Genomic DNA, 178,103 nt, shown 5'->3' with positions numbered 1-178,103 from the left:
TCCCGCCGGTCCTGGCTGATCGCCTCGACCGGGCAGACGGGCTCGCAGGCGCCGCAGTCGATGCACTCCTTGGGGTTGATGTACAGCTTGCGGTCCCCCTCGTAGATGCAGTCGACCGGGCACTCCTCCACGCACGACTTGTCCATGACGTCGATGCATGGCGCGGCGATGACGTACGGCATGTGGATCTCCTGTTGGCGGAACGGCTAAAGCGGCGCCGGGCCGTCGGTCGAGTGCCCCGGGAACAGCTGGGCGTGGGGGTCGAGGTGCACGGCCGCGTTGTTGACGGCGGTTGCCACCTCGCCGAAGCCGGTCGCGATCAGGCGGACCTTGCCGTCGTAATCGGCGATGTCGCCGGCAGCGAAGACGCCGGGCACGTTGGTGCGCATCGCCGGGTCCACCACCAGATGGCGGTTGTCGCGCAGGTCGAGACCCCATGCGCGCAGCGGCCCCAGGTTGGCGGTGAACCCGAGCGCCGCGACGAGCCGGTCGCACGGCAGCGTGCGCACGCCGTCCTCGCCGGTCACGCCGACCTCCACCCGCTCCAGCCGTTCGCCGCCGAGGGCGGCCGTGACCTGGGCGTTGAGGATGATCTTCACGGGCGAAGCCGTGAGTCGCCCGATCGAGCCATGGTGGGCCCGGAACGCGGTCCGGCGGTGCACGAGCGTGACGCTCGCGGCGATGGGATGGAGCATGAGGGCCCAGTCCACCGCGCTGTCGCCGCCGCCTACGACGACGACGTCCCTTCCCTCGTAGTCCGCGCTGTCCGGCACGAAATACGCCAGGCCCTGGCCGAGGAACTCCTCCCCCGCCGGCAGCGGGCGCGGGGTGAAGGTGCCGATGCCGCCCGTCACGACGACCGCTCCGGCGGTGATCTCGGTTCCCGCGCCGGTCTTCACCACGAGCAGGTCGGGGCGGCCCCCGCGGGGGACGCGGTCGAGCCGCTGGGCCTCCTGCCCGAGCAGGTACGCCGGGTCGTACGGCGCGGCCTGCTCGACCAGGTTGGCGATCAGCCGACGGCCCGACACCGCCGGGAACCCCGCGACATCGAAGATCTCCTTCTCCGGGTACATCGCGCTGACCTGGCCGCCGACCTGGCTCAGCGAGTCGACGACCGCGGTGCGCAGACCGCGCACGCCGGCGTAGTAGGCGCCGAACAGGCCGACCGGCCCGGCTCCGACGATCAGCACGTCGACGTCGAACGCGCTCATCGTCAGACCCGCGTGAGGTCGTACTCGCCCTTGCGCCCGGTGCCGTAGCGGCGCAGGGCGCCGTCCGGACCGGAGGCGTTCGGGCGGATGAAGATCCAGTTCTGCCAGGCGCTGAGGCGGGCGAAGATCTTCGTCTCCAGCGTCTCCGGGCCGACGAAACGGTGGTTGGCCTCCATACCGGTCAGCGCGTCGGGCGACAGCGAGGCGCGCTCCTCCAGCACGATGCGCAACTCGTCCTCGAAGTCGATGTCGTCAAGGGCCAGGGTGACCAGGCCGAGCTCCACCGCGGCGGCGGCGTCGAGCGGCTCGCCGATGCGGGCGCGGGCGGCGGCGAGGTCCTTCTCGTTGCCCCAGAAGCGGGACTCCAGCCGGGACAGGCCGTTGCCCATGGGGAAGGCGCCGTCGTTGCACTCGCTCAGCCGGATGGTGGCGGGAACCTCGTCTCCGCGGTCCTGGTAGACGCCCTCCAGCATGTACTGCCGGTCCGCGGCCAGGGCCAGCTCCAGCAGCGGGCCGGCGAACGCCGTGCCGGGCTCGATGACGGCGATCAGGCTGCGGCTGGTGACGTCGAGGCGCTTGAGCGTGCGCTTGTAGTAGTGGCGCACCTCGTTGACGAACCAGTCGTCCGCGAGCTCGCGCAGCTGGGCGTCGTAGGCCAGCACGCGCTCGGCGTCGCCGACGGCGCGCAGCACCCAGATGCCGAGCCCCGGCTCGTTGGCGCGCAGGTGCAGCACAAGGTCGTCCAGCGCCCGCGTCACGGCGAGCGGCCAGTAGTCCGCGCCCTGGGCCAGCACCGCCGCGGCGCCGGCCGGCGGCGCGTCACGCGGGCCCTCTACCGTGATGTCGGCGCGGCGGGCCAGGCGGTCGATCTTCGCCGAGACGTGGGGGTAGGTGATCGTGTCGCCCTCGTCCGCGCGCTCCAGCGGCGTCAGCGTGACGCCCACGGCGTCGGACGGGCGCGTCGAGGAGGCGGCGGCCAGCCGGGCACGCCTGCCGACCTCCCCGGCGAAGGAGTTGCGCGGCACGGCGGCGTCCACCAGTCCCCACTCCACGGCCGTGGCCCCGCGATAGCCCTCGGGCTTGGTGGCGAACAGGTCGGCGCGGTCCTTGCGGACATGGCGCTTGTCCACCACCCTGGTCAGCCCGCCGGTGCCGGGGAGCACGCCGAGCAGGGGGACCTCGGGCAGCGAAACGGCCGAGGAGCCGTCGTCCACCAGGACGATCTGGTCGCAGGCGAGCGCGAGCTCGTAACCGCCGCCGGCGGCCGTTCCGTTGAGCGCAGCGATCCAGGTCTGGCCGGAGTTCGCGGAGGCGTCCTCGACGCCGTTGCGGGTCTCGTTGGTGAACTTGCAGAAGTTCACCTTCCAGGCGTGCGAGGCCTGGGCGAGCATGCGGATGTTGGCGCCGGCGCAGAACATGCGCTCCAGGCCGCCGGTCACCACGACCGCCCTGACCCCGGGGTGCTCGAACCGGAGCCGCTGGACGATGTCGTACAGCTCGATGTCGACGCCGAGGTCGTAGGAGTTCATCTTGAGCTCGTAGCCGGGGACCAGGCCGCCGTGCTCGGCGACGCGCAGCGTGACGGTGGCCACTTCCCCGTCCAGGTCGAGCGTCCAGTGCCGGTACCGGTCCGGGGAGGTCGCGAAGCGGACCACCGGGGCACTCTCAGTGACAGTCAATGCGGGCTCCGTACATGGTTAATCGGGGCTTTGCCCTATCAATATTCGACGCATACTCGACGCTACGTCAAGTTCTTGTAGCATTTACTACATGCTCGGGCAGTGACGAGGCCCGGGTGTCGCGTACGTTGCGCGCCGGCACCCCCGGCCTGGCAGAATGCGCGTCACCACCGTGTCGAGCGACAGGAGTGCAGACTTGGCCCCGCGCGATGCGCGCACGACCTCCGGCCAGGTGGCCGAACCGGCTGAACGCCAGCGTGAGAAGGCAGCCGCCAGCGCGCGCTCGATCCTGCTGACGGTCCTCGGGGAGTTCGTGCTCCCGCGCGGGGGCCAGGTCTGGACGGGCACCCTGGTCGGCGCGCTCGGCGCCCTCGGCATCGAGGAAAAGTCCGCGCGGCAGTCCCTGGCCCGCACCGCCGCCGAGGACCTGCTGGACTCGACCCGCCACGGACGGCGGGTGCGCTGGAACCTGACACCGGCCGGGGACCGGCTGCTGCGCGAGGGCACCGACCGCATCTACGGCTTCATGCGCAAGCCGCACGGCTGGGACGGCCGCTGGCTCGTGCTCACCGTCGGCGTACCGGAGACGCAGCGTCAGCTGCGCCACCGGCTGCGCACCCGGCTGACCTGGCTCGGGCTGGGCTCCCCCGCCCCCGGTCTGTGGGTGGTGCCCGACGCGTCCAAGGAGGCCGCCGTGCGCGACGTCATCGCCGAACTCGACCTCCACGACCGCGCGTACGCCTGGACGGGGCCGTCGGCCGGGGTCGGCGACACCGGCAAACTGATCACGGCCGCGTGGGACCTCGACGACGTGGAACGGCGGTATCTGGCCTTCATCGAACACTTCGAGGGAACCAAGGTGTCCGCCGACCGGGAGGCGTTCGTCAACCAGGTGCTGCTCATCCAGGAGTGGCGGCGCTTCCCGTTCCTCGATCCCGACCTGCCGCCCGAGCTGCTGGATCACGACTGGCCGGGCCCCCGGGCGGCGGCGGTCTTCCACGACCTGCACAACCGGTGGCACCGGCGGGCCCAGGAGCAGTGGGACCGGATGGACGAGGACGCGGCGGCCCGGACCTAAGGCGGGCCGGGCGCGGGGCCGCGGGTCAGAGCAGTCCCTCTTCGGCCAGGTGCACGTAGTCGAACTCGACCGGCTGGTCATTGATGCCGGTCTTCGGCGGGGCGATCCAGCCGGCGAACTTGCCGTACTCGTACTCGGGGACCATGAGAGAGGCCACCTTGGCGCGGTCCTCGGCCGTGGGCAGCCACTCGTCGGCGCGGGCCTGCCAGGTGGACTCGTCCACGACTTCGCCCTGCGGGGTGATGCGGTGGCCGGTGTACACGCCGACCTTGCGGTTGAAGCCCTCGTGCGGCAGGTGGATCCGCTCGGTCAGGCCCGCGTCCTCCAGCGCCTGGTTCCAGCGGCGGACGCCGTTGGCGCAGTCGGCGACGTACTCGTCGCGCAGGTCCAGGTTGAGCGCGCTCAGCATCGGCACCGTCCTGGTCCTGATCTGGCCGTCCTCGACGTAGCGCATCTCGCGGGTGGCCTCCAGCAGGACGTGGTCGTCCTTGCGCCGGGTCTCCATCCAGCGGCCCTTGAGACCGGAGGTGTAGTAGTTGCCGGCGTTGGTCGACTGCTCGGAGCCGAACAGGTCCATGGAGACCGAGTACTGGAAGTTCAGATATTTCTGGATGACGTCGAGGGAGATGCCGCCGTGCGGGAAGACGTCGGCCGTGCCGTGCCGCTTCATCAGTTCGGCGGTGCGCTCCAGGATCCGCTGCACGCCGGTGGTGCCCACGAACATGTGGTGGGCCTCCTCCTTCAGCATGAACTCGCAGGTACGCGCCAGCGGGTCGAAGGCCGACTCCTTGAGCGTGCCGAGCTGGTACTTGCCGTCCCGGTCGGTGAAGTAGGTGAACATGAAGAACTGGAGCCAGTCGGTCGTCTCCTCGTTGAACGCACCCAGGATGCGCGGCGCGTCCAGATCGCCGGAATTGCGCTTGAGCAGCTGCTCGGCCTCCTCCCGGCCCTCCCGGCCGAAGTAGGCGTGCAGGAGGTAGACCATCGCCCACAGGTGGCGGCCCTCCTCCACGTTGACCTGGAAAAGGTTGCGCAGGTCGTAGATGCTCGGCGCGGTGTTGCCGAGGACGCGCTGCTGCTCGACCGAGGCGGGCTCGGTGTCGCCCTGGACGACGATCAGCCGCATCAGGTCGGCGCGATGCTCGCCCGGCACCTCCTGCCAGGCCGGCTCGCCCTTGTGCTTGCCGAAGTTGACCTTGCGGTCGGGGTCCCGCTCGGCCAGGAAGATGCCCCAGCGGTACTCGTCCATCGGGACGTGGTCGAAGTGCGCCCAGCCGTCGCGCCCCACGGCGACCGCCGTCCGCAGGTAGACGTCCTTGGTCGGCAGGGCCGGGCCGAGCTGCTTCCACCAGTCGAGGAACTTCGGCTGCCACCCCTCCAGCGCGCGCTGGAGGCGGCGGTCGCCCGCGAGGTCGACGTTGTTGGGGATGCGCTCGCTGTAGTCGACCCGGCTGAGCGGCCCAGTGGGCAGGGGGGCGGCGCCGGTACGAGAGTCGATGCTCATCGCTTCTCCTGTCTGAGTACGTTCGAAATTGCCGGGCTATCCAGCCGTGATCGCGTCGAGCACCGCGGGCCCGCCCTGGACGGCGGTGCGCCGCAGGTGGGCGTGGACGGCGCGCAGGCCGCCTTCCTCCTCGCCGCCGCCCGCGCGGCCGGGGCCGCCGTGGACGAGCTGGGGCATCGGGGTGCCGTGCCCGGTGGACTCCCCCGCGCTGTCGCGGTCCAGCACGAGGATGCGGCCATGGTGGGCGGCCGCCCCCAGCACGACCTCGCGGACGAAGTCCCCGTCGCGGGAGACGACCGATCCGGCCAGGGATCCCTCGCCGCGGGCCACCAGGTCCAGCAGGTCCGCGACCCCGTGGTATGGCATGAGCGTGCTCACTGGGCCGAACGCCTCCACCTCGTGCGGTTCCGGGCGGGCCGCGTCGTCCACGCGCAGCAGCAACGGCGACAGGAACGCGCCCCGCTCGCCGTCGGCCCCCACCACCTCGACCTTGTGCGGGTCGCCGTACACGATCGCGCCGGCCGAGGCCAGCCGCGCGACCGCGGCGCGCACGTCCTCCCGCTGGGCCAGGCCGGCGAGGGCGCCCATGGTCACGCCCGCCGCACCCGGCGCGCCGACGACGACCCGCGCGAGCCGGGCCTCGACCGCCTCCGACACCGCGTCGAGGAGAACCGCGGGCACGAACGCGCGGCGTATGGCGGTGCACTTCTGCCCCGCCTTGACCGTCATCTCGGTCACGAGCGCGTCGGCGAACAGGTCGAACTCCAGCTGTCCGGGCACAGCGTCCGGGCCGAGCACCGAGCAGTTCAGGGAGTCGGCTTCGGCGTTGAAGCGAGCTGATCGGCGAGTCATGGCCGGGTCGGCCCGTAGCCGGGCTGCCGTGGCGGCGGACCCGGTGAACCCGATGTGGTCCTGCCCGCCGAGCAGGTCGAACAGTCCCGGGATGCTCCCGCTGACGAGCTGGACCGCCCCGGGAGGCAATGCGTCCGCGATGACGCGCACGGCGTGGGCCGCGATGTAGGCCGTGGGAGTCGCGGGCTTGACAATGGTGGGCAGTCCCGCGAGCAGCGCGGGCGCGAGCTTCTCCAGCATGCCCCACACCGGGAAGTTGAACGCGTTGATCTGCAAGGAGACCCCGCGCGGAGTGGTCAGGACATGCCGGCCCGCGAACGTGCCGCCCTTCCCCAGCGGCACGGGGTCGTCCTCGGCGATCAGCGTGTGGTCGGGCAGCCCGTTGCGCGCCAGGCTCACATACACCAGCGCGGTGCCGATGCCACCGTCCACGTCCACCTGGGCGTCGCTCCGCGTCGCCCCGGCCCGCGCCGACAGGTCGTACAGCTCCTGCCTGCGCTCGCGGAGCGCGAGGGCGGCCGCCTTGAGCGCCTCGGCCCGCTGGTGGAAGGTCAGCTCGCCGAGCGCGGCCAGGCCGGTCCCGCGCGCGTACGCCACGGCGGCGGCGAGGTCGAGGCCCTCGCTGCTGACGTGGGTGACGGTGGCGCCGGTGACCGCGTCGGCGACGGGGGTCCCCGCGCCGGCACCGCGCCGCCAGGCGCCCTCCAGGTAACTCGGCAGCGTCTCCGTGCTCATGACTCGCTCCACTCGTAGAAACCCTTGCCGGTCTTGCGTCCCAGGTGGCCCTGCTCGACGAGCTCGACGAGCAGGGCCGGCGGGGAGAACCGGGCGCCCAGCTCGCGTTCGAGGTAGCGGGCGATGCCCAGCCGCACGTCCAGGCCCACCAGGTCGGTGAGCCGCAGTGGCCCGGTCGGGTGGCCGTAGCCCAGCGTCATCGCGGCGTCGATGTCCTCGGCGGCGGCGATGCCGGACTCGACCATCCGGATCGCCTCCAGCCCGAGGGCGACCCCGAGCCTGCTGCTGGCGAAGCCCGGCGCGTTCCGCACGACCACGGCGGTCTTGCCGATCTCCCTCACCCACGCCACGGCCCGGTCTCGCAGCGCCGGATCGGTGGCCGCCGCGATCACCACCTCGACCAGCCTGCTCGCCGGGACGGGGTTGAAGAAGTGCAGCCCGAGGAGGCGCTCGGGCCGGGCCAGCGCCCCGGCGAGCGTGTCGAGGGAGATGCTGCTGGTGTTGGACGCGATCACCGCGCCGGGTTCCACCGCGTCCTCGACGGCGCGCAGGGTGACGAGCTTGAGATCGAGGTCCTCGGGCACCGCCTCGATCACCAACCCGGCCCCGGCCAGCCCGGCGGGGCCGGTGACGGTGGTGAGGCGGGACAGGGGCTCGGCGGCGGCGCCGATGACGCCGCGCTTCACACTGGCCCCGACGGCACGGGCCACCCGGTCGCGGGCGGCCTCCACGGCCTGCTCATCGCGCTCCACCAGCGTGACGCGGCGGTCAGCGAGTAGTAGGGCGTGGGCGATACCGGCGCCCATCCGACCGCCGCCGACAACCCCGCAGTGGCCGGGTAGAACGGTGGTCATGACAGTTCCTCACCTTGGCGTGTATACACAACCCTAATCTGCCACACTCTGGTTGCGTAGCGGAAGAGTTAAGTAGCAAATTCAGCGACCGGCCCGCCAGGGTGCCAGGAATCGCTCGATCTCGTTGAGGGCCAGCGAGAGGATCACCCCGAGAGCCGAGATGACGATCAGCGAGAACCATCTCGATCCTCAGGCGTTGTTCGAGCGTCTCCTGCACAAGTCATCGGCATTGACTATGAGTTTGCCCATCCTCCTTGCCATGTATGCCCAGCGTATCTACGATGTGGGTCACATTCCGCTGGTACGGCGGTTTGTCAAGGAAGGTCCGGCGCATGAACCACCGTCACAGATTCCCCCTGTCAGCGCTAGCCGGTCTGACCGGCCTCGCCCTCGGCTCGGCTGGTTGCTCGATCCCCGCCGACACCTCCCCTGCCGCGCGACCGTCCACGTCCGCGGCCGTCCACGTCCGGACGGGTGGCGCCATCGTCATCGGCGCCGAGCAGGAACCAGACTGCACCGACTGGATCGGGACCTGTGGAGGATCCATCTGGGGCACCTACATCATGCAAACCCCTACCATCCCCAAAGTGTTCGAGGTGCGCCGCCAGGGAGACAACTGGGTTCCCGTCGCCTCCCAGCTGATGGCCTCGGAGCCGACGATCGAAGATGGGGACCGCCCCCAGATCACCTACAAGCTCCGCCCCGAGGCCGTCTGGTCCGACGGCAAGCCCATCACCTCCAAGGACCTTGAGTACACCGCGCTGCAGGTGCGCGACGGCAAGGACGTCTTCGACAAGACCGGCTACGACCGGATCTCCTCGATCGAGACGCCCGACGAGAAGACCGCGGTCGTCACCCTCAAGTCCCGTTACGGAGGCTGGCGCACCTTGTTCAGCTCCGGGTATGGCGTGCTGCCCGCGCATCTCCTGCAGGGCAAGGACCGCAACGCCGTGATGAAGGACGGCTACGACTTCAGCGGCGGCCCTTGGAAGATCAAGGAATGGGCCAGGGGCATCTCCGTCACCCTGGTCCCCAACGACCGGTATTGGGGCGAGCGCCCCAAGCTCGACCAGGTCACCTTCCAGTTCACCCCCGACACCGCGGCCGCCTTCCAGGCGTTCAAGAGCGGCCAGCTCGACGCGCTCTACCCGACGCCGCAGCTCGACGCGGTCGAGCAGATCAAGTCCGGGCTGCCGGACGCCAACACGCAGGTGGACGCGCAGACGGGCAACCTCGAAGCGCTCTGGATGAACAACGGAACGTTCCCGTTCGACTCCCAGCCGGTCCGCGAGGCCATCGCCTACTCCGTCGACCGCAAAGCGATCGTCGAGCGGCTGTACGGCTCGCTCGGGGTCAAGGAACCGTCGCAGAGCTTCCTGTCGCCGCTCCTCTCGACGTACGCGGCATCCGCCTTCGCCAAGTACACCCGCGACCTGGCCAAAGTCCAGCAGATCATGACCGGCGCCGGGTGGGCGAAGAACGCGGACGGGATCTGGGCCAAGGACGGCCGCCCCGCCCGCTTCACGATCGTCTCGCTGGCCGGTAACAAGCGCCGCGAGCTGACCGAGCAGGTGCTCCAGACGCAGCTCAAGGAGGCTGGCTTCCAGCTGGACATCAAGAACACCACACCGGCCAACCTCTTCGGCAAGCAGGCACCGGCGGGCGACTTTCAGATGGGCCTGTGGACCCTCGTCGACACCTTCCCCGACCCTTCGCTCAGCAACTCCTTCAGCTCTACCTCGATCCCGACCGAGGCCAACGGCCGCTCCGGCATCAATTTCATGAGGGCCAAGGTGGACGGCCTGGACCCGCTGCTCGAACAGGTGGACGCCGAGCTGGACGAGACCACCCGTACGGCGGCGTCCGTCAAGGCCGACGAGCTGATCGCCTCCGCCGTCCCGTCGATCCCGCTCGGCGCCGTCCCCAACGTGCTGCTGTGGAACCGGCGGCTCGGCGGCCCGATCAGCATCAACCCGGTCGAGGGACCCTGGTGGAACCTGGAGCAATGGGGCTTGGCGCAGTGAGGCGGAACCCTTGCTGACTTTCCTATGGACATCTGAGAGGACCGAGCGATCATGCCGTGGCAACGCTTCTTCGAAGCCCGTCAGTGCTTGACCCTTCGCCGGGGCCGGGGAGCGGGAGACCTTGTGCTGTGGGTGGAGGACACCGAGATCGGTCCTCGACTGTCGGTGTGGGACGTGCGGGAGGATGTGACCCGCCCGGTAACCGGGAAGGTCGGCGACGCGGAGAACGCCGTACTGACGGCCGCGGGCGACGCCGTGCTGAGCCACCACTCCGACGACGACGGCTCCGAGATGGGACACGTCATGGCGACCTGCCTGGCGACGGGCACGGTGCGCGACCTGACCCCCGGCCTGCCGCCGTACACGCTGCGCGGCATCGACGTGGCCCGGGAGGGCGACCAGGTGGTGCTCACCGCCGTCGCGGCGGACGGGTTCAGCCTCTGGCTGGTCGCGGGCGGACCGCCCAGGCGGCTGTTCACCTCGCGTAACGAGGCGTGGAACGGCCTGATCTCCGCCGACGGGACGCTGGTGAGCGTCGACACCACCGACCACGACCCGAGCCTTCGACGCTTTGGGGTGACCGTGCTCGACCCCGCCTCCGGGACCGTCCTGGCCTTCCTGTCCGACGGTCCGGCCAGCCCGGTGCGCGCGGTGCGCTTCTCCCCCGTGCCCGGCGACCCGCGCCTGCTCGTCTCGACGGAGCGATCCGGGTTCGCCCGGCCCTGCGTCTGGAACCCCCTCGACGGGAGCCGCCTGGACGTCGGCGCCCCACACCTGGTCGGCGACGTCGTGCCTCTGGACTGGTCCGACGACGCGGCGTACGTGCTGCTGGCGCACGTGGATGGGGGCGTCCACCGCATGCTCGAACTCGATGTCCGCACCGGGGAGGTGGCACCCGTCGACCACCCCTCGGGCGCCTACTTCGAGCCTGACGTCGCCGCGACCCACCTGAACATCTGGGCCTCCCACTACGGCCAGGACGGCATCCGGCTGCTGCGCCAGCGCTTCGACATCCCCCTCACGGTCCTTGACGTCGATCGGGGCAGCGGGGCCACCACGCTCCGGCGGCCCGGCAGCGCTCCCGCCGGCGTCCGCGCCGTCTCGCGCACAATCCGCTCCGCCGACGGCACGGCGCTGCAGCTGTGGACGTGCGTGCCGCCCGGCGCCACCGCCCCTGGCCCGCTCGTCCTCTATCTGCACGGCGGCCCCAACATGGTGACAGTCGACCGGTACAACGCGCAGGCGCAGACCTGGCTCGACGAGGGCGTCGGCTACGCGGCGCTGAACTATCGTGGCTCGGTCACATTCGGCCGCGAGTTCCGGGAAGGGTTCCGGCCGTCGCTCGGCGACCGGGAACTGGAGGATCTGAACGCCGCGGTCCAGTGGCTGGTGGCCGAGGGGATGGCCGCCAAGGACCAGGTCTTCGTCACAGGCGTCTCCTACGGCGGCTACCTGTCGCTGCTGGCGATGGGCCGCGCGCCCCACCTGTTCGCGGGCGCGCTGGCGTTCGTGCCGATGGCCGACTGGCTCTCCGCGTACAACGACCAGAATCCTGCGCAGCAGCGGGCGTGGCGGTACTTCATGGGCGGCTTCCCCGACGAAGTACCCGACAAGTACCGGCGGGCGTCCCCCATCACCTACGTCGGCGACGTCCGCGCGCCCGTCTGGATCAGCCACGCCACCCATGACACCCGCTGCCCGCCGCGCCAGGTCCACGAGTACGCCCTGTCGCTCGAACGCGCCGGCGGCGACGTCGTCCTCGACTGGTTCACCGGCGGTCACGAGACCAGCAGCAGGGACCAGGCCATCGCCGACCAGCGGCGCATGCTGGAACTGGTGCGGTCGGCGCTGCGCGGCGAGCGCTGGTCCACCGGGCCGGTGACGCCCCCTCCGGGATGGTGACCGTAACGAATCACACCTGGCGAATGCCCTAGGTACGTTCGCTCGGCAGCAGTCCGAGCATGAAGAGGCGGGCGAAGATGTCGGCGAGGTCTGCGGGGCTCAACCGGCCGGCGGGGTTGTACCAGCGGGCCGCGGAGTTGAACATGCCGATGAGGGTGCGCGTCATGAGACCAGCGTCCAGTGGGCGCAGTTGGCCGGAGTCGATCCCCGCCTCGATCACGTCGCGGAAGATGCCCACCCAGCGCACGTTCAGCTTGTCGATGCTGCGGTGGGCTGTGGGTTCCAGGTAGCGCATGTTCTCGTTGATCACGGCGATGGCGTCGCGCCGGGCGGCGACGAACTCCGTGTGGGAACGGATGAGCGCGACCAGCATCGTCACGGGATCCGTCGACACGCGGCGCAGGGCCGACTGCAACTGCGCGATGCTGTCCTTGTAGGTCTCGCGGTGGATCTCTTCGAGCAGATCGTGTTTGTAGTGGGCGTGGTACATCACGGCGCCCTTGGTGATCTCGGCCGCGTCGGCGAGGTCGCGGATCGAGCTCGCGTGGTATCCGGCCCGGGCGAAGCTCTTGGTGGCCGCCTCGACCACCTTCTGGCGGCCGGAGTTCACCGTCGAGGTCTTCACGTCGGGCGAGGCCGGAGCGGCGGGCAGCGCCAAGCCCCGGTCGGCGGCGGCGCCGCGGAGGAACAGATCGGTGGTCAGCTCGGCGATCCTGGGCACGGGCAGCGGGCCGTCCGGCCGGTACCAGCGGTGCATCTCGGTCATCGCTCCGAGCATCGCCTGCGCCACGACCCGCGCGTTGACGTCGACGAACTCGCCCTGGTCGATGCCCATGCGGATGATGGACACCCCTGCGGACTCGTAGTCGTCGCGGCGCCGCTCGATGAGCCTGGCGTTCTTCTCGCTGAGGTGTTTGCGTTCCCCGAAGAACACGCCGATCGCCGTCGGATGCTCGGCGACCATCTGTACATGGCGGGCGATGAACGCCACCAGCATTTCGACGGGGTCGCCGTCGTCGGCGGTCTGGGGGAAGAGCTGCCGCACGGTGAAGCTGTCGTGAAGCTCGAAAAGCAGTTCTTCCTTGGACGCCACGAAACGGTAGAGCGTGCGCTTGGTTATGTCGGCCGCCCGCGCGATGTCGTCCATGGTCGTCGAATCGAACCCCTGGAGAGCGAACAACTCGGTCGCGCATTCGAGAATCTGCTGCCGTCTTTCCTCAGCCGGCTTTCGGTTCGCCGAGCGACGCGTAACCGTCATGAGCCCGCTCCTGTTCGAGACGACAACGACGGTATCTCCATGTGTTCCGTTGGAGGTGTCAAGCCTCATTCCGGCGGCTGGTACCAACGACCAGCATAGGGTAACCCGGACCCCGATCACGTCAGTGCGGTGCGCCGACGGCGGGCCTCTCGCTCCGCCGTCGGCGTGTGGTTCACTGTGTTTCGCCCTGGAACGTCACCTTCCGCTGACGCTCGGAATCCAGGGTGTCAACCGGCGTCCGAGAAGTGTGATCGCCCCCTGAAACGCGACACCGAACAGCGCGACGGTGACGATTCCCACATACATCCGCGGCGCGAGGAACAACTGCCAGGATTGCCAGATCAGGAATCCGAGCCCGTTGTCCCCGTGGACGAACTCGACGCCGATCGCCACCAGGACGGCCATTCCCGCGCTTATCCGCAGCGAGACGACGATGCCCGGCATGGCCGCCGGAATGATCACGTGCTGGAACCGCCTGACCCGTGAGGTGCTCATGGAGTCGAACGCCTCGTGGTATCCCTTCGGGACCTCCAGGACCGCCGCCGTCGTCGAGATGCAGACCACGAAGAAGACCGCGATCATGATGAGCAGGACGGTGGGCCGCTCCCCCAGGCCGAAGATGAGCAGCAGCAGGGGCAGCACCGCGAGCTTGGGGACCGTGTAGAGGGCGCTGATGATCGGCCCGATCGCGACGCGCAGCGACCGCACCGAGCCCAGGCACAGGCCGATCGTCACCCCCAGCGCCGACCCCAGGGCCGTGCCCTGGAGGATCCGCCGGATGGAACCCCACAGATGCTCCCACAGGATGCCCTCCTCGATGAGCCGTCTTGCCTCGACCGCCACGTCGGTCGGCGCGGGGAAGAAGTCGCGGTCGATGAGCTCGTTGACGGCGGTGAGCTGCCACAACACCACGAGGACGACCGGGGTCCCCCAGCGCAGCGTGTTGTCCAGCCGGCGCCTGCGGCGCACGGACCTCCTCAGGTCGCGTTCGCGTGGGCCGGGGACTACGCGCACCGTCTTCTGTTCGGTCACCGGCCGCTCGACCGTGCCGCTGACCGGTTCGCTCGTCACTTCGGTCATCACGAGTCCCCCGCGCCAGTCTTCATCGTCCCGGGCAGCGCCTTCTCCACCTCGACCCGCAGCAGGTCCCAGATCCGCTGTTCGAGCTCGGCGAACTCCGCCGAGCCCCGGATCCGCGGGTCACGCGGGCGTTCGAAGGGCACCTGGAAGTCGGCGACCACCCGGCCGGGGCGCGAGCTCATCAGGACCACGCGGTCGCCCAGGTAGATGGCCTCGTCCAGGTTGTGCGTGATGAACAGGACCGAGCGCCGCCGCGTCTGCCACAGGGCCACGAGCTCGTCCTGCATGATCGTGCGGAGCTGGATGTCCAGGGCCGCGAACGGCTCGTCCATGAGGAGGAGTTCGGGCTCCAGCGCGAAGGCCCGCGCCACTGAGACCCGCTGGCGCATTCCGCCCGACAGCGTGTCCGGCAGCACGTCGGCGAAGTCGGTCAGCCCGACCCGATCGAGCCACGTCGCGGCCAGTTCCGCGCTCTTCTTCTTGGGCACCCCGTTGAGCCGCAGGCCCAGGCGCACGTTCTGGGCGACGGTCTTCCACGGGAAGATGCCGTAGTCCTGGAACACCACCGAGCGCCACGGGCGGGCCGGGTCGACGTGGGACACCTCGACCCGGCCGGTGCTGGGCTTCATCAGGTCGGCGACGATGCGCAGCAGGGTCGACTTGCCGCAGCCCGAGGGGCCCACCATGCACACGAACTCGCCCTCGCCGATGGTGAGATCCACGGCGTCCAGTGCCTGGACCGGCGCGGCCTTGTGCGGGAAGACCTTCGAGACCCCCTCGACCCGCACCTTCGCCCCGGCCTCCGGCGGCGCGGTCACCCTCATCCGGCCAGCTCCTTCAGGAATCCGTCGTAGAAGACGGAGGTGTACTCCAGCGGCTTGTCGTAGGTGAGCATCGAGGAGCCGGCGACCTTGCGGGCGGCGAACTCCGACTGGGCGCCGTCGAGGTAACGCTGGTCCAGTCGCGTGGCCATCTGGGCGGGGTCGCCGGTGCCGTAGTTGTCCGCGGGCAGCTTGACGAGGGAGTCGCCGGGCTGGCCGGTGTACTTGCTCGCGATCTCCACGATCGCCGGGTTCTTCGTCCAGTCGCCCTGGAGGTGGTCGCGGACGGTGCGGGTGAGGGCCCTGGTCAGCGCGAGGCCGACCTCCGGTTCCTTCTCCAGCAGCGATGGGCCGTACAGGTAGGCGGAGACCGGGTAGTCGGGTTTGCCCGACACCCAGACGCAGCAGTCCTTGCCCTGCAGGCTCAGCCAGAAGGGGTCGAGCAGGAGACCGGCGTCGACCGAGCCGTTGGCGAGCGCGGTCGCGATGTCGGCCGCCGCGAGTGTCTCCAGGGTGACATCGTCGGGGCTGACCTTGGTGCCGTCGGCCGACGTCGCGTTGATCGGCTCCAGGTAGTAGTAGAGGCTGACGTTCGGCCCCGAGGGGGCGTAGATCTTCAGGCCCTTGAGCTCCCCGGGCTGGACGACGCCGTCGTCGCCGGCGATCTTCTTCGACACCCACAGACCGAACTTGGACTCCGGCCGGGTCGTGCCGCCGGGAAACGCCAAGCGCACGTTCTTGCCGGTCGCCTGGAAGTTCAGGATGCCGGCCGACACGGTGCCGTTGGTGAAGTCGGCGTCGCCCCGCTCGACGACCAGAAGGTTGTCGGGGATCCCGATGGTTTCGAGCTTGAGCTCGATGTTCTCCTTCTCCAGCTCGCCCTTGGCGTCCGCGACGTACACGGGGAGGTTGGAGATGATCGCCCCCACCTGCGCCATGGTCACCGTGGTCCGCTGGGACAGCGGCCTGGGGGCCAGGCGATCCGAGCTGTCGGTCGCCTGGGCGGCGGTGATCTTCGGCGCGTCCGAGTCGCTCGACCCGCACGCTCCCAGCACACCCAGCGCCAGGACACCGGCGAAACCGGCGAGCGCCGCACGCCTAACGGAATCCAACATCGGTCATTCCTTACTGCTCCACATCGGGGGAGCGACTTTCAGGGTTCCCGGCCAGTCGATGTATACTTGCCGGTGAGTGTAGACTTGGCCGCAAAAGGGTCGCAAGGTTTCGGTAAAGTAAACTTCTCGGTAAGTGTACGAGTCGAGTTCTGTTACGACTCGTCACCCGCAGTCGCGGAGGGCCGGTAGGAGACTGCGAGCAACAATCCGCCCGCGCCCGCCCCCAGCACGGCGGCCGCCAGGGACCAGACCGGACCGGCCATCTCCCAGCCCATGAGGTGGTCGACCGACCATCGTCCCGGTCCCACCGCCACGAGGGCCACCGAGGTCAGCGCCACCACCATGGTGTACTCCCAGCCGCCCTTGAAGACGAAGAACCCCTTGCCGCGATGGTCGGTCAGCGCCGCCACCAGCATGAGGCCCACATACGCCGTACCCGCGGCCCAGGTGAGCGCGCCCAGCGTGATGGCCGTCCCGGCCAGGATCTCCGTACCCGCCGCCAGCCGCGCGTGCAGGCGGGCCGGGCGAACTCCCAGCGCCTCGAACCACTGCTCCGTGCCGCCGATTCCGCCGGGGCCGGCCAGCTTGTTCCATCCGTGCGCCACCAGCATGGGTCCCAGTGCCAGCCGGATGAGCAGCATGCTCAGGTCGACGTCCATTTCGCCGTTCCTTCCCGATCCTCAGCTCAGCCGCTCGAGGACCATCGCCATGCCCTGGCCGCCGCCGACGCACATGGTCTCCAGCCCGATGGTGGCGTCGCGGCTCGCCAGGCCGTTGAGGAGCGTCGTGGTGATCCGCGCGCCCGTCATCCCGAAGGGGTGGCCGATGGCGATGGCGCCGCCGTGGACGTTCACCTTGGCGAGGTCCAGGCCGAGTTCGTCGACGCTGGCCAGCACCTGGGACGCGAACGCCTCGTTGATCTCGAACAGGTCGACGTCGGCCAGGGACATCCCGGCCCGCTTCAGGGCGTCGCGGGTCGCCTCGACGGGGCCCATGCCCATGATCTCCGGCGAGAGCCCGGAGACGCCGGTGGCCACGATCCTGGCCAGCGGGGTCAGGCCGAGTTCCCGGGCCCGGACGTCGCTCATGATCACCAGTGCCGCCGCGCCGTCGTTGAGCGGGCACGCGTTCCCCGCGGTCACCGTGCCCTTCGGCCGGAACACCGGCTCCAGCCGGGCCAGGCCCGCAAGGGTGGTACCGCGCCGGGGCCCGTCGTCGCGTGCGACCACGGTTCCGTCCGGCAGGGTCACCGGGGTGATCTCGCGGTCCCAGAACCCGCTGTCGAGCGCCGCTTCCGCCAGGTTCTGCGAGCGGGCGGCGAAGCGGTCCTGATCCTCCCGGGAGACGGAGTAGCGGGTGGCGACGTTCTCGGCCGTCTGGCCCATCGCGATGTAGACGTCGGGGACCTCGCCGTCGTCGCGGGGGTCGGACCATGCCGCGTTGGCCGCGGCCTGTGCCGCAGTTCGACGTTGCGCCGTGTCGTACCGGGGGTTGTGGGTGGAGGCGTCCGAGTCGGGCGGGGTCGGGCCGAGCCGGGAGACGGTCTCGACGCCTACGGAGAGGAAGACGTCGCCCTCGCCGGCCCGGATGGTGTGCATCGCCATGCGGGTGGTCTGGAGGGAGGAGGAGCAGAACCGGTTCACGGTGACACCGGGCAGCCGGTCGAGCCCGAGCCCGACGGCCACCACGCGGCCCAGGTTGAAGCCCTGCTCCCCGCCGGGGAGCCCGCAGCCCAGGATCAAGTCGTCGACGGTGCCGGAGTCAAGGCCGGGGACCCGGTCGAGCGCGGCCCGCGTCACCTGGGCGGCGAGTTCGTCCGGGCGGATGGTGGTCAGGCTTCCTTTGTGCGCCCTTCCGATGGGCGAGCGGGTGGCGCTGACGATGACGGCTTCGGGCAAGGCGACTCCTCATTCACTACGTGTTCGAAGACCTGGGCGGTGTCGGTCAGGAGACCGGTCGAGGTCCGGCGAGCCGGGCCAGGATGGCGGCCGCGCCCGAGACCATGCCGGACACCAGGTCGGGGATGCGCACGACCTCCGTGATCCCGCTGGCGACCTGTCCCGTGGGGAACAGGCCAAGGTGGACGTCTCCTTCGTCCTGGACCCGGCGGAAGGCCGCCGCCTTCCACTCCGTGATCTCCTCGGGCGTCGCACCCTCGTCGATCAGCTTCTGGAGCAGGCGTACGGCCTCGTTGCGCAACCCCCGGATGGGCCCGTAGATCCCGGGGAAGAGGGTGTCGTCCCCCTCCTTCGCCTCCAGGACCCTGGCGACGATGGCCGGGTGCCAGTTGCTCTCCTCGGTGGCGATGAACCGGGTGCCCATCGCGACGCCGTCCGCCCCGAAGCACAACGCGGCGGCCAGCCCGCGCGCGTCCCGGACGCCGCCGCTGATCAGTACGGGCACCTCGACCGCCTCGGTCACGTTGGGGCCGAGCACGAAGGTGTGCACCGGCTTGGAGTGGGTGTGTCCGCCCATCTCGAACCCGGAGGCGATGATGAGGTCGACACCGGCCCGCTCGGCCCTCAGGGCCTGCCGGGTCGAGCCGACCTTGTGGAAGTGCAGCAGCCCGGCGTCCCTGATCACCGCGCGGAACTGGTCCGGCGGCCCGCCGGACGTCGTCACGACCCGAAGCTGGCGTTCCAGGGCCGGGTCTTCCCGGCGGGCCTGGATGACGTAGTTGAGGTGGTTCGTGGACGCCCCGATCACGTCCCCCGAGTGGTCGACCCCGATGGGGATGTTCGCGGCGAAGGGCTTGTCGGTCCGGGAGGCGACCAGTTCCATCTGGCCGCGGAAGACCCGTTCCGCCTTCGCCGGTTCCGCCCACAGGTCGGCGGTGCTGACGGAGCCCAGGCCCCCGGCGGCCGAGACGGCCGCCGCGATATCCCCGGTCGTGAACGAGCCCGACCCCATCCCGTCCTGCATCACGGGGTGCTCGATGCCGAGGAGCTGGGTGAATCGGGTGGGCAGCGACGCTGTCATGGATCCCGGTGCCTTCCTGTAAGTTTCCTGATCGGTCAGTATCTTTTAGTGGTGACAAGGGCGCGACCGGTGGTCGCGCGACCTCGTCAGTTCTTCCCGCGTCAGCTCATCCCGCGCCGCTCGACCGCCATGTCCACCAGGCCCTTGCGGTTGAGCTTGCCGATACCCGTCAGCGGCAGCTCCGACTCGGTGATGAAGTACACCACCCGGGGGATCTTGTAGCGTGCCAGCCGCGACCGGCAGTGGTCGACGATCTCCTCGGCGGTCACCGTCGCGCCCGGCTTGGGGACGATCCACGCGCAGCCCGTCTCGCCCCACTTCTCGTCGGGGATGCCGACCACGATGACCTGCTGCACCTGGTCGTGCTCGTAGACGGCCAACTCGACCTCCTTGGGCGTGACGTTCTCGCCGCCGCTCTTGAACATCTCCTTGACTCGGCCGGTGAGCACGAGGAAACCGTCGGGCCGCAGGCGTCCGACGTCACCGGTGCGCAGGTACTCGCCGTCGAACGCGGCGCGTGTGTCGTCGCCGCTGTTCCAGTACTCCCTGGCCACCGTGGGCCCGGCGATGAGGATCTCCCCGCTGACGCCCTCCGGCACGTCCGTGCCGTCGTCGAGGTCGACGATCCGGCACCGGTGCTGGCGTCCGCCCAGGTCGGGGATGCCCGCGACGCCGGCGGGCTTGGGCGCGCCCACGGTCTCGCTGAGCGTCTCGAACGGGTCGTCCGGCTTGACGATGAAGAGGATGCCCGGCGCCTCCGTCATGCCGTAGCCGGTCGAGAGCTCCGTGACGCCCAGGCAGTCCCGCATCTCCCGCCAGGACGCCGCCGGGACGGCGTTGCCCGCGCTGAAGATCGCGCGCATCGACGACAGGTCGTGACGCCCGGCCCGGGCGGCGGCGACCAGGCGCCGGCTCATCGCGGGGACCGAGATCATGTCGGTCACCCGGTGGCGCTCGATGAGCTCCAGATGACGCTCCGGGTCGAACGCGGCCTCGACGACCGTGCTGCCGCCCGCCCATGTCGGGCCGACGACCCCCTGCATGACGCCGAAGATGTGGAACGGCGGCAGCGACATGATCATTCGCCAGCCGTCGTCGTAGGCGCGGCTGTAGGCCGTGCCGTACGACTCCCTGAGCAGCGCGTCGTGCCGGATGACCACGCCCTTGGGGAACGCGGTCGACCCCGACGTGTAGAAGAGATGGGAGGTCCCGTCCGGGTCCGACTGACCGGCGCCCTCGTAGCGCGCGGCTGTCGGGGCGTACGGGCTCCAGTCGAAGCCGGCCTCCGGGCCGTCCCCGGGGTCGGTCAGCAGGATGGACGCGAGGTCGGGGAAGTGGTCCCGGCCCGCGTGCTCGAAGATCGCCTTCAGCAGGTCGACCGAGTGGGCGCCCCCGGGCAGGCGGGGGTCGGCCAGCACGACGCCGCACGCGGAGTGGCGCAGGACGAACGCCAGCTCGCGCGGCGCCAGCTGGTAGTTGACCGGCACGACGGTGCCGCCGAGGCGCGAGACGGCGAACGTGATCGCGAAAAACTCGGTTGAGTTGCCCATCAGCAGGCCCACGTGGGTGCCCGGCCCGACACCGGCCGCGGCCAGCGCCGCCGCGTGCTCGCGCGACCTGCGGGCCACGTCGGCGTACGTCGCCACACCGCGGTCGGAGATCAGGAAGGGCCGCTCGCCGAACTCGGCCGCGCAGGCGTCGAGGTGACCGTCGAGCGTGCGCGGCGTCCATGTCCCGGCACGTTCCTCCAGACGGTCACGCCGTGCCGCCAGATCCGCCGCCGACTGTGTCCCAACCCGCGTCATGAAGCTCATCTCACTTCCTTCGAGCACGTACCCCATACCCACGGCGGCGGGGCATGGTCGCATTGCATAATAGATACTGGACGCTTAGTATATGTCATGCCTGTTACGCCCGCAATACCGTCACACCTCGGCGGGGCTAGTTGGTATACTGAACGTACCGACTACAGGAGGTGGCGTGAAGCTGGAGGTGCTCGTCGGCGGTCTCGGATACGTGGAGTCGCCACGCTGGCATGACGACCGGCTCTGGCTCTCCGACTTCGACCACGGGGAGGTCCTGACCGTCACCGGCGAACGGGTGACGGGCCGCCTGCCGGTTTCCGGCACCCCGTCCGGGCTGGCCTTCGCCGGTCAGGTGCTCCTGGTCGCGTCGATGCGGACCGGGCGGGTGCTGCGGGTGGGCCCCGACGGCGCGACCCGGACCTGGGCCGACCTGAACGGGGTGGCCGTCGGGCTGCTCAACGACATGACGGCCGACCGGCACGGCAATCTGTTCGTCGGTTGTTTCGGCTACGACCTGGCCCTCCGCGAATGGCCCCGGCCGGGTCCCCTCCTGTGCGTCGGCCCCTCGGGCGAGGTCTCGGTGGCCTGCCCGGACGTCACCTTCGCCAACGGCATGGCGGTCACCGAGCGGGACGAGTTACTGGTCGCCGAGACGCCGCGACGGCTCATCACCCGGTTCCGGATCGCCGGCGACGGGGCGTTGCGCGACCGCACGGTCCACGCCGACCTCGGGCACCGCCAGGCCGACGGCCTCTGCCTCGACGCGGCGGGCGGCGTGTGGTTCGGCTCACCGTTCACCGGCGAGTTCGTCCGGATCGACGCGGACGGCCGGGTCACCCACACCGTGCCGACCCCTGGCCGCTGGGCGGTCGCGTGCGTGCTCGGCGGCCCCGATGGCCGTACGTTCTACGGCCTGACCGCCGAGACCGACCTCAGGCGATACCACCTTGGACAGTCCCACGGGCGCGTCGAGTGCGCCACGGCCCCGTACCCGCGGGCCACGGAAGGTGAACGATGGATGGTGAACGATGGATTTCGACTGGACACCTGAGCAACGCCGCCTGGCGGCCGAAGCGGCGGAGGTCGCCGGGGACGCCGTCACCCGGTTCGGCGCCCACTGCGACGCCTGGATGACCGGGTACTCCCGCGCCTTCTCGAAGGAACTCGCCGGGCGCGGCTGGATCGGCATGGGCTGGCCCGTGGAACACGGCGGCGGCGGCCGCCCGCCCCTCGACCGGTTCATCGTGAGCGAGGCGATGCTGACCGCGGGCGCGCCCATCGCGGCGACCTGGTTCGCGGACCGCCAGATCGGCCCGTCCCTCATCGCCTTCGGCACCGAGGAGCAACGACGGCGGTTCCTGCCGGGCATCCTGGCCGGGGAGACGACCTGGTGCATCGGCATGAGCGAGCCCGGCGCGGGCAGTGACGTGGCCTCCCTGCGCACCCGCGCCCGCCGGACCGGCGGCGGCTGGGTGGTGGACGGCCAGAAGACCTGGACCAGCTTCGCCGCCGGCGCCGACTTCTGCTACCTGATCTGCCGCACCGGGGACGGCACGGGACACCGGGGCATCAGCGAGCTGATCGTGCCGATGGACACGCCCGGTGTCACCGTGCGCCCCATCGTCGACATGGCCGGCGGGCGGCATTTCTGCGAGGTCTTCTTCGACGGGGTCGAGGTCCCGGCCGACAATCTCGTCGGCGCCGAGGGCGCCGCCTTCGGGCAGACGATGCGGCAGCTCGAACACGAGCGCGGCGGCGTCGACCGGCTGCTCTCCAACCGCCTGCTGTACGACGCCGCACTCCCCCACGCCGACGTCTCCAAGGCCGAGGTCAGGCAGGAGATCGCCCGGCTGGAGACCGGCTACCGGGTCGGACGGCTCCTGGTGCTCAGGGAGACCGCACGCCAGGGCCCGGCCGGCTTCTCGGCCGTCACCAAGGCGTTCTGCACGTCACACGAACAGCGGGTGGCCGCCTTCGTCTCCCACACCCTGGGCCTGCCTGCCCTGGCCTGGGACGGCCTCGGGCGTGGCCTGGCCTACTCCCCCAGCTACACGATCATGGGCGGCACCAGCGAGGTGCTGCGGAACATCATCGCCGAACGCATGCTCAAACTGCCCAGGGAAAACAAAGTGTACCGATCGTTTGGTATACTTAGCGGGTGAACAGTGACGCACTGCCGGACACGGAACGTGTCCTCGTGGTCGGGGGTGGCACCATGGGTGCCGGAATCGCGCAGACCTTCCTCGAGAACGGCTTCGCGGTCTCCCTGAAGGAAGTCGACGCCGCCGCGGCCCTCGCCGCCCGGGAGCGGATCGTCAGCGGCCTGGAACGCCGGGCGGCCAGGAACGAACTCCCCGCCGACGTGGCGACGCTCGTGGAGATGCTCGACGTCGGCGCCCGGTTCCCCGACCGCACGGATGTCACGCTCGCCATCGAGTCCGTACCCGAGAACGAGGACCTGAAGGCCACCGTGCTGAGCGAGCTGGCGACGGCCTACCCGGCGGCCGTCATCGCCACCAACACCAGCGCGCTGTCCATCGACGCGCTCGCCAGGCGCCTGCCGGACGCGGAACGTTTCGTCGGGCTGCACTTCTTCAACCCGGTCCCCCGGTCGGCGCTGGTCGAGATCGTCCGCGGCGAGCAGACCGGCGACCGGGTGACGGCCGCCTGCCATGAGGTCGTCCGGCGGATCGGCAAGGAATCGATCGAGGTCAGGGACTCGCCGGGGTTCGCCACCAGCCGCCTGGGCATCGCGATCGGCCTGGAGGCGATCCGCATGGTGGAGGAGCGGGTCGCTTCGGTGGAGGACATCGACGCCGGCATGGTGAAGGGCTACCGCTTCCCCATCGGGCCGCTGGCCCTCGGCGACATGGTCGGCTTGGACGTGCGCCTGGCCATCGCCGAGCGCCTGCACGCGGAACTCGGCGAGCGGTTCCGGCCCCCGGACCTGCTGCGCCGCCTCGTCGTGGCGGGCCGGCTGGGCACGAAGTCGGGCCACGGCTTCTACGAGTGGGACGCCCGCGGCAGGATCCGGCGCCCGGCCGACCTCAGTTTCTGATCAAGGAGTCAGCATGTCCGTCACTCCAGCCGACCTGACCGGCAGGGTCGCCGTCGTCACCGGCGCCAGCCGGGGCATCGGCCGGTCCATCGCGAAGATCCTCGCCGAGCATGGCGCCACCGTGGTTCTCGCCGCCCGTACGAAGGACTCGGGGTCAGGCGCGTTCGAAGGCGGGATCGACGACGCCGCCGCCGAGATCCAGGAGTCCGGCGGCCGGGCCCTGGCCCTGGTCACCGACCTCACCGACGCGGCCGGCCGGGAACGGCTCGTGGCCACCACGGTCGCCGAGTTCGGCCGCCTGGACATCCTGGTCAACAACGCCGCCGTCACCTTCTTCGGCGCGATCGACGAGATGCCGCTCAAACGGTACGACCTGATGTTCGAGGTGCAGGTCAAGGCGCCCTACCACCTGATGCGGCTGGCGATCCCCCACATGAAGGAGCAGCGGCAGGGCTGGATCCTGAACATCTCCTCCCTCGCCTCCGAACATCCCTCCGTGCCGCCGCGCACCTGGACCGACGAGCTGCCCGGCACTGTCTACGGGATGTGCAAGGCGGCCCTCGAGCGGGCCAGCACCGGCGCCGCCGCCGAGCTCTACCGGCACAACATCGCGGTCAACTCCCTGGCGCCCAACCAGGTCGTGCCCACACCCGGCACGGTCTTCCACGGGCTCGTCGACGACCGCGGGGACGACGTGGAGGATCCGGGCGTCATGCCGGCCGCGGCGCTGCTGCTCTGCTCGGGCCCGCCGCGGGCGCTGACCGGCCGCACCGCCAGGTCAGCCGATCTGCTGGCGGAACTCGGCGTGCTCCCGGCGTCCAGATGACCGCACGGACCCGCGGCGTGCGCCGTGACGGGAGACCACCCATGGCGTCCAACCGCAAGCCGGCCGACGAGCGCCGCGCGGAGATCCTACGCTGCGCCACGCGGCTGTTCGCCGACCACGGCTTCGACGCCACGACGATGGACGACGTCGCCAGGGCCGCGAAGATCACAAAGCGCACGCTCTACCGCTACATGAGCACCAAGGACGAACTGCTCTTCGAGATCCACGACAGCTTCGCGGGGTACGCCTCGGTGCTCGACAACCTCCCGCCGGACTCCGGCGACCCGGCCGTCGAACTCACCGAGCTGATCCGGCTGCACGTCGCGATGGTCGCCGACCACACCACGGAGATCAGCGTCTTCTTCGAGGAGCGCAAGCACCTCGACGGCGCCCACGCGCGCCGGATCGAGGAGCGCCGCGACGCCTACGAACGGCGGGCCGTCGGCATCATCGAGCGGGGGGTGACCTCGGGCGCGTTCCACGACCTGCCGGCCCGCGCGGTCGCGCAGGCGATCCTCGGCGCGATGACCGAGATGTACCGCTGGTACTCCCCCGGCGGCACGATGAGCGTCGACCGGCTCGCCGCCGCCAACACCCGCCTGTTCCTGTACGGCGCCGCCGCCGACCGCGACATCGACCTGCGCCCGTGCGGCCCGCCCCCGGCCCGTACGGAGGACGCCGAGCCGCAGGGAGCCAGGGAGCGGGTGCGGCGCGCGGCCACCACGAGCTTCGCCAGCCGCGGCTTCCACGCGACCTCGATGCGCGACCTGGCCGAGGTCGCCAACGTCACCAAGGGCGCGGTGATGTACCACGCCGGCTACAAGAACGACCTGCTCGAAGAGGTCATCGGCGCCACCTTCCGCGGCGGGATCGACGTGCTGGCGTCCGCGCCCCGGCCGAGTGAGCGGGCGATCACGTCGATGCACCGCCTGGTCTGCGCGCACCTGGGCTTCCTCAGCACCCACGTCGACGCAATCGCCGTGGTCAACGACAACATGCGGTATCTGGACGGCGAGGCCTTCCGGCGGGTCGACCGGCTTCGCGACCAGTGGCTGGGCCACTACTCCGACTTGCTCTCCAAAGGTATAGCCAACGGCGAGCTGGCCGCCTTCGACGTCGGTTTCCTCACGCGTACGCTCGTCGGCATGCTGAACTCGGCGGCGCGATGGTACCGGCCCGCCGGGCCGCTGACCCCCGAGCAGCTCGCCACCGTCTTCGTCCGGCTGTTCTTCTCCGGTATCTCCGCCGCCCCGCTCACACGGTGAGCTCCAGGAGGCGGCTGATCCGCTCTCGGTGCAGCGCCGGGTCCCCCCACAGCAGTTCGCTGGACTTCGCGCGTTTGAAGTAGAGGTGGGCCGGGTGCTCCCAGGTGAACCCGATCCCGCCGTGGATCTGGATGGTGTCGGCCGCCGCGCGGAAGAACGCCTCCGAGCAGGTGATCTTCGCCATCGCGGCGGCGAGCGGCAGCCCGTCGGGGTCGGCGTCGGCCGACCAGAGGGAGAAGGCCGACGCGGCCCTGGCGGCCTCGATCAGGATGAGCAGGTCGGCGCACTTGTGCTTGATCGCCTGGAAGGAGCCGATCGGGCGGCCGAACTGGAAACGAGTCTTCGCGTACTCGACGGCCATGTCCAGGCAACGCTGCGCGCCGCCGACCTGCTCGGCCGACAGGGCGGCCAGGGCGACGTGGTGCACCCGGTCCAGCACCGCCTCCGCGTCGCCGCCGATCGGCGTGGCGGTGGCGCCGCCGAACTCCAGCGTGGCGAACCTGCGGGTCTGGTCCATGGTCGAGCAGGGGTGGCGGCTGAGGCCGGGCGCGTCCGCCTCCACGGCGAAGAGCCGCAGCTCGCCGTCGAGCCGGGCCGCGACCAGGATCAGGTCGGCGGTGTGCCCGTCGAGCACGAAGGTCTTGACCCCGGTGAGCCGGTGACGGCCGCCGGCCACGGCCACGGCCTTGGTGGCGACGGCGGCCGTGTCCCAGGCGCCCCGCCCCTCGGTGACCGCCACGGTGGCGGTCACCTCCCCGGCGACGATGCCCGGCAACCACGCGGCGGCCGCCTGGCCCCCGGCCGAGAGCAGCGCCGTCGTCGCGAGCACCGAGGTGGACAGGAACGGCAGGCACGCCAGGTGGGCGCCGAGTTCCTCCATCACCGCGCCCAGCTCGACGGCGCCCAGGCCGAGGCCGCCGTACTCCTCCGGCACCATCAGGCCCTGGAGGCCGAGTTGGTCGGCCAGGTCCTTCCACTGAGCCCGGTCGTATCCCCGGGGATCCTCCATCAGTTCGCGCACCACGCTCTCCGGCGAGTGCGTCGTGAGGTACTTGCGCAGCACCGCACGCAGTTCGAGTTGCTCGTCGGTGTATGTGAAGTCCACGGTGGTCCTCATCCTTTCGAACGGGGGCGCGCGGCGCGCCGCTCCCGGTACCACGGCTGGGTCGTCGACCACACCTGCCGCTCCAGCTCCAGCTCCAGGCTCCCGGTGTGGTCCAGGCCCCGGGTGTCGGCCAGCGTGGACTTGATCAGCGTCGACAGGCCGGCCGGCACCCGGGCCGCCCGGGCGGCCAGCCGCTGTGCCTCGGCGAGCGCCTGGTCGTCGTCGAAACACGCCCAGGCCAAGCCGATCCGCGCCGCGGTCGTGCCGTCGACCCGCTGATCGAACAGCAACATCGCGGCCGCCGCCGACGGCCCCGCCGCCTCGCGCAGCAACCAGGACACCCCGCCGCCCGGGTGGAGCCCGATGGCGGCGAACCGGGCGTCGAAGACCGCGGAACGCCCGGCGATCCGCAGGTCGCAGGCGAGGGCCAGGTTCAGCCCGGCGCCGACGGCCGGGCCCGCGACGGCCGCCACCGTCGGCAGCGGGGTGGCGCGGACCCGGAGGAAGGCGGCGTAGATACGGCGCAGCACACTCTCGTCCGCGCCGTCGAGCTCCCCGAGGTCGGCTCCGGCGCAGAAGGCGGCGCCCTCCGCGGCTACCACCAGCGCGCCCACGTCGTCACGTGATTCCGCGTGGCCGACCGCGGCCACGATGTCGTCGACGAAGCCGGGCGTCAGCGCGTTGCGGCGCTCGGGCGCCGCCAGGGTCAGGGTCGCGACCCGGTCGGCGACGCCGATCCGTACCTCTCCGAAACGGTTCTCCCCCATGTCACGTCCACTGCTTCATGAGGAGGGCCATCTCCTCGGCCGGATCGTCGGGGACGATGAAGCCACCGGTGTCGCGGGCCTCGTCCCAGTGGTCGCGGACCTTCTCCACCGTGAGGTCACGCGACAGGAACCCCGGGGTGAGACCGACGAAGTAGCGGGCGACCCGGCCCGCGCCCGCCGAGATGACCTCGCCGGTCGCCGGGCAGCTCTCGTGTGCGAGCCAGGCCACGACCGGGGCCACTCGGGAGGGTTCCAGGGCCTCAGCGGCCTGGGGGGACAGCACCGACTCGGTCATCCGGGTCCGGGCGGCGGGCGCGACGGCGTTGACGTGGATTCCCCGGCGTGCCCCCTCCTTCGCCAGGACCCGGGTGAGGCCGACGATCCCCATCTTCGCGGCGCCGTAGTTCGACTGCCCGAAGTTCCCGATCAGGCCGGAGTTCGAGGAGGTGTTGACGACCCGCCCGTACGACGCGGCCCGCATGTGCGGCCAGGCGTGCCGCGTGACGTAGAACGTCCCCCGCAGGTGCACGTCGAGGACCACGTCGATCTCCGACGCCGACATGTTGTGGAAAGCCTTGTCGCGCAGGATCCCGGCGTTGTTGATCAGGATGTCGATCCGGCCGAACGTCTCGACCGCCTGGGCGACCATGGCCGCCGCGCCATCGAACGACGCGACGGAACCGGTGTTCGCCACGGCCGATCCGCCGAGGGCGCGGATCTCCTCGACGACCCGCTGGGCGGCTCCCCCGCCCGCGCCGTGACCGCCGACGTCGCCCCCCAGGTCGTTCACCACGACGTGCGCGCCGCGCGCGGCCAGCAGCAGGCCGTACTCGCGGCCGAGCCCGCCGCCCGCGCCGGTGACGAGGGCGACGCGGCCCTCGAAGCTGAGATCTGACATGTCCGCCGTGCTCACTTTCCGAGAAATTTCGGGACGCGCTTCTCCGAGAAGGCGATGAGACCCTCGGCGGCGTCGTGGGAGGTCAGGTTGTAGCGGGCCGCCCGCTCCAGTTCCAGCCGCATCTGGGCCGCTACGCCGAGCCCGGTCTCGATGCTCTCGTTGATGACGAACTTGGCGTTGGCGACCGCGAGCGGGCTCATGCGGGCCACGTGCTCGGCGAACTCGAGGCCGGCCGGCAGGAGCTGGTCGTCCGGCACCACCCGGCTGACGATGTTCCACTCCAGCGCCTCCGCGGCCGGGAGGATCCGGCCCGAGAAGATCAGTTCCCGCGCGCGCTGGGCGCCGATCGCCCGGGGGATCAGGGAGAGCGCGCCGCCGCCGCCCATCTGGCCGTACCGGAGGTGGGCGTCGCCGATCCGCGCCGACTCGGCGGCGTAGGCGAAGTCGGAGCAGACGATGACCTCCAGGCCGCCGGCGACCGCGACCCCGTTGACCAGGGAGACGACCGGCTTGCGGTGCAGGCGCATGGCGAGGAAGGTCAGGTGCGCCTCCTCCAGGAAGTGCGACCAGCCGACCGGGTCCTTCTGCATCGCGATGTACTTCTTGAGGTCTCCGCCGGCGGAGAAGGCGGTCCCGGCGCCGGTGATGAGGATGACACGCACGCTGTCGTCGGCGTCGCACTCCGCCAGCAGTTCCCGCAGCCGCAGCAGCATGGGCAGGTCCAGCGGGTTCAGCTCGTGGGGCCGGTTCAGGGTGAGCAGCGCGGCGTACGCGCCCGTCTCCCCGAGGGGGTGCGTGTCGATCAGCACGGCGTCCTTGGCGGCGCTCTCCGGCTTGGGGGTCATTCGGTTCCTCGCTTTCAGCTTCTCGGGATGACGCGCCAGGGCACGTCCTTGTCGGCCCTCGGGTCGCCGGGGAGACCGAGGAGCCGCTCGGCCAGCACGTTCTTCATGACCTCGCTGGTGCCGCCCTCGATCGAGTTGGCCCGGCTGCGCAGGAACGCCTTCTGCGGCGTGGAGTACTCCATCGCCACCACGGGCCGCACCTTCTCGTATGTCCCGTACAACAGGCCCTCGGCGCCCATCAGGGTCACCAGCTCGGAGTAGACGTCCTTGGCCAGGTCGGCCGCCATGATCTTGGAGATCGAGCCCTCGGGGCCGGGGGTCTCGCCGGTGCGCAGCTGGCTCAGCCGGATGTTGGCCAGGCGCAGCACCTCGGCCCGGACCCAGAGCCCGGCGACGGTGTCGGTGTGGAGGCGGGCGGTCGCGGGGTCGGCCCGGACGAGTTCGCGGTACCGGTCGACGAGCCGTGCGATCGGGCCCGAGCCGCGCGGCGGGATGACACCGCCGATCGACACCCGCTCGTTCATCAGCGTGGTGAGCACGACCTTCCAGCCGTCACCCACTTCACCCAGCCGCGCCAGGTCGGGGATACGCACCCGGTCGAGGAAGACCTCGTTGAACTCGGCCTCCCCGGTGAGCTGGTGCAGCGGGCGCACGTCCACCCCGGGCGCCGACATGTCCAGGACGAACGCGGTCAGCCCCTGGTGTTTGACCACGTCCGGGTCGGTCCTGGCGATGAGCAGGCCCCACGACGACTGGTGGGCCATGGTGGTCCACACCTTCTGGCCGTCGGCCACCCACTCGTCGCCGTCGCGGCGGGCGCGGGTCGCCAGGCCCGCCACGTCGCTGCCCGCGCCGGGTTCGCTGAACAGCTGGCACCAGATCTCCTCGCCGGAGAACAGCGGGCGCAGGTGGCGGCGGCGCTGTTCTTCCGTGCCCCACACCACCAGGGTGGGCGCGCACATCCCGTGGCCGATGGGGTTGACCGCGGCGGCGTCCGGGCCGCCGGCCGCCGCGATCACGTGGTTGACGGCGGCCTGCAAGCGCACGTCGGCGCCGAGCCCGCCGGCGCCCACGGGATGGTTGATCCAGGCCAGGCCCCGGTCGAACTGGGCGGCCAGGAAGTCCCGCGCCGGCGTCCGGGCGGGCGGCAGGTCGGCGACCAGGCCCAGAGCCAGCGAACGGGCCTGCTCCTCGTTGAGTCGCGACTGGCTCATGACCTCGGCGCTCCCGTTTCTGGGGTCCCCACGAGGGCGACCGGGACCATGAAGTCCCCGCCCGGCAGGGGCCGCATGGCGATGTCCACCCGCGTCCCCGGGGCGACGTCGCCTTCGGCGTCCGCCACCCGGGCCACGATCCTCGGCCCGCCGGCTCCCCCGACCTCGACGATCACCACGGTGTAGGGAGTGGCGTAGAGCGGGACGGCCGGGTGGCGCATCACCGTGCCGCTGTAGACCACACCCCACAACGGCGCGGCCTCCGGCCGGAGCCGGACGGCGCAGGCCCGGCACATCTCCAGGGGTGGGTGTTGCCAGGCGAGGCAGCGGGGGCAACGGGCCAGGATCAGCCGCCCGTCGCGGGCGCCGTCCCAGAACGGGGCGGTCAGCGGGTCGGGGACCGGCTGGAAGGCGCTCACGTCACTCATCGGGCGGCCTCGAACAGGAGCGCGCCGCCGTAGGGGCCGCCGCCCGCGGTCACCACAGCCGTCCTCGCACCGTCGACCTGGCGTTCGCCCGCCTGCCCGCGCAGTTGCGCGACGGCCTCGTAGTGATGGTTGAAACCATGGATGTATCCCTCGGAGAGAAGGCCGCCGTGGGGGTTCACCACGACGTCGCCCCCATAGGTGGCCCGGCCGTCGCGGAAGTAGTCGCCCCCTTCGCCGGGCTTGAAGAAACCCAGCCCTTCGAGCGAGACGAGCAGGGTGTAGGTGAAGCAGTCGTAGACGCAGGCCACGTCGACGTCGGCGGGGCGCAGTCCGAAACGGCCCCAGAACCGGTCCGCGATCCTGGCGGTGTACATCTCGGTGAAGTCGGGCCAGTTGTTCCACGACCCTCCGGTGTTCCAGGTGAACTCGCCGCCCCTGATGAGCACGACCGGCTGGGCCAGGTCCGCGGCCCGCTCCGGCGTGGTGACGACCAGGGCGCAGGCGCCGTCCACCTCCAGCGAGCAGTCGTAGACCCGCAGGGGGTCGGAGACCAGCCGGGAGCCGAGGTACCTGTCGAGGGTGAGCGGGTCGCGCATCACCGCGTGCGGATTACGCCCCGCGTGCGCGCGCTCGGTGATGGCCAGGGCGCCGAGGTCCTCCGACGTGGTGCCGTATCTCGCCTGGTGCCGCCGGGCCCACATCGCGAACCATTGCGGGGGTACGGCGTAGCCGGAGGCGAAGTCGAACGGCTGGTCGGGGTGGTTGAGCAGGCTCGCCATGCCGGAGCTCTGGCTGTAGCGCAGGCCCGACCGGCCGCAGAGGGAGCGGTACACCAGCGCGTAGCGGCACACGCCGGAGGTGACCGCCATGGCCGCCGCGTGCACCGAGGTGAAGGAGCCGGTGCCGCCCGCGTAGACGTCGAGGTTCCAGGTCAGCTCGCCGGCGCCGATCGCGTACGGCACCTGCCCGAAGGTGGCGCTGTCGTTCATGCTGTACGACGCGACCCCGTCGATGTCGGCGACGTCGAGCCCGGCGTCGGCGATCGCCGCGCGGCTCGCCTCGGCGGCCAGCGACAACGGCGACCGCGGACCGGCCAGGTTCCTGGTGTAGGCCGTTCGCCCGATGCCCACGACCGCCGCGACGGCCTCGCCACTGCCAGCCATGCCCCTCACCTGCTTCCATAACCGCACTAAACGATTAGTATACACACGCAACCGTGTCTCCGGCCCCAGGAGGACCCCTGATGCAATTCGATCGCATGCTCGACCCCACACCGGTGGGTATCGCCGAATCGGTCGCCGCCGCCAAGGCCGAAGGCTTCGACGGCGGCTGGGTGATCGAGACCCGCCATGACCCCTTTCTCCTGGTGAACACCGCCGCCGCGGGCGACACCGGCCTCCGGCTCGGCACCGCCGTCGCCGTGGGCTTCGCCCGCAGCCCGATGACCCTCGCCCAGCTCGCCAACGACCTGCAGCTCACCACGCGGGGACGGTTCGTGCTCGGTCTTGGCACCCAGGTACGCGCGCACATCGAGCGCCGTTTCTCCATGCCGTGGGGCAGGCCCGTCGGGCGGATGCGCGAGATGGTGCTCGCCCTGCACGCCATCTGGGACTCCTGGGAGAAGGGCGCCCCGCTCGACTTCGCCGGGGAGTTCTACACGCACACGCTGATGACGGCGGCGTTCTCTCCGGGCGCTTGTCCGTACGGCCGCCCGCCGGTGTATCTCGGCGCCCTTGGACCGGCGATGACCGAACTGGCGGGCCAGGTGGCCGACGGGCTGGTGATCCACCGGTTCATGTCGGAGCGGTTCCTGCACGAGGTGACCCTCCCCAACCTCAGGAAGGGGCTCGCCAACCGGCTGCGCCCGCTCCGGGGCGAGTTCCAGGTGGTGTACCCCCCGTTCGTGGCGGCCTCGGACGATCCGGCCGAGGAGGCCGGGCAGCTCGACGCCATCCGGGCCCAGGTGGCCTTCTATGCCAGCACCCCGGCCTACCGGCCCCTCCTCGACCTGCACGGCTGGACGGACCTGGGCGAGGAACTGCACACGCTGTCCCGCCGGGGCGCCTGGAGCGACATGGCCGGGCGGGTTCCCGACGAGGTGATCGAGGCCGTCGCGACCGTCACCACACCCGCGCGGCTCCGCGAGGACCTGCGGCGGCGGTTCGCCGGCTCGGTCCAGCGTGTCGTGCTCTACCAGCAGGAAAAGCCCCTGGCCCGAACGACACAGTTTTGACATTCAGCCTCTGACCGGTCAGTATACTTTGCTGTGAGCGAGTGCCAACGTCGAAGAAGGGGAGCCGCACGGTGAGCAACGTGGCAGGAGCATCTGACCGAGGGCCAGATCACGAGTTCATCGTCATCGGGGCCGGGCTGTGTGGCTTGTACGCCCTGCACCGTCTCCTGGAGACGGGCCGCGACGTCATCGCCCTGGAAGCCCACCCCGGGCTGGGGGGCACCTGGTACAAGAACCGCTACCCCGGCTGCCGGTTCGACTCCGAAAGCTACACCTACGGATACTCCTTCTCCGCCGACCTCCTCCAGGAGTGGGACTGGAGCGAGCACTTCGCGGCCCAGCCCGAGACGCTGCGTTACCTGAACCACGTGGCCGACCGGTTCCACCTGCGCCGGCACATCCGGTTCGACAGCGTGGTCCGATCCGCCGTCTTCGACGACCACACCAGCACCTGGACCCTCGAACTCGGCGACGGCCAGCGCCTCACCTGCCGGTTCCTCCTGACGGCCCTCGGCCTGCTGTCGGCACCCATGAAACCGCGCATCCCCGGGATCCAGAGCTTCCGCGGCGTCTCGTTCCACACCTACGACTGGCCGGAGGGCCTGGACCTCACCGGGAAACGGGTCGGGGTCATCGGAACCGGGTCGACCGGCGTGCAGATCATCGCCGAGCTGGCGGGCCGGGTCGCCGGCCTCGACGTCTTCCAGCTCAAGCCGAACTGGTGCGCGCCGCTGAACAACAGCCCCATCGGCGCCGAGGAGATGGCGCACATCAAGGCCAGCTACGACGAGATCTTCGCCCGGTGCGCCGAGACCCCCGGGGGATTCATCCACGGCCCCGACCGGCGGCCGTTCCACGAGGTGTCGCGGGAGGAGCGGCTCGCCCTGTGGGAGAGGTTGTACGCCTCCCCCGGCTTCGGCATCTGGCTGGGCAACTTCCGCGACATCCTGCTCGACGAGGACGCCAACCGGGAGTTCTCCGACTTCGTCGCGGGCAAGATCCGCGAGCGGGTGCACGACCCCGTCACGGCGGAGAAGCTGATTCCCAGGGACCACGGCTTCGGCGTGCACCGGGTCCCGCTGGAGACCGGCTACTACGAGGCGTACAACCACGAGTCCGTGCGTCTCGTCGACCTGGAGGAAACGCCGATCGTCGAGATCAACGAGACGGGCGTCGCCACCAGCGCGGGCCAGTTCGACCTCGACGTCATCGTGTACGCCACCGGCTTCGACGCGATCACCGGATCGTACGACCGCATCGACTTCCGGGGACGGGACGGGGTGAAGCTCCGGGAGAGGTGGGCCGACGGCCCGACGACCTATCTCGGCGCGCTCATCGCGGGCTTCCCCAACCTCGTCATGCTCGGCGGGCCCCACTCGGCCTCGGTCGCCACCAACTTCCCGCGTGCCATCGAGACGTCCGTCGACTGGGCCGCCCACCTGTTCGCCCACGTCACCGACCTCGGCTGTAACCGGCTCGAGTGCGAACCCGGGGCCGAGAAGGAGTGGACGCAGCACATCCAGGACCTCTACCAGCGGCAGTTACTGCGCAAGGCCAAGTCCTGGTTCACCGGGTACAACCCGAACATCCCCGGCCACGACCGCACGCGCTACCTCATCTATACCGGCGGCGCGCCCCGGTACCGGCGCGAGCTGGACGAGGTGGCCGGGGACGGCTACCGGGGACTGGTGTTCAGTTCGCCCGGTGAGGTCCCCCACCTCACCTCGACGGCGTGCCAGCGGGAAGGAGAACAACGAATGAGAGGCGTTGAACATGACTGACACGATCCTGGTCGACCGGCCGCGACCTGGCGTCGCCATGGTGACCCTGAACCGTCCGGAGAGCCTGAACTCCCTGAACAACGAGCTGTTCGTGACGCTCGCGGACCGGCTCCAGGAGCTGGACCGCGACCGCGAGGTGAAGGTGATCGTGCTCACCGGGGCGGGCCGTGGGTTCTGCGCCGGGCACGACCTGACGGAGGTGCAGGCCGGCCGGAGCCAGTCGATCGGCGAGCGGCTCATCGGCATCGACGACGAGGTGCGCTGCCTGCTGCTGGTCCACTCGCTGACGACACCGACGATCGCGGCGGTCAACGGCCCGGCGCGGGGCGGTGGCATGTCGATCGCCGTCGCCTGCGACATGCGGGTGGCCAGCACCGCGGCCACCTTCGGCGTGGCCTTCGTCAACATCGGGATCTCCTCCGGCGACGCCGGGCTCTCCTGGACCCTGCCCCGGCTGGTGGGCTCGGGCGTGGCGGCCGAGTTGATGCTGACCGGCCGGGTGGTGGACGCCGACGAGGCCCTGCGGCTGGGACTGGTCAACCGGGTCGCGCCCGCCGACCGGCTGCTCGCCACGGCGCTCGACCTCGCCGACCAGATCGCCGCCCACGACATGCTGGCGATCTGGATGACCAAACGGGCCCTGAACGCCTCCGGCGGCATCAGCCTGGAGGACGCGGTGCGGATGGAGAACACGGCCCAGATCATCGCCATGGACTCCGAGACCGCCCAGGCCAAGATCACCGAGTTCTTCGCGCGCCGTGACTCTGGATCACCCCCTCGGAGCTGACCCCGCAGTCAGCGCGCGATCCGCTCCAGCACGGTGCCGGTGCCCAGGCCGCCGCCGGTGCACATGGCCACCAGCGCGCGGCGGGCCCCGGTACGGACGAGGTCGTGGACGGCGGTCGTCACCAGGCGCGCTCCGGTGGCGCCGACGGGGTGGCCCAGGGCGATGGCGCCCCCGTTGCGGTTGACCCGGGCCGGGTCGACGTCGTACTCACGCAGCCAGGCCAGGACGACGCTCGCGAACGCCTCGTTGACCTCGAACAGGTCGATGTCGTCGAGGGTGAGGCCGGTGGAGTCCAGCAGGGCGCGGGTGACCGGGATCGGCCCGGTGAGCCGCAGTGTGGGGTCGACGCCGACGATCGACTGCCCGGCGATCCGCGCGAGCGGCCGCAGTCCCCGGGCCCGCGCGGCGGCCGCGCTCATGACCACGACCGCGGCGGCGCCGTCGGTGATCGGGGAGGAGCTCGCCGCCGTGTGGAAGCCGTCCGCGCGGAAGGCCGGCTTGAGCGCGCGCAGGTCGTCGAGGCTGCTGTCGCGGACCGGCTCGTCGGCCGTCACGCGGACGCCGTCCTCGGCGACGACCGGGGCGATCTCCGCGTCGAAGGCGCCGGCCGCCCGCGCCCGCAGCGCCCGCTGGTGGGAGTTCCAGGCGAACTCGTCGCACTCGGCCCGGCTGATGCCCCACTTCTCGGCGATCATCTCGGCGGATTCCCCGGCCGACACGACCGGGTACTGCTCGCGGTAGCGGTCCGTGAGGGGGTCACCCGCGCCCAGTTCCCGGTCGCTGCCCAGCGGCACCCGGGACATCGACTCGACTCCGGAGGCCAGGACGATGTCGGCGGTGCCCGCTGCGATCGACGAGGCCGCCATGTTGACCGCCTGCTGGCTCGATCCGCACTGCGCGTCCAGGGTCACGGCCGGGACCTCGACCGGCATGCCTCCGGTCAGTACGGCGATCCTGCCGATGTTGTACGCCTGTTCGCCGATCTTCGTCACCGCGCCGGTGAGCACCAGATCCACGTCCGTGGAGGTGAGGCCGGCACTCTCCAGAGCGGCGGCGTGCACGCCGGCCAGGAGCTCCGCCGGGTGGACGGTGGACAGCCCGCCCCGGCGCCGGCCGAACGGCGTCCTCCGGGCCGAGACGATGACCGCTTCCCGATCGTCCATGTCATTTCCCTCCGTCGATCGAACCCACGAGCCATCATAGTATACTGAACGTTCCGACTACATATGTAACGAGAGGCGGACCGATGACCACCGACACCGAACGGCTCAAGACCTTCGTAGGCCTCATGAACTCCGGCCGGTTCGACACCGCGCGCGAGATGGTCGCCGAGGACGTGCGGATCGAGGAACCGGACGCGATCCCGTACGGTGGCACGTTCACCGGCCTGGCCGGCTTCGACGAGTTCCGCCGGATCTTCGCGGCGACCTGGCGCCGGTGGAGCGACGGCCCGATGTGGTACGCCGAGAACGAGGGCACCGTGGTCAAGCTGAATGTGATCACGGCGGTCAGCCGGGCCACCGGCCAGGAGTACACCACGCCGCTCGCCGAGTTCTTCACCTTCACCGACGGGAAGATCAGCCGGATCACCATCTTCTACCAGGACGTGCCCGGCTTCTTGAAGGCGATCGGCTCGTGACGGCCGGCACCGGCTCGCTCTACGAGCAGGCTCGCGAGGCCAAGCATCGCTACGTCTGGGCCCTTGATTGCCGGGACTGGGCCGGCTACCGGGCCTCCTTGGCCGACGAGCTCCTCGTCGACTTCCGCAGCCTCGGCTACAAGTCCGCCATGACGCTGAGCGCCGACGGCTGGATCGCTCAGGTGCGCAAGCTGATGGACGGCCTGGACGCCTCGCACCACGCAGTGTGCAACCTGGTGGTCGATCCGGAGCCCCGCGAGCTGGCGGTGCGTTCGTACGTCACGGCCCAGCACGTGCTGCGCACCGCCGACCAGCCGGACCGCCTCTATCTCATCGCCGGATGGTACGACGACCGCATGGTCGAGGTCGACGGCGTCTGGAAGCTCACCCAGATCGTGTTCAACCAGGTCTGGGCCGACGGCGACCCGGCCGTGATGACCGACGCCGTGCGGCGTGCGGCCGCCTCGTAGCGGCCGGCCTGGAAAGCCCCACCCCCGGCCGGGGGTGGGGCCGCGCGACAGCGGCTAATCCAGCCGCAACGCCTGCACCGGGCAGACGTTCACCCCGAGTTCGGCGTCGTCCTCCTTGCCCGGATCGACGGTCACCCCGTCCCCCACCGCGCTGTACCCCGCACCGTCGAGGGGGAACAGCGACTGGTCGACCATCGCGCACTGGCCATGGCCTTGGCAGACCTCGCGGTCAACCGAGATCAACACCGTTGGCTCCTTCCAGCCCTACGCCGGCGAGACGGTCACCGGCATCCGCTTCACGGGCCGGAAGTAGCAGTCACGCCCGTAGGTCGGTTCGTCGTCGAGACGCACGTCGCCCGTCCGCCGCAGGAACTCTTCGAGGAGGATGCGGATCTCCAGACGCGCGACGAAGGCGCCGAGGCAGAAGTGGTTCCCGAAGCCGAAGGTGAGATGCGAGTTGGGGCTCCGCGTCAGGTCGAACGACATGGGGTCCTTGAACTCGTCGGGGTCGAAGTTGGCGGAGGCGTACATCATGATCACGGCGTCCCCCTCCTTGATGGTCGAGCCGTGCATCTCGATGTCCCGAGCCGCCGTGCGGCGCATGAACACCACCGGCGTGGCCCAGCGCAGGATCTCCTCCACCGCCGGGTCGGGAACGCGGTCGAGGTGCCGGCGGAGCCACGCCATCTGGAGGGGGTTGTGGACCAGTGCGTGCATACCGTGCGACAGGGCGTTGCGTGTCGTCTCGTTACCGGCGCCGATCAGCAGGAGCGTGAAGCCCATCAGCTCCTCGTTGGTCAGCCGATCCCCGTCGACGGCCCTGGTGAGCTTCGACATGATGTCGTCACCGGGATCGTCCCGGCGGAGATCCGCGAGGTAGAGGCCGTAGTCCCAGAGGCCGTGCATCGCCTCCAGCTGGGCTTCAGGGGATGGCGAGTATTCCGGGTCCATCGGCGCGGCGATCGTGTTGGACCAGGCCAGAACCCGGTAGCGGTCCTCCTCCGGGACGCCCATCAGGTTGCAGATCACCTGCATGGGCAATTCGACGGCGACGTCCCGCACGAAGTCGAAGGACTTCTTCTCCAGCGCCTTGGTGACGATCGACGCGGCCAGATCGCGGAAGGAGTTTTCGAACATCTTGATCGACCGGCGCGTGAAGGCCTGGCTCACCAGCAGGCGATTCCGGTGGTGCTCCGGCCCGTCGAGGCTGGTCATGGCCGGTTTCCCGTTGCTCTTGAGCGTCGGGCCCGACTTCTTCGGGCTGACACCCTTGTAGTTGAGGAAGTTCACCGCGTCGCGGTTGACATTCCTGACGTCGCTGTGCCGGGTGAGGATCCACCCGGACTCGATCATGCCGGGTTCGCGGTTCGACTGGAGGAAGCACGGCGCGTTCCGCCGCAGGTAGGCGAACTGATCGTGGGGCAGTCCTTGCTGGTAGATCTCCGGGTTGAGGACGTCGATGTCAGCCAGATTCATGGAACTTCTCCTTCGGGCACATCACGCGTCTAGACCGCGAAGTCGATCACTGTGCGGGCCACGGCCGCGCTGTCGAGGTTGTCCATCACGTCGTTGATCTTCGTGAGCGGGACGGTGTTCCCCACGAGTTCGTCCAGAAGAAGATCTCCGCGCCGGTACCGCTCGACGATGAACGACACGTCGCGCGCGATATTGGTCGAGCCGCAGCGGCAGCCGATGATCGACTTCTGCTGGCTGACGAATGGCAGGTACATCGGCACGTCCATGGCGGCGCCCAGCGGCGCCGCCCCCACCAGGCACATCCGGCCACCCGGCCGCGTCAGCTCGAGTGCCTGCCGGGCTGTCGACGGCAGGCCCACCACCTCGAACACCACGTCCGCGCCGCGTCCGCCGGTCAGCTCCCTGACCGACTCGATCGTCGCGGCCGGGTCCGTCCCCTGGATCACGGTGGACGCGCCGAACCGGCGGGCGAGCTCGAGCTTCTCCGGCATCAGGTCGACGGCGACGATGCGGGAGCTGCCGGCGATCCGCGCGCCCTGGACCACGTTGAGGCCCACGCCGCCGCAGCCGAGGACGACCACGACGTCGCCCGGCCGGACGTTCGCGGTGTTGAGGGCGGCGCCGATGCCGGTGAGCACCCCGCAACCGACGAGACACGCGCTCGTCATCGGCATGTCGCCGGGAAGCCGTACGACCGCGGCGGCGTCGACGACCACGACGGAGGAGAACGTGCCGACACCCGCGAGCTGGGCGACCGGATCGCCGTCGCGGGTGAGGCGCGGCGGGGCGGACGGATCGGTGGCCGGCTTGGTCTCGCACAGCTCGGGCTGCGACCGCACGCAGTAGAAGCACGAGCCGCACTGCGTCAGCCAGGTCAGGATCACGGGATCGCCTGGGGACAACCCGGTCACGGCGGATCCGACCACGTCGACCACACCGGCGCCCTCGTGGCCGAGTACGAGTGGCGGCTTGAAGGGAATGGCGCCCGTGAAGATCGACTGGTCGGTGTGACAGACGCCCGTGGCGGCGAGTCGTACCCGCACCTCGTGGGCGAGTGGTGCACGAACAGCCAGGTCGAGAAGGTCGAGCGGGCGACCGGGTTCGGTGAACACCGCCGCCTCGGCGATGACCGTCGACGCCCCGGTGCCAGTACCAGCTCTGCTCATAGAGCACTTCTAGCATGTATACGATACGTTCGGTAGACTTCGCCAAATGTTCGTAACACGGCGGTGACATCCCTGGGAGGCTCCATGCACACTGCCGGAATACCCACGAGCTCGGCGATCCCGAGAGCGATGGCGGACTTCACCCCGGAATGGTTGACGACGGTGCTGTCACCGTCGTTTCCCGGGCTGATCGTGAGCTCCGCCACCGTCGAAACCATCAACACCGGGGTCGCGATGACGGCCCGAATCCATCTCACCTACGAGAACGACTCGCCGGCCTACCCTCGGTCGGTGTGCGTGAAATGCTGCTTCGGCTCGCCGCACAGCCCGGTCATGCTCGACGGAGGGCTGTACGCCAAGGAGGCGTACATGTACGGGCGCATGTTGCCGGACCTGCCGCTCAACGTGCCCCGCTGCTTCTCCTGCGGCTCCGACGACGACACCAAGTCGGCGTACATCATGCTTGAGGACCTGACGCTCCGCGACGGAACGTTCTGTTCGGCGGACCGGTCCCTCACCGTGGAGCAGGTCGATGACGTGCTCTCCCAACAGGCCGCCATGCACGCCATGACGTGGGACGCACCGTGGCTCCACGACAGGCGCTGGCTGCACCACGGCATTCCGCTCGGCCAGCGTGATCCGTTCTACGACCTCTACACCGCGCGCATTCCCGAGTTCCTCGAGATGCCCCGGGGCGGGGCGCTGCCGAAACGGTTCCGCGACCCGCAGTTCCTCCGGGAGACCCTCTACCGGCTGCTGGACCTGGACGGCAGAGCGACTCCCTGCCTCGTCCACGGCGACGCCCACACCGGCAACCTGTTCATCGACGGCGAGGGCCGTCCTGGCCTGCTGGACTGGCAGTGCGCACGCGCCGGCCACTGGAGTCTCGACGTCGCCAAGACGATGATGTCGGCGCTCGACCCGGAAGACCGGCGCAGCTCGGAGAAGGACCTGCTGCGACGCTACCTGGAGACCCTGGCGGGGCACGGCGCTCCCGCGCCGGACTGGGACGAGGCCTGGGACAGCTACCGCAGGCACGCCGTCTTCGGTCTGTGGATCTGGCTCGTCACCCCTCCGGACATGCAGACGGAGCTCCGCGTGACCGCGACGGTCTACAAATTCGGGGTCGCCGCGATCGACCTCGACGTGATGGAGGCGATGGCGTGACCGGAGAAGGAAAGCGCCGCACCGGCTGGGACACGCAGTTCGCCGACAAGGCAGACCACATCGCCCGGTATATCGCGACGGGCGGCAAGGACGGCTACCTCTGGTCGGAGACGCCGACCCTCCTGCTGACCACCCGCGGGCGGCGCTCCGGGCAGGAGCGCACGGTCGCCCTGATCTTCGGCGAGGACGACGGCCGTTACATCCTGATCGCGTCCCAGGGCGGTGCCCCTCGCCACCCCAACTGGTACCTCAACATCCTCGCGGATCCCGTCGTGACCCTGCAGGTCATGGCCGACCGTTTCACCGCCCGTGCCCGGACGGCCGAGGGCGAAGAGCGCGACCGCCTGTGGACGCGGATGGTCCAGCTCTGGGAGTACGACGTGTACGCGACACGCACCGACCGAATCATTCCGGTCGTGGTGCTGGAACGGGAGTGGTGACGAGGGTTATGGAACACGACATCAAGCATCTTTACATCGGCGGAGAGTACGTCGAGCCGCACTCGGCCGACCGCATCGACGTGGTGAACCCGGCCAACGGGCAGCGCATCGGATCGATCGTGGACGGTGACGCGACCGACGTCGCGCGGGCAGCCGAAGCGGCGGACCGGGCGTTCCGGACGTCCGGCTGGGCGGAGCTGACGCCGAAGGATCGGGCCGGGTACATTCGCCGCCTGGCGGACGCGTATGTGGAGCGCGGCGCGGAGATGGCGAGGCTGGTGAGTTCGGAGAACGGCATGCCGATCTCCTTCTCCCGGCTCGTCCACGAGGAACGCCCGGCCCGCTACTACCGGTACTTCGCCGGCGTCGCGGACACCCTGGAGCTGGAACGCACCCGGCCGACCAGCACCGGTTACGCGATCGTGCGCAAGGAGCCGATCGGCGTCGCCGGGCTCATCATTCCGTGGAACGGCCCGCAGGGGCTCATCGCGTGGAAGCTCGGGCCGGCCCTCGCCGCCGGATGCGCCGTGGTCATCAAGCCGTCACCGGAGACCACGCTCGACGCGTTCCTGCTCAGCGAGGCGATCGAGCAGGCCGGCTTCCCGCCTGGACTGATCAACATCGTCAGCGGCGGCCCCGAGACCGGCCAGGCCGTGGTCGATCACCCGCTGATCGCCAAGATCGCCTTCACCGGCTCGTCGACCACCGGAAAGATCATCGCCGCCCGGGCCGGAGCCCAGCTCAAGCCGGTCACCCTGGAACTCGGCGGCAAGTCGGCGGCCATCCTGCTCGACGACGCCGACCTCGACGACTTCGGCGCCCGGATCCTTGAGGTGTGCCTGCCCAACACCGGCCAGCAGTGCACGGCGTGCACCCGGGTCCTGGCTCCTCGCGACAAGTACGACCAGGTCGTCGAGCTCGCCACCGAGGTACTGGCCCGCGTGCCGGTCGGTGATCCGGCTGACCCGAAGTCGGTGTTCGGACCACTGGTGTCCGCGCGGCAGCGCGCCCGGGTGGAGTCGTACATCGCGGCGGGGTTGCAGGAGGGCGCCCGCCTGACCACCGGCGGCGGCCGACCGGCGGGGCTCGAAGGCGGCTGCTACGTCGAGCCGACCGTGTTCCGGGATGTCTCCAACGACATGCGGATCGCGCGCGAGGAGATCTTCGGGCCGGTCCTGTCGATCATTCCCTACGACGGTGAGGAGGAGGCGATCGCGATCGCCAACGACTCGGCGTACGGCCTCAGCGGAGCGGTGTTCAGCCGCGACGTCGACCACGCCACCGACGTGGCGCGGCGGTTGCAGACCGGCACGGTCGGCGTCGACCAGTTCTCGATCGCGCTGGAGGCACCCTTCGGCGGCTACAAGGAGAGCGGTCTGGGCCGGGAGCTCGGGCCGGAGTCGGTCGACAGCTACCTGCGTATCAAGACCATCTACCGCGCCGGCAGCGCTCCATCCGCGTGACGGCCCGGGAAAACGGCATTGGTGGCGGAGAGTACCCGTGCGGCTGATCCTGGCTCGCCACGGCGAGATCCCCACCAATGTCGCTCGCACGCTCGACACCAGCCCGCCCGGCCCTGGTCTCAACAGCGTCGGGCTGGCGCAGGCGCGACGGCTGTCCCGTGACCTGAGGCCCGAGGACATCCAGCAGGTCAGCTCGTCGGCGATGACGCGGGCCTGCCAGACGGCCTCGATCGTCGCCGACGCCCGCGGGCTTTCCGTGGTGGTCCGCGACGGGCTGCACGAAATCTCCGCGGGCAGCCTCGACCTGCGCTCCGACGAGGAGGCCATCCTGGCCTACCGGGAAGTCACCTTCGCCTGGGCCACGGGGGATCTGGGCGTCGTCATGCCCGGATCGGGCACCGGGCACCGGGTTCTCGCTCGGTTCGACGCCGCCGTCGAGCTCATCTGCTGGGACGGCGTCGACACCGCACTGGTGGTCAGTCACGGGGCCATGATCCGTACGTGGGTCGCCGCGCGTGCGATCGGTGGCGGATTCATCCGGGAACGGACGTTGCCCAACACCGCGTACGTCATCCTCGACGGCTCCATGGACGGCGGCTGGCGCATGCTGGCGTGGGACGGCCTGACCACCGCCGACTGACTCCATGAGCCGGACGTCCCCGGCAACTATCGGGGACGTCCGGCTCGGAGGGTGTTACAGCACGTCGTACTGGCCGTTGACGAGCGGTGTGTTCGCCGGGATCAGGACATAAGGTCCGGGGTCACCCCGGAAGTGGCTGTCCTTCGTCCAGTCGAACTTGCTGCTCATCGCGGGTTCGAAGGGGGCGGTGGGATTGTTCTCCATGGCGGCCCGCCAACCGTCCGGGTCGTCGGTCTTGCCGCCCGCGGTGATGAAGGCGTTCATCGCCGCGAGGACCGTGTCGTAGGAGAGAGCGTAGGTCAGCAGCGGGGTGGTGTAGGTGATCTTCTCCTCGGCGAGCGTCGCGACGAGCTTCTTCTTGCCCGGCAACGTCTCGGCTTCCGTCTGCGCGACGCTGACCTGATAGGCGTTGAGCACGACGCCCTCGGCTTCCTCGGCCGTGAACAGACCGGAGATGTTGCCGGTGGCGACCGCCGAGTCTCCGTAGAAGGGGACGTCGAATCCGATCTTCGCCCGGGACTTGATGATGTAGCCGCCGGCGGGCCCGACCGAGAAGAACACGACTGCCTGGCTACCCGCGTCCCGCAGCCGGGTGAGCGGTGCGGACATGTCGAGGTCCGCGGCGCCGTACTTCTCGATGCGCAGGTTGAGCCCGAGATCTTTGAACGCCTTGGCGTAGGGCGCCTCCTGGGCCTCACCGACCGCGCTGTTGGGGAGCAGCAGCCCGGCGTCGGTGTAACCCGCATCCTTGAACTGCTTCGCGAAGAACCGCGACTGGACGTCGCTCGCTCCGGCGCCGGAGAAGATGTAGGGGTTCTGCGCGGCGTCGCCCGCGGCCGAAGCCTGGTTGGGACAGACGACAGGGACCTTCGCCGCCGTGGTGGCCGCCGCGAGGGCGACGATCTCACTGCTGGAGGTGCCCGCGAAGACCAGGTCGGGCTTGCTGGAGGCCACCTCGCTCTGGAAGAGCGATACGGCCCGGGTTGGGTCGCTTTGCGTGTTCAGGGTCTTGACCTCGACCTTCCTGCCGTTCACTCCGCCGTTGGCGTTCACGACGTCGGCGGCGGCGTTCACTCCGGCGAGAAGCGGCGCACCCGCGGGTGCGGCGAGGCCGGAGGTGGCGAGAAGAGCGAGAATTCGGATCGGCTCGGTCGCTGACGGTGAGCCGCTCTCACCGTCGGCGCCGCACGCGGCAACCGTCAGCACGGTGATGAGCAGGCTCGCGATAACGGCGAAGGGCCGTCGGCGGAATGTGTGTTTGGGTGTCCCCACCAGGTCCTCCCGCTTCATGTAGCCATCGCCGGGCACGGCCCAGGAGGTACAAGAGCTAGCGAGTTAGTGTTACTGAATGGTCAGTGTCCATAGGGGCGGCGATCGCGTCAAGGGTTTCGTCGCGACCGACGCCTCGATGTTCCCTGACTGGTCAGTATCATTTAGTCTGTGGTCATGCTGAAGACCGGGTCGCGGTTCTTGTCAACGATCGACGGTGGGGTGCCGGGATGCGGCCGGACGTCGGACTTCCATGCCGGTCGATGAATGCGGGTCGCCGCCGTCGGTGCGGCCACGAGGGCGCGACCTGCTGCTCCCGGTGGCGGGCCCGCTGGCGTGCTTCCTCCCGCTCTACCTGACGGCGTCACTCGCGTTCAGCATGGGGCGCGAACTGAACCTGGACGCCGGCCGCCTCGGAGTCGTGACAGGCGCGTACTTCGCGGCCGGGGCGGTCGCGTCGATACCCGGCGGATGGCTCACTCCGCGCATCGGCTACACGCGGATGATCCAGGCCGGCATTCTCCTGGCCGCAGGGAGCCTGCTCTCCATCGCCTTGGCCGTCCGCTCGTGGGCCGGCCTGGTGCCGGCCGTCGCCGTCGCCGGCCTGGCCCAGAGCCTGGTGGAACCGGCCGCGGGCGCCTACATCGGCACGACCGTCGACCGCCGGCGCCAAGGCTTCGCCTTCGGCGTCAAGCTCGCCGCGCTCCCCCTCTCATCTCTACTCTGCGGGATCGCCGTGCCCCTGGTCGCGGCGCCCCTGGGCTGGCGCGCGGCCTTCATCGCGGCAGCCGCGCTGATGCTGCCGACCGTGCTCGTGACACCGACCGTCCGGCCCCGGGCAGCCCGGCCGGCCACTGGCCGCGCGCCGGTCAACGTCGCCCTGGTCCTCCTGCTCGGGATCGGCGCGGCCATGGCCTTCGCCACGGCGAACAGCTTCTCGGCGTTCATCGTGAGCTCGGCCGGCGCCAACGGGATCCCCGAGTCGACGGCCGGGCTGCTGGTCGCGCTCGGTGGCGTCGTCGGCGTGGTCAGCCGGATCTACATCGGCGTCCGGGCTGACCGGGCACGACGTCGCCCGTTGCTCATCGCGCGGAACATCCTCCTCGCCTCCGCGGCGACGTTCGTCGTCCTGGGGATCGGGAGCACCACGACGTTCGCGGTGGCGATCGTGATCGCCTTCGTGACCATCTGGGGCTGGTCACCCGTCTATCAGCTGGCGTCCGTGAGCGCGTTCGCCCCAGACCCCGACCGGCCACTGCGGATCATCGTTTCAGTGATCTTCGCAGGCTGCATCGCCGGCCCGATGGGATTCGGCTGGGTGGTCGAGGTCGGCTCGTTCCAGGCCGCCTGGTTCGTGTCCGGCGCGGTGACGACGCTCGCGGCGGTGCTCTTCACCATCGCGGCCCGGGTCACGGACCGCTGAACCGCCTCCCCGCTACAAGATCGCTCAGCCGTACCGGCCGTATCCGTGGGACGGGTGGCGGGCGCTCGGGGTAGGTCCATCGCCACATCAGGACCCCGCGTTCGTGACCGGCGGTGTCCAGCCAGTTGGGCACGCCGGGATCCTCGGCGGCCACGACGAACCGCAGCCCGCCGTCCGGGCTGAACGTCGCCGTCGTGCTGTTGAGATACATCTGGTGGAAGCGGAAGTCGAGCGACTCCAGCCACGCGTTGGTCAGCCCGAGCAGCCAGAAGCTCGCCTTCGGCGGATCGTCCACGTCCACGACGAGCGCCTGGCCGGGCGACAGCTCCCAGAACCCGCTCAGGAAGACGGTACGGGGGTTCCCGCCACCGGCCTGCCACCGGTCCTGGGCGGCGTCGAACCCCACGCCCTGCCGCTGGAACTCCGCGAACATCCGCCCCCGGGACACCGTCGCGGTGCCGGTCTCGCGGACGATCTGGTCCAGCCCCCTACGCAGGTCGGCCGCTCGTAAGGGGGCCGGACGCTCCGGCGAGGACCGTCTGGAGATCGTGAGCTTCGCCGGCCGGTGGCGCCGGTGGTCGGTGAACCGGCCGTGGAACTCGTTGCGGACCAGGATCATCGTCGAGTTCGGCGCCAGCGGAAGCCAGGCGCCGGCGGCCGGACGCTTCCGCGACACGATCACCTCGAAGCGACCGTCCGGGTCCATGGCGATGGCGTCGCTGTCGAGGGTGCCGGTGATCGCCGCGCTGGCCGCCGGGTCGACCAGCTTCATCAGGACGCCCGGATCCGGCGACCCGGGAGCCGGGCCCTGGCTGGTGAAGGTGAAGCAGTCGGCGGTGCCGGTCTGGCCCCTGATCACGTACTCGGCGTCGCCGTCCACGTAGGCGATCTGGAGCGTGTAGTCGGGCGCGTCGCCGATGAGGTGATAGGTGTCGTTGAAGCCGTCGCCGAAGAACGGGAAGTCCCGATCCAGGTGCTCCACCGCGCGCTCCACCGACATGCGCATGTCGCGCAGCAGAACACGGAGGCCCTCGACCCGGTCGAGCTCGGGACCGCCGCGATCGAGGATCTCGGCTCCGGCCCAGGCGAGCTTCGCGCCGAGGCCGGCGCAGAAGCCCTCCCAGGCCCGCCGTAGCGCCTCGGTGTCGTCTCCGGACATCAGGTCCTGCCGGGCGCGTACGTCAGGTGGACGCCGGCCGACTCCAGCCGGGCCACGACGGTGTCGTCGATGAGTTCGCTGTCGTAGGTGGACAGTTCGCGCTTCCAGTCGCCCACGATGCCCTTGCGCATGAACGGCGTCGCGTCCTCGCGGCCTTCCCGCAGGTCGGCGTGGTTGATCTCGAAGCGGAGGTCGTTGTCGCGCATCGCGTTGAACTCGGTCTTGGCGATGACCTCCTCGAGCCGTTCCCGCGACACCGGCCGGCCGACGAACTCGATCACCTGGGCCAGGGTGGCGCGCACGTCGGCGCGGGCCTGCTCGTAGGTGATCTTCAGCAGGCTCGGGTGCTCGGTCTGCCGCCAGCCGATGACATTGTCGGTGTACGGGCCGTAGGGCACCTCGCCCCGCGCGAACTGCTCGGCGAAGTCGTGGATCGAGAAGTCGTCGCCCGTCTCGTAGCGGGACCCGGCCGCGTGTGTCCGGAGTCCCTTGACCTCGTAGAAGTACGAGACGCAGACATCCTTGGGGTTACGGGTGATGTGGACGACCTTGCCCGCCTCCGGCCAGGACCTCGGCATCAACTCGACCGGAAGATGGGTCTTGATCAGCCGCGGCGAGGGGGACGCGACACAGGCCAGGTAGCCGCGGTAGCCGGGCCGGTCCTTGCCGGAGAGGTTGGGAACCTGACGAGACCCGCCGGACAGCGTGCCCCAGCCGTCCCACAGCCCGCTCAGCATGACCTGCATCCAGTTGGTGCCCGACTTCGGGAAGCCGGAGATGACGACGTCGCCGTCGGCCAGCGGGAAGTCACGGATGTCGTCGTAGTTGTCGTGCATGAACGTCGGGTCGGGGTCGTGCATGATGCCGATCTCCAGGTGTTGGATTCACTGTACGCTTAGTATACAAAGTGGGAGAAGCCTGACCAGGGCCACGAGGAAGGGACACCATGAGCGACGAGGACTACGTGCGGGCCGAGGTCGAGGACGGGATCGCCTGGGTGACGCTCAACGAGCCACGCCGGCTCAACCCCGTCACCCTCGCCCGCATCGCGCGGATCCAGGACGTCGTCGCCGGCCTGTCCCCCAGGCCCGACGTCCGGGTGATCGTCGTGACCGGCGCCGGCCGGGGATTCTGCTCCGGCGCCGACCTCCGGGACGAGACGCTGCGGACGGCCCCGATGTTCCCGCCGGCCAGCGGCTCGCTGCTCGACTCCCGGGACGGACTCTGGAACCTCAGCGCCGTGCGCCAGCCCGTGATCGCGATGGTCAACGGTCCCGCGTTCGGCTACGGGTACGAGCTCGCCCTTCAGGCCGACATCCGGATCGCCGGCGAGTCGGCCCGGTTCGGCTTCCCGTACGCGAGGATGGGCGGGGTCTCCGACACCGGCGCGGCGACGTGGCTGCTCCCCCGCCAGGTCGGATACGCGCTGGCAGCCGAACTCCTGTTCACCGGCAGGGTGCTCTCCGGCCCGGAGGCCGGGGCCGTCGGCCTGGTCAGCCGGGTGGTCCCCGACGAGTCGCTGCGCGCGGTCACCGCCGAACTGGCCAGGGAGATCGCCGGCGGCGATCCTGCGGCGGTCCAGGCGACCAAGCGCATGCTCGTGGCCGGCCGGGACCAGTCGGCGGCCGAGCACGTGTTGATGCAGTTCCAGTACGCCAACCGGTTCCGCCCGGACCTCGGCGCGGCCGCCGCCAGACTCGCCGGCGGCCGCCACAAGGACCCCAAGTGACGGTAACCGTTCGCAGCTACTGCCGGTTCTGCGTCGCGCACTGCGGTCTGCTCATCGACGTTGACGACGGGCGGGTCGTCAGAGCCGCCGGGGACGCCGGACACCCGCTGTCCGCCGGGTACACCTGCGCCAAGGGGCGTGCGCTCCCGGGCTTCCACCACGACCCGGACCGGCTCGACACGCCGATGACCGGCCGGGCCGGGCCGGATCGGCGACCGGCCACCTGGGACACCGTGCTCGATGACCTCGCCACCCGGCTGACCGCGATCAGCCGGGACAGCGGCCCTGACGCGATCGCCGTCTTCAACGGCTCAGGCGGCGGGATGGACGCCGCCGGCGCGCTCGCCTCACGACGGCTCGCCAGGGCGCTCGCGACCACGAGCGTCTACAGCCCGCTCACCATCGACGCGCCGGCCAAACCCCTCGTCGGCGCGCTGGTCGCCGGCCAGCCGGGCCTCTTCGCCGCCGGGGTGGCGCCCGGCGCCACGCTGACCGTCGTGGTCGGCTCCAACCCGGTCGTCTCCCACGGCCACTCCAGCGGCGCCCCGAATCCGCGCGCCCGGCTGCGCGAACTGACCGCCCGCGGCGAGGTCTGGGTCGTCGACCCACGGCGCACCGAGACAGCCGAGATGGCGACCCGGCACCTGGCGCCGCGCCCCGGAACCGACCACGTCTGGCTGGCCGCCCTCGTCAACGAGATGCTGGCCGTCGCCGACCACGACGCGCTGGCCCGCGAGACAACCGGGTTGGCCGAGCTCGCGGATTGCCTGGCCCCCTACGATCTGGCGCTGGCCGGCCGGGTGTGCGGGGTCGCGCCGGAGGACCTGGTGGCGCTGCGCGACGCGCTGCGGCGGCACGGCCGGTTCGCGGGCCTGACCGGCACCGGAGTGACGATGTCCCGGTCCGGCACGCTCACCCAGTGGCTGATGCTCGTCCTCCAGATCGTCACCGGGTCGGCGGACGCGCCCGGGGGCACCTGGTTCAACCCCGGCTTCATCCGGTCCCTGGACCGGCGCCCCTGGCGCGCGGGCCACCACCGGCCACGTCCTGGGCCGCCGAGCCGGCCCGAGCTCCCCCGCCAGTTCGGCGAGCAGCCGGCTGTCGCCCTGCTCGACGAGATCGAGGAGGGGAACGTCCGCGCGCTCCTGGTGCTGGGCGGAAACCTGACCTCGTGCCTGCCGGACACGGACCGCGCGCGGCGGGCCCTGCGGACGGCCGAGGTCGTCGCGGTCGCCGACGTCGTCCACAACGGGACGACCCGGCCGGCCACCCACCTGCTGCCCTGCGCCGGCCAGCTGGAGCGGGCCGACATCACGTTCCTGACCGACCAGTACGCGCCGGAGATCTCGGCGCAGTACACCGACGCGGTCGTACCTCCGGGGGCCGACCGCAGGGAGCTGTGGCGGATCCTGGCCGATCTCGGCGAGCGGCTCGGCCGATCGATCCTGCCCGGCGGCGTCCCCGTCGCCGAGGCGACGGCCGACACGCTGTTCGCCGACGCGCTGCGCACGGCCCGCTGCGACCTCGAAACGCTGCGCGCCGCGCGGGTCGTCGTGGACCCCGAGCCGGCCACGGGCTGGGTGCGGGCGGGCGTCCGCGAGCGCGGCGGGTGGAACCTCGCCCCCGCCGAACTCCGCGCGGCGATGTACCTGCCCGCCACGGCCGGCGGACTGGTGCTCCTGCCGCGCCGCCAGCTACGGCACTTCAACTCCCAGCTCGCCACCGGCCCGGCCAACGACGCGTCGGACGCGGTGTACCTCAACCCGCTCGACGCCGCCGATCTCAGCGTCGGCGACGGCGATCCCGTCACCGTCACCAGCGAGTTCGGCGCGCTCGACGCGCCGGCCCGGCTCGACCGGCGGCTGCCTCGCGGCGCGGTGAGCGTTCCGCACGGCTTCGAAAGGACCAACGTGAACCGGCTGACCAGCACCAGAACGGGCATCGACCCGCTGACAGGCATGCCGACCCTGAGCGGGCTCCCGGTTCGGGTGGCCCCGCGCACGCCCGGAGGGCAGCGGTGACGGCGGCCCGGATCGGCTGGATCGGCCTCGGCGACCAGGGCGTCCCGCTCGTCCGCCGGCTGCTGGCGTCGCCGTACGACGTCGTCCTGTGGGCCCGCCGCGAGCAGTCCCTGGAGCCGTTCGCCGGCACCCGGGCCGCGCTCGCCGCGTCCCCGGCCGAGCTGGGCGAGCGGTGCGACGTCGTCGGGGTCTGCGTGACGGCCGACGCCGACGTGGTGGACGTGGTGGTCGGCGGCGGGCTGCTGGAGGCGATGCGGCCGGGAACGACGCTCGTGATCCACAGTACGGTCGCGCCGCGGACCTGCGCGGCTCTCGCGGAGCGGGCCGCCCCGCAGGGCGTCCACGTGATCGACGCACCGGTCACCCGCGACGGCGCCTCGCACGACGAGTCGCGCGTCAGCCTGCTCGTCGGGGGTGAGGCGGACGTTGTGGAGCGGGCCCGTCCGGTCCTGCGCGCCTATGCCGACTTCGTCTTCCATCTCGGGCCGCTCGGCAGCGGTCAGCACATGAAGATCATCAACAACACGCTCGCCGTGTCGAACCTGGCGTTGATCTTCGACGCGCTGCGCGTCGGCGAGGCGGCCGGGCTGGATCCCGAGGAGATGCTGGCCGCGCTGCGGCACACCAGCGGCGGGAGCGTGATGGTCGGTCTGACGCGGTTCTATCGGCCCGAGCCACGGATGGACTACGTGAACCTGCTGAACAAGGACGTCGGTCTCTTCGCCGGCCTGGTGTCCGGTCAGCCGCCGTCCCTGCTGAACGAGATCGCCCGCGAGACGGTGGACCGGCTGCTCGCGGCCGGGCGGAGCGGTCCGGGGGCGGGCGATCCACCTATACTTAAAGGTCAGTAGACGACCGGACGGGGGGCCGATTCTGCGGTGCGCCCCTGGTCGCCAGGCAGAGATGACGGTCGTTGACGGGCGGCATCGACTTCGAGTCGGCGAGCGAGAGTGGACGCGCATGAGACGAACGCGCACGGGTTCCAACCGCATTCCGGCGGATCAGCGTCGAGCGGAGATCCTTCGCTGCGCCGCCGAGCTGTTCGCCGCGCGTGGTTTCGTTCCGACCACGATGGACGATGTCGCCGAGGCGGCCAACATCACCAAGCGGACGCTCTACCGTTACGTGCCCTCGAAGGAAGACCTCCTCTTCGAGATCCACGACACCTTCTCCGGGCACGCCCTCGTGCCCAGCGACCGGCAGGACATAACCGACCCCACCGGCGAGTTCCGCCGCGTGGTCCGCCAGACCGCCCAGATGGTGGCCGACCACCCGACCGAGATCGGCGTCTTCTTCGAAGAGCGCAAGCACCTGGGCCCGGCCCAGGCCCGGCTGATCGAGGAACGCCGCGACGCCTACGAGGCGTACGCGGCCTCGGTGGTCCAGGCAGGCATCGACGCGGGCGCGTTCGCCGACCTCCCGGCCCGTACGGTGGCGCAGACCGTCCTGGGCACGGTCACGGAGATGTACCGCTGGTACCACCCGGACGGCCCGCTGTCCCCGGCCGAGCTCGCCGACCAGTACGGCGACCTGTTCCTGCACGGCGCGGCGGCCGGCCGCGCCCTGGTCACCACCCGCGCCACGGCGCGGCCGATCTCCACACCGGCGGCCGGCAACAGCCAGGACCACCGCGAGCGGGTCCGGCTGGCGGCCGTCAAGAGCTTCGCCGAGCACGGATACCACGCGACCTCGATGCGCGACCTGGCCGACGTGGCCGACGTCACCAAGGGCGCGGTGATGTACCACGCCGGCTACAAGAACGACCTCCTGGAGCAGATCCACCGCTCGACCTTCCAGGAGAGCCTGAGCCTGCTGCACGAGGAACTGGCCAACGACGACGACTCGACGCCCGCCCTCGACTCGCTGCACCGGCTCATCACCGTGTACATGCGGTTCGTCGCCGCGAATCGCGACGCCATCGCGGTGATCAACGACAACATGCGCTACCTCGACACGAAGTCGTACCGCCGGATCGACCGGCTCCGCAACGACTGGCTGGCGATCTTCCGTGCGGTGCTGGACCGCGCGGAGGCCAACGGGGAGATCGTCGGGGTGAGCCCGAGCTTCCTCGCCCGGGCCCTGGTGGGCATGTTCAACTCGGCGGCGCGCTGGTACAACCCACGCGGCCGGCTGCGCCCGGACGCACTGGCACAGCTGTTCTCCCAGCTCCTGTTCCACGGCCTCGCCGCCGGGGTGACCGTCCGGTAGGTCCGCCATCCCGAGGCGGCGACCGGAACGACTCTATGAGATATTCTGACTGGACAGTATACTGAAGTCCCGCAAGGCTGCAGGCTAGGAGTGACCTTGACCGCTATCATCCAGTCGGAATACGAAGGCCCCGACCGGAGCATCCTCGCTGCGAGTCGAAGGACGAGGTGAGGTCGCCTTGGAGCGCTCCCTCGACGCCACGAACGCCGGCCTCGCCCAGCGGAGGGCCGATCTCGAGCTGAGCTGGCCGGCCTGGACACCACGGACCTTCGCCCAGCACCTCGACCACTGCGCCGAACGATGGCCGGACAACATCTACATCGAAAGCACCGGGCAGTCCTGGACCTACCGCGACATGGCGGCCTACAGCAGGCGCGCGGCGGGCGCGTTCCACCGGGCCGGAATCGGCGTCGGCGACCGGGTGGCCCTGCTCATGGGCAACTCCGCCGAGTTCGTCGCCATGTACGCCGGCCTGACCCGCATCGGGGCCATCGCCGTACCGATGAACTACCTCCTCGGTCCTGAGGAGATGCGTTACGTCCTGGACCACTCCGCTCCGTCGATCGTCGTACTCGACTGCGAGATCGCCGGCCGGGACGTCGCCACCGTGGTGCGGAGCACCGGCGCCTTCGAGAGCGACGGCCCGCGGCTCGTCGTCCGATCCGGCTTGCCCCGGTTCGAACCGTGGACGGCCTGGGACGACCTGTTCAGCGAGGACGCCTCCGCACCGGACGCCGAGTCCCCCACCGCGCCGTGCGCCATCATGTACACCGCAGGGTCGTCCGGCACCCCCAAGGGCGCGCTCCTGCACAGCGACGCGATGCTCCGGGAGGCGTACGGGACGGCCCTCACCCGCGGCTACGACACCGGGTGGAGCAGCCTGACGGCGCTGCCCTCGTTCCACCTGTTCGGCCTGGCGCAGTGCATCCTGCCGGCCACCTTCGCCGGAGGCCGGGTGATCCTGCGGCAGCGGTTCGACCCCAAGGAGCAGCTGGAGACGATCGCGGCCGGTGCGGCAAGCGACATCGTCGTCGTGGCGGCGATGGCCCACCGGCTGATCGACGAGCTCGCCACCTTCGACCGCACCGCCCACCCCGGCTGGGCGTTGCGCTCGGTCTTCATCGGCGGCGACGCGATGCCCGAGGCCGACTGGCAGAAGGTCCGCGACGCCTTCGGCGTGGACGAGGTGACCTCCGGCTTCGGCATGACCGAACTCCAGGGCACGGCGTTCATGGTCCCGCCCGGTTCGTCGAACGAGGTCCTGGCCAACACGGTCGGCTGGGAGTCGACGGCCGGCTGCGCGGGAATCGCCGCCCGCGACGGCGCCGAGCACGAGTGGCGGCTGGTCGACCCTGACAGCGGACAGATGGTCGCGCCCGGTGAGATCGGCGAGCTCCAGTATCGCGGACCGAGCGTCTCCCCCGGCTACTGGCGCGTGGACCCGGAGACCGACACCTCCCGGGCCGACGGCTGGTTTCGCTCCGGCGACCTCGGGCGAGTCCGCGAGGACGGCGCGTTCGTCTTCACCGGCCGCAACTCCGACGTCTACCGGTCCGGAGGCGAACTGGTCTCCCCGCGTGAAGTCGAGGCTCTGATCGCCAGCCTGCCGGAGGTCGGGGCCACCTTCGTGGTAGGCGTGCCGGACCGCCGCTGGGGACAGGTCGGCTGCGCCTGGATCGTCCCCGCGCCCGGCGCCCACCCCGATCCCGACACCGTCATCGCGCACTGCCAGTCGCGCCTGGCCCGCTACAAGGTGCCCAAGTACGCGTTCCTGATCGCCGAAGCGGCCGTGCCGGTCTCCGCGTCCGGCAAGTTCCGCAGACGAGGACTGGTCGACCTCGCGGCGGAACGCCTCGCGGAGCAGACCCTCTCCGTCCCAGAATGAACACCACTTCCCCTGGACGCCTCAGCGGCAAGCGCCGACTGACGCTCGTCCTCAAGGGCGCGAGCGGGTACGGGACACGGCAGCGGGGCCGATGTGTTCGTAGAGGCGTTCCGACCTGGTGTTGCTGAGTGTTTTGGTTTGGGGTTGTGGGGATTAATTCGACAATCAAGCGCCCCGCTTTACAAAGTAGATCAATAAAGCAAGGCCGCACACCCGACAAAGGTGGCGCGGGAAATGTCGGGTGATCGGGACCGATGTCGGCGCACGATGGGGGCATGGATGACACGACCTTGGTATCCCGCTTCCTCCGCGATGGCTTCGTGAAGTTGGAGGGCGCCGTCGCGCCGCGCGTCGCCGCGGACTGCGCGCGGCTGCTGTGGCGAGAGACGGGCTGCGACCCGGACGATCCAGCGACGTGGAGGCAGCCCGTGCACTGGGTGGCCGGCATGGCGCAGGGGCCGTTCGCCGCCGCACCCAACTCCCCGTTCCTGCAGCACGCGTACGACCTGCTCGTCGGCGCGGGACGCTGGGAGCCGCGCTACTCGCTGGGCACGTTCCCGCTGCGCTTCCCGCACGAGCAGGAGCCGGACGACGCGGGCTGGCACATCGAGGGTAGCTATCTGCCGGAGGGCGAGAGCTGGTACTTCACAAATCTGCGCTCCCGGGGCCGGGCGCTGCTGATGCTGTTCCTGTTCAGCGAGGTCGGTGAGGAGGACGCCCCGACCCGGATCCGGGTCGGCTCGCACCTCGACGTGCCGAAGGTGCTGGAGAAGTACGGGGAGGAGGGGGCGAGCGGGCTGGCCCTCGCGCCCGATCTGGTGGCGGCGTCCGACCACCGGCCACTCGCCCTCGCCACCGGGTCCCCGGGCGACGTCTTCCTGTGCCACCCATTCCTGGTGCACGCGGCGCAACCGCACCATGGGGTGCGGCCGCGCTTCATGGCCCAGCCGCCGCTGATGCCGGCCGCGCCCTACGAGCTGGAGCGGGCCGACGGCGCGTACTCACCCGTGGAGATCGCAATCCGTCGGGGCCTGGGACAGGACACCCCCGGTCCGGACGGGGACGGCACCGGCGGCAGCGCCGGATAGACATGCTTCATCCGTTCCGAGAACCGGGCGGAGAACACGTGCCTGGGCAGCGGCACGTCCGGCAGCGCCGCGCCAGCCGTTATCGACCATCGGGCGAGTGCCGTCGACAACACACCAGCCTCACGACGACATGCCGGACAAGATCACGCGAAGAGACCGAACACCGTCATCCGAAGACATCGAGTGATCTTGAGCGAGCTGGGCCTTGGCTGTGGGCGGGAACTGCCGGGTGGGTTCGGCGGAATGCCCGTTTCTGCAGCACGGCGCGCCGGTGCCGCGCATCGGCGTGGAGTGCGGCGGACGCGCAGGAACGTGGAGATCCCCCTATTCTGTAACGCGTAGTGAATCGAGGGCAACGTGCGCATCACGCGTGCGAACGCGCGGTTCCAGCAGTGGCAGGCGCTGCTGGGCAACCGGACCAAGCGGCAGCGAGCCGGGGAGTTCCTGGTCCAGGGAGTGCGCCCGATCAGCCTGGTGGTCGAGTTCGGCTGGCCGGTGCATACGCTGATCTACGACGCCGAGCGGCCGCTGTCGAACTGGGCCGAGCAGATGCTGAAGACGGCTGGCGGCGAGCGGGTGGCCATGGCCCCCGACCTGTTGCGAGAGCTGGGCGGCAAAGACGAGGACATACCCGAACTGGTGGCGGTGACCGGGCTGCCAGACGATGAGCTGTCCCGCATCCAGGTGGGCCCGTCCTTCCTGGGCGTGGTGTTCGACCGGCCAAACAACCCCGGAAACATCGGGACGATGGCGCGCTCACTGGACGCGTTCGGCGGCGCGGGCCTGATCGTCACCGGACACGCCGCCGACCCCTACGATCCCCGATCGGTGCGGGCCTCCACCGGGTCGCTGCTGACGCTGCCGGTGGTGCGGTCCCCCTCACACCGGGAGGTGCTGGCATGGGTAGAGCGGCTGCGCGCCCAGGGGCAGCCGCTGAGGGTGGTAGGCACGGACGAGAACGGCACCTGCGACGTCGCCGAACTGGACCTGACCGGCCCCACCCTGCTGGTCATCGGCAACGAGACCACCGGACTGAGCGCGGGATGGCGACAGGCGTGCGACACGATGGCGCGCATCCCAATGGCCGGCTCAGCCAGCTCCCTGAACGCCGCCAGCGCGGCGACCGTGGTGTTGTACGAGGCCGCCCGCCAGCGTCGCGGCCACACCGCATGACCTACCGTCACGCGATCGTCCGGACCAGCCATCAGGACCTGGCCAGCGGCGCGGTGCTGCATTCGGCCCCAGGGTTTCCCGCCTTCCCCGTCCGGCCGGCCAGCGGGATCTTCCAGCGCGCGCTTGAGCATGTCAAATGTCCGCGGCCGGGCGCTCGTCCGGGATCGGCGCCGGCTCGATGCCGGCGGCAGCGCGGCTGGACTTCCCGGCGCGCGATGCCGGCGGGGCGTCGGCGATACTGTGGGCGTGGAGTACGTGTCCAGAGTGCCGCGACCGCCGCTGGACGGGCTGATCGACGACCTCTACTACCTGGAGGGCGCGCCGCCGTACGCCCGGCTGACGCTGCCGCCGAGCCCGTCGGCGTTGCTCATCGTCAACCTCGGGGCGCCGTTCCGCATCCGCGCCGGCACCGACATCGAGACGGCCGAGTACGCCGACGGCTGCGTGGTCACCATGCCCACCCGCGCCTTCGAGTTCGGCTATCCGCCGGGGACCCGGTCCGTCGGCGTGCACGTCAAGCCGTGGGGGCTGGCGCCGTTCCTGCCGATGCCCGCGGCCGAGCTGTGCGACCGGCCGGTGACGGTGGAGCAGGTTTGGGGCCGGCCCGCCATTGCCGAGCTGCGGGACCGGCTGGCCACGGCGGACGGACCGCACGAGATGCTGACGCTGCTCGAGGAGGAGCTGATGCGACGGCTGCGCGAGACCGCCGGTCTGGGGCTGGTCCGCCATACCAGCAGCGTCATCGCGGCGACCAGCGGGGCGGTGGCGATCGGCGACCTGAGCGTGGCAGCCGGTGTCAGCAGCACTCATCTGGCACAGCGGTTCAAGGAGCTCATCGGCGTCACGCCGAAGCGGCTGGCCCGCACCTACCGCTTCACCGCCACCGTGTTCGCGATCGACCCCGCCGGACCGATCGACTGGAGCGACCTCGCCGGTGGCGCAGGCTACTTCGACCAGGCCCACTTCGGCCACGAGTTCCGGGCGTTCACCGGGCTCACGCCGACCCGGTACGTCGAGGTCCGGCGGCGGTTCCTGCGCGAACATCCCGGCCACGCGCTGGACGGCTGGCCGCTGCCGGCCGATTGATTTCTTACAAGAGCGACAGCTCACGACACGCTAATTTGGGGGCACCCCAAAGCAGAGGAGAGCCCCGTGGGCAAGGTGGTCATGTACAGCTCGGTGTCGGTGGACGGCTTCGTCGCGGACGAGAACGACCAGCCCGGACCGCTGTTCGACTGGTTGTCCAGCGGTGACGTCCCGTTGGACGAGAGCGGCGAGCTGAAGGTGTCGCAGACGTCCTACGACTACACCCGGCCGTACTGGGACCAGATCGGAGTCACGATCGTCGGCCGCCACGTCTTCGACCTGACGGACGGCTGGGACGGGAAGCCGCCGGGCGGCATCGACCACGTGGTCGTCGTGTCGCACCGGCCGATGCCCGAGGGCTGGGACCCCGAGGCGCCGTTCCACTTCGTCGACGGCGTCGAGGCAGCCGTGGCCAAGGCGCAGGAGCTTGCCGGTGACCGCATGGTCGAGGTCGCCGCCGGCGACGTCGGCGGCCAGGTGCTTGCCGCGGGCCTGATCGACGAGGTGCGCATGGACGTCGTACCCGTCGTCTTCGGGTCCGGCAAGCGCTACTTCGGGTCGGTCCACGCGCAGCACCTGTTGGAGGATCCTGACGTGGTGATTCAGGGCAACCGGGTGCTTCACCTGCGCTATCGAGTGCGCCGTTGACCGATCTGAGCGGGTACGCGAAGAAAGTCCACTGCGAACGGTGACACAAGATCGGGCCTCCGGCTGCGTTTGCGCATCGCTGTCCCTGGTCGGGCAGCGAATGCCGATCCGCCCCAGCACCTCACCTGCGGCAAGTTCAACTCAAGATCACTGGTTGCCGGTTTCCGTCGTATCTTGGCCGACCCCCGAACGGACTTGGCCTGAGCGTGGCCTCGGGACTTTGGGCCAGATCAACGCGCCGACGCCGCCCTCCCATCAGAGCTTCTGATACCGCCCACGCCGCAGCGCTGAAGCGGGCCCCGCTGGACGGCGACACCCGCCGCGCCTACGACTCCCGGGTGAGGACGGTTGTGATGCCGGCCAGGATGAGGTCGATGCCGACCAGGAACTGCGCGCGGTCGTCGTGCTCGGGCAGTTGTGTCGCCACCTGGCGCATGATCGGGTACTTGTCGGGGTCGAGTTGCGCCCACCGTGCGGCGATGTCTTCGAGTACGGCCGACCGGTCGTGCGGGTGGAGGCGGGTACGGGCGGCGTTCTGTCCGGCGACGCCGAGGATGTAGTTCCCGAGCGCGGATCCGCAGTCGAACTGTGCTCGCTGGGGGACACCAAGCACCTGGAGGTGCCTGCCGAGGCTTTCCGCGATCTGCAGGAACGCGGGCTGCCACGGCTCGCGCGAGAGCTGGGAGCCCGCCCAGGGGTGGGAGTCGGTCGCGTCGAACACTGCGAGGGCGGTGGCCCGGATCGCCTCCCGCGGGTCGGCGACGCTGACTACGTCGGTCATGGCACTGGCGATGACGTCGCCGGTGGCCGCCGCGAACAGTTCGTTCATGTTGGCGACGTGGTGATAGATCGCCCCGGTCCCTGTCGCCAGGCGGGCCGTGAGCGCCCGGATGGTCAGGGCGCTCTCACCACCGGCGTCGAGGATCTCGATGGCCGCTTCGACGATCCGCTCCCTCGACAGCGCGTCCGCGCGCCGTTCCCCTCGTTTCGTCCTGGTCGCCATGAGCTCCATCATGCCACCGTTTGGAGCACTGCTCCAAACGGGGTATATATTGGAGCAGTGCTCCAACCGAGTTTGAGAGGAACATGATGACGACACCAGTCACGATCATCGGTGCGGGCCTTGGTGGCCTCACCCTCGCCCGCGTTCTGCATGTCAACGGCATCCCCGCGATGGTCTATGAGGCCGATTCCTCTGCGGGGGCCCGCACGCAGGGCGGCCAGCTCGACATCCACGACTACAACGGGCAGCTCGCGCTCGAGGCGGCCGGCCTGATGGAGGAGTTCCGCGCGATCATCCATGAGGGCGGCGCGGCTTCACGCGTGCTCGACTCCCGCGGAACGGTGCTGGCCGAAATGCCCGACGACGGCACGCACGGGCGTCCAGAGGTGCTCCGCGGCGACCTGCGCCGGATCCTGCTCGACTCCTTGCCTGCCGAGACTATCCAGTGGGGACGCAAGGTCACCGGTGCCCGGTCCCTGGGCGACGGCCTGCATGAGGTGACCTTCGCCCAGGGACCGGCCGTGACCACCGGCCTCCTGGTCGGCGCCGACGGCGCCTGGTCGAGGATCAGGCCGCTGCTGTCCGATGCCAAGCCCCGCTACACCGGCACCTCCTCCATCGAGACCTTCCTGCACGACGCCGACGAGCGGCACCCCGCGGCGGCCAAGGCGGTCGGCGGCGGCGCGATGTACGCCCTGTCTCCCGGAAAGGGGATCATCGCGCACCGCGAGGCGGGCAATATCCTGCACACGTACTTCGAGCTGCACTGCCCTGAGGAGTGGGTGGCCGGCATCGACTTCACCGACGCCGCCGCCGCGACCGCCCAGGTCGCGGCCGAGCTCCAGGGATGGGCGCCGGAGCTCACCGCTCTGATCACCGACAGCGACACCGCACCAATCCCGCGCTCGATCTACACCCTCCCCGACGGGCACCGATGGGACCGCACCCCCGGCGTGACGCTCCTCGGCGACGCCGCACACCTGATGCCGCCGTCCGGCGAGGGCGCGAACCTGGCGATGCTCGACGGCGCCGAACTCGCCAAGGCGATCGCCGCCAACCCCGGCGACATCGAAGCGGCACTCACCGCCTACGAACAAGGTCTCTTCCCGCGCAGCGACGCCGCATACGCCGATGCAAACGAGACCGTCGACCTCTTCCTCGGCGACCAGACACCGTTCAAACTCGCCAACCTCTTCACCGCCGCCCTCAACGCGCCACACGAGGAACCCGCGCAATCCTGATACGCACCGCCGACGACCCCGTGCGATCGCGGCAGGGGAACGCGACCCACTGCAGCCTTCCTTTGGATCGACCCGACCCATCCGGCCTGGCGAACGGCCCGGTGTCAGCGGCTTCACCGCTCAGAAATCCTCCGCCACGTCGTCAGTTCTGGTAGCCCCTCGCCACCTGCGGAAGGATTGACGACCATGACCAACGCCAGACTGCTAGGCGACGACGAGGCCGCGTTCATCGCGGCGGCCCGCTCAAATGACGCGGCACAGTTCGCGCTCATCACGGAGCGCTACCGGCGTGAGCTGCAGGTGCACTGCTACCGGATGCTCGCGAACTACGAGGACGCCCAGGACATGACGCAGGAGACGTTCCTGCGGGCGTGGAACAAGCGGGAGTCGTTCAAGGGCCACGCTGCGCTGCGGACCTGGCTGTACCGGATCGCGACGAACGCCTGCCTCGACTTCCTGGAGAAGCGCAACGACCGCACACCCGTGCCGTCCGAGCTGCCGGACCCCGGCTCCGAGGTGCTGTACCTGCAGCCGTACCCCGACCGGATGCTCCCCGAGGACCCGCAGGAATCGGTGGTGGCGCGGGAGACGATCGAGCTGGCGTTCATCGTCGCCGTCCAGCACCTGCCGCCGCGGCAGCGGGCGGTGTTCATCCTGCGCGACGTCCTCGGCTGGCCGGCGTCGAAGGCCGCCGACGCCCTCGAGCTGACCGTCGCATCGGTGACCAGCGCACTGCAGCGGGCGCGCGTGACGATGCGCGATCAGCTGCCCGACCGCCGCCTCGACTGGCGGAGCCCCGCCACGCACGAGCTGTCGAGCGATGAGCGCGGCGCGGTGAGGTCGTATATCGACGCCCATGAGCGCAACGACCTCGACGGGCTGATGTCCCTGCTGCGCGACGACCTGCGCTTCGCGATGCTGCCCGATTCGGGCACCGTGACCACGACGGCCAAGGACGCGGTGGACGGCTGGGTCTCCGGTGGGCTCTTCCAGCGCGGCCACGACGACTGGCGCGGTATCACCACGACGGTCAACCGCATGCCTGCCGCCGTGCTGTACCTCCGCACCCCCGACGACCCGGAGTACCGGCTATTTGCCATCGCGGTCCTGCACATCGTCGACGGGAAGATCGCCGAGCTCACCGGATTCGACGCCACCGACAAACCATGGCTGGGCCTGCCCCCGACACTGTGATCAGACGAAGTCCCCATCGTCGAGGAGTCCAGCGCACGGGCCGCCGTCACCGAAGTCACCGCCGAATGAGCACCCCGACCAGCTGAACACCAACGCGACAACGCGAACACCACCGCCCCGCCGGCGTTGCCGGCGGGGCATCTTCGTGCCCGAAGACCATCGTCACGATCAACGACGCCGTCGCCCTCATCTCCAGCGAGTCGGTCAGCAGCTCACTCGGAATGCAACGAGGGGCCCGGGGAAGGGTTGCCTCATCGCCGAGGGTCACGGTGAGCACGCCAGGAAGGATTTCGACCTGGCCTCACGAGCCGAGCATTTGGCCCGTGCTCATCGCCTCGTCTCGTATCGGGTCAGCACCAAGCCGCCGGGAAACGTCCGCGTCTCCACCAGGTTCAGGTTCACCCAGCTGTCCAGGGCCGTAAAGAACGGCGTGCCGCCGCCCACCAGGACCGGGTGGGTGACCAGCACGTACTCGTCGATCAGCCCGGCCCGCATGGCCGCCCCGGCGAGCGTGGCGCCGCAGATGTCCATCGGGCCGCCGTCCTCGGCCTTGAGCCGGGTGATCTCGGCGACCGCGTCGCCGGTGACCAGGCGGGTGTTCCAGTCGACCTTGTCGATCGTCGAGGAGAACACCACCTTCGGCATGTCCCGCCAGCGGCGGGCGTACTCGATCTCCGCCGGTGTGGCGCCGGGCTGCTGGTCGGCGGTCGGCCAGTGGGAGCTCATCGTCTCCCACAGTTTGCGCCCGTACAGCGCCAGGCCGGTCGCCCCCACCCGGTCGGACCACCACTGGAACAGCTCGTCGCTCGGTACGCTCCAGCCGAGGTCGTCGCCAGGCGCGGCGATGTAGCCGTCCAAGCTCAGGTTCATGCCGAAGATCAGTTTCCGCATCGTGCCAGCCTCTCGTGAGTCGATCTCACACGTACAGACGGGCACGGCGCGGAAACCTAATCGGTGCGCGATCTGCGTCCGCAGGTAGTCCTCGCGTTCCGGACAGCGCCGGGCCCTCTCACCGCGCTGGAGATCGCCAAGCAGTTCCCACGCTGGGCATGTCGCTCGGCGACCAGCGGCCGGACGCGCGCCGCAAGATCCGCGAGTACCTACCGCTCACCAGCGCCGACGCAGCTAAGCGTTGTTCGTGGAGGCGTTCCGACCCGGCGTCGCTGAGCGTTTTGGTTTGGGTTTCGAGAATTGATTCGATAACCAAGCGCCTTGCTTTACAAAGTAGATCAATAAAGCAGGCCGGAGACACGAACCGGCAGATCGTCGGCGGACGGCATCCGATAGGGGATGCGAGCCGCCCTGATCTTGGCCTTCGCGCGGGTGATGCGCTGCTCCATGGTGGTCCCCCGCACCAGGAAGGCACGGGCGATCTCGGGCACGGTCAGACCGCCGACCATGCGCGGCGTCAACGCCGCGCGCGCTTCCACCGCCAGCGCCGGATGACAGCAGGTGAAGATCAGCCGGAGCCGGTCGTCGTCGATGACGCCCAGCGGCTCGGGTGGGGTGTTGTCCTGCAGCATCTGAGCCTCCTTGAGCTTGTCATCGCGTTTGTTCTCGCGCCGGATCCGGTCGATGGCCTTGCGGTTGGCGGTGGTGGTCAGCCACCCGTCGTGGTGGGCCCGAGTGATCGCCTTCTCGACGTCGCTCACTGGAACGGCCGCACCTCAATCTTCCGATCGCAGACCTTCGACGCCTCGGCGGCTAGCTTGAGCGCCACATCCAGATCGGGGGCCTCCCACACCCAGACGCCGGCGAGGTACTCCTTCGACTCCACGAAAGGCCCGTCGCTGAACACCGCCTGCTCGCCCCGGTTGTCGATGACCGTGGCCGCGTCGGTGTCCGCGAGTCCGCCCGCGAAAACCCAGTAGCCCTCGGCGATCAGTCGTTCGTTGAACGCGCTGATGGCAGGCCGCCTGTCCGTGCTGCCGGGATTACTTTTGTCATCGATCACGGAAACCAGGTACTGCATCTGAAGATCATCTCCTGTGGTGTCAAGACAGCGTGGTTCGGTGGCAGGGACTTCAGGCCCTTGCATACCGCGGGCGCCCGGCCGGCCGGCAGACCTGGATCGTCACGCCCTTCGAGTCGACCCGCGACTCGACCAGGTCGAGCGCAAGATCCGGACCGGTCTCCGGGAACAGTCTCGCGCCCTGGCCGAGGATCACCGGGATCACGATCAGAATCATCTCGTCGACCAGGTCGTTCTCCAGCAGCCACCGGGTCAGGATGCCACTGCCGTGCACCTGCAGCTCTCCCCCGGGCTTGGCCTTCAGCTCACTGATGGCCGCCGCGAGGTCACCGCGGAGAACGGTCGTGTCCTCCCAACGCGGCGCGGTGAGCGAGGTCGAGGCAACGTACTTGGGGGCCTCGTTCAAGGCCACGCCGATGGGATGGGCGCGCATCTGGTCGATTGATCCCCAGGAGCCGGCGAACAGCTCGTAGGTGCGCCGGCCGAACAGGAACGCCTCGGCGCGCTGGTAGGTCTGCGTGATGAACGTCCTGGTCTCGTCGTCACCCGCCCCCAGTGCCCATCCGCCGCGCTCGAATCCGTTCCTGCGGTCCTCATCCGACGCACCGCCGTTTCCCTGCGTCACTCCATCGATGGTGACCTGAGTCACGGTCGTCAGCTTCATGATCGCGGTTCCTTTGCCTTGGCGCCGCCCCTTGCGGGCGGCCTCACCCCTGCTACGAACACCACCGCCCCGACCCGACACTTCCTCCCGGACTTCTTTGAAGAATTTCCAGCCCTGCCGAACGGCCGTGTTCATCAAGCCGCAACCAAACCCAGGCGGAGAATCACATCGCACGACCAGCGGCGGTTGAAGGTGGCCGGGCGGCAGGGAATGACGCTCACGGCGTGCCGCCCGGCCCCGCGCGGATCTGACGATCAGCGCTTCATCAGGGCGAAGACTCCCCAGCCGAGATACTCACGCATGTAGCGCGCGTAGCGTGCGGGCTCGGTGGTGAGCTCGGCCCGTACCTCGGGCGCCAGTTCGTCGTCCGGGTTCCGGTCGAGCCAGCGGCGGAGGTTGAGCCACTGTGCCGCGCAATACCGGTCCCAGCTGTCCTGGTCGGCCAGCATCATTTCCACGACGTCGTACCCGAGGTCGCCGAACTGCTCGATCAGCTCGGGCAGCGGCAGGAAGTCGGCCAGGCTGGTGGCGTGGCAGGCCTCCGCGGCCTCCTGGTCCGGCGGAGTCCGGCGCCAGTAGGGCTCGCCGATCAGCATCAGACCTCCGGGGCGGAGGCTGCGACCGAGCAGCTCGGCCGTTCCGGCGACGCCGTTCCCGATCCAGGTGGCGCCGACGCAGGCGGCGAGATCGACCGGCTCGTCCGCGACATGACCGGAGGCGTCGCCGTGGACGAACTCGACCCGGTCGGCGACGCCGAGCTCGATGGCACGTGCCTGGGCCTGCTCGGTGAAGACCGTGCTGATGTCCACGCCCGTGCCCGTGAAGCCCAGGTCACGTGCCCAGGTGCACAGCATCTCGCCCGAGCCGCTGGCCAGGTCGAGCACTCGTGTCCCGGGGGCCAGGTGGAGTGCCTGGCCCAGGGCGGCCAACTTGTCGGCAGTCAGCGGGTTGTGGATGCGGTGGCTGCTCTCGCGGATGGTGAAGATGCGGGGAAGGTCCATGACCAAATTCCTTTCCGTCATGCCCTGTGGTGGGAGGAGGGGTTGATGGCGCGTCGCAGGCGCGCGATCGCGGCCAGGACCTGACCGTGGGAGGTGCGCGAGGCGGTGGAGCGGAAGGAATGGTCGCGTTCCTCGTCCCAGCCGTAGTCGGCCGGAGTCAGGACGCGCGCAGGAGAGAAGAAGGCAGGTTGCTGAGAATCAGGTTGCTGAAACAATGCGGAGACCTTGGGAAGGGGCCCCTCCGGACGGCACGCGCGACCAAGAACTCCCGCTAGGAGAGAGGAAGGCAGGTGCGGGTCAGGACGAGGCCCGGGAAGTGAGGATGATCCGGGCGCTGCACATGGCAGCGGTCTCCACGACAGTCATCGACTCACCTCCTTCGATCTCCGCAGCAGACCCAGTCGTCGCTGCGCCGCCCAGAGTACCAGCCTCTGCCGTCGCCGGGCCGCCCGCCCTTCACCGGCCACTGATGCCGGTGAAGGGCGGGCGGCCGAGCCGTGAACGCTATCAGTTGGCGGGCTTGCCGAACCAGCGGGCGAGGTGGCCGTCCAGGTCCTGCTGATCGTCGCCGATCCAGGCGACGTGGCCGTCGGGGCGTAGCAGGACGCTCGGAACATCCAGTACCGCAGTGGGATCCGCGAGGTGATCGACTCGGTCTGACCAGCCGCCGACGGTCAGGCGTTCGGTGCGGTCCAGCAGCAGGCCGCGGCCGCGATGCAGCAGATCGTAGAGGCGGCCCTGTTTCACGTCGATGTCGCGCAGGCGGCGGCCGAGCAGGTCGGGGCCTGCGCCGAAGTCGTAGCGGATGCCGATCGCGGTGATCTTCTCGATCAGATAGCGGTTCACCTCGTCGAAGTCCATCAGTTCGGTGAGCAGCCTGCGCGCGGCCTGCGGGCCCGGTTCGGCGGACAGCAGTTCCATCTGGGCGCGGGTGTTGTCCAGCACGTCCGCGGCGACCGGATGACGTTCGGCCTGGTAGGTGTCCAGCAGTGTTTCCGGCGCCCAGCCGCGGATCTGCGCGGCCAGCTTCCAGCCGAGGTTGAACGCGTCCTGAACACCCAGGTTGAGGCCCTGCCCGCCGATGGGTGGATGGATGTGTGCCGCATCGCCGGCCAGCAGCACCCGCCCGACCCGATAACGTTCGGCCAGCCGGGTGGCATCCCCGAAGCGGGACATCCAGCGCGGGGAGTGCACGCCGAAATCGGTTCCGGCGATGGTGCGCAACTGTTGTTGGAAATCCTCGAGGGTGGGCGGTTCCGCGCGATCGCTGACTCCCCCGGCGGGGACGACGACGCTGTAAACCCCTTCGCCGAAGGGCCTGAGCCAGAATCGCCTATGGGTCTCGTGGATTTCGGTCACCTTGGCGGTGATCTCCTCCTGCGGCACGCCCACTTCCATCTCGCCCATCAGCGTCTCGGTCCGCGAGGGCTCGCCGGGGAAGCCGACGCCGAGCAGTTTGCGCACCGTACTGCGCGCGCCGTCACAGCCGACGAGATAGCGCGCACGCAGCTGTTCCCCGTCGGCCAGCTCGACGGTCACACCCTCGTCGTCCTGCTCGAAACCGGCCACCGCACAACCGTGCCGGACCTGGGCACCCAGTTCGATCGCATGCTCTTCGAGCAGGCGTTCGATGACCGGCTGCGGGATGCCCAGCAGATAGGCGTGCGCGGAATCCAGGCCCTTGGGCGCGGGTTTGGCGATGGCGGCGAAGAAACCGCTGGCCGGACGCTGTCTTCCGTGTCCGAGAATGCGATCCAGCAGCCCGCGCATCGCCATCAGCTCGAGACTGCGAATATGCAGACCGACTATGCGGACGAACGACTTGGGCTCGGTTTCCTTCTCCAGAACGAGTACCCGCACGTCGTGCAGCCGCAGTTCGGCGGCCAGCATCGCGCCGGTCGGCCCGCACCCGGCAATGATCACGTCGAACATGAGGGGCGCACGCTCGGCACCGGAGGCTGGCGACCTGAGTCCGGGGACGTCGCCAACGGTGAAGTCGCGCTCGACCGTATCGTTCGACGACGGCTCGGCGGTGAACTGCGGAGAGTCCATAGGTTGTTGCCTTTCGGGAGTGCCTAATTGGAGAGGCGCTCCCGGCGACACCTACGTCAATCGCCGGCCGTGATGGGAAGGGGGAGCACCCACATCGATACAGCGTTCATGGGTCTCACCTCCTCGGGCGGTGTCACGGTCACCGGCAAGCTACAAGCCCGAGCATCACCCCGTCCAATCCTTTTCCAGCCACGTGATCACGACTCCGCACGGGCCCGTGCGGTTGCAGAGCGAATCCGGCGTGCCGCATGATCTGCTGACGGAGATGGAGGCAGTCTGATGTCCAGGGCGCAGTTGTATGACGCCATCGGCGCTACCTACACCGTGACGCGGCGCACCGAGCCGCGGATCGCCGAGCAGATCTGGACCGCGCTCGGCGATGCGCGGACCGTGCTGAACGTTGGGGCCGGCACCGGGTCCTACGAGCCTCCCGGCCTCGACGTGACTGCGGTAGAGCCATCGGCGGTCATGCGGGTGCAGCGGCCCGCAGGCGCAGCGCCGTGCGTCGATGCCACCGCGGAGAGTCTCCCGTTCGAGGACCAGTCTTTCGACGCCGCGATGGCTTTCGCTACCATCGATCACTGGCAGGACCCGATCGCGGGCCTGCGCGAGATGCGGCGTGTCGCTCGCCGCGTGGTCGTGTTCACCTGCGACGCCAGTGACGCCGATCTCTTCTGGCTGAACCGTGACTACCTGCCGGAGTTCGCCGGCCTCTGGGCTGGCCGGCCTTCGCTGACCGAGTTGGTCGGTGCGATCGGAGCCCGGACCGAGCCGGTGCTCGTTCCGTGGGACTGCGCTGACGGCTTCTACCACGCCTTCTGGCGCCGGCCCGAGGCGTACCTGGACGAGCATGTCCGCCGCGGCATGTCGATCTGGGCCAGGGTCGGCCCGGATGCCGAGCAGCGGGCGGTGCACAGCCTCCGTGATGACCTCGCATCCGGCCGGTGGGCCGCGCGCAACCGCGACCTCTCCGGCCTCGACGCGGCGGAGCTCGGCCTGCGCCTGCTCATCGCCTGATCCCGCCATAGTGCCGGGTCGCGGACCAACGTGTTGACGGTGATTCAGCGGGAGATCGGCAGCGGGCGGTCGAGGTTGCCGGTGCCTCGGTGACCTTCTTCTTGCGTCCGTCCAAGCGTCAGGCCGGCGGTCGGGCGAGTTTGGCGGCCACGGCGTCGAGGACCCAGTCCAGGCCGGTCGCGAAGGACGTCTCGGCGTCCACCTCCGTGCCGTCGTGCACGAACCTGGCCAGCGCCGGGAAGCGGCCCGTGGCCAGCATCCGCGTCACATGCGGGCCGGAGGCGCGCTGCCAGTCGTGCTTGGACAGGCCCGTGGCGCGTTCGGCCCGCAGGTCGGCGATCTCGCGCCTGATCGCGCCGGTGAAGTAGGCGCTGACGGTCTCCACGGCGCGCGTGACGGTGCCGAGGTCGGCGAGGCCGTCGAGGGCGGCCAGCGTGGCCTCGGTCACGGCGAGGGCGTTCGGGCCCAGGGCCGGACGGCCGCCGAGCAGGTCGGCCAGCCATTCGTGACGGAGGGTGGCCTGCCTGGTGAGGTCGGCGTGGAGGCGCAGCACCTCCCGCCAGTCGCCGGGCTGCTCCTCGGGGAGGATCTCGGCGTGGATCTCGTCGACCATGAGGTCGAACAGCTCCTCCTTGGTGGAGATGTAGCCGTACAGCCGCATCGGACCGACGTCGAGCCGGGCGGCGACCTTGCGCAACGACACCGCCTCCAGTCCGCCCTCGTCGGCTAGCGCGATGGCGGTGGCGACGATTCGCTCCCGGTCGAGCGGCGCGGGGCGAGTCGGCGGCTCCGGCCGGTCCCACACAGTCATGGATACATCGTACTGTTGCAATACACCGTCTCAGAAAAATACACTGTATCGATATGAGACATCGTATCGCCGTGATCGGAGGCGGTCCCGCCGGCCTGACCTTCGCCCGCGTCCTGCACCGCCACGATCACCCCGTCACCGTTTTCGAACGCGATCCCGCCCCGGACGCCCGTCCCCCGGGCGGCACGCTGGACCTGCACGAGAACCTGGGCCAGCGCGCGCTGGGCAAGGCGGGACTGCTGGCGGAGTTCCAGGCGCTGTCCCGTCCCGAGGGGCAGGCCATGCGCATCCTGGACACGGACGGGACCGTGCTCCGCGACTGGAAACCCCGTCCGGATGACCGGGCCAATCCCGAGATCGACCGCGGGCAACTCCGTGACCTGCTGCTCGGCCCTCTCGACGTTCAGTGGGGGCGGAAGGTGACGGAGGTGGTGCCGGTGACCCGGGATGGCGTGCTGGTCAATTTCGCGGACGGGCGGCAGGAGACGTTCGACCTCGTGGTCGGCGCGGACGGCGCCTGGTCCCGGGTCCGCCCGGCGGTCTCGTCCGCGACGCCGCAGTACACCGGCGTCACCTTGGTGGAGACCTCTCTGGATGACGTCGACACCCGGCACCCCGGCCTCGCCCGGCTGATCGGCGACGGTTCCATGGCCGTGTACGGCGTGAACCGCGCCCTCGTCGCCCAGCGCAACAGCGGCGGCCACGTCAAGGTGTACGCCCAGTTCCGCGCGCCGCTGGACTGGCATACGCACCTGGACGGCCTGGACCTGGCCGACGCCGAGGCTGTGCGATCAAGCGTGCCGGCCCTGTTCGACGGCTGGGCCGCACCCGTCCTCGACCTCCTCCGCCGCGGCACCGCTTTCGTCCGCCGCCCCCTCCACGTCCTGCCCGTGTCCCACACCTGGGCCCACGTGCCCGGGGTGACGCTCCTGGGCGACGCCGCCCACCTGATGCCCCCATTGGGGGTGGGCGCGAACCTCGCCATGGTGGACGGCGCCGAACTCGCCGAGTCCGTCGCCGGCCCCGGCGATCTGGACGAGGGCGTCCGCGCCTTCGAGGAACAGATGTGGGCACGAGCCGGCAGGTGGGCGAAGATCACGGCGGCCGGTCTGGAACGCCTCGTGAGCCCGGACCCCGCCCAAGCCCTCGCCCTCTTCGACGAAGTTCAGCCCTCCTGACTGCTTCACGGGCAGCACGGCACCGCCGCGATCGGCGATTTCCACGGCGGCCCCGGCTAGGTCGTCATCGCTCCGACGCCGAGATAAATGGCCCGTACGTCGTCCTCGGTGACGGCGCTGGCCGGTTCGTCGATGACGACGTGGCCCCGGTTGAGTACGAGCACCTGATCGGCCACGGAGAGCGCCTCGCCGACGAGTTGTTCGACGAGCACGACCGCTTTGCCCTCGTCCCGCAGTGTCCGGACGGTGGCCAGCAACTCCTTGACGATGACCGGGGCGAGGCCGGCCGACGGCTCGTCGAGCATGAGGACCTCCGGCTCCGGCACGAGCGCCTGGGCTATCGCCAGCATCTGCTGCTGGCCGCCGGACAGCAGCGCGGCCTTCTGCCGTGACTTGTCCTTGAGCACGGGGAACCGGCGGTAGGCCACCTCGATGGCGGCGGCGCGGTCGCGCCGGCCCAGGTGCCGGCCGCCCAGTGCCAGGTTCTCCTCGACGGTCCGCTGGCGGAAGACCCGTTTGCCCTCCTGGACGAGCGCGAGGCCCTGCCGTACCCGAAGGTGGGTCGGGGTCCGCGTCACGTCCTGGCCGAGGAGTTCGATCGTGCCGGCCTGGGCCTTGACCACGCCGGTGATGGTGGACAGCAGGGTCGTCTTCCCGGCGCCGTTGGCGCCCAGGACTACGGTGATCTTGCCCGGCGAGGCGGACAGGGCGACGTCACGCAGGACGGTGAGGTCGCCGTAGCCGGACACGAGGTTCTCGACGCGCAGGTACAGCTCAGTCATGTCAGTCGGTCCTCTCCCCTGTCGTGGCGGCGGCGCGCGGAGCCGCCAGGGCCTGCACCACCTCGGTGGGGTCCACCGACCCCAGGTAGCTGCGTGCGACCGCTTCGTCGTCGCGAATCTCGTGGGCTGTGCCGTCGGCGATCAGCCGGCCGCGTTCGAGCACGTAGATGCGGTCGGCGACGGCGCAGATCATCTCGAAGTTGTGCTCCACCAGGATGATCGTCGCGCCGGCGTCGCGCAGCGCGCGCAGCAGGTCGCTCAGCTCGTCGACCTCGGCGGCGCCCAGCCCCGAGGCGGGTTCGTCCAGCAGCAGGACGGAGGCGTCGGTGCACAACGCGCGAGCGACCTCGATGAGGCGCCGGGTACCCAGCGGTACGCCGCTCGCGTCGGCGTCGGCCACGGGCAGCAGCCCGACCGCGCTCAGCCAGCGGGTGGTGGCCTCGTTGTCCTCGATGACGGACCTTCGGTAGTTCGGCAGCCGCAGCATCGCGGGCAGGACACCGGTGTAGTGGCGCCGGTACCGGGCCGACGACACGACCTCGGCGACGGTCATCGACCGGGGCACGACCGGGGTCTGGAAGGTGCGCGCCACGCCCATGAGCGCGGCCGCCTCCGGACGGCGCGGCGGTAGCGCGTCGTCACCGAGGACGACCCGGCCGGAGTCGGCGCCGTAGTAGCCGGAGACGATGTTGAGCATTGTCGTCTTTCCGGACCCGTTCGCGCCGATCAGCCCGGTGATCTGGCCGGGGGCGGCCTCGATCGTGACGCCGTCGAGCGCCCGCACCCCGCCGAACGACATGACGATGTCCTCGACCAGCACCCGTTTGCCGGGAACCGGCGGCACGTCGCCGACCTCCGCGATGGACTTGGCGATGACGGTCGACTGGATCAGGCCCAGGCGCCGCTTGACCGTACGCACCAGCCGGCGGTACCGGTCACTGGTGAGCAGGACGCCACCGGCGATCAGGAATGCGCCGTAGACCACGAAGGTGTACTCCTCGAACGCTTCGATCTGGTTGGGACCGAGCTGGAGGATCGCCACGCCGGCGATGACGCCGTACACCGTCTCGGCGCCGCCCAGCACGGCGGCGGCGAGAACGGTGATCGCGAACATGAAGTTGAAGTAGTCGGGGGTCACGAACCGGTCGAGGTAGGCGTAGAGCCAGCCGGCCACACCGGCCGGCAACGCGCCCACGACGTAGGCCGTGGCCTTGAGCCGGGTGACGCTGTAGCCGAGCGACTTGGCGAGGACCGGGCTCTCCCGCATCACCCGCAGCGCCGAGCCGTGCCGGCCGAGGACCAGGTTGCGCATCAGCGCGAGCCACAGGATCAGGCAGCCGACCGTCAGCACGTAGAACCCGTCGGCGCCGAGCGGCTGTCCGAACAGCACCGGGCCGGCGATGCCCAGCAGGCCCGAGGTGCCGCCGGTGTACTCGTCAAGCAGGTCGGTGGTCTCCGGGATCAGCGCGACCAGGAAGAAGGAGCACATGGCCAGGCCCCAGCCGGTGATCCGGAGGCCGGGCAGCGCGGTGATCAGGCCCAGGGCCGCGACGAAGACCAGCGAGGCGACCAGCGAGATCGCCATGTCGTAGCCCTGGATCGACATCCAGCCGGTCAGGTACGCTCCGGCGGCGTACATCGCGACCTGGCCGATGGCCAGCTCGCCGCCGAATCCCCAGGCCAGGTTGAGCCCGCTGACCACCAGGGCCATGATCGAGATCAGCAACACCTGGCGCATGAAGCTGTGACCGGCTCCCCAGTATGGCCCGGCCATCACGAACAGGCCGACGACAAGGGGGGCGATCCACATGTAACGGGTCAGCGTCACGTCCACTCCGCGGATCTTCATCACACCACCCTTTGCTGTCGGCTGCCGAACAATCCGGTCGGTTTCAGGAGCAGTACCAACAGGAGGGCCACGAACAGGGCCACGGCGGAGAAACTGGCGCCGAGGTACAGGGCCGAGACCGACTCGACGATGCCCACCGAGAAGCCACCGACGAGAGCGCCGGGGAACGACCCGAACCCGCCGATCGCCAGCGCGAGGAATGACTTGAGCGTGATGGCGGTGCCGAGCGTGACGACGGCGTAGGTGGTGGGTCCGACGGCCGGCCCGACGGCGGCGCCGATCGCGCCGGCCGCCGCCGTGGTGGCCAGCGACATGCGGCGCACGTTGAAGCCCCGCAGCGCGGCGGCGACGCGGTCCTCGGACATCGCGAGGCAGGACAGGCCGGAGAGGGTGAACCGCGACCAGCCCCACAGTCCGAGGAAGACCAGGACGGCCACGGCGATCAGGGCCAGCCCGTCGACCGTGACGCGTCCGCCCATGAGGCCGACGACCGTCGGCGAGACCAGGTCCCGCACCTGGAACGGCTGGTCACCCCAGATGAGGATGGCGACGCCTTCGATGACGATCGAGACGCCGACCGTGGTGACGAGCTCGCCGTGTGAACCCCGGCCCTGGACGGGCCGGATCGCCAGCAGGTCGACCAGGAGGCCCACCAGGAGGCCGAACCCGGCGCCGAGCAGGATGACGACCGCCAGTGGCAGGTCACCGGTGACGCCGAACTGGTAGGCCAGCATGGTCCCGAGCATCACGATCGCGCCCTGCGCGAAGTTGAACGCTCCTGAGCCGACGAGCGTCAGGTTGTAGCCGAGGGCGACGATGACGTAGATCGATCCGATGACGAGCCCACTGAGGAGCGCGGTCTGCATGGTGGCTCCTTTCCGGCCTATCCAGGCTCCTGACGCAGCAGACCCGGGTCCCAGTAGTGCGGTCGCATCGCGACGATGGTTTCCCGCTCGATCTCGAACAGCTCGACGAACGGCATCTCGACGACCACCCCGTTGCCGCGCAGCCGGCCCCGGACGGTGCACTCCCGGAAGACGAGGCTTCCCGACTCCGCGAAACGGTTGGGGGTCTCCCGCCACGACGCCCAGGTCTGACCGATCTTCCGCATCAGCTCGGCGAACTGTTCGTGGCCCCGGTACTCCCCGCCATAGGGCATGGACGGCGGTTCGGATATGTGGACGTCGGCGTGCACGTAGGCGAGCGCGCTGTCGAGGTCGCCGATGTTGATGTGCTTCATGAACGCCTGGACGATTTCGATGCCACTCGGCGGTTCGGTCATTGTTCCTGCCTGTCGTTCTGGTCGGTGGTGGTCAGCGCGGCAGACCCCCGTGCTTCTTCAGCCAGCGCGAGATGACGATGTGCTGGATCTCGTTGGTCCCCTCGCCGATGGCCTCCAGGGGCACATCGCGGTAGTACCGCTCGATCGGCAGGTCACTGACGTAGCCGATGCCGCCGTGGATGCGCAGCGCCTCCTTGGTGACGAAGAGGCCGGCCTCCGAGCAGACGAGCTTGGCCATGGAGCAGGCGAGCTGGATGTCCTCGCCCGCGTCGTATCGCGCGGCGGCGTGGTCCAGCATCAGCTCGGCCGACCGGACGCGCACCGCCATGTCGGCCAGCTTGAACGCGATCGCCTGGTGCTGGTCGATCGGCTTGCCGAACGCCTCCCGCTGGGCGGCATAGGAGATCGAATGGTCGAGGGCGGCCCTGGCCAGCCCGAGGGCGATCGCCCCGACGTGCATCCGGCCGACGTCGATGCGGTTGAGGAAGGCGTGCTGGCCACGGCCGAGCAGGTCCGGCCCGCCGAGCAGGCTGGAGGCCGGGATCCGGTGACCGCTGTAGGCCATCTCCACCGTGTCCGACGCGCGGTGCCCGAGCTTGTCGAAGGGCCGCGAGACCGACAGCGTCGCGGCGGGCGTGGCCGGATCCCGTTCGACGAGGAACGCGGAGAGGCGGTCACCGGTGCGGGCGGCCAGCACGATCAGGTTCGCCTTGGATCCGTTGGTGACCCATGTCTTCGACCCGTCGATGACGTACTCGTCACCGTCGAGTACGGCCCGGCACAGCAGCGCGCTGGTGTCGCTGCCGGCGTGCGGCTCGGACAGCGAGATGGACGCGATCACCTCCCCCGCTGCCAGCTTCGGCAGCCAGTGCTCCTTCTGCTCCTCGGTCCCGAAGGTCTGGATCAGTCCTCCGGCGACCCAGATCGTGGTGACGGTGCCGGCCAGGGACGCCCACGCGTACGCCAGCTCCTCCACGATCCGGACCCGGGTCGCCTCGTTGAGGCTCAGACCGCCGTACCTCTCGTCGATCCCGGCGCCGAAGAGGCCCATCTCCGCGAGTGCCGGGCCGAAGACCAACGGGTGGGCGCCCTCCCGTTCCAAGCGCGTCGCGACCGGAGCGACCTCCGCGCGGACATAGCGTCGTACCGCCTCGACGATCTCCGCGTCCACGCCGGTTCGCCGGGCTTCCTGCGCGACACTCATCGGGCACTCCCTGCTTGGACGATTGGTGCACTGATCGGTCAGACTACTTAGCACGCGGCCGGTCGGCAAGTGTCCACCGGCCGGAGAAATGATTGCTACTGTATGATTAGTATACAAATTTCTATCGTGAAACATGAAGGGTGAAGGATGGCGCACCCCTGCGACGACTGGACGGTGCCCGGCGCCCATGAGGTCAGCGACGGTGTCCACCGCATTCCCCTCCCGCTGCCTCAGGACGGCTTGCGAGCCGTCAACGTCTACGCGCTCGAAGCGGCCGACGGGCTGCTGCTGGTCGACGGCGGCTGGGCGCTGCAGGCGGCACGAGAGGCGCTGGAGAAGGCGGTGCGGTCGCTCGGCCACAGCCTCTCCGACATCTCGCGGTTCGTCGTCACCCACGTCCACCGCGACCACTACACGCAGGCCGTGACGATCCGGCGCGAATACGGGAGCAGGGTGGCCCTCGGCGCGCTCGAACGTGAATCGCTGGAGCGTGCGATGGCCGGGCCGGACGGCAGGTCGATGCTGGCCCTGCTGCGCCGGGCCGACGCCGGCGAGCTGGCCGAGGACCTGCTGGCGGCCGGATTCGGCCGTGCCATGGAGCCGCACGCCTGGGAACCGCCGGACGAGTGGCTGACCGGCGGCGAGCGCATCCCGGTCGACGAGAAGCGCCACCTCGAAGCGATCCACACGCCGGGCCACACGCGGGGGCACCTCGTCTTCGCCGACCGCCACCGCGGCCTGCTCTTCACCGGCGACCACGTGCTCCCCCACATCACACCGTCGATCGGATTCGAGGGCGTCCAGGCCCATCTGCCCCTGCGGGACTTCCTCGACTCCCTCGAACGGGTCCGCGAACTGCCCGACATGGCGATGCTCCCGGCCCACGGGGCGCCGGGACCAAGCGTTCACCAGCGGGCCGCCGAACTGCTGGCGCACCACGAGAACAGGCTGGCGCTGTGCCGGACCGAGGTGCGTCCCTCCGGTACGACGGGCTACGACGTCGCCAGGGCGCTGGCCTGGACGAGCCGGGGCCGGCGTTTCCAGGAACTCGATCCGTTCAACCAGATGCTCGCCGTATCGGAGACCCTCGCCCACCTCGACGTGCTCGTCTCCCGCGGCGTCCTCTCCTGCGCGGAACGGGCCGATGTCCGCGTCTATGCCTGCTGACGGACACGAGACGGCGGGCCATGCGTGGGCATGGCCCGCCGTCTCCTTCCCGGGGGTCAGTCCCGGGAAGTGTCGATGTTGTAGAGCCTCGCGGCATTGCCGCTGAGCACCGCCTCACGCTTGGCGAAGTCCACGTTCTCCAGGGTCACCCCGATCTGCTTGAGCGGCTCGGGGTAGAGGCACGTGGGGTGCGGGAAGTCGGTCTCGAACATGACCTTGTCCCAGCCGACGAAGTCGATGTCGCGCAGCAACGTCTGGTTCTCGAACCAGAAGCACGAGTAGATCTGCCGGTGGAAGTACTCCGAGGGCTTCATCGACAACCGCACGTTGGCCTCGTCGGCCTGATAGTCGAGCGCCTCCAGCAGGAAGGGCATCCACCCGATGCCGCTCTCGACCGAGACGAACCTGAGGTTCGGGTGCCGCTCCAGGATCCCGGAGAAGATCAGGTTGGCGACGACCCGGGCGTTGCCGAGGTAGAGCATCGCCGAGCCGATGGCCAGGCGCTTGGACTCCTCGAAGCTGGGCCACGGCGAGTCGCCGTACCACTGGACGCCCGTGTCGCTGGCGCCCACGTGGAAGTTGATCGGCATGCCGAGCGACTCGCACACCTCCCACAGCGGCTCCCAGTGCAGGTCGCTCAGGTCGGGCAGGCCCTGGTGCTGCGGGTCGGAGGTGATGTTGACGCCCTTGAGGCCCTGGGCGTGCACCCGCTGGGTCTCCTTGACCGCGGCTTCGATGTCCCACCAGGGGATCATCGCCATGCCGTGCAGGCGGCCGTTCGAGTTCTCGTAGAGCTCGATCATCGTGTCGTTCCAGATCTGGGCGCAGAGCAGCCGGAGCCGGCGGTCCTCGATCGCCTTGAACGCCTGGCCGCCGAAACCGACCACGTTGGGGTAGATGATCTGGCCCCAGATGCCGACCTCGTCCATCAGGTCGAGACGGGGCTCCAGGAAGGAGGCCGCCGGGGAGACCTCGGTGAGCGGCCAGTGGGTGAAGCCGGGGCCCTTGTGTTTCACGTTCTGGTGGTTGATGACCGACCCGCCTCCGGCGCGGCCCATCACGTTGTCGCCGACGACCCAGATCCACATGTCGGCCGACTCCATCCGGCCCTTGTGGGGGTTGTAGATCTCCCGTCCGGCCGAGGACACCACCCGGGGCACCTGGTCCTTGTATTTCTCCGGCGCCAGGCGGGTCCACAGGTCGGCGGGCTCCGTCAGGTGCGTGTCGGCGTCGATCACCTTGATGCCCTTGATCGACTCGGGGGTGCGGCCGCTGTAGTTCAGCATTTCGGTCATGGGTCTTCTCTCGTTCGCAGCGGAATGGTGGTGTGGTCGCTCGGGTGGCCTGGCTCAGGCCACACCGTCCGCGCGCAGCGCGGCGATCTCGGCGGTGTCCAGCCCCAGCAGGGTGCCGAGCACGTGGTCGGTGTCCTCTCCGTAGTTCGGGCCGGAGCGGTTGATCAGACCGCCGATGTGGGACGGGGTCTTCTCGAAGCGCACGGGCAGCTCCTTGACCGGCCACCGGCCGAGTTCCGTCTGGTCCAGCTCGACCAGCCAGTTCAGATGCCGGAGCTGGGGGTCGGTCTCGTATCGGTCCTGGGCGGTCTGGCAGACGCCGGCCGGGACGCCGTTCTGCTGGAGGGTCTCCATGAGCTCGAACGCGTCCCAGCCGGCGGTGGCCTCGCCGACCAGCCGGTCGAGCAGGTCCTGGTGCTTCAGGCGGCCGGGCAGGTCCGCGAACCGCGCGTCCTCCAGCACGCCGATCACCTTGGCGAGGGACTCCCACTGGGCCTGGGTGAAACACCCGATCGCGATCCACCGGTCATCACCGGCCGCCGGGTAGGCCCCGTGCGGCGCGGCCGGTTTGTACGGCGAGCGGTTGCCGTACCGGGACCAGCGGCGGCCGTTGGCGCTGTGGTCCAGGATCGCGGTGCCGGTCAGGTAGAGCCCGGTCTCGACCTGGGAGGCGTCGATGTAGCAGCCCTCACCCGTGCGCTGCCTGCGATAGAGGCCGGCCATCATGGCGGTGCTCATGTTGTACGCGCCGAACCAGTCGAGATAGGAGTAGCCGATCCCGGCGGGCGCGAACGGCTCGGGCAGCCCCGACATGTCGCTGAGACCGGAGAACGCCTGCGCGGTGGGCCCGTAACTGCGCATGGTGCTGTAGGAGCCCCGCTCCCCCATGCCCGACTGCTGCACGTAGACGATCGACGGATTGATCTTCCGGAGCTGGGCGTAGCCGAGGCCCATCCGCTCCATGGTGCCGGGCGAGAACCCCTCGATCACGACGTCCGCGCGGGCGATGAGCTGTTTGAGGATCTCCATCCCGCGTGGCGTCTTCAGGTTGAGGCTCAGGCCGAGCTTGCCGGAGTTGATCTCCATGAAGGAGCCCGACCGGTTCGGGCCAGGGGCCTGGGGGTTGGGGATGGGACCGGTGGCCGCGTCCCGTTCCGCGCGTCCCCCGAGCGGGGGAAAGGCGGTGCCGAAGCGCATGCCGTCGTAGCGGGACGAGTGCTCGACCTTGATCACCTCGGCGCCCAGGGCGGTGAAGAACCGCCCGGCCCCGGCGCTGGCCAGCAACCAGGCGAGGTCGAGCACCCGGACACCCCGCAGCGCGAACGGCTCACCGGTCTCGGCGCGGGTCTCCGGCCGGACCTGGGGTTCGAGCGCCGAGCCGAGGACCTCCTCGGTGTGCTCCCCGAGGAGCGGCGGGCGCCTGCCGAGGTTCCACGGCACCTCGTCGCAGACCCACTTCGCCCCCACGTACGTGAAGCCGCGCCCATGCTCGGGGTGGTCGATCTCGACGAACGTGCCGCGCCGCGCCCAGTGTTCGTCGGCGAGGTTCTCCTCGGGCCGCCGGATGGGCGCCCACGGCAGACCGGCCCGCTGCCCCTCGCGCCAGATCTCCCGATCGTTCAGGAACCTTCCGACGAAGGCGCCGAAGACGGCCGCGATGTGTTTGCGGGCGGGCAGCGAGTTGCGGTAAGCGCCGTCCTCGTACTTCTCGTCGGCCAGGTCGTCGGCCATACCGTGGCGTTCCAGCATGTCGACGGTCGCCCGCCACGTGGTCGAGCGGCCGGGCAGGTAGGTGTTGTACGGCAACATCCACCGGCCGTCCTTGGTGGCCGCCAGCACGGGGGCTCCGGGCGTGGGCAGGGAGTGGCGGCAGGTCTGACGCCGGTGCGTCTGCCGCTGGAAGATCCAGTTGGGCAGGTCGGTCTCGGTGTTCTTGCTGACCGACTCGTGCACGGACGTCTCGACCCGCTGGCCCTCCCCCGTGCGGTCGCGGTGCCACAACGCCGCCATGACGGAGGTGGCCATCATCTCGCCGGTGATGTGGTAGGCCTGCCACATCTGCGGGGCCACCGGCGGCAGGTCGTAGTGCCCGTCGGGCTCGGGGTCGTACCCGCAGTTCATCATCACCCCGCCGAGCGCCAGGTGGATCAGGTCGCTGCCGGAGTAGTGAGCCCACGGCCCGTCGTCGCCGAACGCGGTGATACGCGCGTGCACCAGACCAGGGTTCAATTCCGCCAGGCGCCGCGCGTCGAACCCGACGCCCGCGAGGTAGCCGCGGGGCCGTGTCTCCAGGAGCACGTCGCTCGATGCGAGCAGCCGGGCCAGGTCGGCCCGCCCCGCGCCGGTGTCCAGGTCCAGTACGACGGAGCGTTTGCCCAGGTTGTAGTGCCAGAAATGAAGACTGCGGTCAGGGCCCTCCACGTCCTGGTAGAACGGCCCGATCGACCGGGTGCTCTCGCCGCCGACCGGCTCGACCTTGACGACGTCGGCCCCCAGGCCCGCCAGCACCCGGCCGCAGTACTCCCCGAGTTCGTCGGCCAGCTCGACCACACGGATCCCGGCGAGAAACCCGGCCTGCTCGTTCGATGACTTCGACATGCACTCCCCAGGGATCCGCCCGGTCCGCCCCGGGCCGGGAATGGGCCGGTAGCGGACCTTGCCCATAAGTTCACTGACTGAATAGTATACTTCTGTCGCGGTAATGCAAGCCCTCTGGAACCGGTCGAAGACCAGGAAGGACATCGGGACGTGCCAGATCACACCCGTTCGATCGACGAGGTCGATGAGGTCATCGATGAGGTCTTCGACGTGTTCCCCAACGCGCCGATCACCCACGACAACATCGACGTCTATCGAGGCCGCATGGAGCGCAGGCTCCTCGTCAAGCGGTGCCGGGCCTGCGACCGCTACCACGAGCCGCCCCGGTCCTTCTGCCCCGACTGCCTCTCCGGCGACGTGGCGGCGGCGCCGGTCAGCGGCGCGGGCACGGTGGCCCTCTTCAGCCGTGTGCACACCGGCCCGGCCGGGTTCGGGATCGACTACAGGGCGGGGCACCCCATCGCCGTCGTGGAACTGCGGGAACAACCAGGGCTACGGCTCTCCGGCCAGTTCGTCGCGCCGGACGGGCGCGACGCCCGCCTCGACGAGCCGGTCGAGCTCGTGTGGATCGACCGTGCGGACGGGCCTGTCCCCGGCTTCGCCCCGAGCGCCCAGGAGGTCTGACACATGGCTCAGCCGATCAGCGATCAGATCGCGATCGCCGGGGTGCACTCCGCGCCGTACACCCGTTCGCGCGGCATGACGCCGCTGGCGATGGTCACCGAGGCGTGCGTCGGGGCGTTGCGCGACGCCGGGCTCGGCCCCGGCGACGTCGACGGCCTGTCCGGGTCGCAACTCGTGCACTCGAACGAGCTCCAGTCGGCGCTCGGCATCCCCGGCATCACGTGGTGGTGCAACCAGCGGATCCCGGTCTACCACCAGCTCTTCGAGGCGATGTACGCGGTCTGGTCCGGCGCCGCCACGACCGTGCTGGTCTACCACGTCACCTACCGCGCGCCGGGGGTCTCCCGGTCGGCCGCCGCGGACCCGTACCGGCGGCGGTTCGGCCTGGGCACGAACGTGCCGAACAAGAACCCCGACGCCGCCGTCAACGCCGTCGGCTACGCGACCTGGGCCGGCCGTTACCTCCACGACTTCGGCCTCGACCGCACGACCTTCGGCATGGTCGCCGTCAACGGCCGCTCGAACGCCCTGCTCAACGACCACGCGGCGATGCGCAGGCCGCTCACCATGGACGACTATCTCGCCGCCCCGATGTTGCGCGAACCGCTGACCATGCTCGACATGGACCTGCCGGTCGACGGCGCCGACGCCTTCGTGGTGACGACCACGGAACGCGCCCGCGACCTCCCCCGGCGGCCGGTGACCATCCACGCCGCCTCGATGGGCCAGGCGCGGGTGAACAACGAGGAGCAGCTCGTCGACCTCGATCACACGGGCCAGCAGATCGCGGCGGCGGGCATGTGGTCACGTAGCGACGCCACCCTGCGCGACGTCGACGTGTTCCTCCCGTACGACGGATTCTCGATCATCGAGGCCCGCTGGTTCGAGGTCATCGGATACTGCGGGCCGGGCGAGGCGCACGACTTCATGAAGCACCACTGGAACACCGAGCGCGGGCGCGTCGAAATCGACGGCAGGGTGCTCGTCAACCCCCACGGCGGCAGCCTGGCCGACGGCGGAACTCAGGGCTCCGGGCACTTCCGGGAGGCGGTGCTCCAGCTCAGGGGGGAGGCGTCGAACGGCCGTCAGGTGCCGGGCGCGGCCACCGCGCTGGTGACCTCGGGCGGCTTCTTCTTCAACTCGGCGGCGGCGATTCTCCGTGCCGACGAAGGATGACGACGTGAAGGGTGACGGCGTGGCGCCGGCCTTCGAACTGGGCATCGGCGGCCCGTCGGGCGGGACGCGCGACGGGAGACAGCTCGCCGAGGCCGCGACGCGGGCCGAGGACCTCGGCTTCGCGTGGTTCGGCAACGGTGAGCACGTCATGTTCCACAACCCGACGTCCAGCGCGCTGGTGAACCTGGCGTTCCTGGCCGGGGTGACCTCCCGGATCCGCCTGCTGAGCGCGATCACGCTGGTGCCCCTCTACCCGGCCCCCCTGCTCGCGAAGATGGCGGCGTCGCTGGCGATCCTGGCCGGCGGCCGGTTCGAGCTCGGCGTCGGCGTCGGCGGGGAGTATCCGGCGGAGTTCGCGGCGTGTGGCGTGGACGTGCGCACCCGGGGCGCGCGCACGGACGAGGCCATCGACGTGATGCGTGCGCTGTGGACAGGCCAGGAGGTCGACCATGACGGCCGGTTCTGGCAGGTGAAGGGCCGCCTTCGGCCCGAGCCTCCGTCGCCGCCCCGGATTTGGGTGGCCGGCCGGTCCCCCGCCGCCGTACGCCGGGCGATCCACGCCGGCGACGTGTACATGCCGTACCTGCTGCGCCCGCACCGCCTCAGGGAGCACATCGGCGTGATCGAGCAGCGGGTGCCGATCATGCCCTACGTCTTCCTGCACGTGGACGACAGCGGCGACCGCGCCCGCGCCGACGCCGCGGCGTGGGTGGGCCACATGTACCGGCAGAACCCCGAGACCTTCGGGGAGCTCGTCATCGCCGGCACCGCCGACGACTGCGCGGCCCGCCTCGCGCAACTGCGGGACTGGGGGTGCGCCGGGGCGCACATCACCCTGGTCTGCCCGCCCGGCCAGTGGCTCGAACGGTGCGATCTGGTCGGGCGGGAGATCCTGCCGAGGTTCCGGCAAAAGCGTTGATGGTGAGCAGCTCCATCCGATGTCACTTCGCGAAATGTGTCGTCAGCCCAGGCGGGCGCGTTCGTCCCGGGTGGCCAGCCGCGCCAACAGGTAGTCGACTTCGGCGCGTGCGGCGGCGGACAGTGCGCGGGCCGGTGTGCGCTGGGCGTCGTGGGCGATGATGCCGCGGCGCGTCATCACGTACTTGCGGACGGCCAGCCCGGCTCCGGGCTGCTGCTCGTAGCGGACCAGCGGCAGGTGCGCGTCGAACAGGTCGTGGGCTTCGTCACGGCGTCCCTTGCCCATCAGTTCGACGAGGTCGACCAGCAGTTCGGGGAAGCAGTAGCCGGTCATCGCGCCGTCCGCGCCGCGTTCGAGTTCGAAGTCGAGGAAGAGGCCGCCGTTCCCGCACAGGATCGACAGTCGCGGGGCGGTGCCGGCGGCCTCCATGGCCCGCAGTGTCGTGATCTTCTCCAGGCCCGGCCAGTCCTCGTGCTTGAGCATCACGCAGGACGGGTGGGCACCCGCGATCCTGGCGATGACCGATGGTGTCATCTGCACCGTGAAGGTGAGCGGATAGTCCTGGATGACGAAGGGTGTCTCGGCGCCGATCGCGTCGACGCACCCGTCGTAGTACTGGACGATCTGCTCGTCGGTCCTGAGCGTGTTCGGCGGTGCGATCATGACGCCCGCCGCCCCGGCGTCCATGGCATGCGACGCCAGCGTCCGCATGGCCGCGTACCCGGGCGCGGACACCCCGACGACGACGGGGAACCGCGCCCTGCTGATGAACCGTTCCGCCACCGCCGCGGACTCCGACGCCTCGAGCTTGGGCGCCTCTCCCAACTGTCCGAGCACCGTGAGGCCGTTGACCCCCGCCTGTGCGTAGAAGTCGACCATGCGGTCGATGGAAACCAGGTCCACGCGGCCCTGCTCGTCGAAGGGGGTGGGTGCGATGGCGTACACGCCGGAGGTGGCGCGGGTGATTGTCATGAGATCCCTTTAGATGCTTGGAATCATGCCGCCGTCGACCCGGATGACCGAGCCGTTGACGAAGGCGCTGCACATGCTTGCGAGGAAGGTCACCACCTGGGCGTACTCGCGTGGATCGCCGTAGCGCCCGACGGGTATCGAGGCCACGCTCTCCCGCACGACCGACTCCACCGGCCTGCCCTCGCGGGCGGCCTTGGCCTCGTCGAGCGCGCGTACCCTGGCCGTCGCGATCCGGCCCGGGACGACGATGTTGCAGGTGACGCCGTCGGGTCCGACCTCGCGGGCGAGCGTCTTCGACCAGCCGAGGAGGGACGCGCGCAACGCGTTCGACAGCCCGAGGTTGGGGATCGGCGCCACGACGCCCGAACTGGTGCTCGTGATGACCCGGCCCCAGCCCTGGGCGCGCATTGCGGGCAGCACCCGGTCGGTCACCGCGATCACCGGCAGCACCATGGCGTCCACGTACCGGCGCCAGGTTTCGAGGGTCTGCCCCGCCGCCGGACCGGGCGGTGGTCCGCCGGTGTTGTTGACCAGGATGTCGACGGTGCCCAACTCGGCTTCGATCCGGCCGATGCGGTCGTCGGCGACCCCGAGGTCCGCCAGGTCCCAGCCGAGCCCCAGGGCGGGTGTCCCGGAGGCGCGGAGACGATCCGCGACGGCCTCGGCGCGGTCCGCGGTCCGGGCGGCTGCGGCGACACGCACGCCCTCGGCGGCCAGCTCCGCGGCGATCGCGCTTCCGAGCCCGCCGGCGGCGCCCAGGACGAGCGCGACCTTGCCTTCAATGCCCAGCTTCATGTGGTAGTCCTTCGTGGTGGCGGCGTTCAGTCGGTGAGCTGCCACGTCGCGCCGCCCGGGTCGTGCGCGTTGCTGATGGTGCGGCCGGTGTGGTGGATGAAGGCGAGGTTCTTGCTGAACTCGACCCCCCGCCCGGTGAGCTGCTCGACGGCCGCGGGATGGTCGTCGACCCGGAACGCGACGTGGTGGACGTAGGTGCGCCGCGCGTCGCGTTCGAGCCTGATTTCCAGCACGACCTGGTCGGGGCCGGGCAGCGCCAACTCGACTGAGCCGCGCTCGGGGTCCGTACGGCGCACCTCGGCGAACCCGAGGCGGGCGAAGAAGTCGACGGCCCCGTCCAGGTCAGGGGTACGGATGTCGATGTGGTCAACGCAGGTCAACATGGACGCCTCCAGAATGTCGGTTAGTGAAGGGTGTCGAGGATGGGCTTGGCCTGCGACTCCTTGGTGTTCCACAGGTCGGCGAACTCCGCCGTGCCCAGGTAGCCGACGCCGAAGCCGATGCCCTTGATCTTCTCGGCGAAGCCGGGGTCGTCGGTTACCGCCTTGAGCGCCTGCTCGTACCGCTTGACGATCGCCGCCTGCGTCCCCTTGGGCAGGGAGTAACCGGCGACGACGTCCTCCCTGACGTCGAAGCCGAGCTCGGCGAGCGTCGGCACGTCGGGGAAGCTGGGCAGCCGCTGCGCGCCCAGGGTCGCCAGCGGGCGGAACTCGCCGGACTCGACGTTGGGCAGTACCGCGCTCGGCGCGGCCGTGATGACGTCGACCTTGCGGCCGAGCAGGGCGGTGACCTTGTCGGCGCTGCCGCCCTCGAACGGGACCTTGTTGAAGGTCGTCTTGATCGCCGTCTCGACCTTGGTGATCGACAGCAGGTCGTCGACCGCGCCGGCGGCGAGGTTGAGCGATTCGGACTGACCGGCCTTGATGAGGTCGTCCAGCGTCCGGTACGGGCTCGACGCGCTCACGACGACGAGTTCGCCGTAGCCGGCCACGGAGCCCACCGGGACGAACGTGCCGCGGTTGTACCGGACGGACGTGTTCGGATCGAGGTAGCTGATCATCGCCGACGGGAGGTTGGTGGCGCCGAGCAGGCTGCCGTCGGTGGGGCCTTCGGCGATCTCGGCGAGGCCGACCTGTCCGTTTCCTTCCGGCTTGTTGACCACCTGGACCGGTGTGTCGAGCTGCGCCGAGAGCAGCGGGGCGACGAGCCGCGCGATGGTGTCGGTGCTGCCGCCGGCGCTGAACGGGATGAGCAGCTGGATGGAGTCGACGGATTCGGGGAACGTGCTGCCGTCGCCTCCGTCGTTCCCGGTGGAAGCGCAGCCTTGGAGGGCCAGGGCCAGGATGGCGGCGCAAATGAGGACGGAACGCTTTCTCATCGCGAATCCTACTTTCAGGGGGTGGGGGGTGTGTCGCCTCAGCGGAGGCTCGGGGCCGGCTCCGGCCGGGCGGCCCGGCGCTGCCGGAGCCGGTGGGAGATCGGCAGGGCCACGAGGGCCGCCACCGTCAGCGTGTAGAGCACGACCGCCGTCGTACTGGAGAAGAACCCCGATGGACTGCCGTGCGAGAGTGCGAGCGTCTGGCGCATGGACTTCTCCATGAGGTCGCCCAGGACCAGCGTCAACGCGATGGGTGCGGCCGGTACGTCGATCTTCGTGAGGGCGTAGCCGAGCAGGCCGGACCCGAGCAGCACCAGGATGTCGAAGCTGCTGTTGCGGAGACTGTAGGCGCCGACCACGAGGAAGACGACGACGATCGCGTACAGGATCGGGTACGGGGTACGCAGGACGAGCACCCAGAGCCGGACGAGGGGCACGTTGAGCACCAGGAGCATCAGGTTGCCCACCACGATGCTGGCGATGATGGTCCAGGCGACCTGCGGGTGGTCCGAGAACAGCCGCGGCCCGGGGATCAGGCCGTTCGACGTGAAGACGCCGAACATGATGGCCATCGTGGCCGACGAGGGAATGCCCAGCGCGAACAGCGGGATCATGGTGGAGACGCTCAGCGAGTTGTTCGCGGCCTCCGGGCCGGCCACGCCCTGGATCGCGCCCTTGCCGAACTGCTCCGGGTTCTTCGCGAGACGCTTCTCCAGGGCGTACGACGCGAAGGCCGTGGTGGCGCCGGGCGATCCGGGAAGCAGACCGAAGAAGAAGCCGAGGATGGTGCCGCGCGCGATCGGTCCGGCCGACTCGGCGAACTCCTGCCGGGTCGGCGCGATCCGCTCGACCTTGATCGCCTTGCGCTCGGCGTGGCGCCGCTCGACCGTGGCGAAAAGTTCGGTCAGGCCGAACAGCCCCATGATGACCGGGACGAGGTCGAGCCCGTCGACGAGGCCGGGAACACCGCCGGTCAGCCGCTCGACTCCGGACAGGGGATCGCGTCCGACGGTGGCCAGGAGCAGGCCGATCGCGACGGCGACGAGACCCTTGGTCACCGACTTGCCGACCAGACCCGCCGAGATCAGCAGAGCGAAGACGGTCAGCGCGAACATCTCCACCGGGCCGAAGGACACGGCCCAACGGCTCAGCGGGGCGGCGACGGCGAAGCCGACCACGGCGACGATGCAGGCGATGAATCCTCCCACCGCCGAGATCACCAGTGCCGGTCCGGCCCTGCCGGTGCGTGCCATCGCGTGGCCGTCGAGGGTGGTGGCGACCGACGACGCCTCGCCCGGCACCTTGAGCAGGATCGCGGTGATCGAACCGCCGTAGCTGGCTCCGTAGAGCACCGCGGCCATCATGATCAGCGACGGCACGGGCCCGATGGCGAAGGTGAGCGGGAAGAGCAGGGCGGTCGCGGCCGCCGGCCCGAAACCGGGGAGGACGCCGACCACCATGCCGAGCAGACAGCCGATGAATGCGTAGAGGAGCATGTCGGGCGCCAGGACGTTCTGGAGACCGGCAAGCAAGTCGGTGAAGGAGTTCACCTGTCTTCACTTCCTCGGGGCGTGCTATCAGAGACGGAAGACAGGTACGGCGAGCCCCAGGCCCTCGGCCAGGACCAGGTAGCTGACGATCGTGATCGCGAGGCCGGCGCCGACGGAACGCGCCAGTGGCTGGCCGAACACGTACCGGAGGACGACGAACGGGACGCCGAACATGGTCAGCCGGAAGTCGAGACGGTCGAACAGCACCGCGCAGGCGAGCACGACGAGCGACGTGACGACGATGCTCCGCACGCCGGCGCGATCGGGTATCTCGACCGGCTCATCGGAAGTCGCGACCCGGCCGGTCCAGGCCTGGTACGCCCAGAGCGCACCGAGCAGCAGCAGGAACGAGGCGACGATCATGGGGAACAGCCCGGGGCCGACCACCTGCGTGCGTCCGCGCAGGCCGTACGAGAGCGACGCCAGCATGATCACGACGGCGACGAGCATGCAGACCGCGCTACCGATCGTGTCCCGAAGCAGGCGCCGACTCGGGCCGGTGTCCGGCGGCGGCGCGCTCATCCGAGACTCCCCGCGGCCTGGTATCCCTGCGCGGTGAGCCGACGGTCGATCCAGGTCGTGTCCCGGTCGCCGGTGGCCGCCCGCTCCAGCGCGATCTCCTCGGCCGACGCCCGCCCCGCCGCGACCGCGTGGATCTCGTCGAGATGGTCGAGCGGTACCGCGATGAGCCCGTCGGCGTCGCCGACCACCACGTCACCGGGGTGCACCAGCAGCCCGCCCACCTGGACCGGCACGTTGATCTCCCCCGGGCCGTCCTTGTAGGGACCGCGGTGGGTGACGCCGCGCGCGAAGACCGGGACGGTTCCGGTGCGCAGGCTGGCCGAGTCACGGATGGCCCCGTCCACCACCAGGCCGGCCAGGCCGGCCCGGACGGCGGCCCGCAGCATGATCTCGCCGATGACGGCGTTGGTGGTGTCGCCGCCGGCGTCGATCACGAGCACGTCGCCGGGCGAGATCATGGTGAGGGCCTTGTGCACCAGCAGGTTGTCGCCGGGGCGGGTGCGGACGGTGAGTGCCACGCCGGTGAGCTTGGTGGTGAGGTCTACATTGAGCATCGCCAGCCGCGCGCAGCCCGCGTGCATCCGGTGCATGCTGTCGCTGATGGTCGAGACCGGCAGGTCGCGGAACATCTCCGCCTGTTGCGGGGTGGCGGCGACAAGACGCTCCCGGACCTGGAATCCGATGGACATGGTGCTCCTCGGTCAGAACTTCGCCCGGCTGTACAGCCGCTGCGCGTTGCCAAAAAAGATCTTGTGGAGGTCGTCCTCGGTCAGCCACTCGATGTCGCGGACGAAGGAGACGGTGTCGTCGAAGAGACGGCCGGTGGCCGGGTCGGTCGCCTTGGCGGTGCCGAAGGGCTCGGACGCGTAGAGCACGTTATCCGGCCCGACCTTGCGGATCAGCATCTCCATCGAGTCGCGGTCGTAGACCGCGGTGTCGAAGTACACGTTCTTGACCCGCTCCTCGAACGGCGTCTTGCCGTGCAGGGTGTGCAGGGCCCGGTGGCGGTTCCAGTTGAACGGCGTCGACCCGCCGCCGTGCGGGACGATCAGCTTCAGGGTGGGGAAGCGGTCGTACAGGTCGCTCCAGCACAGGTCGAACACGGCCGCCGCGTCGGCGCTGGTGTAGTGCGAGCCGTTCAGGTGCAGCGCGGGGTCGAGCGTGGCCGAGGCGTGGATGAGGCCGGGCACGTCGTACTCCACCATCGCCTCGTACAGCGGGTACCACCAGGCGTCGCCGATCGCCGGGGTGAACGGGTGGCCGCCGGCCGCGACGTCGGGATTGATGGTGAATCCGGCGAAGCCGAGTTCGGTGACGCACCGTGTCAACTCGGCCAGGCAGTTGTCCGGGGTGACGCCGGGTGACTGCGGAAGCTGCCCGGCCGGCACCAGCCGGTCCGGCAGCAGCGAGCAGGCCCGCGCGATGAGGTCGTTGTTGAGCTGGGTCCAGTACAGGCTCGCCCGGGCGTCCCCGATCTCGTGGCCCATGCCCGACGCACGCGGAGAGAAGATCATCTTGGCGATGCCGTAGCGGTCCATGCGCTCCACATGCCCGGCCAGTGAGTCGAGGAGCTGAGCATCGGTGAGTTTGAGGGTGCCGGGGGTCGGACGGTTCAGGGACCCGAGCTGTCGTGCTCGCCAGGCGTCGAGCTCGGGCGGGGCCGTGGTGTAGTGCACATGACTATCGATGATCAACTCGGGTTCCTCGGGGCGTTTCGGCTGGTGGAACGGGATGTTTCCGGCATGTGACGGGCAACACTAGAGCCAAAGCTGCATCGAGTCAACGGTCATGCAGGTTTACTTGCAAGGCGGCGAGACCGCCCTCCCGGGACTCCTGCAAGAAAACCTGCACGTTCGTTGCAGGCGTGGAGGTCGGCTTGGTAGCATGAGCGCCCTCATGGGCTTCTACGCAGAACTCGAGCGCAGCACCAAGACCCTCACCGCCGCCGAACGCCGCATCGGCGCCCTACTGCTCGCCGACCCCCGCGGCGCCCCGTTCCTGCGCGCCGCCGACCTGGCGAAGCTGGCCGACGTCCACGAATCGACGGTGATCAGGTTCGCGCAAAAGCTCGGCTACGCCGGCTACGTCGAGATGAAGGACGCGCTCCGCGAGGACAGCGTCTTCGCCACCGACCACACCATCGCCATGCGCGACGGGGGCGAGGCCTTCTCCCTGGCGATGGTCGTGACATCCCAGGTGGACGTGCTCCGGCGGCTACCGGAGAAGATCTCGCAGGAACGGATCGACGCATGCGCCGAGGCCATCCTGTCCGCCGACCGGGTCTTCGTCCTCGGCCGCGGACTCGTCCTGCCGCTGGTCGACTTCATGACCAACAAACTGGCCCGCATCGGCATCCCGGCGGTGACCGTCACCGGCCACAACGTCGACCGCGCCACCGCACTGGCCGCGGTGCGTCCGCGGGACACCGTCGTCGTCTTCGCCCTCAACGACGAGTTCGAGACCATGGCCGCGCAGCTCCGCACCGTCGCCAAGGACGGCGCCAAGGTGGTCCTGCTGACCGACGAGGACTCCCTGATGTCGAGCGACCTCCCGCAGCAGGTCATCGCCATACCGCGAGACCGCGCCCGGCACGGGGTGCTGGTCGCCATGACCGCCATCTGCTACGCGATCCACTACGCACTCGTCCACTGCGCGGCCGAACGGCTCCGCGACACCCGGGCGCGAGTCGACGAACTGGCCACCCTCGACCCGACTCATCTGATCACATAAGGGCCGCGAGCACCGTCTAGGGCCGGGGTGGGCCGACGGACTCTCGGTGGCGGACCGGCATGGGCACCCGGTGCACCTCGCCTGGTTTCGCCTTGTCGCCCATCTGGGCGAACAGCACCTCCACCGCCCTGCGTCCCAGCTCGTAGTGCGGCAGTGCCACGCTCGTCAGCTTGGGGCGCATCCAGGACGCGAGAGGGTGATCGTCGAAGGAGACGACCGACACGTCCCCCGGCACGCTCAGGCCGGCGTCGTTCAGCGCCTGGTAGGCCCCCAGGGCGAGCCGGTCGTTGAGGCAGATCAGCGCCTTGGGGAGATGCCGTTCCAGCAGTTCTTCGGTCGCCGCCAGGCCGTGCTCTGGCAGCCAGTCGGCGCACACCCGGCCACTGGCGATCTTCACGCCGGCCGCCCCGAGCACCTCGCGGATGCCCATCAGGCGCTCCACCGCCGCCACACTCTGCGGTGGCACGTTCCGCAGGCCCGGCCCCGCCCCGATCAGGTGCACGCCGTCGTGGTGACCCGCCTCCAGCAGCACCCGGGCCGCCGAACGCCCGGCCTCCACCTCGTCGGGCACGATCGACGGCAGATCCGACGCCTGTCTGGGCAGCGCGTTGAGCAGGACGGCGGGGCCGACGTCCTTGGGCACCTTGATCGTCCGGGTGTACATCGCGGCGAGGATGAGGCCGTCGACCTGTCGGTCCTGCATGGCGTGCAGCAGGCCGCGCTCCAGCTCGGGGTCGCCCTCGGTCTCACCGATGAACAACATCACGCCGCGTTCCCTGGCCGCCTCCAGCGCGCCTTTGATCATGTCTCCGGCCAGCCGGGAGGTCGCGACGGTGTCGGAGACGAAGCCGATCGTACGGCTCGTGCCGGTGCGCAGGCCGACCGAGACGGCGTTGGGACGGTAGCCCAACTCCGCGGCGGCACGAAGTACCCTTTGCTCCACATCGTGGGAAATGCGCAGCTCACGACCCCTGCCCGTCATCACGAGCGAGGCGGTCGTGCGGGAGACGCCGGCTGCTTCAGCCAGATCTGCCAACGTGACCCGACGTCGACTCACCGGGGAGACCTCTTTCGTTCCATCCGAGTTACGGGGCCTTGACACGGCCGCATACGTACGGTGAGACTATCGCATCGCTAATCCGATTTAGCAACAAAAGGGAGACGTACCATGTCTCGTCGAGTTCCGTCCCGCCGGCGCGCGGCGCTGGTGGTCGTCCTGGGGGGGACGTTGGCCGCCGCCTGCGGCGCGCCGGGAAGCGGCAACCCGCAACCGACGGCGGCGGCTTCGTCGTCGTTGTCGGCCGCGCCGACCTGCGGCACAACCCCGGTGACGCTGAAGGGCTACTTCGAAACCGGGTTCCCGCTGCCGAAGGCGCTCACCACCGAGTTCACCAAGCAACATCCGAACGTCACCTGGGACATCCGCGAGGACCAGTTCGCGGTGATCACCCAGAACGCCCCGCGCGTGCTGGCCGACGACCCGCCGGACCTGATGCGCCTGCCCCAGGTCTCCGAGCTGGTCAAGAACAACCTGCTCAAGAACCTCGACGACTACGCCAAGCTCTTCGGCTGGGACCAGTGGCCGGCCTCCCAGCTGGAGCAGATGCGGCTGGCCCCCGGCGGCGCGACCCGGGGCGAGGGCTCCCTGTACGCCATGGGCCTGAACTTCAGCATGACCGGCGTCTTCTACAACAAGAAGCTCGCCGAGCAGATCGGCATGACCGCTCCCCCGGCCACCCTGGCCGAACTCGACGACGCCCTGGCCAAGGCCAAGAAGGCGGGCCTGGCCCCGATCGCCCAGTTCAACGGCGGCGCGACGGGCGGTCTGGCCTTCCCGCTTCAGGACCTGATGGCCTCGTACGGCCCGCCCGCGCCGATCAACGACTGGATCTTCCAGAAGCCCGGCGCGAGCATCGACAGCCCGGCCAACCTCCAGGCCGTGCGGCACCTGGAGAAGTGGATCAAGGCCAAGTACTTCTGGGACGACGTCAACGCCGTCGACTACGCCACCATGATGAGCCGCTTCATCAAGGGCGACGGCCTGTTCATGTTCAACGGCGACTGGGAGTCGGGCAACCTCGACAAGCAGATGGCCGGAAACATCGGCTTCTTCCTGATGCCCCCGGCCCAGGCGGGCGGCAAGCGGGCCGCCATGTCGGCCCCCCTGACCTTCGGCATCGGCGCGAACGCCAAGAACGCCGACTGCGCCGCCGCGTTCCTCGACTGGGTGGCCACCGACACGCAGGCCCGTACGATCGGCGTGCAGGTCGGCGGTTCGCACCCGATGGGCCCGGCCGACGGCCCGATGCCGCCGGTCCAGGCGGGCACGGTGACGGAGAGCACGCTGGCCGCCGGGGCGCAGATCGCCGGTGACAACGGCGCGATGGACTTCATCGCCAACGCCACCGGCGCGATCTACGCCAAGAGCTGGACCCCGCAGCTCCAGAAGATGGTCGCGGGCGAGCAGACCCCCGAGGGCCTGCTGAAGACCGTCCAGACCGACTACCAGAGCCAGATCCAGGGAGGCTGACCCGATGGCGGCCACGAAGCGACGCGGAGGCTGGATCGGCTGGTTGTTCGTGCTGCCCGCGGCCGCCTTCTACCTGGTGTTCGTGATCCAGCCGCTGGCCATGACGGTGCAGTACTCGCTCTACAAGTGGGACGGCATCGGCGTGGCCACCTGGAACGGCCTCCAGAACTACCTGCGGGTCTTCACCGACCCCGACCTGTTCGCCTCGATCGTGCACGCGGTGCAGCTGATCGTGTTCTTCAGCGCCATCCCGGTCGTGCTGGGCCTGGCCATCGCGGCCACGATCCGGCGCATCGCGGCCAGCCGGCTGGCCGTGGTCGCCCGGACGGTGATCTTCCTGCCGCAGGTCATCCCGCTGGTGGCGGCCGGGATCACGTGGAGCTGGTTGTTGTCCTCCACCGGCCTGGTGAACCAGTTCCTGTCGGCCGTCGGCCTGGAGAAGGTGACCCGGGCCTGGCTCGGCGACTTCTCCACCGCGCTCCCGGCGGTCGGCGTCATCGGCGCGTGGGTGCTGCTGGGCCTGTGCACCCTCCTGCTGCTGGCCGGGATGAGCAAGATCGACCCAGCTCTGTACGAAGCCGCCCGCCTCGACGGCGCGGGCGCGTTCCGGGAGTTCCTCTCGATCACGTTGCCGAGCCTGCGCCAGGAGATCGGCGTCTGCGTGACCGTCACCGTGATCGCCGCGCTGGCCAGTTTCGACATCGTCTACATCGCCACCCAGGGCGGCCCAGGCAACTCGACCATGGTGCCCGGCCTGGAGATCTACTACCTGGCCTTCTCCGAGCGGCAGGTCGGCCTGGCCTCGGCGCTGGCCGTCATCCTGACCGTGCTCGTGATCGCGTGCGCGCTGCCCATCCAGTGGCTCACCAGGGACCGGAAAGCATGATCTTCGCTCGTCGCGAGGCCTGGACCGGCCGGGTCCTCCTGATTCTGCTGATGGCGGTCACGCTCATGCCGTTCATCAGCCTGTTCGTCACCGCTCTGCACCCGTCGGGGTCGTACCCGCTGGGCCTGGACTGGCCCGACGACCCGCAGTGGGGCAACTTCGCCGCCGCCTTCACCGCCGCCCGGATGGGCGAGTTGCTCTGGTCGAGCGCGCTGATCGTGGCCGGGGTGGTGCCGATCTCGCTGATCGTGGCGACCATGGCCGGGTTCGCGATCGGGCACCTGCGCGTCCCCGGCCGGCAGTTCGTGTTCGCCGCGTTCGTGCTGGGCCTGACGTTGCCGTTCGAGGGCATCATCACGCCGCTGTACTACCTGGTGCGTGACATGGGGATCCTCAACACCCGGTGGGCGATCATCCTGCCGTTGATCGGCCTGTTCATGCCGTTCTCGGTGTTCTGGATGCGGGCCCACTTCGTGAACATGCCCGAGGAGCTGTCGGAGAGCGCCCGCATCGACGGAGCCGGGACGTGGCAGCTGTTCTGGCGGGTGCACGTGCCGCTGGCCGCGCCGGCGACCTCGTCACTGGCGATCCTGCTGTTCCTGTGGACGTGGAACCAGTTCCTGCTGGCCATCGTCCTGGTCGACAACCCCTTGAACCGCACGATGTCCGGCGCGCTCGGGGCCTTCCAGGGCCAGTGGGGCACCGACATCCCGTTGTTGTGCGCCGGCTCGCTGCTCATCCTCGCGCCGACATTGATGATCTTCCTGATTTTTCAGCGGCGTTTCGTGACGGCGCTTCTCCAGGGTTCGCTGAAGGGATGATCGTGTACGGCGGAACGACATGACCACCCTCTGGACCCGGAGCCACCTGGACCTGATCACCGAGGATCCCGCGACGACCGCGCCGCTGATCCTCGGGGCGGTCCCCCGACTCCTCCCCGACCTGGACATCTGGGACATGTGGCCGATCCAGCAGGAAGACGGCACGACCGCCCTGTTCAACGGCCACGAGCACTGGATGGGCCTGACCGCGCCCATCCTCGCCGACCCGGAAGCCCGCCATGACGTGGCCCGCATCCGCCTGCTCTCCCATGACGGAACCACCTGGACCGACCTCGGTGACGTGTTCCCCGACGGGGTCTCCCCCGGCAGCCGCGAATGGTCGGGCACGGCCATCCGCGCCGCCGACGGGACGATCAGGGTCTTCTACACCGCGGCCGGCCATCGGGGAGAGCCGCGGCCGACCTTCGTGCAGCGGGTCGTCGAGGCCCCCGGCCACCGGGAGATCGTCCGCAACGACGGCCTGACCTACCTGAAGGCCGAGGAGACCGAGGGCGGCCCCGGCCGCATCCGCGCCTTCCGCGATCCGGCGTGGTTCCGCGACCCCGCCGACGGCCGCGCGCACCTGCTGATCGCCGCCTCCGTCTCCCGACGCGGCAGCCGGGTGGGCGCCATCGCCCTGGCGAGCGACGGCTGGACCCTGCGCCCCCCACTGCTGGTCGCCGACGGCGTCAACCGCGAGATCGAACGCCCGCACGTGATCTGGCGCGACGGCCTCTACTACCTGTTCTTCTGCACCCACGCCCAGTCCTTCCACCCGCCGGGCAAGGCCCCCACCGGCCTGTACGGCTTCGCCGCCCCCACCCTGACCGGCCCGTACGAACCCCTCAACGGCAGCGGCCTGGTCATCGGCAACCCGACCGGCCAACCCGACCAGGCGTACGCGTGGATGGTGTTGGACGACCTGCGAGCCGTGAGCTTCCTCAACTACCGCCCGGAGCACGGCTTCGGCGGCACCCTCGCCCCGATCCTGCGGCTACGCCTGGACGGTCTGACCACGACCATCGAATGACACCCGCCCGCTAGGGCGACTCCTCGTAGACATCCGAGGTCTCGCCCGCATGGCGGGATTGAACCTTTCACCCCTCCTGACGGCAAACGCCCAGTTCGTCCTCCCTGGGCCGCACATCACCGTTGTTCCTGACTGCCAGTTAGGAGATGGTGAGCCCTCGAATGCACCCTGACCTCCAGGAGGAGACCCGTGCATACGCTCCCCCGTACATTGCTCCGAGGTTTGCTCGCGGCCGTGGGCGCCATGCTGCTGCTCACGACCGCGCTGGTCGTGCCCGCGTCGGCGCACGGCTCGGTGAGCGACCCCCCGACCCGCAACTACGGCTGCTGGCAGCGCTGGGGCAGCGACTTCCAGAACCCGCAGATGGCCACCCTGGACCCCATGTGCTGGCAGGCCTGGCAGGCCGACCCGCAGGCCATGTGGAACTGGAACGGCCTGTACCGCGACGGTGTGGGCGGCAACCACCAGGCGGCCGTCCCCGACGGCCAGCTCTGCAGCGGCGGCAACACCTGGGACGGCCGCTACGCGGCGATGGACGTCCCCGGGGCGTGGAAGACGGTCGACAAGCCCGCCCGCTTCACGCTGAACCTCCTCGACCAGGCCATTCACGGCGCGGACTACATTCGCGTGTACGCGAGCAAGCAGGGCTTCGACCCCAAGACGCAGCGCCTGCGCTGGAGCGATCTGGAACTGGTCGGCCAGACCGGCCGCATCCCCACGGGCGCCGTGACCCCCGTCGAGGTGAACGCCCCGGGCCGCTCCGGTCACCACATCGTGTACACGATCTGGCAGGCCAGCCACTCGGACCAGGCGTACTACTTCTGCAGCGATGTGAACTTCACGGGCTCGAACCCTTCACCCACGCCCACGCCGACTCCCACCCCGACGCCTACGCCCACCCCGACGCCCACTCCTACCCCAACCCCCACACCGAGTCCCACGCCCTCTCCCAGCCCTGGCCGGGGCTGCTCGGCCACATACCAGGTCGTGAACTCGTGGGGCGGTGGCTTCCAGGCCGAGGTCCGCATCGTCGCCGGCTCGGCCGCGATCTCCGGCTGGACGGTCAACTGGACGTACACCGGCGGGCAGACGGTCAGCTCGGTGTGGAGTGCGACGGTGACGAGCAGCGGATCCGCCGTTACGGCCCGCAACGTCGCGTACAACGGCTCGCTCAGCGCCGGGGCCGCGACGACGTTCGGCTTCCTCGGCTCCGGCACGCCCGGCACCGCGCCCGCGGTGACCTGCAGCGCCACCTGATCACCTGATGATCCGCGCCCGCCCGCCGAAACAACCGGCGGGCGGGCGCACATTTGCGCCTGTCGTAGCGGCCGAAACCCGACTCTTGACATGAACGGGGGCGGCCGTAATAGTACGGCTAATCCGATTTAGCTCACAGGTAACAGCGCCGGGTCCGGCGGTGCTTCCACACCGGCGGCGTACGACGCCGTCTTGCTAAATCAATTTAGCGGCCAGTGGGATCATGGCCTGGAAGGAAAAGCTGGATGCGAACTCGTAAGTGGGTCGCGGCGATCGCCTCGACCGCGGCGCTGACGACATCGGGCCTGGCGTACGCGCACCCTGGCGGCGGCGGTGGCCAGGACGCCGGGATCCAGAGCATCACCCCGATCACGACGGTCTACACCTACGGCCAGAAAGTCTCCGCGGTAGCCGTCGAGTACGGCGACAACGTCAACCCGCGCGAGCTGGACAACGCCACCTTCTCGGTGCAGGACACCACCTACAACTTCCGGTTCAACCCCATCGAGGACCTGCCCAAGCTGACCGACCGCAAGATCACCCGCACGTACACCAACAACGCCGCCACCACGCGCGCCGACCACCGCTCGGCGCCCGGCCGGTACGTCATCGTCGAGCTCGACCCCGACCAGAACGCGGGCTGGACGGTCATCGTCTCCAAGTGCCCGACCTTCCTGTGCACGGTGAAGGTGAACCCCGACCTGCCCACCCGGGTGGTGCAGCGCAAGAACGTGCACGCCCAGCCCGCCCTGGGCATCGGCAAGGGCCAGGTGCTGGCCAAGGCGGCCCCGAACACCTCCAGAAAGGTGACAGAGAAGGCCGTCAACCTCCTGGTCGACGAGTTCAGATACGGCTCCTACCTGTCCAGCGGGATGGTGCTGCCGTACCACTACCGCCTGCCGAAGAACTACGACCCGGCGAAGAAGTACCCGCTGATGGTGGTGCTGCCCGGGCACGGCATGGGCTGGGACGGCGACAATACGCAGGTCCAGGTGGCGGCCGACATCCCCGCGACCGCGTGGCTGCAGCCGAACTGGACCGGCGGCACGGAGGACGTCATCGTGCTCGCGCCGCAGAACCAGCGCGTGGGCGGCCCGGCCGAGGCCGACCTGCTGGTCAAGATGCTGGACCAGTTCGTCAAGGACTTCGCCGTCGACAAGCGGCGGATCTACGCCACCACCGTCTCGTACGGCTCGCAGCTGCTGTGGAACGCGTTCGCCAAGCGGCCGGACCTGTTCGCGGGCGGCCTGGTGACCGGCGGCTTCGCGGCCAACGCCGAGCAGGCGGCGGCTATCGCGGCCGCGGAGATCCCACTCTGGATCACCCACGGTGTGCACGACCACCTGCTGAACATCAACCTGGCCCGCACCACGCGGCAACTGCTGCAGGACGCGTACGCCGCGCGGGGCAAGACACCCGAACAGCTCGAAACCCTGCTGAAGTACACCGAATACGAGGACGCGGCGTTCTCGCTCCCGGACTACCACGCGGCGTTCGGCCCGACCTATGAGGACAGCTCCATTCTCCAGTGGCTGCTGAGCCAGACCAAGCCGTAAGCCCACCGCCCATGGCCCCTCGCCACCCTGACGAGGAGCCATGGGCGCTTCACAGGAACCTCCAGAGGTTGTTTCCGGAGCCGTTGTCGTCGGCGAGCACGACCTGCGCGCCCTGGGCCGCGCCGGCCAGGCCGCCGTCGGCTCTGTTTCCGTGCTCTTCGTCAGGTCTTCTGCTCGCCCTCCGGTGCGTGGAACGCCGCGCGGTAGGCGTTGGGGCTGGTGCCGGCGACGCGTTTGAAGCGGTCGCGGAATGCCGTCGGCGAGCCGAACCCGACCTGGGCGGCGATTCGGTCGACGGGGTGGTCGGTGGCTTCGAGTAGGTGCTGTGCCCGGCGGATCCGGGTCCGGTGCAGCCATTGCAGCGGTGTGGTGCCGGTCTGCTCACGGAAGCGGCGGTTGAGGGTACGGGTGCTCATTCCGGCGTACGCGGCGATGCCCTCCAGGGTGAGATCTTCCGCCGAGTTGTCCTCCATCCAGCGCAGTACGGGTTCCAGCACGGAACCCCGAGGGGTGAGCGGCTGGTCGTGGACGATGAACTGGGCCTGGCCGCCCTCGCGTTCCAGCGGCATGACGGACAGGCGGGCGGCGTCGGCGGCGACGGCGGAGCCGTAGTCGCGCCTGATCAGGTGCAGGCACAGGTCGAGTCCCGCCGCGGCGCCGGCCGAGGTGAGGAACTGGCCGTTGTCGACGTAGAGAACGTCCGGGTCCACCTTGATTTCAGGGTGGCGCGCCGCGAGTTCGGGCGCGGCGAGCCAGTGCGTGGTCGCGCGGTGCCCGTCGAGCAGACCGGTGGCGGCGAAGATGAACGCCCCCGAGCAGATCGAGGCGATGCGGGTGCCGTTGGCGGCGGCCTGCCGCAGGGCTTCGAGGACCTTGGCGGGAACCTCGGCGGGGTGCGCGCAGCCGGGCAGAATGATGGTGTCCGCGCTGGCCAGAGCGCCGAGGCCGCACGGTGGTCGCAGGGTGAACGCGCCGGCGTCGACGGTCGGGGTGGCGCCGCAGACCCTGACCCGGTAGGCGGCGCGGCCGTCGGGCAGCCGGGTGCGGTTGAACACCTCGATCGGCGTGGACAGGTCGAAGGGGACGACCTTGTCCAGGGCGAGGACGGCCACGGTGTGCATGGCAATACCGTAGACATTCTGCTGAATCCAGCCAAGCTTCCTAACAGGAAATATCGGTGTATTGCCTATTCAGCGTGTTGGCGAGAATCCGTTGGAGATTGGCAATTCAGCCAGTTCTCGGCTTCGTTGATCGTCGCTAGCGTCGACGTGACCGAAACGAGAGGACTGATCGGCAGTGCATGTGCAGATCGTGTTGTTCGACGGGTTCGACCCGCTGGACGCCATCGCGCCGTACGAGGTGCTGGAGGCGGGCCGCATGATCACCGGCGGTTCGCTGGAGGTGGAGCTCGTCTCGGCCGAAGGCGCGCGGGAGGTGCCGAGCGGGCTCGGCTCGCTGACCCTGCGTGCGACGACTTCGCTGGACCCGGAGCGTACGGACCTGGTCATCGTGCCGGGAGCGCTCGGCCGCATGCCCGACGGAAAGGAGCCCACCGAGGACAGCATTCCGGTCATTCTCAGCCGGACGCTCGACACCGCGCTCCCCGTCCTGCTCAAGGAATGCCTCGATCGTCCCGGAGTGACCGTGGCCACCGTGTGCGGCGGCTCGATGGTGCTGGCCATGGCCGGGCTGATCGAAGGCCGTCCCGCGACGACCCACCGCATGGGACTCGACCTGCTGGAAGCGACCGGCACGATCCCGATCGACGCCCGTGTCGTCGACGACGGGGACCTGGTGACCGCGGCCAGCGTGACCTCGGGCCTGGACCTGGGCCTGTACCTGCTGGAACGCGAACTGGGCCCACGCGTCGCCCTCGCCGTCGAGAAGCTCATCGCCCACGAAAGACGCGGCACCGTCTGGCGCGGCACGGGGACGCGACCGATCGAGGCAGCCTGACATGACCGAGATATCCGCCGAGGGAACCTGGCATCTCGTCATGGACACCCCGATCGGCGAGCAGCGAGCCGTCCTCGAACTGTCCATCCAGGACGGTGCGTCCGCCTCGAATGTCACCGGGCACCGAGCCGCACCCGGTTCGCCGGGAGCGGGCTCATGACGAAATTCCTGCTCTCGATCCACGTCCTGGCCGCGATCATCACGATCGGCCCGGTAACCGTCGCGGCCAGCATGTTCCCCGCCGTAACCCGCCGCGCCCAGAGTTCGGCCCGAGCAAGCCAATCCCCCGGCGCCCAGGACTCGGCCCGCGCGGACCAGGCGGTGGCCGGACCTGATCTGGCGGTTCTTCGTGCCCTGAGCCGCATCTGCCGCGTCTACGCCGTGGTCGGCGTCGTCGTGCCGGTGTTCGGGTTCGCGACCGCGAGCAGCCTCGGTGTCCTGGGGGACGCGTGGCTGATCGTGTCGATGGTGTTGACCGCGGCCGCCGCCGGAGTGCTGGCGCTCCTGGTCCTTCCCCGTCAGGAGGGCATTCTCGCTGGCCTCGCCTCGTCCACTCGTTCCGTACCGGATCGGAAAGTGTCCGCACGGCTGGCCATGTACACGGGGATGTTCAACATGCTGTGGGCCGTGGTCACCGTGCTGATGATCGTCCGGCCCGGCTCGACGACAGGAGCGTGACGGTGAACTCGCGAACGCTGCGGGTCGCGGCGGGGGTGGAACTCGCGTCCCTCGCGGTCCTGCTGGTCAACCTTGTCACCGTGCACTGGCCGGGGGTGTCCTCTCTGGCCGGGCCCACGCACGGGTGCGCCTACCTGCTCGTCATCATCCTCACGTACCGACAGGAAGCGGCCACCACCCGGATCCGAGCGACAGCCATGATTCCCGGCATCGGAGGACTGCTCGTCCTCCGGCATCCTGGTCTGCGTCACTGATCCGCCGGCCGGGAGGTGCTCTCCCGGACCGTGAGGGTGGTGGCCAGTTCGAGGCCGAGCTGCGGTGTCTCCTCGCCGCGCCCCAGGGCGAGCGCCAGTTCGGTGGCCGCGGCGGCCATCTCGGTGAGCGGCTGATGGACGCTGGTCAGCGGGGGATCAACGAAGGCGGCGACAGGCAGGTCGTCGAAGCCGACCACGCTCAGGTCTCCCGGGATCCGCAATTCCAGCTCCCGGGCGGCCTGGTAGACGCCGAGCGCCTGCAGGTCGTTGCAAGCGAAGATCGCCGTGGGCCGTGCCGGGCCGCTCAGCAGGCCGAGTGCGGCTGCCCTGCCGCCGTCTCTGGTGAGGTCGGTACGCACGACGAGGCTGTCGTCCATCGACAGGCCCGTAGCCTCCAGGGCGGAGCGATAGCCGTCCAACCTGGCGCGACAGCAGAGGATCCGGTCCGGGCCTGCGATCATCGCGATGCGGCGGTGGCCCAGTTCGATCAGGTGGCGGGTGGCCGAGCGGCCGCCCGCCCAATTGGTGGCGCCGACGAAGGGGACCCCGTCCGGCAGTTCGGTGGTGGGATCGAAGACCACGAACGGGATGTCCTTAGCGCGCAGCTGATTTCGCTGCTCCTCCGACAGTTGGGCCACCGTCACGACACAGGCCGGGCGGCGGGCCAGAGTCTCGTCGATCGGATGCTCCATCGGGTCGTGGCGCGGACCGAACTCCGTCAGCACGACCCCGACGCGGTGCTCGCGGGCCACCCGCTCGACCCCGCGGATGATCTCGAGCCCCCACATGTCCTCCAGCTCGCCGAAGACGAGTTCCATCATGTTCCTGCGGTTGGTCTTGCGATAGCCGTACTCGCTGATCAGCGCCTCGACTCGGGCGCGGGTGTCCGCGGCCACGCCGGAGCGGCCATTGATGACCTTGGACACCGTCGGGATGGACACTCCGGCGGTCTCCGCGATGTAGGAGATGGTCACCGGGCGTGCGGGATCGCCTCCCGGGTGCTCCCGGTCGGCGACCGGTCCGCCCGATTCGGCGTACGACAATGTGTCCCCCTTCTTCGCCGTCCCGGCGTTTCACGGCGCAAGGATAACCCGTCGGGCCTCGCTCGATTGTCGCCGTACATCCTCGTCGAGGGGCTCGTAGTCGAACCAGTCGAATCGGACGGTGCCCGCGGCGGCGTAGACGCCGATCACCCGCCCGGTGAAGCCGCCGGCGACCTCCGTCGACAGGTATCTGCCGTCGAACTCGGCCAGCACCTCGAACGCGGCGTCCGTGTCTTCGACACCTAGGCGTAGCTTGTCCGGCTCCCTGCACGGATGCTGTTCCTCCGGCCGGGTGGCGAGGACATCGATCCGGAGCCGGACCGGCCCGGCCGGCGTGGGCCGGGTGGCCACGGTCGTCCGCAGGGAGCCGATCCGCGCCATGACGCGCACTTCCCCGTCGCCCGCCTCGATCTCGTAGTGGTGCCGCTCGTCGAGGCGGACGGCGAGCCCGCCACGGCCCTCCGCAGGGTCGATCACCGTACGTGTCCGGCAGGACAGATGCTCTTGGCGGCGGCCGGCGAACGTGACGCCGGGGTCGTCGAGCGACGCGCCGCGAGCGTGCAGGGTGAGCCAGCCCGGACGGTCCGTCGTCGACCAGCTGCCGGCCGGCCGGGAACGCACCGAGATCCAGCGTGGGTCCAAGCAGTCGCTGTCGAAGTCGTCCCGGCGGGATACGGCGACCGGGTGCGGGGGCCATGGGGGCGCCGCCATGACGGGTGCGAGCTCGCCGATCACCGGCCATCCGTCGGCCCACGTCACGGGGACCAGGAAGGTCTCCCGGCCGAGCACGTGCCAGCCGGGCGTCCCGCCGCGCGGCCGCGCGCCGAGCAGCACCATCCACCATGAGCTGTCGGGCGCCTGGACGAGGTCGGCGTGCCCGGTGTTCTGGATCGGCAGGCCGGTGCCGCGGTGGGTGAGGACGGGATTGGCGGGACACGGCTCGAACGGCCCGTCCGGCGCGGGTCCGCGCGCGATCGCCACGGCGTGGCCTCGCTCCGTGCCGCCTTCCGCGATCAGCAGGTACCAGTAGTCCCCGATCCGGTACAGATGTGGAGCCTCCGGCGCCTGGGCACCGGGCGTGCCGGACCACAGCGGGCGCGGCGAGCCGAAAGACCGGCCGGTGCCGGGGTCGATGCGTACCTGATAGATCCCGGCGAAGGTGCACCAGCACCGGCCTTGCTCATCCCAGGCGAGGTCGGGGTCGATGCCGACGCCGGGCACATGGACAGGTTCCGACCAGGGGCCCGCCGGGTCGGCGCTGGAGAACAGCATGGCGCCGCCGCCGGGCCCGACATTCGTGGTGATCAACCAGAAGCGGCCGTCGTGGTGGCGCAGCGTCGGCGCGTAGACGCCGCCCGACGACGGGGTCCCCGGCGGCAGGGACAGCTGGCTCGGCCGGTCCAGGGAATTGCCGATTTGCCTCCAGTGCACCAGATCCCGGCTATGGAAGATCGGTACGCCTGGGAAGTACTCGAAGCTGGAACAGGCCAGATAGTAGTCGTCGCCGACGCGGCAGACGCTCGGGTCCGGGTGCATGCCGGGGATCACGGGGTTGACGAAGGTGCCATCGATCCAGCCATCCGCCGCAGGTGTCTTCACTGTGTTGCTCTCCCTCATCGGACGATCATCGGCTTTGAAACATTCAGCGCCATGGCGAAGAAATTTTCTCTGCACCGGCTCCTTGGAGCAGAATCTGATCATGGGAAGTAACCGCTGCTGACCTCGCTCCTAACAAGGAGAACAGAGTGGGACACCTCGCTTTGAGTCCGAATGGACATCGATCCAGCAGGCATGGGATGGACAGCGACTCAACGTCTCCCTACTTTATGTTTCCGAGCCGAACAACAGAAACTTTCCAGCAAAGTGGGCAGCTGTTATCGATCGACGGAGGAGGAACGATGACGACCTCGCGACGAGGCTTTCTCACGATCATCGGCGCGGGAGTAGCCGCGGCGGCCGTCGATCCGCTGCTGACCGGGTGCGGGCGGAAACCGACCGGTTCGGGCACCGCGCAGAAGCTGGACGATGTCACGGGTCTCCTCCCTGTTCACAAGGACCTGGCGCTCAACATCACGCCGGACATCACCGGCGTCCCTCCGGTACCTGACGGCTACGTCAGGTATCCCGGCGCGCTGGTCGACGCGATCACCGAGAAGCCGGGAACAAGCAGCAAGACGATCACCGCGATGACCCCCGTGTGGGGCCCTGCCCCGCCCGGGATCGGCGACAACGCCTACCTGCAGGCCGTCAACGCCGAGCTCGGCACGCCGGTCGACTTCACTGTCCAGGACGGCAACACCTACGGAGACAAGCTCAACGCGATGTTCGGCGCGCGGGACGTGCCCGAGTTGTTGTGCGTGCCGGGCTGGGAGGTGGAGAAGATCCCGCGCTTCGCCGAGGCCGTCAAGGCGCTCTTCGAGGACCTCACCGACCACCTGGCGGGCGACGCCGTCAACGCCTACCCGATGCTCGCGACGTTTCCGACGGCCGCGTGGCGCAACGCCATCTGGAACAAGCGGCTCGTCGCGGTGCCCAATCCCAACGACGGGCTGTTCCCGTACGGGCTGTTCACCCGCAAGGACCTGCTCGACGAGCGCCGGCTGGGCGTCCCCGGGAGTCTCGATGAACTGCTGGCCGCAGGCAAGGAGGTCACCGACCCGGCCAGGAAGGTATGGGCGTTCGGCGACATCTTCGCCATGATCCAGATGTACCGGAAGGTGCCAGGGTCGAAGGGCGGCTGGCGGCTGCGGGCCGACAGAACGCCCGAGTTCAAGTACGAGACGCCGGAATACCGGCAGGCGCTGGAGGACATGGCCAAGATCTACAAAGACGGCCTCGTCCATCCGGATCTGGTTGCCAGCAGGGGCGCCGATCAGAACCAGCTGTTCGCGCGGAATGGCGCCATCGTCTTCATGCAGGCGGGCATGGGTTTCTGGCAGGGCGCCCAGGCCGAATATCAGAAGATCAACCGGACGCTCGACATCCAGCCGGTGCCGCTCTTCTCCGCAGCCGGTGGCGATCCGCTGATGTGGCGCGCTGACGCCCCGATCTCCTACACCTTCGTCAGGAAGGGCGTCGGCAGGGAGCGGATCCAGGAGCTCCTGCGGATCATCAACTGGTGCTCCGCGCCGCTCGGCACCCAGGAGGCACAGCTCCGCGACTTCGGAGTGGCGGGCAGGCATCACACCAGCACTCCGGACGGCCCGGTCAAGACCGACCTCGCGTTCAAGGAAATCGCCAACCAGTACTTCTTCATCAGCGGCCGCCGGCCCATCATCGGGCCGTACCCCGAGACCCCTGAGTACGTGCGGGACGCGCTGGCGTACTCCAACGAGACGGTCAGGTATCTGGAGCCAGACCCCTGGGACGGGCTGAAGGTGGAGATGCCGGCCGGTTACAAGGCCAATGCCGCTCCCGCCGAGGAGCAGTTCACCGACGTGTTGCGCGGCCGGCGTCCGCTGTCCGACGCGGACGCCATCGTCAAGGAGTGGCGGGCCGCCGGCGGCGACGAGGCGCGGGAACTCCTGGCGAAGGCGCTGTAGGGCCGTGCCACCGCGAGGGAAGGCCGGCCGACGCCGGGTGCCGCTTCGGGCACGCCTGCGGCGCGACTGGCAACTGCTGGTGATGATGGTGCCCGGTTTCCTGATCCTGCTCATCTTCAGCTACCTGCCGATTCTCGGCAACGTCATCGCCTTCCAGGACTACAACCCGTATGCCGGCGGCCCGCTGGAGGCGTTCCTGCGCAGCGAGTGGATCGGGTTCGGCCAGTTCCAGCTCCTGTTCGAGGATCCGGCCTTCTGGCACGCCCTCCGCAACACCCTGACCATCACCGCGTTTCAGCTGGTCTTCTTCTTCCCGCTGCCGATCCTCCTGGCGATCACCCTGCACAACCTGCTCTCCAGCAGGCTGCGCGGCTTCATCCAAACGATCGTGTACCTCCCCCACTTCTTCAGCTGGGTGCTGGTGGTCACGTTCTTCGTGCAGATGCTGGGCGGCGCCGGCCTGCTCGCCCAGGCCATGCGCGACGCCGGGCTGGAGCCATGGGACATCATGACGAACCCCGGCACGTTCATCATCCTGGTCACCGCGGAGGCCGTGTGGAAGGACGTCGGGTGGGGCACCATCATCTTCCTCGCCGCCCTGTCCACCATCGACCAGAGCCTCTACGAAGCGTCCGCTGTAGACGGTGCGGGCCGGTGGCGGCGCTTCTGGCACATCACTCTTCCCGGCTTGCGGCCGGTCATCGTCCTGCTGCTCATCCTGCGGCTGGGTGACGCGCTCTCGGTCGGCTTCGAGCAGTTCCTGCTGCAACGTGACGCGGTCGGCCGGCAGGCGGCGGAGGTGCTCGACACCTTCGTCTACTACTTCTCCATCGCGACCGGCAACTACGGCTACGGCGCCGCGGCCGGCCTGTTCAAGGCCGCGGTCGGGCTCTGCCTGATCCTGGCCGCCAACAAGGTGGCGCACCGGCTCGGCGAGCAAGGGATCCACTCGAAGTCATGACCGCTGCCCTGAAACACGATCACCATCCGAGCTGGGATGAGAGGCCGACCCCGGCCGGTCAGGCGATCAAGGCCGTCATGCTCGCCCTGCTGGTGCTCAGCGTGCTGTTCCCGCTGTGGGTGATCACAGTGACGAGCATGTCTTCCAGCGAGACGATCGCCGAGGCCGGCGGATTCGTCGTCATCCCCCGGCAGATCGACACGTCCGCGTACCAGACGGTCTTCGCCGGCGGCGCGATCACCCGGGCTCTGTGGATCAGCACCCTGGTCACGGTCATCGGAACCGCCGTGGCGCTGACGGTGACCGTGCTCGCCGCCTACGGGCTGTCCCGGCCGGGATCGTTCGCGAGCCGGTGGCTGCTCGCCTACTTCCTGCTGCCATTCCTGATCTACCCGCCGCTGGTGCCCAAGTATCTGGTCGTGACCGGCCTCGGCCTCAAGGACACCGTCTGGGCGCTGGTCCTGCCACCCGCTGTCAGCGTGTTCAACCTGGTGGTGATCCGCGGCTTCTTCCAGGGCATCCCACGTGAACTGCTCGACAGCGCCCGTATCGACGGCGCCGGCGACTTCCGCATCCTCGCCCGCATCGTGCTTCCGCTCTCCAAAGCCGTCATCGCCGTGATCGGCCTTTTCTACGCTGTCGGCTACTGGAACGTCTGGTTCGACGCCCTGCTGTTCATCGACCGCAACGACATGTACCCCATTCAACGGGTGCTGCAGAGCTACCTGCTGGCCGGACAGGCGCCCCACACCTCGGGCGCCGCCGTCGGCGCGACCATGCCGCCCACCGAAGCGATCAAGATGGCCGTGGTGGTTCTCACCGTCGCGCCAATCGTCGCCGTCTACCCGTTCGTTCAACGCCACTTCATCAAGGGAGTGCTGATCGGCGCCGTCAAAGGCTGACACGCCTGAAGGGGAACAACCATGAAACTGCACAGCTTACGAAGAACCCGCCTGCGGATCGGCGCGGTTTTCTGCGCCTTGGTCGCGCTACTGGCAGCGGGAATGATGACGACCGTCAACGCGCATGCGGCCGCCGGTTGCCGCGTGGCGTACACGGTCTCGGCTCAATGGCCGGGCGGGTTCACCGCCAATGTGAACCTCACCAATCTCGGCGATCCGGTCAGCAACTGGAGACTCGCCTGGACCTTCCCGTCGGGCCAGCAGGTCACCCAGGCGTGGAACACGACGATCACCTCGTCCGGGGCGCAGGTCACTGCGGCGAACGTGAGCTGGAACGCGGCCATCGCGACCAACGCCACGGTCTCCTTCGGCTTCAACGGGTCATGGTCGGGGAGCAACACCGCGCCGACCGCCTTCACCCTCAACGGCGTCACGTGCACCGGAAGCGTCGGCACGTCTCCGTCCCCTTCGGCGTCACCATCGCCGTCACCCTCGCCGTCACCCTCTCCACAGCCGAGCGACGCGATGGCCACGGTGGCAGCGATGCAGCCCGGCTGGAACCTGGGCAACACCTTCGACGCCATTCCCGACGAAACGGCGTGGGGCAACCCGCTGACGACGCAAACCCTGCTCCATCACGTACGGTCCCAGGGTTACCGAAGCATCCGGATTCCGATCACCTGGAGCAACCACCACGGCCCAGCGCCGGACTACGTCATCGACACCGCCTGGTTGAACCGCGTCCGCCAAGTCGTCGACTGGTCCCTGGCCGAGGACTTCTACGTGATGATCAACCTTCACCACGACTCCTGGCAGTGGATCAACGCGTACCCCGCCGATCCCACAACCGTGATGAACCGGTACAAGGCACTGTGGCGGCAGATCGCCGGCGCCTTCCGCAACCACTCTCCGAAGCTGATGTTCGAAAGCATCAACGAACCGCAGTTCGCCGGCACCTCCGGAGACGATCAGAACTACCAGGTGCTGAACACGCTCAACACGGAGTTCGTCCACCTCGTACGCCAGTCTGGCGGAGGCAACGCCACCAGGCTCCTCGTCCTGCCCACCCTGTTCACCAACGCCGACCAAGGCCGGCTGGACGCGCTGACGGCCACCCTCAACGCGCTGAATGATCCCAACCTGGCCGCGACGGTCCACTTCTACGGATGGTGGCCGTTCAGCGTCAACATCGCCGGCGGCACCCGGTACGACAGCAACGTGGAACAAGACCTGATCGGCACGTTCGACCGGGTGCGCAACACGTTCGTGTCCCGGGGAATCCCCGTGATCATCGGAGAATGGGCCCTGCTCAACTGGGACCACAACCGGCCCGGCGTCATCGAACGAGGCGAGTTCCTGAAGTTCCTCGAAGCCGTCGGCTACCACGCCCGTACCCGGAACCTCACCACCATGATCTGGGACGCCGGTCAGTTCCTCAACCGCAACGAGCTGAGATGGCGGGACCAGGGCGTGCACGAAATGCTCAAGGCGAGCTGGACCACCCGCTCAGGCACGGCCTCCTCCGATCAGGTGTACGTGCCCCGCACCGGCACGATCGCCAGCCAGTCGCTCACGCTCAATCTCAACGGCACGACGTTCCAAGGCCTGCGCCAGGGCAGCGCCAACCTCACCCAGGGCGCCGACTACACCCTGTCGGGCAACACGCTGACTCTGACCGCGTCGGCGCTCACCCGGCTGGCCGGAAACCGCGCCTACGGCGTGAACTCCGCCATCGAGGCCCGCTTCTCCCAGGGCGTGCCGTGGCCGATCAGCATCATCAGCTCCGACCCGCCGACCCAGGCCGCCGCCACGGGCACGACCACCTCGTTCGCGATCCCCACCCAGTTCCGTGGCGACCAACTCGCCACGATGGAAGCCAAGTACGCCGACGGCAGCGCCGCCGGCCCGGCCAACTGGACCCCGTTCAAGGAGTTCTGGCAGCACTTCCAGCCCGACTACAACGCCAACACCATCATCTTGAAGCCCGAGTTCTTCGCCGAAGTCAACGACGGACGCGTCACTCTCACCTTCCACTTCTGGAGCGGAAAGCAGCTCACGTACTACATCACCAAGTCCGGCACCACAGTGACCGGCAGCACCAACTGACAACAGAACCCGGTGAGGCGCCGCACCCAAACCGGGCGCGGCGCCCACCGAGGTCTGTCAGGGGGTGATGTGCTCCACGCCGTCCACAGGTGTAAATAAACTTTGACATGGTGTCCGCGGCGCTTTACATTGGTTGATGTCAGCTTTGTTTTACATGAGGAGCGGCAGTGGCCTTCGAGGAAAAGGGCGCCTGGGTGATGATCGTGGTCTCCATCGGCGCGTACACGATCTACGTGGCGACCGTCCTGGGCCGCGTAGGCGACAGCCCGCTCGCCGACGTCGCCTACGCGGGAGCTCTGCTGTGGACCATCGGTGGCGCCATCGTCGCCGGGATCGTGGCCCACATCGCGATGGCTGTCGCGGGCGGCCACGGCGCCGACCGCACTGACGAGCGCGACCGTGAGATCAACCAGGTCAGTGAACGCATCGGGCAGTCGATCGTCGTCATCGGAGCGCTCGCCGCGCTGGTCATGGCCATCGCCGAGCTGCGCCACTTCTGGATCGCCAACGCCGTCTACCTGGCGTTCGTGCTGTCCTCGGTGCTCAGCTCGGTTGCCAAGATCATGGCGCACCGCAAGGGCGGCTTCCAGGCGTGGTGAAGCCGACGCAGGTCACCAATACGATCCGGGCCCTGCGGTTCGCGCACGACGAGATGACCCAGGCCGAGCTGGCCGACCGGGTCGGCGTCACCCGCCAGACCATCATCGCGATCGAACAGGGCCGCTACTCCCCCTCGCTGGAGATGGCGTTCCGCATCGCCCGGGTGTTCCGGGTCGGACTCGACGACGTCTTCCACTATCCCGACACCGAAGGAGACCCCTCATGAGGGCGATCGTCCAGGACGAGTACGGCCCGCCGCACATGCTGAGCCTCGGCGAGGTCCCGATCCCGACGCCCGGCGCCGGCGATGTGCTGATCCGGGTGCACGCGGCCGGCGTCGACTACGGCGTGTGGCACCTCATGACCGGGCTGCCGCTCATCGCCCGCCTCGGCTTCGGCCTGCGCCGGCCCCGCAACCGCGTGCCGGGCATGGACGTGGCCGGCGTCGTGGAGTCCGTCGGCGCCAACGTGACCGCGTTTCGCCCCGGCGACGAGGTGTACGGCGAGGCGACCGGCGCGTACGCGGAGTTCGCGCTCGCCCGCCCGGGCAAGCTCGCCCGCAAGCCCGCCAACCTGAGCTTCACCGAAGCGGCGGCCGTACCCGTGTCAGGGGTGACCGCGTCGCGGGCCGTCGGCCAGGTCACCGCCGGCGAGAAGGTGCTGGTCATAGGCGCCGGCGGCGGAGTGGGCAGCTTCGCGACGCAACTCGCGGTCGCCGGCGGCGCCCACGTCACCGGCGTGTGCAGCACGGCCAAGGCCGACCTCGTCCGGTCGCTGGGCGCCCAGGCCGTCATCGACTACACACGCGAGCCGCTCACCGGGACGTACGATCTGATCATCGACATCGCGGGCATCCGGCCGCTGGCCCTGCTGCGCGGGCTGCTCGCCGAGCGCGGCCGGCTCGTCATCGTCGGCGGCGAGGGCGGCGGTCGGTGGTTCGGTGGGCTCGGTCGGCTGCTGGCCGCCCGGCTGATCACCCCGTTCACGCGCCAGCGCCTGGACGCGCTGATCGCGCTGACCCGCACCGCCGACCTGGACGCGCTGCGCGACCTCATCGAGGCCGGGGCCGTGCGACCGGCCGTCGGGCGCACGTACTCCCTGGCGGAGGCCTCCACCGCGGTGGGTGACCTGGCGGCCGGCAACGCGCCCGGAAAGCTCGTCATCACGGTTGACTGACCCGGGGGCGCCGGGATCAATATCCTGCGGCGCGCGGCCGAGATTAGGGCCGCCTACCAGCGCAACTCCCCGGTTTCGTCTTGGAAGGTTCCTGTCGGACCGTCCTCGTCGAGAGTTGCCAGACGCACGACAGTTCTGGCGCTCTCTTCCGGTGATCTTCCGCCTCCGAAGGCCGCGGTCATGTCGGTGGCGGTGAAGCCGGGCTCGAGTGCGTTGAACTTGATGCCCGGCTGGGACTTGGCGTACTGGACCGTGAGCATGGTGGCCGCTGACTTGGACGCGGAGTAAAGCGCGGTCGTCAAGTGGAACTCCGGCCGGTCGGGGTTGTTCACTGCCCAGAATGACCCGGCGCTGCTCGAAACCGTAACCACGTTAGGGTTCGATGATCTGCGCAGCAGGGGAAGTGCCGCCTCCGTGACACGCACGATTCCCACCGCGTTGGTGTTGAAAACTCGGAGAGCTGTGGGACCGTCGGTGACTCCGTACTCCAAGACGCCCGCGTTGTGCACCAGAACGTCGAGCCGACCCTCGGCCGAATCGATCGTCGCCAGCGCGCTGCTCACCGATGCGTCATCGGTCACATCGAGCCGCACGAACCGTGCGCCAAGTGCCGCCGCGGCCTTCTCACCTCGCTCGACGTCACGCGCGCCGATGTAGACAACGTGCCCCAACTCCAGAAGCTGTTTGGCCGTCTCGAAGCCGATGCCCTTGTTGGCCCCAGTGATCAGTGTGATGGTCATGCGTTTCCTTTCAGCTGCCGGAGCAGTTCGCCGGCGTCGTGCAGGGCCGTCATATGCACGAACCGCCCGTTGCGGACCTGATAGATGGCGTACTCGACGATCTCGAACGAGGCGCCGGTGGGAGCCACACCGAGCCACTCCTTCACCGGAGTACCCGTGTTGACCAGACGCGCAGCCAGACGGTCACCGTCGAAGAGCAGTTCCTGGAGCTCCCAGTGGAGGTCTGGAACCGCGTCCACGTCAGCCTTCTGAACCGCGATGAGGTCGTCCCGGGTGGCCGGCTCACCGTTCAACGTGGTCCGGTCGTTGATGAACTCGTCCATACCGTCGAACTTGTGGGCGTTGAGCTCCTCGATGTAGCGCAGGTAGAACGCGCGCAGATCACTGTCAGACATCAGATGACCCCTCTGTATGGCAGCCCTGGATCGCCTTCGACTTCTGTAGCGATCGCTGCAGAAGTGGAACGGTAGCACTTTAGCATCGATCGCTACAGAAGGGGTAGGCTGCGGGAGTGGAGAAGAAACAGAGCGGCCCAATCGGTCGACCGCGAGGATTCGACGCCGACGAAGCTCTCGAGCGCGCCGTGCTGGTCTTCTGGGAGCACGGCTACGAGGGGGCCAGCCTGGCCAACCTGACGGACGCGATGGGCATCTCCACCACCAGCATGTACGCGGCCTTCGGCAACAAGGAGGAGCTGTTCCGCAAGGCCCTGGAGCGCTACACCGAAGGCCCGGGCGCATACCTGGCCCAGGCCCTGGAGGAGCCGACCGCCCTCAGCGTCGCCACCGCGATCCTGGCCGGCACCGTTCGAACCACCACCCGCCCGGCCCATCCTCACGGGTGCATGGGCGTCCAGGGCGCGCTGGCCGCCAGCGACTCCGGGCGTGAAGTCCGTGACCTTCTCGTCGCCTGGCGCAACAACGGCTACTCCAGCGTCCGAGAGCGGTTCCAGCGAGCCGTCGACGACGGCGACCTGCCTCCGGAGAGCGATCCGGGGCTACTGGCCCGCTACGTCATGACCTTGGCATCCGGCATCGCCGTGCAAGCCGCGAGCGGTGTCTGCCGCGATGAACTCCAGGAGCTGGCCGACGCCGCCCTACGCGACTGGCCGCCCTCCTGAGACCTTTGTGATCGCCGTACCAGGACGCGCCCGGGTGCGGCCGTCGAGATCGTCATCTGCCGGTACGGCAGCGTACGCGAGATGTTCTTCCCGCTGCTGTCCGCCGGCCCCGCTACGCCGGCATCGAGGAGAAGACCGGACAGCCGTCCGCGGGACGTGTCGGGCTCGCGGCCTCGTGGGGCGCTGAGCGCCTCGGCATAGGTCGTAGATCGTGCCAAATCGACGGTTGGTGGCCGACTCGAATTCAGCGCTTCGCCATTCCTGATCGCTTGGCTACGGGTCTGGATCATGAATCCGCGTACATCGAGGAGGAAAGCTAAGCCATGAGATCCCTCCAAAGAGGACTCGGCTGGCGGATCGCTGCCGTGATCGTGGGCGCGCTGGTCGCCGCACCCCTGTCGGGCGCGGTCGCTCAGGCCGAGGCCGCGACCGAGTACCTGCAGAACCCGAGCTTCGAGCAGCCTGGCGCCAACGCGGCCGCCCCTACCGGGTGGACGCCGGTGCTGTTAGGGAATGAGACCGCTCCGTTCCGGTGGGTCGTCCAGACCTTCAACGCCTCCGGGCAGTTTCCGCCGCCCAGCCCGGTCCCGGATGGGCAGTTCGCGCTTGAGATGTTCTGGCAGATCGGTTCGAGCCTTGGCGTCCAGGGCATCGCCGCCCAGCAGAACGTCAACGTGCCGGGCGCGAACGACCTGTTCTTCAGCTATGACGCCGCGCAGACCTTCTACCCGGACTCACGTTCCGCGAACTGGGCCGGCGCGATGGCCGAGGTGCAGTTCACCTCGGGCGGCCAGGTCAACAGCTTGCGCTACTTCCACCCCAACTCGCGCACCGACTACACCGGCTCGCCGCAGGACTCGGCCACGACCAAGTACATCATCGGCGAGCGGTTCACCGGCAACGGCGACTGGGTCGCCAACTCCCGGGATCTCGACGCCGACATCGCGACCAAGTTCGGGATCACCGACTTCACCGTGACCTCGGTGCGGGTCGGCAACCTGCAGGACCGCAAGGCCGTCTCCCCGTTCCCCAACATGACCATGTACTGGGATGACGTGGAGCTGACCAAGGGCGGGGTAAATGAGGAGGATCCGGGCAACCCGCCCACTGGGGACTGTTCGAAAATCAACGGCATCCAGGGCACCGGCGCCGCGTCGCCGTGCGTCAACAGCACCGTCACCGTGCAGGGTGTGGTGACCGGCATCGACGACGAGGTGGGCGCGGACTACGACCGCACCTACCCGGAGGACCGCGGCATCTTCCTGCAGTCGTTGCCGTCCGACGACGACGGCAACCCGGCCACGTCCGAGGGCATCTTCGTCGGGTACGTGGACACGGCCTCCTCGTTCCGCCCCGGTGACGTCGTCCGGGTGACCGGCCAGGTCAAGGAGAAGTTCGGCCTCACCGAGATCGCCGAGCAGATCGGCCAGGAGCCGACGAAGGTCGGCACCGCCGCCGTACCGGCCCCGGTCGTCATCGACCAGGCGCGGGCCGAGTCGCAGGGCGCCGGCAAGGCCTACTACGAGTCGCTGGAGAACATGCTGGTGAAGCTGCCCGTGGGTACGGCCAACTCGGGTGGCACCAACAAGTTCGGCGAGCTCTTCCTCACGCCGGGGACCACCCGCGACCGGATCCTGGAGGGCGAGCCGCTGCCGGCGTCGCTCCTCGCGCTGGACGCCGACGCGGGCGCCGGCAACCCGGCCAACCCGCACAAGCCGGCGGCTCCGTCCACCACCTACGTCACGGCTGACCTCTTCGACGAGGTACGGGACGCGACGGGTCCGCTCTCCTTCTCCTACAGCCACTACAAGCTGATGCCCCAGCCGGGCGCGCTGCCGTCCGTCGTGGACGGTCCGGTGGCCTACCCGTACACGGGTGTCGCGCAGGCCACCCCGGGTCAGGTCCGGGTGGTGTCGTTCAACGTGCTGAACTACTTCCCGGTCGGCGTGGAGCTGGACCTGTCCCCGGTCAGCCAGGCCGAGTACGACGAGAAGAAGGCTCGCCTGGCCGACGCGATCGACCGCCTGCTGAAGCGTCCCGACATCGTGGCCGTGCAGGAGGTCTACAACCTGGAGGTGCTCAGGGATCTGGCCGCCACGCTCGGTGGCTACACCGCGTACCTGCTGGAGGGCAACGACTCCCGCAGCATCGACGTCGGCTACCTGGTGAAGGACGGGGTGCCGGTGTCGAACCTGCGCCAGTTCGATCGTACGACCGCGGGGTGCGACGATTCGGGCCGCGCCTACGACCGGCCGCCGCTGGCTCTCGACGTCACGGTGCGCGGCCGGGAGCTCACCGTCGTGAACAACCACTTCAAGTCCAAGGGCGGCAGCGGCGCGTCCGGCGCCTGCCAGCTGCAGCAGGCCAACCGGCTGCGCGACCAGGTGGCGTCGCTGGAGGCGGCCGGCCGTCAGGTGATCGTGCTGGGTGACCTCAACCAGTTCGAGACCGAGGCGCCGCTGGCCGCGCTGCAGACCGGCTCCAGCCTGACCAATCTCTGGAGCAGCGCTCCGGCCGAGTTCCGCTACAGCTCGCACTACCAGGGCGTGCTGCAGACGCTCGACCACGTGTTGATCACCGACAGGTTGGACGGCGCGGTGGCGGACTTCCGCTATGCGCCGATCAGCACCGACTACGCTGACCGGTTCACCGGTGGCGGCGCCAACGCCGACGGGCACAAGGTGGCCGACCACAACCCGGCCGTGCTGACCCTTTCCTTCGACGGGATCGCGCCGGTGACGAGCGCGACGACCACCCCGGCGCAGCCGGCGAGCGGCTGGTTCACCGGTGCGATCCTGGTCACGCTGTCGGCTGCCGATGACGCGCAGGGCAGCGGGGTCGACCGCACCGAGTACCAGGTCGACGGCGGTGCCTGGACTCGTTACGCCGAGCCGGTCGTCATCACCGGCGACGGCCCGCACACACTGGCCTACCGTTCCACCGACAAGGCGGGCAACGTCGAGGCCGCCAAGACCCTCGCGGTCAAGGTGGACGCGACGGCACCGGTGACCACCGCGGAGACTCCGGCGGGGAACGGTGTGCAGGTGGTTCTCGCCGCGACGGACGCGACGTCCGGTGTGGCGGGTACCGAGTACTCGCTGGACGGTGGTGCGTGGACGCCGTACACCGAGACGGTCACCATTTCGGGTGAGGGCGAGCACGAGTTGCGGTATCGCTCGACCGACAAGGCGGGGAACGTCGAGGAGATCAAGGCCGTGACGGTCAAGATCGAGGACAGCGTCGCTCCCACCGTGCTGGTCACCGGTGTCGCGGACGGCACGCAATATGGTGACAGCCTGGACCTGGAGATCGCCTGGGAGGCCATCGACTCCGGTTCCGGGGTGAAATCGGTGACCGGCACGCTGGACGGCCAGCCGTTCACGTCCGGCACGGTTCAGTCGCTGTACAAGCTGGCCCTGGGTGAGCACACGCTCACCGTCACTGCCGTCGACAACCTCGGCAACCAGACCGTGCAGACGGTGAAGTTCTCCGTCGGCACCTCGACGGACGACATCTCCGCGCTGATCGACCGCTTCGAGGCTGAGCAGAAGATCGGCGCCACCGGCGCCGCCAAGCTGCAGGACCGGATCTCGAAGGTCATGGTGTCGGAGGACAAGGGCCGCGAACGGGACAAGAAGAAGATCGTCAAGAAGATCGAGCGCTTCGCCGAGACGGTCAACGACCCGAAGATCGTCTCGGACGCTCAGGTCAGGACGCTGCTCCTGCGTGACGCCGACGCGCTGATCGCCGAGAACGGCGGCACGTCCGAGAGCTGACCATGGCGGGGCCACGGCCCCGGATCAGGGGTGCCGGGCGACCATGAGAAAACCCGGCACCCCGATGAATCCCGCCCAGGGTGCCCCGCGACACTCGCCGTGGGGCACCCTATGTGTTCAGAACATGCCCACCCAGCCGGATGACCAGCTCCCGTCCGGAGCGGTCTGCCATTTGTGATAAACCTGGCGGTTGTCGTGGAGAGTGAAGAGCTCCAGGCGGCCGTCAGGGTTGTATCCGACCACTACTTTGCCTGACCCGCAGCCCACGTGCCCGAAGCCCTGCCAACCGTTATATCCGCTGTTGGGCGCGCTCTGGGCCCGATGCCAGACATAATTCTTGGCGTTCTCCCAGACGCAGGCATAAACGTCCAGCTTCTTGCTGGGAGAGGTTCGCCCGACACTTAGCCCGCCGAAATCTCCCGTGCCAAGACTGGCCCAGCCGCTCCGGGAACCGTTGGACTGCAGCCACTTGTGCATGACATGCATGGTGTAACAATTCGCGCCGCAATCTGAAACAAAAACGATTCCGAATACCTCCAGCCGTCCGTCGGCATTCATCCCCACCGTCAGGGTGTCGTACTGCAGCGAACTGCCCGGGTTGCCGAGATTCACCCAACCACCCCAGCCGCTGGACGCCTGGCGTATTGTGTACACCCCGCTCCCCGGACGTTCCACGAACACCTGGATCTTGCCGTCCGGGGCTCTCATTGCCGCGAGGTTCTCGATGGTGGGCATGGTGCTGTCGCTGAGCCTTTCCCAGGGACCGTAATAACCGTCGATATCGGGCTGCCAGCTATGGGATAAGCCGCGGCCATTCCCTCCGGCGAAGATCTCCAGCCTGCCGTCGGAGTTCTCCACGATTTCGACGAGGTTTCCCGCCACGCCGAGGGGGAACCAGCCGTCCCAGTCGCCCCTGGACCACTGTTCCGCGTAAGCAACGCTGCCGTCGTTACCGGCGATGACGACGTGCTCTCCGTTCGGGGCGACGTCGATGTCGGTGACCGGGGCGGAGAACGGCGGCGAACCCAGGAGTTGCCAACTGCTCCACCCACCGGCGACGCATCCATCTTGCCGCTTGTACATCACCACGTTTTCGGTGGTGACGGCGAACAGGACCAGCCCTCCTATCACACAGTCGTTATAAGGGTCGTCATAAGCCCTACCAACGGCTATGGGTCCGGCGGAACTCAAGAGCATGTGCGCCTGCGCCGGCGGCGGGATCATGAGTGCGTAGCCGGCCAGTGACACGACCAGCAGCACCAGAAGATTGATTCTGGCGTGTATCTTCACAGGTTTCTCCGATCAGAGGCCCCAGTTGCGGAGTTCGCGGTTGAGCGTGCCGGTGTAGTTCAGGTAACCGGAGATCTTCGGATGGAAGGACTGCTGTGACACTGGTTCCCCTGGATTCTCACCCGCCGTCTTATCCGTGATGACGGCGTGGATGGTCTCCGGATCGCCGCAGACTCCCTCTCCCTCGAAATCGCCGTTGAAGATCGGGTCAGCGAACCTGACGTTGATGCCAAAATCCTGCCGGGCGATCGACACCACCTCTCCGTGGGCGGCGGCCATCGTACGGCCCATCTCGTTCATCCAGTCCGCTTCCAGTGCCGGAGATGCCCGCTTGGCCACCGGCATGACGACCGCGCCGCCGAGGGCGAGCACGCACAGCGGGACGAGCACACCGGCCATGCGGCGGGTGATAGTGCGACGTGTGGTCGTTCGCATTCCGCCATGGTCGGACTTCCACTCATAGAACCGTCATGACGGCGCTATGAACCCTTCGGGGGCATGGAATTCCGGATACTAGGTTCACTGGAGGTCATGGCGGGGGGCCGCAGCCGCCGTCGGCGGCGCGGCGGCGTTTGTGGGCGCGGCGGCGTTTGTGGGCGCGCAGGCCAGGCGGGCGGTCTCGGTGCCGGGGTGGTCGGAGAGGCGGTGCATGGTGCGGACGGCGGCGATGACCTGCTCGATGTTGGCAGTCACCGCCGAGCCACCGCCCGGCCAGACCGCCACCCGACCAATAAGCCCAAACACCACCGAGTCGCAGCGTCCCGTGGTCGCCGACCTCGCCATGCCCAGCGGCACGATTTCTCTGCTCCGCAAGCGGGCTGACACCACCCAGAGCTTCCGCGACCCCCTCGACAGGCCCGAATGAGGCAGAACCTGGCTTGGAAGCCTCCGAAACGACAAGATCCCGCCCGATCACCAAGATCAGACGGGGATCCGTCAACTCCAAACCAGCCGTCTCAAGAACGGCCCTGGGTGGAGCTAGCGGTTGCATACTCGAACGCATTGCTCCTGCTGCTGTGGCTGGACTAATCTTCCACGTGGAGTGGCGGGATATCTATTTCTGGACTCGCCTCAACCAGCATGATCCTGATGGCGATAGGCTCCGACATAGCATAAGCCGAATAGCAGCTGCCACCCCGTCTTGTGATCGATCTTGAAACATGCTATTTACATATCGTAGCCACCGGCCGATCTATTATGAGGATGCATGTCTGCTAGTCGAGCATCAAGAAAACGGCAGCATGAGTCACGGCCAACACGGCTGCGGTGGTTTAAGAAGTCAGCTGTCATTATCGGTGGCGCCGTTTTAACGATACTCACGGGAACAGTCGTCGCTGTCACCTCTGAAGTGGCCAAAGAAATCACCAAGCCGGGAACATCTCCAACTCCGAGCCCTTCCCCCTCCTCTTTGTCAGCGAGTTCGCCACCATCCCCAGCTTCAACAGCCAGTTCTGCTCCCTCGCCCAGCCCAGCAAGTATCGTTTCATCTCTGATTCTTAAAGATGTAAAACCAGTAGATAATACATATGTCTTTGCTGGCAAATATCGCCCAGACAGGGATACCCTCAAGAAGATCAATTCGCTGGCAAAAAGTGATGATCCCGATGCGCTAGCAGAATATATGCGATCCCTTGGGGCGGTCGATGTTGACGTTCTTGGTACGCAAATAGTCCTGGAGAATATCGGAACTACCAAGGTCCGCATCATGGGAATTCGAGTGGTCAAGGAGTGCGGACCACCCCTTTCCGGAACTATCTTTTTCTCAATCCCACAGGGCGATCAGCTCAGCACCACACTCGGGTTCGATTTGGACGAAACGGCACCTGCGGCACGCAGCATTGATGAGGGCGACCGATGGGGAAAGGCGTATTTTTCTACCCATACGGTCCTTCTAGAGCCTGGCGAGCAGAAGGTATTCGAGATCAAGGTCAAGACCGACGAGTACTATTGCGAATATCGTTTCGCGATGAAGACCCTAAGGGATAGGATCACCCAGGAAGAGCCCATAGACAATAATGGAAAACCGTTTCGCATCAGTGCCTCTCGGTGGAATATCGAGGATTATCCACACGCCTTGCGGGATTACAGCCTTATCTATCCAGGTGGGCCATGGAACCCGCGTACGTGCGGCGACTTCTCGGAATTCGAGACAGAGGAATATCGAGACGATGTTACCTGCTTCAAGGATGTAGATTAATTCGCGCGAAAAAAGGCGATCGAAGCGCACGATGCGTCCATCGTGATCCTCCCAACTCTTCGTGAACGCGTTACCGCAGGCATGGAAGCCACGCTGTCGGACGTCACGCGACCGCCCAAGAGCTACGCGAACGGGTGACCACCGAGCTTTCCGAACTCGACGACAGGAAGACCGCTTCCTTGGCCTGGCCAGTGACACCGACTGGCTACAAGAGAAGATCGCTAAAAGGATGTGCGGCATCCGTGATCCGTGTGCACGACTGCAAGCACAGCTTGAGAGCACGCACAGCCAACACAACCATGCGTTTTCCGCACCCTCTACATCGATTCTGTGGACGACGTACCGGGCGGCACGTTCGAGGATTGCCCCCCCCGACCCCATAGCCCTCCTTCCCGCACATCATGTCCAGGTGGTCGGAGCGGCTAGTGATCAGGTGGATGGCGCGGCGCACGCTGAGTTGTCTGGCAATGGCCGGAGCGGGTTTTCCGCAGGCGCCGACGGCCTACGGTGACGGCTCCCGGTGTACCCGCGTTCGCGGATCTCGGCGAACAGACGGGCGGCATCGGTGCAGCCCTGGTTTCATCGCTCATGCAGGTAGGGCAGGAAGGGATCGATCCGGGAGCCGCGCCTGCCGCCACGAGCGGGCACCAAGTCCTCGGGCGTAGCGGCGCACGGTCTTGCGGTCCAGGCCGAGCGCCTCGGAGATCGCGGAGATACGCACGCCCTTGGCCAGCAACTCGTGAACCGCCGCGTGTCGCTCACGACGCCGGATGGATCGCGCGCTTTCCACTCGACGGGAAGATCAGCGAGAGACGTCGCTCTGGCAGGGTGCAAGACGTCTGGTGCGGAGCCCGGATCTTGGTTCGTAACATATTTGTAACAGTTCGAGGGGTCACTCTGGTCGGCGATGCCATGTGAACGCTAACAATCTCATCAGATGTCCCCTCGAGTGAGCGGCTTCGCGCGGCTCCATGCGCTGCGTCGGGACTACGCGGCACATGATCCACGCTTCAGCACTGCCCTGTTCGAAGCTCGTTGTTGGAATGCTCAGCCTGTCACGCCTAGGAAGGGAGCGGCACAGCTGGTGATGTTAACGCAAACATTCCACCGACGACACAAGATCACGCGTTCACCCGAGGGTCAAGCTTGCAAGCGAAGGGAAGACGGGCCATGACAGCTTCCGAGAAGCCAGGAGTGAGCCGCCGCACATTCGTGCGCGCATCGGCTATCGGGGTGGCATTAGCCGTGGCGGACAAGACTGTTCCAGCGGCCGCAGCGGAGACCACAGCCTCAACCTCAACCGTTACTGAGTCCTTGGCCGGGATCCCGTACGTCGGTGCCGGAAGCAACACGGCGATCAGGCCGTTCTGGCTGCACGAGGTCAGCCTGCAGTCCGGTCTGTTGCAGGAGAAGCGCGACCGGATGAAGGCGTTCCTGCAGACGTTCGACGAACGCCGCTTCCTCATGCTCTTCAACAACCAGGCCGGTCGGCCGAACCCCTCGGGCATATCGGTGCCCGGAGGCTGGGAGGACGGCGGGCTGCTGAGCGGGCACTGGGCCGGCCACTACATGAGCGCCCTCGCCCAGGCGTACGCGGACCAGGGCCAGCAGGTCTTCAAGACCAAACTCGACTGGATGGTCGACGAACTCGCCGCGTGCCAGGCCGCCATCACCGCGCGGATGGGTTCTACCGGCGGCGGCGGAAGTGCCGAGGAGCTCCCCATCGGCCGGGTCGCGGGCCGCTTCGGCAACGGTCTGCGCCTCAACGGCGGCAGCAACGCCGAGCACATCCGTCTCCCCCAGGAGGCGGTGTCCCAGCTCACCAACTTCACGATCGCGACCTGGGTCAACCTCGCCGCGGCGCAGAACTGGAGCAGGGTCTTCGACTTCGGTCAGAACACCACGGTCAACATGTTCCTGACCGCCCGCTCGGGGGTGACGGGAAACCCGCCCCGGTTCGCCATCACCGTCGGCGGCAGCGGCCAGGAGCAGCAGATCAACGGCACCTCGGCGGTGCCGACCGGGCAGTGGGTCCACTTCGCGGTCACCCTCGCGGGCAATGTCGGGACCCTGTACGTCAACGGCTCACCCGTCGGCACGAACACCAGCATGACGCTCAACCCGACCAACCTCGGCGTCCCGGGCAACGTCTGGATCGGCCGATCCCAGTACGGCGACGCGATGCTCAACGCGACCATCGACGAGTTCCACATCTTCGACCGAGCCCTCAGCCAGGCGGAGATCCAGTCCCTCCAGAGTTCCGCCGCGGGATCCACGGGAGGCGGGAACATCGCCTGGTACCGCTTCGACGAGGAAAGCGGAGCGACCGCGCTCGACGCCTCACCCAATCACCGCGACGCCGGCATCGTCGCCATCCCTTCGGCCAACCCGGGTCTTTGGACACCTGTCTATCCCGGCTATCTCGGGGCCATCCCGGAGGACGCCGTGATCCGGATGGGGCCGCCTCGGTTCGCTGTCTACGGCAGCAACCAGAGCACGAACGTCTGGGCGCCCTGGTACACCCAGCACAAGATCATGCGGGGTCTGCTGGACGCGTACTACCTGACCGGCAACATGAAGGCCCGCGAAGTCGTCGTCAAGATGGCGGACTGGGCGCATCTCGCCCTGACCACCGGCGACAAGAACCACCCGCAATACCAGGGACCCATCACCAGGGACAACCTCAACTACATGTGGGACACCTACATCGCCGGTGAGCTCGGCGGCGCCAACGAGGTGTTCCCGGAGATCTACGCACTGACCGGTGACGCCAAGCACCTCCAGACGGCGAAGCTCTTCGACAACCGGGAGTCTCTCTTCGGCGCCTGCGTCGAGAACCGGGACATCCTCGTGGTGAGAGACCCTGCCCCCATCGGCCGGCGTCGTCCGGCCCGGCTGCACGTCAACCAGCACGTGCCCGGCTTCTCCGGCTACATGCGGATCTTCGAGCAGACCGGCGATCAGGAATACCTCCAGGCGGCGAAGAACTTCTTCGGCATGATCGTCCCGCACCGCATGTTCTCGCACGGCGGCACCGGCGGAAACTACCCGGGGTCCAACAACAACATCGAGATGTTCCAGAACCGGGACAACATCGCCAACGCGATCGCCCAGGGCGGCGCGGAGACCTGCTCCATCTACAACGTGTCCAAGCTGGCGCGCAACCTGTTCTTCCACACGCAGGACCCGAAGTACATGGACTACTACGAGCGCGCCCTGTTCAACCAGCTCGCCGGATCGCGAGCCGACGCGACCACCACGAGCAACCCGCAGGTCACCTATTTCCAGCCCCTGACGCCGGGCGCGAGCAAGTCCTATGGCAACACCGGCACCTGCTGCGGGGGAACCGGGCTGGAGATCCACACGAAGTACCAGGACGCCGTCTACTCCAAGTCCGCCGACGGCTCGACCCTCTGGGTCAACCTCTTCGTGCCGTCGACCGTGACCTGGGCGGAGAAGAACTTCACCGTGACCCAGGAGACGAGCTTCCCCCGCCAGGCCGGCACGAGGCTCACCGTCAACGGCAGCGGCAGCCTCGACATCAAGCTACGGGTTCCCGGTTGGGTCCGGAACGGCTTCACCGTGCGGATCAACGGAGCCGTGGCGCCGATGCAAACCCCGGCGCCGGACACCTATGTGACACTGAGCCGCACCTGGAGTCCCGGGGACGTCATCGACGTCTCGATGCCGTTCAGCATCCGGATCGAGCGCGCCATCGACCGGCCGGACACCCAGTCCATCATGTGGGGACCGCTGCTCATGCCGATCCTCGGCAACCCCGGCGGCGGCACCTACCGTGAGCTGACGCTCTACCGGTACCTCAAGCGGGACGGCGACTACTCGCGGGCGGCGATCACGGCGGCCGGGACGAGCGCGGCGGGAGACCCGCTCTTCACGACGCACGGGTTCAACCTGCGCCCGTGGTACGTCGGGGACACCCAGGCCCACTCCGCGTACTTCCGCCGGGTGGAGCCACGGATCGTCTTCGGGAGCATCGACTCCGGCGTTCCCAACGTGAAACGCAACGACGGGCTGCCCAACTACGACGTCCCGGTCACCGGCGTCACCTCGCCCGGCACGGACGGTCTGACGTTCCTGGACGTGGTCTGGGACAGCGCGCCGTTCGCGACCCACGCGGCGTTCGTCGCCAAGGTCACCCAGACGGCCGAGGCGTTCGTGGCGGCGGGGAACCTGACCAGCGCGCAGAAGGACGCGGTGGTGGCGGCCGCCGCAAGCGCGCGGAGCGAGCTGGCGCCCGGCGCGGAGGTGCCGGTCACGGTCACCGCCGAGGGGCGCTGCGTCGGCAATTCGACCTACGTGGCCGTACGCGTGACGAACGATCACGACGGGCCCGTGGACGTCGTGATGGAGACGCCCTACGGCTCACGCACCTTCGCCGACGTCGCCCCGGGCAAGTACGCGTACCAGTCCTTCGCGGTCCGCGCGCGGCAGGTCGCCGCGGGTGAGGTCACGATCCGCGTCACCGGAACCATCGACGGGACAAGCGTGACGTCCGAGGTAGTCAAGCAGTACGCGGCCGCGGCCTGCGGCTGATCGCCCGGCCGGGCCGTCCCCGGACGGCCCGGAGGGCTCCGCGGATCCACGACCAGAGATGAACTCACCGAAGGTGGCACATGACTGTCGAGTTCAGGCCGTCGGAGCTGTGGGAGCCTGACACACGCCGCGACCCGCACGCGTTCTATGCCCGCGTGCGGGTCGCCGGCCGGCCCGTCCCGCAGGTCGACCCCGCCGGTAACCGGCTCTGGATCGTGGCGCGCCATGCCGACGTCCTCGATGGCCTGCAGCACCCGGCGATCGGTCACGAGGTGCTCGAACATCAGGCCCAGGCGCACCGGCGGAGCGAGGCTGAGCGAATCGCGGCGCGCCAGCTCATTTCCTTGGATCCACCCGACCACACCCGGCTGCGCGGGCTCGTCGGCAAGGCCTTCACGGCCCGGACGGTCGCGAAGCTGGAGCCGTGGATCGCCGACGTCGCCGACCGATTGGTCGCCCGCGCTCTCGAGCTGGGCACGTTCGACGCGGTGGCCGACCTGGCCGATCCGTTGCCGGTCAACGTCATCGCCCAGCTCGTGGGGATCCCCGAGGAGGACCGCGTACGGTTTCGCGCGTGGTCGGCGACCATCGTCTCCGCGGCCGACCACGATGCCTCGGCCACGCTGGCGTTCGCCGCCTACATCGACGAGCTGGCCGAGCGCCGGCGAGCGGTCCCGGAGGACGACCTGCTCTCCGAGCTCGTCGCCTTGGAGGCGGAAGGCGACGCTCTCGATCGCGACGAGCTCGTCGCGATGGTGCAGCTCCTGCTCATCGCGGGTCAGGAGACCACTGTCGACGTCATCGTCAACGGCATCCGGCTCCTGCTCACGCATTCTGAGCAGTGGCAGAATCTCCTCGCCGACCCGTCCTTGGCGAGCGCGGCCGTCGAGGAGACGCTGCGGTTCCGCGGACCGGTCGAGATCGTCCCGCCGCGCTTCACCTTCCGCGAGATCGCCATCGCCGGGAGCACGATCCCGGCGTTCGAGCGCGTCGGCCTGTCCCTGTGGGGCGCGAACAGGGACCCCGCGGTCTTCTCCGATCCGGACATGTTCGACATCCACCGCTCAGACGTCCATCGGCACATCGCCTTCGGCCACGGGATCCACTTCTGCCTGGGCGCGTCCCTGGGCCGTCTCGAGGCTCGCATCATGTTCGACCGCATCGCCCGCGAACTTCCCCAGCTCCGGCTCGCGGTGGATCCCGACGAACTGAACGGCTTCCGCCTGCATCGGGGAACCCTGCCGCTGCGGATCCGGTGACCTCACGTGCAGATGTTCCAGAAATCGGCGTAGCGGCCACCGCGGCGCAGCAGCTCGTCATGGCTCCGTCCTAGTGCACGGTGAGGATGATCTTTCCGACGTGGTCGCCGGCCTCAAGGGCGTGGTGCGCCGCCGCCGCCTCGGTGATGGGCAGCACCTGGTCCACCACCGGGCGGATCCGGCCGGACTCGATCAGCGGCCAGACCTGCGCACGGACCCGGGCGACGATCTCGGCCTTCTCCGCGAGTGGCCGGGCCCGCAGGGTCGTCGCGGTGACGGTGGCCCGCCTGCGCTGTAGCAGCCCGAGGTCGAGCTCGGCCCGGCTGCCCCCTTGCAGGCCGATGATCACGAGGCGGCCCCCTGTCGCCAGCACCTCGACATTGCGGCCCAGATAGGCGCCGCCGATCATGTCCAGCACGACGTCGGCCCCCCGTCCACCGGTCTCCTCCAGGACCCGGGCGGCGAAGTCCTCGGTGCGGTAGGAGATCGCCACGTCGGCGCCGAGCTCGCGGCAGCGCTTGAGCTTCTCCGGAGTGCCGGCGGTGACGATCACCCGTACACCCGCGGCGACCGCCCGCTGGATCGCGAAGGTGCCGATGCCCGACGCGCCCCCGTGCACGAGCAGGGTCTCGCCCGGCCTCAGCCCGGCCACCTGGAACAGGTTGGACTCGACGGTGCAGGCGACCTCGGGCAGGGCGGCCGCGGTCCGCGGGTCGACGCCCGCGGGAACGGGCAGCAGCTGTCCCACGGGAACGGCGACACGCTCGGCGTAGCCGCCGCCCGCGAGCAGCGCGCACACCGGCTGGCCCACCGACCAGCCCGAGGTCTCGGGGCCGAGGGCCAGGACGCGACCCGAGCACTCCAGTCCCGGATACGCCGGCGCGCCGGGCGGCGGGTCGTAGGATCCCTGGCGCTGGAGCACGTCGGCCCGGTTGACGGCCGTCGCGGTCACCTCCACCAGGACCTCGCCGGGACCCGGCACCGGGTCGGGCACCTCGTTCCACACCAGCGCCTCGGGGCCGCCGTAATGGACGATCTCGATCGCTCGCACCGCGATCAACCTCTTCTTCCTGTGTACGTACGGGCTACGGAACGAGCACCGCTTTGACGACGGCGCCTTCCTCCACGGCGCGGAGCGCCTCCACCCCTTGACCCAGCGCGAAAGGCGTCGCCAGCCGGGCCCACCGGCCGGGGTCCCGCCGCAGGGTGTCCACCGCCAGCTCGTAGTCCTTCCTGGTGGCGCCGTAACTGCCCAGGAGGGTCAGCTCGCGGCGGGTCACGATGTTGACGTCCACCACCGGAGGACGGGAGAACATCGCGAGCACGACGACCGTTCCGGCCATCGCGACCCGGCCGACCGCCTGGGCGAGCGCCTCCTCCGCGCCGGAGGTCTCCAGCCAGCAGGGCGGGCTGTCCGGCAGATCCTCCCCCAGAGACGTGCGCAGGCCCAGCTCGGACGCGATGGCCAGCCGGACCGGCTGGTCCCGGGCGATGCCCACCAGGGTGACGCGATGCCCCTGTCCGTGCAGGAGCATCGCCGCCATGATGCCGATGGGCCCGGGCCCGGTGACCACGATGTCGCAAGGCCTCCCGTCGGCGGGCATGCGCAGCTGGTCGACCGCGTGCGCGGCGATCGCGAGCGGCTCGGTGAGGACGAGCGCCCGCACCGGCACGTCGTCGGGGACGGCCACGACCCGGCCGGCGGCGATGGTGAACCACGCGGCGGCCGCGCCGTCGAACGACAGGCCCACAACGTCGCGCCGGGGGCAGAGGTGGGGGGCGGTCCGGCAGACGGCGCACTCGCCGCAACCGTCGATGGAGATCGGCACGACCCGCCGGCCGAGCCACGACTCCTCGACGCCGTCGCCGAGCCCGTCGACGACGCCGACCGCCTCATGGCCGAGCACGACGGAGTCCGGGAGCCATTCGTAGCCGGCGTCCTGTTTCCAGGCGTGGACGTCGCTGCCGCACAGTCCGTTCGCCTCGGTGCGGACGAGCAGCTCTCCGGCGGCCGGGACGGGACGGCTCCGTTCGACGACGGCGACGTCGCGCGGGCGGTGGCTGCGCTTGACCAGGGCCGGCATGGCAGGCGTTTCCATGGTCGTTTCCTTGGCCGTTTCCATGGTCAACGCACGAGGGAGTCGAGGTAGGACAGCCCGATCCCGTTCGCGGCGTAGTGCCGGCGAGCGTTGTCGAGCTTGCTGAAGACGTCCTCCACCCCGGTGGGCCCGCCGTGCGGATCCACGTAGATGTAGGCCCCGGTGACGTGGAACAGGGTCATCATCTCCGGCACGTCGTCCGGGACCTCCAGGGTGTGGATGTCGCCGGGCGGCTCGAAGCTGTAGGCGCCCTGCTCGGCCCACCAGTCATGTTCGAGATAGTGCCAGCGGCCGCGGAGGGTTAGCGCGTGAACCGGGCCGGCGTGCCGGTGCCGGGACAGGATGCCGGTCTTGCGCACCCGCAGGATGTTCACGAAGTACCCCTGGCTGACCGAGAGCAGCAGCGGCCGGAACGACACCGACTCGGACTGCGGCACCCACAGGCGCTCGTCACAGTCCGGGTCGAGCGCGCCGGCGATCACGAGGTCGTCCAGCTTCCCGTGCGGCTGCTCACCCTGGTACGCGAGGGGCTCCCCCGTCACCGGATCTGTCCGCGTCGACACCGACATCGTCTGCGCAACCTTTCGTGTGTGCCGCCGGCCGTGGCCGGCCGGAGATGCGACCATGCTACATTAATCGAATAAGTAAAGCGACCCGGTGGGCCTGACCAGGCATTTGGCCAGATCCTCGGCCACAGGGAAGAAGGGGAAGTGACCGACTTCTATAAGATTGATGTCCACGTCCACCTGGGCATCAGCTCAGTGCTGTCAGTGGCCGGCTCGACTAGCGAGATCATCCGCAAGATGGAGCTGAACGGCATTCACCAGTCCGTCATCTCCCCCATCCCGGGATACGAGGACCCGAACGGCGTCGCCGACTCGCGGGCGCAGAACGACGGCATCGCGGCCGCCCTGCGGGATCACCCCGGCGTGCTGGTCCGCGGCCTGGGCGTGGTGGAGCCGCGGCACGGAGCGGCCGCGCTCGGCGAGGTCGACCGGGTGATGGACGAGCTGGGCCTGTCGGGCCTGATGTTCCACAACGACTTCAACGGCCTGCCGCTGGACCACCCGTCGATGTTCGCCATCGTCGAGCGGCTCGCCGCCTATCGGAACGCCGTCGCGCAGGTGCACACGGCGCAGCACTCGGTTCTTGAGGCTCCGTTCCAGCTGGGCCGGCTCGCCAAGGCGTTTCCCACGGTAACCTTCCTCAACGCGCACCCGTTCATGGACACCACCCACGAGGCCGCCAGCCTCGACCTGGGCGAACGGCATCCCAACATCGTCTTCGACACGGCGGTCTCGCACACCCAGCTCTACCCGATCGAGCACGCGGTCGAGCGGCTCGGCGCCGACCGTGTCCTGTGGGCCAGCAGCAACCCCTACTACGAGACGACGCTCGACATCCCGCTGGTCGCCAACGCCCAGCTCGACGACAACGTGAAGCGCGAGCTCTTCGCCGGCAACGCCCGGCGCGTCTTCCAGATCGAGGAGGAGTGACAACCATGGTCAAGGGATCACCCGACTTCCGCGACAGCGGCCTGGAGTTCCCGCCCGAATTCGTCTTCGGGTCGGCGACGGCGGCCTACCAGATCGAAGGCGCGGCCCGGGAGGACGGGCGCGGGCCCTCCGTCTGGGACACCTTCAGCCGCGTCCCCGGCAAGGTCGCCAACGGCGACACCGGCGACGACGCCTGCGACCACTACCACCGGCTCGACGCCGACCTCGACCTGATGGAGTCGCTGAACCTGGAGTCGTACCGCTTCTCGATCTCCTGGTCGCGTGTCATCCCGGACGGCACCGGCGCGGTCAACAAGGCCGGCCTCGACTTCTACGACCGGGTCGTCGACGGGCTGCTGGAGCGCGGCATCACCCCGACGCTGACCCTCTACCACTGGGATCTTCCGCAGGCCCTGGAGGACAAGGGCGGCTGGCCGGCCCGCGACACCGCGCTGGCGTTCGCCGAGTACGCCCGGCGGATGGGCGAGCGCTACGGCGACCGGGTCGCGATGTGGACGACGCTGAACGAACCGTGGTGCGCCTCCCATCTCGGCTACGGCGCGGGGGTCCACGCCCCCGGGCGGCAGGACCCGGCGGCGGTGCTGCGCGCCGCCCACCACCTGAACCTCGCGCACGGGCTCGCCGTCTCGGCGCTCCGCGAAGTGGTACGCAACGACCCCGACTTCTCAGTGACGCTCAACCTGCACGCGCTGCGGCCGTCCGGGCCCACCGGCGCCGAGGCGGTGCGGAAGATCGACGCCGTCGGGAACCGGATCTGGACCGGGCCCATGCTGAGCGGCGCCTACCCCGAGGACCTGCTCGCCGACACCGCCGGCATCACCGACTGGTCCTTCGTCCTGGACGGCGACCTGGCGGCGATCCACCAGCCGCTGGACGTGCTCGGCGTCAACTACTACTCGACGAAACTGGTCCGGCTGCGCGACCCGGAGTCCGGGCAGCGGGTCACCAGCGGCAACGCGATCGTCGACGGCGACGCCTGGCCGGGAGCGGGCGACGTCGAGTTCCTCCCGCAGCCGGGGCCGTACACGTCCATGGGGTGGAACATCGAGCCGGCCGGCCTGGTCGAGCTGGTCGGCTCGGTGGCGGCCGCGTACCCCGGACTGCCGCTGATGATCACCGAGAACGGCGCGGCCTTCGACGACGTCGTGGCCGACGGTCGGGTGCACGACGCCGAGCGGGTGGACTACCTGCGCCGGCACCTCACCGCCGTGCACCGGCTGCTGGAGTCGGGTGTGGATCTGCGCGGCTACTTCGTCTGGTCGCTGCTGGACAACTTCGAATGGGCGTACGGCTACGACAAGCGCTTCGGGGTCGTGCACGTCGACTACCAGACCTTCGCCCGCACGAAGAAGGACAGCGCCCTGTGGTACGCCGAGCTGGCCCGGACCCACCGCCTGCCGGACTGACGCCGCTACGCCGTGTTTCGCCGGCGGACCGTGTAGGGCAACTCCACGACCTGCGGTTCGCCGGTGAAGCCGAGCATCCGGCGGCGCAGGCCGGCCACGGCCTGCCGGCCCATCTCGTGGCGGGGAACCTCGACCGTGGTGAGCCGCAGCGGACCCGCGCTGGCGAAGCTCATGTCGTCGAAGCCGGTGACCGCGACGTCGTCCGGTACGGCGAGGCCGCGCTCGTGGCAGACGTCCATGACGCCGAGCGCGATGACGTCGTTGCCGCAGACGACCAGATCGACCGGGCCGCGCGCGTCGAACAGAGCACGGGCACGCTCCACCCCGCTCTCCCGGGTCAGGTCGCCGACCATGCCGTCCGGCAGCGGCGTCCGGCCGGCGGCGGCGAGGGCGGCCCGCGCTCCGGCGGCCCGCCCGGCACTCACCGAGGAGCGCTCGGGACCACCGAAGACCGCCACGCTCTGGCGGCCCTCCAGCACCAGCGAGGTGAGCTCCCTGGCCGCGGCGAAATCGTCGATGCCGACCCAGTCGGCGTCGAGCCCCTCGATCCGGCGGTTGATGAGTCCGAACGGCACGCCCCGGGCCCGCAGGTCGGTCAGCATGGGGATGTCGTGCGGCAGGACGGCCGTGAACAGCAGCCCTTCGCAGTGGCTGTCGACCAGGGCCGACACGGCGGACGCGTGGTCGCGGCCGTCCAGCCCGACCTGCGCCACGAAGACCTGCATGCCCTCGGCGGACGCGCCCTCGATGACGCCGGACGCCAGCTCCGGGTAGAACGGGTTGGCCACGTCCGGCAGCAGCAGCCCGAGCGTGTTCGTCCGGCCCAGGCGCAGGCCGACCGCCAGCCGGCTGGGCCGGAACCCCATCTCGTCCGCCACGGCCTTGATCTGGTCGCGCAGCTCCTCGCTGACGCCGGGCAGGCCGTTCAGGGCGTAGGAGACCGTCGCGGGAGTGACCCCGACCGCGCGTGCCACATCTCGCTGCGTAACCCGCTTCGACGTTCCACCACTCACCCTGGCGCCCCTCAAATCCCTGGATGACGGAACAGGCTAGATCAAAAGTACAGGGCTTCGCCTCCCGTGAGGTTCAGAGCTGCGCCGGTCATGAAGGCGCTGTCGTCACTCGCCAGCCAGCTCACCAGCGCCGCGACGTCGACCGGCCTGCCCATTCGCCCGACGGGCACGCGGTCCCGCGCGTACTGCCGCATCCAGGCCTCGGCGTCCGGGTTCTCCTCGCCGGTCGTCGCGGGCAGGGTGTCCAGCATGAGCTGGGTGACCATGGTCCCGGGGCAGACGGCGTTGACGGTGACCCCGGACGGGCCGAGTTCCTCCGCGGCGACCTGGGTGAGCGAGATGACCGCGCCCTTGCTGGCGCTGTACACGCCGAACGTGGCCAGCCCGCGCTTGCCGAGATAGGAGGCGATGTTCACGATCCGGCCGCCGCCCGCGGCGGCCATGATCCGGCCGGCCGCGCGTACGCCGTTGAACACGCCCCGGGCGTTGACCGCCATGACGCGCTCGTAGGTGGCGTCGGTGGTCTCGGTCAGCGGGAGCTGCGGCTGGCTCACTCCGGCGTTGTTCACCAGCACGTCGAGCGCGCCGTGACGTTCGGCCACCTCGTCGAGCAGGGCGGCGAAGCGGTCCCCGTCCGTGACGTCGAGGAACTCGGCGTGATGCGGACGCCCGGTCAGCTGCCCGAGTGCCTCCGCCAGTTCGCGGGTGTCCTGAACGTCGGTCACGACCACGGTGGCGCCGTCGCGGGCGAGCCGTCGCGCGGTGGCCTCGCCGAGGCCCTGCCGCGCGCCCGTGACCACTGCGATCTTGCCGTCCAAGGGGGACATCAGTTTTCCTCTCCGCTGGGGTGGACCCGCCTGGTGATCAGTCCGGTCACGCCGGGGCGGGACACCAGCACGGCGCCGGAACAGGGGAAGCGCGCCAGGGTCGGCTCGTCCAGGCCCACCCGCGCCGAGGTGACGTACAGCGTGTCCAGCCGCGGCCCGCCGAAGGCCAGGCTGGTCGGCCGGGGCGCCGGGAGGTCGACGCGGGCCGCCACGTTCCCGTCCGGCGCGTACCTGACCAGGCAGGCGCCGTCCCAGATGGCCGACCAGACCTGGCCTTCGGCGTCGACGGCCAGGCCGTCGGGCATGCCGGGGCCCGGCCATTCGGCGAAGATCCGCTCGTTTCGGAGGGGGCCGTGCTCGGTGTAGTCGGCGGCGAAGACGCGTTTGGCCACGGAGTCGGTGAAGTAGATCGTCCGCCCGTCCGGCGACCAGTCGATGCCGTTGCTGAGCGTCAGGCCGGCGCGCAGCACGTCCAGCCGGGTCCCGTCCAGCCGGAAGAGCGCGGCGTCGGCGGCGTCGCGGTGCTCGTTCATGCTGCCGAAGACGAACCGGCCGTACGGGTCGACGGCGCCGTCGTTGAGCCGATGGTGCGCGGGCAGGTCGAGGGCGGTCAGTTCGGCGGTGAGCGTGCCCCGCGCGTCCGTGGCGACGACCCGGTGTTCCAGCGCCGCCACGAAGCCGCCGCCCGCCAGCGGGGCCACCGAGCCCACCTTCTCGCCGAGGTCGAACGTGGTGCCGGCGAGGGTGCTCACCCGGCCGCGCAGGCTGTCCACCCAGACCAGCCCGTCGTCGCCGAGCCAGACCGGGGACTCCCCCAGGATGTCGACGGGCGGCGTGACCGCCCTGACCTCGCTCAGAAGAACACCGCCTCGCCGCCGGTCAGGTTGAGCGCCGCGCCCGTGACGAAGTCGGCGTCGTCACCGGCCAGCCAGGCCGCCATCGCGCCGACGTCGGCGCCGGTGCCCATCCGGCCGGCGGGGATGCCCGCCGCCGCCCGGTGACGCCACTGCTCCACGTCGGGGTTCTCCTCCCCGACGAACGTCGGCAGCTTCTCCACCCACATGGGCGTGTACATCGTTCCGGGGCAGATGCTGTTGACGGTGGTCCCGTACCGGCCGAGTTCCAGCGCCAGCGCCTGGGTGAGCGAGATGACGGCGGCCTTCGACGCGGAGTACAGCGCGTGCCCGGCGATCGCCTTCTTGCCGATGTAGGAGGCGGTGTTGATGATCCGCCCGCGCGGCTGGCCGCGGAACACGCGGGCGGCGGCGCGGCACCCGTTGAACACGCCGCGGACGTTGACGTCGAGCACGAGGTCGTACTCGGCGTCGGTCAGGTCGGCCACCTCCGCCCCGGAGTCCATGACGCCCGCGTTGTTGACGACGATGTCCAGCCGGCCGTACCAGGAGAGGGTGTCCTGGACGAGCCCGTCCATCTGCTCGGCCGAGCGCACGTCAACGGCCACCGACCGATGCTCGCCGCCGCTCGGGGTCAGCTCGTCCAGCAGCGACTCGGCCGGTGCGAGGTCGGCGACGACGACCGTCGCGCCCTCCGCCGCGAAGCGCCGCACGACGCCCTCGCCGAGTCCCCGCCGCCCTCCGGTGACGATGGCCACCCGTCCGTCCAGCATGCCCATATTCCGTATCTCTCTTCTCGTGCTCACTCTTCTCGCCGGGCGGTCGCCCGGTCATCCCTTCACTCCCCCGGCCAGCCCTTCGACCAGGTTGCGCTCCACCAGCAGGAAAACCACGATGAGCGGCACCACGGCCAGCAGGCCCAGCGCCATCAGCTCGCCCCACGACACCTGGTACTGGCCCACCAGCGAGGTGATCCCCAGCGTGATGACCCGGTTCGACGGCGACGACGTCAGCGACAGCGCGAACAGGTACTCGTGCCAGGAGACCAGGAACGCGTAGAAGAAGACGGCGCCCACGCCCGCCCGCGCCGCCGGGGCGACGACCCGCAGCAACGCGCCCACCCGCCCGCACCCGTCGATGAGCGCGGCCTCGTCGAGCGCCCGCGGGACCTTCGCGATGAAGCGCCGCAGCAGCCAGGTCGCGATCGGGACGGTCAGCGAGATGTTCGTGACGACGAGCGCGGTCAGGGTGTCGAGCAGGCTGAGCGTGCGGAAGATGAGGAAGTACGGGATCACGAACAGGATGGTCGGGATCATCTGCGCGAAGAGCAGGACCAGCACGAGGGTCTCCCCGCGCCGGCCGGCCAGCCGCGACAGCCCGTACGCGGCGAACAGCGCGACCAGCGTGCTCACCGTGGCCGACACCCCGGCGACCACGAGCGTGTTGCCCATGATCACCCCGAAGTCGGCGCGGGTGACGACCGCGATGAAGTTGTCGAGGGTGGGGGTCGACGGCCACCAGGTCACCGGCGTGGTGTAGATCTCGTTGGCCGGTTTGAGCGACGTCGAGAGCATCCAGGCGAACGGCAGCAGCGCGAACAGCAGCAGTGCCACGATCAGCGCGTACCTGCCCGCGGCGCCCGCCGTGCGGGAGACAAGGTGGAGGTTCTTGGGTCGGGCCATGGGGTCAGTCCTCCTCGTCGCGTGCCGACAGGCGCATCAGGAGCACCGTGGCGACCAGGGCCAGCACGAACATGAGCGCCGCCAGCGCCATGGCGTCGCCGAAGCGCTGGTACTGGAAGAACAGCCGGTACACCTGCGTGGCGAGGACCTCGGTGGCTCCGGCGGGGCCGCCGCCGGTCAGGACGTCGATCATCGCGAACTCGCGGAAGGCGTACAGGCCCTCCAGGGTGCCGACCAGGATGAAGATCGGCCGCACGCCCGGCCAGATGATCGAGCGCAGCCGCCGCAGCCGGCCCGCCCCGTCGACCGCGGCGGCCTCGTGCAGTTCCTCGGGGATGGCCTGGAGCGCGGCCAGCAGCATCACCATGATGAACGGGAAGCCGCGCCAGACCTGGGCCAGGATGATGATCCACGGTGCCAGGCCCGGGTCGCCGAGCCAGCTCACCGGCTCATCGATCAGTCCGAGCTGGAGCAGCAGCCCGTTGAACGCGCCGGCGTTGGAGTCCATGACCCAGCGCCACATGAGCGCGGTGAGCACGGTGGGGATCACCCACGGGAACATCAGCGCGCTGCGGAAGACGCGGCGCCCCCGCAGCTTGCTGTTGAGCAGCAACGCGGCGGCGAAGCCGATGGTGAGCGAGATCGCCACCGACGCCAGCGCGAACCGCATCGTGTTGACGAACGGCCGCACCAGCGTCTCGGGCCGCGACAGCAGCGACTCGTAGTTCCGCAGCCCGGCGAACGCCATCGAGAACAGGTCGTCGACGTTGGCGAAGCTCGCGTACAGCGCGAACACGATGGGGAAGCCGAGCAGTCCCACCAGCACCGCGAGCAGCGGGCCGAAGAAGATCATCCGCTCTTTGAGCGCGCGGCTGTTCATACTGGTTATCTCCCTGAAGGGTCTGCTATTCGCGATCCCTTGAGTCACAGTCCCTTGAGCTGCCCGCACGCGGACTGGAACGCCTCGGCGGCCGGCTGCTGCCCGGTGGCCGCGGCCTGGTAGGCGGTGATCAGAATCTGCCGCATCTCGGCCATCTTCGGACCCCGCGGGCGGGTGAACCCGCTCTGCTTGATCAGGGTGCTGTACGTCGAGAGCAACTCGTTGCCGGTGACGGCGGGCGAGTCGAACACGGCGGTCCTGGTGGGGACGAAGCCACCCGCCTCGGCGCTGGCCTGCTGCGCGGCGTCGGTGCTCATGTACTTCATGAACTCCCACGCGCCGACGGGGTTCTTGGCCTCCTTGGGCACGACGAAGATCAGCGCGTCCTCGTTGGCCCCCGTGGCCCCGCCCTGGTCCATGGGCGGCATGTGGGTCACGCCCAGGTCGTCCTTGATGCCGGCGTTGTTGCCTTCGTAGATGCCCAGGCCCCACGGGCCGTCGGTGACGAAGCCCACGTCTCCCGCGGCGAACTGGCGGGTCAGCTCGTCATAGCCGATGCCCGACGGGTTGGGGACCAGCCCGCCGTCGCTGTAGAGGCCGGTCAGCCAGGTGAAGGTCTTCTCCGCCGCCGGGCCGCACATCTCCTTGACGTACTGGTTCGGATCGTTCAGGTTGACGCCGCCGGCCACGTACCAGGCCCAGTGCCGCTCGAAGCTCGACGCGTCCTTGCCCTGGAAGACCATCGGGGTGCTGCCGCTCGTCTTGATGGCCTTGAGCGCCGCCCGGAAGTTGTCCCAGGAGCTCACGGCGTTCTCGACGTCGACCCCGGCCTTGGCGAGGACCTTCTTGTTGTAGTAGACGGCGTCGCTGGTTCCATCCTCGATGGGGATGCCCCACAGCTGGCCGTCCCAGGTGGCCAGGGCTTTGGCCGAGTCGGTGAACGCCCCCGAGAAGGCGGCTCCTTCGCCCTCCCAGTACTTGTCCACCGGCTGGAGGTACTTCGCGTAGTCGGCGATCTCCGAGGTGGTGATGGCCACGATGTCCGGGGCCGAGCCGCTCAGGGCGGTGTTCACCAGCTTGGTGCCCTTGTCGGCGAACGGAACCGGCTCGCCCTTGACCGTGATCTTGTCCTGGCTCTTGTTGAACGCGTCGATCCAGCTCTGGTGGAGCTTGCCCAGAGCTCCCGGGTCGGCGAGGCGCCAGCTGAGAACCGTCACCTCGCCGGAGCCTGAGCCTTCGCCTGAGCCTGCGTCTGAGCCTGTGCCGGTGGAACCGGACCCGCACGCGGCGAGCGCAAACGCGAGCGCGCCCACTGTGACGCTCGCGATGGCCGAACCCAACTTCTGGTGCACCGTTGCCTCCTTGCCGCTTTTGTGCGGTCTCCTCCCCCGACGTTCACTTAATCGAATAATATGGATGTCCCGGCCTCATGGCAACCACAGTGCCGAGGACGGAGCGTGACATTTCACATCGCAAAACCCATCGAGGTGCACTCCATGGCCATCCCCCTCCCCTTCGACGGCATCCGTGTGATCGACACCTCCCAGGTGCTCGCCGCGCCGTACGCGTCGTACCAACTGGCCCTGCTGGGCGCCGACGTCATCAAGGTCGAGAACCCCTCCTCGCCCGATTTCGTACGCCAGGTCGGCACCGACCCCGCCCTGAACGACCGGAGCATGGGGACCCAGTTCCTGACGCAGAACGCCGGCAAGCGGTTCCTCACCCTCGACCTCAAGGACGAACGCGGCCGTACCGCGCTCAAGGACCTCGTACGGGGCAGCGACGTATTCGTGACCAACGCGCGCCCCGGCGCCTTCGAGCGGCTCGGCCTCGGATACCGGGATCTGGCGGCGATCAATCCCCGGCTGGTCCACTGCGCCGTCTCGGCGTTCGGCGCCCGCGGGCCCAAGCGTGAGCACACCGGGTACGAGAACGTCGTCCAGGCGACCTCGGGTTACATGTCCGCCAACGGGGACCGTCAACTGTATCCGCTGCGGCAGGGTTCCCCGGCCATCGACTACGCCACCGGGCTGACCGCCGCGTTCGCCGTCGCCGGCGGCCTCGTCCACCTGCTGCGCACCGGCGAGGGCATGTCGATCGACGTCGGCATGATCGACGTCGCGGCGGCCCTGATGGCCTGCCACGTCACCTCGCACCTGCGCGACGGCTTCGAGCCCGTGCCGACCGGCAACACGATGGCCCTCGCCACCACCTCGATGTACGCCACCAAAGAGGGGTCGATCATGCTCGGCACCTGCAACACCGCGCAGATGGAACGGCTGTGGACGCTGCTGGAACGGCCCGACCTGATCAAACCGGACCCGTTCGACTCCCCCGTCGCCGACTTCGAGCAAGAACACGCCGTCCTGTCAGCGATCATGCTCACCCGCACCGCCCAGGAGTGGGAGGACCACCTCCAGGACCACCACATCCCCGCCGCCCGGGTCCGCGAGACCCTCGCCGACGCCCTCTACGACACCCAGTACGCCGGACGCGGCGCCTTCGCACCCACACGGATCCCCGGAATCGACGGCCCGCTGGGCCTGCCACTGCTCGGCTTCATGCTCGGCGCGGACCCGCTCCTGCCGAGTCGGCCACCCATGCCCGCGGGCGCCCACTCCCGGGAAATACTGACGGAACTGGGCTACTCCGAGCAGGCGATCCTCGACCTGCTGGCCGACGGTGTCACGTCCGCACCGGACGGCTCATGACCGGCGGGTCACCTTGAAGGAAAGGCCCGGCGCAGCCAGCGCCGGGCCTTTGGCGGCTCACAGCGGGCGTAGATGCGTCGTGAAGGGGTCTTTACAGCGACACGGCTGAGGTATAGCTTTCGGGGAATCCCACGGTGTAAGCGCTTCCACATCGTGGCGAGCATGAGTGTAAGCGCTTACAGTTGCGAGGTCCCCGCGTGGCGAACACTGACGAGAGCGCGACGATCTACCAGGTCGCGCAGCGGGCGGGCGTGTCCATCGCCACCGTGTCCCGGGCGTTGCGCGGCACGGGGCCGGTCGCCGCCAAGACGCGGGAGCGGGTGTTGCGCGCCGTCGAGGAGCTGCGCTTCACCCCCAGCCGCCTGGGCGTCTCGCTGGCCTCCGGCCGCCACGCCGCCAACGGCATCGTCTTCCCCGACCTGTCGGGGCCGTACTTCGCGGAGGTGCTTCTCGGCTACGAGGAGGTCGCCTCCGAGCTGGGCCGGTCGGTGATCATCCTCTCCACCCGGGGCAGGGCCGCCGTGCCCGACCTGGTCCGCGACCTGTCCCGCCGGGTGGACGGCATGGTCATCTTCGGCCAGACGGTACGGGACGACATGGTCGCCGAGATCGTCGCCTCCGGCCTGCCGCTGGTGATGATCGCCCGTGACGCGGTCACCGGCGCCGACGTGGTGGCCAGCGAGAACACCGTGTCGGCGGCCCGGCTGGCGAGCCACCTGCTCGGCCACGGCTACCGGCGCATCGCGCTGGCCGGCGGCCATGACAACGGCGACATCACCCAGCGGTGGACGTCCGTCGGCCAGGTGCTCAGCGAGCACGGTCTCACCCCGCCCGAGCCGTCCCCCTGCGAGTTCACCGTCGAGGGCGGGCACGCCCTCGGCCGCTACCTGCTGTCCGGCCCCCGGCCCGAGGCGATCGTCTGCGCCGACGACCAGGTGGCCCTCGGCGTGATCCTGGCCGCCGAGGAGCTCGGCCTGTCCGTGCCCGATGACGTCGCGGTCACCGGATGGGACGACATCATGGCCGCCCGGCACGCCCGCCCCGCGCTCACCACCGTCCGGCAGCCGATGCGCGATCTCGGCGCCCGCGCCGCCCGCGCCCTGGACGAGCTGATCACCGGGGTCCGGGACACCCCAAGCGCGCAAGTCATCCCCACCGAGCTCGTCATCAGAGCGAGCTGCGGTTCGCACCCCCTGGAGGAAGCGTGAAGAGGTTCGTCATCGGAGTGGCCGCCGTGGGCCTGCTCGCCACCGCGTGCGGCCGGAGCGCCGGCGGCCCGGCGGAACAGGCCAAGGACGTCGACGTCAAGACAGCCACCGGCGAGGTCACCGTGTGGGCGATGGGTGCCGAGGGGGAGGCGCTCGGCGCGTTCGCCAAGGAGTTCGAGGCGGCCAACCCCGGCATCACGATCAAGGTGACCCCGCTCGGCTGGGACGTCGCCCACGACAAGATCACCGCCGCCATCGCCGGAAACGCCACCCCCGACGTCTCGATGCTGGGCAGCACCTGGATGGGCGAGATGGCCAAGACCGGCGCCCTGGAACCGACCCCCGGCAACCTCATCGACAAGTCCGTGTTCTTCCCCGGCGCCTGGGGCACCGGCGAGGTCGGCGGCACCGCGTACGGCGTGCCCTGGTACGTGGAGACCCGCGCCTTCTACTACCGCACCGACCTGGCCGAGAAGGCCGGGGTCCAGCCTCCCGCCACGTGGGAGGAGACCACGGCCTTCGTCAAGGCGCTGAAGGACAAGGCGGGCGCCGAGCTCGGCGTGGAGCAGAACTTCAAGCAGGGCTCCTGGCAGGAGGTGGTCCCGCTGGTCTGGCAGGCGGGCGGCGACATCTCCGCCGGCGGCAAGTGGACGCTGGACACGCCCGAGATGGTCACCGCGCTCACCCACTACTCCTCCTTCTTCAAGGACGGCCTGTCCGCCACCGACCAGCCGACCGGCGCGTTCCCGCAGACGTTCGTGAAGGGCGAGGTCGGAGCGTTCTACTCCGGGCCGTGGATGATCGCCGGGATGGAGAAGGAGGGCGGCGACGGCTTCGCCGACAAGTTCGCCGTCGCGCCGTACCCGAAGGGCAGCGCCGGGGGGACCAGCGTCATCGGCGGCAGCAACATGGTGGTCTTCAAGAGCGCCAAGAACCGGGAGGCAGCCTGGAAGTTCCTCCAGTGGCTGACCGATCCGAAGGTGCAGGCGAGCTGGTTCGGCAAGGTGGCCGCGCTGCCCAGCGTGCAGGCCGCCTGGCAGGAGCCCGCGCTGACCGCGGACCAGCGGGTGGGGGTTTTCGGCGAGCAGCTCAAGAACGCCAAGTCGGCTCCGGCCGTGCCGACGTGGGAGCAGGTCGCGAAGGTGATGGAGACCGAGATCGAGAAGCTCGCGCTGGGCAAGCAGTCGGCCGCGGAGGCGGCCAAGGCGATGCAGGCGCAGGCGGAGACGATCGGCACCGGGGCCTGATCATGGTGGCCACCGTGGAGACCAGGGCGGCGCGGGCGGCGGTGGCCCCGTCGCGCCCGCTTCGCCGCACCGGGATCGCCTGGTTGTTCGTGGCGCCGTTCGTGGTGGTCTTCGCGGTGTTCTGGGCGGGGCCGCTCCTGGTGGGGCTCGGGATGAGCTTCACCGACATGCGCAGCACCGACGTGCGGGATCCGCTGGGCGTGGACCTGGTCGGCCTGCGGAACTACCTGCGGCTGTTCGACGACGAGCTGATGCGCAAGGCGGCGGTCAACACGCTGGTGTTCGTGGTCACCGCGCTGCCGCTGACGCTGGGCCTCGGCCTGGCGGCGGCGGTGGCGCTGAACTCCGGGATCGCGCGGCTGCCCGCGGTGTTCTTCCGGCTGGGGTACTACCTGCCCTACATCACCAGCATCATCGGCATCGCGGTGGCCTGGCGGTTCCTGCTCGATCCCGAGGCGGGGCCGGTCAACCAGCTGCTGGCGGCGGTCGGCGTGGACGGGCCCTCGTGGCTGGCCGACGAGACGCTGGCGCTGCCGGTGATCATCGTGATGACGGCCTGGCGGAGCTTCGGGTTCGACATGGTCATCCTGCTGGCCGCCCTGCAGGGCATTCCGAAGGAGCTGTACGAGGCCGCCGAGGTGGACGGCGCGGGGCGCTGGGAGCGGTTCCGGTGGGTCACCGTGCCGATGCTGCGGCCGGCGTTGCTGTTCTGCACCGTGTACAGCTCGATCGGGTTCACCCAGTTCATGGAGGAGCCGCTGGTGATGACCCGGGGCGGCCCGGCGGGGGCGACCACGTCGGCCTCGCTGGCCATCTACAACCAGTTCGGGTCCGGGAATTTCGGTTATGCGGGGGCGGCGGCCACCGTGCTGTTCACCGTGATCGCAGCGCTGGCGTTCCTCCAGTTCCGGCTGGGGAGGTCGCGATGACGCGCCGGGTGTGGACCTACGCGGGCCTGGCCGTCGGCCTGGTGCTGGTCGCCTTCCCGTTCGGGTGGACGCTGCTCGCCTCCTTCAAGCCGGAGAGCGAGATCCGCCGCGACCCGCCGACGTTCCTGCCCGAGCAGTGGACGTTCGGCAACTACGCGGGGCTCTTCGAGCGTACCCAGATGGATCAGGCGTTCTTCAACAGCACCGTGGTCGCGCTGGCGTCCGTGGCGGGCAACCTGCTCTTCTGCTCGATGGTCGGGTACGCCTTCGCCAAGTTGCCGTTCCGGGGCAGGAACGTGCTGTTCGGCCTGGTGCTGGTGCAGATGATGGTTCCGGCGATCGTAGTGATGATCCCGCAGTTCGTGCTGATCGCCAGGTTCGGGATGGTCAACACATTCCTGGGGATCATCCTGCCGACTGTCGTGACGCCGCTCGGGATCTTCCTGATGCGGCAGTTCATCGCCGACATCCCGGACGAACTTGTGCACGCCGCCCGAGTGGACGGCGCCAGGGAGTTCCGGATCTTCTTCCAGATCGTCCTGCCGCTCTGCAAGCCCGCGCTCGCCACGCTCGGCCTGATCACCTTCTTCACCTCGTGGAACGCGTTCATCTGGCCGGCCGTGGTGGCGCAGAGCGAGGACATGTACACGCTGCCGGTCGCCCTGGCGATCTTCAACAGCGCCCAGGCCACCCAGTACGGCCTGCTCATCGCGGGCGCCGTCGTGGTCGTCCTCCCCATCCTCGTGATCTTCCTCTTCCTGCAGCGCTACTTCGTGCAGGGCACCACATTCACCGGTCTGAAGTGACGGGAAGTTTCCATGCGAACTCGTTTATCGGCCGCTCTCGCGGCCTGCCTCATCCTGCTCCCCACCGCCCCCGCCGCCGCCTCCTCCTCCGCGAAAAAGACCCTCGAAAAGTACGCACGGGACACCTGGCGCTCGATGACCGCGATGGTGGATCCCGCCACCGGCATCCCGACCGACAAGATCGAGGGCACCCTCGCCCCCGGGACCAGGGCCAAGGTCACCTCGCCCACCAACATCGCCACCTACCTGTGGAGCACTGTCGCCGCCCGCGACATCGGGCTGATCCGCGGGTCCGAGGCGCTCACCCGGGTGACCCGGGTGATCCGCGCGGTCGAACGGCTGGAGCGGCACGCGCCCACCGGCCAGTTCTACAACTGGTACGACCCGCACACCCTCGCCCTGGTCCGCACCTGGCCGGAGAGCGGCGCGGTGGTCGAGCCGTTCGCCTCCAGCGTCGACAACGGCTGGCTCGCGGCGGCGCTGATGATGCTCCGCAGGGCCGTGCCCGAGGTCGCCGCGCGGGCGAACACGCTGGTCACCGGCATGGACTTCCGCTCCTACTACGACCCGGCCGCCCAGCCGGACACCGGCCTGCTGCGCGGCGGCTTCTGGCCCGCGCAGCCGTCGGGCTGCTCGGTGGCGAGCGACTACAACGGCTCCGGCACCACGGTCTACTCCACCTGCCACCACTACGGCGCGCTCACCGAGACCCGGATCACCTCCTACGTCGGCATCGCCCTCGGCCAGCTCCCCAAGAACCACTATTTCGGCATGTGGCGGACATTCCCGGACACATGTGAGTGGTCGTGGCCGGAGCAGAAACCGGTCGGGGTCTGGGAGACCCACCAGGGCGTGAACGTCTTCGAGGGCACGTACGGCTACCGCGGCATGCGCCTGGTCCCCACCTGGGGCGGCAGCATGTTCGAGGCGCTCATGGTCCCGCAACTCGTGCCCGAGGACACCTGGGGCGCCGGCAGCTGGGGCCGCAACCACCCGATCTACGTGGCCGCCCAGCGCGCGCACGGCCTCGACGACGCCAAGTACGGCTACTGGGGCTTCTCCCCCAGCAACAACCCGGCCGGCGGCTACCGCGAGTACGGCGTGGACGCCATCGGCATGGACACCGACGGCTACACCTCCGACCAGGAACGCACCTCCGTCGACTACGGCTTCGGCGACTGCCGCCCCGGCAAACCGGAACCCGCCTCCTACGGCGACGGCGTGGTCACCCCGCACGCCTCCTTCCTGGCCTTGCGCTACGCGCCCGCGCAGGCGCTGGACAACCTCGCCAAGATCAAGGCCGACTTCGACGCGTACGGCCCCGGCGGCTTCTACGACGCGGTCGCGGTGCGCAGCGGGCAGGTGGCCAAGCAGTACCTGGCGCTCGACCAGGGGATGATCATGATTGCGCTCGGCAACGCGCTGAGCCGGGACGCGCTGCGCGGGTACTTCGCCACGCCGCAGGTCAAGGCCGTCCTGGCGCCGCTGCTCGCCGAGGAATCCTGGAACGTGTCCCACTAATTCACCTATATCGGGGAGAGCACATGAGCACGGCCGAGTCCGCACGACGCGACTGGCGCAGCCGCATCTACCGGCCGTCCGGGGAGGTGGCGGGGCCCTCTTCGCCGGACCTCGCCGCCCCCTCGGGGGTGCGGGCCAGGTCCGGGCGCGGGCACGTCACGGTGAGCTGGGATCCGGTGCCGGGGGCGATCGGCTACCTGGTCGAGCGGGCGGCCGAGGCGGCGGGGCCGTACCTGCCGGTCGAGCAGCCGGACGTGGATGTGCCGGCCGTGCCGGGGACCCGGTTCGTGGACACCTTCGCTGACGCCTGGTACCGGGTGGCGGCGGTCGCGACGGTGGACGCGGCCGGGCCGTTCAGCTCCCCGGCGTCCGTCTCATCGGGGGCGGACACCGGGGAGGTGTCGGTGCAGGTGGACGCGTCGCGGGTGATCGGCCCGGTCGGGCGCCCCTGGGCGTACATGATCGGGTCGGAGCACCTGTCCCATCTGCTGTCGGACGAGACGGTCGGCGGGCGGCCGATCGGCGCGGAGCTGCTCGCGGCGCTGCGGGTCATGCGGGAGGAACTGGGCGTGCGCACGGTCCGCGCGCACGCCATCCTCTGCGACGATCTCGGCGTCTACCGGGAGGTCGACGGCGAACCCGTCCACGACTTCCGGAAGGTGGACGAGGTCTACGACCGCATCATGGCCATCGGGCTGCGGCCGATCGTCGAGCTCTCCTTCATGCCCCGCGACCTGGCCGTCGATCCGGACAAGACCGTCTTCGGCTACCAGGCGATCATCTCCCCGCCGAAGGACTACGACCGCTGGGGCGACCTGGTCCGCGCCCTCGTCGGCCACCTCGCCGACCGATACGGTCTCCAGGAGCTCATCGACAACTGGGCGTTCGAGGTATGGAACGAACCCAACCTGGAGGTCTTCTGGAGCGGCACCCCGGAGGAGTTCTTCCGCCTGTACGACGTCTCCGCCGCCGCCGTGAAGGACGTGCACCCGGAGCTCCGCGTCGGCGGCCCGTCCTCGGCCGCCGACGGCTGGGTCCAGGAACTCCTCGACCACGTGCACGGCTCGGGCGCGGCCCTTGACTTCCTCTCCACCCACACCTACGGCAACGCGCCGCTGGACTGGCGGCCCGCGCTGGCCCGGTACGGCAGGGCGGGCACCCCCATCTGGTGGACCGAGTGGGGCCCCACCCCCACCCATTTCCACGGCATCGGCGACGGCCCTTTCGGCGCGACCTTCCTGCTGCACGGCATGCGCTCGGCGGCGGGGCGGCTGGACGCGCTGGCCCACTGGGTGGCCTCCGACCACTTCGAGGAGCTCGGCCGCCCTCCCTCCCTCTTCCACGGCGGCTTCGGCCTGCTCACGGTCGGCAACCTGCGCAAACCCCGCTTCTTCGCGCTGTCCCTGGCCAACCGGCTGGGCGAGCACGAACTAGCGCACACGCTCACCGGCGACCTGGGCGGCGTCGAGGTCTGGCCCGCGCTCGCCGCCGACGGCGCCATCGGGCTACTGATCTGGAACGGCACCCTCAACCAGTCCCAGGCGGGCGGCGACCCCGCCCTCACCCGGGATATCACGCTGACCCTGACCAACCTGCCCGAGGCTTCCTACACCCTCACCCATCACCGGATCGACCTGACGCACTCCAACATCCAGTCCGCCTGGCCGGACGGCACGCCCTGGCCGGACACCCACCAGTGGGCGGCCCTCCACGAGGCCAACACGCTCGACGAGTTCACCCCGCCGCGGACCGTCGAAGGGGGAACGGTGACCCTCACCTTCCCCCTTCCGATGCCCGGCATCTCCTACCTGGAGCTACGCGCCGAGCATTGAGCGAGCATGGCCGCCTTGTCGGTCTCGGTGACGTAGAAGTCGTATTTGATGGCCACCTGGGCGAAGCGGGTGACGTAGGCACAGCGCATCTTCCGGTCCGGAGGGAGCCAGGAGGCCGGACCCGCACCGCCCTTGGCCTCGTTGACGGGGCCGGAAACGGCCAGCAGGTTGAGCGGGTCGTTGGCGATCCGCACCCGTTTGCCCTCCGGCCACTCCCAGGCGCCCATCCGCCATTCGTACGACAGCGGCACCACGTGATCGACCTGCACCCGGCCCGACTCTTGTTTCCGCCAGCCGATCGTCCTCCCGGTGTAGGGATCCGAGAGTTTCATCGCGACGACGGCGCACGGTGATCCGGTGCCGTATATCAGCTGTTCTCCGTCTCGAGCGAGCAGGTCATCACGAGTACGACACCCGTTCCGCGCATACGGAACGCCTGTCGCGGTATCCGCCCAATTCTCACCGAACCAGGCACGTGTGTACCCCCATAGGGAGTATCCGTCTCCGACCCGCAACGTCTTGATCAATTCGGTGGCGGCCGCCCTGTCGGCGGGTGAGGTGATGGGAGCCAGTCCTGGCTTGGTCCCGTTCGGATTGTGCAGAGGATTCGCGCCCGCGTGTACCCGGGGAGCGGGATATGTCGCGCTATCGGCCGTCGGGGAAGCGCTCGGGGCGGCAGACGGGTGTCGGGCATCGGAGATTCGCATGGCGATCTGCGCGCTGATGAGCCCACCGGTGGCACATGCGATTGACAGGAAGGCGATTCGCCTGGTGATTGTCACGGAGTCTCCCCTTGGTCTACATCGTCCTCGCAGGTCGAGTCAGGAGATGGTGAGCCCCCGGCCGCCGCGCTGGGGCGGCGGCCGGGGACAGTCAGGTCAGCTCACCTTGCGCAGGTACTTCGCCGACGCCCATCCGGGCTTGCCGCAGGAGGACTTGACCGCCACCCAGTTCCTGACGGGCTGGCACGCCCCGGCGAAGTACCGGTCGGACACCTTGAGCTTGCCGATGGCGTGCGAACGCAACGTCGGGCGGAGCCGGACATTGAGGTAGCTGCTCGGCCGCACATGTCCGACCTTGTACACGCACGCAAGGGCGGCACGGGGCACCTTGGGGTGCGGGTGGGCGCTGGCCGCGGCCGGCAGGCTGGCGATCGTGAGCCAGCCCGCGGCACACACGATCAGTGAGAGAGCGATTCGTTTTCCCATGAGGATTTCTCCCTTCGCTTGCATCGTGTCCATCAGGCCGAAGGCCGGCGGACGGTCAAGGCCCGGTACCTGACCTGCGATGCTTACGCAAAGTAGATATCCGATTACTCTCTGTATAAACGTTGGGTCATGCTCCGATCCAGTCTTGGCAATCGGCCGGTTGCCATCGGGTTTGCGGAGCTTTCCGGCCTCTTGACGTGAGCGCGATCTATAGTACGCTGTTCTATAGAACGTCGTTCTATAGCGAACCGCCCATCACTCAAAGGACCAACTCATGGAGATCCGTCGCCGTCTGACGACTGAGGGCACCCTCGTGGTCGAGACCCGTGCCCACCAGGACAGCCCATGGAATCCCAGCGACCCGAAGAACGCGCTGGGCTACGAGCCGGCGTTCTCCCCGACGTGGGAGGCCGAACAGGCAGCAGCGCACCGCATCGGCGAGGACGGCGAGGTGCTGCCCTTCCAGCCGCTGTCCTTCCGTGACTTCATGTTCTACGAGGAACACAACATCGCCGCCGCGCGCGGCTACGTCACACGCTTCCGCCCGCACCTGGCCAAGGTGGCCAAGGGCTTCGAAACCCTCACCCGCACCACCTTCCCGCCCTTCCGGCCCAACCGGCTGTGGTACCGCCAGCCGACCTACTACATGGGCAACGCCGCCACCATCGTGCCCAGCGGCACCCCGGTCACCGCCCCGCCTTACACCCAGGCCCTGGACTACGAGCTGGAACTCGGCTTCGCGCTGAACGCGCCGTTGCTGAACGCCTCACCGGCCGAAGCCGAGGAAGCCATCGGCGCGTTCGTGCTGCTGTGCGACTTCAGCGCCCGCGACGTGCAAATCCCCGAGATGAACAGCGGCTTCGGCCCGCAGAAGTCCAAACACTTCCTGACCTCGCTGGCCGGCACCGCCGTCAGCGCCGCCGACCTGCTGCCGATCTGGCCCACCCTGCAGTCGCGCGTGATGATCAACGGCGAGGTCATCGCCCGGCCGGACGCGCGCAAGGCCCGCTGGAGCCTGGGGCAGGCCCTGGCCCACGTCTCGGCCGGCGAACAGCTCTACCCCGGTGAGCTCTTCGCCACCGGCACCATCACCGGTGGCTGCGGCATGGAGATCGGCCGCTGGCTGCAGCCCGGCGACCAGCTGCGCCTGGAGATGGACGGCGTCGGCGTCATCGAACACGCCATCTATTGAGTTCACGTACACCCACCAGCCAGTACAGAAACCCCCAGGAGGAACGATGATCGGCACGACCCCCGCCGCATCTCAGCCCGCGACCGGCGGCGCGGCGCCGCCTCGAGCGCTGTCGCGAGGCGAACAGGCGAGCTTCGGGATAGGAGGGCTGGCCACCGGCATCTTCACCACCGTGCCCGGCCTCGTCCTGCTGTATTACCTGACCGACACCTTGGGGGTGGCCGCCGGTCTGGCCGGCCTGGTCGTCACGATCCCCAAATTGCTCGACCTGGTTTTCAACCCCCTGGCCGGGCGCCTGTCCGATCGCACCGTCAGCCGTTGGGGCCACCGCCGCCCCTGGATGGTCGCGGGTGGGCTGCTGCTGCCGACGGCCTTCGTCTCGATCTTCTGGTCCCCCTTCACCGGAAACGCCGCCGCGCTGTGGGTCGCGCTCACTTTCGCCCTGGCCGGGACGGCCTTCTCCATGTTCGTGGTGCCCTGGTCCTCTCTGCCCGCCGAGATCGGCCCTGACACCACCACCCGCACCAGCATGATGTCCTGGCGCATCGCCTTCATCGCCCTGGCCATCCTGCTCTCCGGCGGCCTGGCACCGGCCCTGGTCGAAATCTTCGGCGGCGGCGCCTCCGGCTATCGGGCCATGGCCTTGAGCATGGCCCCGCTGATGCTCATCGCCATGAGCGTCGCCATCCTCATCGGCGCGCGACGCTCGACCCGCACCAACGTCACCATCGCCGGCACCGGCACCCTGCGCGAGGCCCTGCGCGCGGTGCGCGCCAGCCGGCCACTGCGCACCATGTTCGCGGTCATCGTCTTGTGCGAGGTGGCCGCGGCCACCGCGCTGGCCGGCGCCCCCTACATCGCCGACCACGTCATCGGTTCCGAAACCGCCCTCATCCCGCTCTTCATCTGCCTGGTCGGTCCGTTGATGCTGACCATGCCTCTGTGGCGGCGAGCCGCGGTGCGCCGCGGCAAGCGCGCGGCGCTGCGAGGAGCCGCGGCCATCTTCGCCACCGGCGCCGTCTCGCTGATCGCCTTGCCTTTTGTGCCCAGCGGGATCCAGTTGCCCGCCGCCCTGATCGCCGTCAGCATCCTGGGCACCGGCTTCGCCGGCACCTCCATGTTGCCTCCGGCCATGTTCTCCGACGCCGTCGCCCTCGAGGCCGGCACCTCCGGGAAGCGCCGCATCGGGCTGCTGACCGGCGCCTCCAACGCCGCCGAGACCATCGCCGGCAGCATCGGTGCCGGGGTGTACGCGGCGGTGCTCTCCCTCACCGGCTTCGTCTCCAGCGAGGGCGATCAGGTCACCCAGAGCGCGACCGCACAACTGGGCGTCGTGGTCGGCGTCGGAGCGGTCTCCGCCCTCGTGCTGACCGGCGTGATCATAGTCCTGCGAAGCTATATCTTGAAGGAGACCGACATCGACATCGACCAGCTCAGCACCAGCGCGCTCTAGAGGAGGACGCGACAAAGTGAGGCCGCCGCCCGCGACCCCCGCTTCTCGCCACCGCACCGCCAGCGAGCAGGTCGGTGCGGCATTGCTGGACGCCGCCCAGGCCGTCCTGGACCGCGAGGGCCTGGCGGCGGTGTCCGTGCGAGCGGTGGCCATCGAGGCCGGCGTGGCACCCATGGGGGTCTACAACCGCTTTCAGAACAAGGACGGCCTCCTCGTCGCCCTGGCTGTGCGCGCCTTCGACGCCCTGCACGCGGCGGTGGACGTCGAACACTCCGGCGAAGCGCCGGGGGATCCGCTGCAGCGGCTGCGCCAGTCGTGCCGCGCGTATCGCACCTTCGCCCTGCGGCACCCTGAGCAGTACCACTTGATGTTCAGCGGCGTGAGCTCGCTGGCCTCGCCCTCGCCGGCCGCCAAGCACGGCACCGCGGTATTGCAGGTGCTGGTGGACACCATCGACTCCGCCACCCGGCAGGGGATCCTGCACGCGGCGGAACCCGTCGAAGCCGCCCAGATGGTTTGGAACGCCATCCACGGCGCCGTCACCCTCGAGCTGGCAAGCTTGAACGTCACCTTGAAGCGTCACGGCTTCGAGCCCGCCGACACCTACGACAAGATGCTCGACGTCCTCATCGACGGACTCCGTCGCCCTTAGCTGCTCAGCCGGCTGCCCAAGTGGTTCGGCACAGCCGTCAGCTGAGTCACGGCGCGCCCGGTAGCGGGGGCCTGAGGGAGTCGCGGGTCCAGGAGCCGAGGGCGATCAGCGTCTTCGTGCCGGTCACGTCGCCGGTGCGGCGCAGGCGGTCGATGACCTGCTGGAGGTGGCCGAGGTCGCGGGCGCGGACGTGGACGAGGGCGTCCGGGTCGCCGGCGATCGTGAACACCGCCTGCACCTCGGGCACCTCCGTGGCCGTGTGCACGATCCTGGAGACCGGTGTCGTACCGGCGTAGCGCAGCTCGGTGAACGCCTCGATGCCCCATCCGAGCTTGGCGTAGTCGATCCGCACGGTGAAGCCCGTTATCACGCCGATCTCCCGCAGGCGGTCCACCCGCCGTTTGACGGCGGCCACCGACAGGTCGACCTCGACCGCCATCTCCGAGAAGGTCCGGCGCCCGTCCTCGCGCAGCAGGCGCAACAGGCGGTGATCGATGTCGTCAATGTCCGCCACAGCATTCCTCCGTACGCAAAGAACATCAGCCGTTCTCCGAAAATCATGAGAACTTTTGCGTGTTTCCGATGTTTTGTCTAGCGATACTTGCGCAGCTCGCGTCGGGTTGCTGTGCTTGGGTCTCCCCCACGTACTACCAGGAGGTTCGCGTGAGCGTGTCGCTCGAGGACAAATACGCGGCCACGGACGGCACCGTCCTCATCTCGGGCATCCAGGCCCTGGTCCGCCTGACGCTGGAACAGCGCCGCCTCGACGCGGAGCGCGGCCTGAACACCAGGGTCTTCGTCTCGGGCTATCAAGGCTCGCCGCTCGGCGGTCTCGACCTGGAGATGGGACGCGCCGGGCGATTCCTGGAGGAGGCGGGCGTGGTGTTCCGGCCGGGGGTCAACGAGGAACTCGCGGCAACCTCCGTCGCGGGGACGCAGCTGCTGGGCCAGGTGCCCGGCCGCCGGCACGACGGAGTGACCGGCTTCTGGTACGGCAAGAACCCCGGCCTGGACCGGGCCGCGGACGCGATCAGGCACGGGACCCTGGCGGGCACCGCGCCGCTTGGCGGAGCGGTGGCCTTGATCGGCGACGACCCGGACTGCAAGTCCTCGACCGTGCCCAGTTCGTGCGAGCCGATGTGCCAGAGCCTGTCCATGCCGCTGCTCGCGCCCGGCTCGGTGGCGGAGATCGTCGAATTCGGGCTGCACGCGGTGGCGCTGTCGCGCGCCACCGGCCTGTGGACCGGCCTGAAGATCGTCGCGGACGTCGCCGACGCCTCGGCCACGGTCGACCTCGGACCGCTGCGCCAGAACGTCCCGATGCCGGACCGGGCCGGTGGTGCTCCGCCGACCCTGGTCGGCCCGGCTTCCCTCGACGCCGAGCACGACATGCTCACCCGCCGGCTCGGGCTGGCGCGAGAGTACGCCCGCGCGAACGGGCTGAACCGGGTGGTCTTCGGGGCGAAGCGGGCCACGTTGGGGGTCCTGGCCTCCGGCACCGCCTACGCCGTGGTCCGGCGCGCGCTGGCCGACCTCGGCCTGGACGAGGCCGCCATGGACGCCCTCGGGCTCCGGCTCATCAAACTCGCCATGCCGTTCCCCCTCGCATACGAGGACCTGGCGGCCATGACCTCGGACCTGGGCACGGTGCTCGTGGTGGAGGACAAGGTGCCCTTCCTGGAAGGCCATCTCAAGCAGGCGCTGTACGGAGGGCCGTCGCCCGACGTGATCGGCCGTGAGCTGCTGACCGCGCGCGGCACCCTCGGCGCCGAGGACGTGGCCAAGGCGCTGGCCACCTGTGCCGGCCAGGACAGGCTTCCCAGGAGAACGGCCGTGTTGTCCCCCGCGCCGCGGCGCATGCTTCCGCTGGTCGCCGCGCGCACGCCGTACTTCTGCTCGGGCTGTCCGCACAACATCTCCACCCGCACCTCCGACGAGACGCTGGTCGGCGTGGGGATCGGCTGCCACGCCATGATCGCCCTGGACGGGGACGGGCGCGGCCGGCAGGTGGGGCTGACCCAGATGGGCGGCGAGGGCGCCCAGTGGATCGGCCTCGCCCCCTTCACCGAAGACCGGCACTTCGTGCAGAACCTCGGCGACGGCACCTTCCACCACTCCGGGTCGCTGGCGATCCGCGCGTCCGTCGCCGCCGGGGTGCGGGTGACGTACAAGCTGCTCTACAACGACGCGGTGGCGATGACCGGGGGGCAGCGCGCGGAAGGCCGCCTCGACGTTCCCGCGCTGACCCGGTCGCTGGCCGCCGAAGGAGTCCGCCGGATCGTGATCACCACGCCCGAGCCGGAGGGCTACCGCGGGGTGCGCCTCGCGCCGATCGCGTCCGTACGGCACCGCGACGCGTTGCCGGTCGTGGAGAAGGAACTGGCCGTGGTCGACGGGGTGACCGTGCTGATCCACGACGATCGGTGCGCGGCCGAGGAGCGGCGGCTGCGCAAGCGGGGCACCATCCCGGCGCCGACGGCGAAGGTCGTGATCAACGAGCGGGTGTGCGAGGGGTGCGGCGACTGCGGACAGGTGTCCACCTGCCTGTCGGTGCAGCCGGTGGAGACCGAATTCGGGCGTAAGACCCGCATCCACCAGGCGTCCTGCAACACCGACCTGAGCTGTCTGGCGGGCGACTGCCCGTCGTTCCTGCTCGTCGAGCCACGCGCCCGCCGTAAGCGTGAGGCGCCCGCGCTACCGGTGGTGCTCACCGAGCCGGTGCCGAGATTCCCGGACCGGACGGTTCTGCTGCGCATGCCCGGCATCGGCGGCACCGGCGTTGTCACGGTCTCGCAGATCCTGCAGATGGCGGCCCACCTCGACGGCCTGCACGCCGCCGGGCTGGAGCAGACCGGGCTCGCGCAGAAGGGCGGCCCCGTCGTCAGCGATGTCCGCGTCTCCCCGCGGCCGATCGCCGGCTCGATCCGCGCGTCGCGCGGCACGGCCGACGTGCTGATCGGCTTCGACCTGCTCGGAGTCGCGGCGGACGGCAATCTCGCGGTCGTCTCGCCCGGGCACACGGTCGCCGTGGTGAACACCGCCGTCGTGCCCACCGCCGCCATGGTGACCGGCCGCGACCCGCTGCCCGCGTCGGACGCCGACGCGGTCGCGCGCGTCGAGTCGGCCACCGAGGGGTCGGGCAACGTCTACCTCGACGCCAACGCCCTGTCGGAGGCGCTGTTCGGCGACCACATGCCCGCCAACCTGCTGCTCGTGGGCGCGGCCTACCAGCATGGCTGCGTTCCGGTGTCGGCGGAGGCGATCGAGCGGGCGATCCGGCTCAACGGCGCGGCGGTCGAGCGGAACCTGGCGGCCTTCCGCTGGGGCCGGGCCGCCGTGCTGGACCGCGAGGCGGTGTTCCGAATCGCTCTCCCCCCGCTCGCCATAGCCGCCTCCGGGCCGCTGGAGGAGGTGCTGGCCCTGCGGATCGCCGACCTGACCGGCTACCAGAACGCGGCCTACGCCCGCTCGTACACCGAGGAGGTGAGCCGGGTGGCCACGCTCGCGGCCGAGCGCGCCGGAGCGGAGGCGGGCGCGCGCATCCACCTCGCGTACGCGCGCGGGTTGCACAGGCTGATGGCCTACAAGGACGAGTACGAGGTCGCCCGGCTGCACCTGGACCCGGTGGAGCGGGCGCGGCGCGAGCGCGAGTTCGGCCCGGACGCCGTCGTGTCGGTGCTGCTGCACCCGCCGCTGCTGCGGGCGATGGGCATGCGGCGCAAGATCAAGCTGCGCCGTACCGCGGGAATGGTGTTCCGGGGGCTGCGCGCCGCACGCGTGCTGCGGGGCACCGCGCTGGACGTGTTCGGCTACGCGAAGGTGCGGCGCGTCGAACGCGCTCTGATCTCCGAATACCGTGACCTGATGCGCCAGGCCCTCGAACGCCTCACTCCCGGCACCGCCGATGTGGTGGCGGAGATGGCGGCGCTGCCAGAGGCGATCCGCGGATACGAGGACATCAAGCTCGCCCGGGTGGCGGAGTTCCACGAGCAGGCCCGGACCCTTCTCACGAAGCTGAACGAGCCCGCCCACCAGGCGTGACCACAGCTTGAGCGATTTCCGCGATATCGATGGGCCGCACCCGGCAACACCCGCCCACGATCCGCGCCCCGGCGGCCACCCACTCCCGGGCCTGCCCAGCGGAATACCGCGATGCCCCCACCCACGTCCGCCGCCGCGCGTCCCAGCCCTCGCCGCTGTTCGGATAGACGATCACCGGTTTTCCGGTGGCCTCGAGCGCGGCGGCGATGGCCCGCGGCACATCGGACGGCGCGCAGCAGTTGACGCCCACGGCCACCACCTCCGGCACATCCCCGGCCACCGCGAACGCCTCGGCCAGGGGTTGCCCAGCACGAGTGCGATCCCCCTCAATGCTGTACGTCAACCACGCCGGCACCCCCATCCCGGAAACCACCGTCATCAGCGCCTCCGCCTCATCGATGTCCGGCACCGTCTCCAGCGCCAGCACATCCGGCCTTGCATCGACCAGCACCTCCACCCGAGGCCGGTGCCACGCCACCAACTCCCCCACGCTCAGCCCGTAGCGCCCCCGATACTCCGACCCATCCGCCAAAGCCGCCCCGTACGGCCCGACAGAGGCCGCGACCCACCGCTCCCGCCCGTCACCGGCCATCTCGGCACGGGCAGCCTGCGCCAGCTCGACACTCCGTCGCACCAACCGCACGGCGTCCTGCCGCCCAATCCCCCGCGCCGCGAAGCCGTCGAACGATGCTTGATAACTCGCCGTCGTGGCGATCACGGCACCCGCGCGAAAGAACGCCAGGTGAGCCGCTTTGATCTCCTCCGGCGCGTCCACCAGCAACCGCGCCGACCACAACGGGTCCGAAAGATCGTGCCCACGCGCCTCAAGCTCAGTCGCCAAACCGCCATCGGTGATCAACACAGTCTCACTTGGTGTGAAAGCACCCATATCTCCACCCTAGGTCTGGTGCCCCGCTCCCCCGTTACGAGCAGGAACTGGGCGGATCTCGCTCCGGCGACCGTGGTGCGACTGGCCCAGGACGCGGGTTCTCCCCCTCGCGACGCGTCGGCGCGGTGAATCCGCCAGCCCCGGGTCTTCTTCGGCTTCAGGTTTCATGATTAGGCTGCCTGCCATGTCGCTTGCTGTGATTCCCAGTCCATCCGAAGGAGTCTGGTACCTGGGGCCGGTGCCCATCCGCGGCTACACGATCTGCATCCTGCTCGGTGTCGTGGTGGCCGTCGCCATCGCCGAGCGCCGCTGGCGGGATCGTGGCGGGGCGCCGGGAACCATGATGGAACTGGCGACATGGGGGGTCCCGTTCGGCATCGTGGGCGCGCGGCTGTATCACGTCATCACCGACTGGCAGCTGTACTTCGGGCCTGACGCCCCCAACCGGCCGATCGACACGATCCTGATCTGGAGCGGGTCCGGACCGGGCTGGCGCGGCCTGGGCGTCTGGGGCGCCATCGCCCTGGGCGGAGTGGGCGTGTGGATCGCCTGCCGCCGCCGCGGCATCGCGCTGACCGCCGTCGCCGACACCGTGGCGCCGGCCGTCGCCATCGGTCAGGCCATCGGCCGGTGGTGCAACTACTTCAACCAGGAACTGTTCGGCGGCCCGACCGACCTGCCGTGGGGCTTGGAGATCGACCCCGGCCGCCCGGGAACCGTACCCGGCATCACCACCTATCACCCCACATTCCTGTACGAGTCACTCTGGAGCCTCGCCCTGGCACTGGCGCTGATCTGGGCCGGCCGGCACTTCACCCTGCGTCACGGCCGCCTCTTCGCCCTGTACGTGGCCGGCTACACAGCGGGCCGGTTCTGGATCGAGGGCCTCCGCGTCGATCCGGTCAACGAGATCCTGGGCATGCGCCTCAACCAGTGGACATCGGTGGCCCTGTTCCTCGGCGCGCTGGCCTACTTCTACCTGATCCGAAACAAGACCTCCGAGGAGCCCCTCGGCACCGACCGGGCACTTGCCCAGGCGCGAGGGAACGCGGGTTGAAGGCGCCCTTACGACGATTGCGACTTGCGGAGCACAGGCTCGAGGAACATCTCGGCCTGGCGATCGGGACCACACACCCGCGGATGCCGGGATCATGATGGTATGGCAAACGCTGAAGCCGCATATCCACTGCGGCTTTTCTCATATGGGACCCTTCGGGAGCCCAAGGTGCAGATGGCCAACTTCGGCCGTCGTCTGGACGGGCAGCCCGATGTCCTTCCCGGCTATGAACTGACCATGGTGGAGATCATCGATCCGGAAGTGGTCACCGTCAGCGGAGCGGCCGTGCATCCGATTGTGCGCCCCACCGGCAATCCCGACGATGGGGTCGAGGGCACTGTGTTCAGCATCTCCGCCGCCGAACTGGCCGCAGCTGACGATTACGAGGTGGATGACTACACCCGGGTCCAGGTGATTCTGCGCTCAGGTCTGGACGCCTGGGTGTACATCCAGGCCGACCCGTTGCGGGAACCGCGCTCGCCAGATTCCGGCCTTCCTGGATGACAATGCACGTTCACGAGTTCGGGAGTCCGGGGGAAGTTGCAGCCGGCCACGACCAGGGTGTCCGTGTCCCAGCCGCGCAGGAGTTCGTCCAAGCGGGTGCGGTAGAAGGCGCCCCAGCGCGGCTTGAACTGGGCGTGTTCACGATCCGCTTGCCCTTTTCAGCGGTCCGTCGGCGCGGGCCGGTCAATACACGTCGCGGACATAGCGTTTGTCGGTGGCCAAGCGTTTGATGTATCCGGCGGCCGCCTCCTGGTCGAGGCCGCCGTGGGTGGCGACGATGTCGCGCAACGCCTGGTCGACGTCGTGGGCCATGCGGGAGGCGTCGCCGCATACGTACAGGTGGGCGCCGTTCTGGAGCCAGGACCACAGGCGGTGGCCCTGTTCGCGCATGCGGTCCTGGACGTAGATCTTGACGCGCTGGTCGCGGGAGAAGGCGGTGTCGAGGCGGTCGAGGGTGCCGTCCGAGTGGAGGGCGGTCAGTTCGTCCTCGTAGTAGAAGCCGGTGGCGCGGTGCTGTTCACCGAAGAAGAGCCAGTTGGGGGCGTGGTGGCCGAGGGCGCGGCGCTCGTACAGGAAGCCGAGGAAGGGTGCCACTCCGGTGCCGGGACCCACCATGATCATCGGGGTGCGGGGGTCGGCGGGCGGACGGAAGTGCGGGGAACGCCGGACGAAGACCGGGATCGGGGCGTCGCGCTCGGCGTCGGCGAGGAAGGTCGAGCAGACGCCTTTTCGGGGGCGGCCGTGGAGGTTGTCGTATCGGACGACCGAGACCGTCAGGGAGATTTCGTGGCGGTCGGTCAGCGGGCTGGAGGAGATCGAGTACAGGCGGGGTTGCAGCCGTTTGAGAATGGTGGCCCACTCCTGGGGGGTGGCCCGGACGGGGTGCTCGGCGATGACATCGGCGGCCTGGCGCCCCCACGACCACTGGGCGAGCTCGCCCTTGTTGTCGGGGCGTAGCAGCTTCTTCAGCTCGCGGCCGCCGGTGCGTTCTGCGACGAAGCGCAGCAGGTCTGAGCTGATCTTGGTGATGTCCAGGTGCCGGTGCAGTGCCTCGCCGAGCTGGAGCGGGCCGATGCCGTCGACCTCGATCTGCGCGGTGCCGTCGAGTCCGGTGATGGCCAGCCATTCGGTCACGAGGTCGGGGCAGTTGACCGGGTGCACCCCCAGCGCGTCCCCGACCTGGTAGGTGAGCGGGTTGTCGCTGTCACGCACGTCGAAGGTGAACCGGCGGACCTCCTTGGCCGCTCCGGGCCGGCTGAGCAGCCGGTTGCCGGTGAGGCGGGCGGCGACGGGACCCGGCTTGGAGGCGCGTGTGGACACGGGCACCGGCGATGGCCGCGGGCCGAGAGTGGTGAGGATCTCATCCAGCCAGGCCTGGGCCGAGGTCTCGTAGTCCGGTTCACAGTCGGTACGAGCAGTGAGGCGTACGGCTCCCAGCTCTTCCAAACGCTGGTCCAGGCGGCGGCCGTGGCCGCAGAAGTCGTCGTAGGAGGAGTCGCCGAAGGCCAGGACGGCGTAGCGCGTTCCGTCCAGGCGTGCGGCGTCGGCGGAGGCCAGGGCGGTCCAGAAGCCGGTGCCGTTGTCGGGCGCGTCGCCGTCGCCGAAGGTGCTGGTGATCAGCAGCACGTCGGCCCGAGGGAACGAGCCCGGGTCGGTGTCGTCCATGCCGATGAGGGTGACCCGGTGCCCGGCCGTGGTGAGGCGCTCGGCGGTGACGGCGGCGAACTCCTCCGCGTTGCCGGTCTGCGACGCCCAGAGCACGACCACCTCGCCCCCAGGGCTCACCGGTTCGCCGACGGTCTGCGGGATCCGCGAGTACATCCCGGCCAGGACACCGTTCACCCATTGAGCCTGCTGCGGGGTGAAGGGCGCTCCCGGGGGCAGTACCGGCACACCGGGCGTCCCGGATTCCAGCCCGGTGAGGAATCCGGCCAGGTAACGGCGTTCCTGTTCGCCCAGGACGGGTGGTGGCGTGCCGGCCAGGCCGAAGACACCCGCCAGAGCGGGAGAGGACGGAACAGGCACCGGGACAAGATCCGCCTCGCTGGCGGGCGCCGCCGGAGTGACGATCTTGGTCAGGGACACCGCGCACACCTTCAGCTCGGGTTGGAACGAGATCGGGTCCACCGCGTCGCTGGTCACCGCGTTGACGCTGAGATATTCGCCGAACAGGTCGTTCCAGTGGAACGGCGCGAAGCAGCATCCCGGCATCACCCGATCCGTCACCACGGCCGGCAGCACCGCCCGGCCGCGCCGTGAGCCGATCTCCACCGAGTCGCCGTCGGCGATACCCAGCGCCCGCGCGTCACGTGGATGGATCTCCAGGAACGGGGCCGGGTTGAGCTTGTTGAGCTTGCCGACCTTGCCGGTCTTGGTGAGGGTGTGCCACTGGTGCTGCAACCGCCCGGTGTTGAGGACGAACGGGAAGTCGTCGTCGGGCATCTCCGCGGCCGGCATGTGCGGGCGCGGGTAGAACACCGCCCGGCCGCTCGGTGTCGGGAACGTGAGACCGCCGCCGGCGTCGCGGTACCGGATCGGGTTGCGGTCCGGGCCGTCGACGGCGGCCGGCCATTGCACGGGTGTGGCGCGCAGCCGCTCGTAGGTGACGCCTCTCAGGTCGTACCCGGTCGTGGGGTTCCAGGCTTTCTTGATCTCCTCGAAGATCTCCTCGGCGCTGTCGTAGGAGAAGCCGTGTTCGTAGCCCATCGCGCAGGCGACCCGGGCGATGATCCGCCAGTCCGCCATCGCCTCGCCGGGCGGGTCGACCGCCTGCTGGGCGAGGGTGAGGTTGCGCTCGCTGTTGATCAGAACGCCCTCGGTCTCGACCCACATCGCGCCCGGCAGGACGACGTCGGCGTACGCGTTGGTCTCGGTTTCGGCGAAGACGTCCTGGGTGACGACGAACTCGGCCGCCTCCAGAGCTTCGATGACGGTCCGCCGGTTGGCGACAGAGGCGACCGGGTTGGTGCAGATGATCCAGCAGGCCTTGATCTCGCTCGCCGCCATCCGCTGGAACATCTCGACCGTGCCCTTGCCGGCGCCGTCCGGCCGGATCGTGCCCGGAGCCAGTCCCCACAGCGCTTCGACGAAGGCCCGATCCTCCTCGACGAGCACGGATCGCTGTCCGGGCAGGCCGGGTCCCATGTAGCCCATCTCCCGGCCGCCCATGGCGTTGGGCTGGCCGGTGAGGGAGAACGGGCCGCTGCCGGGACGGCAGATCGCGCCGGTGGCCAGATGCAGGTTGACCAGGGCGTTGGTGTTCCACGTGCCGTGGGTGCTCTGGTTGAGCCCCATGGTCCAGCAGCTCATCCACTCGCCGGCCGTGCCGATCCACTCCGCCGCCGTACGGATGTCGGCCTCCGGGATGCCGGTGATCTCGGCGACCGTCGCGGGCGAATAGGCGGCCAGCAGGTCCGGCATCGCCTCCCAGCCCTCGGTGTGGCCGGTGATGAAACCGGGGTCGGTGTGGCCGCCTTCGACCAGCAGGTGGAGCAGGCCGTTGAGCAGCGCCAGATCCGTTCCCGGCTTGATCTGCAGGAACAGGTCGGCCTTGTCGGCGGTGGCGCTGCGCCGCGGGTCCACGACGATCAGCCTGGCGCCGGCCTTGACCCGCTCCATCATGCGCAGGAACAGGATCGGATGGCAGTCGGCCATGTTGGAGCCGATGACGAAGAAGACGTCGGCCTTGTCGAAGTCCTCGTATGAGCCGGGCGGCCCGTCGGCGCCGAGCGACAGCTTGTAGCCACTGCCCGCACTGGCCATGCACAGCCGCGAATTGGACTCGATCTGGTTGGTGCCGATGTACCCCTTGGCCAGCTTGTTCGCCAGGTACTGCGCCTCCAGGCTCAGCTGCCCGGACACGTACAGCGCGACCGCGTCCGGCCCGTGCTCGTCGATGACGGCCCGCAGCCGCCGCGCCGTCTCGGTGATCGCCACGTCCACTCCGACGGGAGTCGGCTCCGCGCCGCGTTCGCGTCGCACCAGCGCGGCGGTCAGCCGTCCGGGGGCGGCGAGCATGTCGGCCGTCGTCGCGCCCTTGGTGCACAGCCGGCCGAAGTTGGCGGGGTGGGCCTTGTCACCAGACACTTTGCGGACCGTTCGACGGCCGTCGGGCCCCGTGGCGACGTCGAGGACCATCCCGCAGCCGACACCGCAATACGAGCAGACCGTACGCACCTGGGCGGTCCCTGCCCGCGAGTCCTGGGCGACCACGGGCATCCCCTCTCGACGACCGGTCGCGCCGAACGTATGAAATGCCCGTTACGCGCGTGTGACGGCCGACGGCCGGAGAGTGTTTCAGCTGTCGACCAACCGGCATACCGACGAAATGTGAGGGTGCGCGCAAGCAGTCCTGCCAGGCGTCAGTGACGGGCCAGAGCCTCGCTCAGTACGTCACGCAGGGCTCGAGGGGCACGACCCGTGATGCGCTCGACCGTATCGGTTGTCCGATTCTCGGCCCCGGTCGAGATGAGGGTGTCGACCTGGGCGAGCATTGCCGCCGCCTCCGCCGGAATCGCGACCGAGAGACGCTGCTCCAGCGCCTGCCTGCTGACCGCCTCGTGGACGATTTCGCGCCCGGAGACGTCGCTGAAGATCGCGGCGACGTCGTCGTAGCTCAGCGCTTCCGGTCCCGTGAGGATCAGGTCGTCGGCCGGCGGGACTTCGTCTGTCAATGCGTGCGCCGCCACCGACGCGACGTCGTTGACATCGACGAATCCGACGCGGCCCGCGCCGGTCGCGGTCACGATCGTGCCTGTCTCGCGGATGCCGAGAGCGTGCGGATGACTGCCGGTGAAGTTCTGCATGAACCACGATGGGCGCAGTGCCGCCCACTGCTCGAACAGGTCAGGAAGCACGTGGTGGACCTGGCCGGCTGCCGGCCCACCGGAGGGAACGATCGACGCGCTGAGCAAGACCGCACGTCCCACACCTCGCTCCCGCGCTCGTTCGAGGAACGGGACCATCACCGAGGCGGGATCGGGATCGAGAGGCGGCGGCACGAGGTAGACGCGATCGGCCCCCTGAAGTGCTGAGTCGAACGTGGCGGAGTCGTACCAGTCGAACTTGACCGGCGTGGTGCCGGCGAGGTCTGAGGGGTGGCGGCTTGCGGTGGTCACTGAGACGCCGAGGCCGACGAGCTTGGGGATCAGACGGCTGGCTGTGTTGCCGGTGGCACCGGTCACGAGCACGCGGGGGGTCAGTGTCATGCCAGCGCCGCCGTGTCAAGGGCGGCCAAGGGGTTCCAGTAGTCGCGGTAGAGGGTGATCAGGCCGTCCTTGACCACGAGGACGACGACGTAGGACTGCGCATACGGTGTGCCCGTCGCTGTCACATGACCCTTGACGCTCATCTCGATGATGATCGTCTCAGGGTCGGTCGTCTCATGAATCAGCACGCTGGGCGCCTCTTCGACCTGAATGGCGCCGGGCAGGTGGCTCATGTACTCGGCGACCTCGGACTTGCCGTTGAGACGCTGCGGTCGGCCGGCGGGCGCGAACGGGAACTCGAAGACGATGTCTTCATGGAACAGGTCGAGCCAACCAGCGAGGTCCTCTCGCCACAGTCGAGCGAGCCCCTCGCGGAACACTCCTTCCGGGGTTCGTGGCGATTCGTTGTTGGTCATGATGGCCTCCGGTAAGATGCGGACTGCGAGTCCGCATAACTATATGGACCGGCGGTCCGGTTGGCAAGGTGGGTTTCTGATGGTTGAACGTAAGATGCGCTCAGACGCGACCCGCAACCGAGCGGCGGTCCTGGCCGCCGCGGACAGGCTCTTCTCCGAGTCGGCCAGCGGCAGCGTTGTGTCGATGGACGACGTCGCGGAGGCGGCCGGTGTCGGCAAAGGCACATTGTTTCGCGGCTTCGGGGATCGTGCCGGGTTGGTGCAGGCGGTTTTTGACGCTCGTATCGAGGCCCTCCGTGAGGCCGTCGCGTCCGGCCCGGAGCCATTGGGCCCGGGGACGCCGCCACGGGAACGCATTCACGCCATCATGGAGGCGATCGTGCGGGCCAAACTCGCGAACAGGCAGCTGGTGCTCGCGCTCGAGGACTCCGCGACCGGCCGCGCGACCGGCAGCCTTTTCGAGTCCACGCCCTATCGCTGGATCCACGGCATTCTCGTCGATGTCGTGGGCCAGGTGTCGCCGGTTGTGGATCGGGGTTGGGCGGCGCACATCTTGCTCGCCATGACGAGAGCGGACCTGCTCGATCACGTAGTCGGGACTGAAGGGATGCCGGAGGCGCAACTGCTCGCGAACGTGCGAGTCTTCGTCGAACGTGTGTTAGGCGAACGGCAAGACTGATCGACGTCGCCTCGGGCATGCCCGCTTGCCTCCCACGGCTGGCACGTCACCGCAGCCGACATCTCGTCCGAGGTCCTTGCTCGCGCCGCCGAGCGCGCGGCGACGAGCGGAGTCCCCGTGGGACCGTTGTTCTAGCTTGACGGTTAAGTGAATCGAGATTAATGTATCGGTGCGCCTGTATCGAGCGATTTTCGGGGGATTTGCCCTAGCAAGTGTACCGTGACTTAATAAGGCTAGCCCGGAGAAGAGCATGACGAACCTGGCCTCGTTGCTGGAGACGACCGCATCGACGTATCCCGACCGCATCGCCATCGTCGTGGGAGAACGACGGATGACCTACCGTCAGCTCGACGAGGCGGCCAACCAGGTCGCCAACCTGCTCGTGTCGTGCGGTGTCGTGCCCGGCGACAAGGTGGCCCTCACGTGTCCGAACATCCCAGAGTTCACGTCGATCTACTTCGGGATCCTGAAGTCGGGCGCCGTCGTCGTGCCGCTCAATTTTCTTCTCAAGAGGCGGGAGTTCGCCTACCACCTTCAGGACTCCGACGCGAAGGTCCTTTTCGCCTTCGAAGGATCCGCTGAGGTCCCCACGGGGCGCGAGGCTCGGGATGGCTTCTCTGAGGCTGAGGGGTGCACTCACTTCTTCCGGATTTCCGCCGGGCGCGGCCCCGGGTCGTCCCCCCATCAGGCGGATGATTTCGCCTCGGCCGTTGAGCGGCAACCACGATCGTTCGAGACAGCCGTGGTCTCGGACGACGACTCGGCGGTGATCCTCTACACGTCGGGCACCACCGGCAGACCCAAGGGCGCGGAACTCCGGCACTCGAGCGTGCGGATCAACTCGTTGGCCGCACGCGACCTCTATCTCGCCAATGAGGAAACCCCTGATACGTACCTGTGCGTGCTTCCGCTCTTTCACTCGTTCGGCCAGACAGCCGTCCAGAATGCCTCGATCGCGTTCGGTGGCACCGTTGTACTGATGTCGCGGTTTGAGCCGCGACGCGTCTTGGACGTCATGGTCGAGGAGAGGATCACCGTCTTCGGCGGCGTCCCGACCATGTATTGGGCGTTGCTGGCGGCGCTTGACGACACGGTCGACGTGCGGGCCATCGCCGAACGACTCCGCGTGGCGATCTCGGGTGGATCCGCTCTGGCGGGAGAGATCCACCGGGAGTTCTCCGATCGCCTCGGCGTGACGATCATCGAGGGTTACGGGTTGTCGGAGACGTCGCCCGGCGCTGCCTTCTCGCCCTGGGGAACCAAGCCACGAGTCGGCTCGATCGGCAAACCCATTCCAGATGTGGACATGAAGCTGATCCAGGACGACTGGTCGGACGTGCCGGACGACCCCCAGGCCATCGGCGAGATCGCCATCCGCGGCTACAACGTGATGAAGGGGTACTACAAGCGCCCGGTGGAAACGGCCGAGGTCATGAGGGACGGTTGGTTCCGCAGCGGCGACCTCGGGCGCAAGGACGAGGACGGTTACTTCTACATCGTCGACCGCAGCAAAGACATGATCATCCGCGGTGGGTACAACGTCTACCCCCGCGAGGTCGAAGAGGTGCTCATGGAACATCCGGCGGTGTCGCTGGTCGCCGTGATCGGGGTTCCGCATCCCTCGCACGGCGAGGAGATCAAGGCTGTCGTGGTCAAGAACGCCGGAGACGCGACGAGCGAGTCCGATCTGATCGAGTGGTCGAGGACTCTGCTCGCAGCCTACAAATACCCCCGGATCATCGAGTTCAGGGACGCCTTGCCGATGACCAGCACCGGCAAGATCCTCAAGCGCGAGCTGTGACCAAGCGGCCGGACCGAAAGCGAGCCCGACCAATGCATGGCGCTAGGGTCGAGTCAGCATGAAGGTGTTTGAACACGAGGGGGATCGATGCCGGCAGCCGGGCGAGGTGCGGCTCCTGGTGTTCGTACGCCGACCCGCCCGCACGATCGGCGGGATCAGATCGTGTCCGCCGCGGCCCGCCTGTTCGTCGAACGCGGGTTTCCCAACGTCAAGATGTCCGACATCGCAGCGGAAGTAGGCATCACGGCGAGTGCTCTCTACCGCCACTTCGCCGGCAAGTCGGAGCTGCTCAACGCGGTCCTCGGCGAAGCCGTCGAGAAGTCGCGGCTGTCGACCGCGCCGTCCGGAGACCTCGCCACGATGCTGGCAGGGAAGGCGTCGGCGATCCTCGACGTTCCTGGCATCGGCATCCTGTGGTCCCGGGAGTCGCGGCATCTCAAACCCGATGACCGGGCTCGGGTCGTCACGCGGATCGCGTCCGAGAACCAGGAGTACGCACGAGCGATCCGCGCGAGGCATCCACACCTCTCGCCGGACGAGTCGTCCTTGCTCGCCGGCGCGGTCACCTCGGTGCTCACGAGCGCGAGTCCACACGCCCACGGTCTGTCCCGCGCCGACCACATCCGGGTGCTGAAGTCGGCAGCGCTGGCTGCCGCCGACACGCGCCTCGAGGACGTCGACGCCAGACCGGCCGCCACGCACACAGCGCTCGAGCCCACCTCCCAGCGGGAGAAGCTGCTGTCCGTCGCGGGGCGGCTCTTCGGGACTATGGGCTATGAGTCCACGAGCCTGGACGACATCGGGTCGGCGGCCGACGTGACGGGTCCCAGCCTCTACAGCCATTTCACGAACAAGGCGGCGATCCTCCAAGAGGTGCTCGACCGCGCGGAGCATGCGCTCTGGATCGACCTGCACGCGGCGATCAGGTCGACAGATGACCCATGGCGGGCACTCATCGTCGTGGCGGAGTCGTACGCGAGGCTCGGGCAGTCACAACCGCACGTGATCGCATTCATCGTGGCAGAGGGCGCCAGAGCGAGCGGCGACAGCCAGAGCAGGCAGCGCGAATACCTCCAGGAGTGGGTGGGCCTGCTGCGGCGAGCCCGTCCCGGGCTGTCGATGCCGGTAGCCCGGGCGCTGGTGCGAGCAGCGGTCACCGTTGTCAACGACTTCAGCCGGACTCGATCGGTCGTCGGGCGTTCGGACTTCACCGGGATCGTCACGTCGATCGCGGGCGCGGTGCTCCAGGCCCCTGAGCGCTGACGCGCCGCTTCACCCACTGGCCGACGGCCTGGAACTCCTTATGGGCCACCGTGACCGGGCCACTCGTCACGACCTGGTCCGCCCATTGCCCAGGCCCATCTAAGTGAATTAATATTAAGGCTAAACAGCCCCTCGACAGGATGCTGGGAGCCGACCGTGACAGCACAAGTGGTGGTAGCGGGAGTAGGAATGATCCCCTTCACCAAGCCTGGTAAAAGCGACAGCTATGACCTGATGGGTGCAAGTGCCGCCCGTCGCGCCCTGGAGGACGCAGGGATCTCGTACGAGCAAGTGCAGCAGGCCTTCGTTGGATATGTGTACGGAGATTCAACCTCAGGCCAGAAAGCCCTCTACCATCTCGGCCAGACGGGCATCCCCGTCGTGAACGTCAACAACAACTGCTCCACCGGATCCTCCGCACTGTGGCTGGCTCGCCAAGCCGTCGCCAGCGGCGCGGCCGATTGTGTGCTCGCCCTGGGATTCGAGCAGATGAACCCGGGAGCGCTCACCGCGATGTACACCGACCGGCCGGACGTCCTAGGCGCGTTCGCCGACGTTCGTGATCAGGTCCAGGGCATGCCGGGCGACGGTGTGCCCATGGCGGCGACGTACTTCGGTGGCGCCGGAACGGCGTACGTCGAGGAGTTCGGGATCGACCCGGCGGTGTTCGCGCGGATCTCGGTGAAGTCGCGCAAGCACGCGGCCAACAACCCGTACGCGGTGTTTCGTGACCAGGTGACCGTCGAGGAGGTCCTTTCCGCCCCGCACATCTTCGGGCCCCTGACGCGTCTCCAGTGCTGCCCCCCGACGTGCGGGGCGGCGGCGGCAGTGGTCTGCAGCCCTGAGTTCGCGAAACGCCACGGCCTGCGATCGGATGTCGTCATCGCCGCGCAGGCGATGACGACGGACACCGATTCCACGTTCAAGTCCGGGGACATGCGCAAGCTCATCGGCTACGACATGGCGGTTGAGGCCGCCGGGCGGGTCTACGAGGCCGCCGGCGTGGGCCCGGAGGACATCCGCGTCGTGGAACTGCACGACTGCTTCACCACGAACGAGTTCCTGACTTATGAGTCGCTGGGACTGACGCCCGTCGGTACGGCCGAGAGGTTCGTCATGGATGGCGACAACACCTATGGCGGACGAGTAGTGACCAACCCCTCAGGAGGACTGCTTTCCAAGGGGCATCCGCTCGGGGCGACCGGTCTGGCGCAGTGCGCCGAGCTGGTGTGGCAGCTCCGGGGTGAGGCCGGCAACCGTCAGGTCGAGGACGTCGGCTTCGCTCTCCAGCACAACCTCGGTCTCGGCGGAGCATGCGTCGTCACGCTGTACGCCAAGGTCGACGGGTGATGGCCATCGACACGGCGGCCATCGGGCGGGAGCTCGAGAAGACCAGCCTGCATGTCGACGCCGGCCGGCTGCGCTTCTTCGCCAAGGCGATCGGTGAGACCAACCCGGTCTTCATCGACTCCGAGGCCGCCGCCGCGGCCGGGCATCGGGACCTGCCTGTCCCGCCGACGTTCCTGTTCAGCGTCGGGCTCGAGTCACCTGATTCCTTCGCCTTCCTGGTGGAGCTCGGGGTCGACCTGCGGACAGTGCTCCACGGTTCGCAGAAGTTCACCTACCACGCGGTCGCACACGCGGGCGACGACCTCACGGTGACCGCGCGCATCGCGGATATCTACGAGAAGAAGGCCGGCCTGCTCCAGTTCATCGTGCTGCGGTCGCTTGTCCACGACCAGGAGGGCACATTGGTGGCCGAGCTCGAGAATGTCTACATCGTGCGGAACGCGGCATGACCGTTCTTGATGCCGGTGCCGAGCTGCCGGCTCTCACGGTCGATCCGATTTCACGCACCACACTGGCGCTGTTCGCGGGTGCGTCCGGCGACCACAATCCCATTCACGTCGACCTCGACGTCGCACGTTCGGCGGGCCTCGACGACGTCTTCGCGCACGGGATGCTGTCGATGGCCTATCTCGGCCGGCTCGTCTGCTCGCTCGCACCCCCCGAGAGGATCCGCTCGTTCGGCGCGCGGTTCGTCTCGATCACACCGGTCCACGGCCGGCCGACCTGCAGCGCGACGGTGCGTCAGGTCGACGTGGTCGACGGCGAGCGCCGGGCGACCGTCGACCTCGTCGCCGCACTGGCCGATGGCACGATCACGCTCACGGGTGAAGCCGTCATCGCGGTGAACTGACCCCAGCCTTGCGCGACTTCACTCACATGACAGGAATCATCATGGGAAAGCTTGACGGCAAGTCTGCCCTCGTCACAGGTTCGGGTCGCGGGATCGGGCGCTCGATCGCGCTGAAGCTCGCATCGGAGGGCGCCAAGGTAGTAGTGAACGATCTCGACGCGGGTCCAGCCGCGGACGTTGTCAGCGAGATCAACAACGCAGGTGGCCAAGCGGTCATGTGCGCGGGAAATGTCACCGAGACCGGGTTCGCGCAGCGGTTCGTGGACACGGCCGTCGAGTCGTTCGGCGGGATCGACATCATCGTCAACAATGCGGGCTACACGTGGGACAACGTCATCCAGAAGATCACGGACGAGCAGTGGTACGCCATTGTCGACCTCCACCTGAAGGCGCCCTTCGACATCCTGCGCGCCGCCCAGCCGATCATCAGCGCCGCGGCGAAACAGGAGCGGGCCAACGGGCAGGTCACCCACCGCAAGGTCGTGAACATCTCGTCCATCGCGGGCCTTTACGGGAACGCCGGTCAGGCCAATTACTCCGCCGCGAAGGCCGGGATTCTCGGCCTGACGCGTACCTTGGCGAAGGAGTGGGGCCGCTACAACGTCAATGTGAATGCCGTGGCGTTCGGCTTCATCCGTACCCGTCTGACGGAGGCCAGCGCCGACGGCAGTTCGACGATCGACGTGCAGGGAAGAGAGATCAAGGTCGGCGTCAGCCCGGCGGTGCTCGAAATGACGAAAACCATGATTCCTCTCGGTCGTCCGGGCAGCGTCGACGAAGCCGCAGGCTCGGTGGCGATGCTGACCTACCCTGAGTCGGACTATGTGAGTGGACAGATGCTCGTCTGCGGCGGTGGCTTCGAAGCATGACCGCCGGCGGGACTTATCGACCCTCGTGGCACGGGGAGGACACCGAAGCACTCGCTTCGCTGACCACCGCGTTCATGAGGAAGGAGTTCGTGCCTCATCGTGAGAGGTTCGAGGAGCAGCAGCACGTCGATCGCGAGTTGTGGCGATCGGCGGGAGAGCACGGCCTGCTGTGCTGCGCGGTCCCGATCGAGTTCGGCGGGCCCGGTGGCGAACTCGTCCACGACCTCGCCGTTCTCGAGGCCCACACGCGTATGGCGGACGCGACCTGGGGCAACATGGTGCACAGTGGGATCGTCTCCCACTACATCCTGGCGTTCGGCACGGAGGAGCAGAAACATCGGTGGCTCCCCGGCATGGTGGCTGGTGACCTCGTCGCCGCGATCGCGATGACGGAGCCGGGAACCGGCTCGGACCTCCAGGCGATCACGACGCGGGCAAAGCGCGAGGGAACCGAGTACGTCATCAATGGCGCCAAGACATTCATCTCGAATGGGTATCTCGCGGACCTGGTGATCGTCGTGGCGAGCACCGATCCCGCTGCGGGTCATCGGGGCATCTCACTGATCGTGGTCGAGACCGCGGGCTGCCCGGGCTTCTCGCGGGGCCGCATGCTTCGCAAACTCGGCTCGCACTCGGCGGACACCTCGGAACTCTTCTTCGATGACGTCAGGGTTCCCGCCACGAACCTGCTCGGCGGCGAGGAGGGACGTGGCTTCGTCCAGCTCATGGAGCAACTGCCGCAGGAGCGTCTGCTGATCGGGCTCCAGGCGGCCGGGATGACAGCACTCGCGCTCGAGGAGACGATCGCTTACACGAAGTCGCGCCAAGCTTTCGGACGCTCGGTGTTCGACAACCAGAACACCCAGTTCGTGCTCGCGGAGGCGGCAACCAAGGCTGACGCGGCGCGCGTCTTCCTGGACTGGTGCATCGGCCGGCATCTCGCCGGGCAACTGACGGCCGCGACGGCGGCGCAGTGCAAATGGTTGCTGACCGAAGTGCTGTGCGAGGTCGTCGATCAGTGCCTGCAGTTGTTCGGCGGCTACGGCTACATGACGGAATACCCGATCGCCAGGCTCTACGCGGACGCCCGCGCGACCAAGATCTTCGGAGGCACCAACGAGATCATGAGACAGGTCATCGCCAAATCCCTGTAGGACCTGTACGAGGAGGGCGCTGCTGAGCACCTCAGCAGCGCCCTGTCCTGTATCCGGGTCAGTGCCGCATGTGGTCCTCCGGCGTGACAATCACATGCGGGCGTGAGAGATAGCCCCGGCCGTTCGATTCGGCGGGCAGCTCGACTTCACTCGGCGACTCCTCGCTGACCAGTTCGATGATGTAGTGCGTCATGGGGTGGTCTTCGAGGTTCTTCAGCCGGTGCGGCTTCAACGAGTTGCCACGGCCGACCGTCTTGAAGAACGCGAAGTTCGTTTCCGCGTTCTGGACGTGTATCCAGTCCTCCTCGTCGACATCGTGGGCGACGGCTCGGCCGGCTTGTGGCCACAAGATGAGGTGATCGTGCTGATGCTGGTGAAAGAAGATCGCCTCTCCCGGCCCGAGGTTCATGGCCCACACCCGGATGCGGTCGTTGGCGAAGATCAGCTCGTCGCCGGGATCGGAGGGGTAGGTCCCCGGTGTATCGGTGCTCACTGCGGGTCCTTTCGGGGTGCGGTTGCCGGCAAATCGTACATCCAATACGCTGAAAATAGGATGCTATTACTGGAGCAAGGGATCTGACATGACCACACGACGGCATGTCCGCTGTGCCCGTCTCGCTCGCGACGGAGGTCTCCACCGATGAAGGTGCTGGTCTCCGGGGCGAGCATGGCCGGGTTGTCGGCGGCGTACTGGTTCGATCGTCTCGGCGCTGATGTCACGGTCGTGGAACAGTGCTCAGGCTTGCGGCGCGGTGGCGCGCCCATCGACATTCGCGGAGACGCGCTCGGCACGGTCGAGCGAATGGGCCTCCTGGAGGCGGTTCGCCGGCAGGCCGTGCCGATGATCGGGCCCGGCACCGTCCTCGATTCCCGTGGCGCCGCGGTGGCCACCATCGACCTCACCTGGTTCGCGAATGAGACCAGCGACGATGTCGAGATCACGCGAGACCGGCTCAACGACCTCCTTTTCGCCGCGGTCGGCTCGGGCGTGGATTTTCGGTTCGGCACGACCGTGACATGGTTGTCGGACGACGATGACGCGGCCCACGTGCGGTTCTCCGATGGTCGACGTGGCGCGTTCGATCTCGTGGTGGGCGCCGACGGCCTGCACTCCACAACGCGCCGCCTGGCCTTCGGTCCGGAGTCGCAGTTCCTTGTTCACCAGGGTTGCTACGTCGCGCTCGTGGATCTCGATCCGTCCACGCCGTGGCGCAACGCGATGTACAGCTCCCCCGGCTTGATGGCCGCCGTGCGCGAGGTCGGCGACGGCCCGCTGGGGTATGTCCTGGTGCGCAGCGAGGCCATTGACTATGACTATCGCGATCTGGACCTTCAACGTCGCCTGGTCGTCTCGTTCCTCGATCGCGGCGACGTATGGGAACTGCCCCGGCTCCGGGGAGCCTTCGCCGATCCCCGGTCGGAGGGCTTCTACTTCGACTCTCTCAGCCAGACGCGGATGTCGCGGTGGACGCGGGGCCGGGTCGTGCTCATCGGCGACGCCGCCCACTGTGCTTCTCTGCTCTCGGGCATGGGGACGAGCTTGGCGATGACGGCGGCGGATTACCTCGCTCATGAGGTCGTCGCGGCACCGGGCGACCTGCGGGCGGCGTTCGCGGCGTTCGAGCGCCGGCAGCGACCGCTGGTCGACAAGGCCCAGGCCAGCGTCGAGGACAACGGCTTCATGATGGTTCCGGATACGGCGGAGGCTCTTGATCGCCGTAACGCGCTGCTGCGGGAGCTGGCGGCGCGGCACAACTGACATCTGCCCGTAGATGTAATCAATCTGTTAACACGGGGCACCCATGTTTGAAATGGGATGCAATCTATTGTCGATGGCATCCGCATTGCGCCTCATGCTCAGGCAGGTTCCATGACAACCACAGGCTTGCGCGGCACTCAGAGCCGTACCCGTATTCGCATCTGCGCGCTGATGACCTCGGCGCTCGTCGCGCTCACCGCGTGCACCGGCGGCGCCGGCCAGTCCGCTGACCTGACAGTGATAAAGATGCTCACGCCAACGCTGTCGAGCGTCCTCGATCCCCGGCAATCCAGCGGCCCCGCCAGCGGCGCCCTGCTGATCGCTCTGGAGCCGCTGCTTCGCTACAAGGGCGGCGAGCTGACGCCGCTGCTCGCCTCGGCGATGGAGGTACCCGAACCCACGTCCTACGTCTTCACCATCCGTACAGGCGTGACCTTCTGGGACGGCAAGCCCTTCACCGCCGAAGACGCCGCGTTCTCGATCGGCCTGCACGTCGGCGACGACTCCGGATCGGTGAACGCTTCACTCTTCAGCCTGGTTACCGCCGTCGAGGTCACGGCCAAGGATCGGGTCACGATCACCCTGTCCGAGCCGGACCCGCAGTTCGCGGCCGGCGTCGCTCAGATCGGCATGGTCTCGAAGGCCTTCTACGGGGAGCATGGGGACAAGGTCGGCACGGCGGATGTGCTGAACCTGGGCACCGGCCCCTACAAGTTCAAATCCTTCCGGCCAGCCCGCGAGCTCGTCTATGAGCCGGCAGCCGGCTACTGGGGGCAGGGTGATGCCCATTTCACGTCTCTGACCCTGAGCGTCGTCACGGACGAGGCGGCCCGGCTGAACGCTCTGCAATCCGGCGAGTACGACGGCATGTTCGGTGTCCCGCTGCCGCAGGTCGATTCGGTCGCCGCCCTCAAGTCGCTGCGACTCTCCAGCAGCCCCGATCTCTCGGTCTACAAGTTCAACCTGAACGTCGCGACCAAGCCGTGGGACGACATCCACCTGCGTCGCGCCTTCCAGCTGGCGGTGAACCGCGAGGCCATCATCAAGGGAGCCCTCCGCGGCAAAGCGGTGCTCGCGCCGACGATCGTGCCCGAGACGACAATGGCCGAACTCGCCGGCGAGGACGCGACGGCTGCCGCGTTCGCCGCGCTCGGCGACGGCATCAGGTTCGACCTGGACACCGCGCGTGCCGAGCTGGCCAAGTCCTCGGTCCCTGGCGGCCTGCAGACCGAAGTACTCGTCACGGGCAGCGACCCGACGCTGGCACTCGTCGTCCAGACCGCCGCCCAAGATCTCTCAAAGATCGGCATCGACCTCAAGGTGCGGGAGGTGGACGACCAGACCTACTACGCCTCGGTGTATTTCGGCCGTAAGACCGGAGGCGTCTCGATCGACCTGTTCAGCGGCTCCACGCCCGATGCCTCCAACCTGCCGACCTATATCATCAGCGGCGGCAACGCCCTGACTGGGGGCGGTTCTGGCACGAATATCTCCGACTACGTCAACACGAGAGTCGACGCGCTTCTCGGCGAGAGCAGGCTTCTGGGCGTCGACGATCCCGCACGCGGCGCCAAGCTGCTTGAGGCCCTTGAGACCGCGCAAACCGACGTCCCGTACGTGCCGATCGCCTTCCCAGAGGTCTACATGGCCGCACGTCAAGGTCTCGATGTCTCGACGCTGGACACCTTCTGGTGGCTCACCATGTGGCCCGAGACGTTGGCCGGCGCGTGAGCGAGGTCAAAAGGCACCAGAGCGGCGGGCCG

General features: G+C 69.0%; 163 protein-coding genes and 1 pseudogene. 85 read left to right on the top strand and 79 right to left on the bottom strand.

All coding sequences use genetic code 11. The annotated features are described in order from the left end of the window. From Aple_RS01155 to boxC, 3 genes are all read right to left on the bottom strand, one after another. Positions 1–182 (bottom strand): ferredoxin family protein (locus Aple_RS01155; RefSeq protein ID WP_170321217.1); only part of this gene is annotated, 182 nt, incomplete at its 3' end. A 24-nt stretch (positions 183–206) separates the two neighbouring features. Beyond that, the gene (locus Aple_RS01150) at positions 207–1,211 is read right to left on the bottom strand and encodes an NAD(P)/FAD-dependent oxidoreductase (protein WP_155342522.1); all 1,005 of its coding nucleotides are present in this window, start codon (positions 1,209–1,211) and stop codon (positions 207–209) included. Between the two features lie 2 nt (positions 1,212–1,213). Next, on the bottom strand, positions 1,214–2,890 hold the full coding sequence (gene boxC / locus Aple_RS01145) for a 2,3-epoxybenzoyl-CoA dihydrolase (RefSeq protein ID WP_155342521.1): 1,677 nt from the start codon (positions 2,888–2,890) through the stop codon (positions 1,214–1,216). A gap of 196 nt (positions 2,891–3,086) precedes the next feature. On the opposite strand from boxC, the gene Aple_RS01140 reads away from it, so the two are divergent. Next, on the top strand, positions 3,087–3,968 hold the full coding sequence (locus Aple_RS01140) for a PaaX family transcriptional regulator (protein WP_218038044.1): 882 nt from the start codon (positions 3,087–3,089) through the stop codon (positions 3,966–3,968). Between the two features lie 25 nt (positions 3,969–3,993). Here the strand turns inward: Aple_RS01140 and boxB are convergent, their stop codons facing one another. Genes boxB through Aple_RS01125 form a run of 3 tightly spaced genes read right to left on the bottom strand, consistent with a single transcriptional unit; the run spans position 3,994 to position 7,913 of the window. Next, positions 3,994–5,472: a benzoyl-CoA 2,3-epoxidase subunit BoxB gene (boxB, locus tag Aple_RS01135; protein WP_155342519.1), complete on the bottom strand. Its 1,479-nt coding sequence runs from the start codon at positions 5,470–5,472 to the stop codon at positions 3,994–3,996. 36 nt (positions 5,473–5,508) lie between these two features. After that, entirely contained in the window at positions 5,509–7,059 is a 1,551-nt protein-coding gene (gene paaZ, locus Aple_RS01130; RefSeq protein WP_155342518.1) for a phenylacetic acid degradation bifunctional protein PaaZ, read from the bottom strand. Beyond that, positions 7,056–7,913: a 3-hydroxyacyl-CoA dehydrogenase family protein gene (locus Aple_RS01125; protein WP_155342517.1), complete on the bottom strand. Its 858-nt coding sequence runs from the start codon at positions 7,911–7,913 to the stop codon at positions 7,056–7,058. Before Aple_RS01125 ends, paaZ begins: the two co-directional genes overlap by 4 nt. A gap of 332 nt (positions 7,914–8,245) precedes the next feature. Here Aple_RS01125 and Aple_RS01120 point away from each other — a divergent pair, with 332 nt between their 5' ends. Both Aple_RS01120 and Aple_RS01115 read left to right on the top strand, forming a co-directional pair. Further along, positions 8,246–9,937 carry a peptide ABC transporter substrate-binding protein gene (locus tag Aple_RS01120; protein WP_155342516.1) on the top strand — a complete coding sequence of 564 codons (1,692 nt, stop codon included), beginning with the start codon at positions 8,246–8,248 and terminating at the stop codon, positions 9,935–9,937. Positions 9,938–10,060: 123 nt separating this feature from the next. Next, positions 10,061–11,839: a S9 family peptidase gene (locus Aple_RS01115; RefSeq protein ID WP_218038043.1), complete on the top strand. Its 1,779-nt coding sequence runs from the start codon at positions 10,061–10,063 to the stop codon at positions 11,837–11,839. Positions 11,840–11,867: 28 nt separating this feature from the next. On the opposite strand, the gene Aple_RS01110 is transcribed toward Aple_RS01115, so the two are convergent. The 8 genes from Aple_RS01110 to Aple_RS01075 form a co-directional block, all read right to left on the bottom strand. Continuing rightward, on the bottom strand, positions 11,868–13,097 hold the full coding sequence (locus Aple_RS01110; protein WP_170321216.1) for a TetR/AcrR family transcriptional regulator: 1,230 nt from the start codon (positions 13,095–13,097) through the stop codon (positions 11,868–11,870). Between the two features lie 195 nt (positions 13,098–13,292). Continuing rightward, positions 13,293–14,177, bottom strand: a complete 885-nt coding sequence (locus tag Aple_RS01105; protein ID WP_155342513.1) for an ABC transporter permease — start codon at positions 14,175–14,177, stop codon at positions 13,293–13,295. Next, on the bottom strand, positions 14,177–15,001 hold the full coding sequence (locus Aple_RS01100; protein ID WP_155342512.1) for an ABC transporter ATP-binding protein: 825 nt from the start codon (positions 14,999–15,001) through the stop codon (positions 14,177–14,179). The genes Aple_RS01105 and Aple_RS01100 overlap by 1 nt, the downstream gene beginning before the upstream one ends. After that, positions 14,998–16,113, bottom strand: a complete 1,116-nt coding sequence (locus Aple_RS01095; protein WP_155342511.1) for an ABC transporter substrate-binding protein — start codon at positions 16,111–16,113, stop codon at positions 14,998–15,000. The genes Aple_RS01100 and Aple_RS01095 overlap by 4 nt, the downstream gene beginning before the upstream one ends. 152 nt (positions 16,114–16,265) lie before the next feature. After that, positions 16,266–16,772 carry a DoxX family protein gene (locus Aple_RS01090; protein ID WP_155342510.1) on the bottom strand — a complete coding sequence of 169 codons (507 nt, stop codon included), beginning with the start codon at positions 16,770–16,772 and terminating at the stop codon, positions 16,266–16,268. A 21-nt stretch (positions 16,773–16,793) separates the two neighbouring features. Further along, positions 16,794–18,011 (bottom strand): acetyl-CoA C-acetyltransferase, encoded by a 1,218-nt coding sequence (locus Aple_RS01085; RefSeq protein ID WP_155342509.1) that lies wholly within the window; start codon positions 18,009–18,011, stop codon positions 16,794–16,796. Positions 18,012–18,057: 46 nt separating this feature from the next. Next, positions 18,058–19,092: an NAD(P)H-dependent flavin oxidoreductase gene (locus tag Aple_RS01080; protein ID WP_155342508.1), complete on the bottom strand. Its 1,035-nt coding sequence runs from the start codon at positions 19,090–19,092 to the stop codon at positions 18,058–18,060. A 101-nt stretch (positions 19,093–19,193) separates the two neighbouring features. Continuing rightward, positions 19,194–20,906 carry a class I adenylate-forming enzyme family protein gene (locus Aple_RS01075; RefSeq protein WP_170321215.1) on the bottom strand — a complete coding sequence of 571 codons (1,713 nt, stop codon included), beginning with the start codon at positions 20,904–20,906 and terminating at the stop codon, positions 19,194–19,196. A 166-nt stretch (positions 20,907–21,072) separates the two neighbouring features. Here Aple_RS01075 and Aple_RS01070 point away from each other — a divergent pair, with 166 nt between their 5' ends. Genes Aple_RS01070 through Aple_RS01050 form a run of 5 tightly spaced genes read left to right on the top strand, consistent with a single transcriptional unit; the run spans position 21,073 to position 26,046 of the window. Then, positions 21,073–21,948, top strand: a complete 876-nt coding sequence (locus Aple_RS01070) for an SMP-30/gluconolactonase/LRE family protein (protein WP_170321214.1) — start codon at positions 21,073–21,075, stop codon at positions 21,946–21,948. Further along, complete coding sequence (locus Aple_RS01065; RefSeq protein WP_155342505.1) at positions 21,926–23,059, top strand: acyl-CoA dehydrogenase family protein; 1,134 nt, start codon at positions 21,926–21,928, stop codon at positions 23,057–23,059. Before Aple_RS01070 ends, Aple_RS01065 begins: the two co-directional genes overlap by 23 nt. Continuing rightward, positions 23,056–23,955 carry a 3-hydroxyacyl-CoA dehydrogenase family protein gene (locus Aple_RS01060; protein WP_246264023.1) on the top strand — a complete coding sequence of 300 codons (900 nt, stop codon included), beginning with the start codon at positions 23,056–23,058 and terminating at the stop codon, positions 23,953–23,955. Before Aple_RS01065 ends, Aple_RS01060 begins: the two co-directional genes overlap by 4 nt. Before the next feature lie 13 nt (positions 23,956–23,968). Beyond that, complete coding sequence (locus Aple_RS01055; protein ID WP_155342504.1) at positions 23,969–24,781, top strand: SDR family NAD(P)-dependent oxidoreductase; 813 nt, start codon at positions 23,969–23,971, stop codon at positions 24,779–24,781. A gap of 41 nt (positions 24,782–24,822) precedes the next feature. Continuing rightward, positions 24,823–26,046 carry a TetR-type transcription factor C-terminal domain-containing protein gene (locus tag Aple_RS01050; RefSeq protein WP_170321213.1) on the top strand — a complete coding sequence of 408 codons (1,224 nt, stop codon included), beginning with the start codon at positions 24,823–24,825 and terminating at the stop codon, positions 26,044–26,046. On the opposite strand, the gene Aple_RS01045 is transcribed toward Aple_RS01050, so the two are convergent. From Aple_RS01045 to Aple_RS01015, 7 genes are read right to left on the bottom strand one after another with little or no spacing between them, the layout of a single operon-like run. Next, positions 26,036–27,151, bottom strand: coding sequence for an acyl-CoA dehydrogenase family protein (locus tag Aple_RS01045; protein WP_155342502.1), 1,116 nt, complete (start codon positions 27,149–27,151; stop codon positions 26,036–26,038). The two genes, Aple_RS01050 and Aple_RS01045, sit on opposite strands and share 11 nt — an antisense overlap. 8 nt (positions 27,152–27,159) lie before the next feature. Beyond that, positions 27,160–27,918 (bottom strand): enoyl-CoA hydratase-related protein, encoded by a 759-nt coding sequence (locus Aple_RS01040; RefSeq protein ID WP_155342501.1) that lies wholly within the window; start codon positions 27,916–27,918, stop codon positions 27,160–27,162. Between the two features lies 1 nt (position 27,919). Further along, positions 27,920–28,816: an SDR family oxidoreductase gene (locus Aple_RS01035; RefSeq protein ID WP_155342500.1), complete on the bottom strand. Its 897-nt coding sequence runs from the start codon at positions 28,814–28,816 to the stop codon at positions 27,920–27,922. An 11-nt stretch (positions 28,817–28,827) separates the two neighbouring features. After that, complete coding sequence (locus Aple_RS01030; RefSeq protein WP_155342499.1) at positions 28,828–29,661, bottom strand: enoyl-CoA hydratase/isomerase family protein; 834 nt, start codon at positions 29,659–29,661, stop codon at positions 28,828–28,830. Positions 29,662–29,675: 14 nt separating this feature from the next. Then, positions 29,676–30,875 (bottom strand): acyl-CoA dehydrogenase family protein, encoded by a 1,200-nt coding sequence (locus Aple_RS01025; protein WP_155342498.1) that lies wholly within the window; start codon positions 30,873–30,875, stop codon positions 29,676–29,678. Continuing rightward, positions 30,872–31,303 (bottom strand): Zn-ribbon domain-containing OB-fold protein, encoded by a 432-nt coding sequence (locus tag Aple_RS01020; RefSeq protein WP_155342497.1) that lies wholly within the window; start codon positions 31,301–31,303, stop codon positions 30,872–30,874. The genes Aple_RS01025 and Aple_RS01020 overlap by 4 nt, the downstream gene beginning before the upstream one ends. Further along, complete coding sequence (locus Aple_RS01015; RefSeq protein WP_174889772.1) at positions 31,300–32,466, bottom strand: thiolase C-terminal domain-containing protein; 1,167 nt, start codon at positions 32,464–32,466, stop codon at positions 31,300–31,302. The genes Aple_RS01020 and Aple_RS01015 overlap by 4 nt, the downstream gene beginning before the upstream one ends. A gap of 80 nt (positions 32,467–32,546) precedes the next feature. Between Aple_RS01015 and Aple_RS01010 the strand changes: the two genes are divergently transcribed. The 3 genes from Aple_RS01010 to Aple_RS01000 all read left to right on the top strand — a co-directional run bounded on the left by Aple_RS01010 (position 32,547) and on the right by Aple_RS01000 (position 36,104). Further along, the gene (locus tag Aple_RS01010) at positions 32,547–33,536 is read left to right on the top strand and encodes a TIGR03617 family F420-dependent LLM class oxidoreductase (protein WP_155342496.1); all 990 of its coding nucleotides are present in this window, start codon (positions 32,547–32,549) and stop codon (positions 33,534–33,536) included. A gap of 80 nt (positions 33,537–33,616) precedes the next feature. Beyond that, positions 33,617–35,317, top strand: coding sequence for a flavin-containing monooxygenase (locus tag Aple_RS01005; protein ID WP_155342495.1), 1,701 nt, complete (start codon positions 33,617–33,619; stop codon positions 35,315–35,317). Beyond that, entirely contained in the window at positions 35,310–36,104 is a 795-nt protein-coding gene (locus Aple_RS01000) for an enoyl-CoA hydratase/isomerase family protein (protein WP_155342494.1), read from the top strand. The genes Aple_RS01005 and Aple_RS01000 overlap by 8 nt, the downstream gene beginning before the upstream one ends. 8 nt (positions 36,105–36,112) lie before the next feature. Here Aple_RS01000 and Aple_RS00995 read toward each other — a convergent pair whose 3' ends face one another. Continuing rightward, positions 36,113–37,267, bottom strand: a complete 1,155-nt coding sequence (locus tag Aple_RS00995; RefSeq protein ID WP_155342493.1) for a thiolase family protein — start codon at positions 37,265–37,267, stop codon at positions 36,113–36,115. A gap of 83 nt (positions 37,268–37,350) precedes the next feature. On the opposite strand from Aple_RS00995, the gene Aple_RS00990 reads away from it, so the two are divergent. Next, positions 37,351–37,743, top strand: coding sequence for a nuclear transport factor 2 family protein (locus tag Aple_RS00990; protein ID WP_155342492.1), 393 nt, complete (start codon positions 37,351–37,353; stop codon positions 37,741–37,743). Further along, positions 37,740–38,213 (top strand): nuclear transport factor 2 family protein, encoded by a 474-nt coding sequence (locus Aple_RS00985; protein ID WP_155342491.1) that lies wholly within the window; start codon positions 37,740–37,742, stop codon positions 38,211–38,213. The genes Aple_RS00990 and Aple_RS00985 overlap by 4 nt, the downstream gene beginning before the upstream one ends. A 54-nt stretch (positions 38,214–38,267) precedes the next feature. On the opposite strand, the gene Aple_RS00980 is transcribed toward Aple_RS00985, so the two are convergent. From Aple_RS00980 to Aple_RS00970, 3 genes are read right to left on the bottom strand one after another with little or no spacing between them, the layout of a single operon-like run. Beyond that, on the bottom strand, positions 38,268–38,459 hold the full coding sequence (locus tag Aple_RS00980) for a ferredoxin (protein ID WP_155342490.1): 192 nt from the start codon (positions 38,457–38,459) through the stop codon (positions 38,268–38,270). Between the two features lie 18 nt (positions 38,460–38,477). After that, on the bottom strand, positions 38,478–39,689 hold the full coding sequence (locus tag Aple_RS00975) for a cytochrome P450 (RefSeq protein WP_155342489.1): 1,212 nt from the start codon (positions 39,687–39,689) through the stop codon (positions 38,478–38,480). A 29-nt stretch (positions 39,690–39,718) separates the two neighbouring features. Next, positions 39,719–40,855 (bottom strand): zinc-binding dehydrogenase, encoded by a 1,137-nt coding sequence (locus Aple_RS00970; protein WP_155342488.1) that lies wholly within the window; start codon positions 40,853–40,855, stop codon positions 39,719–39,721. An 84-nt stretch (positions 40,856–40,939) separates the two neighbouring features. On the opposite strand from Aple_RS00970, the gene Aple_RS00965 reads away from it, so the two are divergent. The 4 genes from Aple_RS00965 to Aple_RS00950 are packed head-to-tail and all read left to right on the top strand — an operon-like array spanning position 40,940 to position 44,565. Beyond that, positions 40,940–42,022 (top strand): phosphotransferase family protein, encoded by a 1,083-nt coding sequence (locus Aple_RS00965; RefSeq protein ID WP_155342487.1) that lies wholly within the window; start codon positions 40,940–40,942, stop codon positions 42,020–42,022. After that, positions 42,019–42,462 carry a nitroreductase family deazaflavin-dependent oxidoreductase gene (locus Aple_RS00960; RefSeq protein ID WP_155342486.1) on the top strand — a complete coding sequence of 148 codons (444 nt, stop codon included), beginning with the start codon at positions 42,019–42,021 and terminating at the stop codon, positions 42,460–42,462. Before Aple_RS00965 ends, Aple_RS00960 begins: the two co-directional genes overlap by 4 nt. Positions 42,463–42,470: 8 nt before the next feature. Beyond that, positions 42,471–43,925 (top strand): aldehyde dehydrogenase, encoded by a 1,455-nt coding sequence (locus Aple_RS00955; RefSeq protein WP_155342485.1) that lies wholly within the window; start codon positions 42,471–42,473, stop codon positions 43,923–43,925. A 37-nt stretch (positions 43,926–43,962) separates the two neighbouring features. Then, positions 43,963–44,565, top strand: a complete 603-nt coding sequence (locus tag Aple_RS00950) for a histidine phosphatase family protein (protein ID WP_155342484.1) — start codon at positions 43,963–43,965, stop codon at positions 44,563–44,565. 54 nt (positions 44,566–44,619) lie between these two features. Here the strand turns inward: Aple_RS00950 and Aple_RS00945 are convergent, their stop codons facing one another. Next, positions 44,620–45,855, bottom strand: coding sequence for an ABC transporter substrate-binding protein (locus Aple_RS00945; RefSeq protein ID WP_155342483.1), 1,236 nt, complete (start codon positions 45,853–45,855; stop codon positions 44,620–44,622). 232 nt (positions 45,856–46,087) lie between these two features. Between Aple_RS00945 and Aple_RS00940 the strand changes: the two genes are divergently transcribed. Beyond that, positions 46,088–47,257, top strand: a complete 1,170-nt coding sequence (locus tag Aple_RS00940) for an MFS transporter (protein ID WP_155342482.1) — start codon at positions 46,088–46,090, stop codon at positions 47,255–47,257. Here the strand turns inward: Aple_RS00940 and Aple_RS00935 are convergent. Together Aple_RS00935 and Aple_RS00930 are read right to left on the bottom strand one after the other, a co-directional pair. After that, the gene (locus tag Aple_RS00935; protein WP_155342481.1) at positions 47,244–48,416 is read right to left on the bottom strand and encodes a DUF1214 domain-containing protein; all 1,173 of its coding nucleotides are present in this window, start codon (positions 48,414–48,416) and stop codon (positions 47,244–47,246) included. The genes Aple_RS00940 and Aple_RS00935 overlap by 14 nt on opposite strands. Beyond that, positions 48,416–49,276, bottom strand: a complete 861-nt coding sequence (locus Aple_RS00930; protein ID WP_155342480.1) for a sulfotransferase domain-containing protein — start codon at positions 49,274–49,276, stop codon at positions 48,416–48,418. The genes Aple_RS00935 and Aple_RS00930 overlap by 1 nt, the downstream gene beginning before the upstream one ends. Positions 49,277–49,362: 86 nt before the next feature. On the opposite strand from Aple_RS00930, the gene Aple_RS00925 reads away from it, so the two are divergent. From Aple_RS00925 to Aple_RS00885, 10 genes and pseudogenes are all read left to right on the top strand, one after another. Then, entirely contained in the window at positions 49,363–50,145 is a 783-nt protein-coding gene (locus tag Aple_RS00925) for an enoyl-CoA hydratase/isomerase family protein (protein ID WP_155342479.1), read from the top strand. Continuing rightward, entirely contained in the window at positions 50,142–52,166 is a 2,025-nt protein-coding gene (locus Aple_RS00920; protein ID WP_155342478.1) for a molybdopterin-containing oxidoreductase family protein, read from the top strand. Before Aple_RS00925 ends, Aple_RS00920 begins: the two co-directional genes overlap by 4 nt. Continuing rightward, positions 52,163–53,017: an NAD(P)-dependent oxidoreductase gene (locus Aple_RS00915; protein WP_155342477.1), complete on the top strand. Its 855-nt coding sequence runs from the start codon at positions 52,163–52,165 to the stop codon at positions 53,015–53,017. Before Aple_RS00920 ends, Aple_RS00915 begins: the two co-directional genes overlap by 4 nt. Before the next feature lie 109 nt (positions 53,018–53,126). Beyond that, positions 53,127–54,374, top strand: coding sequence for a TetR-type transcription factor C-terminal domain-containing protein (locus Aple_RS00910; RefSeq protein ID WP_170321212.1), 1,248 nt, complete (start codon positions 53,127–53,129; stop codon positions 54,372–54,374). Between the two features lie 178 nt (positions 54,375–54,552). Continuing rightward, positions 54,553–56,259: a class I adenylate-forming enzyme family protein gene (locus Aple_RS00905; protein WP_155342475.1), complete on the top strand. Its 1,707-nt coding sequence runs from the start codon at positions 54,553–54,555 to the stop codon at positions 56,257–56,259. A 275-nt stretch (positions 56,260–56,534) separates the two neighbouring features. Continuing rightward, positions 56,535–57,347: a phytanoyl-CoA dioxygenase family protein gene (locus Aple_RS00900; RefSeq protein ID WP_155342474.1), complete on the top strand. Its 813-nt coding sequence runs from the start codon at positions 56,535–56,537 to the stop codon at positions 57,345–57,347. 357 nt (positions 57,348–57,704) lie between these two features. Next, positions 57,705–58,520, top strand: a complete 816-nt coding sequence (locus Aple_RS00895) for a TrmH family RNA methyltransferase (RefSeq protein ID WP_218038041.1) — start codon at positions 57,705–57,707, stop codon at positions 58,518–58,520. After that, a pseudogene (locus Aple_RS56125) lies at positions 58,517–58,600 on the top strand (rRNA methyltransferase); the annotation flags it as partial. The gene Aple_RS00895 and the pseudogene Aple_RS56125, both read left to right, overlap by 4 nt. A 166-nt stretch (positions 58,601–58,766) precedes the next feature. Further along, positions 58,767–59,606, top strand: coding sequence for a helix-turn-helix domain-containing protein (locus Aple_RS00890; protein ID WP_218038040.1), 840 nt, complete (start codon positions 58,767–58,769; stop codon positions 59,604–59,606). Positions 59,607–59,672: 66 nt separating this feature from the next. Then, the gene (locus tag Aple_RS00885) at positions 59,673–60,254 is read left to right on the top strand and encodes a dihydrofolate reductase family protein (protein WP_155342472.1); all 582 of its coding nucleotides are present in this window, start codon (positions 59,673–59,675) and stop codon (positions 60,252–60,254) included. Between the two features lie 325 nt (positions 60,255–60,579). Here Aple_RS00885 and Aple_RS00880 read toward each other — a convergent pair whose 3' ends face one another. Beyond that, positions 60,580–61,257, bottom strand: coding sequence for a TetR/AcrR family transcriptional regulator (locus Aple_RS00880; RefSeq protein ID WP_218038039.1), 678 nt, complete (start codon positions 61,255–61,257; stop codon positions 60,580–60,582). An 83-nt stretch (positions 61,258–61,340) separates the two neighbouring features. Between Aple_RS00880 and Aple_RS00875 the strand changes: the two genes are divergently transcribed. Both Aple_RS00875 and Aple_RS00870 read left to right on the top strand, forming a co-directional pair. Beyond that, entirely contained in the window at positions 61,341–62,498 is a 1,158-nt protein-coding gene (locus tag Aple_RS00875) for an FAD-dependent oxidoreductase (protein WP_246264021.1), read from the top strand. Positions 62,499–62,684: 186 nt separating this feature from the next. After that, positions 62,685–63,692, top strand: a complete 1,008-nt coding sequence (locus Aple_RS00870; RefSeq protein WP_155342471.1) for an RNA polymerase subunit sigma-70 — start codon at positions 62,685–62,687, stop codon at positions 63,690–63,692. Positions 63,693–64,019: 327 nt separating this feature from the next. Here Aple_RS00870 and Aple_RS00865 read toward each other — a convergent pair whose 3' ends face one another. The 6 genes from Aple_RS00865 to rox all read right to left on the bottom strand — a co-directional run bounded on the left by Aple_RS00865 (position 64,020) and on the right by rox (position 69,261). Next, positions 64,020–64,583: a dihydrofolate reductase family protein gene (locus Aple_RS00865; RefSeq protein ID WP_155342470.1), complete on the bottom strand. Its 564-nt coding sequence runs from the start codon at positions 64,581–64,583 to the stop codon at positions 64,020–64,022. Between the two features lie 338 nt (positions 64,584–64,921). Then, positions 64,922–65,344 (bottom strand): sigma factor-like helix-turn-helix DNA-binding protein, encoded by a 423-nt coding sequence (locus tag Aple_RS00860; protein WP_218038038.1) that lies wholly within the window; start codon positions 65,342–65,344, stop codon positions 64,922–64,924. Continuing rightward, positions 65,341–65,664, bottom strand: coding sequence for a YciI family protein (locus Aple_RS00855; RefSeq protein WP_091093081.1), 324 nt, complete (start codon positions 65,662–65,664; stop codon positions 65,341–65,343). Before Aple_RS00855 ends, Aple_RS00860 begins: the two co-directional genes overlap by 4 nt. A gap of 52 nt (positions 65,665–65,716) precedes the next feature. Further along, positions 65,717–66,328, bottom strand: coding sequence for a dihydrofolate reductase family protein (locus Aple_RS00850; RefSeq protein WP_155342469.1), 612 nt, complete (start codon positions 66,326–66,328; stop codon positions 65,717–65,719). 254 nt (positions 66,329–66,582) lie between these two features. Beyond that, a complete protein-coding gene (locus Aple_RS00845; protein ID WP_155342468.1) occupies positions 66,583–67,329 on the bottom strand; it encodes a class I SAM-dependent methyltransferase in 747 nt (248 codons plus the stop codon). A 507-nt stretch (positions 67,330–67,836) separates the two neighbouring features. Continuing rightward, positions 67,837–69,261, bottom strand: a complete 1,425-nt coding sequence (rox, locus tag Aple_RS00840) for a rifampin monooxygenase (RefSeq protein WP_218038081.1) — start codon at positions 69,259–69,261, stop codon at positions 67,837–67,839. A 399-nt stretch (positions 69,262–69,660) separates the two neighbouring features. Between rox and Aple_RS00835 the strand changes: the two genes are divergently transcribed. Then, complete coding sequence (locus Aple_RS00835) at positions 69,661–70,398, top strand: class I SAM-dependent methyltransferase (protein WP_155342466.1); 738 nt, start codon at positions 69,661–69,663, stop codon at positions 70,396–70,398. 118 nt (positions 70,399–70,516) lie between these two features. On the opposite strand, the gene Aple_RS00830 is transcribed toward Aple_RS00835, so the two are convergent. Continuing rightward, complete coding sequence (locus tag Aple_RS00830; protein WP_155342465.1) at positions 70,517–71,209, bottom strand: TetR/AcrR family transcriptional regulator; 693 nt, start codon at positions 71,207–71,209, stop codon at positions 70,517–70,519. A gap of 53 nt (positions 71,210–71,262) precedes the next feature. Here Aple_RS00830 and Aple_RS00825 point away from each other — a divergent pair, with 53 nt between their 5' ends. Continuing rightward, positions 71,263–72,387 (top strand): FAD-dependent oxidoreductase, encoded by a 1,125-nt coding sequence (locus Aple_RS00825; RefSeq protein ID WP_155342464.1) that lies wholly within the window; start codon positions 71,263–71,265, stop codon positions 72,385–72,387. A 56-nt stretch (positions 72,388–72,443) separates the two neighbouring features. On the opposite strand, the gene Aple_RS00820 is transcribed toward Aple_RS00825, so the two are convergent. From Aple_RS00820 to Aple_RS00800, 5 genes are read right to left on the bottom strand one after another with little or no spacing between them, the layout of a single operon-like run. Next, positions 72,444–73,169 (bottom strand): ABC transporter ATP-binding protein, encoded by a 726-nt coding sequence (locus Aple_RS00820; RefSeq protein WP_155342463.1) that lies wholly within the window; start codon positions 73,167–73,169, stop codon positions 72,444–72,446. A 1-nt stretch (position 73,170) separates the two neighbouring features. Further along, positions 73,171–75,018, bottom strand: a complete 1,848-nt coding sequence (locus tag Aple_RS00815; RefSeq protein WP_155342462.1) for a branched-chain amino acid ABC transporter ATP-binding protein/permease — start codon at positions 75,016–75,018, stop codon at positions 73,171–73,173. Then, positions 75,018–75,884: a branched-chain amino acid ABC transporter permease gene (locus Aple_RS00810; protein ID WP_155342461.1), complete on the bottom strand. Its 867-nt coding sequence runs from the start codon at positions 75,882–75,884 to the stop codon at positions 75,018–75,020. The genes Aple_RS00815 and Aple_RS00810 overlap by 1 nt, the downstream gene beginning before the upstream one ends. Before the next feature lie 17 nt (positions 75,885–75,901). Then, a complete protein-coding gene (locus tag Aple_RS00805; RefSeq protein ID WP_155342460.1) occupies positions 75,902–76,300 on the bottom strand; it encodes a nuclear transport factor 2 family protein in 399 nt (132 codons plus the stop codon). Between the two features lie 31 nt (positions 76,301–76,331). After that, positions 76,332–77,504, bottom strand: coding sequence for an acyl-CoA dehydrogenase family protein (locus tag Aple_RS00800; protein WP_170321211.1), 1,173 nt, complete (start codon positions 77,502–77,504; stop codon positions 76,332–76,334). Positions 77,505–77,651: 147 nt separating this feature from the next. Here Aple_RS00800 and Aple_RS00795 point away from each other — a divergent pair, with 147 nt between their 5' ends. Then, on the top strand, positions 77,652–78,671 hold the full coding sequence (locus tag Aple_RS00795; RefSeq protein ID WP_155342458.1) for an MBL fold metallo-hydrolase: 1,020 nt from the start codon (positions 77,652–77,654) through the stop codon (positions 78,669–78,671). 56 nt (positions 78,672–78,727) lie between these two features. Here the strand turns inward: Aple_RS00795 and Aple_RS00790 are convergent, their stop codons facing one another. Continuing rightward, on the bottom strand, positions 78,728–79,966 hold the full coding sequence (locus Aple_RS00790; protein WP_155342457.1) for an amidohydrolase family protein: 1,239 nt from the start codon (positions 79,964–79,966) through the stop codon (positions 78,728–78,730). 54 nt (positions 79,967–80,020) lie between these two features. After that, positions 80,021–82,564, bottom strand: a complete 2,544-nt coding sequence (locus Aple_RS00785) for a CaiB/BaiF CoA transferase family protein (RefSeq protein ID WP_155342456.1) — start codon at positions 82,562–82,564, stop codon at positions 80,021–80,023. Positions 82,565–82,714: 150 nt separating this feature from the next. On the opposite strand from Aple_RS00785, the gene Aple_RS00780 reads away from it, so the two are divergent. The 3 genes from Aple_RS00780 to Aple_RS00770 are packed head-to-tail and all read left to right on the top strand — an operon-like array spanning position 82,715 to position 85,283. Further along, positions 82,715–83,188 carry a Zn-ribbon domain-containing OB-fold protein gene (locus Aple_RS00780; RefSeq protein ID WP_155342455.1) on the top strand — a complete coding sequence of 158 codons (474 nt, stop codon included), beginning with the start codon at positions 82,715–82,717 and terminating at the stop codon, positions 83,186–83,188. Positions 83,189–83,191: 3 nt separating this feature from the next. After that, positions 83,192–84,364 (top strand): thiolase family protein, encoded by a 1,173-nt coding sequence (locus Aple_RS00775; RefSeq protein ID WP_155342454.1) that lies wholly within the window; start codon positions 83,192–83,194, stop codon positions 84,362–84,364. A 4-nt stretch (positions 84,365–84,368) separates the two neighbouring features. Then, on the top strand, positions 84,369–85,283 hold the full coding sequence (locus Aple_RS00770) for an LLM class flavin-dependent oxidoreductase (RefSeq protein WP_170321210.1): 915 nt from the start codon (positions 84,369–84,371) through the stop codon (positions 85,281–85,283). Positions 85,284–85,325: 42 nt separating this feature from the next. Here the strand turns inward: Aple_RS00770 and Aple_RS00765 are convergent, their stop codons facing one another. The 8 genes from Aple_RS00765 to Aple_RS00730 are packed head-to-tail and all read right to left on the bottom strand — an operon-like array spanning position 85,326 to position 92,194. After that, positions 85,326–86,255, bottom strand: a complete 930-nt coding sequence (locus Aple_RS00765) for a dihydrodipicolinate synthase family protein (RefSeq protein ID WP_155342452.1) — start codon at positions 86,253–86,255, stop codon at positions 85,326–85,328. A 9-nt stretch (positions 86,256–86,264) separates the two neighbouring features. Beyond that, positions 86,265–87,050: an SDR family oxidoreductase gene (locus Aple_RS00760; RefSeq protein ID WP_155342451.1), complete on the bottom strand. Its 786-nt coding sequence runs from the start codon at positions 87,048–87,050 to the stop codon at positions 86,265–86,267. Positions 87,051–87,076: 26 nt separating this feature from the next. Further along, positions 87,077–87,433 (bottom strand): VOC family protein, encoded by a 357-nt coding sequence (locus Aple_RS00755; protein ID WP_155342450.1) that lies wholly within the window; start codon positions 87,431–87,433, stop codon positions 87,077–87,079. Positions 87,434–87,453: 20 nt separating this feature from the next. Then, positions 87,454–88,428 (bottom strand): Bug family tripartite tricarboxylate transporter substrate binding protein, encoded by a 975-nt coding sequence (locus Aple_RS00750; RefSeq protein ID WP_155342449.1) that lies wholly within the window; start codon positions 88,426–88,428, stop codon positions 87,454–87,456. 38 nt (positions 88,429–88,466) lie between these two features. Then, on the bottom strand, positions 88,467–89,978 hold the full coding sequence (locus Aple_RS00745; RefSeq protein ID WP_155342448.1) for a tripartite tricarboxylate transporter permease: 1,512 nt from the start codon (positions 89,976–89,978) through the stop codon (positions 88,467–88,469). A gap of 27 nt (positions 89,979–90,005) precedes the next feature. After that, on the bottom strand, positions 90,006–90,500 hold the full coding sequence (locus tag Aple_RS00740) for a tripartite tricarboxylate transporter TctB family protein (protein WP_155342447.1): 495 nt from the start codon (positions 90,498–90,500) through the stop codon (positions 90,006–90,008). Beyond that, the gene (locus Aple_RS00735) at positions 90,497–91,189 is read right to left on the bottom strand and encodes an RraA family protein (RefSeq protein ID WP_155342446.1); all 693 of its coding nucleotides are present in this window, start codon (positions 91,187–91,189) and stop codon (positions 90,497–90,499) included. Before Aple_RS00735 ends, Aple_RS00740 begins: the two co-directional genes overlap by 4 nt. A gap of 12 nt (positions 91,190–91,201) precedes the next feature. Beyond that, entirely contained in the window at positions 91,202–92,194 is a 993-nt protein-coding gene (locus Aple_RS00730) for an amidohydrolase family protein (protein ID WP_170321209.1), read from the bottom strand. Positions 92,195–92,384: 190 nt separating this feature from the next. On the opposite strand from Aple_RS00730, the gene Aple_RS00725 reads away from it, so the two are divergent. After that, entirely contained in the window at positions 92,385–93,230 is an 846-nt protein-coding gene (locus tag Aple_RS00725) for a MurR/RpiR family transcriptional regulator (protein ID WP_170321208.1), read from the top strand. Positions 93,231–93,246: 16 nt separating this feature from the next. Here Aple_RS00725 and Aple_RS00720 read toward each other — a convergent pair whose 3' ends face one another. Further along, positions 93,247–94,287: a LacI family DNA-binding transcriptional regulator gene (locus tag Aple_RS00720; RefSeq protein ID WP_155342443.1), complete on the bottom strand. Its 1,041-nt coding sequence runs from the start codon at positions 94,285–94,287 to the stop codon at positions 93,247–93,249. Positions 94,288–94,398: 111 nt separating this feature from the next. On the opposite strand from Aple_RS00720, the gene Aple_RS00715 reads away from it, so the two are divergent. The 6 genes from Aple_RS00715 to Aple_RS00690 all read left to right on the top strand — a co-directional run bounded on the left by Aple_RS00715 (position 94,399) and on the right by Aple_RS00690 (position 101,310). After that, positions 94,399–95,760, top strand: a complete 1,362-nt coding sequence (locus tag Aple_RS00715) for an ABC transporter substrate-binding protein (RefSeq protein WP_155342442.1) — start codon at positions 94,399–94,401, stop codon at positions 95,758–95,760. Between the two features lie 4 nt (positions 95,761–95,764). Beyond that, positions 95,765–96,646: a carbohydrate ABC transporter permease gene (locus Aple_RS00710; protein ID WP_155342441.1), complete on the top strand. Its 882-nt coding sequence runs from the start codon at positions 95,765–95,767 to the stop codon at positions 96,644–96,646. Continuing rightward, positions 96,643–97,467, top strand: a complete 825-nt coding sequence (locus tag Aple_RS00705) for a carbohydrate ABC transporter permease (protein WP_155342440.1) — start codon at positions 96,643–96,645, stop codon at positions 97,465–97,467. Before Aple_RS00710 ends, Aple_RS00705 begins: the two co-directional genes overlap by 4 nt. 19 nt (positions 97,468–97,486) lie before the next feature. Then, a complete protein-coding gene (locus Aple_RS00700; protein WP_155342439.1) occupies positions 97,487–98,497 on the top strand; it encodes a glycoside hydrolase family 68 protein in 1,011 nt (336 codons plus the stop codon). Positions 98,498–98,686: 189 nt separating this feature from the next. Beyond that, on the top strand, positions 98,687–99,754 hold the full coding sequence (locus tag Aple_RS55980) for a lytic polysaccharide monooxygenase auxiliary activity family 9 protein (protein WP_218038037.1): 1,068 nt from the start codon (positions 98,687–98,689) through the stop codon (positions 99,752–99,754). Between the two features lie 245 nt (positions 99,755–99,999). After that, positions 100,000–101,310 carry a hypothetical protein gene (locus Aple_RS00690; protein ID WP_155342438.1) on the top strand — a complete coding sequence of 437 codons (1,311 nt, stop codon included), beginning with the start codon at positions 100,000–100,002 and terminating at the stop codon, positions 101,308–101,310. 161 nt (positions 101,311–101,471) lie between these two features. Here the strand turns inward: Aple_RS00690 and Aple_RS00685 are convergent, their stop codons facing one another. After that, positions 101,472–102,431 (bottom strand): GlxA family transcriptional regulator, encoded by a 960-nt coding sequence (locus Aple_RS00685; protein ID WP_155342437.1) that lies wholly within the window; start codon positions 102,429–102,431, stop codon positions 101,472–101,474. 175 nt (positions 102,432–102,606) lie between these two features. On the opposite strand from Aple_RS00685, the gene Aple_RS00680 reads away from it, so the two are divergent. Genes Aple_RS00680 through Aple_RS00665 form a run of 4 tightly spaced genes read left to right on the top strand, consistent with a single transcriptional unit; the run spans position 102,607 to position 104,198 of the window. Next, positions 102,607–103,266, top strand: coding sequence for a DJ-1/PfpI family protein (locus Aple_RS00680; protein ID WP_155342436.1), 660 nt, complete (start codon positions 102,607–102,609; stop codon positions 103,264–103,266). Position 103,267: 1 nt separating this feature from the next. Further along, a complete protein-coding gene (locus Aple_RS00675) occupies positions 103,268–103,426 on the top strand; it encodes a hypothetical protein (protein ID WP_155342435.1) in 159 nt (52 codons plus the stop codon). After that, the gene (locus Aple_RS00670) at positions 103,423–103,944 is read left to right on the top strand and encodes a hypothetical protein (RefSeq protein ID WP_155342434.1); all 522 of its coding nucleotides are present in this window, start codon (positions 103,423–103,425) and stop codon (positions 103,942–103,944) included. The genes Aple_RS00675 and Aple_RS00670 overlap by 4 nt, the downstream gene beginning before the upstream one ends. Positions 103,945–103,946: 2 nt before the next feature. Next, the gene (locus Aple_RS00665; protein ID WP_155342433.1) at positions 103,947–104,198 is read left to right on the top strand and encodes a DUF3817 domain-containing protein; all 252 of its coding nucleotides are present in this window, start codon (positions 103,947–103,949) and stop codon (positions 104,196–104,198) included. On the opposite strand, the gene Aple_RS00660 is transcribed toward Aple_RS00665, so the two are convergent. Continuing rightward, on the bottom strand, positions 104,192–105,241 hold the full coding sequence (locus Aple_RS00660) for a LacI family DNA-binding transcriptional regulator (protein ID WP_246264019.1): 1,050 nt from the start codon (positions 105,239–105,241) through the stop codon (positions 104,192–104,194). The two genes, Aple_RS00665 and Aple_RS00660, sit on opposite strands and share 7 nt — an antisense overlap. 30 nt (positions 105,242–105,271) lie before the next feature. After that, positions 105,272–106,858, bottom strand: coding sequence for a glycoside hydrolase family 43 protein (locus Aple_RS00655; RefSeq protein ID WP_155342432.1), 1,587 nt, complete (start codon positions 106,856–106,858; stop codon positions 105,272–105,274). Between the two features lie 281 nt (positions 106,859–107,139). Between Aple_RS00655 and Aple_RS54110 the strand changes: the two genes are divergently transcribed. From Aple_RS54110 to Aple_RS00620, 7 genes are all read left to right on the top strand, one after another. Then, on the top strand, positions 107,140–108,783 hold the full coding sequence (locus Aple_RS54110; protein WP_155342431.1) for an extracellular solute-binding protein: 1,644 nt from the start codon (positions 107,140–107,142) through the stop codon (positions 108,781–108,783). 4 nt (positions 108,784–108,787) lie between these two features. Continuing rightward, positions 108,788–109,744 (top strand): ABC transporter permease, encoded by a 957-nt coding sequence (locus Aple_RS00645; RefSeq protein WP_155342430.1) that lies wholly within the window; start codon positions 108,788–108,790, stop codon positions 109,742–109,744. Next, positions 109,741–110,646, top strand: coding sequence for a carbohydrate ABC transporter permease (locus Aple_RS00640; RefSeq protein ID WP_155342429.1), 906 nt, complete (start codon positions 109,741–109,743; stop codon positions 110,644–110,646). The genes Aple_RS00645 and Aple_RS00640 overlap by 4 nt, the downstream gene beginning before the upstream one ends. Positions 110,647–110,667: 21 nt before the next feature. Next, positions 110,668–112,752, top strand: a complete 2,085-nt coding sequence (locus Aple_RS00635; protein ID WP_174889771.1) for a cellulase family glycosylhydrolase — start codon at positions 110,668–110,670, stop codon at positions 112,750–112,752. A gap of 167 nt (positions 112,753–112,919) precedes the next feature. After that, entirely contained in the window at positions 112,920–113,351 is a 432-nt protein-coding gene (locus Aple_RS00630; protein ID WP_155342428.1) for a hypothetical protein, read from the top strand. Then, complete coding sequence (locus Aple_RS00625) at positions 113,345–113,578, top strand: helix-turn-helix transcriptional regulator (RefSeq protein WP_155342427.1); 234 nt, start codon at positions 113,345–113,347, stop codon at positions 113,576–113,578. The genes Aple_RS00630 and Aple_RS00625 overlap by 7 nt, the downstream gene beginning before the upstream one ends. Continuing rightward, positions 113,575–114,528: an NAD(P)-dependent alcohol dehydrogenase gene (locus tag Aple_RS00620; RefSeq protein WP_155342426.1), complete on the top strand. Its 954-nt coding sequence runs from the start codon at positions 113,575–113,577 to the stop codon at positions 114,526–114,528. The genes Aple_RS00625 and Aple_RS00620 overlap by 4 nt, the downstream gene beginning before the upstream one ends. 53 nt (positions 114,529–114,581) lie before the next feature. Here the strand turns inward: Aple_RS00620 and Aple_RS00615 are convergent, their stop codons facing one another. After that, positions 114,582–115,268 carry an SDR family NAD(P)-dependent oxidoreductase gene (locus Aple_RS00615; protein WP_155342425.1) on the bottom strand — a complete coding sequence of 229 codons (687 nt, stop codon included), beginning with the start codon at positions 115,266–115,268 and terminating at the stop codon, positions 114,582–114,584. After that, positions 115,265–115,663: an ester cyclase gene (locus Aple_RS00610; protein WP_155342424.1), complete on the bottom strand. Its 399-nt coding sequence runs from the start codon at positions 115,661–115,663 to the stop codon at positions 115,265–115,267. The genes Aple_RS00615 and Aple_RS00610 overlap by 4 nt, the downstream gene beginning before the upstream one ends. A 116-nt stretch (positions 115,664–115,779) precedes the next feature. Between Aple_RS00610 and Aple_RS00605 the strand changes: the two genes are divergently transcribed. Together Aple_RS00605 and Aple_RS00600 are read left to right on the top strand one after the other, a co-directional pair. Further along, complete coding sequence (locus tag Aple_RS00605; protein WP_155342423.1) at positions 115,780–116,388, top strand: TetR/AcrR family transcriptional regulator; 609 nt, start codon at positions 115,780–115,782, stop codon at positions 116,386–116,388. A 323-nt stretch (positions 116,389–116,711) separates the two neighbouring features. Beyond that, positions 116,712–120,164, top strand: a complete 3,453-nt coding sequence (locus Aple_RS00600; protein ID WP_155342422.1) for an OmpL47-type beta-barrel domain-containing protein — start codon at positions 116,712–116,714, stop codon at positions 120,162–120,164. Positions 120,165–120,281: 117 nt separating this feature from the next. Here Aple_RS00600 and Aple_RS00595 read toward each other — a convergent pair whose 3' ends face one another. From Aple_RS00595 to Aple_RS00585, 3 genes are all read right to left on the bottom strand, one after another. Next, positions 120,282–121,454, bottom strand: a complete 1,173-nt coding sequence (locus Aple_RS00595) for a DUF8189 domain-containing protein (protein WP_155342421.1) — start codon at positions 121,452–121,454, stop codon at positions 120,282–120,284. 12 nt (positions 121,455–121,466) lie between these two features. Next, positions 121,467–121,889 (bottom strand): hypothetical protein, encoded by a 423-nt coding sequence (locus Aple_RS00590; RefSeq protein WP_155342420.1) that lies wholly within the window; start codon positions 121,887–121,889, stop codon positions 121,467–121,469. Positions 121,890–121,973: 84 nt separating this feature from the next. Next, positions 121,974–122,147 carry a hypothetical protein gene (locus Aple_RS00585; protein WP_155342419.1) on the bottom strand — a complete coding sequence of 58 codons (174 nt, stop codon included), beginning with the start codon at positions 122,145–122,147 and terminating at the stop codon, positions 121,974–121,976. Between Aple_RS00585 and Aple_RS00580 the strand changes: the two genes are divergently transcribed. Beyond that, positions 122,134–122,319, top strand: coding sequence for a hypothetical protein (locus Aple_RS00580; protein WP_155342418.1), 186 nt, complete (start codon positions 122,134–122,136; stop codon positions 122,317–122,319). The genes Aple_RS00585 and Aple_RS00580 overlap by 14 nt on opposite strands. Positions 122,320–122,661: 342 nt before the next feature. Further along, positions 122,662–123,651 carry a hypothetical protein gene (locus tag Aple_RS00575; protein WP_155342417.1) on the top strand — a complete coding sequence of 330 codons (990 nt, stop codon included), beginning with the start codon at positions 122,662–122,664 and terminating at the stop codon, positions 123,649–123,651. A gap of 586 nt (positions 123,652–124,237) precedes the next feature. Here Aple_RS00575 and Aple_RS00570 read toward each other — a convergent pair. Then, positions 124,238–124,441, bottom strand: coding sequence for a helix-turn-helix domain-containing protein (locus tag Aple_RS00570; RefSeq protein WP_155342416.1), 204 nt, complete (start codon positions 124,439–124,441; stop codon positions 124,238–124,240). Positions 124,442–124,965: 524 nt separating this feature from the next. On the opposite strand from Aple_RS00570, the gene Aple_RS00565 reads away from it, so the two are divergent. Both Aple_RS00565 and Aple_RS00560 read left to right on the top strand, forming a co-directional pair. Next, positions 124,966–128,205 carry a beta-L-arabinofuranosidase domain-containing protein gene (locus Aple_RS00565; RefSeq protein ID WP_218038035.1) on the top strand — a complete coding sequence of 1,080 codons (3,240 nt, stop codon included), beginning with the start codon at positions 124,966–124,968 and terminating at the stop codon, positions 128,203–128,205. An 80-nt stretch (positions 128,206–128,285) separates the two neighbouring features. Continuing rightward, on the top strand, positions 128,286–129,464 hold the full coding sequence (locus Aple_RS00560) for a cytochrome P450 (protein WP_155342414.1): 1,179 nt from the start codon (positions 128,286–128,288) through the stop codon (positions 129,462–129,464). A gap of 70 nt (positions 129,465–129,534) precedes the next feature. On the opposite strand, the gene Aple_RS00555 is transcribed toward Aple_RS00560, so the two are convergent. The 3 genes from Aple_RS00555 to Aple_RS00545 are packed head-to-tail and all read right to left on the bottom strand — an operon-like array spanning position 129,535 to position 132,132. Further along, entirely contained in the window at positions 129,535–130,515 is a 981-nt protein-coding gene (locus Aple_RS00555) for an NAD(P)H-quinone oxidoreductase (RefSeq protein ID WP_155342837.1), read from the bottom strand. Between the two features lie 34 nt (positions 130,516–130,549). After that, a complete protein-coding gene (locus Aple_RS00550) occupies positions 130,550–131,563 on the bottom strand; it encodes a zinc-dependent alcohol dehydrogenase (protein ID WP_170321207.1) in 1,014 nt (337 codons plus the stop codon). A 26-nt stretch (positions 131,564–131,589) separates the two neighbouring features. Further along, positions 131,590–132,132 (bottom strand): 2,4'-dihydroxyacetophenone dioxygenase family protein, encoded by a 543-nt coding sequence (locus Aple_RS00545; RefSeq protein ID WP_155342412.1) that lies wholly within the window; start codon positions 132,130–132,132, stop codon positions 131,590–131,592. A 141-nt stretch (positions 132,133–132,273) separates the two neighbouring features. Here Aple_RS00545 and Aple_RS00540 point away from each other — a divergent pair, with 141 nt between their 5' ends. Both Aple_RS00540 and Aple_RS00535 read left to right on the top strand, forming a co-directional pair. Then, positions 132,274–133,059: an amidohydrolase family protein gene (locus Aple_RS00540; protein ID WP_155342411.1), complete on the top strand. Its 786-nt coding sequence runs from the start codon at positions 132,274–132,276 to the stop codon at positions 133,057–133,059. 5 nt (positions 133,060–133,064) lie between these two features. Next, positions 133,065–134,486: a GH1 family beta-glucosidase gene (locus tag Aple_RS00535; protein ID WP_155342410.1), complete on the top strand. Its 1,422-nt coding sequence runs from the start codon at positions 133,065–133,067 to the stop codon at positions 134,484–134,486. A gap of 5 nt (positions 134,487–134,491) precedes the next feature. On the opposite strand, the gene Aple_RS00530 is transcribed toward Aple_RS00535, so the two are convergent. The 7 genes from Aple_RS00530 to Aple_RS00500 all read right to left on the bottom strand — a co-directional run bounded on the left by Aple_RS00530 (position 134,492) and on the right by Aple_RS00500 (position 141,094). Continuing rightward, entirely contained in the window at positions 134,492–135,460 is a 969-nt protein-coding gene (locus tag Aple_RS00530) for a LacI family DNA-binding transcriptional regulator (RefSeq protein ID WP_218038034.1), read from the bottom strand. Between the two features lie 80 nt (positions 135,461–135,540). After that, complete coding sequence (locus tag Aple_RS00525; protein ID WP_155342408.1) at positions 135,541–136,326, bottom strand: SDR family NAD(P)-dependent oxidoreductase; 786 nt, start codon at positions 136,324–136,326, stop codon at positions 135,541–135,543. Continuing rightward, positions 136,326–137,144, bottom strand: a complete 819-nt coding sequence (locus Aple_RS00520) for an SMP-30/gluconolactonase/LRE family protein (RefSeq protein WP_281361515.1) — start codon at positions 137,142–137,144, stop codon at positions 136,326–136,328. The genes Aple_RS00525 and Aple_RS00520 overlap by 1 nt, the downstream gene beginning before the upstream one ends. 35 nt (positions 137,145–137,179) lie before the next feature. Next, the gene (locus Aple_RS00515; RefSeq protein ID WP_218038033.1) at positions 137,180–137,953 is read right to left on the bottom strand and encodes an SDR family NAD(P)-dependent oxidoreductase; all 774 of its coding nucleotides are present in this window, start codon (positions 137,951–137,953) and stop codon (positions 137,180–137,182) included. A 57-nt stretch (positions 137,954–138,010) separates the two neighbouring features. Next, positions 138,011–138,862, bottom strand: a complete 852-nt coding sequence (locus Aple_RS00510) for a carbohydrate ABC transporter permease (RefSeq protein WP_155342405.1) — start codon at positions 138,860–138,862, stop codon at positions 138,011–138,013. A 4-nt stretch (positions 138,863–138,866) separates the two neighbouring features. Next, the gene (locus Aple_RS00505; RefSeq protein ID WP_155342404.1) at positions 138,867–139,742 is read right to left on the bottom strand and encodes a carbohydrate ABC transporter permease; all 876 of its coding nucleotides are present in this window, start codon (positions 139,740–139,742) and stop codon (positions 138,867–138,869) included. Positions 139,743–139,786: 44 nt separating this feature from the next. After that, positions 139,787–141,094 carry an extracellular solute-binding protein gene (locus Aple_RS00500; RefSeq protein WP_170321206.1) on the bottom strand — a complete coding sequence of 436 codons (1,308 nt, stop codon included), beginning with the start codon at positions 141,092–141,094 and terminating at the stop codon, positions 139,787–139,789. A gap of 105 nt (positions 141,095–141,199) precedes the next feature. Between Aple_RS00500 and Aple_RS00495 the strand changes: the two genes are divergently transcribed. The 7 genes from Aple_RS00495 to Aple_RS00465 all read left to right on the top strand — a co-directional run bounded on the left by Aple_RS00495 (position 141,200) and on the right by Aple_RS00465 (position 149,996). Then, on the top strand, positions 141,200–142,453 hold the full coding sequence (locus Aple_RS00495; protein WP_170321205.1) for a CaiB/BaiF CoA transferase family protein: 1,254 nt from the start codon (positions 141,200–141,202) through the stop codon (positions 142,451–142,453). A gap of 197 nt (positions 142,454–142,650) precedes the next feature. After that, the gene (locus tag Aple_RS00490) at positions 142,651–143,661 is read left to right on the top strand and encodes a LacI family DNA-binding transcriptional regulator (protein WP_170321204.1); all 1,011 of its coding nucleotides are present in this window, start codon (positions 142,651–142,653) and stop codon (positions 143,659–143,661) included. Beyond that, positions 143,658–144,908, top strand: a complete 1,251-nt coding sequence (locus Aple_RS00485) for a sugar ABC transporter substrate-binding protein (RefSeq protein ID WP_218038032.1) — start codon at positions 143,658–143,660, stop codon at positions 144,906–144,908. Before Aple_RS00490 ends, Aple_RS00485 begins: the two co-directional genes overlap by 4 nt. A gap of 2 nt (positions 144,909–144,910) precedes the next feature. Next, positions 144,911–145,837: a carbohydrate ABC transporter permease gene (locus Aple_RS00480; protein ID WP_155342400.1), complete on the top strand. Its 927-nt coding sequence runs from the start codon at positions 144,911–144,913 to the stop codon at positions 145,835–145,837. Continuing rightward, positions 145,834–146,643 (top strand): carbohydrate ABC transporter permease, encoded by an 810-nt coding sequence (locus Aple_RS00475; RefSeq protein ID WP_155342399.1) that lies wholly within the window; start codon positions 145,834–145,836, stop codon positions 146,641–146,643. The genes Aple_RS00480 and Aple_RS00475 overlap by 4 nt, the downstream gene beginning before the upstream one ends. A 12-nt stretch (positions 146,644–146,655) precedes the next feature. Further along, positions 146,656–148,164 (top strand): glucoamylase family protein, encoded by a 1,509-nt coding sequence (locus Aple_RS00470; RefSeq protein ID WP_155342398.1) that lies wholly within the window; start codon positions 146,656–146,658, stop codon positions 148,162–148,164. A gap of 23 nt (positions 148,165–148,187) precedes the next feature. Continuing rightward, positions 148,188–149,996 (top strand): GH39 family glycosyl hydrolase, encoded by a 1,809-nt coding sequence (locus tag Aple_RS00465; protein WP_155342397.1) that lies wholly within the window; start codon positions 148,188–148,190, stop codon positions 149,994–149,996. Here Aple_RS00465 and Aple_RS56120 read toward each other — a convergent pair. Beyond that, positions 149,969–150,703 (bottom strand): GmrSD restriction endonuclease domain-containing protein, encoded by a 735-nt coding sequence (locus tag Aple_RS56120; RefSeq protein ID WP_155342835.1) that lies wholly within the window; start codon positions 150,701–150,703, stop codon positions 149,969–149,971. The genes Aple_RS00465 and Aple_RS56120 overlap by 28 nt on opposite strands. Before the next feature lie 171 nt (positions 150,704–150,874). Continuing rightward, complete coding sequence (locus tag Aple_RS00455) at positions 150,875–151,204, bottom strand: SH3 domain-containing protein (RefSeq protein WP_155342396.1); 330 nt, start codon at positions 151,202–151,204, stop codon at positions 150,875–150,877. 274 nt (positions 151,205–151,478) lie between these two features. On the opposite strand from Aple_RS00455, the gene Aple_RS00450 reads away from it, so the two are divergent. Genes Aple_RS00450 through Aple_RS00440 form a run of 3 tightly spaced genes read left to right on the top strand, consistent with a single transcriptional unit; the run spans position 151,479 to position 154,501 of the window. Continuing rightward, positions 151,479–152,396, top strand: coding sequence for a fumarylacetoacetate hydrolase family protein (locus Aple_RS00450; protein WP_155342395.1), 918 nt, complete (start codon positions 151,479–151,481; stop codon positions 152,394–152,396). Positions 152,397–152,442: 46 nt separating this feature from the next. Next, on the top strand, positions 152,443–153,849 hold the full coding sequence (locus Aple_RS00445; protein WP_155342394.1) for an MFS transporter: 1,407 nt from the start codon (positions 152,443–152,445) through the stop codon (positions 153,847–153,849). 16 nt (positions 153,850–153,865) lie between these two features. After that, positions 153,866–154,501 carry a TetR/AcrR family transcriptional regulator gene (locus tag Aple_RS00440; RefSeq protein WP_155342393.1) on the top strand — a complete coding sequence of 212 codons (636 nt, stop codon included), beginning with the start codon at positions 153,866–153,868 and terminating at the stop codon, positions 154,499–154,501. A gap of 46 nt (positions 154,502–154,547) precedes the next feature. Here the strand turns inward: Aple_RS00440 and Aple_RS00435 are convergent, their stop codons facing one another. After that, positions 154,548–155,015 carry an Lrp/AsnC family transcriptional regulator gene (locus Aple_RS00435; RefSeq protein ID WP_155342392.1) on the bottom strand — a complete coding sequence of 156 codons (468 nt, stop codon included), beginning with the start codon at positions 155,013–155,015 and terminating at the stop codon, positions 154,548–154,550. 149 nt (positions 155,016–155,164) lie between these two features. On the opposite strand from Aple_RS00435, the gene Aple_RS00430 reads away from it, so the two are divergent. Then, positions 155,165–158,542: an indolepyruvate ferredoxin oxidoreductase family protein gene (locus Aple_RS00430; RefSeq protein ID WP_246264014.1), complete on the top strand. Its 3,378-nt coding sequence runs from the start codon at positions 155,165–155,167 to the stop codon at positions 158,540–158,542. Here Aple_RS00430 and mmuM read toward each other — a convergent pair. Further along, on the bottom strand, positions 158,508–159,431 hold the full coding sequence (mmuM, locus tag Aple_RS00425; RefSeq protein WP_155342390.1) for a homocysteine S-methyltransferase: 924 nt from the start codon (positions 159,429–159,431) through the stop codon (positions 158,508–158,510). The genes Aple_RS00430 and mmuM overlap by 35 nt on opposite strands. 184 nt (positions 159,432–159,615) lie before the next feature. Between mmuM and lgt the strand changes: the two genes are divergently transcribed. Further along, the gene (gene lgt / locus Aple_RS00420) at positions 159,616–160,488 is read left to right on the top strand and encodes a prolipoprotein diacylglyceryl transferase (RefSeq protein ID WP_155342389.1); all 873 of its coding nucleotides are present in this window, start codon (positions 159,616–159,618) and stop codon (positions 160,486–160,488) included. A gap of 102 nt (positions 160,489–160,590) precedes the next feature. Next, positions 160,591–160,992 (top strand): gamma-glutamylcyclotransferase family protein, encoded by a 402-nt coding sequence (locus Aple_RS00415; RefSeq protein ID WP_155342388.1) that lies wholly within the window; start codon positions 160,591–160,593, stop codon positions 160,990–160,992. 183 nt (positions 160,993–161,175) lie between these two features. Here Aple_RS00415 and Aple_RS00410 read toward each other — a convergent pair whose 3' ends face one another. The 3 genes from Aple_RS00410 to Aple_RS00400 form a co-directional block, all read right to left on the bottom strand. Next, positions 161,176–165,210: a bifunctional nitrate reductase/sulfite reductase flavoprotein subunit alpha gene (locus Aple_RS00410; RefSeq protein WP_155342387.1), complete on the bottom strand. Its 4,035-nt coding sequence runs from the start codon at positions 165,208–165,210 to the stop codon at positions 161,176–161,178. A 143-nt stretch (positions 165,211–165,353) separates the two neighbouring features. Continuing rightward, the gene (locus tag Aple_RS00405; RefSeq protein WP_155342386.1) at positions 165,354–166,199 is read right to left on the bottom strand and encodes an NmrA family NAD(P)-binding protein; all 846 of its coding nucleotides are present in this window, start codon (positions 166,197–166,199) and stop codon (positions 165,354–165,356) included. Next, positions 166,196–166,615, bottom strand: coding sequence for a nuclear transport factor 2 family protein (locus Aple_RS00400; RefSeq protein WP_155342385.1), 420 nt, complete (start codon positions 166,613–166,615; stop codon positions 166,196–166,198). Before Aple_RS00400 ends, Aple_RS00405 begins: the two co-directional genes overlap by 4 nt. A 43-nt stretch (positions 166,616–166,658) precedes the next feature. Here Aple_RS00400 and Aple_RS00395 point away from each other — a divergent pair, with 43 nt between their 5' ends. From Aple_RS00395 to Aple_RS00360, 8 genes are all read left to right on the top strand, one after another. After that, entirely contained in the window at positions 166,659–167,294 is a 636-nt protein-coding gene (locus tag Aple_RS00395; RefSeq protein WP_308805489.1) for a TetR/AcrR family transcriptional regulator, read from the top strand. A 250-nt stretch (positions 167,295–167,544) separates the two neighbouring features. Next, a complete protein-coding gene (locus Aple_RS00390; protein WP_155342384.1) occupies positions 167,545–169,095 on the top strand; it encodes a long-chain-fatty-acid--CoA ligase in 1,551 nt (516 codons plus the stop codon). A 162-nt stretch (positions 169,096–169,257) separates the two neighbouring features. Further along, positions 169,258–170,358, top strand: coding sequence for a TetR/AcrR family transcriptional regulator (locus Aple_RS00385; protein ID WP_170321203.1), 1,101 nt, complete (start codon positions 169,258–169,260; stop codon positions 170,356–170,358). Between the two features lie 156 nt (positions 170,359–170,514). After that, complete coding sequence (locus tag Aple_RS00380) at positions 170,515–171,708, top strand: lipid-transfer protein (protein WP_155342382.1); 1,194 nt, start codon at positions 170,515–170,517, stop codon at positions 171,706–171,708. Next, the gene (locus tag Aple_RS00375) at positions 171,708–172,157 is read left to right on the top strand and encodes a MaoC family dehydratase N-terminal domain-containing protein (RefSeq protein WP_155342381.1); all 450 of its coding nucleotides are present in this window, start codon (positions 171,708–171,710) and stop codon (positions 172,155–172,157) included. The genes Aple_RS00380 and Aple_RS00375 overlap by 1 nt, the downstream gene beginning before the upstream one ends. Then, positions 172,154–172,558 carry a MaoC/PaaZ C-terminal domain-containing protein gene (locus tag Aple_RS00370; RefSeq protein WP_155342380.1) on the top strand — a complete coding sequence of 135 codons (405 nt, stop codon included), beginning with the start codon at positions 172,154–172,156 and terminating at the stop codon, positions 172,556–172,558. Before Aple_RS00375 ends, Aple_RS00370 begins: the two co-directional genes overlap by 4 nt. A 41-nt stretch (positions 172,559–172,599) precedes the next feature. Beyond that, positions 172,600–173,427 (top strand): SDR family NAD(P)-dependent oxidoreductase, encoded by an 828-nt coding sequence (locus Aple_RS00365; RefSeq protein ID WP_174889770.1) that lies wholly within the window; start codon positions 172,600–172,602, stop codon positions 173,425–173,427. Further along, positions 173,424–174,581: an acyl-CoA dehydrogenase family protein gene (locus Aple_RS00360; RefSeq protein ID WP_155342379.1), complete on the top strand. Its 1,158-nt coding sequence runs from the start codon at positions 173,424–173,426 to the stop codon at positions 174,579–174,581. Before Aple_RS00365 ends, Aple_RS00360 begins: the two co-directional genes overlap by 4 nt. 58 nt (positions 174,582–174,639) lie before the next feature. On the opposite strand, the gene Aple_RS00355 is transcribed toward Aple_RS00360, so the two are convergent. Then, positions 174,640–175,074 (bottom strand): hypothetical protein, encoded by a 435-nt coding sequence (locus Aple_RS00355; protein WP_155342378.1) that lies wholly within the window; start codon positions 175,072–175,074, stop codon positions 174,640–174,642. A 147-nt stretch (positions 175,075–175,221) separates the two neighbouring features. Here Aple_RS00355 and Aple_RS00350 point away from each other — a divergent pair, with 147 nt between their 5' ends. Both Aple_RS00350 and Aple_RS00345 read left to right on the top strand, forming a co-directional pair. Next, on the top strand, positions 175,222–176,340 hold the full coding sequence (locus Aple_RS00350; RefSeq protein ID WP_155342377.1) for an FAD-dependent monooxygenase: 1,119 nt from the start codon (positions 175,222–175,224) through the stop codon (positions 176,338–176,340). Between the two features lie 57 nt (positions 176,341–176,397). Then, positions 176,398–178,071, top strand: a complete 1,674-nt coding sequence (locus Aple_RS00345) for an ABC transporter substrate-binding protein (RefSeq protein ID WP_155342376.1) — start codon at positions 176,398–176,400, stop codon at positions 178,069–178,071. The last annotated feature ends 32 nt before the right edge of the window (positions 178,072–178,103 follow it).

The sequence above is a fragment of the Acrocarpospora pleiomorpha genome, assembly GCF_009687885.1.
GTDB lineage: Bacteria > Actinomycetota > Actinomycetes > Streptosporangiales > Streptosporangiaceae > Acrocarpospora > Acrocarpospora pleiomorpha.
This window is presented reverse-complemented; position numbering and strand designations above follow the sequence as displayed.

Excerpts from the sequence above, each read along its gene's own strand:
- Aple_RS01090 (WP_155342510.1), bottom strand. The coding sequence starts at position 16,772 with ATGGACGTCGACCTGAGCATGCTGCTCATCCGGCTGGCACTGGGACCC.
- Aple_RS00600 (WP_155342422.1), top strand. The coding sequence starts at position 116,712 with ATGAGATCCCTCCAAAGAGGACTCGGCTGGCGGATCGCTGCCGTGATC.
- Aple_RS00810 (WP_155342461.1), bottom strand. The coding sequence starts at position 75,884 with ATGCAGACCGCGCTCCTCAGTGGGCTCGTCATCGGATCGATCTACGTC.
- Aple_RS01105 (WP_155342513.1), bottom strand. The coding sequence starts at position 14,177 with ATGACCGAAGTGACGAGCGAACCGGTCAGCGGCACGGTCGAGCGGCCG.
- Aple_RS00705 (WP_155342440.1), top strand. The coding sequence starts at position 96,643 with ATGATCTTCGCTCGTCGCGAGGCCTGGACCGGCCGGGTCCTCCTGATT.
- Aple_RS00945 (WP_155342483.1), bottom strand. The coding sequence starts at position 45,855 with ATGAAGCGGGAGGACCTGGTGGGGACACCCAAACACACATTCCGCCGA.
- Aple_RS00400 (WP_155342385.1), bottom strand. The coding sequence starts at position 166,615 with ATGACCAACAACGAATCGCCACGAACCCCGGAAGGAGTGTTCCGCGAG.
- Aple_RS00405 (WP_155342386.1), bottom strand. The coding sequence starts at position 166,199 with ATGACACTGACCCCCCGCGTGCTCGTGACCGGTGCCACCGGCAACACA.
- Aple_RS00415 (WP_155342388.1), top strand. The coding sequence starts at position 160,591 with ATGGCAAACGCTGAAGCCGCATATCCACTGCGGCTTTTCTCATATGGG.
- Aple_RS01055 (WP_155342504.1), top strand. The coding sequence starts at position 23,969 with ATGTCCGTCACTCCAGCCGACCTGACCGGCAGGGTCGCCGTCGTCACC.
- Aple_RS01020 (WP_155342497.1), bottom strand. The coding sequence starts at position 31,303 with ATGAGTGACGTGAGCGCCTTCCAGCCGGTCCCCGACCCGCTGACCGCC.
- Aple_RS00455 (WP_155342396.1), bottom strand. The coding sequence starts at position 151,204 with ATGGGAAAACGAATCGCTCTCTCACTGATCGTGTGTGCCGCGGGCTGG.
- Aple_RS00820 (WP_155342463.1), bottom strand. The coding sequence starts at position 73,169 with ATGACTGAGCTGTACCTGCGCGTCGAGAACCTCGTGTCCGGCTACGGC.
- Aple_RS01050 (WP_170321213.1), top strand. The coding sequence starts at position 24,823 with ATGGCGTCCAACCGCAAGCCGGCCGACGAGCGCCGCGCGGAGATCCTA.
- Aple_RS00620 (WP_155342426.1), top strand. The coding sequence starts at position 113,575 with ATGAGGGCGATCGTCCAGGACGAGTACGGCCCGCCGCACATGCTGAGC.
- Aple_RS01100 (WP_155342512.1), bottom strand. The coding sequence starts at position 15,001 with ATGAGGGTGACCGCGCCGCCGGAGGCCGGGGCGAAGGTGCGGGTCGAG.
- Aple_RS00975 (WP_155342489.1), bottom strand. The coding sequence starts at position 39,689 with ATGAATCTGGCTGACATCGACGTCCTCAACCCGGAGATCTACCAGCAA.
- Aple_RS01000 (WP_155342494.1), top strand. The coding sequence starts at position 35,310 with ATGACTGACACGATCCTGGTCGACCGGCCGCGACCTGGCGTCGCCATG.
- Aple_RS00735 (WP_155342446.1), bottom strand. The coding sequence starts at position 91,189 with ATGTCCATCGGATTCCAGGTCCGGGAGCGTCTTGTCGCCGCCACCCCG.
- Aple_RS00875 (WP_246264021.1), top strand. The coding sequence starts at position 61,341 with ATGATGACGACACCAGTCACGATCATCGGTGCGGGCCTTGGTGGCCTC.
- Aple_RS00535 (WP_155342410.1), top strand. The coding sequence starts at position 133,065 with ATGGTCAAGGGATCACCCGACTTCCGCGACAGCGGCCTGGAGTTCCCG.
- Aple_RS00955 (WP_155342485.1), top strand. The coding sequence starts at position 42,471 with ATGGAACACGACATCAAGCATCTTTACATCGGCGGAGAGTACGTCGAG.
- Aple_RS01120 (WP_155342516.1), top strand. The coding sequence starts at position 8,246 with ATGAACCACCGTCACAGATTCCCCCTGTCAGCGCTAGCCGGTCTGACC.
- Aple_RS00850 (WP_155342469.1), bottom strand. The coding sequence starts at position 66,328 with ATGAAGCTGACGACCGTGACTCAGGTCACCATCGATGGAGTGACGCAG.
- Aple_RS00470 (WP_155342398.1), top strand. The coding sequence starts at position 146,656 with ATGCGAACTCGTTTATCGGCCGCTCTCGCGGCCTGCCTCATCCTGCTC.
- Aple_RS01010 (WP_155342496.1), top strand. The coding sequence starts at position 32,547 with ATGCAATTCGATCGCATGCTCGACCCCACACCGGTGGGTATCGCCGAA.
- Aple_RS00360 (WP_155342379.1), top strand. The coding sequence starts at position 173,424 with ATGACCGCCGGCGGGACTTATCGACCCTCGTGGCACGGGGAGGACACC.
- mmuM (WP_155342390.1), bottom strand. The coding sequence starts at position 159,431 with ATGGGTGCTTTCACACCAAGTGAGACTGTGTTGATCACCGATGGCGGT.
- Aple_RS00545 (WP_155342412.1), bottom strand. The coding sequence starts at position 132,132 with ATGTCGGTGTCGACGCGGACAGATCCGGTGACGGGGGAGCCCCTCGCG.
- Aple_RS01080 (WP_155342508.1), bottom strand. The coding sequence starts at position 19,092 with ATGACAGCGTCGCTGCCCACCCGATTCACCCAGCTCCTCGGCATCGAG.
- Aple_RS00870 (WP_155342471.1), top strand. The coding sequence starts at position 62,685 with ATGACCAACGCCAGACTGCTAGGCGACGACGAGGCCGCGTTCATCGCG.
- Aple_RS00375 (WP_155342381.1), top strand. The coding sequence starts at position 171,708 with ATGGCCATCGACACGGCGGCCATCGGGCGGGAGCTCGAGAAGACCAGC.
- Aple_RS01040 (WP_155342501.1), bottom strand. The coding sequence starts at position 27,918 with ATGGGGGAGAACCGTTTCGGAGAGGTACGGATCGGCGTCGCCGACCGG.
- Aple_RS00990 (WP_155342492.1), top strand. The coding sequence starts at position 37,351 with ATGACCACCGACACCGAACGGCTCAAGACCTTCGTAGGCCTCATGAAC.
- Aple_RS00525 (WP_155342408.1), bottom strand. The coding sequence starts at position 136,326 with ATGTCCCCCTTGGACGGCAAGATCGCAGTGGTCACGGGCGCGCGGCAG.
- Aple_RS00880 (WP_218038039.1), bottom strand. The coding sequence starts at position 61,257 with ATGGCGACCAGGACGAAACGAGGGGAACGGCGCGCGGACGCGCTGTCG.
- Aple_RS00515 (WP_218038033.1), bottom strand. The coding sequence starts at position 137,953 with ATGCTGGACGGACGGGTGGCCATCGTCACCGGAGGGCGGCGGGGACTC.
- paaZ (WP_155342518.1), bottom strand. The coding sequence starts at position 7,059 with ATGAGCACGGAGACGCTGCCGAGTTACCTGGAGGGCGCCTGGCGGCGC.
- Aple_RS00800 (WP_170321211.1), bottom strand. The coding sequence starts at position 77,504 with ATGAGTGTCGCGCAGGAAGCCCGGCGAACCGGCGTGGACGCGGAGATC.
- Aple_RS00710 (WP_155342441.1), top strand. The coding sequence starts at position 95,765 with ATGGCGGCCACGAAGCGACGCGGAGGCTGGATCGGCTGGTTGTTCGTG.
- Aple_RS00940 (WP_155342482.1), top strand. The coding sequence starts at position 46,088 with ATGCCGGTCGATGAATGCGGGTCGCCGCCGTCGGTGCGGCCACGAGGG.
- Aple_RS00610 (WP_155342424.1), bottom strand. The coding sequence starts at position 115,663 with ATGTCTGACAGTGATCTGCGCGCGTTCTACCTGCGCTACATCGAGGAG.
- Aple_RS00725 (WP_170321208.1), top strand. The coding sequence starts at position 92,385 with ATGAGCGCCCTCATGGGCTTCTACGCAGAACTCGAGCGCAGCACCAAG.
- Aple_RS00970 (WP_155342488.1), bottom strand. The coding sequence starts at position 40,855 with ATGAGCAGAGCTGGTACTGGCACCGGGGCGTCGACGGTCATCGCCGAG.
- Aple_RS00345 (WP_155342376.1), top strand. The coding sequence starts at position 176,398 with ATGCAATCTATTGTCGATGGCATCCGCATTGCGCCTCATGCTCAGGCA.
- Aple_RS00670 (WP_155342434.1), top strand. The coding sequence starts at position 103,423 with ATGACGAAATTCCTGCTCTCGATCCACGTCCTGGCCGCGATCATCACG.
- Aple_RS00510 (WP_155342405.1), bottom strand. The coding sequence starts at position 138,862 with ATGGCCCGACCCAAGAACCTCCACCTTGTCTCCCGCACGGCGGGCGCC.
- Aple_RS00675 (WP_155342435.1), top strand. The coding sequence starts at position 103,268 with ATGACCGAGATATCCGCCGAGGGAACCTGGCATCTCGTCATGGACACC.
- Aple_RS00830 (WP_155342465.1), bottom strand. The coding sequence starts at position 71,209 with ATGACTGTGTGGGACCGGCCGGAGCCGCCGACTCGCCCCGCGCCGCTC.
- Aple_RS00740 (WP_155342447.1), bottom strand. The coding sequence starts at position 90,500 with ATGAGCGCGCCGCCGCCGGACACCGGCCCGAGTCGGCGCCTGCTTCGG.
- Aple_RS00615 (WP_155342425.1), bottom strand. The coding sequence starts at position 115,268 with ATGACCATCACACTGATCACTGGGGCCAACAAGGGCATCGGCTTCGAG.
- lgt (WP_155342389.1), top strand. The coding sequence starts at position 159,616 with ATGTCGCTTGCTGTGATTCCCAGTCCATCCGAAGGAGTCTGGTACCTG.
- Aple_RS00760 (WP_155342451.1), bottom strand. The coding sequence starts at position 87,050 with ATGAAGCTGGGCATTGAAGGCAAGGTCGCGCTCGTCCTGGGCGCCGCC.
- Aple_RS00835 (WP_155342466.1), top strand. The coding sequence starts at position 69,661 with ATGTCCAGGGCGCAGTTGTATGACGCCATCGGCGCTACCTACACCGTG.
- Aple_RS00655 (WP_155342432.1), bottom strand. The coding sequence starts at position 106,858 with ATGAGGGAGAGCAACACAGTGAAGACACCTGCGGCGGATGGCTGGATC.
- Aple_RS01075 (WP_170321215.1), bottom strand. The coding sequence starts at position 20,906 with ATGAGCTTCATGACGCGGGTTGGGACACAGTCGGCGGCGGATCTGGCG.
- Aple_RS00690 (WP_155342438.1), top strand. The coding sequence starts at position 100,000 with ATGCGAACTCGTAAGTGGGTCGCGGCGATCGCCTCGACCGCGGCGCTG.
- Aple_RS01065 (WP_155342505.1), top strand. The coding sequence starts at position 21,926 with ATGGATTTCGACTGGACACCTGAGCAACGCCGCCTGGCGGCCGAAGCG.
- Aple_RS00505 (WP_155342404.1), bottom strand. The coding sequence starts at position 139,742 with ATGAACAGCCGCGCGCTCAAAGAGCGGATGATCTTCTTCGGCCCGCTG.
- Aple_RS00580 (WP_155342418.1), top strand. The coding sequence starts at position 122,134 with ATGTTGGCAGTCACCGCCGAGCCACCGCCCGGCCAGACCGCCACCCGA.
- Aple_RS00935 (WP_155342481.1), bottom strand. The coding sequence starts at position 48,416 with ATGTCCGGAGACGACACCGAGGCGCTACGGCGGGCCTGGGAGGGCTTC.
- Aple_RS01030 (WP_155342499.1), bottom strand. The coding sequence starts at position 29,661 with ATGACCCCCAAGCCGGAGAGCGCCGCCAAGGACGCCGTGCTGATCGAC.
- Aple_RS54110 (WP_155342431.1), top strand. The coding sequence starts at position 107,140 with ATGACGACCTCGCGACGAGGCTTTCTCACGATCATCGGCGCGGGAGTA.
- Aple_RS00855 (WP_091093081.1), bottom strand. The coding sequence starts at position 65,664 with ATGCAGTACCTGGTTTCCGTGATCGATGACAAAAGTAATCCCGGCAGC.
- boxB (WP_155342519.1), bottom strand. The coding sequence starts at position 5,472 with ATGAGCATCGACTCTCGTACCGGCGCCGCCCCCCTGCCCACTGGGCCG.
- Aple_RS00910 (WP_170321212.1), top strand. The coding sequence starts at position 53,127 with ATGAGACGAACGCGCACGGGTTCCAACCGCATTCCGGCGGATCAGCGT.
- Aple_RS00480 (WP_155342400.1), top strand. The coding sequence starts at position 144,911 with ATGGTGGCCACCGTGGAGACCAGGGCGGCGCGGGCGGCGGTGGCCCCG.
- Aple_RS00590 (WP_155342420.1), bottom strand. The coding sequence starts at position 121,889 with ATGCGAACGACCACACGTCGCACTATCACCCGCCGCATGGCCGGTGTG.
- Aple_RS00640 (WP_155342429.1), top strand. The coding sequence starts at position 109,741 with ATGACCGCTGCCCTGAAACACGATCACCATCCGAGCTGGGATGAGAGG.
- Aple_RS00995 (WP_155342493.1), bottom strand. The coding sequence starts at position 37,267 with ATGGACGATCGGGAAGCGGTCATCGTCTCGGCCCGGAGGACGCCGTTC.
- Aple_RS00715 (WP_155342442.1), top strand. The coding sequence starts at position 94,399 with ATGTCTCGTCGAGTTCCGTCCCGCCGGCGCGCGGCGCTGGTGGTCGTC.
- Aple_RS00370 (WP_155342380.1), top strand. The coding sequence starts at position 172,154 with ATGACCGTTCTTGATGCCGGTGCCGAGCTGCCGGCTCTCACGGTCGAT.
- Aple_RS01035 (WP_155342500.1), bottom strand. The coding sequence starts at position 28,816 with ATGTCAGATCTCAGCTTCGAGGGCCGCGTCGCCCTCGTCACCGGCGCG.
- Aple_RS01110 (WP_170321216.1), bottom strand. The coding sequence starts at position 13,097 with ATGACGGTTACGCGTCGCTCGGCGAACCGAAAGCCGGCTGAGGAAAGA.
- Aple_RS00785 (WP_155342456.1), bottom strand. The coding sequence starts at position 82,564 with ATGTCGAAGTCATCGAACGAGCAGGCCGGGTTTCTCGCCGGGATCCGT.
- Aple_RS00550 (WP_170321207.1), bottom strand. The coding sequence starts at position 131,563 with ATGGAAACGCCTGCCATGCCGGCCCTGGTCAAGCGCAGCCACCGCCCG.
- rox (WP_218038081.1), bottom strand. The coding sequence starts at position 69,261 with ATGTTCGACGTGATCATTGCCGGGTGCGGGCCGACCGGCGCGATGCTG.
- Aple_RS00700 (WP_155342439.1), top strand. The coding sequence starts at position 97,487 with ATGACCACCCTCTGGACCCGGAGCCACCTGGACCTGATCACCGAGGAT.
- Aple_RS00560 (WP_155342414.1), top strand. The coding sequence starts at position 128,286 with ATGACTGTCGAGTTCAGGCCGTCGGAGCTGTGGGAGCCTGACACACGC.
- Aple_RS00775 (WP_155342454.1), top strand. The coding sequence starts at position 83,192 with ATGGCTCAGCCGATCAGCGATCAGATCGCGATCGCCGGGGTGCACTCC.
- Aple_RS00450 (WP_155342395.1), top strand. The coding sequence starts at position 151,479 with ATGGAGATCCGTCGCCGTCTGACGACTGAGGGCACCCTCGTGGTCGAG.
- Aple_RS00845 (WP_155342468.1), bottom strand. The coding sequence starts at position 67,329 with ATGGACCTTCCCCGCATCTTCACCATCCGCGAGAGCAGCCACCGCATC.
- Aple_RS00930 (WP_155342480.1), bottom strand. The coding sequence starts at position 49,276 with ATGCACGACCCCGACCCGACGTTCATGCACGACAACTACGACGACATC.
- Aple_RS00815 (WP_155342462.1), bottom strand. The coding sequence starts at position 75,018 with ATGAAGATCCGCGGAGTGGACGTGACGCTGACCCGTTACATGTGGATC.
- Aple_RS01125 (WP_155342517.1), bottom strand. The coding sequence starts at position 7,913 with ATGACCACCGTTCTACCCGGCCACTGCGGGGTTGTCGGCGGCGGTCGG.
- Aple_RS00465 (WP_155342397.1), top strand. The coding sequence starts at position 148,188 with ATGAGCACGGCCGAGTCCGCACGACGCGACTGGCGCAGCCGCATCTAC.
- Aple_RS00965 (WP_155342487.1), top strand. The coding sequence starts at position 40,940 with ATGCACACTGCCGGAATACCCACGAGCTCGGCGATCCCGAGAGCGATG.
- Aple_RS00685 (WP_155342437.1), bottom strand. The coding sequence starts at position 102,431 with ATGCACACCGTGGCCGTCCTCGCCCTGGACAAGGTCGTCCCCTTCGAC.
- Aple_RS00445 (WP_155342394.1), top strand. The coding sequence starts at position 152,443 with ATGATCGGCACGACCCCCGCCGCATCTCAGCCCGCGACCGGCGGCGCG.
- Aple_RS00750 (WP_155342449.1), bottom strand. The coding sequence starts at position 88,428 with ATGAGAAAGCGTTCCGTCCTCATTTGCGCCGCCATCCTGGCCCTGGCC.
- Aple_RS00805 (WP_155342460.1), bottom strand. The coding sequence starts at position 76,300 with ATGACCGAACCGCCGAGTGGCATCGAAATCGTCCAGGCGTTCATGAAG.
- Aple_RS00865 (WP_155342470.1), bottom strand. The coding sequence starts at position 64,583 with ATGCGGAAACTGATCTTCGGCATGAACCTGAGCTTGGACGGCTACATC.
- Aple_RS01095 (WP_155342511.1), bottom strand. The coding sequence starts at position 16,113 with ATGTTGGATTCCGTTAGGCGTGCGGCGCTCGCCGGTTTCGCCGGTGTC.
- Aple_RS00795 (WP_155342458.1), top strand. The coding sequence starts at position 77,652 with ATGGCGCACCCCTGCGACGACTGGACGGTGCCCGGCGCCCATGAGGTC.
- Aple_RS00790 (WP_155342457.1), bottom strand. The coding sequence starts at position 79,966 with ATGACCGAAATGCTGAACTACAGCGGCCGCACCCCCGAGTCGATCAAG.
- Aple_RS00765 (WP_155342452.1), bottom strand. The coding sequence starts at position 86,255 with ATGACAATCACCCGCGCCACCTCCGGCGTGTACGCCATCGCACCCACC.
- Aple_RS00825 (WP_155342464.1), top strand. The coding sequence starts at position 71,263 with ATGAGACATCGTATCGCCGTGATCGGAGGCGGTCCCGCCGGCCTGACC.
- Aple_RS00390 (WP_155342384.1), top strand. The coding sequence starts at position 167,545 with ATGACGAACCTGGCCTCGTTGCTGGAGACGACCGCATCGACGTATCCC.
- Aple_RS00365 (WP_174889770.1), top strand. The coding sequence starts at position 172,600 with ATGGGAAAGCTTGACGGCAAGTCTGCCCTCGTCACAGGTTCGGGTCGC.
- Aple_RS01150 (WP_155342522.1), bottom strand. The coding sequence starts at position 1,211 with ATGAGCGCGTTCGACGTCGACGTGCTGATCGTCGGAGCCGGGCCGGTC.
- Aple_RS01015 (WP_174889772.1), bottom strand. The coding sequence starts at position 32,466 with ATGGCTGGCAGTGGCGAGGCCGTCGCGGCGGTCGTGGGCATCGGGCGA.
- Aple_RS00475 (WP_155342399.1), top strand. The coding sequence starts at position 145,834 with ATGACGCGCCGGGTGTGGACCTACGCGGGCCTGGCCGTCGGCCTGGTG.
- Aple_RS00925 (WP_155342479.1), top strand. The coding sequence starts at position 49,363 with ATGAGCGACGAGGACTACGTGCGGGCCGAGGTCGAGGACGGGATCGCC.
- Aple_RS00635 (WP_174889771.1), top strand. The coding sequence starts at position 110,668 with ATGAAACTGCACAGCTTACGAAGAACCCGCCTGCGGATCGGCGCGGTT.
- Aple_RS01025 (WP_155342498.1), bottom strand. The coding sequence starts at position 30,875 with ATGAGCCAGTCGCGACTCAACGAGGAGCAGGCCCGTTCGCTGGCTCTG.
- Aple_RS00395 (WP_308805489.1), top strand. The coding sequence starts at position 166,659 with ATGGACCGGCGGTCCGGTTGGCAAGGTGGGTTTCTGATGGTTGAACGT.
- Aple_RS00900 (WP_155342474.1), top strand. The coding sequence starts at position 56,535 with ATGGATGACACGACCTTGGTATCCCGCTTCCTCCGCGATGGCTTCGTG.
- Aple_RS00350 (WP_155342377.1), top strand. The coding sequence starts at position 175,222 with ATGAAGGTGCTGGTCTCCGGGGCGAGCATGGCCGGGTTGTCGGCGGCG.
- Aple_RS00410 (WP_155342387.1), bottom strand. The coding sequence starts at position 165,210 with ATGCCCGTGGTCGCCCAGGACTCGCGGGCAGGGACCGCCCAGGTGCGT.
- Aple_RS00575 (WP_155342417.1), top strand. The coding sequence starts at position 122,662 with ATGTCTGCTAGTCGAGCATCAAGAAAACGGCAGCATGAGTCACGGCCA.
- Aple_RS56120 (WP_155342835.1), bottom strand. The coding sequence starts at position 150,703 with ATGCGAATCTCCGATGCCCGACACCCGTCTGCCGCCCCGAGCGCTTCC.
- Aple_RS00755 (WP_155342450.1), bottom strand. The coding sequence starts at position 87,433 with ATGTTGACCTGCGTTGACCACATCGACATCCGTACCCCTGACCTGGAC.